Raw genomic sequence first — 224,253 nt, forward strand, 5'->3', positions numbered from 1 at the left:
CCGCTACGGGGGCCGGCGGCTCGGGCGCGTCGATCACGGCGGTGAGCAGCGCCCGCGCACGGTCGTCGTCGAGCCGGTGGGCGGGGTCCTTGACGAGGAGGCCGTAGATGACCTCGGTCAGCGGGCCGGCGTTCTTGGGCGGTTCGACGGGCTCGGTCATCACCGCGGTGAGCGTCGCGAGGGCGGACCCCTTGTCGTACGGGGGAACCCCCTCGACGGCGGCGTACAGCAGGCCGCCGAGCGACCACATGTCCGCCGGCGGGCCGGGGCGCTGGCCGCGGGCCCGCTCGGGCGAGATGTACGAGGGCGCGCCGACGAGCATGCCGGTGGAGGTGACGGAGGGGTCGCCCTCGACCTGGGCGATGCCGAAGTCGGTGAGGACCACGCGGCCGTTGCCCCGGTCGGCGAGGAGCACGTTGGAGGGCTTCACGTCCCGGTGCAGGATGCCCTGGCGGTGGGCGGCACGGAGCACGTCGAGCACGGCGAGGCCGACTTCCGCGGCCCGGCGGGGGGTCAGCGGGCCGCTCTCGCGGATGAACTCCGCGAGCGAGGGGCCCTCGATGAGCTCCATGACGATCCACGGCCGGCCGTCTTCGTCGACGACGTCGTAGACGGTCACCGCGCCACCGCTGCGGATCCGAGCGATGGCCTTCGCCTCCCGCAGGGTGCGGGTGATCAGGCGGCGCTTCTCGTCCTCGTCGACGCCGCTGCCGAAGCGGAGTTCCTTGACGGCGACGGTGCGGCCGAGGGTCTCGTCCTCGGCGCGCCAGACGGTTCCCATGCCGCCCTTGCCGAGGACGTCCCCGAGCCGGTACCGGCCCGCGAGCAGCCGGCCCTCGTCGTGGGCGCCCTCTCCCGCCTTGGCCGCGGCGGCCTTGACGGCGGCGGCCACCTCGTCGGCCTTGCTCACCGCGACGGGCTTGGCGTCCGCTGCCTCAGCGGCCTCGGCCTTCCCCCGAACAGGCTTCGCGTCCACGCCCTCGGCCGGCTTCGCACCCGCGGGCTCGACACCCGACACCGCCGGCTTCGCGCCCACGGCTACGGCAGGCTTCGCATCCTCAGGCTCGACACCCGACACCGCCGGCTTCGCGCCCACGGCTACGGCAGGCTTCGCATCCTCAGGCTCGACACCCGACACCGCGGACTTCGCGCCCACGGCTGCGGCAGGCTTCGCGTCCGCGGGCTCGATGCCCGCACCCGCGGGCTTCGCGTCCACGGCCTGGGCCGGCTTCGCGTCCTCGGGCTCGGCCTTCGCGTCAACAGGCTTCGCGTCCGCGGGCTCAGCCCCACGGGCAGCCTTCGCCGCGGCCGGCTTCCGCAGCTCCGGCTTGCGCGGGCCCGGCTCCGGCTCCGCCGCGGAAGCGCCGGGCTTCGCGTCCTCCGGTTCGGCCGCCCCGGTGGCTTCGGGGGCGGCCGGGGGCACAGCGGCCGCAGCGGCCTTCGCGGCCCCCGTGGTGGCGCGCTTCGCGGCCGGCTTCGCCCCGGCAGCGCGCTTCGCGGCTCCCGCCGCAGGCGGCTCCGCGGGAGACTTCGGCTCCGTCGGGGGTGCAGCCGGAGGCACCGGCGATCCCGTCCCGACAGACGGCTCCGGCGACTCGGTGTGCTCCGGCTTCGACATGCGTCCCCTCTGCGTTCGTGCCGCCTGCTCCGGTTGCCCTGGCAGCGGCCGGGGTGCCCGGTAACCCGCCCCGGCAGAACCCTCATTGTCCCTTACTCCGCAACGGACGGGAGCCCCGGGTCCGCGGTTCCGCCCGCGAAGTGACGGAGTTACAACGGGACGATGTCCGGCGCCCCCAACCTCGCCGCATCCGCCGTCTGATCGTCCGGCTGACGCTGCGACTCCCGCTCCGCCTGCACCCTCTTCTCGTAGTGTTCCACTTCCTTCTCGATCTGCTGCTCGTCCCAGCCCAGGACCGGAGCCATCAACTCCGCACACTCGCGCGCCGATCGCGTCCCCCGGTCGAAGGTCTCGATCGAGATCCGCGTCCGCCGGGTCAGCACGTCGTCCAGGTGCCGAGCCCCCTCGTGCGAGGCCGCGTAGACCACCTCGGCGCGGAGGTAGTCGTCGGCGCCCGTCAGCGGCTCCCCGAGCGAGGGGTCTTCCTCGATCAGCGCCAGCAGTTCCTCCGTCAGCGAGCCGAACCGGTTCAAGAGGTGCTCCACCCGCACCACATGGAGCCCCGTCCGCGCGGCGATCCGCGCCCGGCCGTTCCACAGGGCCCGGTACCCCTCGGCCCCGACCAGCGGCACGTCCTCCGTCACGCACGGCGCGACCCGCTGGTCGAGGCCGTGCACCGCCTCGTCGACCGCGTCCTTGGCCATCACCCGGTACGTCGTGTACTTGCCGCCGGCGACCACCACCAGCCCCGGCACCGGGTGCGCCACCGTGTGCTCGCGCGAGAGCTTGCTCGTCGCGTCCGACTCCCCGGCCAGCAGCGGCCGCAGGCCGGCGTAGACCCCCTGGACGTCGTCCCGGGTGAGCGGGACCGCCAGCACCGAGTTCACGTGCTCCAGCAGGTAGTCGATGTCCGCGCTCGACGCCGCCGGGTGCGCCTTGTCCAGGTCCCAGTCGGTGTCCGTGGTGCCCACGATCCAGTGCCGGCCCCACGGGATGACGAAGAGCACCGACTTCTCGGTCCGCAGGATCAGCCCGGTCGAGGAGTGGATCCGGTCCTTGGGAACGACGAGGTGGATGCCCTTCGAGGCCCGTACGTGGAACTGGCCGCGCTCTCCGATCAGCGCCTGGGTGTCGTCCGTCCACACCCCCGTGGCGTTCACGATCTGCTTCGCCCGGATCTCGTACTCCCCGCCGCCCTCCACGTCCTGCACCCGGGCGCCGACCACCCGCTCGCCCTCCCGCAGGAAGCCGATGACCCTCGCCCGGTTGGCGCACTGCGCTCCGTACGCGGCGGCCGTTCGGACCAGGGTCGCCACGTACCGCGCATCGTCCATCTGGGCGTCGTAGTACTGCAGGGCGCCCACCAGCGCGTCCTTGCGCAGCGCCGGTGCGATCCGCAGGGCGCGCGCCCGCGAGAGGTGGCGGTGCGTCGGCAGCCCGCGTCCGTGGCCGCTGGAGAGCGACATGGCGTCGTACAGCGCGACGCCCGAACCGGCATAGAACCGCTCCCACCCCTTGTGCTGCAACGGGTAGAGGAACGGCACCGGCTTCACCAGGTGCGGGGCGAGCCGCCCCAGGAGCAGGCCGCGCTCCTTGAGCGCCTCCCGCACGAGGGCGAAATCGAGCATCTCCAGGTATCTGAGCCCTCCGTGGATGAGCTTGCTGGAACGGCTGGACGTGCCCGAAGCCCAGTCCCTCGCCTCCACCAGCCCGGTCGCCAGGCCCCTGGTCACGGCGTCGAGGGCGGTACCGGCACCCACCACACCGGCCCCGACCACCAGCACGTCCAGCTCCCGCTCGGCCATCCCGGCGAGCGCCTCGGCCCGCTGCACGGGCCCCAGCGAGGCCCGTCCACCGCCTCCCCCCATCCCCGCACCCATGCCCATGCCGGTGCCCGGCCCCGCCCCCGACCTCGCCCCCGTACCTGCCGCTGCGCCCGTCCCTGCCCCTGTCCCAGTCCTCACGGCTGCCTGCCTCCCGTTGACGCGGGTCGCCCCGTCCGCCCTGTGCGGTCATCCCACCCGTTGTGGGTGATCCCGCTCACATCGCCCGTTCATGATTCTCACCGGCCGCACCCACATCAGCCACCGGCTGTGGATAACACGGCGGCGACCAAGACCTCTGAATACGACATATCTGTCATATATACGCCTAGTCTGACATTGCGCCAGCTTTCCTCCTCCACAGGACTTGCGCGCTCCGCCCCCTCATGCATGTCAGGGAAGGGAAGGGACGGCACCCCCATGCCCGCAGATCTCGCCGTCATCGGACTCGGCCATCTCGGCCTCCCGCTCGCCCAGGCAGCCGTGGCCGCCGGGATCGAGACGGTCGGCTACGACAGCGGTCCGGCTACGGACTCCACCCTCACCGCCGCAGAGATCCGCCGCATGTCGGCGGCCGGCTTCCGGGTCACCACCAACCCCGTCGAACTCGGCCGGGTCCGCACGGCCGTCATCTGCGCCCCCACCCAGCTCGGCGCCGACCGCGCGCTCGACCTGTCCGCGGTCGGCGAGGCGGGCCGCACCCTCGCCGCCCGGCTGCGCCCGCACACCACGGTCATCCTCGAATCGGCGGCCCACCCCGGCGTCACCGAGGACTACCTGCGCCCGATCCTCGAATCGGGCTCCCGCCTGCGCGCCGGCCGGGACTTCCACCTGGCCTACTCCCCCAGCCGCCTCGACCCGGGCAACCGCACGCACGGCATCTCCAACACCCCCAAGGTCATCGGCGGCCTCACCCCCGCCTGCACCGAGTCCGCACACGCCTTCTACGCCCGCCTCACCGAGAAGGTGGTCCGCGCCCGCGGCCTGCGCGAGGCCGAAACGGTCCAGCTGCTGGAAACCAACTACCGGCACGTCAACATCGCCCTCATGAACGAGATGGCCGTGCTCTGCCACGACCTCGGCGTGGACCTGTGGGACGTCATCCGGTGCGCCGAGACCAAGCCGTACGGGTTCCAGGCCTTCCGCCCCGGCCCCGGAGTCGGCGGCCACGGAGTCCCCCTCGACCCCAACTACCTCCCCCACACCACCCGCACCCCGGGTCACCCTCTCCGCATGGTCGGCCTGGCGCAGGAGATCAACGACCGGATGCCGCAGTACGTCATCCAGCGCAGCGCCACCCTGCTCAACGAGCACGGCAAGTCCGCGCGCGGCGCCCGCGTCCTCCTCCTCGGCGTCACCTACAAGCCTGACCTCGCCGACCAGGAGGGCTCCCCGGCGCGCGAGATCGCCAGCCGGCTCCTCGACCTCGGCGCCCTGATCAGCTACCACGACCCGTACATCGCCGGATGGCGCGTCAGGGACCAGCCCGTCCCCCGAGCCGAATCGTTGTACGAGGCCGCCGCCAACGCCGATCTGACGATCCTGCTCCAGCACCACCGCACCTACGACCTACAAGGCCTGGCGGTGAAGGCCCAGTTGCTCCTGGACACCCGCGGCGCCAGCCCGGCGGGCGCCGCGCACCGCCTCTAGGGCCTGTCGTCCAACCCCCTCCTGCCGGTGCTCAGCGCCCTGCTCTCGCTGGCCGCCGTCTTCGCGGGCCAGATCCTCGGCATCGCCATGATCGGCGCGGACGAGCTCGGCGTGAGCACCCTCGACGTGCTCGACCTCGGGACCTCCCTGCTCGTCGACGCCTGGACGGAAGCGTCGGGCCCGATGACGTACCTGTTCCTCGCCCTCGGCGGCTACACCGCCTTCCAGTCGGCCCGCAAGGCCGCCTGACCCCTCGTTCCACACGGCCCGGCCCCGGACTCCGCACAGGACTCCGGGGCCGGACCCGTTCCCGGACCCGTCCCCGTCCCCGGCCGCCGCGGCTCCGACCAGGCCGGGCCATGATCACGCGCGGCCGGAAACCTGTCTTCCGCAAGGCCCCCGGCCCTATGATCCGCGCGTGTCCCCGAACCTCCCGAACACGCCGAACACCCCGAACCTCCCGAGCACCCCGAACCCCCCGGGCGCCCCGAACCCCCCGGACCGCGAACGCGCCGCCTGGTTCACCGTCCTGCTGTGGGTGCTCGGCCTCCCCGGGATGGTCACCCTCGTGGGGGTGGTCCTGGTCGGCACGGCCCTGGGCGACCGGCACGGCCAGCTCTCCCGGGACGACGCGTACTCCCTGCTGCCCTGGCTGCTCGTCGCGGCGGCTTTCCTCGTCCCGTGGTCCGTCTGCGTGAACCGCCGAACCAAGGGCAAGAACTGACCGGCGCCCCGGCCGCACCCCCCCCCCGTACGCCCGAGGCCCGGCTCCCCCGAAGGGGAGCCGGGCCTCGGAAGGTGCGGTGACGGGCCTCAGCGGCTGTGCTGGGAGTCCGCGATGGTGACCTCGACCCGCTGGAACTCCTTGAGCTCGCTGTAGCCGGTGGTGGCCATCGAGCGGCGCAGCGCGCCGAAGATGTTCATCGAGCCGTCCGGGGAGTGCGACGGGCCGGTGAGGATCTCCTCGGTGGTGCCGACCGTGCCGAGGTCGACCTTCTTGCCGCGCGGCACGTCCTCGTGGACGGCCTCCATGCCCCAGTGGTTGCCCTTGCCGGGCGCGTCGGTGGCACGGGCCAGCGGGGAGCCCATCATCACGGCGTCGGCGCCGCAGGCGACGGCCTTGGGGATGTCGCCGGACCAGCCCACGCCGCCGTCGGCGATGACGTGCACGTAGCGGCCGCCGGACTCGTCCATGTAGTCGCGGCGGGCCGCGGCCACGTCGGCGACGGCGGTGGCCATCGGGACCTGGATGCCCAGCACGTTGCGCGTGGTGTGCGCGGCGCCGCCGCCGAAGCCGACCAGGACACCGGCGGCGCCGGTGCGCATCAGGTGCAGGGCCGCGGTGTAGGTGGCGCAGCCGCCCACGATGACCGGGACGTCGAGCTCGTAGATGAACTGCTTGAGGTTCAGCGGCTCGGCGGCGCCGGAGACGTGCTCCGCCGACACGGTGGTGCCGCGGATCACGAAGATGTCCACGCCCGCGTCGACGACGGCCTTGGAGAACTCGGCCGTGCGCTGCGGGGAGAGCGCGGCGGCGGTGACGACGCCCGAGTCGCGCACCTCCTTGATCCGCTGGCGGATCAGGTCCGCCTGGATCGGAGCGGAGTAGATCTCCTGGAGACGGCGGGTGGCGGACTCCTCGTCCAGCTCCGCGATCTCGTCGAGCAGCGGCTGCGGGTCCTCGTACCGGGTCCACAGGCCTTCGAGGTTCAGCACGCCGAGGCCGCCGAGCTCTCCGATGCGGATGGCGGTCTGCGGGGAGACGACCGAGTCCATGGGGGCGGCCAGGAACGGGAGCTCGAAGCGGTAGGCGTCGATCTGCCAGGCGATCGAGACCTCCTTCGGGTCCCGGGTACGGCGGCTGGGGACGATGGCGATGTCATCGAACGCGTACGCCCGGCGGCCGCGCTTGCCGCGCCCGATCTCGATCTCAGTCACGTGTGGTGGCCTTTCCTGTGGGTCTGCCCGTCCAGTATCCCCGAACCCCGGCGCACCGCGTTCCGGTGACCGCTGTACGGACGCACCCCCGGGCACGCCGAAGGGGCGGGCCCGTGCGGGCCCGCCCCTCTGAGCTGCTCGGAAGCGGCGCGGATCAGCCCTTGCGGCTGTAGTTCGGCGCCTCGACCGTCATCTGGATGTCGTGCGGGTGGCTCTCCTTGAGGCCGGCCGAGGTGATCCGGACGAACCGGCCCCGGTCCTGGAGCTCCGGCACGGTGCGGCCGCCGACGTAGAACATCGACTGGCGCAGACCGCCGACGAGCTGGTGCACGACCGCGGAGAGCGGGCCGCGGTACGGGACCTGGCCCTCGATGCCCTCGGGGATGAGCTTGTCGTCGCCGCCCACGCCCTCCTGGAAGTAGCGGTCCTTGGAGAAGGACTTGCGGTCGCCGCGGGACTGCATCGCGCCGAGCGAGCCCATGCCGCGGTACGACTTGAACTGCTTGCCGTTGATGAAGAGCAGCTCGCCCGGGGACTCCTCGCAGCCCGCGAGCAGCGAGCCGAGCATCACCGTGTCCGCGCCGGCGACGAGCGCCTTCGCGATGTCGCCGGAGTACTGCAGGCCGCCGTCGCCGATGACCGGCACACCGGCCGCCTTGGCGGCGAGCGAGGCCTCGTAGATCGCGGTGACCTGCGGGACGCCGATGCCGGCGACCACGCGGGTGGTGCAGATGGAGCCGGGGCCGACGCCGACCTTGATGCCGTCGCAGCCGGCGTCGATGAGGGCCTGGGCGCCGTCGCGGGTGGCGATGTTGCCGCCGATGACGTCGACCGTCGAGTTCGACTTGATCTTGGAGACCATGTCGCCGACGAGGCGGGAGTGGCCGTGGGCGGTGTCGACGACGATGAAGTCGGCGCCCGCCTCGATCAGCGCCTGGGCCCGCTCGTACGCGTCGCCCGCGACACCGACGGCGGCGCCGACGAGGAGCCGGCCGTCCTTGTCCTTGGCGGCGTTCGGGTACTTCTCGGCCTTGACGAAGTCCTTGACCGTGATGAGGCCCTTGAGGAGACCGGCCTCGTCGACGAGCGGCAGCTTCTCGATCTTGTGGCGGCGCAGCAGCTCCATGGCGTCCACGCCGGAGATGCCCACCTTGCCCGTGACCAGCGGCATCGGGGTCATGACCTCGCGCACCTGGCGGCTGCGGTCCGACTCGAAGGCCATGTCGCGGTTGGTCACGATGCCGAGCAGCTTGCCCGCCGGGTCGGTGACCGGGACGCCGGAGATGCGGAACTTGGCGCAGAGCTCGTCGGCCTCGCGCAGGGTCGCGTCGGGGTGCACCGTGATCGGGTCGGTGACCATGCCGGACTCGGAGCGCTTGACCAGGTCGACCTGGTTGGCCTGGTCGGCGATGGAGAGGTTGCGGTGCAGGACGCCGACGCCGCCCTGGCGGGCCATCGCGATGGCCATCCGGGCCTCGGTGACCTTGTCCATGGCGGCGGAGAGCAGCGGGACGTTCACGCGGACGTTGCGGGAGATGAGCGAGGACGTGTCGATCGCGTCCGGGGACATGTCCGACGACCCGGGGAGCAGCAGCACATCGTCATAGGTGAGGCCGAGCGTGGCGAATTTGTCGGGCATCCCAGTCGAGTCGCTGCCGTTCACAGTCATGACACCTTCCAAGATGGTCTTGCTCAGCGCGGATGTCCATGCTAACGGGATCCCGACGCCTCTCATTCCACGACGAAGATCGATGCCAAGGTTCGTATCTTCCTACGGGAAAAAACCCGTACGGCCTACTGCTCGGCGAGCGCACGGAGCCGGCTCAGCGCCCGGTGCTGGGCGACGCGCACCGCCCCGGGGGACATTCCGAGCATCTGCCCGGTCTCTTCGGCGGTCAGCCCGACGGCCACGCGCAGGACGAGGAGCTCGCGCTGGTTCTCCGGAAGGTTGGCGAGCAGCTTCTTGGCCCAGGCGGCGTCACTGCTCAGCAGTGCGCGCTCCTCCGGACCCAGGGAGTCGTCGGGCCGTTCCGGCATCTCGTCCGAGGGCACGGCCGTACTGCCCGGATGGCGCATGGCGGCCCGCTGGAGATCGGCGACCTTGTGCGCGGCGATGGCGAAGACGAAGGCCTCGAAGGGGCGCCCGGTGTCGCGGTAGCGCGGCAGGGCCATCAGGACGGCGACGCAGACCTCCTGCGCCAGGTCCTCCACGAAGTGACGGGCGTCACCCGGAAGTCGCGACAGGCGGGAGCGGCAGTAGCGGATGGCGAGGGGGTGCACGAAGGCGAGCAGATCGTGGGTGGCCTGCTCGTCGCCTTCCACCGCACGGCGTACGAGCGCGCTGACGGTGCTGTCGCCGCTGTTTCGGGAGGCGCCGCTGCCGCCTGCGGTCGCGGGTGACCCCGGGGCTGGGTCTTCGCAGTCCTGGCGCATCGATCCATGGTGCCTTGGCGCCGGAGCATTCGCGGCACTGCGGCCCGTGTTGTACGTCGAAGCGTTATGCGTCGACGGGTTGTGCGGGGTGGGTGCACCGGAACTCATGCCCTGGCCCCTCCCCTCCCGCTCGGCCGAATCGTCCCCGCGGCGACATCTCCAGGATGCGCCACACCCTCAAGCATGCGGCATCGCGCCCGAAGCGACACGTCCCCCGGATTGTGCACCGTCAATCCCCGGTGCGCACCAGGGTGCGGCGGATCGGACCGCGGGAGATTCCGGAGGGCGGCCGGGACCGCGGGAACCGGGCGGGCCGGCCCGCCCGCGGCACCGCCGGCCGGTGAGGGCCGGCGGTCGCGCGGTCAGCGGACCAGGCCCCAGCGGAACCCGAGCGCCACGGCGTGCGCCCGGTCGGACGCACCCAGCTTCTTGAACAGCCGGCGGGCGTGCGTCTTGACCGTGTCCTCGGAGAGGAAGAGCTCGCGCCCGATCTCCGCATTGGACCGGCCGTGGCTCATGCCCTCCAGCACCTGGATCTCGCGCGCGGTGAGCGTGGGCGCGGCGCCCATCTCGGCCGAGCGGAGCCGGCGCGGGGCCAGCCTCCAGGTCGGGTCGGCAAGGGCCTGGGTGACCGTGGCCCGCAGTTCGGCGCGCGAGGCGTCCTTGTGCAGGTAGCCCCGGGCGCCGGCGGCGACCGCGAGGGCCACGCCGTCCAGGTCCTCGGCGACCGTCAGCATGATGATGCGGGCGCCGGGGTCGGCCGAGAGCAGCCGGCGAACCGTCTCCACACCGCCGAGCCCGGGCATCCGGACATCCATCAGAATCAGGTCGGAGCGGTCGGCACCCCAGCGGCGGAGGACTTCCTCGCCGTTGGCAGCCGTCGTCACTCGCTCGACGCCGGGCACGGTGGCAACCGCGCGACGGAGCGCCTCTCGGGCAAGCGGGGAGTCGTCGCAGACGAGGACGGATGTCATGACCGCCCTCCGCAGCTGCTGATGCGCGTCACCTTGAGCCTCCAGGCTGGTACGTATCGTCACCTGTGCGGTCGATGCTCCCGGACACATGTCCGAGAACTTCTTGGTTCAACCGCCTTCGCACTCTCAACGATGGTCACTCGAAAGAGTTACGGGTCGGACGGACACCTTCGGCACTCTACGTGAGGAAGCGAACACAAGGCAGGAGCCACTCGCCGCGTGTCCTCCAGATGACGGTATGCCCTATTTGGCGGCTTTCCTTCCGTTTGGCGCATGTCTGAGGCTAGATTCCCAATGAGTCATATTTACATCTACTACGACAGTAGGTGTGGAGACATGGACCGTATCCGCCTCAGTACCGGCACCAAGAGGACTACCAATGGCAGATTTCTCCCGCCTCCCCGGACCGAACGCCGACCTCTGGGACTGGCAGCTGCTGGCTGCCTGCCGCGGGGTCGACAGCTCCCTCTTCTTCCACCCGGAAGGCGAGCGGGGCGCGGCCAGGAGCGCGCGCGAGACCTCGGCTAAAGAGGTCTGCATGCGATGCCCGGTGCGTTCTGAATGCGCCGCGCACGCTCTCGCCGTCCGCGAGCCCTACGGGGTGTGGGGCGGCCTCACCGAGGACGAACGCGAAGAACTGATGGGCCGCGCACGCCATCGCCTGATCCCGGCAACGACCGCGATCGGACCGAGCACGCCGATCGCTCCGCACTGAGCGGGCTTCCCAGGAAACGGCCGAAGGAACGTTTCCTCCCATCGTCGACAGGCACCGCACCGACAGGCACGGCACCTGCACGCACGGGCGTGCCGCGTCCCTGACCGCGCTGCCACCCGACCGGCCGTACCGCCGTACGGTCCTTCGGGTGGCGCCGGTCCGGCGCGGGTGCTCCGGTGCCGGACCGGGCCGTCAGCGCCGGGCGGCCCGCTCCAGCTGGGTCAGGGTCGCGGCCACCGCCGGGACCCGCGCCAGGTCGGGCAGGGTCAGCGCGACGACCTCCCGCTCGACGGCCGGCTCCACGGCGAGGGTGCTCACGCCCTTGGCCCGTACGGACTCCACCGCGAGCTCCGGCAGCACCGCGACCCCGAGCCCCGCCCCGACCAGGCCGACCACGGCCGGGTAGTCGTCGGTCGCGAAGTCGATGCGCGGGGTGAAACCGGCGGCCTCGCACACCTCCACCAGATGGCGGCGGCAGCGCGGACAGCCCGCGATCCAGGGCTCGTCGGCCAGCTCCGCCATGCCCACCCGCTCCGCTCCCGCCAGCCGGTGCCCCTCGGGAACCAGTCCGACGAGCCGGTCGGTCAGCAGCGGCCGGACCACGAGGTCCTCCCACTCGGCCGCCGACCCGGAGGCACCGCCGTAGCGGAAGGCCAGCGCGAGATCGCAGTCCCCCTCGCGCAGCATCTCCACCGAACGCGGCGGCTCCGCCTCGACCAGCGAGATCCGGGTTCCGGGATGCTCGGCGCGCATCGCCGCGAGCGCGGTCGGCACCAGGGTGGAACTGCCGCTGGGGAAGGAGACCAGCCGGACCCGGCCGGCGCGCAGCCCGGCGATGGCCGCGACCTCCTCCTCGGCGGCCGTCAGCCCGGCGAGGATCCCGGCGGCATGCCGGACCAGCGCCTCACCGGCCTGGGTGAGGCGCATTTCGCGCCCGGTGCGGATCAGCAGCGGGGTGCCGGCGGACTGCTCCAGCGCCTTCATCTGCTGGGAGACGGCCGGCTGGGTGCAGCCGAGCTCGCGGGCGGCGGCGGAGAAGGACCCGGTTCCGGCGACAGCGCGCAGAACTCGGAGATGGCGTGCCTCGATCACCCTTCGAGCATAAGGGGTGCTTTGACATGGGCGCGAATAATCCCCGGCCGCCTTTGAGGTGATTCCGCTAGCGTGGGGCCATGCACCTGATCTCCGTGAACCTCGGCCGCGCGACGGCCGTCGACTACACCGACGCCCCGGACGGGCTGACCGGTCACGGCAAGATCCCCGCGCCGGGCCCCGTACGGGTCTTCGCGCCGGGCCCCAAGGGCATCGGCGCGAGCGGTGTCGAAGGGGACGACGTCTGCCACCTGCGCCATCACGGCGGGGACCACCAGGCCGTGTACGCGTACGCCCGCGAGGACCTGGAGTGGTGGGAGCGCGAGCTCGGCCGCGAACTGCCCGGCGGGATCTTCGGCGAGAACTTCACCACCTCCGGCCTCGACGTGAACGGCGCGCTGCTCGGCGAGCGCTGGCGGGTCGGCCCCGACCTGCTCCTGGAGGTGGCCTCGGCCCGCATCCCGTGCCGGACCTTCCAGGGGATTCTCGGCGAGAAGGCGTGGGTCAAGCGGTTCACCCAGGAAGCCCGGCCGGGCGCCTACCTGCGGGTCCTGCGGGAGGGCTCGGTCTCCCCCGGCGACACCATCGAGGTCGTGCACCGCCCGGACCACGAGGTGACGGTGGAGTTCTGGTTCCGCGCCTTCACCACCGAGCGGGAGCTGCTGCCGCGCACGCTGGCGGCGGGCGACGCCCTGGAGCCGGAGGCTCGGGACAAGGCGCTGGCCCACGTGGAGAAGTACGGGAAGCAGGGCGACTAGGTTGCGCCTATGACGACTGCGTTGATTACGGGATCCACGGCGGGCATCGGCGCCGCCTTCGCCCGGCGGCTCGCCGCCGAGGGCCACAACCTCGTCCTGGTGGCCCGGGACACCAAGCGGCTCGGCGAGCAGGCCACCGAGCTGCACGACCGGCACGGGATCGAGGCCGAGGTGCTGGCCGCCGACCTCTCCACCGAGGACGGCATCGCGGCCGTCGAGGAACGCCTCGCCGACCGCAAGCACCCGGTGGACCTGCTGGTGAACAACGCGGGCTTCGGCAACAAGGGCCGCTACCTCGAAGTCTCCATGGCCGACGAGCTGACCATGCTGAAGGTCCACATCGAGGCGGTGCTGCGGCTGACCTCGGCGGCCGTGGAGCCGATGCGCTCGCGCGGGCGCGGCGGCGTGATCAACGTGGCCTCGGTGGCCGCATTCCTGCCGCGCGGCACCTACGGGGCGAGCAAGGCCTGGGTCGTGCAGTTCACCCAGGGCGCGGCCAAGGACCTGTCCGGCTCGGGCGTACGGCTGATGGCGCTGTGCCCGGGCTTCGTGCGCACCGAGTTCCACGAGCGGGCCGGCATGGGCACGGACAACATCCCCGGCTGGATGTGGCTCGACGCCGACAAGCTGGTGGCGGCGGCCCTGGCCGATCTGGCGCGGGGCAAGACGGTGTCGATCCCGGACCCGCGGTACAAGGCGCTGATGGGCCTGGTGAAGGTGGCCCCGCGGGGGCTGCTGGGCGGAGTGTCCTCGCGCACGGGGCGCAAGTACGGGCCCCAGTGACCGGGCCCGCGGCGACCCGTCGGTAAACGCGGCATATGGGTGAAATCTCCCTAGACTGGATGTGTCCCATCCAGCGCGGGAGGCGACGCGATGACATTCGTACAAGTGATCGACTACGAGACCAAGCGCTTCGACGAGATGAACAGTCTCATCGACCGTTATGCCGAGCAGACCGCCGGCAAGCGCACGGTCACCCACACCCTCATCGGCAGGGACCGCGACTCCAAGACCCACTACGTGGACCTCGTCGAATTCCCCTCGTACGAAGAGGCCATGAGGAACTCTCAGCTCCCGGAAACCGACCGGATGTTCCAGGAGATGGTGGCGCTCTGCGACGGAATGCCGAAGTTCATGAACCTCGACGTGGTTCGCGACGAGTACCTCAACAAGCTCGTCGTGAACCGCTTCCTCGAGGAGGTCGTGGGCAAAGGCAACTTCGACGCCATCGAAGACTGCATCGCGGCCAACTACGTCACCCACGACATCATGGAGAAGACCGGCGAGGGCCACGGCCGCGAGGGCATCCGCAAGACCGTCGGCATGTGGCGGGGCGCCTTCGACATGACCTTCGACATGACGCGCCAGATCGCCGAAGGGGACTGCGTCACCACCCTGTGGGACTGGAAGGGCACCCACAAGGGCGAGTTCATGGGGGTCGCGCCGACCGGCAAGGAATTCACCATGTCGGGCTGTACGACCTGCCGGATCGAAGACGGCCAGATCGCCGAGGACTGGTGGTACTACGACGCCCCGGGCCTGATGCGCCAGATGGGCATGATGCCCGGATAGCCCTCCGCCCCGGGTCGGCGGCACACGGGAAAGCCCCGGTCACCACCGCTTGGCAGCGGTGACCGGGGCTTTGCCGTGCTTACTGCTTACTGCTTACCGCCTGCTGACGAGGTCAGTGGCTGTGGCCGTGGCCACCGTGGCCGTGACCGGCGTCGCCCTCGTCGTCGGCCGGCTTCTCGACGACCAGGGTCTCGGTCGTGAGCAGCAGGGACGCGATGGAAGCGGCGTTCTCCAGCGCGGAGCGGGTGACCTTGACCGGGTCGATGACGCCGGCCTTGACCAGGTCGCCGTACTCGCCGGTGGCGGCGTTGAAGCCCTGGCCCTTCTCGAGCTCGGCGACCTTCGAGGTGATGACGTAGCCCTCGAGGCCGGCGTTCTCGGCGATCCAGCGCAGCGGCTCGACGGCGGCGCGGCGCACGACCGCGACACCGGTGGCCTCGTCGCCCGACAGGCCCAGGTTGCCTTCCAGCACCTTCACGGCGTGGACGAGAGCGGAGCCACCGCCGGAGACGATGCCCTCCTCGACCGCGGCGCGGGTCGCCGAGATGGCGTCCTCGAGACGGTGCTTCTTCTCCTTGAGCTCCACCTCGGTGGCGGCGCCGACCTTGATGACGCAGACGCCGCCGGCGAGCTTCGCCAGGCGCTCCTGCAGCTTCTCGCGGTCCCAGTCCGAGTCGGTGGACTCGATCTCGGCCTTGATCTGGTTGACGCGGCCGAGGACCTCGTCGGAAGAGCCGCCACCGTCGACGATGGTGGTGCTGTCCTTGGAGATCGTGACGCGGCGGGCGGAGCCCAGTACGTCCAGACCGGCCTGGTCGAGCTTGAGGCCGACCTCCTCGGCGATGACGGTGGCACCGGTGAGGGTGGCCATGTCCTGGAGCATCGCCTTGCGGCGGTCACCGAAGCCGGGCGCCTTGACGGCGACGGCGTTGAAGGTGCCACGGATCTTGTTGACGACGAGGGTGGAGAGCGCCTCGCCCTCGACGTCCTCGGCGATGATCAGGAGCGGCTTGGAGGCGCCGGCCTGGATGACCTTCTCGAGCAGCGGCAGGAGGTCCTGGATGGAGGAGATCTTGCCCTGGTTGATCAGGATGTACGGGTCATCGAGGATGGCCTCCATACGCTCCTGGTCGGAGACCATGTACGGGGACAGGTAGCCCTTGTCGAAGGCCATGCCCTCGGTGAACTCGAGCTCCAGGCCGAAGGCGTTGGACTCCTCGACGGTGATGACACCGTCCTTGCCGACCTTGTCCATCGCCTCGGCGATGAGGTCACCGACCTGCTGGTCCTGCGCGGAGAGCGCGGCCACGGCGGCGATGTCGGACTTGTCCTCGATCGGACGGGCGGTCGCGAGGAGCTCGTCGGAGACGGCCTTGACCGCGGCGTCGATGCCCTTCTTCAGGGCGGCCGGGGAAGCACCCGCGGCGACGTTGCGCAGACCCTCGCGGACCAGCGCCTGCGCCAGGACGGTGGCGGTGGTGGTGCCGTCGCCCGCGACGTCGTTGGTCTTGGTCGCGACCTCCTTGACGAGCTGCGCGCCAAGGTTCTCGTACGGGTCGTCGAGCTCGACCTCACGCGCGATGGTGACACCGTCGTTCGTGATGGTGGGAGCGCCGAACTTCTTGTCGATGACGACGTTGCGGCCCTTGGGACCGATCGTCACCTTCACGGTGTCGGCAAGCTTGTTGACGCCACGCTCAAGGGCGCGACGGGCGTCCTCGTCAAACTTGAGAATCTTCGGCATGGGAGCGGTTCAGCCCTCTCGTTGCTATCCCCGGCCGCTCACCGCGACCGCCTGTCAGACACGAACTACGCCCCTCGCCGCCCGGCATCAGCAGGGGTGACCAGGGGCGTAGCTCAAAGCAAAACTGGAGAAGTGATTACTTCTCGACGATCGCGAGCACGTCGCGGGCCGAGAGGACGAGGTACTCCTCGCCGTTGTACTTCACTTCGGTGCCGCCGTACTTGGAGTACAGGACGACGTCGCCGACGGTGACGTCCAGCGGGAGACGCTGGCCGTCCTCGAAGCGACCCGGGCCCACCGCGAGGACGACGCCCTCCTGGGGCTTCTCCTTCGCGGTGTCCGGGATGACCAGGCCAGAGGCCGTGGTCTGCTCGGCGTCGAGCGGCTGGACCACAATGCGGTCCTCGAGCGGCTTGATGGCAACCTTGGAGCTGGTGGTCGTCACGATCTGACCTTCCGCTTCGGAGATCCGGAGTTAACTGTCTGGGTGGCGACTTTGTCGATCCGTCGTCGCGGGTGCCGGATCTACCTGTCGCAGGGCTGGCACTCACCAGGGGCGAGTGCCAGACGCGAGACTATTCCGGGGATTAGCACTCGGTCAAGCGGAGTGCCAATACGCGCCGCTGGTTTCGCAGCCGGGGCCGGCTGGATCCGCCCTCTCGGGGTGCGGAGCCGCTGGCGGGGACCAGTCCCCGGACCGCTGCGCCGGGCGCAGCGGCGCCGAGCCGGCCCCGAGGGGTCGCACCGCGCGAGCGGCGCATCGAGGAGGTGCGGCGCCCGGTATGTGAGGCTTGGGGGATGCGGATCCTGGTCGTCGAAGACGAAGTCAGCCTCGCCGATTCACTGCGGCGCGGCCTCTCCGCCGACGGCCACTGGGTCGATCTCGCCCACGACGGCCACCGCGGCCTGGACCTGGCCCTCACCGGAGGCCCGTACGACGTGGTGCTCCTCGACCTGATGCTCCCGGGCCTCTCGGGCTACGAGATCTGCACCCGGATGCGGTCCCACGGCGTCGCCACCCCGGTGCTGATGCTGACCGCCAAGGACGGCGAGTACGACGAGGCCGAAGGGCTGGACTCAGGCGCGGACGACTACCTGACGAAACCGTTCTCCTTCGTCGTCCTCGCCGCCCGCCTCCGCGCGCTCACCCGCCGCACCGCCACCGCCGCCCGGCCCGCCGTCCTCCAGGCCGGCGACCTCGTGCTCGACGCCCAGGGACGCCGCTGCCGCCGGGGCGCGCACGAGATCGAGCTGACCGCCCGTGAGCTCGGCGTCCTGGGCTGCCTGATGGAGCAGCCCGGCCGGGCCGTCGCCAAGCAGGACATCCTCGACGAGGTCTGGGACGGCCCGCACGGCATCGACCCGAACATCGTCGAGGTCTACGTCTCCTCGCTCCGCCGGAAGATCGACGCCCCCTTCGGCCGCCGCTCGATCCTCACCGTGCACGGCACCGGCTACCGGATGGCCCCGGACGGTGGCTGAGCCCGGGCCGGGGCCGGGGCCGGGGCCCGCACCGCGCCGACCCCGCCGCCTCGGCAGCCTCCGCGCACGCGCCGCCGCGGCCGCCGCCCTCGCGATGGCCGCCGTCCTGGCCGCAGGCGGGCTGTGGCTCTACACCCTGTTGCGCGCCAACCTCATCGAGAACACCACCGGCCGCACCGAGCTCGCCGCCCGCAAGGTGGCCGGCCAGTACGACACCGGGATCCTCCCGGCCGCCGGCCGGCTGCCCGCGCCCGAGGACGGGGTCGACCTGGTCCTCGTACGGAACGCCGCCGGGACGGTCGTGGCCACCAGCGGGGACCTGAAGGACACCCCGGAGCTCACGGAGCTGAGCCCCGCGCCTGGCCGGGACGTGCGATCGGCCGTCCTGCCGCCCGCGCGCCCCGGCGCACAGCGGCGCGTGGTGGTCGCCGTGGACGCGCCCGGCCCGCCGGGGGCGCACGATCCGCACACCGTCTACGCCGCGACCGTGCTCGGCGACGTCGACGACTCCAACCGGGCCGTCGCGGTCGGGTTGCTGGCCGGCGCGCCTCCGCTGATCGTCTTCGCGGCGACCCTGGCCTGGTGGGTGACGGGCCATGCGCTGCGCCCGGTCACCGCGATCCGCACCGGGCTGGCGGCGGTCACCGGGAGCGAGCTGGACCGGCGGGTCCCGGACCCGGGCGGCGCCGACGAGATCGCGCAGCTGGCCAGGACGGTCAACGAGACGCTCGACCGGCTGGAGCGCAGCGACGCCCGCCAGCGGCAGTTCACCGCCGACGCCTCGCACGAGCTGCGCAACCCCCTCGCCGCCGTCCGGTCCCGGCTGGAGGTGGCGCTGCGGGACCCCGACCGGGAGTCGGTGGCCGCCGCGCTGGCCGATACCGAGCGGCTGCAGGGCATCGCGGCCGATCTGCTCCTGCTGGCCCGGCTGGACGGCGGGCCGGCGCCGCGCACCGAGCCGGTGGACCTCGCGCTGCTGGCCGCCGAGGATGCGGCGCGGCGCCCGGAGCCCCGGGCCCGGCTACGGCTGGACGCGCGGGCTCCCGTACCGGCCGCCGGGGATCCGGCGCGGCTGGAGCGGGCGCTGGCCAACCTGGTGGACAACGCCCTGCGGTACGCCCGTACCGGGGTCGCGGTCCGGGCCTCGACCGAGGACGGCTGGGCGCTGCTGGAGGTCACGGACGACGGGCCGGGCATCCCGGAGGCCGACCGGGACCGGGTCTTCGAGCGGTTCGTGCGGCTGGACGCGGACCGGAGCCGGGCCGGCGGCGGCACCGGCCTGGGGCTGGCCATCGCCCGGGAGATCGCCCGGGCGCACGGCGGCGAGGTCAGCGCGCTCCCCGCGCCCGCCGGCGGCGCCCGCCTGGTGCTGCGCCTGCCCGCCTCGGCCACGCACCCCGCCCGCCTCTGAAGGCGCCTTCAGGACCCTCAGGTTTCCTTCAGCACCGCTCCCCCAGCATCGGGATGCATGAGCGCCCACCGCAGGAAGACCCGGGAACACAAGCCGCCGATGCCCGCGTCCCGCCGCCGCAGGCTCACCCGCACCCTGCTGGCGTCCGGCTGCGCCCTGGTGGTGCTCGCGGGGGCGACCGCCTGGTACTTGTACGACGACCTCGCCTCCAGCATCGGCAGCTCCAAGGCCCTGGAGGGCGCGGAGAAATCGAAGTTCGGCGATACGAACATCCTGCTGATGGGTCTGGACAGCCGCCGGGACCAGAACGGCGAGGACCTGCCGCCGGCCATCCTCGACAAGCTGCACGCGGGCGCGAGCTCCGAGGTCGGCGGCTACAACACCAACACGCTGATCCTGCTGCACGTCCCCGGCGACGGGGGCAAGGCGAAGGCCTTCTCGGTGCCGCGCGACGACTTCGTCGACCTGCACGGGGTGCCCGGGTTCACCGGCAAGGCCAAGATCAAGGAGGCGTACGGGCGGGCGAAGGCCAAGGTCGAGGAGCAGCTCGCCGCCAAGGGGGTCACGGACCGGCGGCAGCTGGAGCACGAGGGGCGCGAGGCGGGGCGCAAGGCGGAGATCGAGACGGTGCGCACCTTCCTGGGGGTGCCGATCGACCACTTCGCCGAGCTGAACCTGGCCGGTTTCTACCACCTGGCGGACGCGCTGGGCGGCGTACCGGTGTGCCTGAACCACGCGGTGAAGGACAAGAACTCCGGGGCCGACTTCTCGGCGGGGCGGCACACGCTCAACGGTCAGGAGTCGCTGGCCTTCGTCCGTCAGCGGATGGGTCTGACCATGGGCGACCTGGACCGGACGAAGCGGCAGCAGGCGTTCCTGGCGGGTGCGACCTACAAGCTGAACCAGGCCGGGACCTTCACCGATCCGGTGAAGCTGATGAAGCTGATCGACTCGGCGAAGCAGGACGTCGTCACCGATCGGGGATGGGACCTGCTGTCGTTCGTGAAGCAGGCGAAGAACCTGTCCGGGGGCAACGTGGAGTTTGTGACCCTTCCCATCGAGCGCTTCGACAGGAACCATGGCGCAGAGATAAACGTCGTAGACGATATGAAGATAAAGCGGTTCATAGCCGAGCGGATCGGGCCCGGGGCCTCTGCGAGCCCGAGCGCGCCTGGCGCCGCTCCCTCCTCACCGGGCACGCCGGCCCCGCAGGGCTCTACCCCGGGCTCGTCCCGGAGCTCCGCACCGGCCCCCGCGCCCGCACCGTCCCAGAGCAGCAGCGGAACCCCCGCCATCGACGGCGGCGGCGTCCCGTGCGTGGACTGAAACCCCTGACCTCGGCGGGCGCGCGCCGCCGCACGGAAGCACTGCTCCTCGTCCTCGTCCTCGCCGTGACCATTTCCGGCCACGTCGCCGCCGGCCTCGCGATGAACGACGAGCTGCCGCCCGGCCTCACCGGCTTCGTGGTCAGCATGACGCTGCTCGCCCTGGTGGGGCACCTCGCCATCCGCCGGTTCGCGGCGTACGCGGATCCGCTGGTGTTCCCGCTGGCCCTGCTGCTGACCGGGCTGGGGCTGGTGCTGCTGCACCGCCTCGACCAGGGGTACCTGGAGCGATACAACTCCCCGCCGACGGCTCCCGGCCAGCTGATGTGGACGGTGATCGGCGTAGCGGCCTGCATCGCGGTGCTGGCGCTCCTGCGCGACCACCGGCTGCTCCAGCGGTTCATCTACATCACGATGGTCGTCGCGCTGGTGGCCCTGATCGCGCCCGCCTTCTTCGGCGCGGACACCTACGGGGCGAAGCGCTGGATCAAGCTCGGCGGGCTGTCGGTGCAGCCCGGCGAGTTCGTGAAGATCATGATCGCGGTCTTCTTCGCGGGCTACCTGGTGATCCACCGCGACGCGCTGGCCCTGTCGGGACGCAAGTTCCTGGGCATGCGGCTGCCGCCGATGCGCCAGCTCGGCCCCCTCATCACGGTGTGGATCATCTCGCTGCTCGTACTGGTCTTCGAGCGCGACCTCGGCACCTCGCTGCTCTTCTTCGGCGTCTTCGTGGTCATGCTCTACGTGGCCACCGAGCGCACGAGCTGGATCGTCTGCGGCCTGGTCCTGGCCTCGGCGGGCGCCTTCGTCGTGGGCACGACGGAGCCGCACGTCAAGGCGCGCGTGGCCGCCTGGCTGAACCCGCTGTCGTACTACTGGAAGGACCGGCCGCCGGGCGTCGTCTCGGACCAGTCGGCGCAGGCGCTGTTCAGTTTCGGCACGGGCGGCATCTCCGGAACGGGCCTCGGCATGGGCCATCCCGAGCTGATCAAGTTCGCGGGCCGCAGCGACTTCATCCTGACGACGGTGGGCGAGGAGCTCGGCCTGGCCGGGGTCATGGCCGTCCTGATCCTCTACGCGCTCCTCGTGCAGCGCGGGCTGCGGATGGCACTGGGCGCGCGCGACCCGTTCGGCAAGCTGCTGGCGGTGGGCCTGTCCTCCGCGCTGGCCATCCAGGTCTTCATCGTGGCGGGCGGCGTCACGGGGCTGATCCCCCTGACGGGCAAGGCCCTGCCCTTCCTGGCCGCGGGCGGCTCGTCCCTCCTTGCCAACTGGATCATGATCGCCCTGCTGCTGCGCATCTCCGACAGCACCGAACGACAACGCGAGGCGGACGCCCGGGGCCCGGCGGAGACGACGATCACCCCGCTCGCCGGGTCCGAGCCCCACGCCACCGCGTCTTACAGGTAGTCCTCCACGCGGCCGATCCGGTATCCCTGCTCCTGTATCCGCTGGAGCATCCGGGTCGTCATCTCGGTCTCCGTCGTGCCCTTCAGCTCGGCGGGGCCGCGGAAGTGGGCCAGGATGATGTCACCCGGTTTCAGGGCGGAGCCCTCGGCGTACTGGAAGTTGTTGATCTGCATCGACACGCGCCACAGGAGGATCTGCGATATCCCGCACTCGTGCGCGGCCCTGAGGGTGTCGTCGTTGTGATTGCCGTACGGCGGGCGGAAGAGCGTCGGCCGCTTGCCGAAGCGCTTCTCCAGGCGTTCCTGCTGCCCGCATATCTCCTTCTTCTGTGCCTCGAAGGGCAGGGTCCGGAGATTCGGGTGCGTCAGGGTGTGGTTGCTTATCGTGCTGTCGGAGCCGTTGTCGCGGAGCTTTTCGAAGTGGCCGTAGTCCGACGAGGCGATGTTGTCCGTGAGGAACATGCTGATCGGCAACTTCAGATCGGCGGCCATCTTCAGGAACTCGGGGCTCTTCTCCGCGCCGTCGTCGAACGTCAGGAAGACGACCTTGTCGTCCGCCGGGACGGGTATTCGGTCGACGACCTGGACCCGCCCCGCCTTGGCCGGCGGGATCTGGGGTTTGACGGCCGGTTTGGGCGCGTACTGGAGGGGGCCGCTGAGGCCCCACTTCTTGTAGGCCTCGTCCGCCGCGGCCACCGAGCCGGTGCCCGCGGCGGACGGGGAGGCCGCCCCCGAGGGCGCCGGAGTCGTCCTCGTCTCCGTGGCCTTGCGCCCCATCCGTTCGATGGGATCCACGCTGTCCCCGCACCCCGTCAGGGACAGCGCGAGCGCGCCGGCCGTCAGCGTTCCGGCTACCAACCGGCGCGCGTGCTTCACAAGTAGTCCTCCAAGCGAGCCACGGCGTACCCCTTGTCCGTGACGGTCTTCATGACGTGACGGATCATGTCAGTCATGCTGCCCTTCCAGTCTTCCTTGCCCCGGAAGTGGGTGAGGATGATGTCGCCGGGATGCAGGTCCTTGTCCCACTCCCGCCAGTCCATCCGGTTCGGGAAGGCCTCTTCGTTCCACAGCGGAACGGCCTTGATCCCGCAGGACTTGGCCGCGCGCAGCGTGTCCTCGTTGTAGTTCCCGTACGGCGGCCGGAAGAGCGTCGGACGCTTGCCGAACGTCTTCTCGATCGTGTCCTGCTGTCCGCAGATCTCCTGGCGCTGCTTCTCGTACGAGAGCGCCGGCATGTAGCGGTGGTTGAGCGTGTGGTTGTTCAGCGTGACGCCCGCCGCCTGCATCTCCTTGAAGTACGGGTAGTTGTCCCGGACCAGGTAGTCGCTCAGGAAGGCGGTGTACGGGAGCTTCAGCTCCTGCATCATCTTCAGGAACTCGGGGTCCTTCTCGGCCCCGTCGTCGATCGTCAGGAAGACGACCTTCTCCTCCGTGGGGACGGTCGTGAAGACCGGGGGCAGCTCGTCCTGGCCCTCGACCTCGAAGCCGTCGCGGGTGGTGATCTCCGGCTTCTCCTTGGGCGCTTGCGGAGCGACGAGCGGCGGCTTGAGCAGCCCCCACTTCTTCGCGGCGACGATCCTCGCCTGCTGGAGGGCCTTCAGCTTCTCGGCGTAGGTGCCGAGCGCGCCGGCCGCTCCGGCCTGCTCGCCCGCGGCGCCCGCGGCCTTCGCCTTGGCCGCCTTGTCCGGCGTCTCGGATCCGCCGGCCCCGCAACCCGTGCCGAGTGCGGCGACGAGCAGTGCGGCCATCGCGGCCGTACCCAACCGGCCGCGCGCGACTGCCGCGATCCGGTGACCGTGTTGCGTCTTATGTTCCGTTTGTCGGACTAGCTGCATAGTCGGGGATCTTTACACCCTTCACGCACGCGTCGCGGGCGACACCGCGAGGGGAATCCGACCTTCCTCCGAGTGGCCCACCGTGGCCGACAATGGACCCGTGACCCCCGAAGACTTCGCCGCGCTCCTCGCCCCCGAGGGCCACGCCCTCCTCGACTCGCTCCGGGACTACGACCCCGCCCAGGAGATCGCCGTCGCCACCCGGCTGCGCCGCGAACACCCCGCCGCACTGGTCTCCGCGGCCCTCGGACAGGCCCGGCTGCGCCAGCGTGCGGTCCCGAAGTTCGGGGCCGAGGACGCCCACCGGATGTACTTCACCCCCGGCGGCGGGGAGATGGCCACCCGCGCCTCGGTGGCCTCGTACCGTGCCGAGCGGCTCGCCGCCCTGGGCGTACGGAGCCTCGCGGACCTCTGCTGCGGGATCGGCGGCGACGCCCTCGCCCTGGCCCGGCTCGGCATCCGCGTCCTGGCGGTGGACCACGATCCGCTGACCGTCGCCGTGGCCCGCGCCAATGCCGCGGCACTCGGCCTGGCGGACCTGATCGAGGTCCGGGAGGCCGATGTGACGGAGGTCGACACCGCGGGCTACGACGCCGTCTTCATCGACCCGGCCCGGCGGGGCGGGCGCGGCCGGATCTTCGACCCGGAGTCCTACTCGCCGCCGCTGTCCTGGGCGATCGCCACTGCCCGCTCCGCGAAGGTCGCCGCCATCAAGATCGCCCCCGGGATCCCGCACGAGGCGGTGCCCGCCGAGGCGCAGGCCGAGTGGATCTCCGACCAGGGGGACGTGAAGGAGGCCGTGCTGTGGTTCGGGACGGCGCCGGGCGAGATCCGCGCCACCCTGCTGCCCGGTCCGCGCGCGCTGGCGACCGCCGATCCGCTGCCCGATCCCGAGGCCGGCCCCGTCGGCCGCTACCTCTACGAGCCCGACGGCGCCGTGATCCGGGCCCACCTCGTCGCCGAGGTCGCCGAGCAGCTGGGCGGCCGGCTGATCGACCCGACCATCGCGTACATCACCGCCGACGAGCTGCACGAGACCCCGTACGCGACCTCGTACGAGATCACCGACGTGCTGCCGTTCGGGCTGAAGAAGCTCAAGGCGCTGCTGCGCGAGCGCGGGGTCGGCATCCTCACGGTGAAGAAGCGCGGCTCCGCGATCGAGCCGGAGGAGCTGCGCAAGAAGGTCAAGCCGCAGGGGCCGAACTCCGCCACGGTGTTCCTGACCCGGGTCGCCGGGGCCCCCTCGATGCTGATCGGCTCACCGACCGGCCGGCCCTGACGGTCCGCCGGCCCCCGGGACCCCGCCCCGGCCCGCACCCGCTCCCGCCCTTCCGCCCCCGAAGACCCGCAGCGCCCACCGGTAGTGCGCGCCCGCCTTGCCGAGGCCCAGCAGGGCGGTGATCCACAGGATCATGCCGAGGCCCATCGTGTAGGCGACCTCCCCGTAGGTGTCGGCTCCGGGCCGGGCCGAAGCCGCCGATCCGAAGGTCACCCAGAGTCCGAACCCGCCCAGGGCGAAGGAGGCCAGCAGCCAGATCAGGCTGCGCCCGGGCGCGCGTACGGCGGCGTCCACGGGCGGGTCCCGGTCCAGCTCGGCCCAGGCGCACAGCAGCCGGCGCACCTGCCGGTCCCGCTTGGCGCCCCAGGCGAACCAGAACCCGGCCGGTATCAGCACGCCCACGCCGAGCACGGCGAAGATCAGGCCGAAGAGGTACGCGAACGGGTCGTGCGTCTCGATGGCCATCAGGGCCATGCCGACGAAGGACCAGCCCAGGGCGAAGACCGCCGAGACCGCCCAGAGGAGCAGGAGCCGGCCGAACCCCAGACTGCGCCGCCCGAGCTCCCCCAGGAAACGGGCGCGGTCGGCCCGTACGGCATTCACGTCGAGCCAGGCGCGCAGGTGCGCGGGAGGGGGCGGCGGCGGCAGGTCACGGCGGGGCATGCACATGACCATATCCGCACGCCCCGGCACCCGGAGGACCGCCGGGCGGAGGCTCAGCTTCCGCCCGGCTCCACGACCTCCACCGATTCGAAGCGCCAGCGGTGGACCGCCCGCGTGATCAAATCCGCCGCGGGTTCCGGCAGTTCGGGAAGTTCGGCGCCGATCCCCTCGGAGGCCTCCCACCAGGTGATGACGAGCACGCGGTCCTGCGGGGCGCTGAACACCTCGCGCCGCACCGGGTCTTGGGCCAGGATCTGCGAACGGGCCCACTCCAGCAGCTCGTTGGCCCGCCCGGGCACGGCCCGGGCCTCCCACATCAGCGCGACGGTGCTCACGAGTACAGGTTGTCCTTGCTCAGCTCGTGCACGTGGTCGTGGTCGTGCGCATGACCGTGTCCGTGGCCGTGCCCGCCGCCGTCGCCGTCCCCGTGGGAATGGCCGTGGGAATGGCCGGGAACGTGCGGGTCGGTCACCGGCAGCGAGGAGTCCGCCGACAGGTCCCAGTCCGAAGGGGCCCTGTTCCGCTTGACCATCTCCGCGCCCAGCGCCGCCACCATCGCGCCGTTGTCCGTGCACAGCTTCGGCCGCGGCACCCGCAGGATGATCCCCGCGTCGTCGCAGCGCTCCTGGGCGAGCGAGCGCAGCCGGGAGTTGGCCGCGACCCCGCCGCCGATCATCAGGTGGTCGACGCCCTCGTCCTTGCACGCGCGGATCGCCTTGCGCGTCAGCACGTCCACCACGGCCTCCTGGAAGGAGGCCGCCACGTCGCGCACCGGCACGTCCTCGCCCGCCTTGCGCTTCGCCTCGATCCAGCGGGCGACCGAGGTCTTGAGCCCGGAGAAGGAGAAGTCGTACGGGGCGTCGCGCGGACCCGTCAGGCCGCGCGGGAAGGCGATCGCCTTCGGGTCCCCCTCGCGTGCGAGCCGGTCGATGACCGGACCGCCGGGGAAGCCCAGCTGCAGGACGCGCGCGATCTTGTCGAAGGCCTCGCCCGCCGCGTCGTCGATGGTCGCGCCGAGCGGCCGTACGTCCGAGGTGATGTCGGGGGCCAGCAGCAGCGAGGAGTGCCCGCCGGAGACCAGCAGCGCCATCGTCGGCTCGGGCAGCGGCCCGTGCTCCAGCTGGTCGACGCAGATGTGCGAGGCCAGGTGGTTCACCCCGTACAGCGGCTTGCCCAGCGCGTACGCGTAGGCCTTCGCGGCGGAGACGCCCACCAGCAGGGCCCCCGCGAGGCCGGGGCCGGCGGTGACGGCGATGCCGTCGAGGTCGCGGGCGCTGACCCCGGCCTCCTTCAGGGCGCGCTCGATGGTGGGGACCATCGCCTCCAGGTGCGCGCGGGAGGCCACCTCGGGCACGACCCCGCCGAAGCGGGCGTGCTCGTCGACGCTCGACGCGATGGCGTCCGCGAGCAGCGTGGTGCCGCGGACGACGCCGACGCCGGTCTCGTCGCAGGAGGTCTCGATGCCGAGGACGAGCGGTTCGTCAGCCATGGGTCGTCTCACCTTGCAGGGGTACGGAGTGTGCGGAGTCGGAGAGTGCGGGATCGGGGTCCACCGGGTCTGCGGGGGCCGCCGGATCGGAGACGCGGCGCATCACGAGGGCGTCCACGTTGCCGGGCTGGTAGTAGCCGCGTCTGAAGCCGATGGGCTCGAAGCCGAAGCGCGCGTAGAGCTTCTGGGCCCGGACGTTGTCGACCCGCACCTCCAGCAGCACCTCGGCGCACTCGAACGCGGTGGCGGCGCGCAGCAGCTCGGTCAGCAGCCGGGCGCCGAGCCCGGTGCCCCACTGGTCGCGGGCCGCGGCGATGGTCTGTACGTCGGCCAGGTCCCCGGCGGCGGCCAGCCCGGCGTAGCCGACCAGCCGGCCCGCCTCCTCCGCCACGAGGTACCGGCGCGTGGCGCCGGGGCCGCGGGCGTGGGCGAGCTCGGACCAGAACATCCCGGCGGACCAGGCGTCCTCGGGGAACAGCTCGTGCTCCAGCTCCAGCACCGGCTCGATGTCCCACCAGCGCATCTCGCGCAGCACGACTGCTGAGGGGGCCGTCACTTCGGGGTGACCACCTTGTAGTTCTTGGGCACCTCGGCGTCGGGCCGGCGCAGGTAGAGCGGGACCGGCGGCAGGCCGTCGGCGTTCTCGAACGGCTCCCCCGCCGCCAGCCGGTGCGCGGCCAGGGCGGCCAGCGTGCCGGCGCTCTGGTGCTCGGGGGCCCGGGCGTCGGTGAACACCTCCGGGTACAGCTGCGCCCCCTGGCCGACGGCGGGCAGGCCGGCGACGCGCTCGGCGATGTCGGCGGGCCGGTCCACCGCGGGCTCGCCGACCCGGGTGCGGGGGTCCTCGTAGCGCGCCCAGTAGACCTCCTTGCGACGGGCGTCGGTGGCCACGACGAAGGGGCCCTCGATCCCGGCCGCGCCGGCCGCGTAGGCCAGGCCGTCGAGGGTGCACAGCCCGTGGACGGGCACGCCGAGGACGGAGGCGAAGGTGGACGCGGTCACGAGCCCGACGCGCAGCCCGGTGTACGGGCCGGGGCCGACCCCGACGACGATGCCGGTGACGGCTTCGAGCGTGACCCCCGCCTCGGCGAGGACCTTGTCCACGGCGGGCAGCAGGAGCTCCCCGTGGCGGCGGGCGTCGACCTGGTTCGACTCGGCGAGGACGGACTCGCCGTCGTGCAGGGCGACGGTGACGGCGGGCGTGGCGGTATCTACAGCGAGCAAGAGCACGCGAACAGCCTACGACTCCGGGGCCCCCGGCCCTTGCGGCCGGTCTGCGGGCACCCCTGCTGCTACCTTCGGACCAGGTGTCAGGTGGTGATCGTCCGCCCGGCGTCCGAAGGCATCGACTGACCATGCGGAGAGGTGGAGCAAGGTGGCACGCAGCAGCTCGGGAATCGTGGCCGGGCTCACCGTCGCGGCGCTCGCCGTCGTCGGTTTCCTCGGCTACCAGGCCTCCGCCTCCGCTCCCGCGCTCCCGCCGAAGGCCGCCGCGCAGACCCCGGCGCCCGCTCCGAGCGATTCCGGGCCCGCCAAGACGGACCCGGCCAAGCCGGTGGCCCTCCCGGCCGGATCCGGTACCGGGGTGCGCGTCGTGTACTCGCTGAGCGCCAAGCGCGTGTGGCTGGTGGGAGCCTCCGGGGAGCCGAAGTCCTTCGCGGTCGTGCCGAGCACGGTGCACCCGGCGCCCGGCAGTTACACGGTGGGCGGCCGCACGGGCGCGGTGACCGGCTCGGACGGGGTGCCGATCGAGCACGTGGTCCGGTTCGCGAGTCCGCAGGGCGTCACCGTCGGCTTCAGCGCCCGCGTGGACAACACCCTGCCGGCGCCCGACCCGGCCAAGAAGACCGGCGGCGTCCGCATGCTGCGCGCCGACGGCGACGCGATGTGGGCCTTCGCGACGATCGGCTCGAAGGTCGTCGTCGTTCCCTGACCCGGCCGACCGGCCGGCGGGCCCTGGCGGGCCCGGCCGCGACACGCCGAATTCACTCGTACGGGGACTCCGTCGTCAGGACGGTCACCCGATTCAGGCCCCTCCAGGGCCCTTTGGGCCGCTCCAGACCGCTCCGGGCCGCCGTCAGGCCGCTTCGGACTCCGGGGCGGCCTGTTCGTCGTCCTCCGCGCCCTGCGCCCCGTCCCGTACGGGATCGGGCTCCGCGGCCCGCTCGCGCGCGGGCGGGGTGGACACGGCGCTGGCGGCGACGCCCGCGGCGAGCAGCGCCCCCATGGACACGGCGGACGGACGGGGTACGCCCGCTGCTCCTGTTGCCGACATGGCTGCCTCCTGGCCGGGGCCAGCCCGCACTTAGGTACGCCTAACCAGCCCTCCGTACCATGTGACCACGCGCCCCGCCGCCCGCGCAATATCTTCCCGACGACTTGTCGGAACGTTTCTCGCCGCGCCGCGCTACGCCTGCTCCGCCGCCAGCACGCCCGCGAGGCCCTCCAGACCCGCCCCGGCCGACCAGCGGGTACCGATCCCGCGGACCACGACCTCGCGCACGTCGTCCAGGACCTCCTCGTGGCCCACCGCCCGGCGGATCACCACGTGCAGCCGGTCGTCGGACAGCTCCTCGACCTTGCCGTCGCCCCACTCCACGACGACGACGGACTCGGGCAGCGAGACGTCGAGGTCCAGGTCCTCCATCTCGTCCAGCCCGCCGCCGAGGCGGTACGCGTCCACGTGCACCAGCGCCGGACCGCCGGTCAGCGAGGGGTGGACCCGGGCGATCACGAAGGTCGGCGAGGTCACGGCCCCGCGCACGCCCAGGCCCTCGCCGAGGCCGCGGGTCAGGGTGGTCTTCCCGGCGCCGAGCTCCCCGGTCAGCAGGACGAGGTCGCCGGGGCGCAGCAGCCCGGCGATCCGGCGCCCGAGGTCCTGCATGGCGTCGGGCGAGCCGACGGTGACGTGCGTTTCCGTGTCAGGTACTTCTTCCATGCCCGCCAACGTTAGCCGCTGCGGACACCGTCCCGGTGCGTGCGAGCAGCTCGGTGAGCAGCCCGGTCACGGTGTCCGGACGCTCCATCATCATCAGGTGCCCGGCGGACTCCAGGACCACCAGCTCGGCGGAGGGCAGCGCGTCCTTGATGACCTGGCTGTGATCGGGCGGGGTGACCATGTCGCCGTCCCCCGCGATGATCGTGACCGGGATGTCCGCGAACCGCTGGAGCGCGGCCGTCTTGTCGTGCGCCTGGAAGGCCGGGTAGAACTCCGCGACCACGTCGATGGGCGTGGCCTCGATGAGCCGCTCGGCGAAGCGGGCGACGGCCGAATCGACGTCGCGCGAGGCGAAGGAGTACATCCTCACCATGCCGGCGAACAGGTCTGCGGTGGCCCGTCGGCCCTTCTCCACCAGCTCCACCTGGGAGCCGAGCGCCTTGAGCACCCCGGGCAGCAGCCTCCGTACGGTCGAGAAGCCCAGGGAGGGCAGCCCGTACGTGACCTCGTTCAGCCGGCCACTGGAGGTGCCGACCAGCGCCACCCCGGCCACCCGGTCCCGGATCAGGTCGGGGAACTCCTGGGCCAGCCCCATGATGGTCATCCCGCCCATGGAGTGGCCGACCAGGATCAGCGGGCCCTCAGGGGCGGCGGCGTCGATGACGGCCTTCAGGTCGCGGCCGAGCTGTTCGAAGGTGACCGGCTCGCCGTCGGCCTGCGACAGGCCGCGCGCGCTGCGGCCGTGGCTGCGCTGGTCCCAGTAGACGGCCCGGACCAGGCCGCGCAGGGCGGCGCGCTGGAAGTGCCAGGAGTCCTGCGAAAGACAGTAGCCGTGGCAGAACACCACGGTCGGGCGGATCGGAGCCCGGCGGCGCAGCCGGCGCCGCTTGCCCTCCTCGGGCAGTTCGTCGACCTCGTAGTACAGCGCGGTGCCGTCCTCGGCGCGCGCGGTGCCGGGGGCGCCGCGCAGGGATCCGTACTCCGCGGTCGAGTCGAGCGCGAGGCGCGCCTTCATGCGCATGCCCCGGCCGACGGTGATCCGTTCGACCGCGACCCCGGCCGCCGCTCCGGCGGCTATCACGCCGATGGCGGCGCCGGCCCAGCCCGCCTTGCGCCAGTTCTCACTCACGCCGCCACCCCTCACTCACCGTTTCAGCCGTTGAGGTACACGCGGGGGACCCGGCCCCCGATACGGGTGACGATCTCATAGGCGATCGTATGCGCCGCTTGAGCCCAGTCCTCGGCGGTGGGTTCGCCGCGCTCCGCGTCCCCGAAGAGGACGGCCTCGTCGCCGACGCGGGCCTCGTCCCCGTCCAGGTCGACGACGAACTGGTCCATGGCGACGCGCCCGGCGACCGTGTGGATGCGGCCGCCGACGAGCACCGGACCGCGCCCGGACGCGTGGCGCGGGACGCCGTCGGCGTAGCCCGCCGGGATCAGCGCGAGGCTGGTCTCCCGCTCGGTGACGTAGTGGTGCCCGTAGCTGACCCCGTGCCCGGGCGGCACGCTCTTGACCAGCGCGACGGAGGCCTTGAGCGCCATCGCGGGCCGCAGTCCGAGCTGGGCGGGGGTGCCGAGCTCGGGCGCGGGCGAGACCCCGTAGACGGCGATGCCGCAGCGGACCAGGTCGAAGTGGGACTCGGGGAGGGTGAGCGTGGCCGGCGAGTTGGCGATGTGCCGGACCTCGGGCTCGACGCCCTCCTTCTCCGCGTACGCGAGCATGTCGCGGAAGGCGGTCAGCTGGAGCGGGACGGACGGGTGTCCCGGTTCGTCGGCGCAGGCGAAGTGCGACCAGACTCCGGTGACGCGGACGGTCCCCTCGGACTGGGCGGCGACGGCCGCGGTCACCAGCGCCTCCCAGTCGGCGGGCTGGCAGCCGTTGCGGCCGAGGCCGGTGTCGGCCTTGAGCTGGATCCTGGCGGTCATTCCGGCGGCGCGGGCGGCCTCCCGTACCTCTTCGAGGGCCCACAGCGCGCTGACGGACACGTCGATACCGGCCTCGACGGCCTCCCGCCAGGGGCCGCCGGGGGTCCACAGCCAGCACAGGACGGGGCCTTCCAGCCCGGCGGCACGCAGCGCGAGGGCCTCCTCGGGCGTGGCGGTCCCGAGCCAGCTCGCACCGGCCTCCTGGGCGGCCTTGGCGCAGGCCACGGCCCCGTGCCCGTAGGCGTCCGCCTTGACGACGGCCATGAGTGCGGAACGGGGCGCCCGCTCGCGCAGGGCCCGTACGTTCGCCCGGACGGCGTCAAGATCGATCTCGGCGTACACGCGCGCGGCTGTCTCGTTCATCCCCCCCAGTCTCTCAGAGCCCCGCCGACCGGGCCGAACAGGCAGGGCCAGGCCAAAATCAGCCCCGCCTGCGTTTGAGGCGCAGGGGTCCGGGGACTGGCCCCCGGCAACGGCGCCGCACGCTCACCCACGCCCTAGTGGCGGCGAGCGACCTCGCGCCAGGCCCGGGGCAGGGCTTCGGCCACCTGGTGGGCCAGGAGGGGGCCGCCGGTGAGGCGGGCCGCCAGGCCGTGGAGGTAAGCCGCCACCGACCCGGCGTCCACGGCCGGCAGCCCGGCCGCCAGCAGGGACCCGGCCAGCCCGGACAGCACGTCCCCGCTCCCCGCGGTGGCCAGCCACGGGGTCCCGGTCGGGTTCACCCGGACGGGGCCGGGCCCGGCCGGGGCGATCAGGGTCGTCGACCCCTTCAGCAGCGTCACCGCCCCGTACCGCTCCGCGAGCCCCCGCACGGCCTCCAGCCGCCCCGCCTCGACCGTCTCCCGGGCGACCCCCAGCAGCGCCGCCGCCTCCCCCGCGTGCGGGGTCAGCAGGGTCGGGGCCGCCCGGGCCCGCAGCTCCCCGGGGTCCAGCCCGCGCAGCCCGTCCGCGTCCACCAGCACCGGTACCGGCTGCGCCAGCGCCTCCCGCACCTCCGGGCCGCCCTCGTCGCCCAGCCCCGGCCCGACCACCCAGGCCTGGACCCGGCCGGTCCCGATCAGCGTCTCCGGGTAGCGGGCCAGTACGGCGTCGGCCACCGCCGGCGGGCCCACGTAGCGCACCGCGCCCGCGCCGCCCCGCAGCGCCCCCGCCACCGCGAGCACCGCCGCGCCCGGGTAGCGCGCGGACCCGGCGACGACCCCGAGCACGCCGCGCCGGTACTTGTCGCTCGACGGCGTCGGCTCCGGCAGCAGCCCCGCCACGCCGGCGTGCTGCAGGGCCTCCGCCTCGGGAGCCGGCAGCACCTCGCCCAGCCCGATGTCCACCAGGTGCAGCGCACCCGCCCGGGAGGCCCCCGGGTCGATCAGCAGCCCCGGCTTGTACGCCCCGAAGGTCACCGTCACGTCCGCCGCCACGGCCGCTCCGGCCACCTCCCCGGTGTCCGCGTCCACCCCGCTCGGCAGGTCCACCGCGACCACCACCGCACCCGCCGGGATCCGCTCCACCAGCGCGGCCGCGGCCGGCCGCAGTGCGCCCCGACCGCCGATGCCGACCAGCCCGTCGAGCACCAGGTCGGCCCGCCCGGGCACGGCCGCCTCGAGGCGGCCGCCGGCGGCCCGCAGCGCGGCCAGTCCGCCCGCGTGCACCCGCTCCGGATCCATCGCGACGGCCGTCACCCCGGCCCCGCGCCGGGCCAGCTTCGCGCCCGCGTAGAGGGTGTCGCCGCCGTTGTCCCCCGGGCCGACCAGCAGCACCACGCGGGATCCGTACACGCGGGGCAGCAACCGCACGCAGACGGCGGCCAGTCCGGCCGCCGCCCGCTGCATCAGGGTGCCTTCGGGCAGCCGGGCCATCAGCTCGCGCTCGGCGGCCCGTACGGTCTCCACGCTGTAAGCAGTACGCATGACACCAGCCTGCCCGAAGGAAGTGCCTGGACGGGCTAGCCCTCGGCGATCACCACGGCGGAGGCGATGCCCGCGTCGTGGCTGAGCGAGATGTGCCAGGACTTCACGCCCAGCGCCAGCGCCCGCGCCTCGACCGTCCCCGACACCCGCAGCCGCGGCTGCCCGGTCTCCTCCACGTACACCTCGGCGTCGGTCCACAGCAGCCCGGCGGGCGCGCCGAGCGCCTTGGCGAGCGCCTCCTTGGCGGCGAACCGGGCGGCGAGCGAGGCGGTACCGCGCCGCTCGCCGCCCGGCAGGGTCAGCTCCGCGTCGAGGAACAACCGCCCGGCCAGGCCCGGCGTGCGCTCCAGCGCGGCACCGAACCGCTCGATCTCGGCAACGTCGATCCCCACACCGATAATCACAACCACAAACTCGCTTCGCTCACTCCACGGTCACGGACTTCGCGAGGTTACGCGGCTGGTCCACCTCGTTGCCGCGCGCCGTCGCCAGCTCGCACGCGAACACCTGCAGCGGCACGGTGGCCACGAGCGGCTGGAGCAGCGTCGGGGTGGCCGGGATGCGGATGAGGTGGTCGGCGTACGGGACCACCGCCTCGTCCCCCTCCTCGGCGATCACGATGGTCCGTGCCCCGCGCGCCCGGATCTCCTGGATGTTGGACACGATCTTGTCGTGCAGCACCGAGCGCCCGCGCGGCGAGGGTACGACCACCACCACCGGCAGGTCCTTCTCGATGAGCGCGATCGGCCCGTGCTTGAGCTCGCCCGCCGCGAAGCCCTCGGCGTGCATGTACGCGAGCTCCTTGAGCTTGAGCGCGCCCTCCAGCGCCACCGGGTAGCCGACGTGCCGCCCCAGGAACAGCACGGTGTTCTTGTCGGCGAGCGACCGCGCCAGCTCCCGTACCGGCTCCATGGTCTCCAGTACGGTGTCCACCGCCGCGGCGATGTCCGACAGCTCCCGGATCACGGACCGGATCTCGTCGCCCCACTTCGTGCCCCGGACCTGCCCGAGGTAGAGGGCGACCAGGTAGCAGGCCACGAGCTGCGTCAGGAACGCCTTCGTCGAGGCGACGGCCACCTCGGGTCCGGCGTGCGTGTACAGCACGGCGTCCGACTCGCGCGGGATCGTCGAGCCGTTCGTATTGCAGACGGCCAGCACCTTGGCACCCTGCTCGCGGGCGTGCCGCAGCGCCATCAGGGTGTCCATCGTCTCGCCGGACTGCGAGATCGCGATCACCAGCGTGCGCTGGTCCAGGATCGGGTCGCGGTAGCGGAACTCGCTGGCCAGTTCCGTCTCGCAGGGGATGCGCGTCCAGTGCTCGATGGCCAGCTTCGCGATCATGGCCGCGTGGTACGCCGTACCGCACGCCACGATCACGACCTTGTCGACCTCGCGCAGCACCGAGTCGGGGATGCGCACCTCGTCGAGGGTCAGCAGGCCGTTCGCGTCGATCCTGCCGAGGAGGGTGTCGGCGACGGCCTTGGGCTGCTCGGCGATCTCCTTGAGCATGAAGTAGTCGTAGCCCCCCTTCTCGGCCGCCGAGGCATCCCAGTCCACGTGGTACGCCCGCACGTTCGCGGCCGAACCGTCGAAGTTGGTCACCGTGACGCCGTCGCGGCGGAGCTCTACGACCTGGTCCTGCCCCAGCTCGATCGCGGAGCGGGTGTGGGCGATGAAGGCGGCCACGTCGGAGGCGAGGAAGTTCTCGCCCTCTCCGACGCCCACCACGAGCGGCGAGTTGCGGCGTGCGCCGACCACCACGTCCGGCTGGTCGGCGTGCACGGCGACCAGCGTGAAGGCCCCGTCGAGCTGACGGCACACCTGCCGCATCGCCTCCGTGAGGTCCCCGCCGGCGCCCTCGAACCGCTCGGCCAGCAGGTGCGCCACGACCTCGGTGTCCGTCTCGGACTCCAGCCGGTGCCCGCGCTCGGCGAGCTCGGCCCGCAGCGCGGCGAAGTTCTCGATGATCCCGTTGTGCACGACGGCCACGCGCCCCGAATTGTCGAGGTGCGGGTGGGCGTTGACGTCGGTGGGCCCCCCATGGGTGGCCCACCGGGTGTGTCCGAGCCCCGTGGAACCGGCCGGCAGCGGGTGCCCGACCAGCTCCTTCTCCAGATTGACCAGCTTGCCGGCCTTCTTGACGGCGGCGAGCTCCCCGTCGGCGAGCACGGCGACACCCGCCGAGTCGTAGCCGCGGTACTCGAGCCGCTTGAGTCCGGCAATGACCACATCGAGCGCCGACTGCGCTCCCACGTAACCCACGATTCCGCACATAAGCCGCAGGGTACGCCGTAGTTGGCCGTCTGCCCGGTACCTGAACCGGACGAAAAACCCCGCCCCGGCGAATGCGCCGGGGCGGGGCCGTCACGCGTTCTGCCGAACGGTCAGCCGAGCTTCTTCAGCTGCGCGGCGACGACCGCGGTCGGCTGCTCGGCCGTGCCGCCCAGGCTGATCGCGGAGAAGGTGGCGAGGGTGTTGCCCTTGCGCACGACCACCAGCTGGGTCGTGAACGGCTCGCCGTCGGCGTCGCCCACGACGGTGTAGGCGAGGGCCTCGTCGCCGCCGGTCACGGGCGCCGCCTGGGTCACCTTGGTGACCTTGCCGGACTCGCCCCCCTGGTCGGCCGTGTAGCCGCCGGCGCACGGCACGGCCGCGCTCTTGAGCTGCCCGAAGGCCTCGGCCGCACCCTTCCCCTCGTACGACTGCAGGGTGACGGAGGTGGCGGTCGCCTTGAGGGCGTCCATCGCGGCCTTCACCTTCTCCTCGGGGCTGGCGTTCGCGGCCGGCTCCTTGCCCTTGGCCACGACGATGACCCGCGCGATGCCGGAGGCGGTACCGATGGCCGCCGTGGACTGGGCCTTGACCAGCGGCAGACACTCGGGCTTGTCGCTTGTGGAGTCCTCGCCCCCCTTGGCGTCCTCCGCCGAGACGGGCTCGAGGACGTGGTCGGTCAGGTCGGCCTGGGCGACCAGCAGGGGCGTCAGCTCCGCGTCGGTCTTGCCCTTGGCGGCCGGTGCAGCCGGAGCGGAGGCGGACGAGGAAGCCGGTCCGGACGGCTTCGCATCGGCCTTGCCCGAGCCGCCGCACGCGGTGGCGAGCAGCACCAGGGACGCGGCGGAGGCAGACAGGACGGTACGGCGGAGCAGCGCGTTGCGCACGACGGTTCCCCCCACGGGACAAATCGGAAAAGGGCAGCCCGCCGGGGCGCCCCGGTACCGGGATCGGCGTCTTGAGCTGCGGTGATCCACACCGTACGGGTCCCGGTGACAGCGCCCCACCGATCGACTGATCACCTCACGCATCGTGATGCCGAAGAGACCGCACGGCCTTCCAATCGATACCGCCCCCCGTACAACCCACCCGGCTCGGGACATAGGCCCCCACTCCACGTGACCGACCACACCACCCACGACGGCCCGCCACCCCCGACAATGGCCGTGTGATCTCTTCGCCGCCACGAAGCACGCCGGACCGCGCAACGGAGCGCCCCGATGGATCGGACCAGCCGACGCAGCCCGAGCAGCCCCAGCCCCCCGAGCACGCCGCGCACCCCACGCGCCGCCGGGGCCACGAGGCCTCCCCCTACGTGGACCTCACCCGTGCCGAGTGGAGCGCCCTGCGCGAGCGCACCCCGCTCCCGCTGACTGCCGACGAGGTCGAGCGGCTGCGCGGGCTCGGCGACGTCATCGACCTCGACGAGGTACGCGACGTCTACCTGCCGCTCTCCCGCCTGCTGAACCTGTACGTCGGCGCCACCAGCAACCTGCGCGGCACCCTCAACACCTTCCTCGGCGACGCCGGCAACGGCCACGGCGCCCAGCAGGGCACGCCCTTCGTCATAGGGGTCGCCGGCTCGGTCGCCGTGGGCAAGTCCACCGTGGCCCGTCTGCTCCAGGCCCTCCTGGCCCGCTGGCCGGAGCACCCGCGCGTGGAGCTGGTCACCACCGACGGCTTCCTCTACCCGATGAAGGAGCTGGAGCGCCGCGGTCTGACCGCCCGCAAGGGCTTCCCCGAGTCCTACGACCGCCGCGCGCTGACCCGCTTCGTCGCCGACATCAAGGCGGGCAAGGACGAGGTCACGGCCCCGGTCTACTCGCACCTGATCTACGACATCGTCCCCGACGAGCGGCTCGTCGTCCGGCGTCCCGACATCCTGATCGTCGAGGGGCTCAACGTCCTGCAGCCCGCCATGCCGGGCAAGGACGGCCGCACCCGGGTCGGCCTCGCCGACTACTTCGACTTCAGCGTGTACGTGGACGCCCGCCCCGAGGACATCGAGCGCTGGTACCTCAACCGGTTCCGCAAGCTGCGCGAGACGGCGTTCCAGAACCCCTTCTCCTACTTCCGGAAGTACACCCAGGTCTCCGAGGAGGAGGCGCTGGAGTACGCGCAGACGATGTGGCGGACCATCAACAAGCCCAACCTGCTGGAGAACGTGGCCCCGACCCGCGGCCGCGCCACCCTCGTCGTCCGCAAGGGCCCGGACCACAAGGTGCAGAAGCTGAGTCTGCGCAAGCTCTGAGCGCCGCCCGGGCGGCCCGGGCCCCCGGAAGCTAGGGTGCGGCCATGCTGCATCTACGGATGATCATTCCGTCGGACCGGACGGACGCCGTGGTCCGGATCGTCGAAAGGACGGTCGGCACCACCCATCTGGCCGTGCTGCCCGGCGCCGCCCGCATCCCGGAGGGCGACATCGTGCTGTGCGACGTCGCGCGCGAGGCGGGCGACGAGCTCCTGCACGAGCTCCGGCAGCTCGGCATCGACAAGGACGGGTCGATCGCGGTCGAGAACATCGACCTCTCCCTCTCGGACCGCGCCGACCTGGCCGAGGAGGAGGCTCCGGGCGAGGCGGCCGACGCCGTCCTGTGGGAGCAGCTGAGCGAGGCGACCCACGAGGAGTCCACCCTCACCATCACCTACTGCGCCTTCATGATCGTCGCCACGATGATCGCGGCCTGCGGCGTGGTCCTCGACAACGCCATCCTCATCGTGGGCGCGATGGCGGTCGGCCCGGAGTTCGGCCCGCTCGCCGGCGTCTGCACCGCCGTGGTGCGGCGCGCCCCCAAGCTGGCCGCCCGTTCGCTGGTCGCCCTGCTGGTGGGATTCGCCGCCGCGATGGTCGCGACCACCGTCTTCACGCTGGTCATGGACGCGCTCGGCCTGTTCCACCACGGCATGCTCGACAAGCCCCGCCCCAACACCAGCTTCATCTGGCAGCCGGACCTGTTCTCCTTCGTCGTGGCGCTGCTCGCCGGCGTGGCCGGGGTGCTCTCCCTGACCTCGGCGAAGTCCGGCGCACTGGTCGGCGTCGCGATCTCGGTGACCACGGTCCCGGCGGCCGCCAACGCGGCCGTGGCGCTCGGCTACGGCGAGTTCGGCCAGATGTGGGGCTCCATGGAGCAGCTGCTGCTGAACCTCTTCGGGATCATGCTGGCCGGCGTCGTGACCCTGCTCGGCCAGAAGCTCCTGTGGCGCACCCAGCGGGGCCACTGGCGGCGCGCGGCGCCCAAGGTCTGAGCCCCGCACCCCGTCATGACGGCGGCCCCGCGCTACGAAGCTTCGTAGCGCGGGGCCGCCGTCATGACGGTCGGGCGGGCTCTAGCCGAGCGCCGACTTCACCACGTCCGCGAGGCGTCCCGCGACCGAGCGGGCCTGCTCGATGTCGGCGGCCTCCACCATCACGCGCACGAGGGGCTCGGTGCCCGAGGAACGCAGCAGGACGCGCCCGGTCGTGCCGAGCTCCCGCTCCGCCTCGGCGACGGCCGCGGCCAGCTCGCCCGAGGTGGTGACCCGCGACTTGTCCACGTCGGGGACGTTGACCAGCACCTGCGGCAGCCGCGTCATGACCCCGGTCAGCTCGGCCATGGACTTGCCGGTGGCCGCGATCCGGGCCGCCAGCATCAGGCCGGTCAGGGTGCCGTCGCCGGTGGTGGCGTGGTCGAGGATGATCACGTGGCCCGACTGCTCGCCGCCCAGCGCGTACCCGTGCTCCTTCATCGACTCCAGCACGTAGCGGTCGCCGACGCCGGTCTGCACGACGTTGATGCCCTCGGACTCCATGGCCAGCTTGAAGCCCAGGTTCGACATCACGGTGGCGACGACGGTGTCCTCGCGCAGGTGCCCGGCCTCGCGCATCGCCAGCGCGAGGACCGCGAGGATCTGGTCCCCGTCGACCTCCTCGCCGTTCGCGTCCACGGCGAGGCAGCGGTCGGCGTCCCCGTCGTGCGCGATGCCGAGGTCGGCCCCGTGCTCGACGACGGCCTGCTTCAGCAGACCGAGGTGGGTGGAGCCGCAGCCGTCGTTGATGTTCAGGCCGTCGGGCTCGGCACCGATGGTGACGATCTCCGCGCCGGCCCGGGTGAAGGCCTCGGGCGAGACGTAGGCGGCTGCGCCGTGCGCCTCGTCCAGGACCACCTTGAGGCCGTCGAGGCGGTTGGGCAGCACGCCCATGAGGTGGGCGACGTACTTGTCGAAGCCCTCGGTGTAGTCGGAGACGCGGCCGACGCCGCCGCCCGTCGGGCGGTCCCACGGAGCGCCCGTGCGGTGGTCCTCATAGACCGTCTCGATCCGGTCCTCCAGCTCGTCGGCGAGCTTGTGGCCGCCGCGCGCGAAGAACTTGATGCCGTTGTCGGGCATGGCGTTGTGGCTGGCCGAGAGCATGACACCGAGGTCGGCGCCCAGCGCACCGGTGAGATACGCCACCGCCGGGGTGGGCAGCACACCGACGCGCAGGACGTCCACGCCCGCGCTCGCGAGGCCCGCGACGACTGCGGCCTCCAGGAACTCGCCAGAGGCGCGGGGATCCCGGCCGACCACCGCGGTGGCCCTGTGACCAGCGAAGGTGCCCGCCTCGGCCAGTACGTGCGCGGCCGCCACGGAGAGGCCGAGCGCGAGCTCGGCCGTCAGATCCGCGTTGGCGACGCCTCGTACACCGTCCGTCCCGAAGAGTCGTCCCACTGTTGTCCTCCCGAGTTCACACTTCGCTATGAGCAAGTGGTGCCAATTATTTGCCGCTTTTGGCGGTAAACGAACCGCCCCGGCAGCACACAGAGTGCTGCCGGGGCGGAATCGTGCTGAACAGCAGGCGAGATTAACGCTTGCTGTACTGCGGAGCCTTACGGGCCTTCTTGAGACCGGCCTTCTTGCGCTCGACCGCACGGTCGTCGCGGGAGAGGAAGCCGGCCTTCTTCAGCGCCGGGCGGTTGTTGTCCACGTCCGCCTCGTTCAGCGCACGGGCCACACCGAGGCGCAGGGCGCCGGCCTGGCCGGACACGCCGCCACCCGAGATGCGGGCGATGACGTCGTAGCGGTTGTCGAGCTCGAGCAGCTTGAACGGCTCGTTGACTTCCTGCTGGTGCACCTTGTTGGGGAAGTAGTCCTCAAGGGTGCGACCGTTGATCTTCCACTTGCCGGTGCCCGGAACGATCCGGACGCGGGCGATGGCGTTCTTGCGGCGGCCCAGGCCGGCGGCCGGCTGGGGGTCACCGAAGCGGCCGGCAAGGGACTCGGACGTGTAGTCGCCCTCGACTACGTCCGCGGTCTCGGTGGTGTATTCCTCGACGTTGCCCTCGAACTCTTCGACGACAGTCTCGGCGGTGGTCTCGGCCACGATGCTCCTCAGAAGTTTCTTGTCTTAGGGGGTGTGGTGGCCGGAACTACTGCGCGACCTGGGTGATCTCGAACGGCACCGGCTGCTGAGCAGCGTGGGGGTGCACATCGCCCGAGTAGACCTTCAGCTTCGAGAGCATCTGACGGCCCAGGGTGTTCTTGGGGATCATGCCCTTGATGGCCTTCTCGACGGCCTTCTCCGGGTTGTTCGCCAGGAGGTCGTCGTAGCGGACCGAACGCAGACCACCCGGGAAGCCGGAGTGGCGGTACGCCATCTTCTGGGTCGCCTTGTTGCCGGACAGGTGAACCTTGTCGGCGTTGATGATGATGACGAAGTCGCCCATGTCCATGTGGGGGGCGTAAGTCGGCTTGTGCTTACCCCGCAGGAGGGTAGCGGCCTGGGTCGCCAGACGGCCGAGGACAACGTCCTGGGCGTCGATGACGTGCCACTGGCGCGAGATGTCGCCGGGCTTGGGGCTGAACGTACGCACGCGTATGCCTTCGCTTCTTCAGTGGTGGGTCATCCCCGGGGGGTGAGCCCGAGGGACGGGTCCTGACATGGGTCACCACGGACGATCACGACAGCCCTGGTTCACATCGGAGACGCAACCCGTGTGTACCGCTGGTCATCGGCCCGGTGGACCGGCGTAAGGCAAATTCACGTGAGAATGAGCAAGCCAATACGCATAACGAACCAGCAGGGTACCCCTGAAGACCTGGAAGGGTCAAAACGCGGTCCGCGATCCCGTCTCGACGGGGGTTGCGGCGCACTCCGGTTCGGTCCTGGGTGGGGACCCCGTAGTTGTTACGAGTTCCAGAGTAACCCGGATCGGACGCAGTGCTCGACGCGCCAGCAGTCCGGCGAGCGCGCACAGGGTCACCATGTCCCGGAATGCCCGCCTCTTGGCCTCGAACTCCGAGGGCCACGGAATGCCCGCGGTCTGCGGCACCAGCGCCAGCCAGAACCAGGGCGAGCGCGGCATCGAACCCGCCCGCACCCCCGACGCCAGCAGCAGCGGGAGCACCACGATCAGGTAGTGGTCGAAGGAGGGCCGCGACACCAGGAACGCGGCGAGCATCACCATGCAGGCCGTCTCCACCAGCCGCAGCTCACCCGCGTCGCCGTCCGCCTCGACCGGCCGCCGCCAGCGCCGCCAGGTCGCCCACAGCCCGCACCCGGCCCCCGCGAAGGCCAGCGCCACCGCCAGCGCGGCGGGCACCCCCAGCCGGGGCAGCGCCGCGATCGGCGAGGCGTCCCAGGGCAGTGCGTAGGAATCCTGGCCCTGCAACAGGAACGGCAGGGTCTTGGTGAAGAACAGCATCGGGTGCGGCATCATCAGCGCCCCCGCCAGCGAGAGCCCCACCGGCACCCCCACCGCCAGGGCCAGCCCCCGCCACTGCCGCGCCAGGAGGAAGAGCAGCCCGATCGGCACCAGCATCGGCTTGCACGCGATGGCCAGGCCCACCACCAGCCCGGCCGCGGCCCAGTGCTTGCGGTGCGCCAGCAGCAGCGCCACCGGCAGGGCGGCGGCGGAGATGGCCGTCCAGTTCGCGATCAGCACGAGGTTGATGTAGGGCTTGTAGGCCAGGGCGAACAGCGCGAAACCGCCGACCGCGAACCGCGAGCGCACCGGGACCGAGAACAGCCGCAGCGAGGCCCACCAGCCGATGCCGACGAGCCCGGTCATCCCCAGCGGCAGCACGCAGCGCAGCAGCGGCGCCGGCAGCAGAGCCTCGGGAATCGCCATGATCACGGCGCTGGGCAGGTAGAGGAACCGCTTGTCCTCGTACGGGGAGACCCCGGCGAGCAGGGCGTCGGCCGCCTTGACCACGAAGGCGTTGTCCGAGCCCCAGTTCTCCCGCAGGCTCGCCGAGACCGCCACCGACAGCAGGATCACCAGGCCCACGAACCGCCAGGACCGGGGGGCCGGCCGCAGCAGCCAGGCCACCCCCCGGTCCCATGAGGACGGGCTGTCCCACTTCATGACCCAGACACTCGGCCGCAGCCCCACAACGAAGTCCCCTCGACCCAAGCCGGGGGCGGTCTCCCCCTAGCGCTTCCGCTCGACCCTACGTTCGTCCCAGACGGGCTCCGTAGTCTCCCGTACAACACCGTCTGAACCGAAGACCAGGTAACGGTCAAATGTCCTGGCGAACCACCGGTCGTGCGTGACGCACAACACAGTGCCGTCGTACGCCTCCAGCCCGTCCTGCAGCGCTTCCGCCGACTCCAGGTCCAGGTTGTCCGTGGGCTCGTCCAGGAGCAGCGCCGTCGTACCGGCCAGCTCCAGCAGCAGGATCTGGAAGCGCGCCTGCTGGCCTCCCGAGAGCCGCTCGAAGGGCTGCTCGCCCTGGCGCTCCAGCTCGTAGCGGCGCAGGGCGCCCATCGCCTGGCCCAGCGGCTTCGCCGCCTCCGTCCACAGGATGTCGACGAGCGTGCGGCCGAACAGCTCGGGGTGGGCGTGGGTCTGCGCGAAGTGGCCGGGGACCACCCGGGCGCCGAGCTTCCAGGTACCCGTGTGCTTGACGTCCTCGCCCGCCATCAGGCGCAGGAAGTGGGACTTCCCGGAGCCGTTCGAGCCCAGGACCGCGACCCGCTCCCCGTAGAAGACCTCCAGGGAGAAGGGCTTCATCAGCCCGGTGAGCTCCAGGTTCTCCACCGTGAGGGCGCGCACGCCCGTACGGCCGCCCTTGAGCCGCATCTTGATCTCCTGCTCGCGCGGCGGCTCCGGCGGCGGGCCGGCCTCCTCGAACCGCTTGAAACGGGTCTGCATCGCGTGGTAGCGGGAGGCCATGTCCGGGCTGCTCGCGGCCTGGCCGCGCAGGCGCAGCACCAGGGCCTTCAGCCGGGCGTGCTCCTCGTCCCAGCGCCGCTTGAGCTCCTCGAAGCGCGCGAAGCGCTCCTTGCGGGCGGCGTGGAACGTGCCGAAGCCCTCGCCGTGCACCCATACGTCGGAGCCGTTCGGGCTCGCTTCCAGGCTGATGATCTTTTCGGCGGCCTGGGTCAGCAGCTCACGGTCGTGGCTGACGAAGAGCACCGTCTTGCGGGTGGCCGCCAGCTGCTCCTCCAGCCACCGCTTGCCCGGGACGTCGAGGTAGTTGTCCGGCTCGTCGAGCAGCAGCACCTCGTCCGGCCCGCGCAGCAGCGCCTCCAGCACGAGCCGCTTCTGCTCACCGCCCGAGAGCGTGCGCACCTCGCGGAACTGCGCCGTGTCGTACGGGATCGCCAGCGCGGCCATCGTGCAGACGTCCCACAGCGTCTCCGCCTCGTACCCCTGCACGTCGGCCCAGTCGCTGAGCGCCTGCGCGTAGCTCATCTGGGCGGCTTCGTCGTCCACGGTGAGGATCAGCTGCTCGGCCCGGTCCACCGCCTTGGCGGCCTCCCGGATCCGCGGCTGGGCCACCGAGACCAGCAGGTCCCGTACGGTCGTCTCGTCGCGGACCGAGCCCACGAACTGCGACATCACACCGAGCCCACCGCTGACGGTCACTCCTCCGCCGTGCGGCTGGAGCTCGCCGGAGATCATCTTCAGCAGCGTGGTCTTGCCGGCCCCGTTCGCCCCGACCAGGGCGACGACCGACCCCTCCCCCACCCGGAAGGAGACGTCGGGGAGCAGAACCCGCCCGTCGGGAAGGTAGTACTCCAGGTGGCTGGCTTCGAGATGTCCCATGCGGGGCATTGTCCAGGTCCGGCCCCGATCCGCCCAAACGAGTTAGCCCGGTGCCCCTCCTAGCAGCAGCCGGCTCCCGGCAGCGTCCGCAGGTTCCGCGCTTCCTTGCTCCGCGCGGCCAGCAGCTCGTCGGCCGGGTAGCCGACCTCCTCCAGGGTCAGCCCGTGCGGCTTGACCACGTGCACCGAGGAGTCCCGTACGGCCGCGGCCAGCACCTTCCCGGGCCAGTCGGTCGTCCGGTGGCCGTCGCCGACGTGCAGCAGGGCCCCGACCAGCGAGCGGACCATGTTGTGGCAGAAGGCGTCGGCGCGGACGGTCGCGGTGATGATCCCCTCCGCGTCCCGCTCCCAGCTGAGCTGCTGGAGGGTGCGGATGGTCGTGGCCCCCTCGCGCTTCTTGCAGTACGCGGCGAAGTCGTGCTCCCCCACCAGACTGGCTGCGGCCTCGTTCATGGCGTCCACGTCGAGCGGCCACTGGTACCAGAGCACGTGCCCGCGGCGCAGCGGGTCCACGCCGGCCTGGTGGTCGCCCACGCGGTAGGCGTAGCGGCGCCAGATCGCGGAGAACCGCGCGTTGAAGCCGGCGGGGGCCTCCGCGGCCTTCCACACCCGTACGTCGTGCGGCAGCCGCCCGGCGAGGCGGCGCAGCAGCTTGTCCTGGTGCTCGGCCCACACCTCGTCCCGTACGTCGAACTGCGCGACCTGCCCGCGCGCGTGCACGCCCGCGTCGGTCCGGCCGGCCACGGTCAGCTCCACCGGGTCGGGCAGCCGCATGACGGTCTGCAGGGCCGACTCCAGCTCCCCCTGGACGGTCCGCAGCACGCGCTGCTTCGCCCAGCCGGAGAAGTCCTTGCCGTCGTAACTCAGGTCCAGCCTGACCCGGACGTGCCCGGGCTCCACCTCGTCACTCACGTGACAGATCCTCTCTCAGAAACGCAGAACGGGCCCGCCCCGGTAAAGGGGCGGGCCCGTTCGGAGCCGTTCAGCGTGATCCCGAAGCGGGATCAGGCCTCCTTGGTCTCCTCGGCGGCGGGAGCCTCGGCGGCCTCCGCCTCCTTCACGGCGCGCTTGGTGGCGGCCTCGGCCTCACCAGTGGCCTGCTGGGCGACCGTAAGGGCCTCGACCAGCTCGATCACGGCCATCGGGGCGTTGTCGCCACGACGGTTGCCGATCTTGGTGATGCGCGTGTAACCACCGGGGCGGTTCTCGTAGCGCGGGGCGATCTCGGTGAACAGCGTGTGCACGATGCTCTTGTCCGTGATCGTCTGCAGCACCAGGCGACGGTTGTGGATGTCGCCCTTCTTGGCCTTGGTCACCAGACGCTCGGCGTAGGGACGCAGGCGGCGGGCCTTGGCCTCGGTGGTGGTGATGCGGCCGTGCTCGAAGAGCGACTTCGCGAGGTTCGCGAGGAGGTGCTTCTCGTGCGCGGCGCTGCCGCCCAGACGGGCACCCTTTGCGGGACGCGGCATGGTCTTACTCCTTCATATCTGCACCGGCCGTGTCAGGTACCGGTGTCAGTTCCCCCGAGGCGGATGCCGCGGGAAAGTTTCTGGTGGTGCTTAGTACTGCTCGGTCTCGACGAAACCGGCGTCCGCGTCGTCGTCGGCGCCGAAGGCGTCGGCGGCGGCGGTCGGGTCGAATCCGGGCGGGCTGTCCTTGAGGGCCAGGCCCATGCCGGCCAGCTTCGCCTTGACCTCGTCGATCGACTTCGCACCGAAGTTGCGGATGTCGAGCAGGTCGGCCTCGGAGCGGGCGACGAGCTCACCCACGGAGTGGATGCCCTCGCGCTTGAGGCAGTTGTACGACCGAACGGTGAGCTCCAGCTCCTCGATCGGCAGGGCGAGATCGGCGGCCAGGGCCGCGTCCGTCGGCGAGGGGCCCATGTCGATGCCCTCGGCGTCGATGTTGAGCTCGCGGGCCAGACCGAACAGCTCGACCAGGGTCTTACCGGCGGACGCCATGGCGTCGCGCGGGCGCATGGCCTGCTTGGTCTCGACGTCGACGATCAGCTTGTCGAAGTCGGTGCGCTGCTCGACTCGGGTCGCCTCGACCTTGTAGGTGACCTTGAGGACCGGGCTGTAGATGGAGTCGATCGGGATGCGACCGATCTCCTGGCCCAGCTGCTTGTTCTGGACGGCGGAGACGTAGCCGCGACCGCGCTCGACGGTCAGCTCCATCTCCAGCTTGCCCTTGCCGTTGAGCGTGGCGAGGACCAGGTCCGGGTTGTGCACCTCGACACCGGCCGGGGGCGCGATGTCGGCAGCGGTGACCAGGCCGGGACCCTGCTTGCGCAGGTACATCACGACCGGCTCGTCGTGCTCCGAGGAGACGACCAGCTGCTTGATGTTGAGGATGATGTCGGTGACGTCTTCCTTGACACCCGGCACGGTGGTGAACTCGTGCAGGACGCCGTCCACGCGGATGCTGGTGACAGCGGCACCCGGGATCGAGGACAGGAGCGTGCGGCGGAGCGAGTTGCCGAGGGTGTAGCCGAAGCCCGGCTCCAGCGGCTCGATCACGAACCGCGAGCGGTACTCGTCTACGACCTCTTCGGTCAGCGAGGGGCGCTGAGCGATAAGCATGTGGATTCCTTCATTCGTGGACGCCCACTATTTGACGCCCGACGGATCGCGGCCCAGGGGGCCACGGACTACAAGGGTACGGGCGGTACGTCCCCCGCGAGGGGTTCGTACCGCCCGGACACTCAAAGACGCACAGGCGCGAAGCCCGGCGTCGCCGAATCAGACGCGGCGACGCTTGGGCGGACGGCAGCCGTTGTGCGGGGTGGGGGTGACGTCCTGGATCGAGCCGACCTCGAGGCCGGTGGCCTGGAGGGAGCGGATCGCGGTCTCACGGCCGGAGCCGGGACCCTTGACGAAGACGTCGACCTTGCGCATGCCGTGCTCCTGCGCGCGACGGGCGGCCGACTCGGCGGCCATCTGCGCGGCGAAGGGGGTGGACTTGCGCGAGCCCTTGAAGCCGACGTGGCCGGCGGAGGCCCAGGAGATCACGTTGCCCGCGGGGTCCGTGATCGAAACGATGGTGTTGTTGAACGTGCTCTTGATGTGGGCGTGCCCATGAGCGACGTTCTTCTTTTCCTTGCGGCGCACCTTCTTGGCAGCGCCCTGACGACCCTTGGGGGGCATCTAAATCTCCTACGGGAGGTGGTCGGTCCTACAGCGCAAGACCGCTGAACAGGACTACTTCTTGCCCGGCTTCTTCTTACCGGCGATCGCGCGACGCGGACCCTTGCGGGTACGGGCGTTCGTGCTGGTGCGCTGACCGTGCACGGGCAGGCCACGACGGTGGCGAACACCCTGGTAGCACTGGATCTCGACCTTGCGGCGGATGTCGGCCTGGATCTCGCGGCGGAGGTCACCCTCGGTGCGGAGGTTGGCGTCCACGTACTCGCGGATCTTGACCAGGTCCTCTTCGGCCAGGTCACGAACGCGGGTGTCGGGGTTCACACCGGTGGCCGCAAGGATCTCCTTGGACCGGGTGCGACCGACACCGAAGACGTAGGTAAGTGCGATCTCCACACGCTTTTCGCGCGGGATGTCAACACCGGAAACGCGTGCCATTCAATGGCTCCTGTGTGTTCGGGGGTCTTCCGCAGAACCGAACCCCGACCGCCGACCACTCCTGTGTGGGTGGTGGTACGCCCGGGTCCCCGGCCCCCGCCGGAGGTGCCGCCGGCCCTGGTCAGGGCTGGGCGGGTTCTGCGTATGTACGTTTTCTTACGTCGCGCGAAGAACTGCGTAGTGCAGGTCGGTCGGCGTGCGTCAGCCCTGGCGCTGCTTGTGGCGCAGGTTGTCGCAGATGACCATGACCCGACCGTGACGGCGGATCACCTTGCACTTGTCGCAGATCTTCTTGACGCTCGGCTTGACCTTCATGTTGGTGAGGTTCTCCGGGTCAGTGCCACCACCCGCGTCGGGACAGGATGTCCGGACGGGAGTGAAGACAAGATCTACTTGTATCGGTAGACGATCCGGCCACGCGTCAGGTCGTAGGGAGAGAGCTCCACGACAACCCGGTCATCAGGGAGGATGCGGATGTAGTGCATGCGCATCTTGCCGCTGATGTGCGCGAGGACCTTGTGACCGTTCTGGAGTTCCACCTTGAACATCGCGTTCGGGAGGGACTCGATCACGGTGCCCTCGATTTCGATGGCACCTTGCTTCTTGGCCACGCTTCGCCTTTCGAATCGGCTACCTTGATCAGCTCCCCGCCTTCGCATGAGGACATGCGGGTGCAAAGGAGCCGACGAGTCAGTCTACGTCAGGGCCCACTGAAAGACGAATCCGGAAAGTGTGCCCTACAGGATAGATCATCAATCCTGCCCATACCGGTCGGCCCGGCTCGGCCCTACGGGCCCGGCCCGGCCGGCCGCGGCTCAGCCCAGCGGGTCGGGCGCGGTGGTCACGCCGTACTCCGCCAGCTTCGCCTTGCCGCAGTCCGGGGAGGTCAAGACGATCGGTCCCTCCTCGGTCAGGGCGATGGAGTGCTCCCAGTGCGAGGACCAGGTGCCGTCCGTGGTGATGACCGTCCAGTCGTCCGCCAGGACCTCCGTCTGGGCGGTGCCCAGCGAAACCATCGGCTCGATCGCCAGGCACAGGCCGGGGACGAGCTTGATGCCCTTGCCCCGCTTGCGCGAGACGTAGTTCAGCAGGTGCGGGTCCATGTGCATCTCGGAACCGATGCCGTGGCCGCCGTAGTCCTCGATGATCCCGAACTTGCCGAGGCTGTGCTCACCGGTGGTCGGACGCGGCTGCCGCTTGATGTAGGTCTCGATCGCCTTCGAGATGTCCACGAGGCGGTTGCCGAGCTTCATGGCGGCGATACCGGCCCACATGGACTCTTCGGTCACCCGGGACAGCTCCACGAGCTCAGGGGCGTGTCCAGAGCCCACGAAGGCGGTGTACGCGGCGTCGCCGTGCCAGCCGTCGACGATCGCGCCGGCGTCGATCGAAATGATGTCGCCGTCCTTCAGGACCGTCTTGTCGTCGGGGATGCCGTGGACGACGACCTCGTTGACCGAGGTGCAGATGGTCGCGGGGAACCCGCCGTAGCCGAGGAAGTTCGACTTGGCGCCGGCATCCGCGATGACCTTGCGGGCCACCATGTCCAGATCCCGCGTCGTGGCGCCCGGCACGGCCGCCTCACGGGTCGCCGCGTGGATCGCAGCGACGACCAGCCCCGCCTCACGCATCTTCGCGATCTGCTCGGGGGTCTTGATCTGGACCATGACGTACCTGCCACCTTCGGATTCGGGTCTTTCAACAGTACGGCCGCGGCGTCCTGGGGACACCGCGGCCGGGGCTGCACTACAGGTGAACTGCTTCTTGCTACTTCTTCAGGGCGTCCATCGCGCGCTGCGTGACGTCCTTGACCTCGCCGAGGGCGGGGATCGTCACGAGCAGGCCCTGGGCCTTGTAGAAGTCGATGATCGGCTCCGTCTGCGTGTGGTAGACGTCGAGGCGGTTGCGCACCGTGGCCTCGGAGTCGTCCTCACGCTGGTAGAGCTCGCCACCGCACGCGTCGCACACGCCTTCGGTCTTCGGCGCGGCGTAGTCCACGTGGAAGATGTGCTTGTTGTCCTTGCGGCAGGTGCGCCGCCCGGCGATCCGCTTCACGACCTCGTCCTCCTCGACCTCCAGGTCGAGAACGGCGTCGAGCTTGATGCCCTGCGCCTTGAGGATCTCGTCGAGCGCTTCAGCCTGGGAGACGTTGCGCGGGAAGCCGTCGAGCAGGAAGCCGTTCGCGGCGTCCGGCTGCTCCATGCGGTCCTTGGCCATGTCGATCGTGACCTGGTCGGGGACGAGGTCACCCTTCGACATGTAGGCCTGGGCGCGCTGGCCCAGCTCCGTCTTCTGGCTGATGTTGGCCCGGAACAAGTCGCCCGTGGAGATGTGCGGGATCGACAAGGTTTCGGCAAGCACAGTCGCCTGCGTTCCCTTGCCCGCGCCCGGCGGGCCGACGAGGACGATTCGCATCAGCGGAGGAACCCTTCGTAATTACGCTGCTGGAGCTGGCTCTCGATCTGCTTCACGGTTTCCAGACCCACACCCACGATGATCAGGATGCTCGTCCCGCCGAACGGGAAGTTCTGGTTCGCTCCGAAGCCGGCCAACGCCATCGTCGGCACAAGAGCGATCAGACCCAGGTACAGCGACCCCGGCCAGGTGATCCGGTTGAGTACGTAGCTGAGGTACTCGGCGGTAGGCCGACCGGCGCGGATGCCCGGAATGAACCCACCATACTTCTTCATGTTGTCTGCAACTTCCTCGGGGTTGAACGAGATCGCCACGTAGAAGAACGCGAAGAAAACGATCAGGAGGAAGTAGACCGCGATGTAGTACGGGTGGTCGCCCTTGACGAAGTGCTTCTGGATCCAGGTGGCCCAGCCCGCGGTGGAACCGCTGAACTGAACGACCAACGCCGGGATGTAGAGCAGCGACGAGGCGAAGATGACGGGGATGATGCCCGCCTGGTTCACCTTGAGCGGGATGTAGGTCGAGGTACCGCCGTAGGCACGCCGGCCGATCATGCGCTTCGCGTACTGGACCGGGATCCGCCGCTGCGCCTGTTCGACGAAGACCACCAGGCCCACCATGGCGAGGCCGACCAGCATGACGACGCCGAACTCGACCCAGCCGTCCGCGATCTTGCCCTGCTCCTTGATGGCCCAGAGGGAACCGACGAAGCCCGCGGCGATCGAGATGAACATCAGGATCGACATACCGTTGCCGATGCCCCGGTCGGTGATGAGCTCACCGAGCCACATGACGAGGCAGGTACCGGCGGTCATGGTGAGCACCATGACGACGGTGGTGAAGATCGACCGGTCAGGAACGATCTGGTCTTTGACGGAGCACGTCCCGAAGAGGGCTCCGCTGCGGGCGGTGGCGACGAGGCCGGTGCCCTGCAGGATCGCGAGCGCGACCGTCAAATAGCGCGTGTACTGAGTGATCTTCGACGTGCCGGCCTGACCCTCTTTTTTGAGGGTCTCCAGCTTCGGGATGACCACGGTCAGCAGCTGCAGGATGATGCTCGCCGTGATGTACGGCATGATGCCGAGCGCGAAGATCGTGATCTGGAGCAGCGCGCCACCGCTGAACATGTTGACGAGACCGAAGAGGCTGTTGTTGCCCGCCCCCATCTGGTCCACACAGATCTGAACGTTCTTGTAGCTCACGCCGGGTACCGGGATGTGGGATCCGAGTCGGTACAGCACGATCATGGCGAGCGTGAAAAGCAGCTTCTTGCGCAGGTCGGGCGTCTTGAACGCCCGGGCGAACGCGGTGAGCACGGTGCCTCCTGCGACCCCCGCGCTACTGCGTCAGAGGTGACGGTCTGAGGGATCGACGAATGTGTACAAGCAAAGGTGCAGGCCACCTTACCGGCGTCTGCACCTCCCACGGAACGACCAACCGGGGATGCCCCATATGTGAGGCACCCCCGGTCGGGTTTCTAGCTATTTGTCACTGAGTTCGTCTTAGACGAGCTCGGTCACAGAGCCACCAGCGGCGGCAATCTTCTCCTTGGCGGAGCCGGAAACGGCGTCAACCGAAACCTGCAGCGCCACGGAGATCTCGCCCTGGCCCAGGACCTTGACGAGGCTGTTCTTGCGAACCGCGCCCTTGGCGACCAGGTCGGCCACCGTGACTTCTCCACCCTCGGGGTAGAGAGCGCCGAGCTTGTCCAGGTTCACGACCTGGAACTCGGTGCGGAACGGGTTCTTGAAGCCCTTGAGCTTCGGCAGACGCATGTGGAGGGGCATCTGCCCACCCTCGAAGCGCTGCGGGATCTGGTAGCGGGCCTTCTGGCCCTTCGTACCACGACCGGCCGTCTTACCCTTCGACGCCTCACCACGACCGACACGGGTCTTCGCGGTCTTGGCGCCGGGGGCGGGACGGAGGTTGTGGGCCTTCAGCGGGCTGCTCTCAGCCATGTTAGTCAACCTCCTCAACCGTCACGAGGTGGCGGACGGTGTGAACCATTCCGCGGAACTCGGGGCGGTCCTCCTTGACGACGACGTCGTTCAGGCGCTTGAGCCCGAGCGAACGCAGCGTGTCGCGGTGGTTCTGCTTGCTGCCGATGTACGACTTGACCTGCGTGACCTTGAGACGAGCCATTACGCACCCGCCCCAGCACGCGCACGGAGCAGAGCCGCGGGGGCGACGTCCTCGAGGGGCAGACCACGGCGAGCCGCGATCTCCTCGGGACGCTGCAGGCCCTTGAGGGCCGCCACGGTCGCGTGCACGATGTTGATCGCGTTGGAAGAGCCGAGCGACTTCGACAGGATGTCGTGAACGCCGGCGCACTCCAGAACGGCGCGCACCGGGCCACCGGCGATAACACCGGTACCGGGGGCGGCCGGCTTCAGCAGCACGACGCCCGCAGCGCGCTCGCCCGTGATCGGGTGAGGAATGGTGCCCTGGATGCGCGGAACCTTGAAGAAGGACTTCTTGGCTTCCTCGACACCCTTGGCGATGGCCGCGGGAACTTCCTTGGCCTTGCCGTAACCGACACCTACAGTGCCGTCACCGTCGCCCACCACGACCAGCGCGGTGAAGCTGAAGCGGCGACCACCCTTGACAACCTTGGCGACGCGGTTGATCGCGACAACGCGCTCAACGTAAGCGGTCTTCTCGGCGGCAGGGCCACCGTCGCGACCCTTCCGGTCCCGCCGCTCGCCGCCACCGGCACCGCTTCCGCGGCGCTGGGGTCCAGCCATTGGATTACCTCTCTCTGTTACGTCCGTGAGTCCCGGAACCGGGGCTTAGAACTTCAGCCCGGCTTCGCGGGCGGCGTCAGCCAGAGCGGCAATGCGCCCGGCGTATCGGTTGCCACCGCGGTCGAACACGACGGTCTCGACACCCGCAGCCTTGGCACGCTCGGCGACGAGTGCGCCGACGGCCTGGGCCTGCGAGCTCTTGTCGCCTTCGCCACCACGGATCGAAGCGTCCAGGGTCGACGCGGACGCCAGGGTGTGACCCTGGAGGTCGTCGATGACCTGAGCAACGATGTTGCGGTTGGAACGCGTCACGACGAGGCGCGGACGCTCCGCCGTACCCGAGACGTTCTTGCGGATGCGGATGTGGCGGCGGGCCTTGGCGGCACGCTTGTACGCGTCGCCCTTGGCGATCTTTACACCGTATGCCATGGCTACTTACCAGCCTTTCCGACCTTGCGGCGGATGACTTCGCCGGCGTACTTGACACCCTTGGCCTTGTACGGGTCGGGCTTCCGCAGCTTGCGGATGTTGGCGGCGACCTCGCCGACCTTCTGCTTGTCGATGCCCTCGACCGAGAACTTGGTGGGCGACTCGACCTTGAAGGAGATGCCCTCGGGCGCCTCGATCAGGATCGGGTGGCTGTAGCCAAGCTGGAACTCCAGGTTGGAGCCCTTCGCGGCGACGCGGTAACCGACACCGCTGATCTCAAGAGCCTTGACGTAACCCGTGGTCACGCCGGTGATCATGTTCGCCACCAGCGTGCGGGACAGGCCGTGCAGGGCCTTGTTCTGACGCTCGTCGTTGGGGCGGGTGACGTTCAGAACGCCGTCCTCACCCTTGACGATCTCGATCGGCGCCTTGACGGTGAGCGAAAGGGAACCCTTGGGGCCCTTCACAGCCACTGCCTGGCCGTCGATGGTGACGTCCACACCGGCGGGAACCTGGATGGGGAGCTTGCCGATTCGCGACATTGCTTTTCCTCCGTTCCCGACTACCAGACGTAGGCGAGGACTTCCCCACCTACGCCCTTCTTGCCTGCCTGCTGGCCGGTGAGCAGACCGTGGGACGTGGAGATGATCGCCACGCCCAGGCCGCCGAGCACCTTCGGCAGGTTGGTGGACTTTGCGTACACACGCAGACCGGGCTTCGAGATCCGCTTGATGCCCGCAATGGAGCGCTCGCGGTTCGGGCCGAACTTCAGCTCGAGGACGAGGTTCTTGCCGACCTCGGCGTCCTCGACCTTCCAGCCGGTGATGAAACCCTCCTGCTTGAGGATTTCTGCGATGTGCGACTTGATCTTGCTGTGCGGCATCACGACAGAGTCGTGGTACGCCGAGTTAGCGTTACGCAGACGCGTGAGCATGTCTGCGATCGGGTCAGTCATGGTCATGAAGTGGCCTTCGGCCTCTCTCGCCGGGGTTTCCTGTATGCGCCATCCCTCTCCCCACTCAGTGGCGGGACGGGTGCGGTGCGGGGACCTACGGCGTAGTAAGTCGTTATGGGCGGCGGACGCCCAACCACACAAGCCTAAGGCATGCGCGGCCGGGCATCCGCCGACCAGATGCTTACCGAGAGTCTCTGGTTCTCCCCAAGTCCTTGCGGACGAGAGGGAATTACCAGGAGCTCTTGGTCACGCCCGGCAGCTCGCCACGGTGAGCCATCTCACGAAGGCAGACGCGGCACAGGCCGAACTTGCGGTACACGGAGTGGGGGCGACCGCAGCGCTGGCAGCGGGTGTACGCACGCACACCGAACTTGGGCTTGCGGGCAGCCTTCGCGATGAGAGCCTTCTTCGCCATCTCGCTTACGCCTCCTTGAAGGGGAAGCCGAGGTGACGAAGGAGCGCGCGGCCCTCAGCGTCGTTGGTCGCCGTGGTGACCACGGTGATGTCCATACCCCGGGTACGGTCGATCTTGTCCTGGTCGATCTCGTGGAACATGACCTGCTCCGTGAGACCGAAGGTGTAGTTGCCACGGCCGTCGAACTGCTTCGGCGACAGACCACGGAAGTCACGGATACGCGGCAGCGCGAGCGACAGCGTACGGTCCAGGAACTCCCACATGCGGTCACCACGGAGGGTGACGTGGCAGCCGATCGGCTGACCCTCGCGCAGCTTGAACTGCGCGATGGACTTGCGGGCCTTCGTGACGGCCGGCTTCTGACCGGTGATCGTCGTCAGGTCCTTGATGGCGCCGTCGATCAGCTTGGAGTCGCGGGCGGCGTCGCCCACACCCATGTTGACCACGATCTTCACGAGGCCGGGGATCTGCATGACGTTCTCGTAGGAGAACTCTTCACGCAGCTTGCCCGCGATGTCCTCGCGGTACTTCGTCTTGAGACGCGGAGTGGTAGCCATCAGATGTCCTCACCCGTCCGCTTGGCAACGCGGATCTTGTTGCCCTCGTCGTCGAAGCGGAAACCGACGCGGGTAACGACCTTCTGGCCGTCCTTCTCCACAACCAGCTGAACGTTGCTGACGTGGATCGGCGCCTCGGTGATCACGATGCCACCGGTCTGCGAGCCACCAGCGGTCTGGCCGGCCTTGGTGTGCTTCTTGACCCGGTTGACACCCTCGACCAGGACGCGGTTCTCAGTAGGGATGGCCAGAATGACCTTGCCCTGCTTGCCCTTGTCCTTACCGGTGATGACCTGAACCAGGTCGCCCTTCTTGATCTTCATGCTTACAGCACCTCCGGCGCGAGCGAGATGATCTTCATGAACTTCTTCTCGCGCAGCTCACGGCCCACCGGGCCGAAGATACGGGTGCCGCGAGGGTCGCCGTCGTTCTTCAGAATGACGGCGGCGTTCTCGTCAAAGCGGATGTACGAGCCGTCCTGGCGGCGGCGTTCCTTCACGGTGCGAACGATGACCGCCTTGACGACGTCACCCTTCTTCACGTTGCCACCGGGGATCGCGTCCTTGACGGTGGCAACGATGACGTCACCGATGCCCGCGTAGCGGCGACCGGAACCACCGAGAACACGGATGCAAAGGATCTCCTTGGCACCAGTGTTGTCGGCGACACGCAGTCGCGACTCCTGCTGGATCACGTCTATCTCCTGTTTGTCTGCCGGTTCCCGGCGGGGGCATCACTCCGAAGAGCTACCGCCCCCACCGAGCCTGGCGGAACGAACCTGAGGGGCCCCTGGGCTTGTTGCCCAGGGCCTCAGATAATTACTTGGCCTTCTCGAGGATCTCGACGATGCGCCAGCGCTTGCTCGCCGACAGCGGACGCGTCTCCATGATGAGGACGCGGTCGCCGACGCCGGCAGCGTTCTGCTCGTCGTGCGCCTTGAGCTTGTTCGTACGGCGGATGACCTTGCCGTACAGAGCGTGCTTCACGCGGTCCTCGACAGCGACGACGACGGTCTTGTCCATCTTGTCGCTGACGACAAGACCCTCACGGGTCTTGCGGAAGCCGCGGTCAGTCGTCTCAGTCACGTTCTTCTCGCTCATCAGGCGCTCTCCACCGTCTCGATACCGAGCTCACGCTCGTGCATCAGGGTGTAGATGCGAGCGATGTCCTTACGGACGGACTTGAGCCGGCCGTTGTTCTCCAGCTGACCCGTGGCCGCCTGGAAGCGCAGCTTGAACAGCTCTTCCTTGGCCTCGCGCAGCTTGCCAACGAGCTCCTCGTTACCGAGCTCACGCAGCTCGGACGCCTTGGTTCCCGTCGCCATCACGACTCACCTGCCTCGCGCCGAACAATCCGGCACTTCATCGGAAGCTTGTGAGCAGCGCGGGTGAGCGCCTCACGAGCAATCTTCTCGTTCGGGTAGGACAGCTCGAACATGACCCGGCCCGGGTGCACGTTCGCGATCCACCACTCGGGAGAACCCTTACCGGAACCCATGCGGGTCTCGGCAGGCTTCTTCGTCAGGGGACGGTCCGGGTAGATGTTGATCCAGACCTTGCCGCCACGCTTGATGTGGCGGGTCATCGCGATACGAGCCGCCTCGATCTGGCGGTTCGTCACGTAGGCGGGGGTAAGCGCCTGGATGCCGTACTCGCCGAACGAGACCTCAGTACCGCCCTTGGCCATACCGCGGCGCTTCGGGTGGTGCTGCTTGCGGTGCTTGACCCTACGAGGGATCAGCATGTCGGTCAGGCCTCCGTTCCGGTGCTCTCAGCCGGAGCGGCGGCGGGAGCGTCGGCCTTGGGGGCCTCGGCACCAACAGCCTGCTGCGGCTTGCGGCCACCACGGCCGCCGCGCTCGCCACCACGGCCACCACGGCCGGCGGGACGGTCGCCAGCGCCGGCGGCGCCACGGGCCGGGCGGTTACCCGCACGGGCCGCAGCGTTCTCGGCGCGAACCTCGGCGATGTTCTTGACGTCGCCCTTGTAGATCCAGACCTTCACACCGATACGGCCGAAGGTGGTCTTGGCCTCGAAGAAGCCGTAGTCCACGTTCGCGCGGAGGGTGTGCAGCGGCACACGGCCTTCGCGGTAGAACTCGGAGCGGGACATCTCGGCGCCGCCGAGACGGCCGCCACACTGGATCTTGATGCCCTTGGCGCCGGCCTTCATCGTGCCCTGCATGCTCTTACGCATGGCGCGACGGAAGGAGACGCGGGAGGAGAGCTGCTCGGCAACGGCCTGCGCGACCAGCTGAGCGTCAACCTCGGGGTTCTTGACCTCGAGGATGTTCAGCTGGACCTGCTTGCCCGTGAGCTTCTCGAGGTCACCGCGGATGCGGTCGGCCTCGGCGCCACGGCGACCGATGACGATGCCCGGACGAGCGGTGTGGATGTCCACACGCACGCGGTCACGGGTGCGCTCGATCTCAACCTTCGAGATGCCGGCGCGCTCCATGCCGGACGTCATCATCCTGCGGATGGCGACGTCTTCCTTGACGTAGTCCTTGTACAGCTTGTCGGCGTACCAACGCGACTTGAAGTCGGTGGTGATGCCGAGCCGGAACCCGTGCGGGTTTACCTTCTGGCCCATTACCGGGAACCTTCCTTGCTGCTGACGACCACGGTGATGTGGCTGGTCCGCTTGCGGATCCGGTAGGCACGGCCCTGGGCACGCGGACGGAACCGCTTCAGGGTCGGGCCCTCGTCCACGTACGCCTCGCTGATGACCAGCGTGGAGGCGTCCGGGTGGTTGTAGTTGTGTGCGGCGTTGGCGATGGCGCTGTCGAGCACCTTGCCAACCGGCACGCTCGCGGCCTGCGGGGCGAAACGCAGGACCGCCTGAGCCTCCGTGGCATCCATGCCACGGATAAGGTCCACCACTCGGCGGGCCTTCATGGGCGTGACGCGGATGTACCGCGCCTGGGCCCTGGCTTCCATGGTTGTCCCTTCGGTGTAAGTCATAGTCGTAACCACCCCGCCTTTAGCGGCGCTTCGACTTCCGGTCGTCCTTGACGTGGCCGCGGAAGGTGCGAGTCGGCGAGAACTCGCCGAGCTTGTGGCCGACCATCGACTCGGTGACGAACACCGGGACGTGGATCTTGCCGTTGTGCACCGCGATGGTGTGACCCAGCATGGCCGGGATGATCATCGAGCGACGGGACCAGGTCTTGATGACGTTCTTGGTACCGGCTTCGTTCTGTACGTCCACCTTCTTGATGAGGTGTCCGTCGACGAAGGGTCCCTTCTTGAGACTGCGCGGCATCTAAACCCGCTCCTAGCGCTTCTTGTTCGTCTTGCGGCGGCGGACGATGTACTTGCTCGAAGCCTTCTTCGGCGAGCGAGTACGACCCTCCTTCTGACCCCACGGGGAGACCGGGTGACGACCACCGGAGGTCTTACCCTCACCACCACCGTGCGGGTGGTCGACCGGGTTCATCGCGACACCGCGGACGGAGGGGCGAACGCCCTTCCAGCGCATGCGGCCGGCCTTGCCCCAGTTGATGTTCGACTGCTCGGCGTTGCCGACCTCACCGACGGTCGCGCGGCAGCGCGCGTCGACGAGACGGATTTCACCGGACGGCATACGAAGGTGGGCCATGGTGCCCTCCTTCGCCAGCAGCTGCACGGAGGCACCAGCGGAGCGGGCGAACTTGGCGCCGCCACCGGGACGGAGCTCGATCGCGTGGATCGTGGTACCGACCGGGATGTTGCGGAGCGCCAGGTTGTTACCGGGCTTGATGTCGGCCGTGGGGCCGTTCTCAATCCGGTCGCCCTGCTTCAGGTTCTTCGGCGCAATGATGTAGCGCTTCTCACCGTCGGCGTAGTGCAGGAGCGCGATGCGCGCAGTGCGGTTGGGGTCGTACTCGATGTGCGCGACCTTGGCCGGCACGCCGTCCTTGTCGTGACGACGGAAGTCGATCACACGGTAGGCGCGCTTGTGGCCGCCACCCTGGTGTCGAACCGTGATCCGACCGGTGTTGTTACGGCCGCCCTTGCTGTGCAGGGGGCGGACCAGCGACTTCTCCGGCGTGGACCGCGTGATCTCGACAAAGTCGGCGACGCTGGAGCCACGACGGCCCGGGGTCGTCGGCTTGTACTTGCGGATACCCATTTCTCAGTCCTCGTCCGATTCCGGACGACTAGACCTCCGTTAGGAGGCCTGGCCGCCGAAGATGTCGATTCGGTCGCCCTCAGCGAGGGTCACGATGGCGCGCTTGGTGTCAGCGCGCTTGCCGAAACCGGTCTTGGTGCGCTTGCGCTTACCCTGACGGTTGATCGTGTTGACCCCGGTGACCTTGACCCCGAAGACCGCCTCGACGGCCTGCTTGATCTGGGTCTTGTTGGAGCCGGGCGCGACGATGAACGTGTACTTGTTCTCGTCCAGCAGCGCGTAGCTCTTCTCCGAGACAACCGGCTTGATCAGCAGGTCGCGCGGGTCAGTGAAGGTCTTGCTGGTAACGGTCGCCTCAGACATCAGGCGTCGCTCCCTTCGGTCTCATCGGCCTTGGGGCCAGACACGAAGGACTCGAAAGCGGCCTGAGTGAAGACCACGTCGTCAGAGACGATCACGTCGTACGTGTTCAGCTGGCCCGGCTCCAGGATGTGCACCTGGGGCAGGTTGCGGGCGGACAGCCACGCAGCCTCGTCGGCGCGCTCGACGACCAGGAGCACGTTCTTGCGCTCCGAGATCTTGCCGAACAGCGTCTTGGCGGCCTTCGTGGAGGCGGCACCCTCGACCACGCCGGTGACGACGTGGATGCGGGAGTGACGCGCGCGGTCCGAGAGGGCACCGCGGAGGGCGGCGACCTTCATCTTCTTCGGGGTCCGCTGCGAGTAGTCACGCGGCTGCGGGCCGTGGACGACGCCACCGCCGACGAACTGCGGAGCGCGGGTGGAACCCTGGCGAGCGCGGCCGGTGCCCTTCTGGCGGTACGGCTTGCGGCCACCACCACGGACTTCGCCACGACGCTTGGTCTTGTGCGTGCCCTGACGGGCAGCGGCCAGCTGAGCGACGACGACCTGGTGGATCAGCGGAACGCTGGTCTTCGCGTCGAAGATCTCCGCGGGGAGCTCGACGGTACCGGCCTTGTCGCCTGCCGGCGAAAGGATGTCAATGGTGCTCATTAACTCAAGCCCCCTTAACCGCGGTACGGACCAGGACGAGGCCGCCGTTCGGACCGGGGACTGCACCCTTGATGAGGAGCAGACCCTTCTCCGCGTCAACCGCGTGGATGGTCAGGTTCTGGGTGGTGACGCGCTCGTTGCCCATGCGACCGGCCATGCGCATGCCCTTGAAGACACGCCCAGGGGTGGCGCAGCCACCGATCGAACCGGGGGAGCGGTGCTTGCGCTGGACGCCGTGGCCGGCGCCGAGGCCCTTGAAGTTGTGACGCTTCATGACACCGGCGAAGCCCTTGCCCTTGCTGTTGCCCGTGACGTCAACCTTGACGCCGGACTCGAACACGGCAGCCGTGATCTCCTGGCCGAGCGTGTACTCGCTGGCGTCGGAGGTACGGAGCTCCACCAGGTGGCGGCGGGGGGTGACGTCAGCCTTGGCGAAGTGACCCTTGAGGGGCTTGTTCACCTTGCGCGGGTCGATCTCGCCGAAGGCGATCTGGACCGACTCGTAGCCGTCGACGTCGTTCGTACGGACCTGGGTAACAACGCAGGGCCCGGCCTTGACCACGGTGACCGGGACGACACGGTTGTTCTCGTCCCAGACCTGGGTCATGCCGAGCTTCTCGCCCAGGACGCCCTTGATCTGCTTTGCCATCTTTTCCGCGCCTCTCAGAGCTTGATCTCGATGTCAACGCCGGCCGGAAGGTCCAGGCGCATCAGCGAGTCAACGGTCTTGGGCGTCGGGTCGAGGATGTCGATCAGGCGCTTGTGAGTGCGCATCTCGAAGTGCTCGCGCGAGTCCTTGTACTTGTGCGGCGACTTGATGACGCAGTACACGTTCTTCTCAGTGGGCAGCGGCACCGGGCCCGCGACCGACGCACCAGTGCGCGTCACCGTCTCGACGATCTTCTTCGCCGACGAATCGATGACCTCGTGGTCGTAGGCCTTGAGCCGGATGCGGATCTTCTGTCCCGCCATGGCTACTCCGTAGTCCTGTCTGTTGTGGAAACGCTCTGGTTCTCGGCCGGCTGCGGATCGCTCCGCCGCTCTCCTCCGACCCACGCGGTCGGGCGTGTCGCGCTCCCTCTACAGAAAATTCCCATACGGAAATTCCCTCGTCCAAGGGGGCGCGGTCCCAAGACCGCAGATCGGGGGCAAACACCCACCGAGTACCTGGCAGGCACCGTGCTGACGCTTCCCGAAAGATTCCCGTACGTCCGCCCCATTGCTGCCCCGAGAGGCAGGTAGAGCGACGAGTACTGTGGGACTTGCTTCCGGTCCTCCCGGCGGGAGGCGCGCAGCATCGGCACACGGCCGAGCAACTTGAGTAGTCTGCCATACGAGACACGTATGGCGCCAATCGGGCGGAAGAGAATACCCCGCCACGCTGAGTGGTCAAACCGCACCACGCGGCGGGGGTCCCGGTCCCGTGTCCGGCGCCCTCTCAGGAGCGCGAGATCGCGCCGCAGCCCGTCTGGGGTCCGGCGTCCGGGCCGATGCTGCGGTCGTACGGGTCCACCGGGGTTCCGGAGGGCGTGGGCCCGGTGGGAGGGTCCTGGTCGAAGACGGGGTGCAGGAATCCGTCGTGGACGTCACACGCGCTGTTGGACAGGTCCACGTCGACCTTGTCGAGCCAGAGCTTGCCTTCGGTGGCCTGCCACTTGCGCGGGTCGGCCACGGAGAAGGTGATCGCGCGCCGGACGATGGTGCGCTTGACCTCGTCCGCGCCGGGCGTCGCCTTCACGAACGGGTACACGAACGTGTAATCGACCAGCACGCTGGCCCTGCCCGGCCCCTGGCCGGGCTCCACCCACATGCGGCCGCGAACCTTGACCACGTCGCCCGCGGGCTTCAGCTCGGCGGGGTCGGCCCGGGTGACGAGTTGCAGCGGGTCGTTCTCCGCAGTCGGGGCGGCCAGGGCCTGCTCCAGGTGGCCCGGGCTCTTCTTCAGCTTGGGGTCGAGCAGGTCCAGCACCGTCGCGGGGCGCTCGCCGCGCAGGGTCGCCGGGTCCAGGTTGGCCGCGACGAGGAACTGCTTGACCTTCGCCAGCGCGTCGGCGACCTGCTCCTTGCTCATGCCGCCGACGGCCTGGGCCTCCGGTACCTCGATGCCGGCCGCCCCGTCGGCCCACTGGAGGGCCGGGGAGCCCCGGAAGGGGTCGGAGAGGGTGGGCCGGTCCGGGTCCACCGAGGAGGGCGCGGCGGTCGGGCGGGCCGTCTCGGCCGGCAGCGGCTGACCCGCCTTCGAGTCCTGCTCGGCCTTCCCGGTGAGCTTGTCGATGACCAGCTCCGGCCGTACGGCGATCAGCGCGAGCGCTGCGACGAAGGCGACGGCCAGCGCCGCCTTGAGCCGGCGCCCGCCCCTCCCCCGCTCCCGCCGGGCGACACCGGCCCGCCAGGCGGGCGGCTCGGCGGAGCCGCGCCGGGCCTCCTCCTCGCGCAGCCGGGCGGCGACCATGCGCGCCCGCGCGGACGGCTCCTTGGGGGCCTCCCCCGCGCCCGCCTCGGCCTGTGCCAGGAACTGCGCCCACTCCTCGTCGGAGACGGCCGGTATGCCCTCGTCGTTCTTCCCCATGTCCCCCACCCCGCCTGCGGAAGCCCCCGTCACTCGGCGAAGTAGCCGGTGACGTCCGCGATCAGATCGACCGTACCGTCGTTGTTGTAGAAGCTGATCTTCCCGTCGACCACGGGGACGACCACCAGGTTCGGGATCGTCCGGCCGGGGGTGAAGTTCAGGTTCGAGGCGCTGGAGCGCACCGTCCCGCTCGGGTACACGGAGACGTAGCTCGCGGCCGTCGGGTTCGTCGCCGTCACGTTGAGGACCACGGCGGTGACGCCCGTCGCCGGGATCCCCGCCGTACCCGCCACCGGGAGCGTCACGACCCCCTGCGCGCCCGCCTTCGCCTTCGGCACGCCGAGACCCACACGCGTGTCCATCAGCCGCTTCGGACCGATGCTGACGTGCGCCGATCCCCCGTCAGCCTTGGCGAAGTAGCCGGTGACGTCCGCGATCAGGTCGACGCTGCCGTCGTTGTTGTAGAAGCTGACCTTGCCGTCGACCACGGGGACGATCACCAGGTTGGGGATCGTCAGCCCCGGCGTGACGTTCAGGTTCGAGGCGCTGGAGCGGGTCGTGCCGCTCGGGTACACCGAGACGTAGCTCGCCGCCGTCGGGTTCGTCGCCGTCACGTTGAGGACGACGGCGGTGACGCCCGTCGCCGGGATCCCCGCCGTACCCGCCACCGGCAGGGTCGCCACGCCCTGCGCGCCGACCTTCGCCTTCGGCACGCCGAGACCCGCACGCGTGTCCATCAGCCGCTTCGGACCGATGCTGACGTGCGCCGATCCCCCGTCCGCCTTGGCGAAGTAGCCGGTGACGTCCGCGATGAGATCGACCGTGCCGTCGTTGTTGTAGAAGCTGACCTTGCCGTCCACCACCGGGACGACCACCAGGTTCGGGATCGTCTGCCCCGGCGTCACGTTCAGGTTCGAGGCGCTGGAGCGCACCGTCCCGCTCGGGTACACGGAGACGTAGCTCGCGGCCGTCGGGTTCGTCGCCGTCACGTTGAGGACCACGGCGGTGACGCCCGTCGCCGGGATCCCCGCCGTACCCGCCACCGGGAGCGTCACGACCCCCTGCGCGCCCGCCTTCGCCTTCGGCACGCCGAGACCCGCACGCGTGTCCATCAGCCGCTTCGGGGGGACCGGAACGAACGTGGCGGCCTTCGGCACGGGGACCTCCGCGACGACGGTGACCGGCAGGCTCGTGGAGACCTTGCCGTTCAGCGCGGTGGCCTTGACCTGAACCGTGTGGGTGCCGGTGGTCAGCACCGCGTTCGCCGTACGGGCCGTGCCCGCGGCCGTCCCGGCCGAGGCGCCGTCCACCAGGACCTCGAACGAGCCCAGCAGGCCGTCGGCCGTGCTGGTGGTCCAGTCGACCTTCAGGGGGCCGGTGGACTTGAGGGTCGTGCCCGGCCCGGGGACCGTGCCGTTCACCCTGGCGATCTTCAGCTGCTGCGCCGGACCGCTGGTGCGGATCGCGGCGAGCTGGTCGTAGAGCCCACCGCCCGGGCAGATGGTGTTGAAGCCGTCCCGGTGGCCCGAGAGGGTCTTGAACGCGTACGGCTGGCCCACGGTGAACGAGGTGCCCAGGTAGTTCTTCTGGCTGCTGCCGGCCACCAGCGTGGTCGTGCCGTTCAGGTCGCCGTCGTACTGGCCGAGCTTGTAGGCCGCGATCCGGGAGATGGAATCCAGGGCGGCGGCCGAGGCTCCTGCGGTCTGGTGGTCGCCGAGGACGGCGATGCCCATCGACTCGGCGTTCCAGCCGAGGGTGTGCGCGCCCTGGACGGGCTGGTCGATGCCGCCCTTGCGGCCCTCGAAGATCGTGCCGCACTTGTCGATCAGGAAGTTGTAGCCGAGGTCGCGCCACTGCTCGACCTTCACGTGATACTCGTGGATGCCCCGCACGATGGCCGCGGACTGCGAGCAGTCGTACGGTTGCGCGCTCGCGGTGTGGTGGACGAAGGCGGCCTTGACGCTGCCGCCGGGGAGGTATCCGGGGGCCTCGTCGTTCAGGCTCTCGTCGGCCTGCCACTCGACCCGCGTGACCACCGTGGGCTGCGGGGCGGTGGAGGCCGGTCCGGGCGGCAGTGCCTCCGTGGCGAAGGCGGCCGGTTCGGCGGGCAGCTCGCCCTTCTTCGTGGCGGCGCCGCCGGCGGCGGGGTCCACCAGGTTCAGGGTCAGGCCCGCCGGAAGGGCCGCGCCGCCCTTCACCCGCACCTCGGCGCCGTTCGACGGGCCGACCCACACCGGCTCGGTGGCGCCGGGCGCGCCGGGGCGCTTGCCGTCGAGGCCGGGCTGCACCGGGTCCAGGGTGATCCACCGGGACCACTTCCCGGTCTCCGAGCTGCGGGAACGGGCCTCGATGGCGCCGTTCACCCTGGCCTCGGGGTCCGTCCAGGACACGCCGAGGAGGCCGAAGAGGTCCGTGTCCTGCTGGGCGAGCACGGCCTCGCCGGAGCCCTTGGACTTCAGGGCGAGCCGGTCGACCCCGGTCTTCGCCCGGCCCGGCTGACCGGCCGCGGCGCTGTAGGCCTTCGCCCCGCCCCGCGCCTCATCCGGCGCCTTCCCCTCGGGGAGGGCCGGTCCGGATCCGCCCGCCACTCCCTGGAACCCGAGCACCGCCGCCACACCGAACGCGGCGGCCAGCGCCGTACCGCGCACACGACCCAGTCTCAACTCGTACCCGACCCCTGTTGCGAACACCTCGGACGACCCATCCGACCGCCCGGATGCTACTGGCAGGCGTACGGGACGAGGCGGGCGGGGGCCTCAGTGGTGGCGCCAGAGCACCCATTCGTGCAGCGTGTTCACCTTGGCCACGTACCAGCCCTTGGGGGCGTCCGGCCAGGAGTCCTCCGGCTTGGCGTCCTTCGAGGTCAGGCGCAGTACGGCCGCGTCCGCCGCGGCGGGCGGCTGGTCACCGTGCTCCAGGTTCCTCGTCCAGACCCGGCCCTCGTACACCTCGTACGCCTGGGCCATCCGCAGGCCCCAGTCGACGTCCTCGTCCATCACCAGGTTCTCCCCCGGCTTGAGGTCCGCGGACTGGGTGAAGCCGGTGGCCAGGTACTTGCGGATCTTCCGGTGCGGCTCGGCCACGTTCGAGGTGACCGTGGTCGTCGCGTACGTGGCGAACAGGGCCAGCGACACCGCGACGGCCCACACCACCCGGCGTCCGCCGGCCAGCCGGAACATCACGCAGGCGGCGAGCACCAGCAGGGCTCCGGCGAGCGTCCGCCACATGTGCAGCTTCGTCCACTCCGAGGCCAGGAACAGCGCGTCCGGCATGGCCCACGGGATGATCCAGCGCGCGTAGAGGCCCTTGCCGACCACCATGATCACGAACTCGGCGGTGACCACGGTGAACACCACCGCGCTCAGCACCAGCCGCAGCAGGGCTCCGGTCCGTGCGCGCCACAGCGCGGCGACGCCGACCACGAAGAACGCCGGCACGAGCACGGCCAGGTACCGGGCGTAGATCCAGTTGTCGATCCGCTTGTCCCCGGGCAGTCCGGCGGCCGCCGCGAGCGCGATCCCGCACAGCAGGGCGACCATGGCGAAGGAGACCACCCGCGAGGCCCGGGTGAAGCGGGGGCTGAACACCGCGAACACGCACAGGGCGAGGGCGATCGCGCCGAAGCCCCAGGAGGAGACCGAGAAGTACCAGAGCTGGCCGATCGTACGGGTCACCGTGCGGCGCAGCAGCTCGGGCTCGACGAGGTTGTCCATCACCTGCGTGCCGACCGAGCTCGGCGGGGTGTCCTTGAACTGCGCCTCCAGCCAGGTGGCGAGGAGTTTGGCGCCCAGCACGGAGACGGCGAGGCCGCCCCAGGCGGCGAGCGTGGAGCGCAGCGGCGCCCACTTGAAGACCAGTGCGCCCAGGAACACCAGGGCGGTGATGGCCACGACCACGCCGCCGCGGTCGTGCACCGCCATGGAGTAGCCGGCCAGCAGGCCGGCCCCCGCTCCGTACCAGGTGCGGCGGCGCGGCTCGCCGTCGCTGAGCCAGCCGTGCAGGGTGATCAGCCAGCCGAGGAGGACCACCGGGAGCACGGTGTCGGACATCGCGAACTCGGAGTAGAAGACCACGGGCGGCATCAGCGCGGCCGCCGTGGCGATCAGGAAGGAGAGCCCCCTGGGCAGGTCGAGCCTGCGCAGGGCCACGTAGGCCAGGGGGAAGACCAGCGCGTTGAGCAGCGTGTTGATGCCCATGACCAGCTGGTACGCGGTGACCGGGTCGTCCGCGATGCGCAGGGCCGGGGAGAGCAGCAACGGGTAGCCGCCGGGGATGACCGAGCCGACGGGCATCTCGGTCGTCGGCCGCCCCGCGAGGACCCGGGCCAGGACGAGGTACGAGGGCTCGTCCGCGTGGACCGAGGGGTAGCTGTTGCCCCACACCAGGGAGAGCCGGAACAGCACCTGCGTCAGGTACCCGGTGACCAGGGCCGCGGGCCAGAACCACCGCCGGCGCAGAGCGGAGTCCCGCAGGGCGAGCAGCCGCTCGGTCCCGGCGGGCTTGCCGCTCCGGTCAGGGGCGGACGCGTCCTTCGTTCCGGCCGCGTCCATCGTTTCGGTTCCCGACTGCACCCCTGGCACTTCCTGTTCTGGTTGGACTGCCGGGCAGGCTCAGCTCTGCCCGGTGGTGAACGCGTGCCGGGCCAGGTTCTTGGCGCCCTCACGGTTCCCGCGGCGCAGCGCCCCGGGGAGCATCGTGATCGCGTGGAAGCGGGAGGCACTGTGGATGCGGGCGGCGCGGGCGGCCTTGGGCCAGCCGCGGGCGGCCATCCGGTCGGCGACCGCCTCGAAGTAGCGCGCCTGCTCGGTGAAGCGGGTGCCGGTGAAGGCCTGGACCGAGGACTCGCTGACGGCGTGCCGGCGGTACTGGAAGACGGTGGCCGAGGCGTCGATCACCATCGCCTCGCCGAGTTCGAGCAGGTCGACCACGAGCGCGAGGTCCTGGACCACGGAGTACTCGGACTGGAAGTTCACCTTGCGCAGGGCGTCACCGCGCCAGGCGATGGACGGGAAGTACAGCCAGTTCCCGCGCAGCACGCTGACGGCGAGCTCCTCGCCCGCCATCGTGCGGTTGCCCTTGACCTGCGGGGCGTAGAGCCTGCGCTTGACGTTGTCGGCGAGTCCGGCGGTGACCCGGCCCTCGCCGTCGATGACCTCGACGCCGGGCTGGATCATGCCGATGCCCGGCTGGGCCTCGGCCAGGCCCCGTACGGTCTTCAGGTAGTCCGGGTGGAGCACGTCGTCGCAGCCCATGATGACGACGTAGTCGGCCTCGGAGAGGCGCACGCACTTCTTGAAGTTCTCGTTGATGCCGAGGTTCTGCTCGTTGCGGGTGTACTGGACCCGCTCGTCGCCCAGCTCCGCGAACCAGCCGGGTACGTCCGGCTCCTTGCCGTCGTCGATCACGACGAGTCGGAAGTCCGGGTCCGTCTGCGCCAGGATGCTGCGGACCGCGTCCTGCATCAGCCGGACGTCCCCGTAGTAGGGGAGCATGAAGTCGAAGGTCACCACGGTGATTCCTCAGGCCTTGACGGAGTCTGCGGGTTCGGTGGCCGGCGCCTCGGGCTCGACCGGGGCGGCGGGTTCGACCGGGGCGGGCTGACGGACGGCGTCCGGGCCGAGGCGCTCGTCGTTGTGGCGCGCGCCCTCGCTGAGGGCCACCGTCCGGGCCAGGTCGGTGATCTTCTTCTCGAGCGAGCGGAAGCGCAGGAAGGTGTTGAGCGTGAGGAAGCCCATGGCCAGGACCATCACGTACAGCACCAGGTCGGTGCCGCGGCCGACGCCGAGCTGGTGGGCCAGCCAGGTCACGTCGGTGGGCCGCAGGACGGCGTACACGTTGACGAGGACGAACACCGAGAAGGCGATGCGCTTCCAGGCACGGGTCTTCGCCTGGTCCCAGTTGCGTATGAACATGAGGGCCAGCGACACGGAGCCCAGGATGAGCACCAGCTGGATCCAGAAGTACTTCATCGGCGGCCACGCTCCCGCAGGGTGATGTCGAAGAGGATGTTGACGCCGTTGATCAGGGACTGACCCTTGGCGCGCGAGTACTCGGTGTAGAGGATGTCCACGGGGACCTCGACGACGCGCAGTCCGGAGCCGGCCAGGTAGCCGACGATCTCGGAGGCGTGGGCCATGCCGTTGTGCGTGATCTGCAGCTTCTCCGCCGCGGCGCGGCCCAGGACGCGCAGACCGTTGTGCGCGTCGGTGAGGTTGAGCTTGCGGGCGGTCGGGCTGACGGCGGCGGCCGTGCGCAGCACGACCCGCTTGATCCACGGCACCTGGCCGTTCTGCTCGATGAAGCGGGAGCCGAGCACCACGTCGGCCTCGTCGGAGCGCAGGACGGCGACCATCTTCTCGACGTCGTGGGTCTGGTGCTGGCCGTCCGCGTCGAACGTGGCGAAGTAGCGGGCTCCCGGCTGGGAGAGGGCGTACTTCAGGCCGGTCTGCAGGGCCGCGCCCTGGCCGAGGTTGACCGGGTGCTGCACCAGGTGCGCACCGGTGGAGGCGATGTGCTGCGCGGAGTCGTCCGAGCTGCCGTCGTCGACGACGACTATGTTCGGAAAGGTCTTGCGCGCTCCCTCGACGACACCGGCGATCACCTGGCCCTCGTTATAGGCCGGTATGACCAGCCAGACATCGTCGTATTGGGACACGGTAGCTCCAGCGGAATGTGGCACATACGAGTGCTCGGGGGTCTGTGGGACTTCGGAGGCGGGCACGGTCACGTCCCTGCGGCGCCGGCGCCCAGCGGGCTCGCGACGTCCGTCCGCCCGGGAGCGTCGCCGGCTCCCGGAACGGCTTCCGGGAACTTCAGTCTCAGCGCTGTCAGCATAGCGACGACGGTGGCGACGGAGCCGAGAGCATAGGCCAGGATCACCCGCAGAGCCACGTCACCGGGGGCGAAGGTGACGCCGACCAGCACGGCGGTACCGATGGCCCAGCAGAGCAGCTGCAGGTTGTGTCGCTTGAATACCATCAGCGCCTGACCGAGCACCATCGCGAACATGTACGCCACGGTCCCGGCGGACAACAGGAAGAAGTCGAAGCAGCCCAGCGCCGGCTTGGCGCCGAAGAGCACGCCGATCAGCCAGGGGCCGAGCACGGTGGCGGGGATGCCGCCGAGCAGGCCGAGCGCTCCGACGACCATGCCGATCCGGCGCAGCATCGCCGAGAAGGCGGCCCGGTCGCCGGCCTGGAAGGCGGCGCTGAGCCCGTTGAGCAGGGAGGCCTGGAGCGAGCCGAAGACGAAGAGCGGTACCCGGGCCAGGACCAGGGCGTTCAGCAGGGCCGCGATCAGCACGCTGTCCGTGGGGGCGAGCAGCTTGGTGCTCATCACGGCGGCGTTGACCACGACCTGGGACAGCAGGGTCGAGCAGATCAGCAGGCCCAGACCGGAGGTCAGCTCGCGCCAGGCGATCTCCTCGCCCGGTTCGACGACGCGCAGCAGCGCGGGCAGCGTGACCAGGGCGGCGATGACCGGAGCCAGCGCCAGTACGAGGCTGAAGGCCAGCGCGGAGTCCGGTATGACCACGGCGCAGCCGAAGGCGAGCACGATCCGCAGCCCGCCGTCGATGGCGAGCTGGGTGCCGTACGCGCCGAACCGGCCGAGGCCGGCCAGTACCCCGCGGGTGAGGTAGCAGACGGCCATGCCGGTGAAGGCACCGCCGAGGGCCGCCACCAGGGCCCGGTCCCCGTGGAAGAGCAGGTCCGCGAGGGGGCCGGCGGCGGCGGTGAGGACGAGCAGGGTCGCGCCGAGGATCGCCGCGGTGAGCAGGGTGGCCCGGCGCAGGACGGGGGCCGCCCCGTGCCCGTCGACCGCGCGGGCGGCGACGATCCGGGTGAGTTCCTGCTCGATGGGGAAGAAGATGCCGAGCCCGATCGCCATCACGATCGTCCACAGCACCGAGACGTTCGCCATGGCTTCCGTGGACAGGCTGTGGCCGGCCACGCCGAGGTGGACGTACGAGGCCGCCCCGAGCACGACGGTGCCGCCGGCCACCGCAACGGTGCCCGGCGGCAGGGCCGCGCTGATCTTGCTCAGCAGGCTCTTCATCCCGAGCTGCCGTTCCTGTCCGCGCCCTCGGGCGCTGCGAAGGCGGGCAGTGCCAGGGCCGCTGCCAGCTGCTCGCGCCAGTCGGCGAGCGGGGGCAGGCCGGCTCCGGCCCAGCGGTCGTGCGCGAGCACGCTGAACGCCGGCCGGACGGCGGGGCGTACGAACGCGGAGGAGTCGGTGGGGCGGATCCGCTCGGGGTCCAGACCGCTCAGCCGGTAGGTCTCGCGGGCCAGTCCGAACCAGGTGGTCCGGCCGCTCGCGGTGCCGTGGTAGACCCCGCCGGGGGCGCGGCCCGCCAGGGCGGCCTGCCCGAGCTCGACGAGGCGGCCGGCCAGCGCGTAGGACCACGTGGGCTGGCCGTGCTGGTCGTCGACCACGTCGAGGGTGTCCCGCTGGGCGGCGAGCTTGAGCATGGTGGCGACGAAGTTCGGGCCGTGCTCGCCGTACAGCCAGGCGGTGCGGACCACGTAGCCGTGCTGCGGCAGCAGCTCGGCCACGGCCTGCTCGCCGACCAGCTTGGAGCGGCCGTACGCGTTGACCGGGCCGGTCGCGGAGTCCTCGGCGTACGGCTGCTCGGCGTCGCCGGGCAGCACGTAGTCGGTGGAGACGTGCAGGAGGCGGGCTCCGGCCGCGGCGCAGGCCTCGGCCAGGACGCGTACGCCGGTGCCGTTGACGGCGGTGGCGGCCTCTTCGGCGCTCTCCGCACCGTCGACGTCGGTCCAGGCGGCGCAGTTCACGACCACGGCAGCGCCCTCGACGGCGGCCCGGACGGCGGCCGGGTCGGTGATGTCGAGGTCGGTGCGGCCCAGGCCCGTCGCGGCGATGCCGGCGTCCTTGAGGACGGCCAGGACGTCCTGGCCGAGCATGCCGGCGGCGCCGGTGACGACCCAGCGGGCGCCCTCGGTGCCGTTCGGGACGTCGGTGCCCTCAATACCGTTGTTGCTCTTGCTCACGTCCGCGGCGGTCACTTCTGCAGCGCTGCCTTGGCCTTCAGGGGCTCCCACCAGGCGCGGTTCTCGCGGTACCAGGCGATGGTCGACGCGATGCCTTCCTCGAAGGTGACCTGCGGGGCGTAGCCGAGCTCCGAACCGATCTTGCTGATGTCGATGGAGTAGCGCAGGTCGTGGCCCTTGCGGTCCTCGACGCGCTCGACCATCTCCCAGCCCAGGCCCGCGGCCTCCAGCAGGACGCCGGTGAGCTCCTTGTTGGTGAGCTCGACGCCGCCGCCGATGTTGTAGACCTCGCCGCCGCGGCCCTTGCGCATGGCCAGGTCGATGCCGCGGCAGTGGTCGGAGACGTGCAGCCAGTCGCGCACGTTGCCGCCGTTGCCGTACAGCGGGACCTTCTTGCCGTCCATCAGGTTGGAGACGAACAGCGGGATGACCTTCTCCGGGAACTGGTAGTGCCCGTAGTTGTTGGAGCAGCGCGTGACCACGACGTCCATGCCGTGCGTGCGGGCGTAGGCCAGCGCGAGCAGGTCGGAGGAGGCCTTCGAGGCGGAGTACGGGGAGTTGGGCACCAGCGGCCACTCCTCGGTCCAGGAGCCCTCGCTGATGGAGCCGTAGACCTCGTCGGTGGAGATGTGGACGAAGCGGCCGACGCCGTGCTTGCGGGCGGCGTCCAGGAGGACCTGGGTGCCCACCACGTTGGTCATCACGAAGGGGCCCGCGCCGGCGATCGAGCGGTCCACGTGGGACTCGGCCGCGAAGTGCACGACGACGTCGTGGCCGGGCATCACCTGGTCGACGGCCTCGGCGTCGCAGATGTCACCCTTGACGAACGAGTAGCCGGCGTGGCCGGCAACCGGGGCGAGGTTGGCTTCGACGCCGGAATACGTCAGCTTGTCGAAGACGGTGATCTGGGCCGTGGGGTCCGAACCGAGCTGCTGGCGGACGAATTCTGAACCGATGAAGCCGGCGCCGCCGGTCACAAGGATGCGCATAATACAAACAGTCTAGCCGCTCGCCTACTCCGCCACGGCCGTCCGCCCGCTCCCTCCGGGCCCGGACGGCGCGCCTCCGCCGGTCTCGCATAGGGTTGTGCTCATGCGTGGAATTCTCTTGGCCGGCGGCACCGGATCCCGACTCTGGCCGCTGACGCGGGCAGTGTCGAAGCAGCTGCTGCCCGTCTTCGACAAGCCGATGATCTACTACCCGCTCTCGACGCTGGTCATGGCCGGGATCAGCGAGATCCTCGTCATCACCACCCCGGAGGACCGCGACCAGTTCGAGCGCCTGCTCGGCGACGGTTCGCAGTTCGGCATCCGGCTGGAGTACGCCGTCCAGGAGCGCCCCGAGGGCATCGCCCAGGCCTTCGTGCTCGGCGCCGACTTCATCGGCGACGACTCCGTCGCCCTGATCCTCGGCGACAACATCTTCCACGGCAGCGGCCTCGGCACCCGCCTGGCGGAGCACACCGACTCCAAGGGCGGCCGGGTCTTCGCGTACCCGGTGGCGGACCCGACGGCGTACGGCGTGGTCGAGTTCGACGAGAACGGCCAGGCCATCTCCATCGAGGAGAAGCCGGCCCAGCCCAAGTCCCGTTACGCCGTGCCCGGCCTGTACTTCTACGACAACCGCGTCGTGGAGATCGCCCGCGGCCTGAAGCCCAGCGCCCGCGGCGAGCTGGAGATCACCGCCGTCAACGACGCGTACCTCCAGGCCGGTGAGCTGAATGTCACCATCCTCGACCGCGGTACCGCCTGGCTGGACACCGGCACCTTCGTCTCGATGGTGCAGGCCTCGGAGTTCGTGCGCGTGATCGAGGAGCGCCAGGGCTTCAAGATCGGCTGCATCGAGGAAGCCGCCTGGCGTGCGGGTCTCATCGACTCCGCGCAGCTGCGCGCACTGGCCGAACCGCTGGTCAAGAGCGGCTACGGCGACTACCTGATCGGTCTGCTGGAAGAGGAGGCCGCACGATGAAGTTCCGCGAACTCTCCATCGAGGGCGTTTTCGAGATAACGCCCCAGCAGCACGGTGACCCGCGCGGCATGTTCATGGAGTGGTACCGCTTCGACCACCTCGCCGAGGTCGTCGGGCACCCGCTGAACCTGGCGCAGGCCAACCTCTCGGTCTCCCAGCGCGGCGTGGTCCGCGGCATCCACTTCGCCGACGTCCCGCGCGGCCAGGCCAAGTACGTCACCTGCGTGCGCGGCGCCGTGCTGGACATCATCGTGGACATCCGGGTCGGCTCCCCGACCTTCGGCCGCTGGGAGGGCGTCCGGCTGGACGACGTGGACCGCCGCGCCGTCTACCTCCCCGAGGGCATGGGCCACGGCTTCTGCGCGCTCACCGACGACGCCACCCTGTCCTACCTCTGCTCGGAGACGTACAACCCGACGGGCGAGCACTCGGTCCACCCGCTCGACCCCGACCTGGGCATCGACTGGCCGGCCGACGTCCCGCTGCTGTCCGCCCGTGACGACGCGGCCCCCTCGCTGGCCGACGCCGCCGCGTCCGGCCTGCTGCCGGACTACGCCGCCTGCATGGAGTTCACGGAGTCCCTGCGGGTGAAGTGACCGCCGCGCACGGAGCGCCGTACGCGAAGAGGGCCGTACCCCCGGGGGTGCGGCCCTCTTCGCATGCCCGGCCGCGGCGCGCAGGCTCGTAGCGCGGGCCCCGTACGACGAAGGGCCCCTTCCCCGTCGCGTGAACGACGGGGAAGGGGCCCTCCTGTCAAACATGGTGCCCGCGTCAGCGAGCTACCAGGTCAGAACACGAATTACTTCGTGATCTTGGTGACCTGGCCGGCGCCCACGGTACGACCACCCTCACGGATGGCGAACTTGAGGCCCTCCTCCATGGCGACCGGCTGGATCAGCGCGACCGTCATCTCGGTGTTGTCGCCCGGCATGACCATCTCCGTGCCGGCCGGCAGGGTGACAACACCCGTGACGTCGGTGGTACGGAAGTAGAACTGCGGACGGTAGTTGTTGAAGAAGGGGGTGTGACGGCCACCCTCGTCCTTCGACAGGATGTAGGCCTGGGCCTCGAACTCGGTGTGCGGGGTGACCGAACCGGGCTTGATGATGACCTGGCCGCGCTCGACGTCCTCGCGCTTGATGCCACGGAGGAGCAGACCGACGTTCTCGCCCGCCTGGCCCTCGTCGAGCAGCTTGCGGAACATCTCGATACCGGTGACCGTGGTGGTGGTCTTGGTCTCCTTGATACCGATGATGTCGACGGTCTCGTTGACCTTCAGGACACCACGCTCGATACGGCCGGTGACGACGGTACCGCGACCGGTGATCGTGAAGACGTCCTCGACGGGCATGAGGAACGGCAGCTCGGTGTCACGCGGCGGGGTCGGGATGGCCTCGTCGACGGCGGTCATGAGGCCGAGAAGCTTCTCGCCCCACTCCTTGTCGCCCTCGAGCGCCTTGAGCGCCGAGACGCGGACGACCGGAAGGTCGTCGCCCGGGAACTCGTAGTCGGAGAGGAGCTCACGAACCTCGAGCTCGACGAGCTCCAGGATCTCCTCGTCGTCCACCATGTCGGCCTTGTTCAGGGCGACGACGATGTACGGAACGCCGACCTGGCGGGCCAGGAGCACGTGCTCCTTGGTCTGCGGCATCGGGCCGTCGGTGGCGGCGACCACGAGGATCGCGCCGTCCATCTGCGCGGCACCGGTGATCATGTTCTTGATGTAGTCCGCGTGACCCGGGCAGTCGACGTGGGCGTAGTGACGCGCCTCGGTCTGGTACTCGACGTGCGCGATGGAGATGGTGATACCGCGCTGGCGCTCTTCGGGAGCCTTGTCGATCTGGTCGAAGGCCGAGGCCTCGTTCAGGTCCGGGTACGCGTCGTGCAGCACCTTGGTAATGGCGGCCGTGAGGGTCGTCTTACCGTGGTCAATGTGACCGATGGTGCCGATGTTGACGTGCGGCTTAGTCCGCTCGAACTTCGCCTTCGCCACGGGGTCCTCCTGGAGAGTGGTTCTGTACGCCTTACTCATCGGCGCCAGGTGATCTTTGCTGGAAAGCCGGTTCCCCGGGGCAACGGGAGGGTTACTCCTGTTGCCCCAGAGGCTCCGGTGACAAGCCTAAAGCGTGTACTCGGAAGAGTTACTCGCCCTTGGCCTTCGCGATGATCTCCTCAGCGACGTTCCGGGGAACCTCGGCGTAGGAGTCGAACTGCATCGAGTAGCTGGCGCGACCCGAGGTCTTGCTGCGGAGGTCTCCGACGTAGCCGAACATCTCCGAGAGGGGCACGAGGCCCTTCACGAGGCGAGCGCCGTGACGCTCCTCCATGGCCTGGATCTGGCCACGGCGGGAGTTGATGTCACCGATGACGTCACCCATGGACTCCTCCGGCGTGGTGACCTCGACGGCCATCATCGGCTCGAGGAGCACGGGAGAAGCCTTGCGCGCGGCCTCCTTGAAGGCCTGCGAACCGGCGATCTTGAAGGCGAGCTCGGAGGAGTCGACCTCGTGGTAGCCACCGTCGAGAAGGATGACGCGAACGCCGGTCATCTCGTAGCCGGCGAGGATGCCGAACTTCATGGCTTCCTGCGCACCCGCGTCGACCGAGGGGATGTACTCCCTCGGGATGCGGCCACCGGTGACCTTGTTCACGAACTCGTACGCCGGACCGTCGGCCTCGAGGATCGGCTCGATCGCGATCTGCACCTTGGCGAACTGACCGGTACCACCGGTCTGCTTCTTGTGGGTGTAGTCGTGACGCTCCACCGTCTGGCGGATCGTCTCGCGGTAAGCGACCTGCGGCTTGCCGACGTTGGCCTCGACCTTGAACTCGCGCTTCATACGGTCGACCAGCACCTCGAGGTGCAGCTCGCCCATACCACCGAGGATGGTCTGGCCGGTCTCTTCGTCCGAGTGAACGTGGAAGGAGGGGTCCTCCTCCGCGAGAGACTGGATGGCGACACCCAGCTTCTCCTGGTCACCCTTGGACTTGGGCTCGATGGCGACCTGAATGACCGGGGCCGGGAAGTCCATGGACTCCAGGATGACCGGGTTCTTGTCGTCACACAGCGTCTCACCGGTGGTGGTCTGCTTCAGGCCCATGACGGCGACGATGTCACCGGCGCCCACCGCTTCGATCTCCTCACGCTTGTTCGCGTGCATGCGGTAGATCTTGCCGATGCGCTCCTTCTTGCCCTTGACGGAGTTCAGCACCGAGGTGCCGGCCTCCAGGCGGCCCGAGTAAACCCGGACGAAGGTGAGCTTACCGAGGTGCGGGTCGCGCATGATCTTGAACGCGAGCGCCGCGAGGGGCTCGTCGTCCGAGGGCTTGCGCTTCACGACGACCTCGGCGTCCCGGACGTCGTGGCCTTCGATGGCCTCGATGTCCAGGGGCGACGGGAGGTAGCGGACGACGGCGTCGAGCAGGGGCTGAACGCCCTTGTTCTTGAACGCCGTGCCACAGAACACCGCGGTGACGGTGGCACCCTTGTCGCCCTTGGAGCCGATGATGATGCGACGCACAGCGGCGTGCAGCTGCTCGACGGTGGGCTCGACGCCCTCCAGGAACAGCTCCATGATCTGGTCGTCGTTCTCGGCGACGGTCTCGACGAGCTTCGCACGCCACTCTTCAGCGGCTTCGGTGTGCGTGGCCGGGATGTCGACGATGTCGTACATCTCGCCCTTGGTCGCCTCGGCGGACCAGACGAACGCCTTCATGGTGACCAGGTCGACAACGCCCTGGAAGTCCATCTCGGCACCGATGGGGAGCTGCATGACGATCGGAACCGCACCGAGGCGGTCCTTGATCATGTCGACGCAGCGGTGGAACTCGGCGCCGGTGCGGTCGAGCTTGTTGACGAAGCAGATGCGCGGCACGCCGTAGCGGTCCGCCTGACGCCAAACGGTCTCGGACTGCGGCTCGACGCCGGCCACACCGTCGAACACGGTGACGGCGCCGTCGAGGACGCGGAGCGAACGCTCCACCTCGACGGTGAAGTCGACGTGACCCGGGGTGTCGATGATGTTGATGGTGTGGTCAACATCTTCGAGCGGCCAGTGGCAGGTGGTAGCGGCAGACGTGATGGTGATACCACGCTCCTGCTCCTGCTCCATCCAGTCCATCGTGGCAGCGCCGTCGTGGACCTCACCGATCTTGTAAGACACACCGGTGTAGAACAGGATGCGCTCGGTGGTGGTCGTCTTGCCCGCGTCGATGTGAGCCATGATGCCGATGTTGCGCACCTTGGCCAGGTCAAGCGAAGTGGTAGCCATATCGGCTCAGTCTTCTCTCGGTCTCGATGTGGGTTCGGACTACCAGCGGTAGTGCGCGAAGGCCTTGTTGGACTCGGCCATCTTGTGCGTGTCTTCGCGCTTCTTGACAGCAGCGCCAAGACCGTTGGAGGCGTCGAGCAGCTCGTTCATGAGGCGCTCGGTCATCGTCTTCTCGCGGCGGGCGCGGGAGTAACCCACGAGCCAGCGCAGCGCGAGGGTCGACTGACGACCCGGCTTGACCTCGATCGGCACCTGGTAGGTGGCGCCACCGACACGGCGGGACTTGACCTCGAGCGACGGCTTGACGTTCTCCAGCGCGCGCTTCAGCGTGATGACCGGGTCGTTGCCGGTCTTCTCGCGGAGGCCTTCCATGGCGCCGTAAACGATGCGCTCGGCGGTGGAGCGCTTGCCGTTCAGGAGGATCTTGTTGATGAGCGACGTCACCAGAGGAGATGCGTAGACCGGGTCGATGATGACCGGGCGCTTCGGGGCGGGGCCCTTACGAGGCATTTTTTACTTCTCCTTCTTGGCGCCGTAGCGGCTGCGGGCCTGCTTGCGGTTCTTGACAGCCTGGGTGTCAAGCGCACCGCGGATGATCTTGTAACGAACACCCGGCAGGTCCTTCACACGGCCACCACGCACGAGCACGATCGAGTGCTCCTGCAGGTTGTGTCCCTCACCCGGAATGTAAGCGGTGACCTCGATGCCAGAGGTCAGACGCACACGCGCGACCTTACGCAGCGCCGAGTTCGGCTTCTTCGGGGTGGTCGTGAACACTCGCGTGCAGACGCCGCGACGCTGGGGCGAAGCCTCAAGCGCGGGGGTCTTTGTCTTCTCGACCTTGTCCTGCCGGCCCTTACGGACCAGCTGCTGGATCGTAGGCACTACTTCTCCGGTTTCTGTGTGCCGTGTAGTGAAGCTAACCTGGAACATTTGCCGACCCACGCGGTCGGGTGTGTCGGATCCGGCGGACCTCCACGCAAGCGTGGAAACGCATGAATCGCGGTGGCTGATACGGCTCAAGTGCGGTTGATGGACACGCACAGGAGCCCAGGCACACCCCAGGCACAAGGTCTGAGCGTACCCACCGCATCCACTCCGGTCAAAACAAAAGCCCCAGCACCGGCAGCCCGAAGGGCCCTCCGGCCAGTCGCCACAAGGCCGAGGCCGGGATGCAGTCCCTCCGACGTGCGGCCGTGGTGCAGGTGTGCTAAGCGGAGGCCGCCACACCTCCCCGCCGACGGCGGCTCCCGGTCGGGCGCGGGGTCAGGCCTTGGGCCACTCGGGGTACGGGGCGGCGTGCAGGGCGTTGAAGAGGGACCTGTACACCGCCTCGTCCTCGGGCGACCCCTGAGGAGCAGCCGGACGGTCTCCGCCCCGCCCCTCGCGCACCGCGAGCTCCAGAGGGGTGCGCCGGGCCGCGTTCCGGGCGTCCGCCTCGGCTCCCCCTGCGAGCAGTCGTGCCACGGCCGCCGCGTCGCCGCCCTGCGCCGCCTTCGCCGGCTGGTCCGGTATGTCCATGCCCAGATGAACCGGCCCGGCCTGATGCCCGGGCCGGTTCCGGGCCGATCTCGCCGGATCTCACGCGGATCCCGCACGGATGGCCGTCCTGCTGCCCGGCGTACAGGCCGTACGGCCCGCTTGGACGCCCGGCGAGCCCCCGTGGCCGACCTAGACTGGCGAGTCGGACAAAACCTCCGACAGCAGCACTCGACCAGCAGGGAGCAGAGCATTGGGGACCGTGGCCGAGGAGCCCGCCAAGCACAGCAGTCCACTCCCCGGAGAGGACCGGCCGGCGCCGCGCCGCGCCGGCCGGTTCTACGCCCCCCTGCTCGCCTTCCTCATCGCCTCGGGCGCCTTCTGCGCCTCCTGGGCCGCCCGGGGCACCTTCCCCTTCGGCACCACGGGCCGGGCCGTCAACGACCAGGCCAACCAGTACGTCCCGTTCCACCGTGCCCTGTGGGACCTGGTCCACGGCCAGGCCGCCGGGGACCTCCTCTTCACCTGGCGCGGCGGCTTCGGACAGCAGTTCCTGTCCGACTACTACACCTACCTCGGCAACCCCTTCTCCTGGCTGGCCGTCCTCGTCCCCCGCGCCCACGTGGACCTCGCCGTCTTCATGATCACCCCGATCACGATGGGCACCGCCGCCGCCCTGATGGCCGTCTACCTGGGCAAGCTGCAGCCCGGCCCGTGGTGGCAGCGGGGCGTCCTGGGAGCCGTCTACGGCCTGTGCGGCTGGGCGCTCAGCGACGCCTCGTACATCCCCATGTGGATGTGGGGCCTGGTCGCGCTCCCGCTCCTGGGCATCGCCGTCGAATGGTGCCTGGAGGAACGCCGCTGGCCGGGCGTGGCGCTGCTGGTCGCGCTCGCCTGGTTCGGGAACTTCTACACCGCGATGATGGCGACGATGGCCGCCTGCGTGCTGCTCGCCGTCCGCCTGATCGTCCTCGACATGACCGGAGCCCAGCGGCTGCGCGCCGTGTGGCGGGCCGCGACGGCCGCCGCGACCGGCATCCTGCTCACGCTCCCCCTCCTCCTGCCCTCGTTCCTCTCCAGCGGAGCCGCCCAGCCCACCAAGGCGGCCGCCTTCGATCCCGTCCGGATCGAGATCTTCCTGACCGGCATGCTCCCCGGCACCTACCTGTGGGGCGGCCGGCCCCGGCTGTACGTGGCCTCGCTCGGCCTGATCCTGGCGGGGTCCTTCCTCCTCAACACGGCCGTCGCCCGCCGGACCCGCCTGGTGTGGGCGGCGGCGACCCTGCTCGTCGTCCTCTCCTTCCAGTTCCCGCCCACCCAGTACGTGTGGCACGGACTGGCGGTGCCGAACGGCAATCCCTACCGCGAGGCCTTCGTCTTCAGCGGCATGGTGGTGGTCGTCGCCTGGCTCTCGCTGGCCAACCGGCCGCGCCCGCTGCACCTGGCGCTGAGCGCCGCCCTGCTGGTCGCCGCGACCTTCGTGCTGCGCCACACCAACGACTTCGGCGGCACCACCTGGCCGGCCGTCCTGGGCGGCGGCGCGGTGTCGCTCCTCGCCCTGGTCCTGCTGGCGCTGGGCGAGAAGCGCCGGGTACTGATCCCCGTGGCCGCCGTCCTCATGGTCGGCGTCGTCTTCGCCGAATCCACCGCCGCCGCGGTCAACGCGGACGCCCGCCGCGCCCGCGAACGCTGGGCGAAGCCGATCGCCACGTCCAGCCAGTCGATCACGAACCACCTCGAGGCCGTCCGCTCGGTCGACGGCTGGCCCGCGTACCGGACCGACTCGGGCGCCCCGCAGACCTCGTACAACGACGCGCTCTCGCTCCAGGCCGAGGGCCCGCAGTACTACAGCAGCTACCTCCCCGAGAGCACGTACAAGGCCCTCGAACCCCTCGGCTACGGCTACAAGAACGACGGCCGGACCATCTTCGGCGCCAGCAATCCCGTCCTGGACGCGATCTTCTCGATCGGCGCCCGCGCCGAACCGGGTCCGCAGAAGAACAGCTGGACGGCCCGCACCTTCCCCACCCCGCCCCTGGTCACCGTCCGCAGCGCCCCGTACTCCTCCCCCAATCCGCCGGCCAGCGTCTACGCCCGCCAGGAGCAGGTCCTCGGCGCCACCGTCTACCGGGTCCCGCCCGTCACCCGGGGCGGCAGCGCCACGCAGCAGACGTACGCCGCCCGGTGCGAGCCCGGCTCCGAGGCCTTCTGGTACTCCCCCCAGCTGTACGGAACCCTCACCTCCGGCGGCAGCACAAGGCCCCTGGAGGACCGGATGACCGGGGTCGTGAGCCTCGGCGAGGTCCCCGCGTCCGGCACCGTCGACGTCACCGTGGACACCCGCACCCGCGACGCCACCGCCGGCGAGCACCCCGTCGGCTGCCTGGACCGGGCCGCGCTCGCCCAGGCGGTCGGCCGCCTCACCGTCACGGGCGCCACCGAGGTCCGCGCGGGCGGCCACACCATCGAGGCCACCCTCCCGAAGGCGGCCTCCGGCACCGCCGTCTTCGCCATGACCGACGTCCCCGGCTGGCAGTGCTCCGCCCCGGTGAAGAGCTTCCACGGCCTGGTCTCCCTGGACATCACGCCGGGCACGGACAAGGTCTCCTGCACCTTCACCCCCAAGGGCCTCACCCCCGGCCTGGCCGGCGCCACCCTCGCCCTCCTGGCCCTCACCTCGGTCACGGTGGCGGGCCTACGCCGCCGCCGACGGGCCTGATCCGGACCGGGTCTGATCCACGACGTGAAGAAGCCCCCTGCCTCTCCTCTCGGAGCGGCGGGGGGCTTCTTCGTACTGCCTACTGCTTAGCGACCTCAGCCGTTGTACGGGCCGTAGTCGTAGTCCTCCAGCGGGACGGCCTGGCCGGAGCCGGTGCCGAAGGGCGAGTAGTCGATGTCGTCGTAGCCGACGGCCGAGTACATCGCGGCCTTGGCTTCCTCGGTCGGCTCGACCCGGATGTTGCGGTAGCGGGCGAGGCCCGTACCGGCCGGGATGAGCTTACCGATGATGACGTTCTCCTTGAGGCCGATCAGGGAGTCGGACTTGGCGTTGATCGCCGCGTCCGTCAGAACCCTGGTCGTCTCCTGGAAGGACGCCGCCGACAGCCAGGACTCGGTCGCGAGCGAGGCCTTGGTGATACCCATCAGCTGCGGACGGCCGGAGGCGGGGTGACCGCCCTCGGTGACCACACGACGGTTCTCGGTCTCGAACTTCGACCGCTCGACCAGCTCGCCCGGCAGGAGCTCCGCGTCGCCGGACTCGATGATCGTCACGCGGCGCAGCATCTGCCGGATGATGATCTCGATGTGCTTGTCGTGGATCGACACGCCCTGCGAGTTGTAGACCTTCTGGACTTCGCCGACCAGGTGGACCTGGACCGCACGCTGGCCGAGGATGCGCAGCACGTCGTGCGGGTTGGTGGCACCCATGGTCAGCTTCTGGCCGACCTCGACGTGGTCGCCCTCGCCGACGATGACCTTGGCGCGCTTGGAGATCGGGAAGGCCGTCTCCTCGCTGCCGTCGTCGGGCGTGATGACGATCTTCTTCGTCTTCTCGGTCTCCTCGATCCGCACGCGGCCGGCGGCCTCGGAGATCGGGGCGACACCCTTCGGGGTACGGGCCTCGAAGAGCTCGACGACACGCGGCAGACCCTGCGTGATGTCGTCACCGGCCACACCACCGGTGTGGAAGGTACGCATCGTCAGCTGGGTACCGGGCTCACCGATGGACTGGGCGGCGATGATGCCGACCGCCTCACCGATGTCGACCAGCTTGCCGGTGGCGAGCGAGCGTCCGTAGCAGAAGGCACAGGTGCCGACCGCGGACTCACAGGTCAGGACCGAGCGGGTCTTGACCTCCTCGACGCCGTTGGCGACCAGGGCGTCGATGAGCACGTCACCGAGGTCGACGTTGGCCGGCGCGATGACCTTGCCGTCGATGACGACGTCCTCGGCCAGCATGCGGGCGTAGATCGAGGTCTCGACGTCGTCGGCCTTGCGCAGCACGCCGTCCTCGCCGCGAACGGCGATCTTCAGCTTCAGGCCGCGCTCGGTGCCGCAGTCCTCCTCGCGGATGATGACGTCCTGCGAGACGTCCACCAGACGACGGGTGAGGTAACCCGAGTCGGCGGTACGCAGGGCGGTGTCCGCCAGACCCTTACGGGCACCGTGCGTGGAGATGAAGTACTCCAGAACGGTGAGGCCCTCACGGAAGGACGCCTTGATCGGACGCGGGATGGTCTCGTTCTTCGCGTTCGACACCAGACCACGCATACCGGCGATCTGTCGCATCTGCATCATGTTTCCTCGGGCACCCGAGTCAACCATCATGAAGATGGGGTTCGTCTTGGGGAAGTTCGCGTTCATCGCCTCGGCAACCTCGTTGGTCGCCTTGGTCCAGATCGCGATGAGCTCCTGCGTGCGCTCGTCCTTGGTGATCAGACCGCGCTCGTACTGCTTCTGGACCTTCTCGTCCAGCTCCTCGTAGCCCTTGACGATGGCCTTCTTGGCCTCGGGCACGACGACGTCGGAGATGGCCACGGTGACGCCCGAACGGGTCGCCCAGTGGAAGCCGGCCGCCTTCAGGTTGTCGAGCGTCGCCGCCACGATCACCTTGGGGTAGCGCTCCGCCAGGTCGTTGACGATCTCGGAGAGCTGCTTCTTGCCCACCGAGTAGTCGACGAACGGGTAGTCCTCGGGCAGCAGCTCGTTGAAGAGCGCGCGACCCAGGGTCGTCTTCAGACGGAAGCTGTCGCCCGGCTGGAACTCCTGCTCGCCCTCTTCGGCGATCGGGGCCACCCAGCCGCGCGGCGGGATGGTGCCCACCGGGAAGCGGATGTCGACGGCCGACTGGAGAGCCAGCTCACCGTTGTCGAACGCCATGGTCGCCTCGGCGGTCGAGCCGAACGCACGGCCCTCGCCCTTGACGTCGCGGAGCTCGCCGTCGGTGGTGAGGAAGAACAGACCCAGCACCATGTCCTGGGTCGGCATGGTGACGGGACGACCGTCTGCCGGCTTCAGGATGTTGTTCGAGGACAGCATCAGGATGCGGGCCTCGGCCTGCGCCTCTGCCGAAAGCGGCAGGTGCACGGCCATCTGGTCACCGTCGAAGTCCGCGTTGAACGCGGTGCAGACGAGCGGGTGGATCTGGATGGCCTTGCCTTCGACCAGCTGGGGCTCGAAGGCCTGGATGCCGAGGCGGTGCAGCGTGGGCGCACGGTTCAGGAGAACCGGGTGCTCGGCGATGACCTCTTCGAGCACGTCGTAGACGACCGTGCGGCCGCGCTCGACCATGCGCTTCGCCGACTTGATGTTCTGCGCGTGGTTCAGGTCGACCAGGCGCTTCATCACGAACGGCTTGAAGAGCTCCAGCGCCATGGCCTTGGGCAGACCACACTGGTGCAGCTTCAGCTGCGGACCGACGACGATCACGGAACGCGCGGAGTAGTCCACGCGCTTGCCGAGGAGGTTCTGACGGAATCGACCCTGCTTGCCCTTCAGCATGTCGCTGAGGGACTTCAGGGGACGGTTGCCGGGACCGGTGACCGGGCGACCACGACGACCGTTGTCGAAGAGGGCGTCGACGGCCTCCTGAAGCATGCGCTTCTCGTTGTTCACGATGATCTCGGGGGCACCGAGGTCGAGAAGGCGCTTCAGACGGTTGTTGCGGTTGATCACGCGGCGGTACAGGTCGTTCAGGTCGGAGGTCGCGAAGCGGCCACCGTCCAGCTGCACCATCGGACGCAGGTCCGGCGGGATCACCGGCACGCAGTCCAGAACCATGCCCTTGGGCTTGTTGCTGGTCTGCAGGAACGCGGAGACGACCTTGAGGCGCTTGAGCGCACGGGTCTTCTTCTGGCCCTTGCCGGTACGGATGATCTCGCGGAGGCGCTCGGCCTCTTCGTCGAGGTCGAAGGACTCCAGACGCTTCTGGAGCGCCGCGGCGCCCATGCAGCCGTCGAAGTACGTACCGAAGCGGTCGCGCAGCTCGCGGTAGAGCAGCTCGTCGCCCTCGAGGTCCTGGACCTTGAGGTTCTTGAAGCGGGCCCACACCTCGTCGAGGCGGTCGATCTCGCGCTGGGCGCGGTCACGGAGCTGCTTCATCTCGCGCTCGGCACCTTCGCGCACCTTGCGGCGTACGTCGGCCTTCGCGCCCTCGGCCTCGAGCTCGGCCAGGTCGGTCTCGAGCTTCTTGGCACGGCCTTCGAGGTCCGAGTCGCGTCGGTTCTCGATCTGCTGGCGCTCGACGGAGACGTGCGCCTCCAGGGACGGGAGGTCGCGGGTGCGGCGCTCGTCGTCCACGAACGTGATCATGTACGCGGCGAAGTAGATGACCTTCTCGAGGTCCTTCGGCGCGAGGTCCAGCAGGTATCCGAGGCGCGACGGGACGCCCTTGAAGTACCAGATGTGGGTGACGGGAGCGGCAAGCTCGATGTGGCCCATCCGCTCGCGACGCACCTTGGCGCGCGTGACTTCGACGCCACAACGCTCACAGATGATGCCCTTGAAGCGGACACGCTTGTACTTACCGCAGTAGCACTCCCAGTCCCGGGTCGGACCGAAGATCTTCTCGCAGAAGAGTCCGTCCTTCTCGGGCTTGAGGGTGCGGTAGTTGATGGTCTCCGGCTTCTTGACCTCGCCGTGGGACCAGGTTCGGATGTCGTCCGCGGTGGCAAGGCCGATCCGCAGCTCGTCGAAGAAGTTGACGTCGAGCACTGTGCGTCAATCCCTCTTTCGGGGTCGAGTCTCAATCATGGTCTGAACGGTCCCGGGGATGACGGGGGGCTCTTGAGCGAGCCCCCCGTCAGGCCCGTCAGACCTCTTCGACGCTGCTCGGCTCACGCCGGGACAGGTCGATACCGAGCTCCTCCGCCGCGCGGAAGACGTCCTCGTCGGTGTCGCGCATCTCGATGGACATGCCGTCCGAGGACAGCACCTCCACGTTGAGGCAGAGCGACTGCATTTCCTTGATGAGCACCTTGAAGGACTCGGGAATGCCCGGCTCGGGGATGTTCTCGCCCTTGACGATGGCCTCGTAGACCTTCACGCGGCCGGTCACGTCATCGGACTTGATGGTCAGGAGCTCCTGGAGGGCGTAAGCGGCGCCATAAGCCTCGAGCGCCCACACCTCCATCTCACCGAAGCGCTGGCCACCGAACTGCGCCTTACCACCCAGCGGCTGCTGCGTGATCATCGAGTACGGACCGGTCGACCGAGCGTGGAGCTTGTCGTCGACCAGGTGGTGGAGCTTCAGGATGTACATGTAGCCGACCGAGACCGGCTCCGGGAACGGCTCGCCGGAGCGGCCGTCGAACAGACGCGCCTTGCCGGACGGGAGGACCAGGCGGTCGCCGTCGCGGTTCGGGATCGTGTGCTCGAACAGGCCGGAGATCTCGTCCTCACGGGCACCGTCGAACACCGGGGTGGCGACGTTGGTGCCGGGCTCGACGCGGTCGGCGCCGATGACCTTCAGTCGCTCGGCCCACTCCTCCGCGAGGCCGGAGACGTCCCAGCCGCGGCTGGCGAGCCAGCCGAGGTGGATCTCCAGGACCTGTCCCGGGTTCATTCGGGACGGGACACCCAGCGGGTTCAGGATGATGTCGACCGGCGTGCCGTCCTCAAGGAAGGGCATGTCCTCGATCGGAAGGATCTTGGAGATGACACCCTTGTTGCCGTGGCGGCCGGCGAGCTTGTCACCGTCGGTGATCTTGCGCTTCTGGGCGACGTAGACGCGGACCAGCTGGTTCACGCCCGGGGGAAGCTCGTCGCCCTCCTCGCGGTCGAAGACGCGGACACCGATGACCTTGCCGATCTCACCGTGAGGAACCTTGAGCGAGGTGTCACGCACCTCGCGGGCCTTCTCACCGAAGATCGCGCGGAGCAGGCGCTCTTCCGGGGTCAGCTCGGTCTCGCCCTTGGGCGTGACCTTTCCGACCAGGATGTCGCCGGCGACGACGTCCGCACCGATGCGGATGATGCCGCGCTCGTCGAGGTCCGCCAGGACCTCCTCGGAGACGTTCGGGATGTCCCGGGTGATCTCCTCGGGGCCCAGCTTGGTGTCACGGGCGTCGACCTCGTGCTCCTCGATGTGAATCGAGGAGAGGACGTCGTCCTGTACGAGGCGCTGCGACAGGATGATCGCGTCCTCGTAGTTGTGACCTTCCCAGGGCATGAACGCGACGAGCAGGTTCTTGCCGAGGGCCATTTCGCCCTCTTCGGTCGCAGGACCGTCGGCGAGGACCTGGGACTCGATGATCCGGTCACCCTCGTTGACGATGACCTTCTGGTTGACCGAGGTGCCCTGGTTCGAGCGGGAGAACTTGGCGACGCGGTACGTGGTGTACGTGCCGTCGTCGTTGGCGACGGTGATGTAGTCGGCCGAGACCTCCTGGACGACACCGTCCTTCTCCGCACGGATCGAGTCACCGGCGTCGACCGCACAGCGGTACTCCATGCCGGTGCCGACGAGCGGCGCCTCCGCCTTGATGAGCGGAACGGCCTGGCGCATCATGTTCGCGCCCATGAGGGCACGGTTGGCGTCGTCGTGCTCCAGGAAGGGGATCATCGCGGTGGCGACGGACACCATCTGGCGCGGGGAGACGTCCATGTAGTCGACGTCGTCGCCGGCGATGTAGTCGATCTCGCCGCCACGACGGCGAACCAGCACACGGTTCTCCGTGAAGCGCATCTCGTCGGACAGGCCGGCGTTGGCCTGGGCGATGACGAAGCGGTCTTCCTCGTCGGCCGTCAGGTAGTCGACCTCGTCGGTGACGACACCGTCGATGACCTTGCGGTACGGGGTCTCGACGAAACCGAACGCGTTGACGCGACCGTAGGACGCGAGCGAGCCGATCAGACCGATGTTCGGGCCTTCAGGGGTCTCGATCGGGCACATGCGGCCGTAGTGCGACGGGTGAACGTCTCGGACCTCGAAGCCGGCCCGCTCACGGGACAGACCACCGGGACCAAGCGCCGACAGACGGCGCTTGTGGGTGAGACCCGACAGCGGGTTGTTCTGGTCCATGAACTGCGACAGCTGGCTGGTGCCGAAGAACTCCTTGATGGAGGCGACGACCGGCCGGATGTTGATCAGGGTCTGCGGCGTGATCGCCTCGACGTCCTGGGTCGTCATCCGCTCGCGGACGACGCGCTCCATACGAGCCAGACCCGTACGGACCTGGTTCTGGATGAGCTCGCCGACGTTGCGCAGACGACGGTTGCCGAAGTGGTCGATGTCGTCGGTCTCGACGACGATCGAACGACCCGACTCACCGACGGTCTCGGTCTCACCGGCGTGCAGCTTGACCAGGTACTTGATGGTCGCGATGACGTCGTCGGTGGTGAGCACGCCGGCGTCCAGCGGCTCGTCGGCGCCGAGCTTCTTGTTCACCTTGTAGCGGCCGACCTTCGCGAGGTCGTAGCGCTTCGGGTTGAAGTAGAGGTTCTCGAGCAGCGTCTGAGCGGCTTCGCGGGTCGGCGGTTCGCCGGGACGCAGCTTGCGGTAGATGTCGAGCAGCGCGTCGTCCTGGCCCTGGGTGTGGTCCTTCTCCAGGGTGGCGCGCATGGACTCGTACTCGCCGAACTCCTCGAGGATCTGCTCGGTGGTCCAGCCGAGAGCCTTCAGGAGGACGGTGACGGACTGCTTGCGCTTGCGGTCGATGCGAACACCGACCATGTCGCGCTTGTCGATCTCCATCTCGAGCCAGGCACCCCGGGAAGGGATGATCTTGGCGGCGAAGATGTCCTTGTCGGACGTCTTGTCGATGGAGGAGTCGAAGTAGACACCGGGGGAACGGACGAGCTGCGACACGACGACACGCTCGGTGCCGTTGATGACGAAGGTGCCCTTGTTGGTCATGAGCGGGAAATCGCCCATGAAGACCGTCTGAGACTTGATCTCTCCGGTCTCGTTGTTCGTGAACTCGGCAGTGACGAAAAGCGGCGCCGCGTACGTGAAGTCGCGGTCCTTGCACTCGTCGACCGAGTTCTTCGCCGGCTCGAAACGGTGGTCGCGGAACGTCAGCGACATCGACCCGGAGAAGTCCTCGATCGGCGAGATCTCCTCGAAGATCTCTTCCAGACCGGACTTGGTGGGAACGTCCTGTCCGCTCTCAAGCGCCGACTCGACGCGAGACTTCCAGGCGGCGTTGCCGAGCAGCCAGTCAAAGCTCTCGGTCTGCAGCGCCAGGAGGTTCGGAACCTCGAGGGGCTCCTTGATCTTTGCAAAGGAGATGCGCAGCGGGGCGGTGCTGGCACCGTTGTTCGTATTGGTCGAGGCGTTGCGCGAGGCGGCCAAGAGGGGGTCCTTCCGAGGGCTCGGACTCACTACGCGCGTACCGGTCCCAGCTGACACAGAAGACAAGCGCCCCCCATCTGGTCAAAGGACCAGCTCAGGGCCGTTCAATCAAGTGTGCTCATGCGTGGGCATGCCCCTGGCGACGGGCAGGGGGCAGCTAACAGGCAGCGCAAAGGGTCAGTGTAGCCACTAGGCTCACTGATGTCCAGACCAGGTTTCCGGAAACCGGCAACAGGCCTTCCCCATGTCGTTTCAACTGCGTCCAACGGTTCGGCTCTCGCATACAGAGCGCGTAACAGTACTGCCCTCTTCGTAGTCGATCCATGCCCGATGCGGGCCCGATCCATGCCTCGGATCTCGGATCGAGTCTGCCGATCTCGCGACGGATCTGAGAATTGCGCGCCGCGTCCCGTTCGTCAAGGCCCCCTGCTCCGAGCGGATCATCGAGCGACCCTGCCGCAGAGCAACGAAGATCACCCTACTCCCCAACGAGACGGGGGCAAATCAGGCACTCCGGGTACGCCAAAGGGCGACCACCCTTACGGGTGATCGCCCTTGGTTGGAGCCTCAGAGAGGCCCCAGAGGTGTTACTTGACGGTCACAGACGCGCCGGCAGCCTTGAGGGACTCGGCAGCCTTGTCAGCGGCCTCCTTGGCGACCTTCTCGAGGATCGGCTTCGGAGCGCCGTCGACGAGGTCCTTGGCCTCCTTGAGGCCCAGGGAGGTGAGCTCGCGCACGACCTTGATGACCTGGATCTTCTTGTCACCGGCGCCGTCGAGGATGACGTCGAACTCGTCCTGCTCCTCGGCGGCCTCAGCGGCAGCGCCACCGGCGGCGGGGGCGGCAACGGCGACGGCCGCAGCGGCGGTGACGTCGAACTTCTCCTCGAACGCCTTCACGAACTCGGAGAGCTCGATGAGGGTGAGCTCCTCGAACTGGGCGAGGAGTTCGTCCTGGGTGAGCTTCGCCATGATGGGCGATCCTTCCACTAAATCGGCAGGTGCCGGATGTATAGAGAGGCGGGCGTAACGGCCCGCTGCGACCCGCGCACTAGGCGGCGCGGATCAATGCGCGAGCCGAATTACTCGGCACCGCCCTGCTCGGCGAGCTTGACGCGAAGCGCTTCCGCAGTGCGGACGAACTTCGACGGCAGCGCCTGGAAGAGCGAGGCAGCCTGAGACTGCTTGCCCTTGAACGCGCCGGCCAGCTTGCTGAGCAGAACCTCGCGGGACTCGAGGTCCGCAAGCTTCTTGATGTCATCGGCGGAGAGCGCCTTACCATCAAGGACACCCGCCTTGATGATCAGGTTGGGGTTTTCCTTGGCGAAGTCACGCAGGCTCTTCGCCGACTCCACCGGGTCACCGGTGATGAAGGCGACCGCGGTCGGACCAGCGAAGTGCTCGTCCAGCGCGGTGATCCCGGCCTGGTTGGCCGCAATCTTGGTCAGCGTGTTCTTCACCACGGCGTACTGGGCGTTCTCACCGAGAGAACGACGCAGCGTCTTGAGCTGCGCAACGGTGAGACCCCGGTACTCGGTCAGCACGGCGGCGTTCGAGCTCTGGAACGCGTCCGTGAGCTCGGCTACCGCGGCAGCCTTGTTGGGCGTCGGCATAGTGCTTCGGCCTCCTTCCGGGTGATGAGGACCGCTCAGAAGGGGCATAAACGCGAAACGCCCCGGCGCAGGCGCCAGGGCGTAGCTCAACCGGAAACGAGTTCCGGGAACTTTCCTTGAACACCTGCGCAGGACGTCCGCAGTTAGCGGATCCTTCGGCCACCGCCCCCTTGCGAGCACGGCAACGACCAGCGGTCTTTGGCTTCTCCGGAAGAGTACGGGACCGGTGCCGCGCAGAGCAAATCGGTCACCCGACGGCCCCGCGCGGCCCGGAAATCCCAGGTCAGCCCTGTTCCTGCCCAGCGCCCTTCATCATCTCGGCGAGGTCCATGACCTGGTCGGCGGGCGGCGCGGCCACCTCGACCGGCTGGTTGTAGTCCAGGAACTTGATGGTCGTGTCCACCGGGCCCTTGGCCGCTTCGCCGCGGGTGCGGACCTGCTTGGGGCGGTCCGACTCGTCGATCCACATGTCCAGGGTCAGGTTCTTGACGCCCTGCGCCTCCAGGGCCGTGACGGACTGCTCCCGGCGCTTCTTGGCCTCGGGAGCCTCGGAGGCCGCCGCGGCCCGCAGCTCGTCGAGGGAGACCGTGCCGCTGAGGTGCTTGGTCTTCACCCCGTCGACGGTCTCCTCGCCGACGAACTTGAGGTCCTTGGCCTTGAGCAGCTCGCCCGCCCGGTCACCGGGGTTCTCGCCGCTCTTGTTCGCCGTGCCGCCGGCGCTGTTCAGCTTCTCCGCCATGGACGGGTCCAGGCTCTTCATGTCGAACTTGATCCACTTGCCCTCGGCGCCGATGAACATCGCCTCGTCGACGAGGCGGATCTCGGCAGCCTGCCCGCCCTCGCCCGAGGTGGTCATCTTCATCGACATCGCCACGGACGGCTTGATCCGCATGGAGACGTCACCGGAGAACTGTTCGCCCTCCGCGGTGCCCGCCATCGAGTAGCGCAGGGAGGTGAGCTCCTCCGACTTCACCTTGACCTTCTCCAGGTAGGCGGCCGGGACCACCTCCACCGCGCCCTTGCCGGCGCCCTGGCCGGCCCCTGCCTTCCCCGTGTCGCCCTTCTGCCCGCTCTCGCACGCCGTGGCCCCACCCACGAGCAGTACGGCGGCCAGCGCGGCCCCAGCGGTCTTCGTACGGCTGTTGTTTCGGTTCGCGAACAAGAGTCCCCACCCCTGATGTGATCGTTTGATGTGTTCCGACCCTACGGGGCGGGCTGCCCGTCCCCGCGCCATTTTCCGCGCGACCCGCTTCGGGAAACGCAGAACGGGCCCTTCTCCCCCCGTGAAGGGGGAGAAGGGCCCGTTCGGGCAACTCAGCGAGCCGTCAGGCCCTGCTCAGTCAGACCGCGGCCGGGTCTTCCTCGACGAGGAGGTTCCGGGTGCGGTTCTGGTCCAGCAGGATGCCGGGGCCCATGGTGGTGCTGAGGGCGGCCTTCTTGATGTAGCGGCCCTTCGCGGCGGACGGCTTCAGACGAAGGATCTCGTCCAGGGCCGCGCCGTAGTTCTCGACCAGCTGCTCATCGGAGAAGGAGACCTTGCCGATGATGAAGTGCAGGTTCGAGTGCTTGTCGACGCGGAACTCGATCTTGCCACCCTTGATCTCGGTGACAGCCTTCGCGACGTCCATCGTGACGGTGCCGGTCTTCGGGTTCGGCATCAGGCCACGGGGACCGAGCACGCGGCCGAGGCGGCCGACCTTGCCCATGAGGTCCGGCGTGGCGACAACGGCGTCGAACTCGTTGAGGCGGTTGCCCTTGGCGATCTCGTTGATGAGCTCGTCGTCGCCGACAATGTCGGCGCCGGCGGCTTCCGCGGCCGCAGCACGGTCACCGGTCGCGAAGACCAGGACCCGGGCGGTCTTGCCGGTGCCGTGCGGGAGGTTCACGGTGCCGCGGACCATCTGGTCGGCCTTGCGCGGGTCGACACCCAGGCGGAAGGCGACCTCGACGGTGCCGTCGAACTTCGTGGTGGAGGTCTCCTTGGCGAGACGGACGGCCTCGAGCGGGGCGTACTGCTTCTCCCGGTCGACCTTGGCGTCCGCAGCGCGGAGAGTCTTGCTGCGCTTCACTTCTGCTCCTGTGTTGTGGCTTCAGGTGTGGAGTCGTGGTGCGGACCAGCGCTTGGCCCTACCACTGTGGTGCTGGGGTGGCTGAATCAGCCTTCGACCGTGATGCCCATCGAACGCGCGGTGCCGGCGATGATCTTCTCGGCCGCGTCGATGTCGTTGGCGTTCAGGTCAGGCATCTTGAGCGTGGCGATCTCGCGAACCTGGTCACGCGTAAGCTTCGCGACCTTCGTCTTGTGCGGCTCGCCAGAGCCCTTCTCCACGCCGGCGCTCTTCAGGATGAGGCGCGCGGCCGGCGGCGTCTTGGTGATGAAGGTGAAGGAGCGGTCGTCGTAGACCGTGATCTCCACCGGCACGACCATGCCACGCTGCGACTCGGTCGCGGCGTTGTAGGCCTTGCAGAACTCCATGATGTTGACGCCGTGCTGACCGAGCGCGGGGCCGACCGGCGGAGCCGGGTTGGCCGCACCGGCCTTGATCTGGAGCTTGATAAGCCCCGTGATCTTCTTCTTCTTGGGAGGCATTGCTCTCTCCGGGTCCTAGTGAGAGTTTTCGCCGCCAATCCGGTCATCCGGATGGAGGCATACCGCACCACGATAACGGGTATCGGTGCGAGGCTGAAAACCGAGCAGGTCAGACCGCCCGCAAGGGGGCAATCTGACCTGTCCGGAAGCGTGTGCCAGAAGGCTGTGGATCAGTTCTTCTGGATCTGGTCGAAGCTGAGCTCGACCGGGGTCTCGCGGCCGAAGATCTCGACGAGACCCTTGACCTTCTTCGAGTCCGGGTTGATCTCGTTGATGGTCGCCTGCAGCGTCGCGAACGGGCCGTCGGTGACGGTGACCGAGTCGCCGACCTCGAAGTCCAGCACCTCGATGGCGCGCTTGACGGAGGGCGCCGGCAGACCGGCCTCTTCCGCCGCCAGCTTGGCGGCCTTCTCCTGCAGCTCCGGGGCGAGCATCTTGACGATCTCGTCCAGGGTCAGCGGGTACGGGTCGTACGCGTTGCCCACGAAGCCGGTGACGCCGGGGGTGTTGCGGACGACGCCCCAGGACTCGTTCGTCAGATCCATGCGGACGAGAACGTAACCGGGCAGCTTGTTCTGCCGGACGTTCTTGCGCTCGCCGTTCTTGATCTGGACGATCTCTTCCTCGGGCACCTCGGCCTGGTAGATGAAGTCCTCGACGTTGAGCGAGACGGCGCGCTGCTCCAGGTTGGCCTTCACGCGCTTCTCGTAGCCGGCGTAGGTGTGGATGACGTACCACTCGCCGGGCAGGAGGCGCAGTTCTTCGCGCAGGGCCTGGATGGGGTCGACGGGCTCGGCGGGCTCGACGTCGGCGGCCTCGACGGCCTCCGTGTCGTCCTCGTCCTCGGCCTCGTCGGCAGCCTCGTCGGAGACCTCTTCGTCGTCCTCGACGGACTCGTCTTCGTCGGACTCGTCGTCGGCCTCTTCGACCTCCGCGTCGTCCTCGGCTTCGGCGTCGACCTCACCCTCGACGTGCAGCGCGGCCTCTTCGGCGGCGACACCCGCCTCGGCGTCGGCGAGCTCGGCCTCGTCGGGGTCCACGGCGTCTGCAGCCTCGACGATGTCGAGCGCGTCCTCGACGGACTCGACGGAGTCGGGGCTCGCGTTCAGGTTCGGGTCAGACACGGTGGCTGCTTCTTCCTGGATACAAAAGGTGGTCGAACATGCGAAAACGGGCGGCACCCATCAAGGCGCCGCCCTCCGCGGGGATCAGCCGAAGACGAACTTGATGGCTTCCTGGAACCCATAGTCAATCACGGTCACCAGACCGATCATGATGACGACGAAGACAATCACCACACTGGTGTACGTCGTCAGCTGGTTGCGAGTGGGCCAAACAACCTTGCGGAGTTCCGCGACGATCTGGCGGTAGAACAGCGCGAGACGACCCAGAGGGCCCTTCTTACCGCGCTTGCCGCCCTTGCGGGCCTTCTTCTCGCGAGTGTCATCCTCGGCGTCAGGCATGTCGATGGAGCCCAGGGCGTCCGTCACGTCTCTCACCTGAATCCGGGTCGTGGCCGTGGCCGCGCCCGGTTGCGCCGCACGGCACTGCATCTAAGTACGTACCTGCGCACACACGTCCGAGATGGAGTGTGGAGCAGGGCCGGAGGGACTCGAACCCCCAACCGCTGGTTTTGGAGACCAGTGCTCTACCAATTGAGCTACGACCCTTTGCGTGCCCCAACCTACCGCATCCAGACGAGTGCACGGTGTGCTCACGCTCTGCAGCGGTTGACTTGGGCCAACGACGGTTGAGTGTACGTGGTCCGGGCCCTGACGTCGAACAGCATCCTCCGGAGAGCGGCCGTCCGGTAACTGAAACGGAGTGCGGCGCTCGTTTCGCGTCTGGGACGATTGGCCGCATGACCTCTGAAACGCCTTCCGCCGAGCGCCGCGTATCCGCCCGTATCGGTGCCATCTCCGAGTCCGCCACCCTCGCCGTCGACGCCAAGGCCAAGGCCCTCAAGGCCGCCGGGCGTCCGGTGATCGGTTTCGGAGCGGGTGAGCCCGACTTCCCCACCCCGGACTACATCGTCGACGCCGCGGTCGAGGCCTGCCGCAACCCCAAGTACCACCGCTACACCCCGGCCGGCGGTCTGCCCGAGCTGAAGGCCGCCATCGCCGCGAAGACGCTGCGCGACTCCGGCTACGAGGTGGACGCGTCCCAGGTCCTGGTGACCAACGGCGGCAAGCAGGCGATCTACGAGGCGTTCGCGGCCATCCTGGACCCGGGTGACGAGGTCATCGTCCCGGCGCCGTACTGGACCACGTACCCGGAGTCGATCCGTCTCGCCGGCGGTGTCCCGGTCGAGGTCGTCGCCGACGAGACCACCGGTTACCGGGTCTCCGTCGAGCAGCTCGAGGCGGCCCGCACCGAGCGCACGAAGGTCGTCCTCTTCGTCTCCCCGTCGAACCCGACCGGCGCCGTCTACTCCGAGGCCGACGCCGAGGCGATCGGCCGCTGGGCCGTCGAGAAGGGCCTGTGGGTCCTGACCGACGAGATCTACGAGCACCTGGTCTACGGCGACGCGAAGTTCGTCTCCCTCCCGGCGATCGTTCCCGAGCTCGCCGACAAGTGCATCATCGTCAACGGCGTCGCCAAGACGTACGCCATGACGGGCTGGCGCGTGGGCTGGGTCATCGGCCCGAAGGACGTGGTCAAGGCCGCGACCAACCTCCAGTCGCACGCCACCTCCAACGTCTCCAACGTGGCCCAGGTCGCGGCGCTGGCCGCCGTCTCCGGCAACCTGGACGCCGTCCACGAGATGCGCACCGCCTTCGACCGCCGCCGCCAGACGATGGTGCGGATGCTGAACGAGATCGACGGCGTCTTCTGCCCGACCCCCGAGGGTGCCTTCTACGTCTACCCGGCGGTCAAGGACGTCCTCGGCAAGGAGATCCGCGGCAAGCGCCCGCAGACCTCCGTCGAGCTCGCGGCCCTGATCCTGGACGAGGCCGAGGTCGCCGTCGTCCCGGGCGAGGCCTTCGGCACCCCCGGCTACCTCCGCCTCTCCTACGCCCTGGGCGACGAGGACCTGGTCGAGGGCGTCTCCCGCATCCAGAAGCTCCTCGCGGAGGCGAAGGCCTAGGCCTCCGGCCCGCAGCCACGCCTGAGCGGCGGTTCCCCTCCGGGGGAGCCGCCGCTCGGGCGTTTCCGGCCCGGGAGATTCAGCCCCTCCGGCGTTTGAGGAGCGGGGTCCGGGGCGGAGCCCCGGGGAACGGGCGAAGGGCGGGTAGGGGACGAGCCCCGCGCAGCGGCTCCCGGCGCGCCCCGACCCCACGGATTTGCGTTCGGGCAAGAACCCGTTCAGGGAATCGGGCTGCCGATCGGGTGACAAGTGCGGCAGGATCACCAGATGGAGCACGCACGCGATCTCACGCTTCTGCCGAAAGCCCACCTCCACCTGCACTTCACCGGCTCGATGCGCCCGTCGACCCTGCTGGAGCTCGCCGACAAGTACGGGGTCCGCCTCCCGGACGCCCTCACCTCCGGCGAGCCGCCGAAGCTCCGCGCCACGGACGAACGCGGCTGGTTCCGCTTCCAGCGGCTCTACGACGCCGCCCGCTCCTGCCTGCGCGAGCCCGACGACATCCGCCGCCTGGTCCGCGAGGCCGCGGAGGAGGACGTGCGCGACGGCAGCGGCTGGCTGGAGATCCAGGTGGATCCCACCTCCTACGCCCCCCTCCTCGGCGGGATGATCCCCGCCGTCGAGATCATCCTCGACGCCGTGGACGCCGCCTCCCGCGAGATCGGCCTCGGCATGCGGGTCGTCATCGCGGCCAACCGCATGAAGCACCCCCTCGACGCCCGCACCCTGGCCCGGCTCGCCGTCCGCTACGCCGACCGCGGCATCGTCGGCTTCGGCCTCTCCAACGACGAGCGCCGCGGCATGGCCCGCGACTTCGACCGGGCCTTCGCCATCGCCCGCGAGGGCGGACTCCTCGCGGCCCCGCACGGCGGCGAGCTCACCGGCCCGTCCTCCGTCCGCGACTGCCTCGACGATCTGCACGCCGCCCGCATCGGGCACGGCGTACGGGCCGCCGAGGATCCCCGGCTGCTCAAACGGCTCGCCGACCGCCAGATCACCTGCGAGGTCTGCCCGGCGTCCAACGTCGCCCTCGGGGTCTACGAACGCCACGAGGACGTCCCGCTGCGCACCCTCTTCGAGGCCGGGGTCCCGATGGCCCTCGGTGCGGACGATCCGCTGCTCTTCGGGTCCCGGCTCGCAGCCCAGTACGAGATCGCCCGCCGGCACCACGGCTTCACGGACGCGGAGCTCGCCGAGCTGGCCCGCCAGTCGGTGCGCGGCAGTGCCGCGCCCGCCGGCGTACAGGAGAAGCTGCTGGCCGGGATCGACCACTGGATCGCCTCGTAGGGGAGGCGGTGCGGGTCAGCGCGTGAGCCGCAGGTCGCCCTCGTGGCAGTCGGCGCGCACCCGCGCGCCGTCCTGGAAGCCGATCTCCAGGTGGGTGCGCCCCTGCGCGGGCAGGGCGAACTCGGCGACCGATTCCACGGTGTCGCCGAGGTGGCGCAGGAAGGGGTGGTATCCGAGGTCCTCGCCGACCTCGATGCGGCCCCACTCCCCCATGTCGTAGGGCTCGTGCGGCGCCTCGGATTCCACGATGAGGCAGGCGTCGGACCCCGTGGTGATCCGGGTGGACTCGCCGTCGCTGTCGAGGAGCCAGACGTCGAGGGGCGCCTCGGAGCGTTCGCCGTCACTGATGTGCCAGGACGCGACGACCCTTCTGATCGTGCGTCCCACCAGCCGGGTGGGGTCCGTACCGGCCCCGTGCAGGGGACAGAGCATGGGGGCCGGGACTCCTCAGATGCTGACGCCGACCGTCACCGGCTCGTTGACCAGGGTGACGCCGAAGGCCGCGTGGACGCCCGCGACCACCTCGCGGGCCAGGGCGAGGAGGTCTTCGGTGGTGGCCTCGCCCCGGTTGGTGAGGGCGAGGGTGTGCTTGGTGGAGATGCGGGCGGGGCCGTCGCCGTAGCCCTTGGTGAAGCCTGCCTTGTCGATGAGCCAGGCCGCGCTGGTCTTCGTACGGCCCTCGCCGGCCGGGTACGCGGGCGGGGCGGTCTCGGGGCCGAGCCGCTCCTGGGCGCGGGCGAGGAAGGCGGCGTACGCCTCGTCGCCGAGGATCGGGTTGTGGAAGAAGGAGCCGGCCGACCAGGTGTCGTGGTCGGCGGGGTCGAGGACCATGCCCTTGCCGGCGCGCAGCCGCAGGACGGTCTCCCGGGCCTGCGCCGCGGGCACCCGGTCGCCGGCCTCCACGCCGAGGGCGCGGGCCGTCTCGGGGTACTTGACCGGCGCGGACAGGCCGCCCGCGTCTTCCAGGGCGAAGCGGACGCGCAGGACCACGTAGCGGTCGGGCTGGTGCTTGAAGAGGCTGTCGCGGTACGCGAACGCGCAGTCGGCGGCCGAGAGCGTGACCGTTTCCCCGCGGGTGCGGTCGTAGGCGACGACCTCGGTGATCGTGTCGCAGACCTCCTGGCCGTACGCCCCGACGTTCTGGATCGGGGTGGCGCCGGCCGAGCCGGGGATCCCGGCGAGGCATTCGATGCCCGCGAGCCCGGCGTCGACGACGCGGGCGACGGCCTCGCTCCAGTTCTCGCCGGCCGCGAGCTCCAGCCGGGTCCCGTCGAGCACGAACCCGGTGGTCGCGATCCGCAGGGCGGTGCCGTCGAAGCCCTGGTCGCCGATGACCAGGTTGCTGCCGCCGCCGATGACCAGGAGCGGGGTGCCGCTCTCGTCCGCGGCGCGCACGGTGGCGACGACCTCGGCGTCGGTGGTCGCGGTGACCAGCCGGGCGGCGGGGCCGCCGAGCCGGAAGGTGGTCAGCGGGGCGAGGGGGGCGTCGTGGAGTTCCTGCACGTGGACAAGAGTACGGTCCGCGTCCCAGCGAGCAGGCGGGGCCACGGACCGTACGCGTACCGCAGGGCCGTACGGGGCCGGAACGGCCCGCCTCACCCGCGGTCCGACTGCTGCTCCTTGTCCTGCTTCTCGGCCTGCTTCTCCGCCTGCTTCTCGGCCTGCTTCTCCGCCTGCTCCTTCTGCTGCTCGGCGAGGCGGCGCTCCGCCTCGGCCCAGCCGATGGGGAGCTCGCTCGCCGGGACGGTCCAGAAGACGAACCCGGCCTCCTTCGTATAGGCGGCGGCAGCCCGGGAGCCGGAGCGGTGCGGTTCGCTGCCCGCGAAGCGGTAGAGCGCGTCCCGGTCCTCCCAGGCGGACAGGGTCAGGAAGGTGCGGCGCAGGACCCGGGCCCGCAGGGCGACCCCGTGGGCGCCGGGGGCCTTGCGCATCTGGAGGACGATGCCGGGCGACCTCAGGAAGAACTTCAGCGCTCCGGTCAGGCTCACGGTCTCGAAGCGGGAGGCCATGACGTAGACCTCGGCGCCGGGGGCGGGTCGGGTGGGCGTGGACCAGGGGATGTCGGGCATGACGGGCCTTTCCTCGCTGGTGACGTGTCGTACGGAACTGCGTGCGCAGCGGCGGCTGCGGTTCCCCCGCCGGCCGCCGCGCAGGCACCGGCCGGCGAGCGGGACCCGCTCAGACGGCCACCTTCTCGGTGGCGCGCCCGCCGGCCGGGGCCGCACCCTGGCCGTCCGCCGGGAGCCCGCCCGTCGGGAGCCCGCCCGTCGGCAGGTCACCGACCGGGCTGCCAGCCGTCGGCAGGGAGGCCGCGGCCCGGGCCTTCTCCGCGGCCCGGCCGGGGAGCAGCAGGGCCAGGGCGGCCGCCACGGCGACGGCGGCGCCGCCGATCCAGAGGGCGGGGACGGTGCCGTCGGTGAAGGACTGCCCGGACTGGTAGCCGCCCTGGGCGGAGAAGACGGAGGCGAGGACGGCGACGCCGAGGGCTCCGCCGACTTCACGCAGGGCGCTGTTGGCGCCGGCGGCCCTGCCCTGGTCGGCGGGGGCCACGGTGGACATGAGGGCGTTGGAGGCGGGAGCGAAGAACAGGCCCATCCCGATGCCACTGATGATCATCGCGGGGAGCTGGGCGGCGTAGGAGACTTCGGTGCCCAGGATCACGGCGAACCAGCCGAGGCCGATGGCCTGGAGCGCCAGCCCGGCGACCACGACGGGGCGGCTGCCGATCCGGTCGGAGAGGATGCCGGAGATCGGGGCGGCGATCATGGGCATCGCGGTCCAGGGGAGCATGCGCAGCCCGGCTTCGGTGGGCGAGTAGCCGAGGACGCCCTGGAGGAACTGGCTCAGCAGGAAGATCGAGCCGAACATCCCGACGAACATCAGCAGGCTCGCCATGTTGATGCCGAAGAAGCCCCGGTCCCGGAAGAGTCGCATGGGCAGCACCGGGTTGGCGTTGCGGAAGCCGTGGTGGATGAACCCGCCCACGAGCGCGGCCCCCACCAGCAGTGCGGTGAGCACGGACGGGCTGGTCCAGCCGTGCGCGTTGGCGTTGACCAGGCCGTAGACGATGCCGAAGAGCCCGCCGCTGATGAGCAGGGTGCCGGGGACGTCGAGCTTCGCCTGCGGGGCGGTGGACTCGCCGAGCCGCATCCGGGAGAGCGGCATGAGGGCCAGCCCGATCGGGACGTTCAGCCAGAAGATCCACTGCCAGGAGATGTGCTCGGTGAGGCTGCCGCCGATGAGCGGCCCGCTCGCGACGGCGAGGCCGGTGAGGGCTCCGTAGATGCCGAGGGCCATTCCGCGCCGGGCGGCGGGGACGGCGACGGTCAGCAGCGTGAGCGAGAGGGGCATCATGATCGCCGCGCCGACACCCTGCACGGCTCGGGCGGCGATGAGCTCGTTGATGCCGGGCGACAGGGCCGCGGCGGCGGAGGCGACGGTGAACACGGCCGTACCGGCGATGAAGAGCCGGCGGCGGCCGAACCGGTCACCGAGGGCCGCGCCGAACATGAGCAGGACGGCGAAGGTGAGCGTGTACGCGTTCACCGTCCACTCCAGGTCCTCCAGCTTGCCGCCGAGGTCCTCGCGGATGGAGGGGAGCGCGGTGGTGACGACGAGGTTGTCGAGCGCGGCCATGAAGCTGGCGGCCCCGGTGATGACGAGGGCCCAGACCGCAGGCCCGCGAAGCTTGGTGTCTTGCACGATTCCCCCAAAACTAGTTATTGATCACTAACTTCAACGGACAGAGCTGAGCCCCGCGCCGGACGCTGCGCAGGACGCGCGGCCGGCGAACGGACGGAGGGGTGGCTGAACGGAGACGGAGACGGGGGTGGGGCGGACGGAGGGGGCGTACCCGCTACTCGGGCCGAGCGCCCGGATAGCAGCCTTCCCAGACCCGGTGCCCCGGCGGGAACCCCATGGCGGACAGGACGTTGATCAGCATTCCGTACGCGAGGAAGCTGCTCGTCTCCTGCGGGTCCGCCCCGAGCGGCACGTGCAGGGTGTCCCACAACTCCATCCAGGCGGCCCGCACCATCTCGCCGAACGCGGGCTCCCCGGCAGCCTCGGCGGCGGCGACGGTGACGTAGGTCTGGAGCTGCATCTGCAGCTTCTCGGGCTGCTCGGCGATCAGCTTCATGTACGCCACGCTCATCTCCTGGACCGCATCCTCGCCCTGGAGGCCCTTGGCGGCTTCCTCGAGGACGCGCCGGATGTCCTCCATGCAGCGGGCGGCGGCGGCCAGGAAGATGGCCTGCTTGTTCGGGAAGAGCCGGAAGAGGTACGGCTGGGACACCCCGACCCGCTTGGCGATCGCTTCGGTGGAGGTCCCGTAGTACCCGCCCCGCGCGAACTCGCCCATCGCCGCCAGGATGACGCTCTCGCGCCGCTCTTCCGCACTCATCCTTGCCATGCTTCAAAGTTAGTGCTCAATCACTAACTTGACAAGCCCCGCCCCGAACCGACTACCAAAAAGGTCCTGACCTGCGAGTTTCCTCACCGGCCAGGACCTTGTCGGTAACGCAAGAGGTGCAAGAAGCGTAAGAAACGCATGAGCCGCGGGGGGCTCGTCGGGCGGGGACCCTACGGCGCGAGAGCAACCACCGCGCGCGACATCCCCAGGATCTTCTGCCCGGCGCTGGTGGCCGTCAGGTCGACCCGTACCCGGTTGTCGTCCAGCTTCGCCCCGACCTTGGCCGTGACCTCGATCAGCGCGCCCTGCCCGTCGTTCGGGACGACGACCGGCTTCGTGAACCGCACGCCGTACTCGACGACCGCACCCGGGTCGCCGACCCAGTCGGTCACCACGCGGATCGCCTCGGCCATGGTGAACATGCCGTGGGCGATCACGTCGGGCAGTCCGACCTCGGTGGCGAACTTCTCGTTCCAGTGGATCGGGTTGAAGTCACCCGACGCACCCGCGTACCGCACCAGCGTCGCCCGCGTGACGGGGAAGGACGCCGCCGGCAGCTCGGTGCCGACCTCGACGTCGTCGTACTGGATCTGGGCAGCCATCTCAGGCCTCCTCGGGGGCGGAACCGGCGGCGGCGGGAGCGGCGGCGGGCTCGGGCGCCCGGGAGACGAGCTTCGTCCAGGCGGTCACCACGTGCTCGCCGGACTCGTCGTGGACCTCACCGCGGATGTCGATGACGTCGTTGCCCGCGAGCGACTTGATGGCCTCGATGGTCGAGGTCACCGTCAGCCGGTCTCCGGCCCGCACGGGACGGGTGTACGCGAACTTCTGGTCGCCGTGCACGACGCGGCTGTAGTCCAGCCCCAGCTGCGGGTCGTCGACGACCTGGCTGGCCGCCGCGAACGTGATGGCAAACACAAAGGTCGGCGGAGCGATCACGTCTTGGTGACCGAACGCCTTGGCTGCTTCGGGATCCGTGTACACCGGATTGGTGTCACCCACCGCGACCGCGAATTCGCGGATCTTCTCCCGGCCGACCTCGTACGGATCGGTGGGCGGGTAGCTCCGCCCCACGAAGGACTGGTCGAGCGCCATGACTCTCTACCTCCCTGTTGAAACGATCTGTCGAAACGACACAAGGCCGCCCCCAATGAAGGGGACGACCTCATGACGGTATGACTGTGCCTGTTGTACGAGACTTCGCCAGTTGTTAGCGGGTCTCGCGGTGCGCGGTGTGCGAGTTGCAACGCGGGCAGTGCTTCTTCATCTCAAGACGGTCCGGGTTGTTACGCCGGTTCTTCTTGGTGATGTAGTTCCGCTCCTTGCACTCCACGCAGGCCAGCGTGATCTTCGGGCGGACGTCGGTGGCAGCCACGTGAGTGCTCCTTGACGGACAATTGGACGGATGAACGCATAAAAGAGTAGCCGATCGGGAGACCGACCCCGCAATCGGCTACTGTGTGTAGCGGCGACCGGACTTGAACCGGTGACACAGCGATTATGAGCCGCTTGCTCTACCGACTGAGCTACGCCGCTTTGATGAGATCCGTTCCCCACCCGAGGGTGGGGAACCTCTCTCACCAGAGCCCCAATGCGGAATCGAACCGCAGACCTTCTCCTTACCATGGAGACGCTCTACCGACTGAGCTATTGGGGCGAGCGAGGAAGACATTACACGGTCGCCAGCCGATCGCCCAAATCCTTTGCGGGGCCTGGCCTCGGAGCACCACCGCCGCCTTTCTTGATCCCCGCGAAACCCGCCTCCGGCTCCCCTCGAACCGCCTTTCACCCCGAAAGGTGTCAGGCATCACACCGCCGATCCCCCACCCCCACCCTGAGTCACCCCGAAGCCCCGCCTCGGCCCCACCCCGCCGGGACGTTGGACGAGACGGGGGGCCGGGGCGGGGCGGGGCCAAGGCCGAGGCCGAGGCCGAGCACGGGACCCACTCCGGACCGGCACGAGAGCCGACCGCGGAGTCCACGCCAGAGGCGGGGACGTGCCGGAGGCCGGCGGAGCCGGGGCCAGAGCCGGGCGCGCGGAGGCGGGGCCAGGTGCCGAGACGGGCGGGAGCCGGGGCCAGGGACGGGGACGGGGCCGGGCGCGCGGAGGCGGGGCAAGGTCCGAGACCGGCGGGAGCCGGGGCCAGGGACGGGGACGGGGCCGGTGCCGGGCGCGCAGAGCCGGGGACGGGCCCGAGGCCGGCAGGAGCCGGGGGCCGGGCACAGGCACGCGGAGGCGCGGGGACGGGCCTGAGGCCAACAGGAGCCGAGGCCAGGCACAGGCACGCGGAGGTGGGGCCAGGCGCGAGCCTGCAGAGCCCCAGCCGGGGACCGGGCCCGCAGCAGCATCGGCGGGCGCCACAGGCAGGCCCACGGCGGTTACGGAGCCGACTGCGGAGTCCACGCGCCGCAGGCCGGGACGGGCGCGGCTCCGCACAGGCGGGGGCAGTCGCAGGGCGGCAACCACAGGGCCAAGGCGACGGCAAGCCCGGCCGGGAGCGCTCCGGCCAGGCACCACAGCCGACCGCAGCGACCGCGCCGAATCCAGGGCCCGGGGCCGAGACCAACGGTCGGGCCCGGGGCCGGGAGCCGAGGCCGGGCCCGCGGCGGGACCCGAGGCCGGAACAGGGGCGGGAGCCGCAGTCGGGCCCGGGGCGGGAGCCGCAGTCGGGCCCGGGGCCGGGACTGGGGCGGGAGCCGAGGCCGGGACCCGCAGTCGGGACCGGGACGGGACTGGGACTGGGGCCCGGGGCGGGACTGGGGCTGGGGCCCGCGGTCGGGCCCGGGACGGGACTGGGGCTGGGGCCCGCGGTCGGGCCCGGGGTCGGGGTCGGGCCCGGGCCGGGGCCGGGGCCGGGGCCAGAGCCGGGGCCGGGGCCGGGGCCGGGGCCAGAGCCGGGGCCGGGGCCGGGGCCGGGGCCGGGTCCCGGCACGGGACCCGGCGGCGGGGCCCAGGAGACGGGCCCCGGGGTGGTCCGCGCGGGTGGTCTCGGGTGGGGGCCGCCCAGACGCACCGGTACGACTATTGCCCTCTTCCGCGAAGCGGGCACCCCTGCCCCCTAGGCTCTGAGCACGCTGCGTGATCTTGGGCCGCGGGCCGCGGCCACGGCCCCAGGAACCGCCCGAGCCACCGCAGGAGCGCGATGTCCGACAGCCCGCCGCAGCAGCCGTCCCACTCCCCGCGCAACCGCCCCGGCAGCGGCCAGGGCCCGGGGCAGGGGCACGGCCCCGAGGGCACCCAGGGAAGTCCGGGAGCCCCTGGCCCGGCGGCCCCCGAGTCCACCACCCTGCTCCTCGCCGGCGCCCGCCTCACCGACGGCCGCACCGTCGACGTCCGCCTCGGCGGCGGCCGGATCCAGGCCGTCGGCACGGCCGGCAGCCTGCCCGCCGCCGCGGGCGCCCGCGTCGACCTCACCGGCTACCTGCTCCTCCCCGCGCCCGCCGAGCCCCACTCCCACGGGGACACCGCCCTGACCGCGGACAGCGAAGGGCCCGTCTCCTACTCCCCCGACGAGGTGCAGCGCCGCGCCACCGAGGCGGCCCTGCTCCAGCTCGGGCACGGCGCCACGGCCGTCCGCTCCCACGTGCGCATCGGCGACGTACACGGTCTCGGCCCCCTGGAGGCCGTGCTCCAGGCCCGCCGCTCCCTGCGCGGGCTCACCGATCTCACCACCGTCGCCGTTCCCCGCCTGCTGACCGGGGTGGCCGGGGCCGACGGGCTCGCCATGCTGCGGGACGCCGTGAAGATGGGTGCCTCCGTCATCGGCGGCTGCCCCGACCTCGACCCCGACCCCACCGGCTTCCTCGAAGCCGTACTGGAACTCGCCTCCGAACACGGCTGCCCCGTCGACCTGCACACCGACGGCGACGACCCCGCCCGCCTGTCCCGGCTCGCGGCGATGGCCGGCGGACTGCGGCCCGGGGTCTCCATCGGGCCCTGCGGCGGCCTGTCCCGCCTCCCGCTGGACGCGGCGACCCGGGCCTCCGACCAGCTGGCGGCCGCCGGCGTACGGGTGACCTGCCTCCCCCAGGGCGACTGCGCGGCCCTGGAACGGCGGGGCCTGCGCACCGCCCCCGTACGGCTGCTGCGCGCCGCCGGGGTGCGCGTCGCGGCCGGCAGCGGGGCCCTGCGCGACGCGGGCAACCCGGTCGGGCGCGGAGACCCGCTCGAAGCCGCGTACCTCCTGGCCTCCCAGGGCGGGCTCCGCGCCACCGAGGCCTACCACTCGGTCGCCGGCGCCGCCCGCGAGGCGATGGGCCTGCCGGAGGTCCGGGTGGAGGCCGGGTTCCCGGCGGAACTGCTCGCCGTGCGCGGGGACCGGATCGCGAGCGTGCTGTCCCTCGCGTACAGCCGGATCGTGATCCACCGCGGGCGGGTGGTAGCCCGGACGAGTGCCGTACGGGAATACTGCGACTCCGCCGTCGCGGTGGCCCTGGACCTGCCCCGGCAGGGCCGTACGGAGCCAGGTCCCTGAGCGTTCACCGCATGTTCCCGGGCGCGGTCGCCCGGCTCGTCGTACGGTCGTGGCATGCGCATCGTCATCGCGGGTGGACACGGTCAGATCGCGCTGCGGCTGGAGCGCCTGCTCGCCGCGCGCGGGTACGAGGTCGCGGGCATCATCCGCGATCCGGCACAGGGCGACGACCTCAGGGAGGCGGGCGCCGAACCGGTGCTGTGCGACCTGGAATCGGCGTCGGTCGAGCACGTGGCGGGCATCCTGCAGGGCGCGGACGCCGCGGTGTTCGCGGCGGGCGCGGGTCCCGGCAGCGGGGCCGGGCGCAAGGACACGGTGGACCGGGGCGCGGCGGTGCTGTTCGCGGACGCCGCCGAACGGGCCCGGGTGCGCCGCTTCCTGATGGTCTCCTCGATGGGCGCGGACACCCGCCGCGAGGGCGACGAGGTCTTCGACGCCTATCTCCGTGCCAAGGGCGAGGCCGACGAGCACGTCCGCACCCGTCTGGGTCTGGAGTGGACGATCCTGCGCCCCGGCTCGCTGGTCGACGACGCGGGTACGGGTCTGGTCCGCCTGGAGGCGCAGACGGGCCGCGGGCCGGTCACCCGCGACGACGTGGCGGCGGTCCTCGCCGAGCTGATCGATACGCCCGCGACCGCGGGCCTCACCCTGGAACTCATCGCGGGCTCGACCCCGGTCCCGGTGGCGGTCAAGGACGTGGCGGGCAATTAGAAATCGGCGGTCAGACGGTCGTCGGAGCGGCCGACCGAATCCTGCTGGAACCGCTGCTCGTACGCGTCCCGGATCCGCTCGATGCGCGCACCGCGCTCGTCGGCCTCCTTCTCCGGATACAGCAGCACCACCTCGTACGAGATCTCACGGATGATCTTCCCGTCGCGCTGCCACTGGCCGCGCCCGTCCTGGAGGGTCAGCCCCTCGGGGAAGGCGGGGGTGATCTCGCGTTCGAGGAACCCCATGAACTCCCGCTCCCCGACCGGTGGACGGCCGTCCGGCCGCTCGGTGCCGAAGTAGAGCCGGGTCTCCTGGTAGGGATCCCCCACATCGCCGTTCAGCGCCGCTCCGACCAGAGCCGGGATCCCCGCTCCGAGCAGGGCGAGGAGCACCCCGCCGCCGACCTTTCCGCGCGCGTCAGAAGTCCATTTCACGCCGGATGAACGACCGGAGCGCCACATCGGTACGCCCGATCCGCCCGATGGGCTCATCCCGCGCCCGCGCCCGCTCCGTCAGGCCCCGGCCCCTCATGCCCGCTCCAGCCGACGCCGCCACCACGGATCCCCCGGCGGGGCGTACGGATCGGGGAGCGTCCGGGCGAGGAACCGCGCGTCGAGCGGCGCGAGTACGGCCCGCAGCTCCCGCACGGCGCGACGGGGCAGGGAAAGGCAGAAGGCCTCCAGGGTCCCCCGGTGATCGCCGCCCCAGACCGGCTGGCAGCAGGGGTAGTCCTCGTCCCAGCTCGGGTAGATGATCCACGACGGTCCCCGGCCGTACACCACCCCGCGCCAGGCGGACAGTGCGCGGTAGGCCGCGCCGGGCTCGTACCGGTGGCGTTCGACGCGCGCGATCTCCACGAGGGTGCGGGCGGAGACGCCCGGAACGACGGCTCGGTCGCCCTCTCGGGGCGTCCGGTGTGGCGGGTCCGACCGGACCTGCGAGGGCGCCTTACGCGCCATGGCCCTTTCGGCCGCAGATGCTGATGCTGATGCTGATCATGCGAACAGCATGCGGCCCGTTCCGCTTCGCCGCCCACTGGTTTTCCGTGGGGCGTTCCGGTTCCGGGCATACGAGAAAACCCCCGCCCACTGCATTTCTGCAATGAGCGAGGGTCTCACTCGCGTGGCGGCGCCAGGGTTCGAACCTGGGTAGGCTGAGCCGGCAGATTTACAGTCTGCTCCCTTTGGCCACTCGGGCACACCGCCATGATCGCTGCCATCTTTCCGCCTTGCGGCGGCGCTCCGTGGCAACGACGTAAACGATACCCGATGACCGGGGGTGCTTCGCCACCGGATTGATCAGCACCGCACGTGGGCGCGGTGGCTAGGCTTTGCGGAGCGGTCCGGGGATGTCCGGCCGCGCCCTTCGGGGCCGTCACTACCGACTTCAAGGAGCCACAGCACATGGCCGACTCCAGTTTCGACATCGTCTCGAAGGTCGAGCGGCAGGAGGTCGACAACGCCCTCAACCAGTCCGCCAAGGAGCTCTCGCAGCGCTACGACTTCAAGGGCACCGGCGCCACGATCGCCTGGTCCGGCGAGAAGATCCTGATGGAGGCGAACTCCGAGGAGCGCGTCAAGGCCGTCCTGGACGTCTTCGAGACCAAGCTGGTCAAGCGCGGGATCTCCCTCAAGGCGCTCGACGCCGGTGAGCCGCAGCTGTCCGGCAAGGAGTACAAGATCTTCGCCACGATCGAGGAAGGCATCTCCCAGGAGAACGCCAAGAAGGTCGCGAAGATCATCCGTGACGAGGGCCCCAAGGGCGTCAAGGCCCAGGTCCAGGGCGAGGAGCTGCGCGTCAGCTCCAAGAGCCGCGACGACCTCCAGGAAGTCCAGGCCCTCCTCAAGGGCAAGGACCTGGACTTCGCGATCCAGTTCGTGAACTACCGCTGATCACCGGCTTCGGCCCCTGTTCAGCCCGCACGCCGGCCCGGCGGTCCTTCGAGGACCGCCGGGCCGCGGTCGTTGCGGCACGGTCGTTGCGGCGCGGGCGTTACGGCGCGGTCGTTGCGGAGCGGTCATTGCGGCGGGGCGTCGCGGGCGGTGTCGCGGGACCGGCGCTCGGCGGGTGTGTGCCCGGCGTGAGCGGCGTACGCGCCCGTGCCGTCCTCCGTGTGCACTTGGGCGGGCGGTGGTGCGCCCACCAGGGTGAGGGGTGTCCGTCAGCGCCTCGTCAGGGGGTTCCCGCATGCCTGTGCCTGGGGCCGGCACGTTACGTGAAGACTTCGGGGCATCCGTGGTGGTCGCCCTGGTCGCGCTACCGCTCTGCGTCGGAGTGGCCGTCGCCTCCGGGGTACCGGCCGAACTCGGGATCCTCACCGGGGTGGTGGGCGGGCTGGTCACCGGCTGGTTCCGGGGCAGCTCCCTCCAGGTGAGCGGCCCGGCCGCCGGGCTCACCGTGCTCGTCTACGAGGCCGTGCGGACGTACGGGCTGCCCGCGCTCGGCGTGCTCGTCCTGGCCGCCGGCCTGGTGCAGCTGGGCATGGGCGTGCTGCGGCTCGGGCGGTGGTTCCGGGCGATCTCCGTGGCCGTCGTGCACGGGATGCTGGCCGGTATCGGGCTCGTGCTGATCGCCGGTCAGCTGTACGCCCTGGCCGACGTGGAGGCCCCGGCGCGGACCCTGGAGAAGCTGGCCGGGGCGCTGGAGCTCGGCGGGCGCGCCGACTGGACCGCCGTGGCGCTCGGGGCCGGGACGGTCGCCGTCCTGGTGGCCTGGCGGCGGATGCCCGACCGGCTACGGCTCGTCCCGGGGGCGCTCGTCGGGGTCGCGGCCGCGACCGCCGCGGCCGTGCTGCTGCGGCTGCCCGTGGAGCGGGTCCGGGTCACGGGCGTCCTGTCGGCCGTGACCCTGCCCGGCTGGGAGGACTTCGGGGTGCTCGCCTCCGTCGGGGCCGTCGGGACCGTGGTGGCGCTCGCGCTCATCGCCTCCGCCGAGACGCTGTTCAGTGCGGCGGCCGTGGACCGCATGCACGACGGGGACCGGACCGACTACGACCGCGAACTGGTCGCCCAGGGCGTAGGGAACACCCTCTGCGGGATGCTCGGGGCCCTGCCGATGACCGCCGTCATCGTCCGCAGCGCCGCCAACGTCGAGGCCGGCGCCCGCACTCGGGCCTCCCGGATCCTGCACGGCGGCTGGCTACTGCTGTTCGCCGTGGCCGTCCCCGGACTGCTGGAGTCCGTCCCGCTCGCCGCGCTGGCCGGGGTACTGCTGCACGCCGGCTGGAAGCTGCTTCCGGTACGGGCGGTGGCCGCCCTGTGGCGGTCGCACCGGGGCGAGGCGGTCGTCCTGGTGGCGACGGCCGCGGCGATCGTGGCCACGAACCTCTTCGAGGGGGTGCTCGCGGGGCTGGGGCTCGCCGTCGCCAAGGCGGCCTGGGAGACCTCCCACGTGCACATCGAGCCGGTGTGGGAGGGCGACGAACTGCGCGTGCGGATCCTGGGGAACGCCAGCTTCCTGCGGCTGCCCAAACTGCTCGACGAGCTGGACGCGCTGCCCCGCGGCGGTGTCGTCCGCCTGGACCTGAGCGGGCTGCGCCACCTCGACCACGCCTGCCTGACCGCGCTGGACGGCTGGGAGCGCAGCCGCACGCCGGTCCCCGGCCGGGAGGGCGTCACCTAGAGGCCGTCTCTTTCGAATCTTGCCGGGCCCGCAAGATCCGAAAGAGACGCCCTAGCCCGGCTACCCTGCGCACGTGAACGCCACGCATCCCACGCATCCCCCGCACAACGAGATGAAGCGCACCCTGGGCGTCTTCGACGCGGTCGTCGTCGGGCTCGGCGCGATGGTCGGCGCCGGGATCTTCGCCGCCCTGGCCCCGGCGGCGCGCGCGGCCGGCGGAGCGCTCCTCGCAGCGCTCGCGCTCGCGGCCCTGGTGGCTTATTGCAACGCGCACTCCTCGGCTCGGCTGGCCGCCCGCTACCCCTCCTCGGGCGGCACCTATGTGTACGGGCGCGAACGGCTCGGGCCCTTCTGGGGATACCTGGCCGGCTGGGGCTTCGTCGTCGGCAAAACGGCCTCCTGCGCGGCGATGGCCCTCACGGTCGGGGCCTACGCGTGGCCCGGGCAGCAGCACGTGGTGGCCGTGGCGGCGGTGGTGGCACTGACCGCCGCGAGCTACGGAGGCGTGCAGAAGTCCGCCCGGATCGCCCGGGTGATCGTCGCGGTGGTGCTGGCCGTCCTGGCCGGGGTCGTCGTGGCGTGCCTGTCCTCCGGCGCGGCCGACGCCGGCCGTCTCAGCGGCTCGGACTGGGCGGCGGCCGGGCTGCTCCAAGGCGCCGGGCTGCTGTTCTTCGCCTTCGCGGGCTACGCCCGGATCACCACCCTGGGCGAGGAGGTGCGCGACCCGGAGCGCACGATCCCGCGGGCGGTGCCCCTCGCCCTGGGGATCGCCCTGCTCGTCTACGCCGCGGTCTCGGTGGCGGCGCTGTCGGTGCTCGGCGCCGACGGTCTGGGGCGGTCGGCGGCCCCGCTGGCCGACGCCGTGCGCGCGGCCGGGTGGCCCGGGCTGACTCCCGTCGTCCGGGTGGGCGCGGCCCTGGCGGCGCTGGGCTCGCTGCTGGCGCTCGTACTCGGGGTGTCGCGGACGACCCTGGCGATGGCGCGGGACGGCCATCTGCCGCGCGCGCTGGCCGCCGTACATCCCCGGCATCAGGTGCCGCACCACGCCGAGCTGGCGGTGGGCGCCGTGGTGGCGGTGCTCGCGGCCACCACCGATCTGCGGGGAGCGATCGGTTTCTCCTCCTTCGGCGTGCTCGCCTACTACGCGATCGCGAACGCCTCCGCGTGGACTCTCGATTCAGGTGTCAAGGACCGGGCCGTGGCAGCGGTGGGACTGTCCGGCTGCGTGGTGCTGGCCTGCGCGCTGCCCGCCGCGTCGACGGTCACGGGGGCCGCGGTGCTGGCACTTGGCGCGCTGGCCTACGGGGTGCGCCGGCGGCTCACACCCGGGCCCTGAAGCCCGCCCAGGGGGTCAGCTCCAGGTCCCATTCCTCCCCCGCGCCCGATTCCTCGCTGAACCAGGCGCTGCCGTCGAGCCAGCCGCGCAGCCAGTCGGCGAGCGTGGGCGATTCGAGGAACCAGGCGAGGTCGGGCTCGCCCGAGTTCGGTTCGAACAGCAGGACTTGGGCGGTTTCCGAGCGGCAGTCCACGCAGGCGCGCAGGGCGCAGCCGAAGTCGGCTATGGGCAGCACGCCCTCGGGCCAGCGCCAGGCCGAGGCCCGCATCGCGGTGTATTCGGCGACGGCGCGCTCCAGGGGCAGCAGGCCGTGCTCGGGGCCGAAGCCGCCGCCCGCCACGCGGGTGTGGAGGGCCGCGAGGAGGGGCGGCAGGGCGAAGCCCAGGGCGGCCTCGGCCCGGTGCAGTTCCGCGGCGGGCAGGGGCGCCGGAAGGGGCGCGATGGGGGTGCCGGTGGCCGCGTACCGCCCCTGGCGGGAGCTGTGCGCGCGGCCGGCGACTTGCTTCAGCAACTGCTCGATGTCATCCATGCACACAGAGTGACACCCCCCACTGACAATCGCCCTGACCTGCGATTTCAGTCGTGATGAGGGCGCGACCTCAGTCCGCTTGGCGCTCCGTGTTCCGCGCCGGGGCGTGCGAGTCGTACCCGACGAAGAAGGTGGGGCGGCGCTGCACGGCCGTGTAGATGCGGCCGATGTACTCGCCGAGCAGGCCGACGCAGATCAGCTGCACGCCGCCGAGGAACAGCATCACGATGAACAGCGAGGTCCAGCCGGGGACGGTCTGGCCCTTCAGGTAGATCGCCAGGGTGGCGCCCACCATCAGCAGGCAGCCGAAGAAGCTGGCCACGCCCAGCCAGGTCGCCAGGCGCAGCGGGGCGGCGGAGAAGTTGATGATGCTGTCGACGCCGAGCCGGAGCATCTTGCTCAGCGGGTACTTGGTCTCCCCCGCCACCCGCTCCTCGCGCTGGTAGCTGACCTGGCCGCTGGGGAAGCCGAGCCACGGCACGAGCAGGCGGTACACCTGGTGCTGGTCGGGCATGGCCTTGACCGCCTCGACCGCCGCGCGGCTCAGCAGCCGGAAGTCGCCCGCCTGCGCCGGCACCTGTTTGCCGACCAGGCGGCGCACCAGCCAGTAGTACGCGCCGGCCGTGTGCCGTTTGAACCCGGTGTCGGTGCTCCGGTCGGCCCGGACCCCGTAGACGATGTCGAGGCCGTCCGCGCGGGCCAGGTCGAGCATCTCCGGGATCTTCTCCGGCGGGTCCTGGAGGTCCGCGTCGATGCTGGCCACGTACGCGCCCAGGGCGCTGTGCAGGCCCGCGGTGAGGGCGGCCTGGTGGCCGGAGTTCCCGCGCAGCCGCACGATCCGCAGCTCGGGCCATTTGGCCTGGAACTCGGTGAGGAGCTCCGCGGTCCGGTCCTTGCTGCCGTCGTCGACGGCGACGACCTCGTAGCGGACGGCCATGGCGTCGAGTGCCGGGCGCAGTCTGCCGACCAGGGCCGGCAGCGCGTCCTCCTCGTTGTACATCGGCACGACCACCGAGAGGGTCGTGGAGGGCTCGGAGGGCTCGGAGAACTCGGAAGGCTCAGAGGGCTCAGAGGGCTCAGTCGACATCGGTTCTTCCCTGCCCGTCGTGCGTGCCGCTCGTCCGCGTCACTCGTCCGCAACCCGGAACTTTAATACGAGTGGATAAACCGGATCCGGGCTCGGCGCGGCTCAGCGCGAGGCGAACGGAGCGTCCGTGGGGACGATCTCGCGGCCCAGCGGGAGCAGGGAGAGCGGGACCATCTTGAAGTTGGCGATGCCGAACGGGATGCCGATGATCGTGATGCACAGCGCGATGCCGGTGAAGATGTGGCCCAGGGCCAGCCACCAGCCCGCCAGGATCAGCCACAGGACGTTGCCGATGGCGGAGCCCGCACCCGCGTCACGCCGCTCGACGGTCGTGTACCCGAAGGGCCACAGGGCGTACACGGCGATGCGGAACGAGGCTATGCCGAAGGGGATTCCGATGATGGTGATGCAGAGGATCACACCCGCCAGGCAGTAGCCCAGGAAGAGCCAGACTCCGCTGAGGACGAGCCAAATGAGGTTCAGGATGGTCTTCACTGACTGCGGCCTGCCATCTGTTCGAGCCGGGCGATGCGCTCGGCCATCGGAGGGTGTGTGGAAAACATTTTGGACAATCCTTCGCCGGGACGGAAGGGATTGGCGATCATCATGTGGCTCGCGGTCTCCAGTCGCGGCTCGGCGGGCAGCGGGAGCTGCTTGGTGCCGGCGTCCAGCTTGCGCAGGGCGCTGGCGAGGGCGAGCGGGTCCCCGGTGAGCTGGGCCCCGGAGGCGTCCGCCTCGTACTCGCGCGAGCGGCTGATGGCGAGCTGGATCACGGAGGCCGCCAACGGGCCCAGGATCATGATCAGCAGCATGCCGAAGAGGCCCGGTCCCTCGTCGTCGTTGGAGCGGCCGATGGGGATCAGCCAGGCGAAGTTGACCAGGAACATGATCACGGAGGCCAGGGCGCCCGCGACGGACGAGATGAGGATGTCGCGGTTGTAGACGTGGCTGAGCTCGTGGCCGATGACCCCGCGCAGTTCGCGCTCGTCGAGTATGCGCAGGATGCCTTCGGTGCAGCAGACCGCGGCGTTGCGCGGGTTGCGGCCGGTGGCGAAGGCGTTGGGGGCCTCGGTCGGGGAGATGTAGAGCCGGGGCATGGGCTGGCGCGCGGACGTGGAGAGCTCGCGCACCATGCGGTAGAGCTCGGGTGCCTCGAACTCGCTGACGGGGCGGGCCCGCATCGCGCGCAGGGCCAGCTTGTCGCTGTTCCAGTACGCGTACGCGTTGGTGCCGAGGGCCACGAGGACGGCGACGATCAGGCCGCCCCGGCCGAAGAAGCTTCCGATCAGGATGATGAGGGCCGACAGACCACCGAGGAGTACGGCGGTCTTCAGCCCGTTGTGCCGGCGGTGCACGGTGCGCCCTCCAAGTGGTGCGGCAGGGGGACCCGTCCAGGATCTGGGGATCGGAGGGCCTACGGTCCAGTGGACCCTTCCTTCCTGGTCAACGCGAGGTGAGGGCGGCAGGTTCCCCGGGCACGCCCGTCCCCGCCGCCCCGGTGGGCCGGGGGGCGGGGCTGTGGCGGGACGGTGGGCGGGCCGCGGCGGGCGCCGTGGAGGTTAGGCCGTACGGGTTACGGGTGCGGGCCGGCCGCGGCGCTGACCGGGCTCCGGCGGACCTCCGGAGCGTGCTCTACAGCGGGAAGAGGCTGCCGGTGGCGAAGCGCAGGACGAGCTGCGGTGCACCCGAGAGGACCAGCGCGGTGGCGGCGGTGAGCACGATGGCCGCCGTGACCGGCCAGGGGGTCCCCGTACGGGGCTGCGCGCCCTGCTGTGCGCCCTCCTGCGCCGCGTCCCCCTCGGGGGTGCGGAAGAGCAGGGCGGTCCAGCGCAGGTAGTAGTACAGCGCGACGACGACGTTGACGGCCATGACCACGGCGAGCCAGCCCAGGCCCGCGTCGACCGCCGAGCGGAAGACGGTGACCTTCGCGAAGAGCCCGATGATGCCCGGCGGCAGACCGGCCAGGCAGAGCAGGAAGAACGCCATGGCCAGGGCGGCGAGCGGGCTCTCGGCGTACAGGCCCCGGTAGTCGGCGAGCCGGTGCAGCGGCTTCGTACGGGCCACCAGGGCGGCCACGGCGAAGGCGCCGAGGTTCACGGCGGCGTACATGAGGGCGTAGGCGACGGTGGAGCCGATCTGGTCGCGGCCGGCGTAGGCGGCGGCCGCGATCGGGACCAGCAGGTAGCCGGCCTGGCCCACGGAGGACCAGGCGAGCAGCCGTACGGCCCCGCCCGGCCGGTCGGCGGACTGGCGCAGGGCCGCCGCGTTGCCGAGGGTCATGGTGAGCGCGGCCAGGACGGCGAGGGCCGGACCCCAGACGTCGGAGTACGCGGGGAAGGCGATCACGGTGACGAGAATGAGGCCGGTGAAGCCGACGGCCTTGCCGATGACCGACAGGTATCCGGCGACGGGCAGCGGGGCGCCGACGTAGGTGTCCGGGACCCAGAAGTGGAAGGGGACGGCGGCCGTCTTGAAGGCGAAGCCGACCAGGGTGAGCGCGACGCCCGCCATGGCGAGGGTGTCGAGCTGTCCGGGGACGTTCCCGAGCCGGTCGGCGACCTGGGTGAGGTGCAGGGAGCCGGTGGCGGCGTAGACGAAGCTGACGCCCATCAGGGACACGGCGGTGGCCGTGACGGAGGACAGGAAGAACTTGAGGGCGGCCTCGGAGGAGAGCCGGTCGCCGCGGCGCATGCCGACGAGGGCGAAGGCGGGCAGCGAGGCGACTTCGAGGGCGACGATCAGGGTGGCGAGGTCGCGGGAGGCGGGCAGCAGGGCCGCGCCGGCGGCGGAGGAGAGCAGCAGGAACCAGTACTCGCCGGCCGGCATGCGCGCCTCGCGGACGGCGGTGACCGACAGCAGGGCGGTGACCAGGGCGCCGCCCAGCACGAGGAACTGCACGACGAGCGCGAAGTGGTCGGCGGCGTAGCTGCACGCGGCCGGGTCGGCCGTACCGGGTCCGGTGAGGCAGAAGGTGCTGCGGTCACCGGCGCGCAGCGGCAGCAGGGTGGCGGTCGCGGCGGCCAGTCCGGCCACGGAGATCCAGCCGAGCAGCGGCTTGCGGCGCTCCGGCACGAAGAGGTCGAGGACCAGCACGAGGAGGCCGACGGAGGCGGTGATGACGACCGGTGCGATGGCGAGCCAGTCGACGGACTGGACCAGGCTGCCGGCGCCCGCGCCGGTGTCGGCCGCGGCGATGGCGGTGCTGGTGAGGGGCTGAAGGACCGTCATGAGTTCCCTCCCGCGAGGAGCTTCTGGACGGCCGGGTCGGTGAGGCCGAGGAGGACCGCGGGCCACAGGCCGGCGAGGAGGGTGAGGGCGACGAGCGGGCTCCAGGCGGCGTACTCGTAGCGCTGGATGTCCGCGAGGACCACCGGGGCGGCGGCCCCTTCGCGCGCGGCCTTCGGGTCGCCCATGCACACCCGCCGTACGACGATCAGAAGATAGGCGGCGGTGAGCAGGGTGCCGAACGCGCCTACGGACATGTACGTGAGGAACGCCGGCCGCGACAGGCCCTCGGCGGGGTCGAACGCGCCGAAGAGGGCCAGCATCTCGCCCCAGAAGCCGGCCAGGCCGGGCAGGCCGAGCGAGGCGATGGCGGCGAAGGCGAGGAGGGCTCCGAAGCGGGGGGCGCGGCCGTAGAGGGCCGCTCCGGTCGCTCCGGCGAGGGTGTCGAGATCGGCCGTGTTGTAACGGTCTTTGAGCGCGCCGACAAGAAAGAAGAGAAGGCCGGTGATCAGACCGTGCGCGACGTTGGCGAACAGCGCACCGTTCACGCCGGTGGGGGTCATGGAAGCGATGCCGAGGAGGACGAAGCCCATGTGGCCGACGGAGGAGTACGCGATGAGGCGCTTGAGGTCGCCCTTGTTGCCCTTGCGGGCGAGGGCAAGACAGGCCAGGGACCCGTAGACGATGCCGACCGCGGCGAAGGCTCCCAGGTACGGGGCGAAGGTGGCCATGCCGTCGGGGGTGGCGGGCAGCAGGATCCGGACGAACCCGTAGGTGCCCATCTTCAGCAGGACGCCCGCGAGGAGGACGGAACCGACGGTGGGGGCGGCCGTGTGGGCGTCCGGCAGCCAGCTGTGCAGCGGCCACATCGGGGTCTTCACTGCGAGGCCGATCCCGATGGCGAGAACGGCCAGGACCTGGGTGGTGTGGGACAGTTCGCGGCCGTTGTCGGAGGCCAGTGCCACCATGTCGAAGGTGCCGCTGTTCAGCCCGATCAGCAGCAGGCCGAGCAGCATCACCACGGAGCCGAGGAGGGTGTAGAGGATGAACTTCCAGGCGGCTGCCTGCCGCTGAGCACCGCCCCAGCGGGCGATGAGGAAGTACATCGGGATGAGGACCATCTCGAACGCGAGGAAGAACAGCAGCAGGTCGAGGACGGCGAAGGTGGCGAGGGTGCCGGACTCCAGGACCAGGAGCAGGGCGACGAAGGCCTTCGCGGAGGGGCCCGCGGGGAGCTTGAAGTAGCTGTAGAGCGCGCAGAGGAAGAACAGCAGCGCGGTCATCAGGAGGAGGGGGAGCGAGATGCCGTCGATGCCGAGGTGGATCCGGACGTTCAGGGCCTGGATCCAGCTGATGTCCGTCGTCGCCTGGAAGCGGGACGGGGCGTCGTGGTCGAAGCCCACGGCGAGGACGATCGCCGCGGCGAGGATGGCACCGGTCACGGTCACGCCGTGGCGCAGTACGGCCTGTTCGGGGCTCTTGCCCTTCAGTCCGGGCGGGGCCGGCAGGAGGGCGGCGACGGCGCCGACGAGCGGGCCGGCCACGACGAACGCCAGAAGGAACTGCATCACGGACGGGCTGATATCAATCACGGCTGACTCACGGCTCACGATCCGGCGTTGACGTTGGCGAGGACGGCGGTGGCGATCGCCAGGACCACGGCGCCGGCGAGCAGGGCGCTCAGGTAGCTCTGCACGTTGCCGGTCTGGGCGCGGCGCACGAGGGCGCCGAGCAGCCGGGGGCCGAGGCCCGCGCCACGGACGTACGAGTCCACGACCTCGCGGTCGAGGAAGCGTACGAGGGCTGCGGCGGCTCGGACGGGGCGGACGAACAGGCGGTCGTAGACGGCGTCGAGGTGGAAGCCGACGGCGGCGTGCCGGTGCAGCGGGCCGAGGAGCGCGCGGCCGGGGTCGGCGGCGGGGGCCGTGGAAACGACCGGGTGGTCGTGGGTGACCTCGGCGACTTCGGGGCTCTCGGCGGCGGACTCGGCGGCGACGACGGACGCGGGCACTGCGCCGGCGGGCGCTCCCGCGGTGGCGGGGCCCGCTCCGGCCGGGGCTGCCGGGATCAGGGCGGCCTGGGCCTGGGCGCGCTGCCACAGGGCGTAGGTGAGCACCGCGCCGACGGCGGCGGCGCCCGTGCCGAGGACCGAGGTCGTCAGCGACGGGGTGAGCTCGCGCCCGTCGAAGAAGTCGGACAGGGGCCCGGCCAGCAGGCCGAAGCCCACGGACGGGACGGCCAGCAGCCACAGCACGCCGGTCATGGCGACGGGCTCCTTGCCGTGGTCGGGGGCGGCTGCGCCCCGGCCGCGGAAGGCCATCAGCCACAGCCGGGTGGCATAGGCGGCGGTGAGCAGGGCGGTCAGCACGCCGGCGACGAGGACCACCCAGCCGGCCGCGCTCGGGGCGAGCTCCGAGTGGCCGCCGGCGGTGTGCTCGGCGGCGACGAGGACGGCTTCCTTGGAGAAGAAGCCGGCGAAGGGCGGGAAGGCGGCGAGCGCGAGCAGCGCGATCGTCATCGTCCAGAAGGCGTCGGGGATGCGCTTGGCCAGGCCGTCCATGCGGGACATGGCGGCGAGGGAGTTCGTCCCCGCGGCGTGGATGATCACGCCGGCGCCGAGGAACAGGAGCGCCTTGAAGGCGCCGTGGGACAGGAGGTGAAAGACGGCGGCCGCACGGTCGCCGACGGCCAGGGCGCCGGTCATGTAGCCGAGCTGGCCGATCGTGGAGTAGGCGAGCACCCGCTTGATGTCGTCCTGGGCCAGGGCGGCGAGGGCGGAGCCGACCATCGTGACGGCCGCCATGACGGCCAGGACCACCAGTGCGGCCCGGGACGCCGCGAAGACGGGGAGGAGGCGGGCGACGAAGTAGACGCCGGCGGCGACCATCGTCGCCGCGTGGATCAGTGCGGAGACCGGGGTGGGGCCCGCCATGGCGTCCGGAAGCCAGGTGTGCAGCGGGAACTGCGCGGACTTGCCCGCGACTCCGGCCAGCAGGAGGAGCGCGATGAGCGTCGGGTGGTCGAGCCCGCCCGCGGCGACCGTGCCCAGGATCTTGGTGATCCGGAAGGACCCGGCGTCGGTGGCGAGCGCGAACAGACCGATGAGGAAGGGGACGTCGCCGAGCTTGGTGACGAGGAAGGCCTTCAGGGAGGCGGAGCGGGCCGCCTCGGTCTCCCAGTAGTGGCCGACCAGGAAGTACGAGCAGATGCCCATGATCTCCCAGCCGACCAGCAGCACCATCAGGTCGCCGGAGTAGACGACGAGCAGCATGGCGGAGGTGAACAGTGAGACCAGAGAGGCGTAGGACGGGTAGCGCGGGTCCTCGCGCAGGTACGCCGTCGAGTAGATCTGCACGCAGGTGGCGACGAGGCCGACGAGCACAGCCACCATGACGGCGAAGCCGTCCAGGTGGAGCGAGAGCTCGATGGGCACCGAGCCGGTCGGGGTCAGCTCGGTCGCCGTGTCGATCGCCTTGCCGCCGCCCTGGCGGAGGGCGACCAGGACCGCGAGGACGGCGGCCGCCAGCGTCGGCAGGGCGGCGAGCGGCTTCACGAAGCCGGGGGCGGTGCGGCCGAGCAGCAGTCCCGCCAGTGCGCCCAGGAAGGGCAGGAGGGGGACCAGTACGGCGAGGGTCGGGGTGCTCACGCGGCGGCTCCGGTCGCAGGGTTCGCGCTGTCCGCGCCAGCGGGGGTCGTGCCGTCCTGCTCGTGGCCCTCGGCGGTGTCGCGCAGTCGGTCCACGTCCGCGGTGCCCCGGTTGCGGTAGACCATCAGCACGATCGCGAGGCCGATGCCGATCTCGGCGGCGGCGATGGCGATGGTGAAGAGGGTGAGGGCCTGGCCGGCGTGCAGGCTGTCGCGCAGCCAGACGTCGAAGGCCACCAGGTTGAGGTTGACGGCGTTGAGCATCAGCTCGACGGACATCAGGACCAGGATGGCGTTGCGGCGGGCGAGCACTCCGTACAGGCCCGTGCAGAAGAGGAGCGCCGCCAGGACGGCGGGGTAGGCGAGGTGCATCAGCGCTGCCCGCCCTTCGGGTCGGTGGCGGGCGCGTCCTTGCGGGACAGCACGATGGCGCCGATCAGGGCCGCGAGGAGGAGGACGGAGAGCGCCTCGAACGGCAGCACCCAGTGCCGGAAGAGGATCTCTCCCGAGACCTTGGTGGAGCCCTGGGCGGGGCCGTCGAGGTCGATCCAGGTGGTGCGGAAGGCGTCGACGACCACCCAGACGAGCGCGGCGGCCGCGACGAGGGCGACGCCGAGCGCGACCGGGCGGTTGCCCGAGTCGGCGTCCGGCGAGCGGCCGATCGGGGCCTTGGTGAGCATCAGCCCGAAGAGGAGGAGGACGACCACGGAACCGAGGTAGATCAGCACCTGGACCCAGGCGATGAACTCGGCGGTCAGCAGCAGGTATTCGACGGCGATCCCGCCGAGGGCGACGACCAGCCACAGGGCGGCGTGCACGAGCTGCTTGGTGGTGACCGTGACGGCGGCCGCGCCGAGGGTGGCGAGGCCGACGAGGACGAAGGCGATCTCGACGCCGGTCGGGGAGAGGAAGCCGTTGCCTTGGGCGGCTGCGGTGATCACGCGTCTCCTTCCGGGGCCGGGTCCGCGTCCGGGGCGGTGGTGTCGGGGTTCGCCTCGGCGGCGGCTGCTGCGGCGGCCGCGGCTGCGGTCTCCGCCTTCTCCACGGCCTTGCGGGCGGCCGCGATCTCCTTGGGCTCCTCGGCGGCCGGGTCCAGGGCGGGCGGGGCCGGGACGGTCCACATCCACTCGCGCAGCTTGTCGCGCTCGTGGGTGAGCTCGTGGATGTCGGTCTCGGCGTACTCGAACTCCGGCGACCAGAACAGCGCGTCGAAGGGGCACACCTCGATGCAGATGCCGCAGTACATGCAGAGGGAGAAGTCGATGGCGAAGCGGTCGAGGACGTTGCGGCTGCGCTCACGGCCACCGGGGGCGGCGGCCGGCACCGTCTCCTTGTGGGAGTCGATGTAGATGCACCAGTCGGGGCACTCGCGCGCGCACAGCATGCAGACCGTGCAGTTCTCCTCGAACAGGCCGATGACCCCGCGCGAGCGCGGCGGGAGTTCGGGCTGTACCTCGGGGTACTGGGCGGTGTGCGAGCGCTTCGTCATCGTGCGCAGCGTGACGGCCAGGCCCTTGGCGAGGCCGGAGCCGGGGATGGGAGGCATTTACTGGATCGCCACCTTCACGATGCCGGTGAGCGCGATCTGGGCGAGCGCGAGGGGGATGAGTACGGTCCAGGCGAGCTTCTGCAGCTGGTCCTCGCGGAGCCGGGGGTAGCTCACGCGGAGCCAGATCACCACGAAGGAGAGCGCGGCGATCTTGAGCAGGGTCCAGGCCCAGGCGAAGCCGTCGCCGCCGAAGGGGCCGTGCCAGCCGCCCAGGAAGAGGACGGTGGTCAGGGCGCACAGCACGACGATGCCGGCGTACTCGGCGAGCAGGAACAGCGCGAAGCGCAGGCCGGTGTACTCGGTGTACGCGCCGAAGATGATCTCGGAGTCGGCGACGGGCATGTCGAAGGGGGGCCGCTGGAGTTCGGCGAGGCCGGCGGTGAAGAAGACGAGCCCGCCGACGATCTGCCAGGGCAGCCACCACCACTCGAAGGCGCCGACGATGCCGGGGAGCGAGACGGTTCCGGCGGCCATGGCGACCGAGGCCGCCGCGAGCAGCATGGGGAGCTCGTAGGCGAGCAGCTGGGCGGCGGTGCGGAGGCCTCCGAGGAGGGAGAACTTGTTCGCGGAGGCCCAGCCGGCCATGAGCGAGCCGAGCACGCCGACGCCCATGACGGCGAGCGCGAAGAAGAGCCCCGCGTCGATGACCTGGCCGACGGCGCCCTCGCCGGGGCCGATCGGGATGGCGAGGAGGACCAGGAGGTACGGGAGGAGCGCGACGGCGGGGGCGAGCTGGAAGACACGGCGGTCGGCGTTGGCCGGGACGATGTCTTCCTTCTGCGCGAACTTGACTCCGTCGGCGACGAGCTGGGCCCAGCCGTGGAAGCCGCCGGCGTACATGGGGCCGAGGCGGCCCTGCATGTGGGCCATCACCTTGTGCTCGGTCTGCCCGACGACGAGCGGGAGCACGAGGAAGACGGCGAAGACGACGATCAGCCGCAGGGCGACGTCGAGGACGTCGTTCACGCGGCGCCTCCGGTGGGGTCGTTGGGGGTGGGGTCCGTCTCGGAGGGGTCCGGCTTGGGGGCGGACCCGGGCTCCTGCTCGGACTCGGGCTCGGCTGAGCCCGCCGGGCCGTCGGCCGGAGCCGCCGGGGTCGCCGGAGCGGCCGAAGCCGCATGGTCAACCGGTTCGGCCGGTTCGGCCGGTTCCGACGTCGGGGTGTCGAAGGCGGGCTTCGGGTTGTGCCAGGGGGCGTCCGCGCTGCCGCGTACCGTGCGGGCGGGGGCCTGGGGTTCCACCGCGGGCGTGCCCTCGGCTTCGGACGAAGCTGCGGTCTGGCTCGCGGAGCCGTCCGCGACCGAGCGGGAGCGGCGCACCGGACGCGCCGGGGCGGCTTCCGCGTCGGTCGCCGAGGCTTCGGGCGGGGCCGGGGCTGCTCCTGCCGCCGAGGCCTCCGCCTGGCTCGCGGAGCCGTCCGTCACCGAGCGGGAGCGGCGCGCCGGACGGCCCGGGGCCGCCTCGGTCGGGGTCGGGCTCGTTTCGGCCTGGGTCGCCACGGCTTCGGCTTCCGCCGGGTCCGGGGTGGTTGCCGCTGCCGGGGCCTGTGCCTGGCTTGCCGAGCCGTCCGCTACCGAGCGGGTACGGCGTACCGGGCGGGCCGGGGTCTCGTCGGGCGAGGTCGGGGTGGCTTCGCGGGGGGTGCGGGCGAGGCGGTCGCCGGCCGCGCGCGGGGTGCGGGCCGGGCGGTCGCCGGCGGCGCCTGCCGCCGCGCCCGCCGCCGCGCGGGGGGTGCGGGCGGGGCGGGTGGGGGCCGGGGGGAGCTGGCCCTTCATCGGGCCCCAGTCGTTGGGGTCCGGCACGCCCGGCGGGAGCATCTGGCGGCGCTTCGGGGCGTCCGGGTCGTGTGCCTCGCCCGGCTCCTTCGCACCCGGCCATGCCTTGGCGACCCGCGCCGCGAGGACGAAGTCCTTGCGCAGCGGGTGGCCCTCGAAGTTCTCGGGGAGGAGCAGCGGCACCAGGTTCGGGTGGTCCGTGAAGGAGACCCCGAACATCTCCCAGGTCTCGCGCTCGTGCCATTCCGCGCCGGCGTAGATCGAGACCGCCGAGGGCAGGGAGGGCGCCGAGTGGGGGACGGTGGTGCGCAGCAGGAGGCGGCGTACGCGGTGGTTCTCCAGGGAGACCACGTGCGCGCAGATGCGGAAGCCCGTGCCCGGCTCGTCCACCGCGCTCAGCCAGTCGAAATAGGTGCAGCCCAGCTTGTCGCGGGCGATCTCCAGCGCGGGGATCCAGCTCGCGGTGGGGACGTCGACCGTGAGGACGGAGTAGGCGAGGGAGCCGACCGCTTCGGCGCCGAAGATCGTTCCCGCCGCGTCGGGGAGGGAGTCGTAGAGGTTCACGCGTCCGTCCCGGGAGCAGGGCTGGAGGGGGGAACGGGAGTGGAGGCGGGAGCGGGAGGAGGGGTGATCAGGCCGCTCGTCAGTTGCGCCGGGGACGGCGTCGGCGTGGTCGTGTAGCGCTCCGCCAGCGATTCGCGGGCGATCTTCTCCTGGAGCTTGAGGATGCCCTGGAGGAGGGCCTCGGGGCGGGGCGGGCAGCCGGGGACGTAGACGTCGACCGGGATGATCTGGTCGACGCCCTTGGTCACCGAGTACGAGTCCCAGTACGGGCCGCCGCAGTTGGAGCAGGCGCCGAAGGAGATGACGTACTTGGGCTCGGGCATCTGCTCGTACAGCCGCTTGACGGCCGGGGCCATCTTGTCCGTCACCGTGCCGGAGACGATCATGAGGTCCGCCTGGCGCGGGCCGGGCGCGAAGGGGATGACGCCGAGCCGGATGAAGTCATGGCGGGCCATCGAGGCCGCGATGAACTCGATCGCGCAGCAGGCGAGGCCGAAGTTGAAGACCCACAGGCTGTAGCGGCGGCCCCAGTTGAGGACCACCTTCATGGGCTCGGGCGCGAGGCGGGACAGGACGCCCAGCCGCTTCGGCTCCGGGAGCAGCTGCGGCTCCGACGGCACGGCCGGGGTACCGGCCGGGGTCACAGCCATTCGAGGACGCCCTTCTTGTACGCATAGAGCAGGCCGACGGCCAGGAAGCCTAGGAAGATGAACATCTCCACCAGCGTCGTGGCGCCGTAACCGGCGGCGGCGAACACCGTCGCCCACGGGAAGAGGAAGATCGAGTCGACGGCGAAGATGACGTAGAGGAAGGCGTAGACGTAGTAGCGGACCTGGGTGTGCGCCCAGCCCTCGCCCACCGGGTCCACGCCGCACTCGTAGGTCAGCAGCTTCTCGCGGGTCGGGACGGACGGGCTCAGCAGGCGGTTGGCGCCGAACGCCACCGCCACGAAGAGCACACCGAGCGCGGCCAGGAGACCGACGACCGAATACGTTCGGAAGTAGTCCGCTGCGAGCACGGATACGGTCGATACCGTTGGTTCGGGCACGTCCGTTCCTCGTTCCTCGGCCACTGTCGACGATCAGGTTGATCTGGTACGGACGGGAGTCTAGGGCCTGGGCTCCACGGGGTGGGGTTATCCCCCGTTTACCTCGGCCCGGCTACCCCATGGCATCGGGCCCGCGGGCTTGGCAGGGTGGGCGCATGACCGCGAGCAAGCACACCCCCGACGACGGCACTCCTCCTCCCGTACGCGCACCTTTCGATGCCGTGACGTGGAAGGAAATCGCTTACCTGCTGAGCAATTTGCCCGCCGCCCTCATCGGGTTCGTCTACACGGTGGTGATGGTGGCGACCGCGGGCGGTCTGTCCGTGACCGCGATCGGTCTGCCGCTGTTCGCATGTGGTCTGTTCCTGTCTCGCCAATTGGGACGGCTGGAACGGGCGCGGGCGCGCGACCTCTTGGGCGTACGGGTCGACGAGCCGACGCCGATGCCCGGACCGGGCCGCTCCGGGGGGTTCTTCCCCTGGCTGTGGGCCAGTCTCAAGGACCCGGTGGCGTGGCGGACCGTGCTGTTCGAGCTGATCCGGCTGCCGTGGGCGATCCTCACCTTCACCGTAGCTCTGACCGGGCTGTTCGTGCTGTGGCCGGTGCTGCCGTGGGTGGTCCGCGGGCTCGCGAACGTGGACCGGGCGATGGTACGGGGCCTGCTGTCGCCCTCCGACGAGCTGGAGCGGCGCATCGCCGAGCTGGAGTCCGACCGGGGTGTCGTGGTCGACACCGCCGCGGCGGACCTGCGGCGCATCGAGCGGGACCTGCACGACGGGGCGCAGGCCCGGCTGGTGGCGCTGGCGATGGGGCTGGGCCTGGCGAAGGAGAAGCTGCTGGAGGACCCCGAGGGGGCGGCGGCGATGGTCGACGAGGCGCACGGGGAAGTGAAGATCGCCCTGCAGGAGCTGCGGGACCTCGCCCGCGGGATCCACCCGGCGGTGCTGACCGACCGGGGGCTGGACGCGGCGCTGTCCTCGGTGGCCTCCCGGTGCCTGGTTCCCGTGAAGGTGGCGGTGGACCTGCCGGCGCGGCCGGCGGAGGCGATCGAGGGGATCGCGTACTTCGTGGTCTCGGAGCTGCTGCAGAACGTGAGCAAGCACGCGGGGCCGGGGGCGCGGTTGGCGGAGGTCGAGGTGTGGCGCACGGGGGGCTCCGCCGACGGGCGGCTGTTGATCCGGGTGTCGGACGACGGGCGGGGTGGCGCGGATGCGTCGGCCGGGTCCGGGCTGGCGGGGCTGGGCGAGCGGCTCGACGCGGTCGATGGCGTGCTGGTGGTGGAGTCCCCCGTCGGGGAGGGCACCGTCGTCACGGCGGAGCTCCCGTGGCGGGAGCGGGCCGCGCGATAACCCTCCGCGGAGCGGGGCCGAGCCCCGGCCGGCCGGGAGCCCCGTACGCCTCGGGCGCCGGCGGGGCTGGGTCTGTACCGGCCGTGGGTCGCGCGCGGCGCCGTATCCCGGGGGCCAGCCCCCGGACCCCCGCTCCTCAAACGCCGTAGGGGCTGGATTTTGGCTGCGGCAGCCTCCATCTGCGACCCCTCGGGGCTGGGATTTGGGCTGCCGCGATCCGTAACCGCGAGCCCTTGGGGCTGGATCACCTTGCAAGGTGATCCAGCCCCATCTGCGTGTGAGGTGTGGGGGTCCGGGCGGAGTCCCGGGGTGGGGTTAACCCCCCGGGGGAGAGACCGACCTGCCGGATGTTGTGCGAAGGGGCCGCGCGGGAGGGTGGGGGGACACAGTGGAGGAAGGGCGGGTCGGCGACATGGGTAGCGGCGCACACGACGGCAGCGGCATCGGCAGGATGCTGCGGGCTCCCTTCGAGGGGCGGACCTGGCGGGAGTTCGGGTACCTGATGCTCGGGCTGCCGCTCAGCACCCTGTACTTCTCGCTCGCCATCACCGGCGTCAGCCTCGGCGCGGGGCTGCTCGTCACCTTCCTCGGAGTCCCGGTGCTGGCGGGGGTGCTGGCCATGTGCCGCGGGTTCGGGCGCGTGGAGCGGGCCCGGGTGCGCGGAATGCTCGGCGTCGACATCGCGGAGCCGGCTCCGATCCGGGCGAAGAAGGGCGGGGCGATCGCCGGAATGGCGGCGCTGCTCAAGAGCGGGAGCGCCTGGCGGCACGTGCTGTACTCGGTGATCCACTTCCCGTGGGCGGTGTTCGCCTTCTGCGTGGCCCTGACCTTCTGGGCCTACGGGTGGGCCATGCTGCTGTACCCGCTCTGGTTCTGGGTCTTCCCGGCGTTCACCGATCAGCCGGGGCTGCAGGTCTTCCAGAACGACGACTACTCCCTCTACCTGGACTCCCCGCTCGCGATCGCGGCGACCAGCGCGATCGGGCTCGCCTTCACGCTGGCCACCCCCTGGCTGGTCCGGGCCCTGACCACCGTGGACCGGCTGCTCGTCAGCGGGCTGCTCGGGCCGTCCCGGCTCGCGCACCGGGTGAGCGAGCTGGAGTCCGACCGGGGTGTCGTGGTCGACACCGCCGCGGCGGACCTGCGGCGCATCGAGCGCGATCTGCACGACGGGGCGCAGGCCCGGCTGGTGGCGCTGGCCATGGACCTGGGGCTGGCGAAGGAGAAGCTGACGGAGGACCCGCGGGCCGCCGCCCGGATGGTGGACGAGGCGCACGGGGAAGTGAAGATCGCCCTGCAGGAGCTGCGGGACCTCGCCCGTGGCATCCACCCCGCGGTGCTGACCGACCGGGGGCTGGACGCCGCCCTGTCCTCGGTGGCCTCCCGGTGTGCGGTACCGGTACGGGTGGCAGTGGATCTGCCCTCGCGGCCGGCGGCGGCGATCGAGGGGATCGCGTACTTCACGGTGTCGGAGCTGCTGCAGAACGTGAGCAAGCACGCGAGGGCCCGTACGGCCGGGGTCGACGTGTGGAAGTCCGGCGAGCGGCTGCTGATCCAGGTCGCCGACGACGGGGTGGGCGGGGCCGGTGCCGTGGCCGGTTCGGGACTGGCGGGGCTGGCCGAGCGGCTCGACTCCGTGGACGGGTTGCTGGTCGTCGACTCCCCCGACGGTGGCGGCACGACCGTCACCGCGGAACTCCCCTGGCGGGCCGTCTGAGGCACCCCCTCCCGCCCGTGGGCACGACGCCTGACACCACCGATCGACACCGTTCACCACCTATCGACACCGATCACCGCACGGATGCCCCGCACGGATGCCCCGCAGGGGTGTCCGTGCGGTCGCATGTCGCCCCCCTCCGCCCCCGCGGGGTGTCGTTCGGCCTGCCGGGAGCGGGGGCCAAAGCCCTGACTTCGGGGGGTGGCCGGTGCCGAGGGGCACTCGGGGCCGAAAACAGCCGTTCCAGAGGTGCGCGTTGATCGCGATCCGGCTATATCCGGGCTCAAGACTGGGATGCTTGGCTGAGTCAGGGACAACGGGGAACGAGCAAAAGCGGGAGCAGCGGAGTCGTGGAAGACAGGGTGCGGGTGGTCATCGCCGAGGATTCAGTGCTGCTGCGTGAGGGCCTGACCCGGTTGCTGACCGACCGGGGGCATGACGTCGTCGCAGGCGTCGGGGACGCGGAAGCCCTGATCAAGACGGTGGCGGAGCTGGCGGCGGAGAACGCGCTGCCGGACGTGGTGGTCGCCGATGTGCGGATGCCGCCGACGCACACCGACGAGGGCGTACGGGCCGCCGTGCGGCTGCGGCGCGATCACCCCGGCATAGGTGTGCTCGTGCTGTCCCAGTACGTGGAGGAGCAGTACGCCACCGAGCTGCTGGCCGGCTCCAGTACCGGGGTGGGGTACCTGCTGAAGGACCGGGTGGCCGATGTGCGCGAGTTCCTCGACGCCGTCGTCCGCGTGGCCCGGGGCGGTACCGCCCTGGACCCGGAGGTCGTGGCGCAGCTGCTCGGCCGCAGCCGCAAGCAGGACGTGCTGGCGGGGCTGACCCCGCGCGAGCGCGAGGTGCTCGGGCTGATGGCCGAGGGGCGGACCAATTCCGCGGTGGCCAAGCAGCTGGTGGTGAGCGACGGCGCGGTGGAGAAGCACGTCAGCAACATCTTCATGAAGCTGGGCCTGTCGCCCAGTGACGGGGATCACCGGCGCGTGCTGGCCGTTCTCACCTACCTAAGATCTTGATCAACTGACACTCTGTCAGGTAAGGCCGGATTCGGACAGACCGCCGAAGGGGCGGTCCAGAAAATGAGCACCCCGGGAAGGAATCCCTGCGGACGTAGGGTTGACCTTGGGCAGTGCTCACGCCTCGAAGGAGGTCCAGTTCAGTGACCAGCCAGGTCAGTAGCCCAGCCGAACAGTCCGACGGGGCCGAAGGCGCAGTCGTCGGCGAGCAGCGGACGTCCCCGGACACGGGGACGAAGGAAGTACGCCGACTCGATCGGGTGATCATCCGCTTCGCGGGTGACTCCGGTGACGGCATGCAGCTCACCGGTGACCGCTTCACCTCGGAAACCGCCTCCTTCGGCAACGACCTCTCGACGCTGCCGAACTTCCCGGCCGAGATCAGGGCGCCCGCCGGCACCCTCCCGGGCGTGTCCTCCTTCCAGCTGCACTTCGCCGACCACGACATCCTGACGCCGGGCGACGCCCCGAACGTCCTGGTGGCGATGAACCCGGCGGCACTGAAGGCGAACATCGCGGACGTGCCGCGCGGCGCGGAGATCATCGTCAACACCGACGAGTTCACCAAGCGCCCCATGGCCAAGGTCGGCTACGAGACCTCACCGCTGGAGGACGGCTCGCTGGACGCCTACAACGTCCACCCGGTGCCGCTGACCACCCTCACCGTCGAGGCGCTCAAGGACTTCGGGCTGTCCCGCAAGGAGGCCGAGCGCAGCAAGAACATGTTCGCGCTCGGGCTGCTGTCCTGGATGTACCACCGGCCCACCGAGGGCACCGAGACCTTCCTGCGGCAGAAGTTCGCGAAGAAGCCCCAGATCGCGGAGGCCAACGTCACCGCCTTCCGGGCCGGCTGGAACTTCGGCGAGACCACCGAGGACTTCGCCGTCTCCTACGAGGTGGCCCCGGCCACCCGCGCCTTCCCGACCGGCACGTACCGCAACATCTCCGGGAACCTCGCCCTGTCCTACGGGCTCATCGCCGCAGGCCAGCAGGCCGATCTGCCGATCTACCTGGGCTCGTACCCGATCACCCCGGCCTCGGACATCCTGCACGAGCTGAGCAAGCACAAGAACTTCGGCGTACGCACCTTCCAGGCCGAGGACGAGATCGCCGGCATCGGCGCGGCGCTGGGCGCGGCCTTCGGCGGCGCGCTCGGCGTGACCACCACCTCCGGCCCCGGCGTGGCCCTGAAGTCCGAGACGATCGGCCTCGCGGTCTCCCTGGAGCTGCCGCTGCTGATCGTGGACATCCAGCGCGGCGGCCCGTCGACCGGGCTGCCGACCAAGACGGAGCAGGCCGACCTGCTCCAGGCCATGTACGGGCGCAACGGCGAGGCCCCGGTGCCGATCGTGGCCCCGCGCACGCCGGCGGACTGCTTCGACGCCGCGCTGGACGCGGCCCGCATCGCGCTGACCTACCGGACCCCGGTGTTCCTGCTCTCCGACGGGTACCTCGCCAACGGCTCCGAGCCCTGGCGGATCCCGGACGTGGCGGACCTGCCGGACCTCAAGGTCCAGTTCGCCTCCGGCCCCAACCACGAGCTCGCGGACGGCACCGAGGTCTTCTGGCCGTACAAGCGCGATCCGCAGACCCTGGCCCGCCCGTGGGCGGTCCCCGGCACGCCGGGGCTGGAGCACCGGATCGGCGGCATCGAGAAGCAGGACGGCACGGGCAACATCTCGTACGACCCGGCCAACCACGAGTTCATGGTCCGCACCCGCCAGGCCAAGATCGACGGCATCCGGGTCCCCGACCTGGAGGTCGACGACCCGGACGGCGCACGCACCCTGGTGATCGGCTGGGGCTCGACGTACGGGCCGATCACGGCCGCCGTACGCCGGCTGCGGATCGCCGGGATGCCCATCGCGCAGGCCCACCTGCGCCACCTCAACCCCTTCCCGAGGAATCTGGGTGAGGTCCTGAAGCGTTACGACAAGGTAGTGGTGCCGGAGATGAACCTCGGGCAGCTCGCGACCCTCCTGAGGGCGAAGTACCTGGTCGACGCGGCGTCGTACAACCAGGTGAACGGCATGCCGTTCAAGGCCGAGCAGCTCGCCAACCATCTCAAGGAGGCCATCAATGACTGAGGTGACCGACAACCCCGCGCTGCTCTCGCTGGTGCCCAAGGCGGCCGCCAAGCAGTCGATGAAGGACTTCAAGTCGGACCAGGAGGTCCGCTGGTGCCCCGGCTGCGGCGACTACGCCGTGCTCGCCGCCGTCCAGGGCTTCATGCCGGAGCTGGGGCTGGCGAAGGAGAACATCGTCTTCGTCTCGGGCATCGGCTGCTCCTCGCGCTTCCCGTACTACATGGACACGTACGGGATGCACTCGATCCACGGCCGCGCCCCGGCCATCGCCACGGGGCTCGCCACCTCGCGCCGCGACCTGTCGGTCTGGGTCGTCACCGGTGACGGGGACGCGCTCTCGATTGGTGGAAACCACCTGATCCACGCCCTGCGGCGGAACGTCAACCTCAAGATCCTGCTGTTCAACAACCGGATCTACGGGCTGACCAAGGGGCAGTACTCCCCCACCTCCGAGGTCGGCAAGATCACCAAGTCGACCCCGATGGGCTCGCTCGACGCGCCCTTCAACCCGGTCTCGCTGGCGATCGGCGCGGAGGCCTCCTTCGTGGCCCGTACGGTCGACTCCGACCGCAAGCACCTCACCGAGGTGCTGCGCGCGGCGGCCGCCCACGAGGGCACGGCGCTGGTGGAGATCTACCAGAACTGCAACATCTTCAACGACGGCGCCTTCGAGGTCCTCAAGGACCACGAGCAGGCCCAGGAGGCCGTGATCCGCCTCGAGCAGGGGCAGCCGATCCGCTTCGGCGTGGCGGGCGCCAAGGGCGTCGTGCGCAACGCGGCCACCGGGGACCTGGAGGTCGTGACCGTGACCCCGGAGAACGAGTCCCGGATCCTGGTCCACGACGCCTCCTCGGCCTCCCCGACCAACGCGTTCGCGCTGTCCCGGCTGGCCGACCCGGACACGCTGCACCAGACGCCCATCGGGGTGTTCCGCAACGTGCGGCGGCCCGTCTACGACACGCTCATGGCCGAGCAGCTGGACACGGCCGTGGACCGCAGCGGCAAGGGCGACCTGGGCGCACTGCTGAGCGGGAACGACACCTGGACGGTCGTCGGCTGAGGCGTCGGCTCAGGCGTCGGCGAGGCAGCCGCCGCAGCTCTTCGAAGCCCGGACCCGCAGGGAGGGTCCGGGCTTCGTCGTGTCCCGGCCGCCGGGCCGCCACCCAAGTGTCATGAGCATCTCGCCCGACGCTAATGACTTTCGGCGCGGGCGGCGCTACCGTCGTCAGGTTGGCTTGAAGTAGCTCTGGAGGTCCCGTGAAGGCACAGAACGACCAGCGCACGGGGTTGCTCTACGGATTCGCCTCGTACGGGATGTGGGGGATCGTGCCCCTCTTCTGGCCGCTCCTCCAGCCCGCCGGAGCCATCGAGATCCTCGCCCACCGCATGGTGTGGTCCCTGGCCGTGGTCGGCGTGGCGCTGCTGGCCCTGCGGCGCTGGGGATGGGTGTCGGAGCTGCTGCGCCAACCGCGCAAGCTCGCCCTCACGGGGGTGGCCGCCGCCCTGGTCACCGTGAACTGGGGCGTGTACATCTGGGCGGTCAACAACGGCGCGGTCGTCGAGGCGAGCCTCGGCTACTTCATCAACCCCCTGGTCACCATCGCGCTCGGCGTCCTGGTCCTGGGCGAGCGCCTGCGCCGCACGCAGTGGGCGGCCGTCGCTATCGCCGTCGCCGCCGTGCTGGTCCTCGCCGTCGGGTACGGGCGTCCGCCGTGGATCTCGCTGATCCTGGCCTTCTCCTTCGCCCTGTACGGGCTGATCAAGAAGCAGCTCGGCATGGGTGGCCTGGAGTCGCTGACCGCCGAGACCGTGATCATGTTCCTGCCCGCCCTCGGCTACCTGCTGTGGCTCGGCTCGCGCGGCGAGTCCACCTTCACCGCACAGGGCCCGGGGCACGCCCTCCTGCTGGCCTCGGCCGGGCTGGTCACCGCGATCCCGCTGATCTGCTTCGGCGCGGCCGCGATCCGGGTCCCGCTGTCCACCCTCGGGCTGCTCCAGTACATGGCCCCGGTCTTCCAGTTCGGCCTCGGCGTCCTCTACTTCCACGAGGCCATGCCGCCCGCGCGCTGGGCCGGCTTCTCCCTGGTCTGGGTCGCCCTCTCGATCCTCACCTGGGACGCCCTGCGCACCGCCCACCGCTCCCGCACCCTGCGCCTGGACGGCCTGCCGGCCCCGCTGCCGGCGCCCCTGCAGACGCCGGCGCCGGCGCGCGAGACCGCGTAACACCGGCTACCCGTCCATCGGCAGCCCCGTCGCGGCGAGCCGGAGGCGGGGCGGCACGTGCCCCACCACCAGGGCCACGGCCTCCCCGGCCGTGTCGACCTCGCCGACCTGCCCGGCGGGATCCTTCCGCATGACGCGGAACCGCCCGTCGGGCAGCGGGATCACGAAGGGGACGGCCACCTCGTAGGGGAAGCGGGTCGTGCTGCTGAAGTGCACGTGGCAATGGCTCGTGTACGGGTACAGCTGCCGCAGGATCGGGTCCTCGTGGGCCTCCTCCAGCACCGCGAGGGTGCCGAGGCGCCAGACCTCGGGACCGAGGCGCTCCAGGCGGTCCGCCCAGGTCCGCCGTGTGTCGAGCCACTGGGCCTCGACGACCGCGGCACGGGTCTCTTCGTTGACGTTCATCCCCTCAGTGTGCTCCCGCCCCGGCGCCACGAGCGGCTCCGTCCGCTTTCCGAACGGGTATGACCCGATCGAGGTCTTGACGGACCATCACGCCCTCACCGGCCACCGGGCTCGCGCCGACGCACGTCGCCCGCCCGCCCCTCCGGGCGGAATTCAGGTTTCCTCTTATTTTCTTCGGCCGGCCCCGCTCCTCGGCCGCATCCTGCAGGCCTAGTTCCGCGATCGGTGATCGCCGCAGGCCATTACGGCCGGGCCGATATTCCGCTTCCCGCCCAGGCCGGGCCGGGCTCCCGCTGCGGCCGGACCGAATTGCACACCAGCGACATAGGCATTTTTAGCTCGTTGACAAGCCCGAGTTGCCGACGGTTATATGAAGTCATCGAAGGGGGGGATGGCGAATGAGGACCAACCAAAAGGCCCCATTCCGCAGCCGAATTGAATTAGTCCACCGCCATCTCCAATGCGAGGAGATGATATGAGCATAATCAAGCACACACTTCCGCTCTCCGCCGCCGCCATTGTGCTGACGGTCGCGAGCATCGCAGGGCCCAGCTACCTCCAGACCCAGTCGGCGGCCGCGAGCACGTCGGCCGTCGCCGAGACCCCGGCAGCCGAGACCCCGACAGCCGCCGAAACGCCGGCGGCCCCCGAGGCCCAGACACCCACCGAAGCTCCGACGGACGCCGCGAGCCAGACGGACATCTTCAACCCGCGGCCCGTCGCGAGAACCCCCGAACAGCTGCTCCAGCTCCTGGGCGAGCGGATCAAGGCCAAGGACATCGAGGGCATCATCGCCCTGCACGAGCCCGAAGCGGCGATCGTCGACTGGGACCTCTCGGTCATCAGGGGTCACGAAGCCATCAGGAACTTCTACGTCGGTTGGTTCAACCTGAACCCGGAGCTCACCGTCAACGCCCGCCAGACCGTGGCGACCGGAGGCTGGCGCGGGTGGGACGGCGTGGTCCGCCAGCGCACGGCGTCGATCATGGGCGACTACAGCCTGGCGCAGGACGGGACGGCCGGCGGCCCCCGCGTGAGCTTCACCGGCAACTTCTGCGACACCGTCGAGGAGCAGCTGGACGGCACGTGGCTGTACGTCCTGGACAACCCGTACCCGCCCCACGGCGGGGGCACGCCGGCGGCGGCTTCCCACCACTGATCCGGGTTTCTCACGCCTCGGCCGTCTCGGCCTCTTCTGCTCAGCAATTCGGCCGGCGAATTCTTCACGCACATTGCGCGCTTCATCCACCGCGCCGAAAAACAAGCAGGGTGAGGAAATTCCACCCACCCATGGGGATCCGATGATCCCCATGGGTGGCCGGCCCACACTCAATCAACCCGAGGGGGAACCGTGCCGGGCATAGCCCCGATCTCGTCATACCCACTGCCGACGGCGGCCGAACTGCCCGCCAGTCTGGCCCCGTGGAAACCCGACCCCGACCGAGCGGCCCTGCTCGTGCACGATATGCAGCGCTACTTCCTCGCACCGTTCCCCGCGGAGATCCGCGATCCGCTGGTACGCCACTGCACGCTCCTGCGGGAGCGCTGCGCCGCCCTCGGGGTCCCGGTGTTCTACACCGCGCAACCCGGTGGCATGACCGACGGGGAACGCGGCCTGCTCAAGGACTTCTGGGGTCCGGGCATGAGGGTGGACCCCGTCGATCGTCAGATCGTCACGGAACTCGCGCCGCGGCCCGCGGACCAGGTGCTCACCAAGTGGCGCTACAGCGCGTTCTTCCGCTCGGACCTGCTGGCCCAGATGCGCGCCCAGGGGCGCGATCAGCTGATCGTCTGCGGGGTCTACGCGCACGTCGGTGTGCTGGCGACGGCCCTCGAGGCGTTCACCAACGACATCCAGCCGTTCCTGGTCGCCGACGCCGTCGGTGACTTCTCCGCCGAGTACCACCAGCTGGCCCTCGACTACGCGGCCGCCCGCTGCTCGGTGGTCACCACCACCGAGGAGGTCTTCCGATGAACTCGACGCAGCTGCTCGAGCACGTGCTGGGCCCCAATCCGGGTCCCTTCGCCCTGCTGCACCGCCCCGAGGCGCTGGGCGCGGACCGCGTGGAGATCCTGCTGGGCGAGGTCGGCACGCCGGCCCGGCTGGCCGACATCCCGCTGGCCGACGCCGACCGGAGCGGCCGCCCCGGCGGCCCCCGGCACGAGGCGCTGGTCCTGGTCCCCCATCAGCAGATCGCCGAGCGCGGCTTCATCGCCGCCGCGGACGGATCGCCGCTGATCGCCATGTCGGTGACCGAGCAGGGCCAGATCGCCACGCCGGACGCGCTCAGATGGCTGCCGGACGAGCCGATCACTCTGGACGGCGGACACTTCGACACCGAGGACGAGGCCTACGCCGACACGGTCCGCGCGGTCCTGGGCAACGAGATAGGCACCGGCGAGGGCTCGAACTTCGTCATCAAGCGCTCGTTCGTCACCACCATCACCGGGTACTCGACGCGCAGCGCGCTCAGCCTGTTCCGCCGGCTGCTCACCCGGGAGAGCGGTGCCTACTGGACCTTCATCGTGCACACCGGCACGCGGACCTTCGTGGGCGCCACTCCGGAGCGCCACGTCAGCCTGCGGGACGGCGTCGCGGCGATGACCCCGATCAGCGGCACCTACCGCTACCCGCCCACCGGGCCGGTCCGGTCGGAGGTGATGGAGTTCCTCACCGACGGCAAGGAGACCGACGAGCTGTACATGGTCCTGGACGAGGAACTCAAGATGATGGCCCGGGTCTGCCGGGGCGGCGGCCGGGTGAGAGGACCGTTCCTGCGGGAGATGGCCCACCTCGCGCACACCGAGTACGTCATCGAGGGGCGCAGCGACCTCGACCCCCGGGACATCCTGAGGGAAACGATGTTCGCCCCCACGGTGACCGGCAGCCCGCTCGAGAACGCCTGCCGGGTGATAGCCCGCTACGAGCCGCGCGGTCGCGGGTACTACGGCGGCATCGCGGCCCTCATCGGCCGCGACGCCGACGGCGCGCGCACCCTGGACTCGGCCATCCTCATCCGCACCGCCGACATCCGTGCCTCGGAGGTCGACGACAGCGGGCACGTGGAGGTCGGGGTGGGCGCGACCCTGGTCCGGCACTCCGATGCCGACGCCGAGGTCGCGGAGACCCGTACCAAGGCCGCGGGCGTGCTCGCGGCGCTGGGCGCCGCGAACCGGCTCGTCGAGGACCCGCTGATCCAGAAGGCCCTGGGGAGCCGCAACGAGACGCTCGCACGCTTCTGGCTCAGCGACACCGCATCGCGGGCACGGCCCCATCCGATGCTCGACGGCCGCCGGGTACTGATCGTCGATGCCGAGGACACCTTCAGCTCGATGCTGGCCCACCAGCTGAGCGCCATCGGGCTGACCGTCGAGCTCGCCGGCTTCGACGCGGCCCACCGCTTCGACGAGCACGATCTCGTCGTCATGGGCCCGGGACCCGGCGACCCGCGGGAGGCCGGCGACCACCGGATGAGCCGCCTCACCTCGGCGATCGAGGAGCTGCTCGCCCGGCGCATCCCCTTCCTGGCCGTCTGCCTGAGCCACCAGTTGCTGTCCCGCCACCTCGGGCTCGAACTGAGGCGCCGGGACGTCCCGAACCAGGGCACCCAGCGGGAGATCGACCTGTTCGGCGCACGGGAGCGGGTCGGCTTCTACAACTCCTACGAGGCCCGCTCGCGGACCGAGCAGCTGGAGTGCCCCGGCGTCGGCGAGGTGAAGGTGAGCCTCGACCCCCGCACCGGAGAGGTGCACGCCCTGCGCGGGGCGCACTTCGGATCCGTGCAGTTCCACCTCGAATCCGTGCTCACCCAGGACAGCGAGCGCGTCCTGACCGAGCTCCTCGTCCCCCTGCTGGAAGCCGCGGAGGTGGTGAAGGTATGAAGGCCGCCGTCTCCTGGTGGGACCTCTCCGGGTCCGACCAGACCATCGACTCCTTGCGCGTCTACCTGCGCGACGAGGGAGTGGACCCGTGGACCGAGGTCCGCGGCATGCGACTGAAGTTCTGGATCTCCGACCGGCAGCAGAACCGGTGGGGCGCGGTGATGCTGTGGGACTCCGACGCGGACCTGACGCAGCCGATGCCCCCGAACCGGGCCACCGAGCTCATCGGGTACCCGCCGACCGACCGGATGATGACCGACGTCGAGGCGATCGTCGAGGGCATCCACTCGGGTGTGACGTCCGAGCGCGGCCTGGCCTTCGAGACCGCCGGGAACGCCTCGTGAGCGCCCCGGCCCGGCCCCTGACGGCCGATGAGTTCACCGCCCCGCCCGCCGAGCCGATGGACCTGCTGCGGACCTGGTTCGACAGCGCCGTCGCGAACGCCGTACGCGAACCGGGCGCACTGGCACTGGCCACCGCCGATGCCCGCGGCCGCGCCTCCAACCGGATCGTGCAGGTGCTCGCGGTACGCGGTACGGGGCTGGTCTTCGCCAGTCACTCCGACAGCCGCAAGGCACGGGACTTCGACGAGACGGGCTGGGCGTCGGGCGTCTTCTACTGGCGGGAGGCCGGCCGCCAGGTGAGCGTGAGCGGCCCGGCCCGCCCGCTGCCCGACGCGGAGTCCGACGCCCTGTGGGCCGCCCGGCCCGCCGCCGCGCACCCGATGTCGGTGGCCTCGTACCAGAGCGCACCGCTGCAGGACGAGGACGCGCTGCGCGACCGGGCCCGGGAACTGGCCCGGGGCGGCACCGCACTGACCCGCCCGGACCGCTGGCTGGGCTACCTGCTGGAGCCGGCTTCGGTCGAGTTCTGGCAGGCCGACCAGGAGGACCGGCTGCACCGGAGGCTGCGCTACGAGCGCGACGGCTCCGGCTGGCGTACGGACCGGCTCCAACCCTGACCGTGCTCCGAACCCCTTAGACCAAGTGAGAGAAAGGCAAGCCGATGTGTGGAATTACGGGCTGGATCTCGTTCGACCGTGATCTGGAGCAGCAGCGCACCCAGCTGGACGCGATGACGCAGACCATGGCCTGCCGGGGGCCGGACGCCGGTGGCGCCTGGATCGAGCGGCACGCGGCCTTCGGCCACCGGCGGCTGTCGGTCATCGACCTCGAGGGTGGCGCCCAGCCCATGGTGGTGCCGACCGACAACGGACCGGTGTCGATCACCTACAGCGGCGAGGTCTACAACTTCAAGGAGCTGCGCGCCGAGTTGGTGCGCCGCGGCCACCGCTTCCGGACCGCCAGCGACACCGAGGTGGTGCTCAACGGCTACGTCGAGTGGGGCGAGGCGCTCGCCGACCGGCTCAACGGCATCTACGCCTTCGCCATCTGGGACTCCCGCGTCGAGAAGCTCGTACTGATCCGCGACCGGATGGGCGTCAAGCCCCTCTACTTCTACGAGACCGAGGACGGGGTGATGTTCGGCTCCGAGCCGAAGGCGATCCTCGCCAACCCGCTGGCGGAGCGCGCGGTCGACCTCGCCGGGCTGCGGGAGCTGGTCAGCTTCACCCAGACGCCGGGAAGCTCGCTGTGGTGCGGAATGCGCGAGGTGGTGCCGGGGGGCATCGTCATCGTGGACCGCGCCGGCTTGCGCGAGCGCCGCTACTGGACGCTGCCCACCCGGCAGCACACCGATGACCTGAAGACCACCATCGGCAACGTGCGGGACCTGCTCGAGGACATCGTGAACCGCCAGGTCGTCTCCGACGTACCCCGGTGCACCCTGCTCTCCGGCGGTCTGGACTCCAGCGTGATCACCGCGCTGGCCGCCGCCAAGCTCGGCGAGTCCGGCGAGAAGGTGCGCAGCTTCGACGTGGACTTCGTCGGACGGGCGGACGACTTCGTCGCCGACGAGCTGCGCGGCACGACGGACGCCCCCTATGCCCGGGAGGTGGCCGCCCGCGCCGGAACGCAGCACCAGTCGATCGTGCTCGACCACGCCTCGATCGCCGACCCGGACATCCGGCGGAAGGTCATCACCGCGCGGGACAGTCCGCTCAGCCTCGGCGACATGGACACCTCGCTCTACCTGCTGTTCCAGGCCATCCGCCAGCACTCCACGGTCGCCCTGTCCGGGGAGTCCGCGGACGAGGTCTTCGGCGGGTACCGGTGGTTCCACCAGCCGGAGGTCCAGGCCGCGAAGACCTTCCCCTGGATGGCGGTCTTCGTCAGCGGCGCCAAGGCCCAGGTGTCCGACCGGTTCAACCCGGGCATCACCGCGGCCCTCGACCTGCCGACGTACATCGCCGACCAGTACTCCACCGCGGTCGGAGAGGTCGAGCGGGCGGAGGGCGAGAGCGACCACGAGATGACCATGCGGACGATGAGCCACCTGCACCTGACCCGCTTCGTCCGGATGCTCCTGGAGCGCAAGGACCGGATCAGCATGGCGGTGGGGCTGGAGGTCCGGGTCCCGTTCTGCGACCACCGGCTCGTGGAGTACGTCTACAACGCCCCGTGGTCGATGAAGACCTTCGACGGCCGGGAGAAGAGCCTGCTGCGCGCCGCGACCGCCGACCTGCTGCCCCAGTCGGTGCTGGAGCGGACGAAGGCCCCCTACCCGGCGACGCTGGACCCGCAGTACACGAGCGCGCTGCTGCAGCAGTCCAAGGAACTGCTCACGACCGACGACCCGGTCTTCGGCCTGGTCGACCGCAGCTGGCTGCAGGACATCACCCAGCAGGACCCGTCCAACATGCCGCTCGACGTCCGCAACGGCATGGAGCGCGTGCTCGACCTGAGCACCTGGCTGGACATCTACCGCCCCGAACTGCGCCTCTGACACGGGAATTGAGGAAATCGACATGGAAACGACCCACGCTCAGCCCGAGGGGCTCGAAGCCGACCGCGACCTCCGTGCCCGGCACCGCGCCGTCGTGGCCGACTACATGAGCCGCAAGGGCGAGACCCGCAAGACGCGCTACCTGCTCTTCGCCGAGGACGGCAGCGCCGGCCTGTGGACCAGCGACACCGGACAGCCGATCACCTCCCAGGGGCACGAGAAGCTCAAGGCGCACGGCGAGTGGTCGCTGCGCATGTTCCCCGACTGGGAATGGTCGAACGTCCAGATCTTCGAGACGCAGGACCCCAACCAGTTCTGGGTCGAGTGCGACGGGGAGGGCCAGATCCTCTACCCGGAATATCCGCCCGGCCACTACCGGAACCACTTCATCCACTCGTTCCTGCTCGAAGACGGAAAGATCAAGCAGAACCGCGAGTTCATGAACCCGCTCCAGCAGCTGCGAGCGCTGGGCATCGAGGTCCCGAAGGTCAACCGCGGCGGGATCCCCACATAGGAACCGGCGCTCCGTTTCGCACTCCCACCCAAGAGAAGCAAGGAGAAGTCCCGTGGGATCTCAGCTCAACCCCTACATCGCCTTCGACGGGGATGCCCGCCAGGCGCTGGAGTTCTACCACGGCATCCTCGGCGGAAAGCTGGAGCTGGGGACGTTCGGCGACTTCGGCAACCCCGAGTCGCCCGACGCCGACAAGATCATGCACGCCACGCTCAGCACCGGGGACGGCTTCACGGTGATGGCCTGGGACGTCCCGGAGCGGGTCCCCTTCAACCCGGGCACCAACGTCGCGCTCTACCTCGGCGGCGACGACCCCCACCTGCGCGACTACTTCGGGAAGCTCGCCGCCGGCGGCACCGTGGTGATGCCCCTCAAGCAGCAGATCTGGGGCGACGAGGCGGGCACGCTCGTCGACAGGTTCGGGATCACCTGGATGTTCAACCTCACCCAGGGCCGGTCCTGATCGCACCCCCGGTGTGCGGGGCGGAAGCCTGCGACGGCTCCGCCCCGCACACGGGGACCCGTTCGCCCTCCGAGCGAGGGGGTGAAGTCATGTCACACAGATGGTGAGGGATCCATGACAGTCGACGTGCAGGCCACCCCGAACGTGGCCGACGTGCAGGCCACCCGGAACGTGGTCGACCTGATCACCGGTGGATGGAGGGCGCAGGCGCTCTACACCGCGGTCAAACTCGAACTGCCCGACCACATAGCGGCCGGCCGCGACTCCGGCGCCGAGCTCGCGAAGGCGACCGGGGCCAACGAGCAGGGCATCCACCGCCTGATGCGCCTCCTGGTGGCCATGGGCGTGTTCGAGGGCAGCGAGTCCACCGGCTACCGCGGTACCCCGGTGAGCGCGGCCCTGCTCGAAGGCCCGCAGTCCCTGCGCGACATGTGCCTGCTGTACGGCGAGGAGTTCTACTCCGCGTGGGGCCACGCCCACCACGCCATCAGCACGGAGAGCTCGGGATTCGAGGTCGCCTACGGCCGGCCGCTGTACGACTACCTCGGCAAGGACGCGGCCACCGCCCGGCGGTTCCAGCACACCATGAACGCCGCGAGCATGTTCTTCCACCAGGTGCCCGAGGTCTTCGACTTCGGGGGCAAGACGGTCGTGGACGTGGGCGGCGGCGGCGGGCACCTGCTCGCCACGATCCTCGGCGCCGTCCCGGACGCCCGGGGCGTGCTCTTCGACCTCGAGCACATGATGCCGAAGGCGCGCGAGCACCTGTCCGCCGCCGTCGGCCTGGACCGCGTCGAGCTGGTCGGCGGCAACATGTTCGAGGACGTCCCGGCGGGCGGGGACGTCTACCTCCTGTGCCGCGTGCTGGCCGGCCACGACGACGAAGCCGTCGTCGGCCTCTTCGAGAGCCTGCGCCGGGCGATGGCCGACTCCTCGTCGCGGCTGCTGATCCTCGACCGCTTCGTCGAGGACGAGGACCCCACCGTGCTGCCCGCCCTGTGGGACCTGCACCTCCTGGTGACGACGGGCGGCGAACACCGCACCCTCGACCGGATCACGCGGCTGCTGAACCGGGCCGGCCTGGAGATCGCCCGGACCGCGGAACTGCCCAGTGAGACGACCGCCCTGATCATCGCGCCGCGCACCCCCTCGCACTCCTAGGGAAAGGAGACCTCCGGTGCTCAAGATCGCAACGATCGGCGTCTACGGCTTCGACGCCGATTCCTACCTGCAACGACTCCAACAGGCCGGTGTGCGCCTGGTGCTCGACGTGCGCCAGCGCCGCGGCGTCCGCGGCCCGGACTACGCCTGGGCGAACTCACTGCGGCTGCAGGCGGCCCTCGCCGAGGCCGGGATCGCCTACGAGCACCACCGCGAGCTCGCTCCGACCACCGAGCTGCGCCACCTCCAGTACGCCGAGGACGACCGCCGGGGCGTCGGCAAGCGCTCCCGCCAGGAGCTCGCCGCCGAGTACACCCGTCGCTACACCTCCGAGATCCTCGACCCGGCCGACCTCGACCCGATCGTGGCGCGGCTGCCGGGCGACGGGACCGCCGCGCTGTTCTGCGTCGAGCGCGACGCGGCGGCCTGTCACCGCTCGCTGGTTGCGCGGCGCCTGGCCGAGCAGCACCACGTATCGATCGAGCACCTGGGGCCGCTGTGATGGACGCCGAGACGGACGAAATGCTTCCGCGCCCCGCGCGGCGACCGCGGATCGCGGTGTTCGCCGGACCGACGGCGACGATCCTGAACACACCCGACCTGGTCACGTCGAACAAGGCACGGGTACGCCACGGTCTTCCGCTGCTCCCCTCCCGGTTCGACGTCCTGCGTTCGCAGCGGCTCGCGGCGCCCGCGACCTTGTACGTCGAGGCATTCAGCGCGCACCCGCTCGAACGGGAGTCGGCCGGCCTGTACGCCCCGCCGGACGGCTGGCTCGACAAGGAAGGAACGTTCCACCAGGAGCAGCCCTTCGAGGACGCCACCCCGGTGTACGTCGTCGAACTCGATCCGGCCGACGGCCTCTACCCCCTGCCGTACATGGCCAGGCAGGCGGACGGTTCCGCCTGGGAGGAGACCGCGGCGGCGCCCTTCGCACCGGCGGCGGCCGCCCGGCAGACGTTCTACCCCGATGCCCGGCGCCTGTACGAGGAGATCGACCGGTTCGGGCTCGCCGACCTCGGCGCCCCCGTCGAGCTCGGGTCGCTCGCCGAGTTCGACTTCTTCCGCGCGGCCCCGTCGGGCGGGTACACCTCGGGCCCCGATGCCGAACGCCCCGGCAAGGACTTCTTCGTCTACTACCCGTACCACCTCCAGAGCGAGCCCGGCCTGGCGAACCTGGCGGAGGCGACCAACCAGGTGCAGGCCGTCCTCTCCACGGGAGGGTTCACCGGCGTGCAGTGGCTCGAGGGCAGCCCGACCGTCGACGAGACCCTGTACTGGCTCGGCCTGCTCGTCGACACCACGGTGCCGCTCGTCGGGCACGCGGCCCAGCGCCGCCACCAGTCCGCGAGCGCCGACGGCGACCGCAACGTGGTGGACGGCGTGAAGTTCATCGCCTCGGGCGTCGCCCTGGACGAGAACGGCGTCGACCGCATCGGCGCCTGCGTGATCGTCGACGAACTCGTCTACTCGGCCCGCGACGTGACCAAGGTCGACGCCCGGCCCGGGGGGTACGAGGTCACCGGCGGCCACGGAGGAGTGGTCGCCGACATGGGCGGCTACGGTCCCCCGCAGGTCACCTACCTCCCGGCGCGCAGGCACACCCACCGCTCCGACCTGCGCCTGACCGTGCTCCCCGACCGGGTCTCCGGTGTGACCGGGGCCCTGGACACCGGGGTGTCCCTGGTCGACGTGGAGACGAAGGACGCCGGCGGGCTCGTGCCCGCCGCCATGCCACACGTCTCGATCACCAAGTACAGCCGGTACGCGGCCACGGGCGCGGGCTCCGACCATCCGTCCCTCTCCGACGACGAGGTCGAGATCCTCGCCCGGATCGACGCCGGCCTCGCGGGCGCGCCGCTGACCGGATTCGTCTGTGAGGGCATGTCACCGTTCGGGATGGCCGACCCGGCGAAGAACGCGGCGCTGGGCGTCGCCGTCTTCGCCGGCATGCCGGTGGTCCGTACGGGTCGCGGCAACACCGGGGGCATGGCGTACCGGATGGATCCGGCGTTCATCTCGGGCAACAACCTCACGGCCACCAAGGCGCGCCTGCTCCTCATGGCCGCGCTGCTCAAGTTCGGCGCCCTGCCCCCGGCCGCGGATCCGTTCCACCCGACGCCCGCCGAGTACGCGGCCACGGTGCGGGCGGTCGCCCGGTACCAGGTCCTGTTCGACACACACTGAGACCACCTCTGGACGGAACGCATGGATACGTACGAGTACGTGGTGGCCGACGTCTTCACCAAGGTCCCACTGGAAGGAAATCCGACCGCGGTCTTCCTGGACTCCTCCGGCCTGTCAGCCGAGCGCATGCAGCAGATCGCGCAGGAGATGCACTTGTCGGAGACGGTCTTCGTCCTCCCCGCGCAGGACGACGGCGATGTCCGGGTCCGCATCTTCACCCCCGTCAACGAGCTGCCGTTCGCCGGGCATCCGACCCTGGGCACGGCCATCGTGCTCGGCGAGTCGCACGCCTCGAAGGAGCTCCTGATGGAGACCGCCATGGGCACCGTCGCGTTCGAACTCGAGCGTGACGACGACGGCCGGGCCGACGCGGCCGGCATGTGGCAGCCCGTCCCGACGTGGGAGGCCTACGACCGCGCGGACGAACTGCTCGCCGCCCTCGACCTGTCGGCGACCGGCAGCACCCTGCCGGTCGAGGTCTACCACAACGGGCCGCGGCACGTGTTCGTCGGGCTGGACGACGTGGCCGCGCTCTCCGCCCTGGAACCGGACCACAGGAGTCTCGCGAGGCTGCCCGACATGGCCGCCAACTGCTTCGCCGGCTCGGGCACCCAGTGGAGACTGCGGATGTTCTCGCCCGCCTACGGCGTGGTGGAGGACGCGGCCACGGGCTCGGCCGCCGGGTCCCTCGCCGTACACTTGGCCCGGCACGGCCTGATCCCCTTCGGGGAGTGGATCAGCATCCGACAGGGGGTCGAGATGGGCCGCCCTTCGACGATGCACGCCCGGGCCATGGGGACGCCCGAGCGGATCGATTCCGTCCAGGTCGCGGGATCCGCCGTGGTCATCGCCCGGGGAACGCTGTTCGCGTGACCGGTCCGCAGAGGAAGGCCGCCGCACGTGTCCGATGGTGACGGGTTGTTCGAGTTACCGCTGTCCGAAGCCGCCCCTCCGCCCCCGGAGACGGAGGCCGTACGGGCCACCGCGCCGCTGGCGGCACGGATGCGGCCCCGGACGCTCGCCGAGGTCGTCGGTCAGGCACACCTGCTGGGTCCCGGCGCGCCGCTGCGGCGGCTGGCGGAGGGGGGCGAGGCCTCGTCCGTCCTGCTCTACGGGCCCCCCGGCACCGGGAAGACCACGATCGCGCGGCTGCTCGCCGCCGTCGACACCCGCCACTTCGTCGCCCTGTCGGCGCTGTCCAGCGGGGTCAAGGAACTGCGCGAGGTGATGAACGAGGCGCGCCTGCGCCGGGACCGCCAGAACCGGCGGACCGTGCTGTTCATCGACGAGGTGCACCGGTTCTCCAAGACCCAGCAGGACGCCCTGCTCGGAGCCGTCGAGGACCGGCTCGTCCTGCTGGTCGCCGCCACCACGGAGAACCCGTCGTTCTCGGTGGTGACGCCGCTGCTCTCGCGGATGCTGGTGCTCCAGCTCCAGTCCCTGGACGAGGAGGACCTCCGCGCGCTGCTGCGGCGGGCGCTGAAGGACGAGCGCGGCCTCGGCGGTTCGGTCTCGCTGTCCCCCGAGGCCGAGGACGTCCTGGTGCGCCTCGCGGCCGGCGACGCCCGCAGCGCGCTGACCGCGCTGGAGGCGAGCGCCGACGGGGTGACCGACACCGGCGGCACGGTGATCGACGTACCGGCCGTGGAACGGGCCGTCGCCGAGACCACCGTGCGCTACGACCGGCAGGGCGACCAGCACTACGACGTCATCAGCGCGTTCATCAAGTCGATCCGCGGCTCGGACCCCGACGCCGCGCTGCACTACCTGGCCCGCATGCTCGTGGCCGGGGAGGATCCGCGGTTCATCGCGCGACGGCTGCTGGTGCACGCCAGCGAGGACGTCGGGCTGGCCGACCCCACGGCGCTGCAGGCGGCCGTCGCGGCGGCGCAGACGGTCCAGCTGATCGGCATGCCCGAGGCCCGCCTCGCCCTCGCGCAGGCCACCGTGCACCTGGCCACGGCGCCGAAGTCGAACGCGGTGATCACCGCGATCGACGAGGCCATGGCCGACGTCCGGGCGGGTGCCGTCGGCGAGATCCCCGCCCACCTGCGGTACGGCCGCTACAAGGGCGCCCGGGAGCTGGGCAACGCGATCGGCTACCGGTACCCCCACAAGGCCCCGGACGGGGTCCAGGAGCAGCAGTACCCGCCGGACGGACTCGTGGGGAAGGACTACTACCGCCCCACACGGCACGGCGGGGAGCACATCCTGCACGAGCGCCTCGCCAAGCTCCGCCGTGTGATCCGGGGGGACCGGGGATAGACCGGGGACAGCCCACTGCCCGTGCCGGTTCGACGGGCGCGGGCAGCGGGACGGACACGGTCGCGTTACGCGACGGCGGTGCCCTCGAGCTCGACCAGCTGGCCGGGGATCGCCAGACGCGAGACCCCGAGCATCGTGGTGGTCGGCGCGACCTGGGCGGCGCCCAGACGTCCCGCCAGCACGCCGTAGTGCTGGAAGAGCAGGTCGACGTCGGTCGTGTAGACGTTGAGGCGGACGAGGTTCGCGAGGGTCATGCCGGCCTCGGCGAGCACCGCCTCGATGTTGTCGATGCTCAGCGCCAGCTGCGCCGCCAGGTCACCGTCGTGCTCGGGCTTGCCTTCGCTGCTCATCGCGGTCTGGCCCGAGATGTACAGGGTGCGCGAGTGCCCGGAGACGACCTCGCCCTGGTTGAACCCCATCTCGACCGACCACGACACCGGGTTGACCGCAGTTCGTTCCATGTCGCACAAGCTCCATTCGGATCACGTGAATGTACGGACGCCCATCGGCTCGGCAGCCGCCCAGCTCTGACGTCGTGTAATCGAGCCTTGCAACTAAACACGACACCCTCGGTCATGTATTTTGGTTAAAATTTCTATATGCGCGCCGACCGATTAGTCTCGTTAGTGCTCCTTCTGCGCCAGCGCGGCCGGATGACCGCGGACGCCCTGGCGCGCGAACTGCGCGTGTCCACCCGTACGGTGCTGCGCGATGTGGAGGCACTGTCCGCGGCCGGCCTGCCGGTCTACGCCGAACGCGGCCGGCACGGCGGTTTCGTGTTGTTGCCCGACTTCCAGACGGCGCTCACCGGACTGAACCACGACGAGGCGCTCGCCCTCGTGGTCGCCGGATCACGGCGCGGATCACAGCTGTTCGGCCTCGGCTCGGCGCTCGCCTCGGCCATGCTCAAACTCGTCGACGCACTGCCCGAAGGCCTTCGGGAATCCGCGGCCGGCGCGGCGCAGCGGTTGCTCATCGACCCCGAGACCGACCTCCTCTCGCGCCGGGTGGCCACGGACGAGGTGTCCGACGCCGTCGTGGCGGAGATCCGCCACGCGGTGTTCGCCGGACGCAAGCTGAACCTCAGTTACGCGGGGGCGGACCAGGTCCCGAAGTGGCGCACGGTGGACCCGATCGGCCTGGTCACCGTGCGCGGGCAGGGCTATCTGCTGGCCACGCGGTACGGCGCGGACCGCACGTACCGGCTGTCCCTGGTGCTGGCCGCCAAGGCGCTCGACGAACCCGCGCAGCGGCCCGACACCGTCGACCTGGACCGGACCTGGCAGGAGCACAACGCGCAGTTGCGGACCGGGGGCGACCAGGTCACCGTGCTGATCCGGGTGGACCCGGCGCGGCGGGACCAGGTGGTGGACACCGCGCTGGCCGTCCGCGACGAAGAGGCCCACGCGGACGGCTGGCTGAGGATGAGCGTGGTCTTCCAGGACGCGCGGCACGCCGAATGGGCCCTGTGGCAGCACTCCACGTGCGCGGAGGTCCTGGCCCCGCAGGGACTGCGCACCTCCCTGCACAACCGCGCCGCCACGCTCGCCATCCGGTACGGGGGCGGGCCCGCCCCCGAATAGAGCTCGTCCCCCCGTAGGGCTCGTCCGGTTTTCGAACAGGGTTGACCGGATTACGTTCTTGACGGACAGTCACCCTCTCGCCCACCATCAGGCTCGCACTGACGCACGACGCACTGCCGTACCCACGCAGGAGCGACGGCGCCCAGGCACGCTCACCCGCGCCACCCGCACGTTCCGCACACATCCCCAGTACGGAATCTCGGAGCCCCCACATGAGCCTGTCCGTCTCCCGGCGCCTGGCCGCCGTGACCGCCCTCGCGGTCGCCGGTCTGTTCGCCGCCACCGCCCCCGCCGCGCTCGCCTCGCCGACCTCGGTCGCCGCGGCGCCCACGCCGCCCGACATCCCGCTGGCCAACGTCAAGGCACACCTGACGCAGCTGCAGTCCATAGCCACCGCCAACGGCGGCAACCGCGCCCACGGCCGGGCCGGCTACAAGGCCTCGATCGACTACGTGAAGGCCAAGCTGGACGCGGCCGGTTTCACGACCACCCTGCAGACCTTCACCTCCAGCGGTGCCACCGGCTACAACCTGATCGCCGACTGGCCGGGCGGCGACCCCAACTCGGTCCTGATGTCCGGCGCGCACCTCGACTCGGTGACCTCGGGCGCGGGCATCAACGACAACGGCTCCGGCAGTGCGGCCGTCCTGGAGACCGCGCTCGCCGTCTCCCGGGCCGGCCTCACGCCCACCAAGCACCTGCGCTTCGGCTGGTGGGGCGCGGAGGAGCTGGGCCTGGTCGGCTCGAAGTACTACGTCAACAACCTGCCGACCGCCGAGCGGGCGAAGTTCGCCGGGTACCTGAACTTCGACATGATCGGCTCGCCGAACCCGGGCTACTTCGTCTACGACGACGACCCGACGATCGAGCAGACCTTCAAGAACTACTACGCGGGCCTCGGCGTCCCCACGGAGATCGAGACCGAGGGCGACGGCCGCTCGGACCACGCGTCCTTCAAGAACGTCGGCATTCCCGTCGGCGGCCTGTTCACCGGCGCCAGCAACACCAAGACGGCGGCCCAGGCCACGAAGTGGGGCGGCACCTCCGGTCAGGCCTTCGACCGCTGCTACCACTCCTCCTGCGACACCACGGCGAACATCAACGACACCGCCCTGGACCGCAACTCCGACGCCATCGCCTACGCGATCTGGAACCTCGGGTTCGCCACCCCGGTCCCCCCGGGCCCGTCCTTCGAGAACACCGCGGACGTCACGATCCCGGACTCCCCCGCCGCCGCGGTGAACTCGCCGATCACGGTGTCGGGCGTCACGGGCAACGCGCCGGCCACCACCAAGGTCGACGTGAACATCGTCCACACCTACATCGGTGACCTCGTGGTCGACCTGGTCGCCCCCGACGGCACCCTGTACAACCTGCACAACCGCACCGGCGGCAGCGCGGACAACATCGTCAAGTCCGTCACGGTCAACGCCTCCTCCGAGGTCGCCAACGGCGTGTGGAAGCTCCAGGTCAAGGACGTGGCCGCGCAGGACGTCGGCTACATCAACAGCTGGAAGATCACCTTCTAGGACCACCCCCGCCGATTGGTCTAGTCCTGTTGGCCGGGGTGTGATCTGATCGGACGGTGTCCGGACTCCTTTGCACCCTGCTCGTCCTGCTCGCCCTGGCCGCCGCCGCGACCAACCCCGTACTCGTCGTACGCGGCCGGCGGCGGCTGCGGCGTCTCGCGGACCACGCCCGGGGCCTCGCCGTCACCGTCCCCTGCGACCTGCGGGACCGGGAACTCACCGACGGGCAATGGCGCGAGGGACACCTGAAGCTGCCGCCCGGCGGGCCCGGGGGGCCGGTCCACTGGCGCGCGAAGGGACGTACGGCCTGGGAGGGCGCCGGCGGCTTCCCGCCCCTGGAGGCCGCCTCCGCCGACGAACTCAGCGTCGCGTTCCGCTCCGCCGACGGGGCCACCGAGCTGCGGCTGCACCCGGACGAGGCCCCGATGGTCCTACGCGTCCTGCGCGCCGCCCCGTAGCGAGGCCGACAGCGGCTCCTGGATCCGGGCCCGCAGTTCCTCCGCGACCGCGGCGACGTCGGCGCGGCCCAGCTTCGCGGCCTCCACCAGATCGCCGAGTTCCTCCGGCGACGGCAGCTGCTTGGCCCCGGCGACCCGCAGGTACGAGCGGGTGGCGGCGGCGGCGTAGAACTCGTTCATCGGGGATTCCAGCGCCGGGCACACCGCGAGCGTGTGCAGAAACGCCGCGGCCCGCCACGCGGTGTCCGGGGCGGGCTGTTCGGGAACCAGGACGAGGTCGTTCTGGTGCCGGGCCACGGCGGCGGCCACTCCGGAGGGATCCCACACGGCGGGATCGGACGGGAGATGGTGGGCCAGAGCGGTCCAGGCCCACTCCATGGTGATCTTCAATGCCCGAACCGCTCCTGGAAGTAGCCCCAGTGGTCTGCGAACTCCTCGATCCCGGACAGGAAGTTCTTCCGGTCCTCGTCGAGCTCGCGTTCCGTGACTTCGGTGATCAGCGCGGTGACCGTCGTGCCCAGGGCCGCCGCTCGCGCCTTCAGGCGTTCGTGGAACTCTTCTTCCAGGCGGATGGTGACGTGTCTCGACATGCTTTTCACGGTACAGCGGGGCCGCTGTACACAGGACCGGAACGGCCCAAGGGTGGGCAGGGACACAGTCCCCGCCCACCCTCGGGCTCCCGCTCCGGCCACGTGGCCGACTACTTGTTGGCGTCGGCCGCCTTCACCAGCTCGGCCTTGGTGACCGCGCCGACGTAGACCTTGCCGTCGTCCGTGATCAGGGCGTTGACCACGCGGGTCTTCAGGACGCGGCCCTCGCCGAACTTCCCGGAGACCTTCTCCCCGAGCGAGTCGAGGAACTGCGCGGCCCCCTTGGGCGCGTTCTTGTCCTTGGCCGCGTCGTCCATGCCCTTGAGGGTGTTGGTCGCGCCGGTCTCGATCCGGGCGATCGAGGTCCAGCCCTCGCCGAGGACCTTCGGCTCGCCCTGGGCGCCCTCGGCGCCGCCGATCAGGCCGCCCAGGCCCGGGATGGACTCGAGCGCGCCCAGACCCTCGTCCTTGGCGTCCTTGGCGTCCTTGCCGTCCTTGCCGCGCTCTCCCGCCGCGCCCTCGGTCACCTTGGCGTCCTTGGGCGGGGTGAAGGCGAAGGTGTCGGCGGCGGGCTTGGCGAAGTCGACCTTGGTGAAGCCGGCGTCCAGGATCGGCTTGCCGCCGTCGGTGGAGAGCACCTGCACGCGCAGGGGCACGCCGTTCTTCGCGTCCACCGCGATCTTCACCGAGGCGACCGTGGAACCGGCCCCCTTCGGCTTCAGGACCAGCTGGTAGGCGTCGCGCCCGGCCACCTGGGCCGTGTCGCCGACGCTGACGTCGGTGGTCGTTCCGGCCGCCTTCAGGGCCTCCTGGGCGATCTCCTGCGGGGAGGCCGGGAGGCCGTCGGCCTTGTGGCCGGAGCCCTTGTCGCCCTTGTCCCCCGCGTCGCTGGGCGCCTTCTCGTGGAAGACCTCCTTCGACTTGGAGTCGTATCCCCAGACGTCGTCGCCGTTGTGGACGAGGCTGTACTCGTCCTTGCCGTCCACGAAGGTGAGCTTCTGGCGGTCCGGGCCGTCGGCGGCCACCCGGAAGGTCTGGGTGCCGCCGCTCACCAGCTGGCTGAGCTTCTCCTGCGGGTCCGCGGAGCCGCCGGTCACGCCGCCACCGCCGCCCAGCAGGCCGGCCGGAAGGCTCGGCAGTCCCAGGTCCGTGCTGATCTTGGCGCTGCCGGACAGCTGCTGCACGTCCGAGGCCGCGATCTTCTCGATGAGCTGCTGGGCCGTCACCTGCGGCAGGTCCGGTCCGCCGGCGTTCGCGAAGGCCGGAACCATCGCGATCGTGCCGGCGACCACACCGAACACCGCGACCGGTACGGCGTACCGAGCAGCCTTGCGGGTCTTTGCGTTCGTTGCCATGTCTGTCTGCCCTACCTCTGTGTGTACGGCGGCGACCTACCCGTCCACGTCCACCCCGCGCCGCCACTCTCACCCGATCTGGTGGGGATGTGTCTCCATCTGACCAAAGAAGAGGGGGTCGGGGCGTCAGCCCCCGGAGCCAACTGTGCGTACGCCCCAGGGATGACATGACGAGGGCCCGGCCTCCCCCACCCGTAGGGGTTGCCGGGCCCCCGGCCCATTCTTCGGTGGATTCGGCGTATCAGCCCGCGCGGTGGACCACGGCGTCGCAGAGCTCCACCAGCGCCGACTTCGCGAAGCAGTCGGGCAGCGGGGCCAGTGTGGCCCGCGCCTCCTCCGCGTACCGCACGGTGTCCTTGCGGGCCTGCTCCAGGGCCGGGTGGACCCGCAGCCGGGCGAGCACCTCGGCGTGCAGCGCGTCGTCCGTCAGATCGCCGTCCAGGAGCCGTACGAGCTCCACGTCCGCGGGGTCGCCGCCCTGGGCCGCCATCTCCCGCAGCCGCAGGACCGGGAGCGTCGGGATGCCCTCGCGCAGGTCGGTGCCGGGGGTCTTGCCGGACTCGTGCGAGTCGGAGGCGATGTCGAGGACGTCGTCGGCGAGCTGGAAGGCGGTGCCGAGCCGCTCGCCGTACTGGGTCAGGATGTCGACGACCGACTCGTCGGCGCCGGACATCATCGCGCCGAAGCGGCCGGAGACCGCGATCAGCGAGCCGGTCTTGCCGGCGATGACGTCGAGGTAGTGCTCGACCGGGTCGCGGCCGTCGCGCGGGCCCGCCGTTTCCAGGATCTGGCCCGTCACCAGCCGCTCGAACGCCTCGGCCTGGACCCGTACGGCCTCGGGGCCGAGGTCCGCCAGGATGTGCGAGGCGCGGGCGAACAGGAAGTCACCCGTCAGGACGGCCACGGAGTTGCCCCAGCGGGCGTTGGAGCTCTCCACGCCGCGGCGCACGTCCGCCTCGTCCATGACGTCGTCGTGGTAGAGCGTCGCCAGGTGGGTGAGCTCCACGACCACGGCGGAGGGGACGATCCCGGGCGCGTAGGGATCGCCGAACCGGGAGGCGAGCATCACCAGCAGCGGCCGGAAGCGCTTGCCGCCGGCGCGGACCAGGTGCTGTGCGGCCTCGGTGATGAAGGGGACTTCGCTCTTGGTGGCTTCCAGCAGACCCGCCTCGACGGCGGCCAGTCCGGCCTGGACATCGGTCTCAAGAGCCTGGTCCCGCACGCTCAGTCCGAACGGCCCGACGACGGTCACGAGGGGTACTCCTGTCTGCTGACGATCACCTTGACGATCACACGGATTGTCGATGTGTCGCTGCCATCACTCAAGCCAGCGTATCCGGTCTGTTTTCGATCACCCAGGGCGCCTGTCCGGCCACGGGCACCGTACAGGCCGGGCGACGCCCCATGCGCCCCGGTATGTTCTAGAGCAGCCGAAACAACCGGAGAATGCGTTTTGTCCAGAACTGCTACCGAAATAGACGAGCCTTCGGACCCGGAGGCCGACCAGCCGCCGCCCGGCGACGACCACGCCTTCCTCGGGCACCCGAGGGGCCTGGCCACGCTCTCCGGACTGGAAGTCTGGGAGCGCTTCTCGTTCCTGGGCATGCAGGCCATCCTCGTCCTCTACTTCGCGGACACGGTGGCCAACGGCGGCCTGGGGATGAACCCGGGCACCGCGGCCTCCGTCTCGGCGGCCTACGGGACCATGGTCTACCTCGTCTCCGTCGCCGGCGGGTGGCTCGCCGACCGGATCCTCGGTTCGTACCGCGCCGTGCTCTGGGGCGGCATCCTGATCGCCTGCGGCCACTACGCCATGGCCGTGCCGACCGCCGCCATGACCTGGGTGGGCCTCGGCCTGATCAGCGCCGGCACCGGCCTGCTGAAGCCGAACGTGGCCAGCATGGTCGGCAAGCTGTACAAGACGGACGACGACCGGCGCGACGCCGGCTTCGCCCTCTACTACATGGGCATCAACATCGGCGCCTTCGCCGGCCCCCTGATCACCGCCTGGCTCGGCGACCACAAGGGCTGGCACTGGGGGTTCTCGGCCGCCGCCGTCGGCATGACCGCGGGCCTGATCCAGTACGTGGCCGGCCGCCGCCACCTGGCGGGGCGCAAGCACTCCGCCGAGTTCCCGCTGGCGCCGGACGCGATGCGCTCGGCCGTGACGAAGATCATTGCCGGGATCGTGGCCTTCGCCGCGCTCGCCACCCTTCTGGCGGTACTGGGCTGGCTGACGATGGGCCGGTTCGTCGACCTGCTCACCCTGGTCTCCGTGATCGCGCCGGTCGTGTACTTCGCGATCATGTTCCGCAGCCCCCGGGTCACGACCGAGGAGCGGGGGCGCCTGCGCCCGTACGTGGTGCTCTTCCTGGCCTCGGTGGCCTTCAACTTCATCCTCTTCCAGGCGTACTCGACGATGATGCTGCTCGCCTCGACGAACGCCCGCACCGAGATCCTCGGCTTCACCTTCCCGGCCGGCTGGTACGCCTCCGCGCTCGGCGCGTTCGAGGTGCTCCTGGCCCCGGTCGTGGCCGCGCTGTGGGTCCGGATGGGGCACCGGCAGCCGCACGCCTCCAACAAGATCGCCATCGGCGTGATCCTGGGCGGCCTGTCCTTCCTCCTGATGGTCATCCCGACCTCGGGGCACTCGGGCGACACGTACAAGATGGCCGCCTGGTGGATCATCGGCTCCTACCTGCTGCTCGGACTCGGCGACGTCCTGCTGGAGACCTCCGGCATGTCGGCCACCACGAAGCTCGCCCCGAAGGCGTTCGCCAGCCAGACGATGGCCCTGTGGTTCCTCTCCCTCGCCCTGGCCAACGGCATCCAGGCGCAGGTGGTCAAGCTCTACGGACAGGTCTCCAACCCCGCCTACTTCGGCGTCAACGGCGCCATCGCCGTCGCGGTGGGACTGGCCGTGATCGCGCTGGCGCCGTGGCTCAAGCGCACGATGCACCCCGTTCACTGACCGTCGGAGCTTCGATGATCATCCGCACCGAATTCCCCTACGGGACCACCCACGAGGACGTCCGGATCCCGATGCGGGACGGCACCGAGCTGTACGCCCGCATCTGGCGGCCGGTCACCGACGAGCCCGTCCCGGCGCTGCTGGAGTACCTCCCGTACCGCCTCACCGACTGGACCGCCCCGCGGGACTGGCAGCGCCACCCCTGGTACGCGGGCCACGGCTACGCCTCCGTACGGGTCGACGTGCGCGGCCACGGCAACAGCGGCGGCGACCCGGGCGACGAGTACGACGCGCAGGAGCTCGCCGACGGGGTCGCCGTGGTGGAGTGGCTGGCGGCCCAGCCCTGGTGCACGGGATCCGTGGGCATGTTCGGGATCTCCTGGGGCGGCTTCAACAGCCTGCAGATCGCGGCGCTCGCCCCGGAGCCGCTCAAGGCGGTCGTCACCGTCTGCTCCACGGACGACCGCTTCGACAACGACGTGCACTACATGGGCGGCTCGCTGCTCGCCGTCGACATGCACGCGTGGGCGGCGACCATGCTCGCCTTCGCCTCCCGCCCGCCGGACCCGCTCTACGCGGGCGAGGGCTGGCGCGACCAGTGGCTCTCGCGGCTCGGCGCGGTGGAACCCCTCGTGCACACCTGGCTCTCCCACCAGACCCGCGACGCGTACTGGCGCCACGGGTCGGTGTGCGAGGACTACGGGGCGATCGGCGCGGCCGTCCTCGCCGTCGGTGGCTGGCACGACCCGTACCGCGACACGGTGCTGCGGCTGGTCGCCGCGCTCCCCGCCGACCGGGTCAGGGGCCTGATCGGCCCGTGGTCGCACCAGTACCCCGACCGGGGGCTGCCGCCGGGGCCCGCCATCGGCTTCCTCCAGGAGACCCTGCGCTGGTGGGACCACTGGCTCAAAGGCAAGGACACCGGCGTCATGTCCGAACCCCTGCTCCGCTCCTGGATCTCCGAGTCGCACCCGCCGGCGACCAGCTACGCGACCCTGCCCGGCCGGTGGGTCGGCGACCCGTCCTGGCCGTCACCGAACGTGGACCCGGTCACGTACGCCTTCCAGGGCGCGCCGGTCGTCGTGGCCTCCCCGCAGCACACGGGCCTGGACGCGGGCCGCTTCTTCCCCTTCGGCAACGACGCCGACCTGCCTCCGGACCAGCGCGAGGAGGACGCGAAGTCGGCCTGCTTCGAGTTCCCGGTGGGAGACGGCTCCGGCCCGGTGGAGATCCTGGGCCGCCCGGTGGTCCGGCTGCGCCTGCGCATGGACGTCCCGTACGGGCAGGTCGTGGCCCGGCTGTGCGACGTGGCCCCCGACGGCTCCTCGACGCTGGTCACCCGGGGCGCGCTGAACCTGTCCGCGCGGCAGGGCCGGGACAAGGCCGTGCCGTGGCCGGTGGGCTCGTACGAGGACGTGGTCTTCGAGCTGAACGGCATCGGCCACTCCTTCCCGCCGGGCCACCGCATCCGCGTCGCCCTGTCCTCCGCCTACTGGCCGTGGATCTGGCCGCGCGCCGGCTCGGAGCACGGCTGGACCCTGGACCCGGCGGGCAGCGCGGTGGAACTCCCGATCCGCGACCCCTCCTCCGGCAGCGACCCGATCCTCTTCGAGGCCCCGGAGCAGTCGGAGCCGCTCGGGGTCTCCTACCCCGCGACCCTGGACGCCCCCCGCCCGGAACGGCTGGTCGTACGGGACGTCGCGCGCGGGGTGTGGCGCCTGGAGGTCGACCCGCGCTACGGCGGGACCCGGGTCTACCCGGACGGGCTGGAGTTCAGCGAGGACGCGCTGGAGATCTACGAGATCCAGGAGGCGGACCCCCTGTCCGCCCGGACCCACTCCACGTGGACCGTACGCCTCCACCGCCCGGAGCTGGCCTGGGACGTGTCGGTGGTGACCCGCTCGGAGATCACCTGCGACGAGGGCGGCTTCCTCACCTCGAACGAGGTGGTCTGCCGCGAGGGCAACGAGGTCCTCTTCCACCGCACGTGGGAGCGCCGCCTGCCGCGCGCGGCGGTGTAGCCGGGCTCCCGGGGCCCGCGCAGTCCACGACGTAGACGGTCAGCTTCGCCACGTCGTCGAAGGTGCCGCCGACCCCGGCCAGAGCGGTGGCGATGTTGAGATGGCACTGCTCGACCTGAGCGGCGAAGTCCCCCGCGCCCACGGATCGGCCCTCGGCATCGCGGGCCACCTGCCCCGCGAGGAACACACGCCGGCTTCGGCCTCGAAGACACCGCCGCGGCGGACGACACCCTGCACCGCCTCGTCCACGCCATCGAGCGGGCCAAGACCAAAGGCCGCTTCCGCGACGAGGTCGACCCGCACCGCACTGTTCACCAGCGCGGGGGACGAGCCCGACCGATGCCGCCGGTCGGTCGAGCGCGGCTGGGGACGGACCCCCTCGGCCTGACCCGGTTCCCCGCCACCGGAATCCAACTCTCCTCATCGACACGCCAGTTGGTCGGAAAAAAACTCCATCGCCTCGAACAGACGCACGAGTTAAGCTCGCGCCGCCCCGGACTTACGGCCGGGCATCAAGCGTTCTCTGCGTCGGATTCGGACAAGGAGTCTCAAGCGTGCGAAAGAACATGTTCGGCAGGAGGCGGCGACTCTCCGTACTCGCCCCTCTCGTGGCCTCCGGGCTGGTGATGGCTGTGGGTACACCAGCCAACGCCTACAACACCTACAACGGCCACCGCCTCAAGTACGGCGTCAACGGCGAGTACTACTGGCTGGATTCGTCCGCGGCCAACTCCCACCCCACTGCCATCAAGAACGGCGTGGACCACTGGAACAACACCTCGGACACCAAGGTCTGGTACGTCAGCACCGGGGACAAGAGCAAGAGCCGGATGGACTTCTACCGGCAGTCGTCCTCCAGCAACTCCTATTGCGCGGTCACCTACTGGTACGTCGACACCTCGAGGGTCAGCGCGTCCAACACCAACTGGGTCTGGGGCAAGGTCACCCTCGACCCCCTGCTGGCGAACGCCTCCAGCTGCGGGCCCGACACCCACCGCGACGGGATCGTCGCGCACGAGGTCGGGCACGTGATGGGCCTGGACCACAACAACAGCTCGAGTTCCCTGATGTACACGTACATATCCGGCACGAGCGTCGACACCCCGAACGGAGATGACCGGAATGGCGTCAACTACCTCTACCCCTAAGGCCAACCGAAGCCGTATCGCCGCGGGCGCTCTCGCCGCGGCCGGGATCATCCTGTCCCTGTCCGCCTGCTCCGCCGAGAGCACCGCGGGGAAGGACTCCTCCTCCACGAGCGCGGACCACAAGGCGTCCGCGGACCGTGCGGGGAAGGCGGACCACACGGTGCACGCCGAAGCCGCCCTCACCCGCGACTACAACGTCCCCACCCTCGCCGAGTTCGCCCGTCAGCCGCTCAACTCCAACGTGATCCGCGGCACGGTCACCGCCACGAGGAGTGTCGTCACCCCGCCCGCGAACATCGTCGAAACGATCCTCACGGTCTCGGTGGAACGGCAGCGGGACGGCTCGGCCCCCACCACCGCCGAAGTACGGGAGCCCGGAGGAGTCGTCACGGTCGCGCAGATCCGTTCCGACTTCGAATCCAAGCTCGGCCGCAAGCTCACCGACAAGGAGCTGGCGCAGACGGCCGACTACCGGTTCAACGAGATCGAGCACGCCAAGGTCGGCGACCTCGTCCTCATCGTGGTGGCGGACGACCCCTCGACGGAGAAGGCGGGCGCCTACACCAGCAGGGCCCGACTCGTGCTCGACGGAGCTTCGAGCTCCGCGAAGAGCTCCGGGCAGACCCCTGGGCAGACCTCCGGGAAGTTCACCTGGCCCGGAAAGCCCATGAACCCGAAGTGGGAGAGCGGCGTCGACACGGACTCGCTGATGTAACCCGCATCAACGTGGTGGGCCCGGCCGTCGGGGGGCGAGGCGACCGGGTCCACCCCTAGGGCCTGGCGTCAAACTCCCGTCTGCCGCGCGACGCCTGGCACGTGCTCTCGCCGCACCGGACGGAAGCCAAGTACGTCCAGTACGCGGGCTTCCGCCCGGCACGCCGAAAGCACGCACCAGACGCCGCGCGGCCGCCCTTCGGGCGACGACGGGAGTTTGACGACAGGCCCTAGGGGGCGTCCGCGAAGAGCCGCTCCAGGACCACCGCGATGCCGTCCGCCTCGTTCGAGAGGGTGACCTCGTCGGCGACGGCGAGGAGTTCCCGGTGGGCGCCGGCCATGGCGACCCCGTGGGCCGCCCACGCGAACATCGGGATGTCGTTCGGCATGTCGCCGAAGGCGATGGTCGAGGAGCCGCTGACGTCCAGGAGCGCCGCCGCCACCGCGAGGCCGCTCGCCTTGTCGATGCCCGGGGGCTGGAGCTCCACCGTGTGCTCGCCCGCCATGGTGACGTTGACCAGGTCCCCGACCACGCCCCGGGCGATCTCCGTCAGCTCGTCGTCCGAGAGGCGGGGGTGCTGGAGGAGCACCTTGTTGATCGGGGAGGCCCAGAGGTCGGACCGCCGGGCCACCGCCACCGTCGGCAGGTGCGGGTGCCACATCCGGTAGCCCGGCCCTATCAGCATCTCCGCGTCGACGCCCTCCTGATTGACCGCGGCCCAGACCTCGCCGACCTCGGCCTCGATCTTCCCGAGGGCGACTTCCGCCAGCTCCCGGTCCAGGGACACGGAGTGCAGCATCCGGCCCGCCGCCGCGTCGTAGACCTGCGCTCCCTGCCCGCAGACCGCGAGTCCCGTGTAGCCGAGGCCGTCCAGGACGTGGCGGACCTGTGGGACGGGGCGGCCTGTCACGATGATGTGCCGGGCGCCGGCCGCGCGGGCGGCTGCGAGAGCGGCGTAGGAGCGGGCCGAGACGGTGTCTCCGGCGCGCAGCAGAGTCCCGTCCAGGTCGGTGGCCACGAGTGCATAGGGGAGGGCGGAAGTCACGCGGTCAAGGATACGGACCCCCTCGGACAAGTCCTACAAATACTGCCCGAATCCGGCCTCCCGCACGCCCCACCAGCCCCTTAACCTGTCAACCAGCCCCCGGGACACCCCCGGGCAGCGTCGAAAGCGAGGCAGCACCCCATGCCCCAGCAGAGCCCCCTCGACATCCCCGAGGGCGACCCGTTCGGGCCGCACAACCTCCCCTACGGCGTCTTCTCCACCGCCGGGGAGGAGCGGCGCCGCATCGGTGTCCGCATCGGCGGGTACGTGCTCGACGCCGGAGCGGCCGCGGCCGCGCTCGGCTCCCCGTACGCCGGACTGCTCGGGCAGCCCTCCCTCAACCCGCTGCTCGCCGCGGGCCGCACCGCCTGGAAGGACGTGCGCCGCGCACTGACCGCGTGGGTCACCGACCCCGGCCACCGGCCCTCCGTGGAACCGCACCTGCTGCCGCTCGAAGACGTCGTGCTGCACCTCCCGTACGAGGTCGCCGACTACGTCGACTTCTACGCGAGCGAGCACCACGCCACGAACGTCGGGAAGATGTTCCGGCCGGACGGGGACGCGCTGACCCCCAACTGGAAGCACCTGCCCATCGGTTACCACGGCCGGGCCGGCACGATCGTGGTGTCCGGCACCGACGTCGTGCGCCCCGCGGGCCAGCGCAAGGCGCCCGCCGACCCGGCGCCCGTCTTCGGGCCCTCCGTGAAGCTCGACATCGAGGCCGAGGTCGGCTTCGTCGTCGGCACCCCCTCGGAGCAGGGCCGCCCCGTGGCCCTCGCCGACTTCGAGGAGCACGTCTTCGGGCTGTTCCTGCTCAACGACTGGTCCGCGCGCGACATCCAGGCCTGGGAGTACGTGCCGCTCGGCCCCTTCCTCGGCAAGTCCTTCGCCACGTCCGTCTCCGCCTGGGTCACCCCGCTGGAGGCCCTGGACGCCGCCCGGGTCGCCCCGCCCACCCGGGACTTCCCGCTCCTGCCCTACCTCGACGACTCCGGCGCCGACCGGCCCGGCGGCTTCGACCTGCACATCACCGTCTCCATCAACGGGCAGGAGGTGGCGCAGCCGCCGTTCGCGTCGATGTACTGGACCGCCGCCCAGCAGCTCGCCCACATGACCGTCAACGGCGCCTCCCTGCGCACCGGCGACGTGTACGGCTCGGGCACCGTCAGCGGCCCGGAGACCGACCAGCGCGGCTCGCTGCTGGAGCTCACCTGGAACGGCCGCGACGCCATCGAGCTCACCGACGGCAAGCGCACCTTCCTGGAGGACGGGGACACCGTCACGCTCACCGCGTGGGCACCGGGCGCCGACGGCACCCGCGTGGGCCTCGGCGAGGTCGCCGGCCGCATCGTGGGCACCCGCTAGTCCACATCGCGGGACGCACGTCGACGGCGGGGTGGCGGATCTTTCCGCCGACCCGCCGTTCTCATGGCCGTACGCGAACGTCCGCGCCTACGCCACCCGCCTGTAGCCCCCGTACCCCCGGCTGCACCCGTTCCGCTGCGCGGGGCAAATCCCCTACCCGCCCTTCTACCGTTCCCAGGCCGGCCCTGCCCCGGTCCTCAAACGTCGGCCGGGCTGAAACCAGGGGTCCCGGGCTGCACCCGGACCCCCTGGGGCTCCGCCCCAGACCCCGGTCCTCAATCGCCGGACGGCTGAAATACCCCCGGTGGGGCTGGGGGCGGCGGCCCGGGTCGGGGACGGGGACGGGGTGGGGTGTCGGCCGGGACGTAGAGCGTGATTTGTGGCGCGAGAGGAAGCTTCGCCCTGTCGTAGCCGAGGACAGGGCGCCTAAATCATGCAGTCCAGGCCGACACCCCACCCCGGCCCCGGCACCGACCCACCCCCGCAGCACAGCAGACCACCACCACAACCCAGCCCCGCCGGCGATCGAGGCGCAGGGGTCCGGGGACTGGTCCCCGGCAACGGCGCCGCACGAGCGAACCACCCGTCCGGCCCCGACCCCATTCCCCCGACCCCCCGTTCGGAGGCACGCCGCGTGCAGCGGCGCCGCCCCGCCGGGATGGTGGACGAAAGCCCCGACCCCGTCCCCACCCGAACGGCAGGAGCCCCGATGTCCCTCCGCCCCCGCAAGGCCTTCCTGATCTGCGCCGCCGCCGCGATATCCGTGGGCCTGAGCGCCGTCGCCCCCGCCCACGGCGTCGACGGGCCCGCACCCGACCCGAGGAACAAGCAGGCCATGCGGGACATGGCGACGGCGATCCGGGTGACCGCCAAGTACGCGGACGAGCAGGAGGCCCTGAAGGACGGGTACGTCCCGCACGGCGAGGCCTGCATGACCAACCCGTTCGGGGCGGGCGCCATGGGCTACCACTACGTCAAGGAGGCCAACTGGGGTTCCACGGACCCCGGCAAGCCGGCCGCGCTGCTCTACAGCACCGAGAAGGACGAGCACGGCCGCCGCAAGCTGGAGGCCGTCGAGTGGATGTCCAAGGACCGGGACCAGGACTTCAAGACCACCGACGACCGCCCGACCATGTTCGGCCTCCCCTTCGACGGCCCCATGCCGGGCCACTGGGCGGGCATGCCGAAGCACTACGACCTCCACCTGTGGGCGTACAGGGAGAACCCGGCGGGCCGCTTCCACAACTGGAACACCGCCCTGACCTGCCCGAAGACACCCGGCAGCTCCCCCGCCCCGGCGCACCCGCACTGACCGCGCGGGTCAACACGGCTCCCCCGTTCACACGTACGGACGCTTCGGCCCCGATCCCCGGCGCTACGCTGAACGGACTCGCGAGACTCTGCCCCATGGGAGCACTGATGAGCGTCGAATCCGCAGCGCCACAGCCTGAACCGGATCCGGGGCCCCACTGGCCGATCCCGCCGGCAGGCGGCTGGACCGCGGACGACCTGGACACGCTTCCGAATCTGCCTCCGCACACGGAGCTGATCGACGGGAGCCTGGTTTTCGTGAGTCCGCAGACCCGATTCCACCTGCGTGCCGTGAATTTCTTCGAGCGGCAGCTGGAGTCTCTGGTTCCCGACGGGCTTGAGGTGTTGCGGGAATTCACCATCGACATCGACCGCCAGAACCGTCCGGAACCGGACGTGATCGTCGTGCCGGAGGAGGACTACGAAGATCCGCACCAGACCCGGCTTCCCGCGGACTCCGTGCGACTCGCGATCGAAGTCGTGTCCCCGGAATCCGTAGCCCGCGACCGCGGGACCAAACCCCTCAAGTACTCGGGTGTCGGGATCCCGCACTTCTGGCGCGTGGAGCACAAGGACGGCCGGGCCGTGGTCTACGTATTCGAGCTGGAACCCGCCACCAGGAAGTACGTCGCGACCGGCATCTTCCACGACCGTCTCAAGGTCTCCGTCCCCTTCCCCATCGACCTGGACCTCACCGACATCATGCCGAAGCGACGACGCACCGAATAGCCCCGCACACGCCAAAGGGCCCGGCCCCCTCGAAGGGAAGCCGGGCCCTCGGCCCTACTCCGTACGGTCAGCGGACGAACGTGCTCGCGCTGCCCGCCAGGTCCAGGAAGTACTGCGGGGCCACGCCCAGCACCACCGTGACCGCGACGCCCACCGCGATGGTCGTCATCGTCAGCGGGGACGGGACGGCGACCGTGGGACCGTCCGCCTTCGGCTCGCTGAAGAACATCAGGACGATCACCCGGATGTAGAAGAACGCGGCGATCGCGGACGAGATGACACCGACCACGACCAGCGCTCCCGCGCCGCCCTCCGCCGCCGCCTTGAACACGGCGAACTTGCCGGAGAAGCCGGAGGTCAGCGGGATGCCCGCGAAGGCGAGCAGGAAGACCGCGAAGACCGCCGCCGTCAGAGGCGAACGCCGGCCGAGCCCGGCCCACTTGGACAGGTGCGTGGCCTCGCCGCCCGCGTCGCGCACCAGCGTGACCACCGCGAAGGCGCCGATCGTCACGAAGGAGTACGCGCCCAGGTAGAAGAGGACGGACTGGACGCCCTCCGCCGAGGTGGCGATCACACCGGCCAGGATGAAGCCGGCGTGCGCGATGGAGGAGTAGGCGAGGAGCCGCTTGACGTCGGTCTGGGTGACCGCGATGACCGCGCCCGCCAGCATCGTGACGATCGCGACGCCCCACATGACCGGCCGCCAGTCCCACCGCAGGCCGGGGAGGACGACGTAGAGGAGACGCAGGAGGGCGCCGAACGCCGCCACCTTCGTCGCCGCCGCCATGAAGCCGGTGACCGGGGTGGGGGCGCCCTGGTAGACGTCCGGGGTCCACATGTGGAACGGAACCGCGCCGACCTTGAAGAGCAGGCCCATCAGGATCAGCGCGCCGCCGATCAGCAGCAGCGCGTCGTTGCCCATGGTGTCGGCGAGCGCCGGGTCGATGTTCGCCACGGTGCCGTCGACGACCTCCGCGATCGCCGCGTAGGAGACCGAGCCGGCGTACCCGTAGACGAGCGCGATGCCGAAGAGGAGGAAGGCGGAGGAGAAGGCGCCGAGCAGGAAGTACTTGACGGCCGCCTCCTGCGACATCAGCCGCTGGCGGCGGGCGACGGCGCAGAGCAGGTACAGCGGGAGGGAGAAGACCTCCAGGGCCACGAACAGCGTCAGCAGGTCGTTGGCCGCGGGGAAGATCAGCATCCCGGCGACCGCGAACAGCGCGAGCGGGAAGACCTCGGTGGTGGTGAAGCCCGCCTTGACGGCTTCCTTCTCGCTCTCGCTGCCCGGTACGGACGCCGCCTGCGCGGCGAAGGAGTCCACCCGGTTGCCGTGGGCGGCCGGGTCCAGGCGCCGTTCGGCGAAGGTGAAGATCGCCACGACCGAAGCCAGGATGATGGTGCCCTGCAGGAAGAGCGCCGGTCCGTCGACGGCGATGGCGCCCATGGCGGCGATGTGCGCCTTGGAGCTGCCGTACCCGCCGGCGGCGAGTCCGACGACCGCCGCGAAGGCCGAGGCCAGCGCGGCCACGGCGAGGAACACCTGCGTGTAGTAACGCCCCTTGCGCGGCACGAAGGCCTCGACGAGGACTCCGATGATCGCCGCGCCCAGCACGATGAGCGTGGGCGAGAGCTGGGCGTACTCGATGTGCGGGGCCGGGATCTTGTCGATCGGCGCCGCGGCCGCCAGCGTCGGCAGCAGGTTCTGGGCAGCAGTCACGGTGCTCACTTCGCCGCCTCCCCATCCTTGTGCTCGGCCACGACAGCCACATCGGGCTTCGGGTCCGTCTGCTTGACGTCCGACATGGTGTGCTTCACCGCCGGGTTGACGATGTCGGTCAGGACCTTCGGGTAGACGCCCAGACCGATCAGCAGCGCGATCAGCGGGGCGACCACCAGGACCTCCCGCAGGCGCAGGTCCGGCATGGTGCGGACCTCCTCCTTGACCGGGCCGGTCATGGTGCGCTGGTAGAGGACCAGCGTGTAGAGCGCCGCCAGGACGATGCCGACGGTGGCGATGATGCCGACGACCGGGTACCGGGCGAAGGTGCCGACCAGGACCAGGAACTCGCTGACGAACGGGGCGAGACCGGGCAGCGACAGGGTGGCGAGGCCGCCGATCAGGAAGGTGCCGGCCAGGACCGGGGCCACCTTCTGCACGCCGCCGTAGTCGGCGATGAGCCGGGAGCCGCGCCGCGAGATCAGGAAGCCGGCGACCAGCATGAGCGCCGCCGTCGAGAGCCCGTGGTTGACCATGTACAGCGTCGCGCCCGACTGGCCCTGGGAGGTCATCGCGAAGATGCCCAGGATGATGAAGCCGAAGTGCGAGATGGAGGCGTACGCCACCAGCCGCTTGATGTCCCGCTGCCCGACCGCGACCAGCGCGCCGTAGACGATGCTGATCAGGGCCAGGACCAGGATCACCGGCGTGGCCCACTTGCTGGCCTCGGGGAAGAGCCCGAGGCAGAAGCGCAGCATCGCGAAGGTGCCGACCTTGTCGACGACCGCGGTGATCAGGACGGCGACCGGGGCCGTGGCCTCGCCCATCGCGTTCGGCAGCCAGGTGTGCAGCGGCCACAGCGGGGCCTTCACCGCGAAGGCGAAGAAGAAGCCGAGGAACAGCAGCCGCTCGGTGTTGGTCGCCATGTCGAGCGTGCCCGCGGCGCGGGCGGCGGCGATCTCCTGGAGCGAGAAGTTCCCGGCGACCACGTAGAGCCCGATGACGGCGGCCAGCATGATGAGGCCGCCGACCAGGTTGTAGAGGAGGAACTTGACCGCCGCGTACGAGCGCTGCGCGGCCGCGTTCTCGTCGGACCCGGAGTGCGCCCGGTCCCCGAAGCCGCCGATGAGGAAGTACATCGGGATGAGCATGGCTTCGAAGAAGATGTAGAAGAGGAAGACGTCGGTGGCCTCGAAGGAGATGATCACCATCGCCTCGACCAGCAGGATCAGGGCGAAGAAGCCCTGGGTCGGCCGCCAGCGGGACGAGTTCGTCTCCAGCGGGTCGGCGTCGTGCCAGCCGGCCGCGATCACGAAGGGGATCAGCAGCGCGGTGAGTGCGATCAGCACGACCCCGATGCCGTCGACGCCCAGTTCGTAGCGGACGCCGAAGTCGGCGATCCAGGAGCGCGATTCGGTGAGCTGGTAGCGGTCGCCACCGGGCTCGAAGCGGACCGCGACGAGCACGGCCAGGGCCAGCGTCGCCAGCGAGAAGAGCAGGGCGAGCCATTTGGCGGCGGTCCGGCGGGCGGCCGGGACGGCCGCCGTCAGGATCGCACCGACCGCGGGGACCGCGGCCGTCACCGTCAGAAGCGGGAAACTCATCTCACACCGCCCTCATCAGCAGGGTCGCGGCGATCAGGATCGCCGTGCCCCCGAACATCGAGACCGCGTAGCTGCGGGCGTAGCCGTTCTGCAGCTTGCGCAGCCGGCCCGACAGCCCGCCGACTCCGGCGGCCGTCCCGTTGACCACGCCGTCGACCAGGCTGTGGTCGACGTAGACGAGGGAGCGGGTCAGGTGCTCCCCGCCGCGGACCAGGACCACGTGGTTGAAGTCGTCCTGGTAGAGGTCCCGTCGGGCCGCCCGGGTGAGGAGCGAGCCGCGCGGGGCGACGACCGGGACGGGCTTCCTGCCGTACATCACCCAGGCGATGGCGACGCCGATGACGAGGACCACCATGGTGGCCAGGGTCACCGTCAGCGCGCTGATCGGCGGGTGTCCGTGCTGGTGTCCGGTGACGGGCTCCAGCCAGTGCAGGAAGCGGTCGCCGATCCCGAAGAACCCGCCCGCGAAGACCGAGCCGAAGGCCAGGATGATCATCGGGATGGTCATGGACTTCGGAGACTCGTGCGGGTGCGGCGCGTGGCCTTCAGCGTCGGGCTGCCAGCGCTTCTCGCCGAAGAAGGTGAGGAGCATGACGCGGGTCATGTAGAAGGCGGTGATCGCCGCGCCGAGCAGGGTCACTCCGCCGAGGATCCAGCCCTGGGTGCCGCCCTTGGCGAAGGCGGCCTCGATGATCATGTCCTTGGAGAAGAAGCCCGACAGGCCCGGGAAGCCGATGATGGCGAGGTATCCCAGCCCGAAGGTGACGAAGGTGACCGGCATGTACTTCCGCAGGCCGCCGTACTTGCGCATGTCGACCTCGTCGTTCATCCCGTGCATCACGGAACCGGCGCCGAGGAAGAGGCCCGCCTTGAAGAACCCGTGCGTGACCAGGTGCATGATCGCGAACACGTACCCGATGGGGCCGAGGCCGGCCGCCAGGATCATGTAGCCGATCTGCGACATCGTCGAACCCGCGAGGGCCTTCTTGATGTCGTCCTTCGCGCAACCGACGATCGCACCGAAGAGGAGCGTGACGGCGCCGACCACGACGACCGCGGTCTGCGCGTCCGGTGCCCCGTTGAAGATGGCGCCCGAGCGGACGATCAGGTACACGCCCGCCGTCACCATCGTCGCCGCGTGGATGAGGGCCGAGACCGGGGTCGGGCCCTCCATCGCGTCGCCGAGCCAGGACTGCAGCGGCACCTGGGCCGACTTGCCGCACGCGGCGAGCAGCAGCATCAGGGCGATCGCCGTCAGCTTGCCCTCGCCGGCCTCGGACACCGAACCGAGGACCGGGCCGAAGGCGAAGGTTCCGAACGTGGTGAACATCAGCATGATGGCGATCGACAGGCCCATGTCGCCGACCCGGTTGACCAGGAAGGCCTTCTTCGCGGCGGTGGCCGCGCTGGGCTTGTGCTGCCAGAAGCCGATGAGGAGGTACGAGGCGAGGCCCACGCCCTCCCAGCCGACGTACAGCAGGAGGTAGTTGTCGGCGATGACCAGGAGCAGCATCGCGGCGACGAAGAGGTTGAGGTAGCCGAAGAAGCGGCGGCGGCGCTCGTCGTGCTCCATGTATCCGATGGAGTACACGTGGATGAGCGTGCCCACCCCGGAGATCAGCAGGACGAAGGTCATCGACAGCTGGTCGAGCTGGAAGCCGATGTCGGCCTGGAAGCCCTCCACCGGGATCCAGCTGAACAGCCGCTGGTGGAAGGTCCGGTCCTCGGCGCCCTTGCCGAGCATGTCGGCGAAGAGGGTGAGGCCGATGCCGAAGGAGACGGCGGCGAGCAGGGTGCCGATCCAGTGGCCGGTCTTGTCGAGACGGCGGCCGCCGCAGAGCAGCACCACCGCTCCGAGCAGGGGCGCTGCTACCAGCAGCGCGATCATGTTCTCCACAGCGACCCCTTACAGCTTCATCAGGCTGGCGTCGTCGACCGAGGCCGAGTGGCGGGTACGGAACAGCGACACGATGATCGCGAGGCCCACCACGACCTCGGCGGCGGCGACGACCATCGTGAAGAACGCGATGATCTGGCCGTCGAGGTTGCCGTGCATCCGGGAGAAGGTGACGAAGGCGAGGTTGCAGGCGTTGAGCATGAGCTCGACGCACATGAACAGCACGATCGCGTTCTTCCGGATCAGGACTCCCGCCGCCCCGATGGTGAACAGCAGCGCGGACAGGTACAGGTAGTTGACCGGGTTCACTTCGAGGCCTCCTCACGGCCGAGCCGCTCGGACGACCGCTGCTCCAGCGCCTTCAGGTCGTCCAGCGCCTGGCTGGAGACGTCCCTGATCTGGCCGCGGGCGCGCAGCGTCTGGTTGACGGTGAGCTCGGAGGGGGTGCCGTCCGGCAGCAGGCCCGCGACGTCCACGGCGTTGTGCCGGGCGTAGACGCCGGGTGCGGGCAGCGGCGGGAGCTGTACGCCCTCGCGTACGCGGCGCTCGGCGAGTTCGCGCTGGGTGGCGGCCCGCTCGGTGCGCTCGCGGTGGGTGAGCACCATCGCGCCGACGGCCGCGGTGATCAGCAGGGCGCCGGTGATCTCGAAGGCGAACACGTACTTGGTGAAGATCAGCGTGGCCAGGCCTTCGACGTGCCCGCCGGAGTTGATCCGGCCGAGTCCGTTGAAGTGGGTGAGCCTGGCGTTGCCGATGCCCGCGATGAGCAGGATGCCGAAGCCCAGTCCGCACAGGACGGCGAGCCAGCGCTGCCCCTTGATGGTCTCGGTCAGCGAGTCCGCGGCGGTGACGCCGACGAGCATGACGACGAAGAGGAAGAGCATCATGATCGCGCCGGTGTAGACGACGACCTGGACGACGCCGAGGAAGTACGCCCCGTTGGCGAGGTAGAAGACCGCCAGGATGATCATCGTCCCGGCGAGGCTCAGCGCGCTGTGCACGGCCTTCTTCATGAGGATCGTGGCCAGTGCGCCGATGACGGCGACCGTGCCGAGGATCCAGAACTGGGCCGCCTCACCGGTGGAGGTGAGGGTGGCGGCCGCGGCGATGGCGCTCATGCCCCCACCCCCTCGGAAGCGTCCTCGGGAGCGGTCTCGCCCTTGGACACGGCCACCTGGCGGACCGTGCCGGGAGCCGCCCCGGTCACCAGCCCGCGGTAGTAGTCCGTGTCGTCGGTGCCCGGGAAGATCGAGTGCGGTGCCTCGACCATGCCCTCGGTGAGCCCGGAGAGCAGCTGCTCCTTGGTGTAGATGAGCGCTTCGCGGCTGGAGTCGGCCAGTTCGAACTCGTTCGTCATGGTCAGCGCCCTGGTCGGGCACGCCTCGACGCACAGCCCGCACAGGATGCAGCGGGCGTAGTTGATCTGGTAGACCCGGCCGTACCGCTCACCCGGGGAGTAGCGCTCCTCCTCGGTGTTGTCCGCGCCCTCGACGTAGATCGCGTCGGCGGGACAGGCCCAGGCGCACAGCTCGCACCCGATGCACTTCTCCAGACCGTCCGGGTGGCGGTTGAGCTGGTGCCGCCCGTGGAAGCGGGGTGCGGTGGTCTTTTCCTGCTCCGGGTACTGCTCGGTGAGGCGCTTCTTGAACATGGCCTTGAAGGTCACGCCGAAGCCGGCCACCGGGTTCTGCCACTTCTCGCCCTGCTCGGCGTCAGACTTGTCAGACATTCTCAGCACCCTCCTCTCGGTCACTGTCAGTATTCGCCGCGCCACTGACAATGAGCTCCCGCTCACTGCGGGGCCGCCTGCGCGGTACGGGTGCCAGGTGCTGGCCGGGCTTGGGCGGTACGGGGAATCCGCCCGCCAGGGGGTCGAAGGGTTCGGCCGCGGCGGCCAGTTCGGCGTCCGCGAGGGCCGTCTTCTCCTTCTTGTCGCGGAACAGGTCCGCGACGAAGGACAGCAGCAGGAGCGCGATGACCCCGCCGCCGACGTAGAGCACGATCTCCTGGAAGTCGTAGTTCTCGTTGCGCAGCGCCCGGACGGTGGCGACCAGCATCAGCCACACCACGGAGACCGGGATCAGCACCTTCCAGCCGAGCTTCATCAGCTGGTCGTAGCGCACGCGCGGGAGCGTGCCGCGCAGCCAGATGAAGAAGAACAGCAGCAGCTGGACCTTGAGGACGAACCAGAGCATCGGCCACCAGCCGTGGTTCGCGCCCTCCCAGTACGTGGAGATCGGCGCCGGGGCCCGCCAGCCGCCCAGGAACAGGGTGACGGAGACCGCGGAGACGGTGACCATGTTGACGTACTCGGCGAGCATGAACAGCGCGAACTTGATCGAGGAGTACTCGGTGTTGAAGCCGCCGACCAGGTCGCCCTCGGACTCCGGCATGTCGAAGGGGGCGCGGTTCGTCTCGCCGACCATCGTGATGACGTAGATGATGAAGGAGACCGGCAGCAGGATGATGTACCAGCGGTCCGCCTGGGCTTCGACGATCGCCGAGGTCGACATCGACCCGGAGTAGAGGAAGACCGAGGCGAAGGCCGCGCCCATCGCGATCTCGTACGAGATCATCTGCGCGCAGGACCGCAGGCCGCCGAGGAGCGGGTACGTGGAGCCGGAGGACCAGCCCGCGAGGACGATGCCGTAGATGCCGACCGAGGCCACCGCGAGGATGTAGAGCATCGCGATGGGCAGGTCGGTCAGCTGCATCGTGGTGCGCTGGCCGAAGATGGAGACCTCGTTGCCCGAGGGGCCGAAGGGGATCACCGCGATGGCCATGAAGGCCGGGATCGCCGCGATGATCGGGGCCAGGACGTAGACGACCTTGTCGGCCCGCTTGACGATCAGGTCTTCCTTCAGCATCAGCTTCACGCCGTCGGCGAGCGACTGGAGCATGCCCCAGGGGCCGTGCCGGTTGGGGCCGATGCGCAGCTGCATCCAGGCGACGACCTTGCGCTCCCACACGATGGAGAAGAGCACGGTCACCATCAGGAAGGCGAAGCAGAACACCGCCTTGAGGACGACGAGCCACCAGACGTCCCTGCCGAACAGGGAGAGGTCTTCGGCGGCGATCTGAACGGTGTTCACGCGCCCACCTCCGCAGGGGAGTCGCTGGTGTCGGCGGGGGTGGCCGCACCGATGCGGACCAGGTCCCCCGGGCGGGCTCCGGTGTCGGCGAGGACCCCGGAGCCGGTGGAGTTCATCGGGAGCCAGACCACCCGGTCGGGCATCTCGGTGATGCGCAGCGGAAGTTCCACGGAGCCGGCGGGACCGGTCACCGCGAGGACGTCGCCGTTCTTGACGCCGGTCTCGGCGGCCGTGGCGGCCGACAGGCGGGCGCTGGCCTCGTGCCGGGTGCCGGCCAGGGCCTCGTCGCCGTCCTGCAGGAGTCCCTGGTCGAGGAGGAGCCGGTGGCCCGCGAGGACCGCCTCTCCCGCACCCGGTCGGGGCAGCAGCGCCCGGTCTCCGGACTGCCCGGCGGCGCGCTCCCCGGCCCACGGGCCGAGCCCGTCGAGCTCCCGGCGTACGGCGTGTACGTCGGGCAGCGCGATCGGCCGGTCGGCCGCGTCGGCCAGCATGTGCAGCACGCGGGAGTCGGCGGGGGCGAGCCGGCGGGTCATCTGCTCGGGCTTGAGCGCGGCCTCGAACGGCCGGACCCTGCCCTCCCAGTTGATGAACGCGCCCGGCTTCTCGGCGACGGCCGCGACCGGGAAGACCACGTCCGCGAGGTCGGTGACCTCTCCGGGCCGCAGTTCCAGGGAGACCACGAAGGCCTCCTGGAGCGCGGCCTTGGCGCGGGCCGGGTCCGGCAGGTCGGCGAGCTCCACGCCCGCGACGAGCAGGGCGGACAGCTCCCGGGTGGCGGCGGCCTCGACGATCTGGCCGGTGTCGCGGCCGTAGCGGTGCGGCAGCTCGTCCAGGCCCCAGGCGGCGGCGACCTCGTCGCGGGCCCGCGGGTCGGTGGCCGGGCGGGCGCCCGGCAGCAGGGACGGCAGCGCGCCCGCCTCGACGGCGGCCCGCTCTCCGGCCCGGCGCGGGATCCACACCAGGGTGGCGCCGCTGGCGGCGGCGGCCCGGACGGCCGCGGTCAGCCCGCCGGGCACGCCCGCGAGGCGCTCCCCGACCACGATGACGGCGCCGGGCAGGCGCAGCGCGTCGGCGGCGGCCTCGCCGCCGTCCTCCAGCCCGGCCTGAGAGGCCAGTGCGTTCAGCCACTCGGGTTCGGTGCCGGGGGCGGCGGCCAACAGGGTGCCGCCCGCCTTCTCCAGGCCGCGCGTGGCGAACGGGGCGAGGGCGAAGGTCCGCTGCTTGTGCTTGCGGTGGGCCTTGCGCAGCCGCAGGAAGACCCCGGGGGCCTCCTCCTCGGCCTCGATGCCGACGAGGAGCACGGCCGGGGCCGCCTCCAGCGAGGCGTTGGTGACACCGCTGCCGTCGAGGTCCTTGCCGGTGCCGGCGACGGTGGCGGCCAGGAACTCGGCCTCCTCCGCGCTGTGCACCCGGGCCCGGAAGTCGATGTCGTTGGTGTCCAGCACGACCCGGGCGAACTTGGCGTACGCGTAGGCGTCCTCGACGGTGAGGCGTCCGCCGGTCAGCACTCCGGCCCGGCCGCGCGCGGCGGCCAGCCCGGCGGCCGCGGCCTCCAGGGCCTCGGGCCAGCTGGCCGGGGCCAGGACCCCGTCGCTGCCGCGCACCAGCGGGGTGGTGAGCCGGTCGGGGCGCTGCGCGTAGCGGAACCCGAAGCGGCCCTTGTCGCAGATCCACTCCTCGTTGACCTCGGGGTCCTCCGCGGCCATCCGGCGCAGCACCTTGCCGCGGCGGTGGTCGGTGCGCGTCGCGCAGCCGCCCGCGCAGTGCTCGCACACGCTCGGGGAGGAGACCAGGTCGAAGGGGCGGGAGCGGAACCGGTAGGCGGCCGAGGTGAGGGCGCCGACCGGGCAGATCTGGATGGTGTTGCCGGAGAAGTACGACTCGAAGGGGTCGCCCTCGCCGGTGCCGACCTGCTGGAGCGCGCCGCGCTCCAGGAGTTCGATCATCGGGTCGCCGGCGATCTCGTTGGAGAAGCGGGTGCAGCGGGCGCAGAGCACGCACCGCTCGCGGTCCAGCAGCACCTGCGTGGAGATCGGTACCGGCTTCTCGTAGGTGCGCTTCTTGCCTTCGAAACGCGATTCGGCGTTGCCGTGGGACATCGCCTGGTTCTGCAGGGGGCACTCGCCGCCCTTGTCGCAGACCGGGCAGTCCAGCGGGTGGTTGATGAGCAGCAGCTCCATCACCCCGCGCTGGGCCTTGTCGGCGACCGGGGAGGTCAGCTGCGTCTTGACGACCATGCCGTCGGTGCAGGTGATGGTGCAGGAGGCCATCGGCTTGCGCTGGCCCTCGACCTCGACGATGCACTGGCGGCAGGCGCCGGCCGGGGAGAGGAGGGGGTGGTCGCAGAACCGGGGGATCTCGATGCCGAGCTGTTCGGCGGCCCGGATGACCAGGGTCCCCTTGGGCACCGACAGTTCGATGCCGTCGATGGTCAGGGAGATCTGGTCCTGCGGCGGGACCGCGGCCTCTCCGCCGCCGGAGGCTGCCGTAGTGGTCACGGTCATGCGGTCACCTCCGTGTCGGCCCAGAGGGTCGACTTCTTGGGGTCGAAGGGGCAGCCCTTGCCCGTGATGTGCTGCTCGTACTCCGCGCGGAAGTACTTGAGCGAGGAGAAGATGGGGCTGGCGGCGCCGTCGCCGAGCGCGCAGAACGACTTGCCGTTGATGTTGTCGGCGATGTCGTTCAGCTTCTCGAGGTCGGACATGACCCCCTTGCCCGCTTCGATGTCGCGGAGCAACTGGACCAGCCAGTACGTGCCTTCGCGGCAGGGCGTGCACTTGCCGCAGGACTCGTGGGCGTAGAACTCGGTCCAGCGGGTCACCGCCCGCACCACGCAGGTCGTCTCGTCGAAGCACTGCAGGGCCTTGGTGCCGAGCATGGAGCCGGCCGCGCCGACGCCCTCGTAGTCCAGCGGGACGTCGAGGTGCTCGTCCGTGAACATGGGGGTGGAGGAGCCGCCCGGGGTCCAGAACTTCAGCCGGTGCCCGGGGCGCATGCCGCCGCTCATGTCGAGGAGCTGGCGCAGCGTGATCCCGAGCGGGGCCTCGTACTGGCCGGGGCCGACGACGTGACCGGAGAGCGAGTACAGGGTGAAGCCGGGGGACTTCTCGGTCCCCATCGACTTGAACCAGTCCTTGCCCTTGTTCAGGATCGCGGGAACCGAGGCGATGGACTCCACGTTGTTCACCACGGTGGGGCAGGCGTAGAGCCCCTCGACCGCGGGGAAGGGGGGACGCAGCCGGGGCTGGCCGCGACGGCCTTCGAGGGAGTCCAGAAGGGCCGTTTCCTCGCCGCAGATGTAGGCGCCCGCTCCCGCGTGCACGGTGATGTCGAGCTTCAGCCCGCTCCCGAGGATGTTCTCGCCCAGGTAGCCGGCCTCGTACGCCTCGCGCACCGCCTCGTGCAGGCGCCGCAGGACCGGCACGGTCTCGCCGCGCAGGTAGATGAAGGCGTGCTCCGAGCGGATCGCGTAGCAGGCGATGATCATTCCCTCGATGAGGGAGTGCGGGTTCGCGAAGAGGAGGGGGATGTCCTTGCAGGTTCCCGGCTCCGACTCGTCCGCGTTCACCACGAGGTAGTGCGGCTTGCCGTCGCCCTGCGGAATGAACTGCCACTTCATTCCGGTGGGGAAGCCGGCGCCGCCGCGTCCGCGCAGGCCCGAGTCCTTCACGTAGGCGATGAGGTCGTCGGGGGTCATGGCGAGCGCCTTGCGCAGGCCCTCGTAGCCCTCGTGGCGCCGGTAGGTCTCCAGCGTCCACGACTGCGGCTCGTCCCAGAAAGCCGACAGGACGGGCGCGAGGAGCTTCTCCGGACTCGTTCCGTTCTTACTCAGTTCGGTGGACACGGTCATCACTCCCCTCCCTCGATGGTGGCCTCGCCGCGCGGGTGCACGATCGGGGTGTGCGGGGCTTCGCCGCGCGCGATGCGCAGGCCGATCAGCGAGGCGGGACCGGCGCCGCCGCTCGCCTCGACCGCGCCTTCGCGCTCGTCGGGGAAGCCCGCCAGGATCCGCGCGGTCTCCTTGTACGTGCACAGGGGCGCGCCCCGGGTCGGCTCGACGGGGCGGCCCGCCAGCAGGTCGTCGACCATGGCCTTGGCGGACTCGGGGGTCTGGTTGTCGAAGAACTCCCAGTTGACCATCACCACGGGGGCGTAGTCGCAGGCCGCGTTGCACTCGATGTGCTCGAGGGTGACCTTGCCGTCGGGGGTGGTCTCGTTGTTGCCGACCCCGAGGTGGTCCTTGAGCTCCTCGAAGATGGCGTCGCCGCCCATGACCGCGCACAGGGTGTTCGTGCACACGCCGACCTGGTAGTCCCCGGAGGGCTTGCGCCGGTACATCGTGTAGAAGGTGGCCACGGCCGTGACCTCGGCGGTCGTCAGGCCCAGCACCTCGGCGCAGAACCGGATGCCGGTGCGCGAGACGTAGCCCTCCTGCGACTGGACGAGGTGGAGCAGCGGCAGCAGCGCGGAGCGGCTGTCGGGGTAGCGGGCGATGACTTCCTTCGCATCCGCTTCCAGCCGGGCGCGCGCGTCGGCCGGGAAGTCGGGTGCCGGAAGCTGGGGCATGCCCAGGCTCACCCCTGATACGGGCTGATTGGCTGTCATCGGTCGACGCCTCCCATCACGGGGTCGATGGAGGCGACGGCCACGATGACGTCGGCGACCTGGCCGCCCTCGCACATCGCCGCCATGGCCTGCAGGTTGGTGAAGGACGGGTCGCGGAAGTGGACCCGGTAGGGGCGGGTTCCGCCGTCGGAGACGACGTGCACGCCGAGCTCGCCCTTGGGCGACTCCACGGCCGCGTAGGCCTGGCCGGCCGGTACCCGGAAGCCCTCGGTCACCAGCTTGAAGTGGTGGATGAGGGACTCCATGGAGGTGCCCATGATCTGCTTGATGTGGTCGAGCGAGTTGCCGAGGCCGTCGGGGCCCATCGCGAGCTGCGCCGGCCAGGCGATCTTCTTGTCGGCGACCATGACGGGGCCCGGCTCCAGCCGGTCCAGGCACTGCTCGACGATCCGCAGGGACTGGCGCATCTCCTCCAGGCGGATCAGGAACCGCCCGTAGGAGTCGCAGGACTCGGTGGTCGGTACGTCGAACTCGTAGTTCTCGTAGCCGCAGTACGGGTCCGTCTTGCGCAGGTCGTGCGGGAGGCCGGCGGAGCGCAGGACCGGGCCGGTGGCGCCGAGCGCCATGCAGCCGGTGAGGTCGAGGTAGCCGACGTCCTGCATGCGGGCCTTGAAGATGGGGTTGCCGGTGGCGAGCTTGTCGTACTCCGGCAGGTTCTTCTTCATGGTCTTCACGAACTCGCGGAGCTGGTCCACGGCGCCCGGGGGCAGGTCCTGCGCGAGGCCGCCGGGGCGGACGAACGCGTGGTTCATGCGCAGTCCGGTGATCAGCTCGAACACGTCGAGGATCAGCTCGCGGTCGCGGAACCCGTAGATCATGATCGTGGTCGCGCCCAGCTCCATGCCGCCGGTGGCGATGCACACCAGGTGGGAGGAGAGCCGGTTGAGCTCCATCAGCAGGACGCGGATGGCGGAGGCGCGGTCCGGGATCTGGTCGGTGATGCCGAGCAGCTTCTCGACGCCCAGGCAGTACGCCGTCTCGTTGAAGAACGGCGTCAGGTAGTCCATGCGCGTGACGAAGGTGGTGCCCTGCGTCCAGTTCCGGTATTCGAGGTTCTTCTCGATGCCGGTGTGGAGGTAGCCGATGCCGCAGCGGGCCTCGGTGACCGTCTCGCCGTCGATCTCCAGGATCAGGCGGAGAACTCCGTGGGTGGAGGGGTGCTGGGGGCCCATGTTGACGACGATCCGCTCGTCGTCCGCGCGGGCCGCCGACTGGACGATCTCGTCCCAGTCGCCGCCGGTGACGGTGTAGACGGTGCCTTCGGTCGTCTCGCGGGCGGAGGCGTGGTTGGAAGTGGACATCAGCTGTACGACCTCCGCTGGTCGGGAGCCGGGATCTGGGCGCCCTTGTACTCGATGGCGATGCCGCCGAGCGGGTAGTCCTTGCGCTGCGGGAAGCCCTGCCAGTCGTCCGGCATCATGATCCGGGTGAGGGCCGGGTGCCCGTCGAAGATCAGGCCGAAGAAGTCGTACGTCTCGCGCTCGTGCCAGTCGTTCGTCGGGTAGACGGAGACGATCGAGGGGACGTGCGGGTCGGCGTCCGGGGCGGTGACCTCCAGCCGCACGATCCGGCCGTGGGTGAGCGAGCGCAGGTGGTAGACGGCGTGCAGCTCGCGGCCCTTGTCGTCCGGGAAGTGCACCCCGCTGACGCCGGTGCAGAGCTCGAAGCGCAGGGCCGGGTCGTCGCGCAGGGTCTTGGCGACGAGGAGCAGGTGCTCGCGCGCGATGTGGAGGGTCAGCTCCGCCCGGTCGACGACGACCTTCTCGATCGCGTTGTCCGGGACGAGGTCCTGCTCCTCCAGCGCCCCTTCGAGCTCGTCGACGACCTCGTCGAAGTACGAGCCGTACGGGCGGGCGCTCGCACCGGGCAGGGCCACGGTGCGCACGAGGCCGCCGTAGCCGCTGGTGTCGCCGCCGCCGCTGGCGCCGAACATGCCCTTGCGGACGCCGATCACCTCGGGGCCGGCCGCTCCGCGGGGCGCGGGCACGTTGTCGCCGTCGCCGGCTTGGGGGCCGCTGTGCACGGCCGGGTCCTCGCTCACCGCAGGAGCCCCTTCATCTCAATGGTGGGGAGCGCCTTGAGGGCCGCCTCCTCCGCCTCGCGGGCCGCCTCTTCCCGGTTCACGCCGAGCTTGCCGCCCTGGATCTTCTGGTGGAGCTTGAGGATCGCGTCGAGCAGCATCTCGGGCCGGGGCGGGCAGCCGGGCAGGTAGATGTCCACGGGGACGATGTGGTCGACGCCCTGGACGATCGCGTAGTTGTTGAACATTCCGCCCGAAGACGCACAAACACCCATAGAGATGACCCACTTGGGAGCGGGCATCTGGTCGTACACCTGCCGCAGCACCGGCGCCATCTTCTGGCTGACCCGGCCCGCCACGATCATCAGGTCGGCCTGGCGCGGGGATCCGCGGAAGACCTCCATGCCGAAGCGGGCCAGGTCGTACCGGCCCGCTCCGGTGGTCATCATCTCGATCGCACAGCAGGCCAGGCCGAAGGTGGCCGGGAAGACGGACGCCTTGCGCACCCATCCCGCGGCCTGTTCGACGGTGGTCAGCAGAAAGCCGCTCGGCAGCTTCTCTTCCAGTCCCATGGAAAATTCAGCCCCTCAGTCCCATTCCAGGCCGCCGCGGCGCCATACGTAGGCGTAGGCGACGAAGACGGTGAGCACGAAGAGGAGCATCTCGACGAGCCCGAAGATCCCCAGCGAGTCGAAGGTGACCGCCCAGGGGTAGAGGAAGACAACCTCGATGTCGAAGACGATGAAGAGCATCGCCGTCAGGTAGTACTTGATGGGGAAGCGGCCGCCACCGGCCGGCATGGGAGTGGGCTCGATGCCGCACTCGTACGCTTCAAGTTTTGCCCGGTTGTACCGTTTTGGACCGATCAGCGTGGCCATGACCACGGAGAAGATCGCAAACCCTGCGCCGAGGGCGCCGAGCACGAGGATGGGCGCGTACGCATTCACGCTCCTCGCTCCTTCCAGTCGTCCTTGACCGTTGGACCGCTGCCGGCGCCGCGCGCCCCGCCTCGCATGTGAGGCAGTTCACAAGCCGGACTGGTGCGCATCTTATGCCCGCCCATCTGTGATCTGCGACACGGGTTACAACAACGAGTTTGTGATCTCCACCACCTGACGAACGATCATGAAGCCCAATGAGTGGTGATCTTCATACGTGAAGCATCCACATGATCACCAAAGGTGACATCCGCACCTGTCGTTGCAGGTGGAAGGCGTATTGCACTATCAAACCGTGGCCACTGCACGCAAATTGGCGAGGCGGTGCGCGTGATGATAAAGGGATCGACATCCCCCGGCCGGGGGACCTCGCGCGTACGGAAGTGGACGCGTGCATGCGTTCACGAAGTCGGGGCAGTAGGGCTCCACGAGCACCCCGCGGGTGTGCCCGCCGGCGAGCCCGAGGCGACCCCGACCCGGCGGCGAGTTCACGGTTCGGTCACAGGAGGGCCACAGCGTCCGCATCGCGTGACGCTTCTGTGACCTGCGCCACTCGGAATTCGCGGTACCGAAAGGGGGCTTGGCCATCTGTGCAGGTGGATGGTAGGCCCGGGATCAATTCGGACTTATTGCGGAAACCCCATGATCACAGCCTTGCGGGCGGCTGTCCGATTCGCCCGTTACGGCGTCAATAAGAGGTCCGACGCGCCCGGTTAGCCCGCTTCGCGCACAACTGTGGCGCAGACCACGTTTCTTGAACGGAACCGCGAGGCCCTGATAGCGGTTGACCCATGTCCCTCACCGCTCACATACCCAGCCACCGGAAGCCCCGCCGCAGCGCCTCGAAGCTCGCGGTCCGCGCCGGAGTTGCCGGTGGCGTCCTCAGCACCCTGGCCATGGCCGGCACGGCGAGTGCCACCCCCTCCGCCGAGCCCGTACACGAGACCACCCTCGAAATGCCGGTCCTCAACCTGGACCTGAGCGCCGAGGTGTCCTCGTCCGTGGCCAAGGCCGCGGAGAACACCCGTGCCGCCGCCGTCGACGGCGAGCTCAACGCCCTGGAGGAGACCGCCCGCACGGGCGCCGCCGCCGAGGCCAAGCAGCTCAAGGCCGACGCGCAGCAGAAGGCCGACGCCGAGGCGAAGGCGAAGGCGGAGGCTGACCGCAAGGCCGAGGCCGAGCGCGCCGGCCGCAGCGCGGCCCGCACTCCGATCCAGAGCAACTCCGGTTCCTCCTCGAACGGGTCCTCCGCGGGCTCCTCGCAGGGCAAGGGCACCGTGACGGCCCCCGTGACCGGATCCGCCGCCGCCATCGTGAGCTTCGCCCGCGCGCAGGTCGGCAAGGCGTACGTCATGGGCGGCACCGGCCCGTCCTCGTTCGACTGCTCGGGTCTGGTCCAGGCCGCGTACCGTCAGGCCAACATCAGCCTGCCGCGCATGTCGCAGGCGCAGTCCTCGGCCGGCACCTCGGTCTCCCTGAACGCCCTCCAGCCGGGCGACATCCTGTACTGGGGCTCCAAGGGCAGCGCGTACCACGTCGCCATCTACGTCGGCGGCGGCAAGTTCGTCGGCGCGCAGAACCCCAGCACCGGCATCGTCGAGCGCTCCCTGAGCTACGACAAGCCGACGGGCGCCGTCCGCGTCCTCTGACATCTCCCCGCAGTCCCGGGCCGCTCCCGGTGACGCACGAAAGGCCGGCACTCCCCCGCTCGGGGGTGGAGTACCGGCCTTTCGGCCGTCCCGGGGCTCCCGGAGGCTCCCGGAGCCCCTGAGGGGCGTGGGGGGCGTGCGGGGCGCCTGAGCCGTGCGTCGTGTGCCGTTCCGTCAGTCGAGGAAGGTCGCCGAGGTGATCTTGTTCTTGAAGTTGAGGCTGGCGTTGCCCGCGTAGCCCGGGGGGAGCGAACCGACCAGACCGGCGAGGTTCGGGTCGGTGGCCACCTTCCACGTGTACGTGTCCCGGTTCCAGTAGGACGCGGTGTCGTCGTTCGTCACCCGGTTCCGGCCGGCGCAGTCCTCCGGCCCGACGAAGAGGTTGTTGTAGAAGTTCCAGTCCGAGGACATCAGATCGAAGACGCAGCCTCCTTGGTAGGAGTTGTAGTAAAGGCCGAACTCGCTGGTTTCCAGATAGCCGTTCCTCTCCGTGTTGGCGGCGGCCGGACCGGCCGTCACCAGGAGAGCGGCGCCTACGGATACCGCGGCGACACAGCCGGCGGCGATTTTGTTAAGCGTCTTGCTCATGGGGCATTTTCTCCATCTTCAGGGAATTGATTCCGGCCGGGATTAAACCTTCCGGGGAACTGCAGGGCAAGCGTCTTCTCGGCTGTTCAGGCCACAACCACCATGGCGGGTAACGGACTTGTCGGCATTCCGGGCACCCGATTACGCTCCCCCGCGTCCTTCGCCCCCTCCCCCCGCACCGACGCGACCTTCCACTCCGCCGACCGCAAGGGAAACACCTCGTGCGTGTACGCGAAATATCCTCGTCACTCCTTTTGTGCCTCGCACTGACCGGATGCGGAAGCGGGGAAGTCCCGGGGAAGAACTCCGGAGCGGGAAAGCCCGGACCCACCGCCGCCCCCTCGCTCGCGGCGGCGGACGTCCCGTTCTACACGTGCATGCAGCAGCACGGAATGACCCTCTCCTACGGGGAGAACGGGGCTCCGCACATAGTGGAGAAGGAGAGTCCGCAGTACCCCGAGGCCCAGAAGGCCTGCCTGTCGCTGCTCCCCTCGCCCTCCCCCGTGCAGGCGAGCCCCCAGGAACTCGCCGCCGCGCGCAAGTCCTCGGCGTGCATGAGGGAACGGGGCATCTCCTGGTATCCGGACCCGAATCCGGTCACCGGGGAGGTGCAGCAGCAGGACGGCGGCACCACCGAGCAGTGGCAGTCCCTCAAGAAGGACCACCTCGACGCCTACCGCACCTGCCTGCCCCGGCCCTCCTGAGCGGCCCCGCAGGGCTCAGAGGAGCCCGGCCGCCAGCTTGTAGCGGGCCTCGCGCTGCTTCTTGTACAGCGCGAGGGTCTCGGCCTGCTCCTCCACCAGCCGCTTCTGGTAGGCGGCTTCCACCGCCGCCCAGATGCCCACGAGGTTCACCTCGCGCTTGCAGGCGACATCGGCCTTGGCCGCGGTGACGGCCTTGGGGCCGCCGGGATCGGCCTCCAGCCCGAGCTTCTGGACCACCTCGTAGGGATCCTTCAAGCCGGTGTACCCCGACTTCTCCATGCACGCGGACCAGTTCTTCAGCACCTCGGTCACCCGCGAATCGCCCTTGGAGCGTTCGTGCGCCTCCGATGCCAGCCCGAACGGGAACAGCAGGTCCACGCTGTCCTTCGTCGGCGCGTACAGCTTGCGGTAGGCCTCCCGCATGCATCCGCCGACCGGCACCTTCTGCCCGCCGACGTCGATGCCGCTGTCCACCTGCGCGGCCTCCTCCTCGCTCGGGGCGTCCGGGGGCTGCGCGGCGCCCTGCTGCCCGCCCGGCCGTTCACCGTGCATGACCAGGGCGGCGCTCTCGCTCAGCGGGGCGGCCGGGGGCCTGACCGGCGGGCCCTTGCCCGCGTTCACGTCGTAGCCGTGGGCGGCCGCGAACTCCGGATCGGCCGCTCCGAAGAGCACCCGGTGCCGCCCCTCGGGCCCCTGGGCGCCGGCCGAACCGGACGGCCTGACCTCCTCGTACGGGAATCCGTACCGGGCCATGCACCGGGAGAGCAGCCGCTGCTGCACCTGCCCCATGCGGACCGTCTCGGCGTCGGTGTCCGTGTACGCGTCCAGCGGCAGCGAGAGCGAAGCGGTGGCCGGGGCGACGGGGACCTCGCCGAGTTCCGGCTCCCCGTGCGCGCTGCCGGCACCCTCCGGATCCGAACAGCCGGCCAGGACGAGCGCCAGCAGGACGGCGGCCGGGAGGGCGGGGCCCCGCACCGGGCGGCGGAGCGGACGGGGGCGTATGCCGGAAGACCTGTTCACTCTCGGAAATTGAACAGCCCGGCCGCTACCGGGGACAAGCCCTTCTCACCTGCTGGTCAGCCAAACTTCTTGCCTGGAAACCGACTTGCCGCTCCGTCCCGCCTGGCGGGCAGCTCGTGCCCGACCGGCGGAGCCCTGCGAAGATGGTTCAGGGCGAGCGCGCCCGAGTCGCCCCAGGAAGTGGTGATCCGTGACGACCAACCCGTCCGACGAAGCCCCGGATGCGGGTGCCGGCGCCGTCCCGGCCGCCGCCGGGCTCGGCCTCCTGTCCCTCGGCGGCTGGTTGCTGACCACCACCCGCCCCTGGCAGAAGCCCGGCTCCCCGCTCACGCTCACCCTGGACTGGACGGCCTCGGGCACCCTGATGGTCTGCGGCCTGGTCCTGCTGACCCGCTGCATCCGCCTGGTCCACACCGCGCCCGAGCCCGCGCAGGGGGGCCCGCACGAGATCCCGTACGAGCCCCCGAGCGAGGCGCACCCGGTGACGGCCGGGACCAGGCTCAGGCCTTGGGGGCGACCTTCGAAAGGCCGTTGATGACGCGGTCCATCGCGTCGCCGCCCGTCGGGTCGGTCAGGTTGGCCAGCATCTTCAGGGTGAACTTCATCAGCACCGGGTGGCTCAGACCGCGCTGGGCGGCGACCTTCATGATCTTCGGGTTGCCGATGAGCTTCACGAAGGCGCGGCCCAGGGTGTAGTAGCCGCCGTAGGTCTCCTTGAGGACCTTCGGGTAGCTGTGCAGGGTCAGTTCGCGCAGGGCCGGAGTGGCGCGGGAGTGGGCCTGGACGATGACGTCGGCGGCGATCTGCCCCGACTCCATCGCGTAGGCGATGCCCTCGCCGTTGAACGGGTTGACGAGCCCGCCCGCGTCACCGACGAGCAGCAGCCCCTTGGTGTAGTGCGGCTGCCGGTTGAAGGCCATCGGCAGGGCCGCGCCGCGGATGGGCTGCGTCATGTTCTCGGGGGTGTAGCCCCAGTCCTCCGGCATCGAGGCGCACCAGGCCTTGAGGACCTCGCGCCAGTCCAGCTCCTTGAAGGCGGAGGAGGAGTTGAGGATGCCGAGGCCGACGTTGGAGGTGCCGTCGCCCATGCCGAAGATCCAGCCGTAGCCGGGCAGCAGCCGGTCCTCGGCCCCGCGCCGGTCCCAGAGCTCCAGCCAGGACTCCAGGTAGTCGTCGTCGTGGCGGGGAGAGGTGAAGTACGTGCGTACGGCCACGCCCATCGGGCGGTCCTCGCGGCGGTGCAGGCCCATCGCCAGGGAGAGCCGCGAGGAGTTGCCGTCGGCGGCGACGACGAGGGGGGCGTGGAACGTGACCGGGGTCTTCTCCTCGCCGAGCTTCGCCGTCACTCCGGTGATGTGGCCGGTACGGGGATCGCGTACGGGCTCGCCCACGTTGCAGCGCTCGTACAGCCGGGCGCCGGCCTTCTGCGCCTGGCGGGCCAGGGTCTCGTCGAAGTCGTCGCGCTTGCGGACGAGTCCGTAGTCGGGGAAGGAGGCCAGCTCGGGCCAGTCCAGCTGGAGCCGCTGGCCGCCGCCGATGATCCGCAGGCCCTTGTTGCGCAGCCAGCCCGCCTCTTCGGAGATGTCGATGCCCATCGACACGAGCTGCTTGGTGGCGCGCGGGGTCAGGCCGTCGCCGCAGACCTTCTCGCGCGGGAACGCGGTCTTCTCCAGGAGCAGCACGTCGAGTCCGGCCTTGGCCAGGTAATACGCAGTGGTCGATCCGGCGGGACCGGCCCCGACGACGATCACGTCCGCGGAGTGCTCGGAGAGGGGCTCGGTCACGGCGGGTCTCCCGAAGGCTCGATAAAGGGTGCCCAACGGCACAAGACATGTGCAGTCTATGCAGCGAGAGAGATCGCGATCCGAAGGGCTGCCCTGTGACCACCTCGCCGACCCGGCCGCTCCCCGTCGTCCAGCTCCGTGTGCCCACGGACGAGGACGCGCACGCCTGGCACCGGGTCTTCCGCGACCCCGATGTCATGGAGTTCCTCGGGGGGCCCGCCGAGCTCTCCTTCTACGAGGAAATCACCGCCCGGCAGCGGATGCACGACGCCCGGCTCGGCTTCTGCCTGTGGACGCTGCTCGACGCGGACGGTGAGGTCCTCGGCTTCACCGGGGCGCAGCCGTGGCCGGAGTCGAAGGGGTGGGGGCCGGTCGGGGAGATCGAGATCGGCTGGCGGCTCGGTCGCTCCGCGTGGGGGCGGGGGTACGCGTACGCGGCTGCGCTGGCGACGCTGGAGCGGGTGCGGGAGGCTGGGGTTCCGGATGTGGTGGCGATGATCGACGATGCGAATGTTCGCTCGATCGCGGTGGCGGAGCGGCTGGGCATGACCCTGACGACCCGCCTCCCCGTCCCCGGCGGCCCCCGGGTATCCCGCCGCTACGCCCTGACCCTCACGTAAACCCCCGCTGCGCGGGGCGGAGTTCCCCTACCCGCCCTTCGCCCGTTCCCCGGAGCTCCGCCCCGGACCCCGCTCCTCAAACGCCGGAGGGGCTGGATTTTGGGGCGGAGCCCCAGGGGGTCCGGGCGCAGCCCGGGGAACGGGCGAAGGGTGGGTAGGGGACCTCGCCCCGCAGGGCCCGACCCACCCGCAGGAGTGCGAGGGCCGCGTCAGAACACGCTCAGGCCCGTCAGGGTCGTGAAGCGGTCCAGGGCGGCCACCGCGGCTACCGAGTTGCCCTGGGCGTCCAGGCCGGGGCTCCACGCGGCCAGCGTGCACGCGCCGGGCACGACCGCGACGATGCCGCCGCCCACCCCGCTCTTGCCCGGCAGCCCCACGCGGTAGGCGAACTCCCCCGCCGCGTCGTACGTCCCACAGGTCAGCATCACCGCGTTGACCTGCTTCGCCTCGCTGCGGGTGAGGAGCCGCGAGCCGTCGGCGCGCAGGCCGTGCCGGGCCAGGAAGCGGCCCGCCCGGGCGAGGTCGGCGCAGCTCATCTCGATGGAGCACTGCCAGAAGTAGTGCTCCAGCAGCGTCGGCACCGGGTTGTCGATGTTCCCGTAGGCGGCCATGAAGTGGGCCAGGGCCGCGTTGCGGTCGCCGTGTTCCTGTTCGGAGGCGGCGACCTCCGGGTCGAAGGCGACGTCCGGGTTCTGGCTCTCCTCCCGGAGGAACCGCAGCAGTTCGCTGCTCGCGTCGCCCGTCAGCGTCTGGAGCCGGTCGGTGACGACGAGCGCGCCCGCGTTGATGAAGGGGTTGCGCGGGATGCCGTTCTCGTACTCCAGCTGCACGAGGGAGTTGAATGGGTTGCCGGAGGGTTCCCGGCCGACCCGCTCCCACAGGCTGTCGCCGCCCTCGGCGAGCGCGAGGGCCAGCGCGAAGACCTTGGTGATGGACTGCGTGGAGAACGGCGTCCGCCAGTCCCCCACCCCGAACACGTTGCCGTCGAGGTCGGCGACGGCCATCCCGAACTGCCGGGGGTCCACGGACGCCAGCGCCGGGATGTACTCGGCGGGCGCCCCGCTGCCCACCAGCGGGGCGATGTCCTTCGCGACCTGTTCCAGCAGCGCCTGGTAGTCCACGGGGAACTACCCCTTCGTGCCGCGGTGCAGGGCCACGATGCCGCCGCTCAGGTTGCGCCAGGCCACCTTGGACCAGCCGGCCTTCTGCAGCAGCGCGGCCAGCGCCGGCTGGTCGGGCCAGGCGCGGATGGAGTCGGCGAGGTAGACGTACGCGTCGGGGTTGGAGGAGACCGCACGGGCCACCGGCGGCATCGCGCGCATCAGGTACTCGGTGTACACGGTCCGGAAGGGGGCCCAGGTGGGCTGCGAGAACTCGCAGATCACGATCCGGCCGCCGGGCTTCGTGACCCGGTACAGCTCGCGCAGCGCGGAGTCGGTGTCCTGGACGTTGCGCAGGCCGAAGGAGATGGTGACGGTGTCGAAGGCGTCGTCCTTGAAGGGGAGCTTCGTCGCGTCGCCGGCCGTCAACGGGAGCCAGGGGTTGCGCTTCTTGCCCTCGCGGAGCATGCCGAGGGAGAAGTCGCAGGGCACGACGTACGCGCCGGCCGCGGCGAAGGGCAGCGAGGACGTGGCGGTGCCGGCGGCCAGGTCGAGGACGAGCTGCCCGGGGCGCGCGCCGACCGCCTTGGCGACCTCCTTGCGCCAGACGCGGTCCTGCCCGAGGGAGAGCACGTCGTTGGTGAGGTCGTAGTTCGCCGCCACGCCGTCGAACATGGAGGCGACTTCGTGCGGCTGCTTGTCCAGGGAAGCGGATGTCACTGGCGTGGGCCCCTCGGGTGCGGTGCGAATGGTTCGGCGAACGGTTCGGCAGCGGTTCGGCAGGGTCCTGCGGACCGCCCCGCCATTCTCGCAGGCCCCCACCCCTCACACCCGGCCGCCCGTATTAGCCCATTAGGGAGGGTTACATGGCTTATTGTTCGATAACCCTAAAACAGTAGAGACAGACGGGTACGACATGGTGCAGCCGGTGGACGACGGTCCGGCCAGGTCCCTGAGAGGTTTCTTCGATCGGCCGACCCTGGGGAAGGCCGTCCTGGTGATCGTCGGGTACCTGGCGTACTACCTGCTGGTCGGGCTCGCCCTCGGCGCCGTCTTCGGCGACGAGGTGGACAAGGACGACGTGCTCGCGACGGGTGCGAGCATCTTCTTCGCCCTCGTGCTGCCGGTCGCGATCGGCGCCGTGACCCTCCTCGGCTTCACGGCCGCCATCGGCCGGCTCCGCTCGGTCTTCGACAGGCGGACGGCCGTGGGCCGGCCCTGGATGTGGATCGGCCCCGCGCTCGTGCTCGTCGCCGCCGTCAGCCACGCCGCGACCACCGACTGGAGCCGGTGGCGGCCGGAGCAGCTCCTGCTCATCGCCCTTCTCGGGGTCTGCGTGGGACTCGCCGAGGAGCTCGCGACGCGCGGCCTCGCGGTCCGGCTGCTCCACGACGCCGGGCACTCCGAGCGGTTCGTGATGGTGGTCTCGTCGCTGCTGTTCGCCCTCATGCACGTGACCAACGTGCTGTCCGGGATGAAGGTGAGCACGGTGCTCGTCACCGTCGTCTACACCTTCGGCTTCGGCGTGTGCATGTACCTGGTCATGCGTCTCACGGGCACCATCTGGTCCGCGATCGCCCTGCACGCCGTCACGGACCCGACGACCATCTTCGCCAGCGGCGGCGTCGACGAAGCCGTCACGCAGCACACCGGCGGCTGGTCCGTCCTCGCCTCGACGGCCACGGTCCTCATGGTCGTCTTCGCGTGCGTGGCCGTCTTCCTGGTCCGCGGAGACCGCCGCGGGCGGACGGACTCCCCCGGGGTCAGCGGCGGCGGTGGAGCAGCCTTCCGCCGATGACCGTGGCCACACAGGTGGTCGGGCCCTCCACCAGCAGCTCCGCCGGACCGGCCACCGCGAAGACCGCGAACCGCGCCGGAGCGCCGGGCTCCAGGACTCCGTGGAAGGCCTCCTCGGCCGCGGTCCGGCCGGCGAGCGGGTCCAGGGAGGCCGGGCCCTCGTAGGGGGCGGGCGGGACGACGGTGAGGCCGGAGCGGACCACGGCCGTCCGGACGGCCGGGCTGGTGAAGCGGCCGGCCACCGCGACCACCCCGCGGGCGAGCAGCTTCTGCGTGCCGCGCCGCGCGCTGTTGCCCCAGCGCGGCTCGGTCATCTTCAGGTCCGCCAACGCCTCGGCGCCGCTGATCGGTTCGGCCCCGAGCTCGGTGATCTCGTACGGGTCGTCCGGGTAGTAGGTGCGCTCCAGCAGCTCGTCACCGCCGCGCACGAGCAGCCCCGGGGTCAGCACCCCGGGCCAGCTGCGGGCGCGCGCGTGCGGGTAGGCCGCGGCGAGCTCCTCGTACGGGCCCACCCGGGCGATGCGGTCCCCCTCGACCAGGACCGCGCCGCCGGGCAGCGGCGCGGTCGCGGTACCCGTCGGTCCGGTGACGAGGAGTTCGGCGGTGTGGATCGTCAGCACGGGCGCGTCAGTTCGAGGAGATGAGCTTCAGCTCGGGGTGGGCGGTGCCGCCCTCGATGGCGGTGGACGAGATGTGCGAGACCACGCGGTCGTCGACCGGGTCGTTCGCCGGGTCGTCGTGCACGAGGAGGTGCTCGTACGTCGTCGCGCGCTGGGCCGGGGTGCGGCCCGCCTTGCGGATCAGGTCGATGATCTCCATGCGGTTCGAGCGGTGCTTGGCACCGGCCGAGGAGACCACGTTCTCCTCCAGCATGATCGAACCGAGGTCGTCGGCGCCGTAGTGCAGGGAGAGCTGGCCCGCCTCCTTGCCGACGGTGAGCCAGGAGCCCTGGATGTGGGCGATGTTGTCGAGGAAGAGCCGCGCGATGGCGATCATGCGCAGGTACTCGAAGACGGTCGCCTGGGTCCGGCCCTTGAGGTGGTTGTTCTCGGGCTGGTAGGTGTACGGGATGAAGGCGCGGAAGCCGCCCGTGCGGTCCTGGGTGTCCCGGATCATCGCGATGTGCTCGATGCGCTCGGCGTTGGTCTCGCCGGTGCCCATCAGCATGGTGGAGGTGGACTCCACGCCCAGCTTGTGGGCGATCTCCATGATCTCCAGCCAGCGCTCGCCGGACTCCTTGAGCGGGGCGATCGCCTTGCGCGGCCGCTCCGGGAGCAGCTCGGCGCCGGCGCCCGCGAAGGAGTCGAGCCCGGCGGCGTGGATGCGCTGGATGGCCTCCTCCGCCGACACCTTGGAGATCCGGGCCATGTGCTCGACCTCGGACGCGCCGAGGGAGTGGATGACCAGCTGCGGGAAGGCCTGCTTGATGGCGGAGAAGTGGTGCTCGTAGTACTCGACGCCGTAGTCCGGGTGGTGGCCGCCCTGGAACATGATCTGCGTGCCGCCCAGCTCGACGGTCTCCGCGCAGCGGCGCAGGATGTCGTCGAGATCCCGGGACCAGCCCTTCTTCGCGTCCTTGGGGGCCGCGTAGAAGGCGCAGAACTTGCACGCCGTCACACACACGTTGGTGTAGTTGATGTTCCGCTCGATGATGTACGTCGCGATGTGCTCGGTACCGGCGTAGCGCAGCCGGCGGGCCGCGTCGGCGGCCTGGCCGAGGGCGTGCAGGGGCGCGTGGCGATAGAGGTCGAGCGCCTCTTCCCGGGTGATCCGGCCCCCCGCGGCGGCTCGGTCGAGGACTGACTGGAGAGCGGCCTGGTCGGTCACCGGTGCGTCACCTTTCGGCTGTGTCGTTCGGCTGGCGCCCGGCTGCGGTCGAGATTCCCGGACCGATCCAGCCTACGCCAGCCCCTCCGGCTCCCGGGCTGGCCCCCTGCGGGATGTCCCGAACCGCCTCACGGAACCAGTCCGGCTCCCAGGACGGGGTCCGACGCCAGGTCGAGCCCCATGCCCAGGCCCAGGCCCGCGTAGATCACGCCCGCGAGGGCGCCGCCGGCCATGAACGGCCCGAAGGCGATCGAGGTCCCGGGCTCCGCCCGGCGCAGGGCGGCCCGGACGTACCCGTGCACGGCGGCCGCGGTGAAGCCGGCGAAGGTGCCGGCGAACAGCACGAACCACCCGTACCAGCCCAGGATCTGCCCCACGGTCAGGGCCAGGGTGACGTCGCCGAATCCCATGCCGGGCGGGTAGATCAGATGGAAGACGAGGTACACGGACCCGAGGGTGAGCCCGCCGAGCAGCGCGCGCGTCCAGGATCCGCCGGTACCCGTGAACAGCGCGGCCACGCCGAGCGCGGCCGCGGTGGTGGCCGCCAGCGGGAGGGTCAGTACGTCGGGCAGCCGGTGCACGGCCTGGTCGACGAAGCAGAGCAGGACGGTGAAGGGCACGAGCAGCAGCCAGGCCCCCAGTTCGGGCCGCGCCCCGACCCCGGCGCCCAGCGTGAGGCACACCAGGGTGGTGGCGAGCACGGCCCCCGCGACGGGCGCGTAGCCGCCGTGCCACCGGGCCCCGGGCGCGCACCGGGGGCAGACCGCGAAGCCCAGCCAGCCTCCGGCCGGGCCGGTCAGCGGATGCCCGGCCGGGCAGTCCGACCGCCAGGGCATGCCCGACTCGACGGAGAGGCGGTAGACGGCCCGGGGCAGCAGCAGGCCCGCCAGTACGCCCCAGAGCGTGACCCCGGCCACGAATCCCGCGATGCCCATGCCCGCTCTCGCCCCCGCCCTGCCCACCCCGGCCCGCCGTGTCCTGGCATGTCTCGGCGATGGACGCTAGCAGGGGCGGTCGTCCCCCACTACCCGGCCCGGGGGCGCTACGGCTCAGGCCGTCGCACGCGCCGAGCCGGCCGGTTCGAACCCGGCCAGCATCCGTTCCAGGGCCTCCTGGTCCGGGCCCACGAAGGGTTCGAGGCCCGGGGCGAGGGACACCGTGTCGAGCATCCGGGCGATGAGCCCGATCCCGGCGGCCGGCGGCAGGTGGGTGGAGAGCACGAGCTCGGGGTCCATCTCCCGGACCGGCCGGACGGTGGCGAGGAACTTCTCCCGGTCGGCGACGGTCACCCAGGGGCTGTCCAGCGAAGCCCAGAACAGCTGGGCGGCCCGCAGGTCCTCGGGCCCGACCGCCCCGGCGTCGCCGCCGGCCGCGAGGTCGCCGTCCGGGAGGGGGGCGCCGAAGCAGTCGGAGCTGAAGCAGGCCCGCGACCGGTCGTCGTAGAAGCCCACGGTCGCGGGGTTGTCGAAGAGGGGCGGCCGGAAGGCGGTGAGGGTGCGGTCGCCCACGTCGAGGCGCTGGCCGGGGTTGAGGAAGTAGACCCGGTCCATGGGTAGCGGACGCTCCGTGGTCATCTCGCCCGCGCCGAGGAAGGTGGTCACCACGCGGGCCTCGGGGGCGGCCTCCAGCAGGGCGAAGATCCCGCCGGTGTGGTCCCGGTCCGGGTGCGTCAGCCAGATCCACCGCACCTCGGCGGGGTCGACGGCCTCGGAGAGGGTCCTCAGGAAGTCCCGGTCGGGCAGGCCGAGGCCGGTGTCGACGACCACGGGCTCCCTGGCGTGCAGGACGAAGGCGTTGACCGGGATGAATCCGACTCCGGGCGCTTCGAGCGCGTCCCCGAGCACCGTGATGTCCCGGCCGAGTGAGCGTGTGGTCATGGCAGGCTCCGGTGGCCCCCTGGGTGAGCACGCTCGCGACCGCCCCGGGCTCCCCCCGCCCCTCCCTCCTCATCGTGTCCCCGGGCGGCCCCGCCCGCACGCCCGCGGGGGGGGGTGAGGACAGGGGATGAGGACAGGGGATGAAAGGGGACGGCATTCCCGGTAAACGGCGGGCATTCGCCTTTCCGCCCCATTCCGCTCTGCGGAAAGGCGAATACCCTCATAAGCCGCGCTAATGACCCGGCACACCCACCGGCAGGAGCTCCACGTTCACATCGGGCGCATAGCCCGTCGTGAGTCCCGTCCGGCGCGCGAATTCACGTACGCCGGCCAGCTGGTCGGGGCCGAAGCGGAAGTCGAGCGTCGTGAAGTAGCGCTCCAGGAGTTCCGCGTCGAAGGCCTCCCAGCGGGCCGCCTGCTCGGCGACCTTGCCGACCTCCTCCAGGGACACGTCCCGGGAGGCGAGGAAGGCCTCGTGGACCTTCCGCACGACCTCCGGCTCACGCTCCAGGTACTCCTTGCGGGCGGCCCAGACGGCGAAGACGAACGGCAGTCCCGTCCACTCCTTCCACATCGCCCCCAGGTCGTGGACGGTGAGTCCGAGCCGGGGCGCGTCGTGCAGCGAGGCCCGCAGTGCGGCGTCGCCGATCAGCACCGCCGCGTCCGCCTCCTGCATCATCAGCCCCAGGTCGGGCGGGCAGGTGTAGTAGTCGGGCCGCACCTCGTACTTCTCCGCGAGCAGCAGCTGGGCCAAGCGCACGGACGTTCGCGAGGTGGATCCCAGAGCGACCCGGGCGCCGTCCAGCTGGTCCAGGGGGACCTGCGAAACGATCACGCAGGACATGACGGGACCGTCGCAGCCGACCGCCAGGTCGGGGAAGGCGACGAGCTCGTCCGCGTTGCGGAGGAACTCCACGAGGGTGATGGGGCCGATGTCCAGGCCGCCCTGGACGAGGCTCGCGCTGAGCTTCTCCGGGGTGTCCTTGGTCAGCTCCAGGTCCAGCAGCGTGCCGGTTCTGGCCAGCCCCCAGTAGAGGGGCAGGCAGTTCAGGAACTGAATGTGGCCGACACGGGGCCGGCTGCGATAGGCGTCCACATCGCGAGACTAGCCCCCGTGTCTCCGTCAGCCGTCTGGCGGGTCTCAAACGTCCGAGTGACGTGATCTTTCCCTCTGGTCTCGGCCGGGAGGTGCGTGCTAGGCTCGACGCAAGTTGCAGTTTGGTTTCCCTTGCAGTACGAGGCCTGCGGAGAATGTGACCCGCAGGCTTTTGTAGTTTTCAGACTTCTTAGCAGGTTCTGGAGCAGGGCGACCCTTTGGCCCATAGGAGGGCTCATGGCTACCGGAACCGTCAAGTGGTTCAACGCTGAAAAGGGCTTCGGCTTCATCGCCCAGGACGGCGGCGGCCCGGATGTCTTCGTCCACTACTCCGCGATCAACGCCGCCGGCTTCCGCTCCCTTGAGGAGAACCAGCTGGTGAACTTCGACGTCACCCAGGGTCCGAAGGGCCCGCAGGCGGAGAACGTCACCCCGGCCTAGTCGCCTGGGCCAACCAATCGCGGTTGGATTATGCAGTACCCAAGGAGCCCTGTCTTCTCTGTGCGAGCAGAGTCGACGGGGCTCCTGCCTTTGCCCTGGCCGGGTCGTTGAACCGGGCCTCCGGCGCAGCGCCCCCCGGCACCGGGGGGCGCTTTCGCGTATCCGGGTGCACTCCGGGCCCTGGGGCTGCTGCGGCCCCCCGGGGCCCCAAGAGTTCCTAGGACCCCTAGGGTTGCACCTAGTTGATCTAGGAGTAACCTAGCGCCCCTAGGGAAACGGGAGGGGCACATGGTGCGGATGGGGTTGACGGCGGAGAAGGTGACCGTCGTGGGGGCCGAGGTGGCGGATGACGTCGGGCTGCACCGGGTGACCATGGCGCAGGTCGCGCGGCGGCTCGGGGTGCAGGACGCGAGCCTCTACGCGCACGTCCGCAGCCTCGAGGATCTCCGCGGGCGGATCGCGCTGCTGGCGGCGGACGAGAAGACGCTGCTCATCGCGGAGGCGACGGCGGGGCTCGCCGGAAAGGACGCGCTCGTCGCGTTCGCCAACGCCTGGCGGGAGTACGCCCACAAGTTCCCCGGCCGCTACGCGGCGACGCAGGCCCCGGGCAAGATCGACCCCGAGCTGGCCGCGAAGGCCGCCGGACCGCGCCGCGCGGTCGCGCTGACGTACGGCATGCTGCGCGGCTACGGACTGGCGGAGCCCGATCTGACCGACGCGGCCCGACTGCTGCGCAGCACGTTCCACGGGTTCGTGGCCCTGGAGGCCTCGGGCGGCTTCGCCCACGCACGGACCCCGCAGGCCTCCTGGATCCGCTCCCTCGACGCCCTGCACATCCTGCTGCGCCACTGGCCCACGCCCCGGGACGGGGGCGCCGCGTAGCACCCGTCCCCGGGCGCCCGGGGACGAAGTGGTGTCCCCTACCCGCCCTTCCACCGTTCCCCGGGCTCCGCCCGGACCCGGTCCTCAAACGCCGGACGGGCTGAGAATGCCGCTGCGCGGCATCGTCCAGCCTCGCCGGCGTTTGAGGCGCGGGGTCTGGGGCGGAGCCCCAGGGAACGGGCGAAGGGCGGGTAGGGGACAGCCCCCGCAGGGCAGCTACGGCACGCCCGGCCGGGCGGGCGCACCTGCTGACCGCCCGGCCCGAACGCCTCGTCCGCCTCGTGGCGCACGAGCCCCCGGTGGTGGAGGTGCTGCCGGACGCCCCCGCGCACCGCGCGTTCCTCGCGCGCGTACGGGACACCCTGGACGCGGAGGGGCTCGTGCCGGCGATGGGCGTGTTCGCGGCGGGTCTGAAGAAGGAGGGCGGTGAGGGCCACGGTGACCGGGCCCCCGAGCCACCGGCCCGTGCCGGGCTTCCGCCCGCCGCGGCCGCCCGGGTCGAGCGGACGATGGGCGACCTGCCCTACTTCCTCGGGCGCATCGTGCCGAGCTTCATGGCCTACTCCCCCGGCCTCCGGCGGCTGGAGGCGGAGGCCGTCGCGGACCGGCTCGTGCTCGCCGGCGGCCGGGACTCGGTGGGCGAGCTGCCCCACCGCCCGGCTGCGTTCCTCGCCGAGCGGTTCGGCAGGGAACTGCTGCAGTTCCCCGGCGGGCACACCGGCCTGAGCACACACCCCGCCGAGTTCGGCGGGGTGCTCCGGCAGGCGTTCCTCTTCTAGGCCTCGCGGGCCGGCTGCTGGGTCGACGGGGGCTCCGTCGCGGGCGGCTCGGTGGTCGGGGGCTCGGTGACCGGCGGCTCGGTGACGGTGATCTCCAGGAAGAGGACCGCCTGGTCCGAGATCCGCACGCGGAGCGTGTACGTGCCCGCGGCGACGCCCGTGGTGGACAGTTCCGGCAGGGCGATCTTGCCGTCCGCCGCGGTCGCCGGGAGCTCCAGCTCCGTCAGCTTCTTGCCGTCCTTGTCCAGGAAGTACGGGGTCTTCCCCGCCGTGGCCGGGTCCGCCGGGACCCACTTCCCGTCCTTGTCCTTGGCTCCGAGCCCGGCCGTGGCCTTGGCTCCGGCGACGGCCTTGCCCTTCGCCGTCGCCAGGAACTGCACGCCCTTGATCCCGGTCCCGGCCTCCGCCGTGAGCGGCTTGCCGGCGTTCGCGTCGCTGCGGACCAGCAGGTCCGCCTCCGGAACGGGTACCGGCTTGGCCGGGGTGACCTTGCCGCCGATCCGCAGGGAGACCTCGACCGACACCGCGTAGCCCGTGGCGCGCAGGCTGAAGGTGCCCGCCTTGGCGCCCGCCTTCAGCTTCGGAACCCTGACCAGGCCGTTGGCGTTGGTGCGCACGACCGCGAAGTCCTTGCCGTCGGCCGCGAAGACGGTGCGGCCGGTGGTGTCGTCGTCGACCGCGATCACGATCGCCTGGTCGACGGCCGGCATGCCGTCGCTCAGCACCGCCTTGATGAGCGGGGTGCGCCCGAACTCGGTCCCGGCCTCGGCCGTGAGCTCCGCGGTACCGACCCGGATCAGCTTGTCCAGGGTCGGCGTCGGCTTCGGCGGCGGGGTGGGGGTCGGCGTGGGGGTCGGCGGCGTGGGCGTCGGAGTCGGCGTCGGGACCGGCGCGGGGGCCGGCGGCGTCGGCAGCTGCGGCGGGATCGGCGTCGGGTAGTTGCCGGAGGGCGGGTTCGGAACCGGGGTGGCGCCCTGGCCGGCCTGGTACTGGCGCATGTAGCCGAGCACCGTGTTCACGTACTCGCGCGACCTGTTGTAGCTGAGGATCGCCTTGTCGAGGTCGCCCGAGTCGGTGAGGTTGCGCTGACCCGCGCAGAGGTAGAGGCCGGCACCCAGCGCGGCGTCGTAGATGTTGTTCGGGTCGCGCTTGCCGTCGGCGTTGCCGTCGGCGCCCCAGGTGGACCAGGTGGAGGGGATGAACTGCATCGGGCCGACCGCGCGGTCGTACTCCGCGTCCGCGTCCCACTCGCCCTTGTCGGTGTCCTTGATCTCGGCGAAGCCGTTGCCGTCCAGGCGCGGCCCGCGGATCGGCTTCTCGGTGTACCCGTCCGCCTTGAGCCCGTAGCCGGAGGCGTGGACCGACTCCACCCGGCCTATGCCCGCGAGCAGTTGCCAGGGCAGGTGGCAGCCGGGGAGCGCGGCGGCCACCGAGATCTCGGCACGCTTGTAGGCGTCGAGGGCGGTCGCGGGTATGCCGGCGGTGGCCCCGCCGGGGCTGGCGGCGCCGGGGGGCGCCGGCGGCGGGTCGGCGACCAGGTCCGGAAGGTCCAGCCGGGCGTCACCGCGTTCGGTGGCCTGGGGGCTGTCGGGGGTCGGCTCGGCTTCCCCGGCACCCGCGATCGGCGTGTTGGTCACGACCGCGGCGGTGGTCAGGCTGGCCGCGAGGGCGGCCGTGCACATGACTTTGCGCGAGGTGTTGACGAGGTGACGGTGAAGTGGCTTCACAGTGCGGCGATCCCCCCAGAGCGGAGGCCGGTCCGGGCCCCCGTAAAACGTACAAAGTCACATGATGCTCCGCACGCCCCGACATCTTCGCGCGGACGGCCGATCGAACGGGCCGTGGAGGTTAACTGTCTATCAGTTCTTCGCACGCGACTCACCGCCGCCCCCGGAGATGTGCCCCACCATTCGTCTCATCTTCACGAACCTCTCGCCGGTGCGCGGACCAGGGACTTAGGTCCCGCCCGATTCAAACCAATGGCACATATTTGACCTCTCTGCGCTCTTTATCCTTGAGGAATGGCAACCAGCAAGAAGGACCAGCGGCGCGAGGCCCGCGAGCGCATGCGCGAGGAGCGCGAGGCCCAGGCCCGGCGGGAGAAGCTGCGCGGGCGCGTACTGATCGGCGGCGCGCTGGTCGCCGTACTGGCCCTCGCGGTCGGCATCGGCCTCTACGTGTCGAAGCCCGGCGTCGACCAGGAGGCCGCCGGCAAGCCCTTCGTCCAGCCGGCCAACACCACCGGCAAGGACGGGATCGTGATCCCGTACGGCAAGGCGGACGCGAAGAACGTCCTCTCCGTCTGGCTCGACCCGCGCTGCCCCTACTGCGCGGGCGTCGAGATCGGCCTCGGGAAGACCATCAAGGAGCAGGCGGACGCGGGCACGTACCGCGTCGAGTACCACTTCGCCACGTTCCTGGACAAGGCACTCGGTGGCGGCAAGGGCTCCAAGCGCGCGGTCAACGCCCTGGGCGCGGCCGTGAACGAGAGCCCGGAGAAGTTCATGGAGTACCTCCAGGTGCTCTACAAGAACCACCCGGAGCAGGAATCGGACGACAAGTTCGGCTCCACGGCCACCCTGCTGGACCTCGCGAACCAGGTCCCGGGGCTGCGCACGCCCGCCTTCAACCAGGCGGTCAAGGAACTCACCTACATGCCGTGGGTCGAGAAGGTCGGCCAGGCCTTCTACGACCAGAACATGCAGGGCACTCCGGACGTCTCCATCAACGGCACGAAGCTCACGGTGAACTCCGGCAAGGGCATCGACTCGATCACCCCGGACGAGTTCAAGAAGCTGATCACCGACAACCTGAAGTAGCGGGACGGGCGGACTCGGCCTCCTTGACCGAAATGGGCCGTGCGCGCTGGTGCGCGGCAGTAGGTTCGTACGTGGCCCGTCGAGGGCCGCGTACGAGGGATCCGGGAACACGGGGGTGGGTGCGAGGTGCTGGCCGAATCGTTGGAGGCACTGGCCGCGGCGGGGGGAGCCGCGGTGGTGCAGGCCGCGACGACGGACGCGTGGACGGAAGTCCGCGCCCGGGTCGCGCGGTGGTTCGGCCGGGGCGACGGCGAGCGCGAGCGGGTCCAGTTGGAGCGGCTGGACCGCACCGCCGCGGAACTCGTGGCCGCCGGTGGGACGGAGCAGGAGCAGAACCTCCAGGCACAGGTCTGGCGCAGCCGTTTCGAGGACCTGCTGGAGGGTCTCGACGACACCGAGCGGAACGACGCGGCCGCCGGGCTACGGGCCCTGCTGGACGACACCGCAGCAGCCCGCGCAGTCTCCGCCGGAACCGGCGGCGTGGCCGCCGGGCGGGACGTCAGCGTGAAGGCCGAAGGCGGATCGATCGCGGCGGCCGTCCTGCACGGAGGCGCCCACATCGGCCCCCCTCCGGTGCCGGATCCGTCCCAGGGCTGACCGGACCGGCGCTCCCCCCAAGCCTCCCCGCCACCGTGCCGCCGGCTGATGGCGTACTCGTCCACGCCGTGCAGGGCAGCCTGGCGGCGCATCACATCGGCCAGGTCACCTACCAGGCCGCTCCCCGGCACACCGTCTCCTGGCCGCACCAGGTCGGGGTGATCCCCCGGCGGGCCGGTTCCTTCCAGGAGCGGGCCGAGGCGGAGCGGCTGCGCTTCGCCGTGGAGGGCGGGGGCACTGCGGTCCTGTGTCAGGTTCTCGCCGGGATGGGAGGCGTGGGCAAGACCCAACTCGCGGCCGACCACGCCCGCCATGCCTGGGCCAAGGGACAGGTCGACCTGCTGGTGTGGGTCACCGCCGCCACCCGCCAGGCCGTCATCGACGCCTACGCCCAGGCGGCCGCCGACACCCTGCACACGGACCCCGCCGACCCCGAGCGGGCCGCCCAGGCGTTCCTGGCCTGGCTCGAACCCGCGCCGGGCCGTCCCCGCTGGCTGATCGTCCTGGACGACGTCGCCGACCCGGCCGACCTGCGCGACCTGTGGCCGCCCGCCCACGACCGGGGACGCACCTTGGTCACCACCCGCCGCCGCGACGCCGCCCTGGCCACCCACGGCCACCTGGTCCCGGTGGGCCTGTTCACCCCGGCCGAGGCCACGGCCCACCTCCGGCACGCCCTGGCCGCGCAGGGCCGCAGCGAACCCGAAGCGGACCTCACAGCCCTGGCCCGGGACCTGGGTCACCTGCCGCTCGCGCTGTCCCAGGCCGCGGCCTATTTGGTCGACACGGAGCTGTCCCCCGCCGACTACCGCACGCGCCTCGCCGACCGCGCCCGCCAACTGGGCGACCTTCTCCCCGAACCCGGCTCCCTCCCCGACGACCAGTCGACCCCGGCGGCCGCCGCCTGGTCCCTGTCCGTGGAGCGAGCGAACGAGCTGCGACCGGCGGGTCTGGCCCGGCCCTTGCTGGAGCTCGCCGCGATGCTCGACCCGAACGGGATCCCCGGCCAGGCCCTGGTCGGTCATCCCATTCTCAAGTACCTCACGGCCCACCGATCGTTCGACCACCGTGACAGCTCCACCCCGGAACCCCCCTCGGTCACGGAGGAGGAGGCGACCGGCGCTCTGCGGGCGCTCCACCGTCTGAGCCTGGTCGACCACTCCCCCGCTGAAATCCATCAGGCCGTACGCGTCCACCAGATCGTCCAACGGGCCATCCGTGACCCTCTCCTCCCCGACTACCGGGACCTACTCGCGCGCATTGCCGCCGACGCCCTGATCGCCGCCTGGCCCGACACCGAACGCGACGCCGGCCTGGCCAGCGCCCTGCGCGCCAACACCACCGCCTTGATGGCGTGCGCCGGAAGCGCCCTGTACCGGCCCGTGGTCCACCCGGTGCTGTATCACCTTGGTGAAAGCCTCGGACATTCCGGGCAAGTGGCGGCCGCCATCCAGCACCTCCAGCAGCTCACGGACACCGCCACCCACCACTTGGGCCCGGAGTCCCCCGGCACTCTCACCAGCCGCTCCAACCTGGCCCTCTGGCGTGCCCGGGCAGGGGACACCGCCTGGGCCCTAGAAGCAGCCACCCTCCTCCTGGAGATCCAACTGAGGGTTCAAGGACCCGACCACCCCAACACCCTGGCCACCCGTTCCAACCTCGCCACCTATCAGGGGAGGGCAGGGGATGCGAGCGGGGCGGCTGCCGCGTTCGGTGCCCTGATGGAGGACCAGTTACGGGTCCTGGGACCGGACCATTCCGCGACTCTTGCCGCCCGGAACAACCTCGCCCTCTGGCTCGGACAGGCCGGGGACGCGACCGCTGCCGCTGCCGCCTTCGACACCCTCGTGGACGATTGCCTGCGGGTCCTGGGACCGGACCATCCCAACACCCTCGCCACCCGCAACAACTTGGCGGGCTGGCGCGGGAACGCGGGCGACCCGGCCGGGGCCGCTGCCGCGCTCGCCGCCCTCGTGAAGGACCAACTGCGGGTCCTGGGACCGGACCACCCCGACACCCTCACCACCCGTCACAACCTCGCCTACTTGCGGGGTAGGGCCGGAGATCCGGCCGGAGCTGCGGACGACGTCGCCGCCCTGCTGGAGGACCGCCTGCGCGTACTGGGCCCGGACCACCCCGACACTCTCATCACTCGCAGCAGCCTCGCCCACTTGCGGGCGGTGACAGGAGATCGGACGGGCGCGACCACCGCATTCACCGTGCTGCTGGAGGACCGTCTGCGGGTCCTGGGCCCGGACCACCCCGACACGCTCGCCACCCGGTTCGACCTCGCCGCCTGGCACGGGATGGCGGGGAATCCGGGCAGGGCGGCGAAGGAGACCGCAGCAACCCTGGAGGAGCACATCCGTGTGCTGGGGCCGGATCACCCCAACACCCTCACCGTGCGGGTCAGTCTCACCCACTGGCGCCGGGTGGCCGGGGAGCCGTGACGATCGCCCTCGCGGGACCGAGACCAACCCGCCGGCGCGCAGCTCACAGGCACGCCCACACCGTCTTCCCCGGACCGCCCTGCGCCCTCGGCGCGACGCCCCACTCCCGCGCCAGGGCCCGTACGAGCATCAGCCCGCGCCCGCCCTCCGCCGACCAGGGGTCCACCGCCGCCTCCGCCTCGGGCGGCAGCCGGTCGCCCCGGGCGTCGCTCACCTCCACGCGGACCCGCAGGCCGTCGTAGCCGAGCCGTACCTCGAAGTCCCGGCCGGGCACCCGCCCGTGCAGCACGGCGTTCGCGGCCAGCTCCCCCACCACCAGTTCCACGTCCTCCGCGAGGCCGCAGCCGTACGGGATCCCCCAGGCGGCGAGCTGCACCCCGGCCAGCCGACGGGCGAGCCGGGCCCCGCGCGGGGTGGCGGAGAGGCGCAGCCGGAACTCCGCCGGTGCCATGTCACTCAATTCGGTCGTCACGTCACCGAGCGTGGCCGGTGCGCCGTACGCTTTCCAGGAACGGCGGCGCTACGGGGAAACTCCGTAGGACCGGCGGTTGTTGCGTGTACGGGTAGTACGGGCGAGGGCGGTTCAGCGTATGAACGACCTGTCGGAGCGCGAGGAAGAGCCGGAACGACCCGTGGAGGTCGACGGCACCGCGTACCTCTTCAAGGCGCTCGGCAAAATCATCAAGGTGCTACGGGAACGGGCGGGCCTCCAGCAGAAGGAGCTCGCGGCGCTCGTGCACGTGGGAGAGGACCTGGTCTCCTCCATCGAGCGGGGCGTACGGACACCCCAGCCGGACTTCCTGGAGAACGTCGACCGAGCGCTCGGCGCGGGGGGCGTCCTGATCGCAGCCATCCCGGATGTGAAGGAAGCCCTTAAGCGGGCCCGGACCCGGCACCCCGATTGGTTCCGGGACTACGCGAAGGCGGAGGCCGCCTCCAACGCCGTTCACGACTACAGCTACCAGGGCGTGATGGGCCTCCTCCAGACAGAGGGGCATGCACGGGCCGTCTTCGAGAAGCGGCGCCCGCTACTGAACGAGGCGACCATCGAGAAACGGCTCGCCGACCGCCTAGCGCGTCAACAGATCTTCGAACGGTGGCCGTCGCCCACCTTCAGCTTCGTCCTCGACGAGAGCCTCTTGCTGCGCCCGGTGGGTGGCCGGGTCGTCCACGGAGGCCAGCTCCGCCGGTTCCTGGAGATCGGCCGGCTGCGCACCGTGGAGCTCCAGGTGATGCCGTTCAGCAGGGGCGAACACGCCGCCATGGGCGGGTCGTTCAGCCTCCTCCACCCCAAGGGTCGTCAGCAGATCGCCTACACCGAGGTCTACGGTCGCCCGAACCTGATCACCGATCCCGAACAGGTCCGGATCTACAGCGAGCGCTATGGGATCATCCGGGCACAGGCACTCACGCCACACGAGTCACTGGCCCTGATCGAGAAGTTGCTGGGAGAACTATGAACACCACACACCTGGCCTGGTTCAAGAGCAGCTACAGCGATGGCGAGGGCGGCCAGTGCCTCGAAGTCGCCTTCGACTGGCGGAAGTCCAGCTACAGCAGCGGCGAAGGCGGCCAGTGCGTCGAGGTCGCCGGCTGCGCCGACTCCGTCCACGTCCGGGACTCCAAGGTGACGGCCGGCCCCCAGCTGACCGTCGCACCCGGCGCCTGGTCCGCGTTCCTCGGCGGGGTCACGGAAGCGTAGGACAGGGGGGCCACCACGTGTGGCCCCCTCGCCTTCCGTTTGCCGTTCAGCCCAGCAGCGCCTTGACCGCCGCGATCACCGGAACTCCGGCTTCTCCGATGAGTGTGGCAATTCCGGAGAACGTCCCGAGGATTCTCCGGAATCTCGCCTCGGGGGGATTCTCCCCGAGCTCTTCCACCGCCGCGTCGATTTCCGCCCGGTCGCTCTCGTCCAGGTGCTGCCTCATCGCCTGGACTTCTTCGAGGAGTTTTTCGATGGCCGAAGCCTCCGGCGGAGTTCCGCCGACGTATTTGCCTCCGGCCACGATGTCGCCGGAGCCCGTGTGCGAGGCCTGGCCGATGCTTCCGGGCCCGCTCACCGTGAACTGATCGCCCGCCATCATCGACTCCCTCCCCGGATGTCTCCCGAGCCGCTGTGCCGGGCCTGGCCGATCGCCCCTTCTCCGTACACCTTGAACTGGTCGCCCATCACCGCTTCCTTGATGTTGATGGTCACCGGGGCGGCGTCCGGCCGGCCGATGGCCTTGGTGATCTCGTAGACGAGGTTCTCGATCTCGGCGCGGTCCAGGGACCACACGGCATCGCGCTGGGTGCCGGAGGTGTTGAGGACCAGGCCGTACACCGGGGGTGTGCTGATCACCTTCACGAGCTGCCAGATCAGCAGCCCGAGGACGGCGACCGCGACGACCCCGGCGACGTTCCCGAAGATGGCCACCGCGATGGCGCCGAGGACGATGCAGAGCGCCGCCCGGCCGATGAACCTGCGCCAGGCCGCTCCTTTGTCCACCTCCAATACGCGCTGCCCCACGTGGGAGATGTTGTGCAACGGATAGGCCTCACCGTCGACCCACAGCACACCCTCTTGCACACGGACTTGGACCGTCGAATTGCTAACCGCCATTTCGCGCCCCCCTGGCTCTTTTTGGCGTTGAGGGCTCGAAGTGTAGGGCGGGTCCGACCGGCCAAGTAGGGATTGGACCATTTCGACGTAGTCATGATCTATTCCGGATTCCGCTTGACACTCCGCACCGCGGAATGCAGCCTTCCCCCTCTGCCGGACTCTGGCCTTGCGGCCCTTTCCGGCTCATCCTGGCCCCACGCGGACGAAGGAGGCGGCGTTGCTCAGAGCACAGTGGTCCCGGTGGTGGGTCCTGGTCGCGGGAATCGTCCTGATCGCGCTCGCGACGACCGCGTACGAGGCGACGCCGTATCCCGAGCTTCGGCAGATCGGCCTGACCGTCGTCAGCGAGGAGCCGGACGGGCGCTGCGAGGTGCGCTGGCGCGACCCGTACGGCGCGAGCGAGGCGAGGGACCGGGAAGGCACCTATCGGTGCGCCCCCGACCGGGACGCCCGCCTCAAGGCCCCGGACTACGACCCGGGCACCGGCTTCGGCTACGACGCCGGCTGGGTGCTCGCCGAGGGCAAGCACAAGGGGGAGCTGTACTCGCCGGACGAGTACGAGGACACCGGGGGCGTCATCGGCGACTACCTGTTCCCGGTGGGGCTGCTCGTGGCGTACTTCGGCCTGCTTCACGCAGGCGTGCGGCTGAGGTGGCGGCGGAAGCGGCCGGGCGGCGGGGCGCCGGCCCAGGGGTGAAGCGGTCCCCCGGGCCGGCGGTTCCCGGGCTTACCCGGAGGTCGGCAGCCAGTGGCCGCGTACGTGCTTCTCCAGGGCCTCCGTCCAAGCCTCCTGGTCCAGCTCCGCATGGACGAAGGTGACCGGCGGGAAGCCGCCCGGATGGGCGTCGAGGGAGTCCTCACGGGTGATGAAGACCGTCTCCAGCTCCTCCCGCCCCCACTTCCAGGACTCCGGGAAGAAGAAGTCGATCTCCTGCCAGCACTTCTCCGTCTGCCGGGACTGCATGTGCGGCGCCTGCTCCGGGAGGAACCCGATCTTGACCTCGGCCTCGCGCAGCCGGAATCCCAGGTCCGTGTAGGCCTGGAGGATCGCGTCCTGGGCGGGCAGGGCGTGCACCTCGATCTCGTCGAAGTCCCCCTGGTCCACCGAGTTTTCGATGGCCAGCTCGGTACGGACCGCGACCCGGCCGCCGGGGACGGGTGCACCCATCCCGTGCGTGAGCGGTATCTCCCACGGCAGCTCGATCTCGCCGCGGACCGTCACCGTCTCACCGGCGGGCAGCCGGAAGCCGTCGAGGTCGGCCGTCACCACCGTGTAGGGGTGCTCCCAGGCGGTCTTGACGCCGTTCGCCTCGAGGTCCTCGGCCCGTACGACCACCTTCAGCCGCACCCGCTCGATGTCCACGTCGGCGCCGCCGCCCACGGCGGTGACCACGCAACGCAGGAGCCCGCCCGGGTGGACCTTCGGGTTCTCGACGACCGTTTCCACGCTCGGCGCGTTGACGCCGAGCGCGCTCAGGAACTTGCGGAATGCCATGACTCTCCCCCGTTCGCGGACCGGCTTCCCGCCGGTCGATGGGGTCACTGTAGGAAGCGGATCGTGCGGTGGTCCTACCCGGGCGCCCCGGGGGCCCGCGGGGACAAGCAACCGCAGGTGGGCGCATGTCCGGCATCCCCAACCGCCGTGACAGTCCGGTGACATGGAACAGACACTTCGCCTACACACCCTCCGTAATTTTCTTCTTGCAGCCCACCAAGCCCCGACAGGCGACAGTCCGTCAGGCAGAGGAGGTGCCGTGCGAACCCTCCTCCTTCCAGCACCTGCCACGGAGTTCCCCATGTCGATCCGCACCCGCTCCCGCCGTCAGACCCTCCTCCGCTCCGCCGTCGCCACCGCCGCCCTCGCGGGAGCCCTCCTGGCTCCGGGAACCGCCTTCGCGGCCGACGCCCCCAAGACCGGTGCCCCGAAGGCCGATGCGTCGGTCCAGGGCCTGGGCGGGGAGCTCGTCAAGCACCTCGTGCTGGCCAACGGCACCAAGGCGGACCTGTGGAAGAAGGGCAAGGCCTCCTACTGGCTGGACGTCTACTCCGAGGGCAGCAGCCAGCTCGGTCACCTCACCGTCGGCGGTCCCGGCGAGCAGGCCGAGGACGGCGAGCAGATCGCCGGCATGTGGGTGACCCTGAACAACAAGGGCCAGGTCCAGTCGTGGAAGAACCCGGAGTCCCGGGGCTTCGCGCAGGGCGGCAGCGAGACGCGGCAGGGCTGCACGGTGACGACCCACATGGCCACCCCCCTCGACGGCGTCAGCCTGCAGCTCTCCAACGGCCCCGCGGGCCCCGTCGCCAAGCTCATCGACGCGAAGGGGTCGCGCACCCTGGCCACGCTCACCAAGGCGAACCCCGTCGGGCTCGCCGGAGGCGCCCGCATCAAGGCCGCCGACGACCCGCTGACGCCGCAGCTCCAGGTGCGCGTCGCCGACGGCGTGATCCCGTGGCTGGGCGTCAGCTTCCCCAAGCCCCTCAAGGACTGCGGCGTCAAGCCCTCCACCCCGCCGGCCAAGCCCTCCGCGACCCCGAAGCCCGCGGTCTCCGCCCACGGCGGCTCGCAGACCGTCGTGGTCCCCAAGGGCGGCGTGGCGGCCGGCGTCGAGGTGGCCGACTCCACCAACAGCACGTCCGCGTGGATCGCGGCCGGCGCGGGCTCCGCGGTCCTCGGCGCCGGCGGCCTCGTCCTGCTGCGCCGCCGCTCGGCCCGCCAGCACTGAGCCTCACAGACCGCCCCCGTAAGGCCCCCCGGCCTTGCGGGGGCTTCCGGGGTGCTCCGGGGGCTCCTGGCGGCATCCGAGGGCTCCGGCCCGTCCGGAGACCGGCTGGGAGGGATGCCACGGGGGTGCGACCCACGCAGCCGCAGGCCGGCCAGCAGTCCCCGGAGCACCCTGGCCCTGGTCGTCCCTACGCGTACAGCTCCTCGATCTCGCGCGCGTACCGCTCCGCCACCGCCCGGCGGCGGAGCTTCAGGGTCGGGGTGAGGGTGCCCGCCTCCACGGTGAACTCCCCGGGCAGGACCCGGAAGGCGCGGACGCGGGCCGGGCGGGAGACCGTGGCGTTGGCCGCCTCGACCGCTTCCGCGACGAGGGCCCGTACGGCGGGGTGCTCGCCGGGGGCGGCCGGGTCCAGCGTCACCGACTCGCGGGCCGCCCAGGCGGCGATCTCCTCCGCGTCCAGGGTGATCAGGGCCACCGGGTGGGGACGGCGGTCGCCGATCATGACCGCACGGGAGACGTAGCGGGAGCGCTGGACGGCGAACTCCAGCTCGGTGGGGGTGATGTTCTTGCCCGCCGAGGTGATGATCAGCTCCTTCTTGCGGCCCGTGATGGAGAGGTAGCCGTCCGGGTCGACCTCGCCCAGGTCGCCGGTGTGCAGCCAGCCGTCCGGGTCGAGCGTCTCGGCCGTGGCCGTGTCGTTGGCGTGGTAGCCCGGGAAGATCATCGGGCCGCGGGCCAGCACCTCCCCGTCCTCCGCGATGCGGACCTCGCACCCGGCGATCGGGCGTCCCACCGATCCGTAGCGGATCCCGCCCGGGTGGTTGAGGCTGATGACCCCGCCCGACTCCGTCATGCCGTAGCCCTCGAAGACCGCGATCCCACAGGCCCGCAGGAAGTCGAGGGTGGCCGGGGCGATCGGGGCGCCGCCCGTCAGCGCCCATTTCAGACGCCCTCCGAAGGCGCCCCTGACCAGGGAGTACAGGGTTTTCTCGGCAGCCTCGTACGCCGCGCGGTCCGCATCCGGGAGGCGCCCCTCGCAGGCCAGCACCCCGAGGCGGACCGCCTCCGCGAAGCGGCCCGCACCGCCCTCCTGGGACTCCGCGAGGGAGAGGACCACGGAGTGCAGCTTCTCGAACAGGCGGGGCACGGACGGCAGATGGGTCGGGCGGGCCTCGGCGAGCTCGCCGATGACGTCCTCGATCCGGCCGCCGAAGTAGCAGAGCTCCCCGCCCTCCAGGAGGGTGGTGAACTGGATCAGCTGGGCCAGCAGGTGGGCGAGGGGGAGGTAGAGGTACGTGGAGTCCCCCGGGCCGCCCTTGATCAGCGGGAGGGTGGCGTCCTGGATCGCGCCGAGGTTGGCGTGCGTGAGGCGGCACCCCTTGGGCAGGCCGGTGGTGCCCGAGGTGTAGACGATGGAGGCGTCGGCCGCGGGGTCCACCGCGGCGGCCCGGGCGAGGAGTTCGGCTTCCGGCGCCGGGCCGGGGAGGGCGCGCAGCCCGTCCATTTCCACCACCGCGCGCAGCCCCGGGAGCTTCGGGCGCAGCGCCTCCACCCGCGCCGCCTGGGCGGCGTCGTCGCAGACGACCACCACGGCCGCGGAGTCCGACAACACCCAGGCGAGCTCCTCCTCCCCTGCCGTCGGGTACACCGGCACGAGGACGGCCCCTGCGGCCAGGACCCCGAAGTGGGTGTACGTCCACTCCGGGCGGGTCTCCGCGAGCACCGCGACGCGCTCGCCGGGGGCCACCCCGAGGCCGAGCAAGGCGCGGCCTGACTCCCTTGCGCGGGTGCGCAGTTCGGCGTAGGAGACGGTGTCCCAGCCGCCCTCCCCGCCCTTGTGGCGGAGCGCGGTCTCGGCCGCGTACCGCTCTCCGGTCCACTCGGTGAACACCGCCAGCGTGCGCGGGCGCACGGCTCGGTCCGTCCCACCAACCGATTCGATCGGGTCCATCGGGCTCATCGGGCTCGCCTCCCCCTGGGGTCGTACCGATGACGCTAGGCACCGGGGAGGCGTCCGCGGCATGACCGGAAGCGTCACCCCCGCTGACCTCAGCGCTCATTGCGGCTACCGTCGGACCCATGGGGAGGCGGACGGTCACCGTGCACCACGTGCGTGCCGTGCTCGCGGGGGCGCGCGGCAGCGGGCTCGACACCGTGCCGCTGCTCCAGGAGGCGCAGATTCCGCCGCTGCTGCTGGGCGACGACCGGGCGCGGGTCACGCCCGCGCAGTTCGCGCGGCTGTTCCGGGCGCTGTACCGGGCGACGCAGGACGAGTTCCTGGGCCTGTCGACCGTACCCAGCCGGCCCGGGACCTTCGCGATGATGTGCAGGTCCTCCCTGGGCTGCCGAGATCTCGGTGCGGCGATGGAGCGCTCCGCCACCTTCTACGGGCTGTTCCCGGGCGGACCCGAGCTGGCGCTCGAAGTCGAGGGCGGGCAGGCGTGGTTCATGGTGCGGAACGAGTTCGCGCGGGACGAGGAGCGCTTCCTCACCGAGTGCGTGCTCGCCATCTGGCACCGGCTGAGCAGCTGGCTGATCGGGCGGCGCATCCCGCTGGCCCACGCCTCCTTCGCGTATCCGGCGCCGCCGCACGCGGAGGAGTACGAACTCCTCTTCGACTGTCCGGTCCGCTTCGGCGAGGCCCGCACGGGCGCGGCCGTGGCCTTCGACGCGCACTGGCTGACGGCTCCGCTCGTACGGGACGAGGCCGCGCTCGACGCGATGCTCCGGCGGGCCCCCTTCGACCTGCTGTCCCGGCCGACGTACGGGACCACGGTCGCGGAGCAGGTCCGCCGGACCCTGACCCAGGCCCTGCGCGGCTCGCCGCGCCTGCCGGAACTGGGCGAGGTGGCGGCGCGCCTGGCGGTCTCCCCGGCCACGCTGCGGCGGCGGCTCCAGCAGGAGGGCACGTCCTTCCAGCAGCTGAAGGACCACGTGCGGCGCGATGCGGCGATCGCCGGCCTGGCGGAGAGCCGCGAGCCCATCGCGGAGCTGGCGGCCCGCCTGGGCTTCTCGGAGGACACGGCCTTCCACCGCGCCTTCCGCCGCTGGACGGGCACCACCCCGGGCGCGTACCGCATCGCGTCGGGCGGCTGAGGCGCCCGACGGCCTCGGCTAGGGCCTGTCGTCAAAATCCCGTCGTCGCCCGAAGCGCGGCAGACGGGAGTTTGACGACAGGCCCTAGGCCAAGCCCAACAGTTCCAGCACCCGGCCCACCGCCTCGATGATCGGCCGCCCGACCTCGCCCGCGAGGGTCGCGAGGCCCAGTACGGCCATCAGGGCCCCGTGCCGCGCCTCCGGACCGCTCTCCGGGGAGACGATCACCGGCAGGTTGGCGTCGATGGTGCCCGCACCGGCCGGCGTGACCTGGGCGCGGAGCTCCAGGAGCAGCCGCTCCAGCTGCTGGATCGCCTCCTGCGGGGTGACCGGGGGCGCCTGCGGGCCGCCGATGGTCGGGGACTGGTTCTTGACGATGCCGATGTTGCCCGAGCCGTTCACGGTGACGCTGTCCCCGTAGTGATAGGAACTGCCACTGCCGCTGACACTGTCGCCGTCCGTCGTCATTTCTTCATCACTCCGATGTTCCCCGAGCCGCCGTTGATGTTCGCGAAGTCGCCGACGTGGACGTAGTGCCCGATGTTCACCGTCGGCTGGGCCACGTAGAGGGAGAATTCCGCCTCCGGGTGCTCGATGGCGTCCACGATCCGCGCGACGAGTCTGCGCAGCTCGGCCCGGTCCGCCAGGGTCACCACCGCGCCGGGTGCGCCGGAGGTCTCCACGCCCATGACGTACAGGTCCGGCCGGGTGAGCCGGCGCACGAGGTACGCGACGAGGAGGGCCATCGGGACGACCGTGACGACGACGCCCACGGGGTTGCCGTCCACCAGGGACGCCACGAAGAACACCAGCACGAGGATGATCCACGGAGCGAAGTCGGCCCACGCCTTCTTGCGGTCGGGCGTGAGCACGTAGGTCTGCACCCGGACGATGTTGTGCAACGGATAGACCGCCTCGCCCACCCACAGCAGGCGGTTGCTGACCCGGAGCACGAGATCGGGCGCCTCGAAGTCCTCCGGCCCGTTCCGCTTCGCCTGCGGGGTCGGCGCGGGCACCCACAACGGCGTCAGCGGTGGTGACTGGGAAGGTGGTTGCGCGGGTTGCGGGGGCTGCTGACCCCGGGGCGGCTGCGGTGGTGGCGGTGGTGCTGTGGCGCCGTTGGATTCCATGGCTCCCCCAGTCGAACGCGCAGTTGGCTGATACTGCGCGGGGAACCATTAAGCACCCGGACCCTTCACTGTGTAAGCGTCAATTACTCGCCAACTCACAATCAGTGCAAGGGTTTTGGGCCGCCAGAGCCGCCACGGCCGTCAGGGCCGCCGCCGCCCCGGCACCGCCGCCGCCAGTGCGGCGAAGAGCACCACGACCAGACCGAGCGCCGCCAAGCCCAGCGCCGCCAGGTGGACGATGGTGATCCACAGCGCCGGCTTGCCGTACGCCCGGTCACCCAGGGCTCGGGCCTCGCCCTTGTACGTCGGCCCGTCCGGGCCGCCGCGGTCGATCTCGTCCGCGTACGCGTACAGCGTGCCGGCCCGGACCTTCCCGTCGGCGGTCCACTCCACACCCTCGCACGTGGCGCTGGCGCGCCCCGAACCGCCGCCGCGGCCCACGACGGTCATCGACCCGCAGTTGCTCCGGAGTTGGACGGTGACCGGGTCGGCGAAGGCGTAGGCCGCGCCCCAGCCCGCGGGCTGCTGGGAGGCCATCCCGACGAAGAAGAACGCGGCGGTGCCGATCCCGGTGAGGACCAGGCCCAAGGTCGCCCGGTTCTTGAACCTCTGCGCGCGCGTTGCGACCGCCACAACTCCCCCAAATGGTGTGTTCATGCCAAGTCCGATGGTCCGCATGGCTGAATTCCACCCTGCGTGTCGCGCGTTTGTACCGCACCCGCGGCCACCCCGACAAGGTGGCCCGGGGCCAGTAAAGCTGAGCTGTGCGGTCAGCGACGTTCCTACCGGTCGGTCACTACCTTCTCCTCACCTACCACCCCCACCCGGACCCTTGGGAGAGCCGCCCCATGCGCATCCGAAGCTCAGCACTCGCCGCAGTGGCCGCCCTGGCCCTCTCCGCCGCGATCCCCGGCACCGCCGACGCCGCCCAGGAGACCATCGCCACCTCCGAGGCCGCGGAGACCGCCGCCCGCCCCGGCGACATCGTCAGCAGCGCGCCGTCCGCGTTCCACCCGCTGCCCGGCCAGCCCACGAACACCAAGGCGTGGAAGATCCACTACAACTCCACGACCGCCGACGGAGCCCCGAACGTCGTTTCCGGCACCGTCATCGTCCCGCAGGACGGCCGCACCGGCCCGCGCCCCCTGATCACCTACGCCGTCGGCACGGTCGGCCTGGGCGACTCCTGCGCGCCGAGCAACAACCTCCCGTACGGCACCGCCATGGAGGCCAACCTCATCCAGCAGCTCACCCTGCGCGGCTGGGCCGTCGTCGTCACCGACTACGAGGGCCTCGGCACCCCCGGCGTGCACACCTACACCGTCGGCCCCTCCGCCGGCCACGCCGTCCTCGACGCCGCCCGCGCGGCCACCCGCCTCCCCGAGGCCGGGCTGTCGGCCACGACGCCCGTCGGCATCATGGGGTACTCCCAGGGCGGCCAGGCCAGCAGCTGGGCCGCCGAGCTGCAGGGCTCGTACGCACCGGAGTTGCAGGTGAAGGGCACCGCGACGGGCGGCGTCCCGGCCGACCTGCTGAAGGTGGCCGACTTCAACAACGGCTCCTACGGCTCCGGCCTCATCTTCATGGCCGCCGCCGGCCAGGACGCGGCCTTCCCGGAACTGAAGCTCGACTCCTACCTCAACCCGGCCGGAAAGGTCCTGGTCGGCGCCATGAAGGACAACTGCGTGGCGATCGACGCCATCGCCGGTTCTTTCAAGCGGATCTCCGACCTGACCACCCGCAACCCGCTCGCGCAGCCGGACTGGCAGGCCCGCCTGAACCAGAGCAAGCTCGGGCGCACCGCCCCGGCCGCGCCCGTGTACCAGTACCACGCGCTCGGCGACGAGCTCATCCCGTACGCCGTCGGGAGCCGGCTGCGGTCCGACTGGTGTGCGCGGGGCGCGAACCTCGAGTTCGACACCATCTGGATCGGCGAGCACGTCAGCGGCGTCATCACGCAGTCCCCGGCAGCGGGCAACTGGCTCGCCGACCGGTTCGCCGGCCGCTCGGCACGCCCCAACTGCTGACCCGGCACACGCTGTTGCCGCTGCCCCGTCCGGGAGGGAGCCGCGTTCCGCGGTCTCACTCCCCGGCGGGGCAGGAGCGCGTCCCGGAGGGCAGCCGGCCGTCGATCAGGAAGTGGTCCACGTACCCCTGCACGCAGCGCGAGGCGGTGTACGCGGTGTGCCCGTCGCCCTTGTAGTCCACGATCACGGTGTTGCCGAGCCGCTTCGCCGTCTCCTCCGTCCACTCGTACGGGGTGGCCGGGTCCCCGCGCGTACCGACGAGCAGGATCCGCGGGATCCCGGCAGGGCGGTCGATCCTGCGGATGAAATCGGTGCCGGCGGGGCGCCCGTAGCAGGCCAGCACCGTCATCAGCTGGCGCGGCCCGAAGATCGGCGAGGCGGCCAGGAAGACCGGCTGGAGCTCCGCCAGCTCCTGCGCGACGGCCGCCGGGGAGGCCTTGGCGTCGCCGCGGTCCGGGTCGTCGGCGCAGTTCACGGCGACGAGCGCGGCGGCCGCGTTGTCGGCGGGCACGGCGACGGCGCCGGCCACCTCCTCCCGGGGCGGCGGCGGGTCGTCCGGACCGCCGAGCTGCATCAGCCCCACGGGGTCGCCGCCCCGCTCGACCAGGGCCAGCGCGTCCGCGAGGTCGGGCCACCACTTCTGCGAGTACAGGGCGATCCCGATGGCGTCGGCCACGTCCTGCCCGGTGAAGCGCAGTCCGCCCTCGCCGGTCAGCGGCTCTGCGTCCAAGCGGGTGACGAGGGCCTGGACCTTCTCCTTGGCGGTACGGGTGTTCGTGCCGTAGACGCAGCCCTGCCGGTGGGCGCACCAGACGAGGAAGTTGTCCAGCGCCCGCTGCTGGCCGACCGCCGACAGCAGGGCCTGCTCGCCGAGCGGCTCGGTGAGGGTGTCGACCCCGTCGAGGGCCATGCGGCCGGTGTGGCGCGGGAACAGCGCGGCGTAGACGGCGCCGAGGCGCGTGCCGTAGGAGAACCCGAGGAAATCGAGCTCGTCCTCCCCGAGGGCCTGGCGCAGCAGGTCCATGTCGCGGGCCACGCTGACGGTACCGACGTACGGGAGCACCGGGCCGGAGTCGAGCGCGCAGCGCCGGGCGACGGCGCTGAGCGCGGCGAGCTCGGCGGCGGGCCCGGTGGGGGCCGCGCCTCCCCCCGGGGCGCCTCCTCCGCACGTGATGGGGGCGCTGCGGCCGACGCCGCGGGGGTCGAAGGCGACGAGGTCGTAGCGCTTGTTGAGCTCCGCGAAGGCGTTGGGGTCGGCGGCGAGGGTGGAGATGCCGGGGGCGCCGGGGCCGCCGAAGTTCAGCACGAGGGAGCCGGGCCGCTTGCCGCCGGGCGCGGTGGCGGGAAGTTTGGCGACGGCGATCCGGAGCGTGCCCTCGACGCTGCCCCTGCCGTTGCCTTCGTAGTCGAGCGGCACGGTGAGGGTGCCGCAGCGCATGCCGGCGGGCACGGGCTTCTCGGGGCACGCGCCCCACTCGATCCCCGTACGCGCGGGCGCGGGCGCAGGTGCCGGACCGGGCGCGACGGCGAGCAGGGCGCCGGCCAGGACGGTGCCGACGGCTCCGGCGCCTATTCGGGTACGAGCCCGCGATGCCGAGCCGGCACGGGAACGGGAGCGGGAAGGGGAACGGTGCACTGCACCCTCCTGGAGCGGCCCCCCGGACCAGTCAGCTCACCATAAACGCGCCCCGCACAACCCGCCCCGCGAACATAATCGGATCCGGGCGAGTGAGGGGGCGCGCGCATGCGCGAGCAGGACGTGCTGGTCGAGCGGTACGAGCTGACCGGGTTACTGGGGCGGGGCGGCTTCGGCGAGGTGTGGCGGGCCTTCGACACCCGGGTGCGCCGGACGGTCGCGGTCAAGATCGGACATCCGCGGTCGGCGGAGGACCGGGAGCGGTTCGCCTCCGAGGCGCACCTCGCGGGCACCCTCGTCCACCCGTGCATCGCGGCCCTGTACGACTACGGCGAGGCGCAGTACGAAGGACGGCCGCTGGTCTACCTGGTCATGGAACTCGTGGAGGGGGAGACCCTCGCCGCCGTCCTGCTCCGCGGGGTGCCGCCCACGGCGTCCGCCCTCGTCTGGGCCCGGGACGTCTGCGAGGCGCTCGGGGCCGCGCACGAGCGGAACGTGGTGCACCGGGACATCAAGGCCCTGAACGTGATGATCACCGGGTACGGCGGTCCGGGCACGGGTGCGGGCACGGGCCGCGCGAAGGTGCTCGACTTCGGCATCGCCAAGTACCTGCACCAGCCGGGCCTCACGGCCACGGGCTACGTCATCGGCTCGTTCGAGTACATGGCGCCGGAACGCCTGCTCGGCGCCCCCTCCGTCGACGGACGGGCCGACCTCTACGCCCTGGGCTGCCTCCTGATGCAGTTGCTGACGGGGCGGCTCCCCTTCCCCGCGCAGGAAATCGAGGCCCTGTCCTACGCGCACGCCCACACGGCGCCGCCGCCGCCCAGCTCGCTGCGGCCCGGGCTTCCTCCCGGGGCCGACCGGCTGGTGCTGGACCTGCTCGCCAAGGACCCGGCAGGGCGACCGGCCGGAGCCGCCGAGGTGATCGACCGGCTGAACGCCCTGATCCGCGGGGACGAGGAACCGCCCGCCGCGCACGACGCCGCCGGCGGGGCCCCCACGGACCCGCGCAGACCCCACGACGGCACCCGCACGGCTTCACCGCAGGACACCGCGCGTCCGGTCCTCGTAGCGCGGCTCGACCGGATCCTGGCCTCGGGCCGCACGGGCGCCGGCCCGGCCTTCGTACGGCAGCTCGACCTGCTGATCGGCGACCTCGGTGAAACCCTCGGCGCCGACGACCCGCTGACCGCCGAGGCGGGCTACCACCGTTCCATGTACCTGTGGCAATCGGCGGGCGACCCGACGGAGCTGGAACGCGTGCTCCCGCGGCTGCTGGGCATCCTGGGACCCGAGGACCGGCGGACCATCGACGTGCAGGCGGTGCTGGCCGGCTCCGCCGCCGCACGCGGGCAGGTCGACGGCCGGCCGTGGCTCCCCGTGCTCAGGGAGGTCATCGAACGCTCCACCCGTGTACTGGGCGCCGACAGCGAGATCACCCTGATCGCCCGGCTGGATCTCGCGGAGGCCCTGGACCGCGAATACGACGGCCGTGCCCGGCCGTTGGCCGCCCCGCGGGACCGCACGCCGGAGCAGGCGGCCCGCCGCCGGGACCTGCTCGCGCCGCTGCTGCCCCACCTGGTGCGGGGCCTGGGCCCGGACGACCCGCGGGTCCGCGAGGTCACGCTGCGCCTGGCCCTGGACAGCTACGGCCTCGGCGCGTACCGCGAAGCCCTGCCGTACTACGAGCAGTTGCTGCCGAGCAGCCCCGCCGGCCTGGTGAGGACCCCCGTGGGCCTGCGGATCCAGCACGCCCACTGCGTCGCCGAGTCGGGGGACCCGCGGCGTGCGGTGGCCCTGCTCGACGCCGTGCGCGAGCTCCTGTACACCCGGGGGGACGCCCAGTCCGTCCAGTGGGACAAGCGGGCGCGCGCCCTGCGGTCGGAGGCGAAGAAGATGCGGCGGCAGCAGGGAGGGGGCGGCCTGCGGGGCCGCCTCCGCGGCTGACCCCGGCCCCGGGGCCGCGTCGGGCCCGCGCCGCCCCGGGCCCAGCGGCCCAGCGGCCCAGCGGCCCAGCGGCCCGGCGGCCCAGGGGCCCGGGGCCGCCTCCGGCCCGCCCGTCAGGGCCGCCGGTACAGCGCATCGATCTCCCGCGCGAAGTCCCGCGCGACCGCGCCCCGCTTCAGCTTCAGCGAAGGCGTCAGATGCCCCCGCTCCTCCGTGAAGTCCCCCTCCAGCACCGCGAACCGCCGGATCGACTCCGCCCGCGACACCAGCCGGTTCGCCTCGTCGACCGCCCGCTGGAGGTCCGCCCGCAGTTCCTCGTCGGCCACCAGCTCCCTGATCGGCACGCCCACCTTCTTGCGCATCTGCCGCCAGTGCTGGAGCCCTTCCGGTTCCAGGGTGATCAGCGCGGTGACGTAGGGCCGGTTGTCTCCGACCACCATGCACTGGCCCACCAGCGGGTGGGCCCGTAGCCAGTCCTCCAGGGGTGCGGGCGCCACGTTCTTGCCGCCGGAGGTGATGATCAGGTCCTTCTTCCGCCCGGTGATCGTCAGGTAGCCGTCGTCGTCGAGCTCCCCGATGTCCCCCGTGGACAGCCACTGCTCCCCGCCCACCGCCACGCCGCTGTTCCAGTACCCCGCGAACACGTGCGGGCCCCGCAACAGCACCTCCCCGTCGTCGGCGATCCGTACCGCCGTACCCGGCAGCGGCCACCCCACCGTGCCCAGCCGGGGCCGCAGCGGCGGGGTGACGGTCGCGGCCGCGGTCGTCTCGGTGAGCCCGTAGCCCTCGAAGACCTCGATGCCCGCGCCCGTGTAGAAGGCGGCGAGGCGCCGGCCGAGCGGGGAGCCGCCGCTCAGGATGTACCGCACGCGCCCGCCCAGTGCCGCCCGGATCCGCCGGTACACGAGCGGTTCGTACAGCGCCCGGCCCAGCCGCAGGCCCAGCCCCGGCCGCTTGCCCTCCACCAGCTCCCCGAAGCGGCGCGCGATCCGCGCCGCGCGGTCGAAGGAGGAGGCCCGGCCCATCTTCTCGGCCGTCGCCCGGCCCGTGTTGTAGACCTTCTCCAGGACGTACGGGATCGCCAGCAGGAACGTCGGCCGGAAGCCTGCCAGGTCGGCGAGGAGGTCCTCGCTGCGGATGCTCGGCGCGTGCCCCAGCTTCACCCGCGCCCGCATGCAGCCGACGGCCACCATCCGCCCGAAGACGTGCGACAGCGGCAGGAAGAGCAGGGTCGAGGCCGGGTCCTTGCTGACCGACTTGAAGACGGGGTGCAGCAGCTCCACCGCGTTGTCCACCTCGGCGAAGAAGTTGGCGTGCGTCAGCACGCACCCCTTGGGCTGCCCCGTCGTCCCGGAGGTGTAGATCAGCGTCGCGACGGACTCCGGCGCGCACCCGGCCCGCCGGGCCGCCACGACCTCGTCGGGCACGTGCTCCCCGGCCTTGACCAGCCGGGCCACGGCCCCCGTGTCGAACTCCCAGAGGTGGCGCAGCCAGGGCAGGTTGGCCCGCTCCGAGCTGATGATGCGCGCCTGCGCGGTGTCCTCGACCGCACAGGCGACGGCGCCCGAGTCCTGGATGATCCAGCGCGCCTGGATCGCGGAGGAGGTCGGGTAGACCGGTACGGTGATCAGCCCGGCCGCCCAGCCCGCGAAGTCGAGCAGGGTCCACTCGTAGGTGGTCCGCGCCATGATGGCCAGCCGGTCGCCCGGCCGCAGCCCCTCGGCGATCAGTCCCTTCGCGACGGCGAGCACCTCGCCGGCGAACTCGGCGGCCGTGACGTCCCGCCAGGTCCCGTCCCGGTCCTTGCACGCGAGTACGGCTTCCCCCGGCGCCTGCCGGGCGTTGTCGAAGGGGATGTCCCCGAGGGACCCCTGAACCGGCGCGGGTGCCAGCGGCGGCACCCACACCTGGCGCACCCGCCCCTCGATCACGGTCTTGACGGGCTCGACGGGCTTCGGCGGACTGACGACCCTCACCAGGCTCGATTCGGCGATCACGGCATGCCTCCCTGGCCGTACGGAGTGTTACCGCCGGTAATTTACTTAGCGGTAACCACCCTGAACACCCCTGTGCCCGCCTTTTCACCGTTGCTCCACGGCACGCCGCCCACACCCCCACCTCACCCGCACTCCCACCACTCCCGCCACACCTTCGGGTGCGACGAGAGCCACGGGTGCCGGGGGTGCCACGGGTGCCGCGGGTGCCACGGGTGCCGGGAAAACCGACGCCTGAAGATCATCCGCCCGGAAGACTGTTCCCATGACCTTCCCCGACCCGAACCCCAAGGCCGACCTCCGCTTCTACCTCCAGTCGGCCCGCGAGGCGCTGCTCTGGAAGCTCGAAGGCCTCTCGGAATACGACGCCCGCCGCCCGCTGACCCCGACCGGCACCAACCTCCTCGGCCTGGTCAAGCACGCGGCCACCACGGAGCTGGGCTACCTCGGCGACACCTTCGGCCGCCCCTCCGGCGAACCCCTCCCCTGGGTCGCGGAGGACGCCGAACCCAACGCGGACATGTGGGCCACCGCCGACCAGTCCCGCGCGGACGTCATCGGCCTCTACCACCGCGCATGGGCCCACGCGGACGCGACGCTCGAGGCCCTCCCCCTGGACACGATCGGCACGGTCCCGTGGTGGCCGAGCCACGACGACAAGGTCTCCCTGCACCACGCCGTGGTCCGCGTCATCTCCGACACCCACCGCCACGCCGGCCACGCCGACATCCTCCGCGAACTCCTCGACGGAGCCGTCGGGATGGAGAAGGGCAACACCAGCATGCCGCCGGGCCGGCCGTCCTGGTGGGAGGAGTACCGCGACCGCCTGGAGCGGACGGCCCGCGAGGCCTAGAAACAGCGCAAGGCCTCAGCCGGCGTCCCAGACGGTCACCTTGACTTCGAACTCGGCAGGTCCGGACACATCGGTGACGGTGAAGTAGCCGAGGCGGCCGTTCCACGTCCTCAGGCAGGCCATGTCCCCCGCCTGGACCGCGAGCGCACGCCGTGCCAGCCGTCCCTTCGCTTCGGAGCAGTCCCGGTAGCTCGGCGGCGTCGCGCCGTCCCACGCCGCGAGCGCGTTGCCGGAGACCACACCGGGGTGGCAGTCGCACTCCAGGCCGAGATCGCCGACCACCGCGCCGGAGGGCGGTACGCCGTCCAGCCACCAGCCCACCGGTTCCCCGTTGCTGTAGAGCAGCAGCGTTCCCTGCCAGCGCACCTTCGGGGTCCGGGCCGGCTTCGGCGACGCCGGCGGCACGGAGGAGCTCGACGGGGCCGACGGGACCGAGGGGACGGAGGACGAGGGCGGCGGATTCGGAGGCGATGACTGCGCCGGCGTCGAAGGGGCGGGCGAGGTGGGCGGGAGCGCGGCACCGTCACCGCCGGGGCCCTTGCCTTGATCAGCCCCGTTGACGTCGTGACCGGCACAGTCGGCGCCGGTGCTGCAGTTGTTCTGCGTGCCGATCTCCGTCCCACCGCACGACGACAGAGCCAGAACGGCGCTCGCTGCCAGCGCGGCGCCTCTGACGGCCCCCGATCTCCGTGCCCTCATCACCCCTTCTCGTTGATGTCGTGGCCCGCACACTGGGATGAGTTGCTGCAGTCGTTCCTGACGTCACCCTTGTCGGAGTTCGTAAGGAACATCGCCGCCGCGGTGATCAGCGCGGCGACGACCGTGCCCATCACGGACAACATCGCGATCCACTGATTCCTGGTCAAACTGGCCATTATCCATCCTCCCCCTCAGCGACTCCCAACGAGAAGAGCACTGTTCGAAACGCCTCCGCCGCACGGATGGTTCCGCAAATCCCTTACATACAGGCCCAGTTCGAGGAGGAACCACACCGAAGGGGAGATGCCTGCCCTCGAGCCCGGCGGCCGAGGGGGCAGACTCATGTGCTGTGAACATGGGGATCTCTGGTTTCGAGCCGTCCTTCCTGATCGGGGTCGACCCGGTTCGGCAGGCGCACGGATCACGTCTGGCGACGCTGGCCGGCAGGCGTCTGACGGGGTTCTCGCTGGTGCGGTTCGCCGAAGACGGGAGCTGGTTCGCCGACTGCCCGGTGGTGCTGGACTTCGACGGCATCCAGGTGGAGGTCTGCCACTGGAAGTTCGACGAACTCTCGATCGGCTGGGACGCCATCGACACCACGGCGGCCATCACCGGGTGGGAGTCGTACGAGCTCACGCCCCTGTGGTCGCACAGCGACGGCCGCCTCGAACCGTTCGTCGGCCGCGAACTGCGCGAGGTCACGCTTCTCGAATGGCAGCCGGCCGGCCGTGACCTGGCGGCAGGAACCGTGGCAGTGGAGTTCGCCTTCGCCGGCAACCGCCTGCGCATCGTCAACGGCCTCGACGAGAACCGCATCGAGACCGGCGCGGCCCACCCGGACTACGTCCGGCACGGGCTGAGCCGCTGAGCACCACTGCGCGGCCTGGGCGAGCGGCCTGCTGATGGCGGTGCGCACGGCCAGACGGGGCCGGCACTGCGCGCAGTGCGGGCGCAGCGCGGGCGCCGCGCCACCCCCTACCCGAGGGGCTCCTCGCTCACCTCGCCCGTCACGTACACGGCGTCCCTCAGGAGCTCCTCGGTCACCCGGACCCCCGTGAGCC

The 224,253-nt window shown here is 70.6% G+C and carries 226 protein-coding genes, 4 tRNA genes and 1 pseudogene (2 of these 231 running past the window's edge); 74 read left to right on the forward strand and 157 right to left on the reverse strand.

Features of this window, described 5'->3' with window-relative positions; all coding sequences use genetic code 11:
* Both ACE1OC_RS16420 and ACE1OC_RS16425 read right to left on the reverse strand, forming a co-directional pair.
* On the reverse strand, positions 1–1,561 hold the 5' portion of the coding sequence (locus ACE1OC_RS16420; protein ID WP_407837657.1) for a protein kinase domain-containing protein. 1,082 nt of this gene lie to the left of the window's left edge; 1,561 of the gene's 2,643 nt are visible here — the first part of the coding sequence; it begins with the start codon at positions 1,559–1,561; its stop codon lies beyond the left edge, outside the window.
* Between the two features lie 206 nt (positions 1,562–1,767).
* Positions 1,768–3,486 (reverse strand): glycerol-3-phosphate dehydrogenase/oxidase, encoded by a 1,719-nt coding sequence (locus tag ACE1OC_RS16425; protein ID WP_407837658.1) that lies wholly within the window; start codon positions 3,484–3,486, stop codon positions 1,768–1,770.
* A gap of 375 nt (positions 3,487–3,861) precedes the next feature.
* Here ACE1OC_RS16425 and ACE1OC_RS16430 point away from each other — a divergent pair, with 375 nt between their 5' ends.
* The 3 genes from ACE1OC_RS16430 (at position 3,862) to ACE1OC_RS16440 (ending at position 5,815) form a co-directional block, all read left to right on the forward strand.
* The gene (locus ACE1OC_RS16430) at positions 3,862–5,091 is read left to right on the forward strand and encodes a nucleotide sugar dehydrogenase (protein ID WP_250744114.1); all 1,230 of its coding nucleotides are present in this window, start codon (positions 3,862–3,864) and stop codon (positions 5,089–5,091) included.
* Between the two features lie 27 nt (positions 5,092–5,118).
* Positions 5,119–5,340 carry a hypothetical protein gene (locus ACE1OC_RS16435; protein ID WP_407837659.1) on the forward strand — a complete coding sequence of 74 codons (222 nt, stop codon included), beginning with the start codon at positions 5,119–5,121 and terminating at the stop codon, positions 5,338–5,340.
* A 169-nt stretch (positions 5,341–5,509) separates the two neighbouring features.
* Positions 5,510–5,815, forward strand: a complete 306-nt coding sequence (locus tag ACE1OC_RS16440) for a hypothetical protein (RefSeq protein ID WP_407837660.1) — start codon at positions 5,510–5,512, stop codon at positions 5,813–5,815.
* Positions 5,816–5,904: 89 nt separating this feature from the next.
* On the opposite strand, the gene ACE1OC_RS16445 is transcribed toward ACE1OC_RS16440, so the two are convergent.
* From ACE1OC_RS16445 to ACE1OC_RS16460, 4 genes are all read right to left on the reverse strand, one after another.
* Positions 5,905–7,029 carry a GuaB3 family IMP dehydrogenase-related protein gene (locus tag ACE1OC_RS16445; RefSeq protein WP_243333436.1) on the reverse strand — a complete coding sequence of 375 codons (1,125 nt, stop codon included), beginning with the start codon at positions 7,027–7,029 and terminating at the stop codon, positions 5,905–5,907.
* Between the two features lie 154 nt (positions 7,030–7,183).
* Positions 7,184–8,698, reverse strand: coding sequence for an IMP dehydrogenase (gene guaB, locus ACE1OC_RS16450; protein ID WP_407837661.1), 1,515 nt, complete (start codon positions 8,696–8,698; stop codon positions 7,184–7,186).
* A gap of 125 nt (positions 8,699–8,823) precedes the next feature.
* The gene (locus tag ACE1OC_RS16455) at positions 8,824–9,462 is read right to left on the reverse strand and encodes a sigma-70 family RNA polymerase sigma factor (RefSeq protein WP_356507212.1); all 639 of its coding nucleotides are present in this window, start codon (positions 9,460–9,462) and stop codon (positions 8,824–8,826) included.
* A gap of 362 nt (positions 9,463–9,824) precedes the next feature.
* Entirely contained in the window at positions 9,825–10,436 is a 612-nt protein-coding gene (locus ACE1OC_RS16460; protein WP_003948568.1) for a response regulator transcription factor, read from the reverse strand.
* Between the two features lie 379 nt (positions 10,437–10,815).
* Between ACE1OC_RS16460 and ACE1OC_RS16465 the strand changes: the two genes are divergently transcribed.
* Positions 10,816–11,151 (forward strand): WhiB family transcriptional regulator, encoded by a 336-nt coding sequence (locus ACE1OC_RS16465; RefSeq protein ID WP_250744119.1) that lies wholly within the window; start codon positions 10,816–10,818, stop codon positions 11,149–11,151.
* Between the two features lie 192 nt (positions 11,152–11,343).
* Here ACE1OC_RS16465 and ACE1OC_RS16470 read toward each other — a convergent pair whose 3' ends face one another.
* Positions 11,344–12,243 carry a LysR family transcriptional regulator gene (locus ACE1OC_RS16470; protein WP_250744120.1) on the reverse strand — a complete coding sequence of 300 codons (900 nt, stop codon included), beginning with the start codon at positions 12,241–12,243 and terminating at the stop codon, positions 11,344–11,346.
* An 80-nt stretch (positions 12,244–12,323) separates the two neighbouring features.
* Between ACE1OC_RS16470 and ACE1OC_RS16475 the strand changes: the two genes are divergently transcribed.
* From ACE1OC_RS16475 to ACE1OC_RS16485, 3 genes are all read left to right on the forward strand, one after another.
* On the forward strand, positions 12,324–13,001 hold the full coding sequence (locus ACE1OC_RS16475) for an MOSC domain-containing protein (protein WP_407837662.1): 678 nt from the start codon (positions 12,324–12,326) through the stop codon (positions 12,999–13,001).
* Positions 13,002–13,010: 9 nt separating this feature from the next.
* The gene (locus ACE1OC_RS16480; RefSeq protein WP_407837663.1) at positions 13,011–13,784 is read left to right on the forward strand and encodes an SDR family NAD(P)-dependent oxidoreductase; all 774 of its coding nucleotides are present in this window, start codon (positions 13,011–13,013) and stop codon (positions 13,782–13,784) included.
* Between the two features lie 90 nt (positions 13,785–13,874).
* Entirely contained in the window at positions 13,875–14,573 is a 699-nt protein-coding gene (locus ACE1OC_RS16485; RefSeq protein ID WP_407837664.1) for an ester cyclase, read from the forward strand.
* Between the two features lie 112 nt (positions 14,574–14,685).
* Here ACE1OC_RS16485 and groL read toward each other — a convergent pair whose 3' ends face one another.
* Positions 14,686–16,317 carry a chaperonin GroEL gene (gene groL / locus ACE1OC_RS16490; RefSeq protein WP_250744124.1) on the reverse strand — a complete coding sequence of 544 codons (1,632 nt, stop codon included), beginning with the start codon at positions 16,315–16,317 and terminating at the stop codon, positions 14,686–14,688.
* Between the two features lie 136 nt (positions 16,318–16,453).
* Entirely contained in the window at positions 16,454–16,762 is a 309-nt protein-coding gene (groES, locus tag ACE1OC_RS16495) for a co-chaperone GroES (protein WP_008739621.1), read from the reverse strand.
* A 353-nt stretch (positions 16,763–17,115) separates the two neighbouring features.
* Between groES and ACE1OC_RS16500 the strand changes: the two genes are divergently transcribed.
* From ACE1OC_RS16500 to ACE1OC_RS16515, 4 genes are read left to right on the forward strand one after another with little or no spacing between them, the layout of a single operon-like run.
* Positions 17,116–17,799 carry a response regulator transcription factor gene (locus ACE1OC_RS16500; protein ID WP_407837665.1) on the forward strand — a complete coding sequence of 228 codons (684 nt, stop codon included), beginning with the start codon at positions 17,116–17,118 and terminating at the stop codon, positions 17,797–17,799.
* The gene (locus tag ACE1OC_RS16505) at positions 17,792–19,210 is read left to right on the forward strand and encodes a sensor histidine kinase (protein ID WP_407837666.1); all 1,419 of its coding nucleotides are present in this window, start codon (positions 17,792–17,794) and stop codon (positions 19,208–19,210) included. The genes ACE1OC_RS16500 and ACE1OC_RS16505 overlap by 8 nt, the downstream gene beginning before the upstream one ends.
* A gap of 57 nt (positions 19,211–19,267) precedes the next feature.
* Complete coding sequence (locus tag ACE1OC_RS16510; RefSeq protein ID WP_407837667.1) at positions 19,268–20,536, forward strand: LCP family protein; 1,269 nt, start codon at positions 19,268–19,270, stop codon at positions 20,534–20,536.
* A complete protein-coding gene (locus tag ACE1OC_RS16515) occupies positions 20,524–21,945 on the forward strand; it encodes an FtsW/RodA/SpoVE family cell cycle protein (protein ID WP_407837668.1) in 1,422 nt (473 codons plus the stop codon). The genes ACE1OC_RS16510 and ACE1OC_RS16515 overlap by 13 nt, the downstream gene beginning before the upstream one ends.
* Here ACE1OC_RS16515 and ACE1OC_RS16520 read toward each other — a convergent pair.
* Positions 21,936–22,802 carry a polysaccharide deacetylase family protein gene (locus ACE1OC_RS16520; RefSeq protein WP_407841582.1) on the reverse strand — a complete coding sequence of 289 codons (867 nt, stop codon included), beginning with the start codon at positions 22,800–22,802 and terminating at the stop codon, positions 21,936–21,938. The genes ACE1OC_RS16515 and ACE1OC_RS16520 overlap by 10 nt on opposite strands.
* 14 nt (positions 22,803–22,816) lie before the next feature.
* Complete coding sequence (locus ACE1OC_RS16525; RefSeq protein WP_407837669.1) at positions 22,817–23,692, reverse strand: polysaccharide deacetylase family protein; 876 nt, start codon at positions 23,690–23,692, stop codon at positions 22,817–22,819.
* Positions 23,693–23,879: 187 nt separating this feature from the next.
* Between ACE1OC_RS16525 and ACE1OC_RS16530 the strand changes: the two genes are divergently transcribed.
* Positions 23,880–25,058, forward strand: coding sequence for a THUMP-like domain-containing protein (locus ACE1OC_RS16530; RefSeq protein WP_407837670.1), 1,179 nt, complete (start codon positions 23,880–23,882; stop codon positions 25,056–25,058).
* On the opposite strand, the gene ACE1OC_RS16535 is transcribed toward ACE1OC_RS16530, so the two are convergent.
* From ACE1OC_RS16535 to tsaB, 5 genes are read right to left on the reverse strand one after another with little or no spacing between them, the layout of a single operon-like run.
* A complete protein-coding gene (locus ACE1OC_RS16535; protein WP_407837671.1) occupies positions 25,038–25,721 on the reverse strand; it encodes a hypothetical protein in 684 nt (227 codons plus the stop codon). The two genes, ACE1OC_RS16530 and ACE1OC_RS16535, sit on opposite strands and share 21 nt — an antisense overlap.
* A gap of 53 nt (positions 25,722–25,774) precedes the next feature.
* On the reverse strand, positions 25,775–26,038 hold the full coding sequence (locus tag ACE1OC_RS16540; protein WP_407841583.1) for a hypothetical protein: 264 nt from the start codon (positions 26,036–26,038) through the stop codon (positions 25,775–25,777).
* Between the two features lie 14 nt (positions 26,039–26,052).
* The gene (gene tsaD, locus ACE1OC_RS16545; protein ID WP_407837672.1) at positions 26,053–27,210 is read right to left on the reverse strand and encodes a tRNA (adenosine(37)-N6)-threonylcarbamoyltransferase complex transferase subunit TsaD; all 1,158 of its coding nucleotides are present in this window, start codon (positions 27,208–27,210) and stop codon (positions 26,053–26,055) included.
* A complete protein-coding gene (gene rimI, locus ACE1OC_RS16550) occupies positions 27,203–27,733 on the reverse strand; it encodes a ribosomal protein S18-alanine N-acetyltransferase (protein ID WP_407841584.1) in 531 nt (176 codons plus the stop codon). Before rimI ends, tsaD begins: the two co-directional genes overlap by 8 nt.
* A 29-nt stretch (positions 27,734–27,762) precedes the next feature.
* Entirely contained in the window at positions 27,763–28,440 is a 678-nt protein-coding gene (gene tsaB / locus ACE1OC_RS16555) for a tRNA (adenosine(37)-N6)-threonylcarbamoyltransferase complex dimerization subunit type 1 TsaB (protein WP_407837673.1), read from the reverse strand.
* Between the two features lie 145 nt (positions 28,441–28,585).
* On the opposite strand from tsaB, the gene ACE1OC_RS16560 reads away from it, so the two are divergent.
* Positions 28,586–29,143 (forward strand): hypothetical protein, encoded by a 558-nt coding sequence (locus ACE1OC_RS16560; protein WP_407837674.1) that lies wholly within the window; start codon positions 28,586–28,588, stop codon positions 29,141–29,143.
* Positions 29,144–29,287: 144 nt separating this feature from the next.
* Here the strand turns inward: ACE1OC_RS16560 and ACE1OC_RS16565 are convergent, their stop codons facing one another.
* The 8 genes from ACE1OC_RS16565 to ACE1OC_RS16600 form a co-directional block, all read right to left on the reverse strand.
* Positions 29,288–29,485, reverse strand: a complete 198-nt coding sequence (locus tag ACE1OC_RS16565) for a hypothetical protein (RefSeq protein ID WP_407837675.1) — start codon at positions 29,483–29,485, stop codon at positions 29,288–29,290.
* Positions 29,486–29,617: 132 nt separating this feature from the next.
* Entirely contained in the window at positions 29,618–30,148 is a 531-nt protein-coding gene (gene tsaE, locus ACE1OC_RS16570) for a tRNA (adenosine(37)-N6)-threonylcarbamoyltransferase complex ATPase subunit type 1 TsaE (protein ID WP_407837676.1), read from the reverse strand.
* Positions 30,132–31,277: an alpha/beta fold hydrolase gene (locus ACE1OC_RS16575; protein ID WP_407837677.1), complete on the reverse strand. Its 1,146-nt coding sequence runs from the start codon at positions 31,275–31,277 to the stop codon at positions 30,132–30,134. Before ACE1OC_RS16575 ends, tsaE begins: the two co-directional genes overlap by 17 nt.
* A 23-nt stretch (positions 31,278–31,300) precedes the next feature.
* The gene (gene alr / locus ACE1OC_RS16580) at positions 31,301–32,437 is read right to left on the reverse strand and encodes an alanine racemase (protein WP_407837678.1); all 1,137 of its coding nucleotides are present in this window, start codon (positions 32,435–32,437) and stop codon (positions 31,301–31,303) included.
* 134 nt (positions 32,438–32,571) lie between these two features.
* Entirely contained in the window at positions 32,572–33,978 is a 1,407-nt protein-coding gene (locus ACE1OC_RS16585; protein ID WP_407837679.1) for an NAD(P)H-hydrate dehydratase, read from the reverse strand.
* Between the two features lie 35 nt (positions 33,979–34,013).
* The gene (locus ACE1OC_RS16590; protein WP_407837680.1) at positions 34,014–34,382 is read right to left on the reverse strand and encodes a holo-ACP synthase; all 369 of its coding nucleotides are present in this window, start codon (positions 34,380–34,382) and stop codon (positions 34,014–34,016) included.
* A gap of 19 nt (positions 34,383–34,401) precedes the next feature.
* On the reverse strand, positions 34,402–36,252 hold the full coding sequence (gene glmS, locus ACE1OC_RS16595; protein ID WP_382972150.1) for a glutamine--fructose-6-phosphate transaminase (isomerizing): 1,851 nt from the start codon (positions 36,250–36,252) through the stop codon (positions 34,402–34,404).
* Between the two features lie 110 nt (positions 36,253–36,362).
* Positions 36,363–37,151, reverse strand: a complete 789-nt coding sequence (locus tag ACE1OC_RS16600; RefSeq protein WP_407837681.1) for a hypothetical protein — start codon at positions 37,149–37,151, stop codon at positions 36,363–36,365.
* Positions 37,152–37,564: 413 nt separating this feature from the next.
* Here ACE1OC_RS16600 and coaA point away from each other — a divergent pair, with 413 nt between their 5' ends.
* Both coaA and ACE1OC_RS16610 read left to right on the forward strand, forming a co-directional pair.
* Positions 37,565–38,500: a type I pantothenate kinase gene (gene coaA / locus ACE1OC_RS16605; protein ID WP_274551790.1), complete on the forward strand. Its 936-nt coding sequence runs from the start codon at positions 37,565–37,567 to the stop codon at positions 38,498–38,500.
* 44 nt (positions 38,501–38,544) lie between these two features.
* Entirely contained in the window at positions 38,545–39,495 is a 951-nt protein-coding gene (locus ACE1OC_RS16610; RefSeq protein ID WP_407837682.1) for a DUF389 domain-containing protein, read from the forward strand.
* Between the two features lie 81 nt (positions 39,496–39,576).
* Here the strand turns inward: ACE1OC_RS16610 and glmM are convergent, their stop codons facing one another.
* From glmM to rfbB, 45 genes are all read right to left on the reverse strand, one after another.
* On the reverse strand, positions 39,577–40,935 hold the full coding sequence (gene glmM / locus ACE1OC_RS16615) for a phosphoglucosamine mutase (RefSeq protein ID WP_351381514.1): 1,359 nt from the start codon (positions 40,933–40,935) through the stop codon (positions 39,577–39,579).
* Between the two features lie 133 nt (positions 40,936–41,068).
* Positions 41,069–41,587, reverse strand: a complete 519-nt coding sequence (gene rpsI / locus ACE1OC_RS16620; RefSeq protein ID WP_250751473.1) for a 30S ribosomal protein S9 — start codon at positions 41,585–41,587, stop codon at positions 41,069–41,071.
* Positions 41,588–41,633: 46 nt separating this feature from the next.
* Positions 41,634–42,077: a 50S ribosomal protein L13 gene (gene rplM / locus ACE1OC_RS16625; RefSeq protein ID WP_112447734.1), complete on the reverse strand. Its 444-nt coding sequence runs from the start codon at positions 42,075–42,077 to the stop codon at positions 41,634–41,636.
* A 234-nt stretch (positions 42,078–42,311) separates the two neighbouring features.
* Positions 42,312–43,571 (reverse strand): glycosyltransferase family 87 protein, encoded by a 1,260-nt coding sequence (locus ACE1OC_RS16630; RefSeq protein WP_407837683.1) that lies wholly within the window; start codon positions 43,569–43,571, stop codon positions 42,312–42,314.
* A gap of 66 nt (positions 43,572–43,637) precedes the next feature.
* A complete protein-coding gene (locus tag ACE1OC_RS16635; RefSeq protein ID WP_407837684.1) occupies positions 43,638–45,257 on the reverse strand; it encodes an ABC-F family ATP-binding cassette domain-containing protein in 1,620 nt (539 codons plus the stop codon).
* A gap of 59 nt (positions 45,258–45,316) precedes the next feature.
* Entirely contained in the window at positions 45,317–46,168 is an 852-nt protein-coding gene (gene truA / locus ACE1OC_RS16640; protein ID WP_274549093.1) for a tRNA pseudouridine(38-40) synthase TruA, read from the reverse strand.
* A 92-nt stretch (positions 46,169–46,260) separates the two neighbouring features.
* Positions 46,261–46,725 (reverse strand): 50S ribosomal protein L17, encoded by a 465-nt coding sequence (gene rplQ, locus ACE1OC_RS16645; RefSeq protein WP_250751467.1) that lies wholly within the window; start codon positions 46,723–46,725, stop codon positions 46,261–46,263.
* 90 nt (positions 46,726–46,815) lie between these two features.
* Entirely contained in the window at positions 46,816–47,838 is a 1,023-nt protein-coding gene (locus ACE1OC_RS16650) for a DNA-directed RNA polymerase subunit alpha (RefSeq protein ID WP_008739666.1), read from the reverse strand.
* 159 nt (positions 47,839–47,997) lie between these two features.
* Positions 47,998–48,402, reverse strand: coding sequence for a 30S ribosomal protein S11 (gene rpsK / locus ACE1OC_RS16655; protein WP_006376016.1), 405 nt, complete (start codon positions 48,400–48,402; stop codon positions 47,998–48,000).
* Positions 48,403–48,456: 54 nt separating this feature from the next.
* On the reverse strand, positions 48,457–48,837 hold the full coding sequence (gene rpsM / locus ACE1OC_RS16660; RefSeq protein WP_053682609.1) for a 30S ribosomal protein S13: 381 nt from the start codon (positions 48,835–48,837) through the stop codon (positions 48,457–48,459).
* Positions 48,838–49,038: 201 nt separating this feature from the next.
* On the reverse strand, positions 49,039–49,152 hold the full coding sequence (gene rpmJ / locus ACE1OC_RS16665; protein ID WP_003956441.1) for a 50S ribosomal protein L36: 114 nt from the start codon (positions 49,150–49,152) through the stop codon (positions 49,039–49,041).
* Positions 49,153–49,226: 74 nt separating this feature from the next.
* Entirely contained in the window at positions 49,227–49,448 is a 222-nt protein-coding gene (gene infA / locus ACE1OC_RS16670; RefSeq protein ID WP_003956442.1) for a translation initiation factor IF-1, read from the reverse strand.
* Between the two features lie 204 nt (positions 49,449–49,652).
* Positions 49,653–50,504, reverse strand: a complete 852-nt coding sequence (map, locus tag ACE1OC_RS16675) for a type I methionyl aminopeptidase (RefSeq protein ID WP_250751465.1) — start codon at positions 50,502–50,504, stop codon at positions 49,653–49,655.
* A 100-nt stretch (positions 50,505–50,604) separates the two neighbouring features.
* Positions 50,605–51,252, reverse strand: a complete 648-nt coding sequence (locus ACE1OC_RS16680) for an adenylate kinase (protein WP_407837685.1) — start codon at positions 51,250–51,252, stop codon at positions 50,605–50,607.
* Positions 51,252–52,568, reverse strand: a complete 1,317-nt coding sequence (secY, locus tag ACE1OC_RS16685; protein ID WP_407837686.1) for a preprotein translocase subunit SecY — start codon at positions 52,566–52,568, stop codon at positions 51,252–51,254. Before secY ends, ACE1OC_RS16680 begins: the two co-directional genes overlap by 1 nt.
* A 186-nt stretch (positions 52,569–52,754) precedes the next feature.
* Complete coding sequence (gene rplO / locus ACE1OC_RS16690; protein ID WP_243333371.1) at positions 52,755–53,210, reverse strand: 50S ribosomal protein L15; 456 nt, start codon at positions 53,208–53,210, stop codon at positions 52,755–52,757.
* Between the two features lies 1 nt (position 53,211).
* Positions 53,212–53,394 carry a 50S ribosomal protein L30 gene (gene rpmD, locus ACE1OC_RS16695; protein ID WP_215079434.1) on the reverse strand — a complete coding sequence of 61 codons (183 nt, stop codon included), beginning with the start codon at positions 53,392–53,394 and terminating at the stop codon, positions 53,212–53,214.
* On the reverse strand, positions 53,394–53,996 hold the full coding sequence (rpsE, locus tag ACE1OC_RS16700; RefSeq protein WP_008739695.1) for a 30S ribosomal protein S5: 603 nt from the start codon (positions 53,994–53,996) through the stop codon (positions 53,394–53,396). Before rpsE ends, rpmD begins: the two co-directional genes overlap by 1 nt.
* A 45-nt stretch (positions 53,997–54,041) precedes the next feature.
* Entirely contained in the window at positions 54,042–54,425 is a 384-nt protein-coding gene (gene rplR / locus ACE1OC_RS16705; RefSeq protein WP_030008471.1) for a 50S ribosomal protein L18, read from the reverse strand.
* A gap of 2 nt (positions 54,426–54,427) precedes the next feature.
* Complete coding sequence (gene rplF / locus ACE1OC_RS16710; protein ID WP_407837687.1) at positions 54,428–54,967, reverse strand: 50S ribosomal protein L6; 540 nt, start codon at positions 54,965–54,967, stop codon at positions 54,428–54,430.
* A gap of 20 nt (positions 54,968–54,987) precedes the next feature.
* Positions 54,988–55,386: a 30S ribosomal protein S8 gene (gene rpsH / locus ACE1OC_RS16715; protein ID WP_008739698.1), complete on the reverse strand. Its 399-nt coding sequence runs from the start codon at positions 55,384–55,386 to the stop codon at positions 54,988–54,990.
* Between the two features lie 223 nt (positions 55,387–55,609).
* Complete coding sequence (locus ACE1OC_RS16720) at positions 55,610–55,795, reverse strand: type Z 30S ribosomal protein S14 (protein ID WP_003956452.1); 186 nt, start codon at positions 55,793–55,795, stop codon at positions 55,610–55,612.
* Between the two features lie 5 nt (positions 55,796–55,800).
* On the reverse strand, positions 55,801–56,352 hold the full coding sequence (gene rplE, locus ACE1OC_RS16725) for a 50S ribosomal protein L5 (protein WP_030008469.1): 552 nt from the start codon (positions 56,350–56,352) through the stop codon (positions 55,801–55,803).
* Positions 56,352–56,675 carry a 50S ribosomal protein L24 gene (rplX, locus tag ACE1OC_RS16730; RefSeq protein ID WP_215023444.1) on the reverse strand — a complete coding sequence of 108 codons (324 nt, stop codon included), beginning with the start codon at positions 56,673–56,675 and terminating at the stop codon, positions 56,352–56,354. Before rplX ends, rplE begins: the two co-directional genes overlap by 1 nt.
* Before the next feature lie 2 nt (positions 56,676–56,677).
* Positions 56,678–57,046, reverse strand: coding sequence for a 50S ribosomal protein L14 (gene rplN, locus ACE1OC_RS16735; protein ID WP_003956455.1), 369 nt, complete (start codon positions 57,044–57,046; stop codon positions 56,678–56,680).
* Positions 57,047–57,170: 124 nt separating this feature from the next.
* A complete protein-coding gene (rpsQ, locus tag ACE1OC_RS16740; protein WP_243333368.1) occupies positions 57,171–57,452 on the reverse strand; it encodes a 30S ribosomal protein S17 in 282 nt (93 codons plus the stop codon).
* Positions 57,452–57,676 (reverse strand): 50S ribosomal protein L29, encoded by a 225-nt coding sequence (rpmC, locus tag ACE1OC_RS16745; RefSeq protein ID WP_008739703.1) that lies wholly within the window; start codon positions 57,674–57,676, stop codon positions 57,452–57,454. The genes rpsQ and rpmC overlap by 1 nt, the downstream gene beginning before the upstream one ends.
* Positions 57,676–58,095, reverse strand: coding sequence for a 50S ribosomal protein L16 (gene rplP / locus ACE1OC_RS16750; protein WP_030026326.1), 420 nt, complete (start codon positions 58,093–58,095; stop codon positions 57,676–57,678). The genes rpmC and rplP overlap by 1 nt, the downstream gene beginning before the upstream one ends.
* Before the next feature lie 5 nt (positions 58,096–58,100).
* On the reverse strand, positions 58,101–58,943 hold the full coding sequence (gene rpsC, locus ACE1OC_RS16755; protein ID WP_266955875.1) for a 30S ribosomal protein S3: 843 nt from the start codon (positions 58,941–58,943) through the stop codon (positions 58,101–58,103).
* Positions 58,943–59,290 (reverse strand): 50S ribosomal protein L22, encoded by a 348-nt coding sequence (rplV, locus tag ACE1OC_RS16760; RefSeq protein ID WP_007265904.1) that lies wholly within the window; start codon positions 59,288–59,290, stop codon positions 58,943–58,945. Before rplV ends, rpsC begins: the two co-directional genes overlap by 1 nt.
* 43 nt (positions 59,291–59,333) lie before the next feature.
* Positions 59,334–59,615 (reverse strand): 30S ribosomal protein S19, encoded by a 282-nt coding sequence (gene rpsS, locus ACE1OC_RS16765; protein WP_023539342.1) that lies wholly within the window; start codon positions 59,613–59,615, stop codon positions 59,334–59,336.
* 12 nt (positions 59,616–59,627) lie between these two features.
* On the reverse strand, positions 59,628–60,464 hold the full coding sequence (gene rplB, locus ACE1OC_RS16770) for a 50S ribosomal protein L2 (RefSeq protein ID WP_112447748.1): 837 nt from the start codon (positions 60,462–60,464) through the stop codon (positions 59,628–59,630).
* A gap of 39 nt (positions 60,465–60,503) precedes the next feature.
* On the reverse strand, positions 60,504–60,827 hold the full coding sequence (gene rplW / locus ACE1OC_RS16775) for a 50S ribosomal protein L23 (protein WP_030154694.1): 324 nt from the start codon (positions 60,825–60,827) through the stop codon (positions 60,504–60,506).
* Entirely contained in the window at positions 60,827–61,477 is a 651-nt protein-coding gene (gene rplD, locus ACE1OC_RS16780) for a 50S ribosomal protein L4 (protein WP_266880617.1), read from the reverse strand. The genes rplW and rplD overlap by 1 nt, the downstream gene beginning before the upstream one ends.
* Positions 61,478–61,481: 4 nt before the next feature.
* On the reverse strand, positions 61,482–62,126 hold the full coding sequence (gene rplC, locus ACE1OC_RS16785) for a 50S ribosomal protein L3 (RefSeq protein WP_266880616.1): 645 nt from the start codon (positions 62,124–62,126) through the stop codon (positions 61,482–61,484).
* 14 nt (positions 62,127–62,140) lie between these two features.
* Entirely contained in the window at positions 62,141–62,449 is a 309-nt protein-coding gene (rpsJ, locus tag ACE1OC_RS16790) for a 30S ribosomal protein S10 (protein ID WP_003948644.1), read from the reverse strand.
* Between the two features lie 466 nt (positions 62,450–62,915).
* Complete coding sequence (locus ACE1OC_RS16795; RefSeq protein WP_407837688.1) at positions 62,916–64,046, reverse strand: hypothetical protein; 1,131 nt, start codon at positions 64,044–64,046, stop codon at positions 62,916–62,918.
* A gap of 29 nt (positions 64,047–64,075) precedes the next feature.
* Entirely contained in the window at positions 64,076–66,694 is a 2,619-nt protein-coding gene (locus ACE1OC_RS16800) for a peptidoglycan recognition protein (protein ID WP_407837689.1), read from the reverse strand.
* Positions 66,695–66,802: 108 nt separating this feature from the next.
* Positions 66,803–68,617 carry a hypothetical protein gene (locus ACE1OC_RS16805; protein WP_407837690.1) on the reverse strand — a complete coding sequence of 605 codons (1,815 nt, stop codon included), beginning with the start codon at positions 68,615–68,617 and terminating at the stop codon, positions 66,803–66,805.
* A gap of 39 nt (positions 68,618–68,656) precedes the next feature.
* Complete coding sequence (locus tag ACE1OC_RS16810) at positions 68,657–69,556, reverse strand: glycosyltransferase family 2 protein (protein WP_407837691.1); 900 nt, start codon at positions 69,554–69,556, stop codon at positions 68,657–68,659.
* 9 nt (positions 69,557–69,565) lie between these two features.
* Positions 69,566–70,015, reverse strand: coding sequence for a DUF2304 domain-containing protein (locus ACE1OC_RS16815; RefSeq protein ID WP_407837692.1), 450 nt, complete (start codon positions 70,013–70,015; stop codon positions 69,566–69,568).
* The gene (locus tag ACE1OC_RS16820; RefSeq protein WP_382972180.1) at positions 70,012–70,701 is read right to left on the reverse strand and encodes a glycosyltransferase family 2 protein; all 690 of its coding nucleotides are present in this window, start codon (positions 70,699–70,701) and stop codon (positions 70,012–70,014) included. The genes ACE1OC_RS16815 and ACE1OC_RS16820 overlap by 4 nt, the downstream gene beginning before the upstream one ends.
* A gap of 68 nt (positions 70,702–70,769) precedes the next feature.
* A complete protein-coding gene (locus tag ACE1OC_RS16825) occupies positions 70,770–72,101 on the reverse strand; it encodes a lipopolysaccharide biosynthesis protein (protein WP_407837693.1) in 1,332 nt (443 codons plus the stop codon).
* Complete coding sequence (gene rfbD / locus ACE1OC_RS16830; RefSeq protein WP_407841585.1) at positions 72,098–72,967, reverse strand: dTDP-4-dehydrorhamnose reductase; 870 nt, start codon at positions 72,965–72,967, stop codon at positions 72,098–72,100. The genes ACE1OC_RS16825 and rfbD overlap by 4 nt, the downstream gene beginning before the upstream one ends.
* Positions 72,968–73,065: 98 nt before the next feature.
* Positions 73,066–74,043 (reverse strand): dTDP-glucose 4,6-dehydratase, encoded by a 978-nt coding sequence (rfbB, locus tag ACE1OC_RS16835; RefSeq protein ID WP_266955891.1) that lies wholly within the window; start codon positions 74,041–74,043, stop codon positions 73,066–73,068.
* A 103-nt stretch (positions 74,044–74,146) separates the two neighbouring features.
* Here rfbB and rfbA point away from each other — a divergent pair, with 103 nt between their 5' ends.
* Both rfbA and rfbC read left to right on the forward strand, forming a co-directional pair.
* Positions 74,147–75,022: a glucose-1-phosphate thymidylyltransferase RfbA gene (gene rfbA, locus ACE1OC_RS16840; RefSeq protein ID WP_266955893.1), complete on the forward strand. Its 876-nt coding sequence runs from the start codon at positions 74,147–74,149 to the stop codon at positions 75,020–75,022.
* Positions 75,019–75,618, forward strand: a complete 600-nt coding sequence (gene rfbC, locus ACE1OC_RS16845) for a dTDP-4-dehydrorhamnose 3,5-epimerase (protein ID WP_266955895.1) — start codon at positions 75,019–75,021, stop codon at positions 75,616–75,618. The genes rfbA and rfbC overlap by 4 nt, the downstream gene beginning before the upstream one ends.
* 203 nt (positions 75,619–75,821) lie before the next feature.
* On the opposite strand, the gene tuf is transcribed toward rfbC, so the two are convergent.
* From tuf to ACE1OC_RS16870, 5 genes are all read right to left on the reverse strand, one after another.
* The gene (gene tuf, locus ACE1OC_RS16850; RefSeq protein WP_407837694.1) at positions 75,822–77,015 is read right to left on the reverse strand and encodes an elongation factor Tu; all 1,194 of its coding nucleotides are present in this window, start codon (positions 77,013–77,015) and stop codon (positions 75,822–75,824) included.
* 148 nt (positions 77,016–77,163) lie between these two features.
* Entirely contained in the window at positions 77,164–79,293 is a 2,130-nt protein-coding gene (fusA, locus tag ACE1OC_RS16855; protein WP_407837695.1) for an elongation factor G, read from the reverse strand.
* 39 nt (positions 79,294–79,332) lie between these two features.
* The gene (gene rpsG, locus ACE1OC_RS16860; protein ID WP_215023410.1) at positions 79,333–79,803 is read right to left on the reverse strand and encodes a 30S ribosomal protein S7; all 471 of its coding nucleotides are present in this window, start codon (positions 79,801–79,803) and stop codon (positions 79,333–79,335) included.
* A 3-nt stretch (positions 79,804–79,806) separates the two neighbouring features.
* A complete protein-coding gene (rpsL, locus tag ACE1OC_RS16865) occupies positions 79,807–80,178 on the reverse strand; it encodes a 30S ribosomal protein S12 (RefSeq protein ID WP_007265893.1) in 372 nt (123 codons plus the stop codon).
* 381 nt (positions 80,179–80,559) lie between these two features.
* Positions 80,560–80,814: a hypothetical protein gene (locus ACE1OC_RS16870; protein ID WP_407837696.1), complete on the reverse strand. Its 255-nt coding sequence runs from the start codon at positions 80,812–80,814 to the stop codon at positions 80,560–80,562.
* A gap of 220 nt (positions 80,815–81,034) precedes the next feature.
* Between ACE1OC_RS16870 and ACE1OC_RS16875 the strand changes: the two genes are divergently transcribed.
* Positions 81,035–83,491, forward strand: coding sequence for a YfhO family protein (locus ACE1OC_RS16875; protein WP_407837697.1), 2,457 nt, complete (start codon positions 81,035–81,037; stop codon positions 83,489–83,491).
* Positions 83,492–83,586: 95 nt separating this feature from the next.
* Here the strand turns inward: ACE1OC_RS16875 and ACE1OC_RS16880 are convergent, their stop codons facing one another.
* The 10 genes from ACE1OC_RS16880 to ACE1OC_RS16925 all read right to left on the reverse strand — a co-directional run bounded on the left by ACE1OC_RS16880 (position 83,587) and on the right by ACE1OC_RS16925 (position 96,938).
* Positions 83,587–87,486, reverse strand: coding sequence for a DNA-directed RNA polymerase subunit beta' (locus ACE1OC_RS16880; RefSeq protein ID WP_243333344.1), 3,900 nt, complete (start codon positions 87,484–87,486; stop codon positions 83,587–83,589).
* A gap of 97 nt (positions 87,487–87,583) precedes the next feature.
* Positions 87,584–91,066, reverse strand: a complete 3,483-nt coding sequence (rpoB, locus tag ACE1OC_RS16885; protein ID WP_266880605.1) for a DNA-directed RNA polymerase subunit beta — start codon at positions 91,064–91,066, stop codon at positions 87,584–87,586.
* A gap of 587 nt (positions 91,067–91,653) precedes the next feature.
* A complete protein-coding gene (rplL, locus tag ACE1OC_RS16890) occupies positions 91,654–92,037 on the reverse strand; it encodes a 50S ribosomal protein L7/L12 (protein WP_254387397.1) in 384 nt (127 codons plus the stop codon).
* A gap of 110 nt (positions 92,038–92,147) precedes the next feature.
* Positions 92,148–92,678, reverse strand: coding sequence for a 50S ribosomal protein L10 (rplJ, locus tag ACE1OC_RS16895; RefSeq protein ID WP_254387398.1), 531 nt, complete (start codon positions 92,676–92,678; stop codon positions 92,148–92,150).
* 283 nt (positions 92,679–92,961) lie between these two features.
* Positions 92,962–93,840: an LppX_LprAFG lipoprotein gene (locus tag ACE1OC_RS16900; protein ID WP_407837698.1), complete on the reverse strand. Its 879-nt coding sequence runs from the start codon at positions 93,838–93,840 to the stop codon at positions 92,962–92,964.
* A 178-nt stretch (positions 93,841–94,018) separates the two neighbouring features.
* On the reverse strand, positions 94,019–94,747 hold the full coding sequence (rplA, locus tag ACE1OC_RS16905) for a 50S ribosomal protein L1 (protein ID WP_266955928.1): 729 nt from the start codon (positions 94,745–94,747) through the stop codon (positions 94,019–94,021).
* 86 nt (positions 94,748–94,833) lie between these two features.
* The gene (gene rplK / locus ACE1OC_RS16910) at positions 94,834–95,268 is read right to left on the reverse strand and encodes a 50S ribosomal protein L11 (RefSeq protein ID WP_053682632.1); all 435 of its coding nucleotides are present in this window, start codon (positions 95,266–95,268) and stop codon (positions 94,834–94,836) included.
* 170 nt (positions 95,269–95,438) lie between these two features.
* Entirely contained in the window at positions 95,439–96,392 is a 954-nt protein-coding gene (nusG, locus tag ACE1OC_RS16915) for a transcription termination/antitermination protein NusG (RefSeq protein WP_407837699.1), read from the reverse strand.
* Between the two features lie 84 nt (positions 96,393–96,476).
* Entirely contained in the window at positions 96,477–96,758 is a 282-nt protein-coding gene (secE, locus tag ACE1OC_RS16920) for a preprotein translocase subunit SecE (protein ID WP_243333337.1), read from the reverse strand.
* Between the two features lie 107 nt (positions 96,759–96,865).
* Positions 96,866–96,938 (reverse strand) — tRNA-Trp (locus tag ACE1OC_RS16925).
* Between the two features lie 191 nt (positions 96,939–97,129).
* Between ACE1OC_RS16925 and ACE1OC_RS16930 the strand changes: the two genes are divergently transcribed.
* Positions 97,130–98,356, forward strand: a complete 1,227-nt coding sequence (locus tag ACE1OC_RS16930; protein WP_266955932.1) for a pyridoxal phosphate-dependent aminotransferase — start codon at positions 97,130–97,132, stop codon at positions 98,354–98,356.
* A gap of 267 nt (positions 98,357–98,623) precedes the next feature.
* Positions 98,624–99,643, forward strand: coding sequence for an adenosine deaminase (locus ACE1OC_RS16935; protein WP_407837700.1), 1,020 nt, complete (start codon positions 98,624–98,626; stop codon positions 99,641–99,643).
* A gap of 15 nt (positions 99,644–99,658) precedes the next feature.
* Here ACE1OC_RS16935 and ACE1OC_RS16940 read toward each other — a convergent pair whose 3' ends face one another.
* From ACE1OC_RS16940 to ACE1OC_RS16985, 10 genes are all read right to left on the reverse strand, one after another.
* A complete protein-coding gene (locus ACE1OC_RS16940) occupies positions 99,659–100,075 on the reverse strand; it encodes a hypothetical protein (protein WP_407837701.1) in 417 nt (138 codons plus the stop codon).
* Between the two features lie 15 nt (positions 100,076–100,090).
* On the reverse strand, positions 100,091–101,146 hold the full coding sequence (locus ACE1OC_RS16945; protein WP_274549077.1) for a UDP-N-acetylmuramate dehydrogenase: 1,056 nt from the start codon (positions 101,144–101,146) through the stop codon (positions 100,091–100,093).
* Positions 101,147–101,238: 92 nt separating this feature from the next.
* On the reverse strand, positions 101,239–101,712 hold the full coding sequence (locus tag ACE1OC_RS16950) for a DUF3291 domain-containing protein (RefSeq protein WP_407837702.1): 474 nt from the start codon (positions 101,710–101,712) through the stop codon (positions 101,239–101,241).
* A 109-nt stretch (positions 101,713–101,821) separates the two neighbouring features.
* The gene (locus ACE1OC_RS16955) at positions 101,822–103,348 is read right to left on the reverse strand and encodes a DHA2 family efflux MFS transporter permease subunit (protein ID WP_407841586.1); all 1,527 of its coding nucleotides are present in this window, start codon (positions 103,346–103,348) and stop codon (positions 101,822–101,824) included.
* Positions 103,349–103,499: 151 nt separating this feature from the next.
* A complete protein-coding gene (locus ACE1OC_RS16960) occupies positions 103,500–104,054 on the reverse strand; it encodes a TetR/AcrR family transcriptional regulator (protein WP_407837703.1) in 555 nt (184 codons plus the stop codon).
* A gap of 170 nt (positions 104,055–104,224) precedes the next feature.
* Entirely contained in the window at positions 104,225–104,656 is a 432-nt protein-coding gene (locus ACE1OC_RS16965) for a MaoC family dehydratase (RefSeq protein ID WP_407837704.1), read from the reverse strand.
* 1 nt (position 104,657) lies between these two features.
* Entirely contained in the window at positions 104,658–105,149 is a 492-nt protein-coding gene (locus tag ACE1OC_RS16970) for an FAS1-like dehydratase domain-containing protein (RefSeq protein WP_407837705.1), read from the reverse strand.
* A 115-nt stretch (positions 105,150–105,264) separates the two neighbouring features.
* A complete protein-coding gene (gene rpmG, locus ACE1OC_RS16975; RefSeq protein WP_003956487.1) occupies positions 105,265–105,429 on the reverse strand; it encodes a 50S ribosomal protein L33 in 165 nt (54 codons plus the stop codon).
* An 88-nt stretch (positions 105,430–105,517) separates the two neighbouring features.
* Positions 105,518–105,590: transfer RNA gene (locus ACE1OC_RS16980), tRNA-Met, on the reverse strand.
* 48 nt (positions 105,591–105,638) lie between these two features.
* Positions 105,639–105,711: transfer RNA gene (locus ACE1OC_RS16985), tRNA-Thr, on the reverse strand.
* 1,486 nt (positions 105,712–107,197) lie between these two features.
* Between ACE1OC_RS16985 and ACE1OC_RS16990 the strand changes: the two genes are divergently transcribed.
* Both ACE1OC_RS16990 and ACE1OC_RS16995 read left to right on the forward strand, forming a co-directional pair.
* Positions 107,198–108,529, forward strand: coding sequence for an amidohydrolase family protein (locus tag ACE1OC_RS16990; protein WP_407837706.1), 1,332 nt, complete (start codon positions 107,198–107,200; stop codon positions 108,527–108,529).
* A 54-nt stretch (positions 108,530–108,583) separates the two neighbouring features.
* A complete protein-coding gene (locus tag ACE1OC_RS16995; RefSeq protein WP_407837707.1) occupies positions 108,584–109,240 on the forward strand; it encodes an SDR family oxidoreductase in 657 nt (218 codons plus the stop codon).
* Here ACE1OC_RS16995 and ACE1OC_RS17000 read toward each other — a convergent pair.
* The 3 genes from ACE1OC_RS17000 to ACE1OC_RS17010 all read right to left on the reverse strand — a co-directional run bounded on the left by ACE1OC_RS17000 (position 109,237) and on the right by ACE1OC_RS17010 (position 110,445).
* Complete coding sequence (locus ACE1OC_RS17000; protein WP_407837708.1) at positions 109,237–109,674, reverse strand: DUF3574 domain-containing protein; 438 nt, start codon at positions 109,672–109,674, stop codon at positions 109,237–109,239. The genes ACE1OC_RS16995 and ACE1OC_RS17000 overlap by 4 nt on opposite strands.
* Before the next feature lie 93 nt (positions 109,675–109,767).
* A complete protein-coding gene (locus ACE1OC_RS17005; protein WP_407837709.1) occupies positions 109,768–110,199 on the reverse strand; it encodes a hypothetical protein in 432 nt (143 codons plus the stop codon).
* Between the two features lie 164 nt (positions 110,200–110,363).
* Positions 110,364–110,445 (reverse strand) — tRNA-Tyr (locus tag ACE1OC_RS17010).
* Positions 110,446–110,643: 198 nt separating this feature from the next.
* Between ACE1OC_RS17010 and ACE1OC_RS17015 the strand changes: the two genes are divergently transcribed.
* From ACE1OC_RS17015 to ACE1OC_RS17025, 3 genes are all read left to right on the forward strand, one after another.
* The gene (locus ACE1OC_RS17015) at positions 110,644–111,132 is read left to right on the forward strand and encodes a YajQ family cyclic di-GMP-binding protein (RefSeq protein WP_243333311.1); all 489 of its coding nucleotides are present in this window, start codon (positions 110,644–110,646) and stop codon (positions 111,130–111,132) included.
* 295 nt (positions 111,133–111,427) lie between these two features.
* The gene (locus ACE1OC_RS17020; RefSeq protein WP_407837710.1) at positions 111,428–112,861 is read left to right on the forward strand and encodes a SulP family inorganic anion transporter; all 1,434 of its coding nucleotides are present in this window, start codon (positions 111,428–111,430) and stop codon (positions 112,859–112,861) included.
* A gap of 112 nt (positions 112,862–112,973) precedes the next feature.
* Entirely contained in the window at positions 112,974–114,197 is a 1,224-nt protein-coding gene (locus ACE1OC_RS17025) for an APC family permease (protein WP_407841587.1), read from the forward strand.
* Here the strand turns inward: ACE1OC_RS17025 and ACE1OC_RS17030 are convergent.
* The 14 genes from ACE1OC_RS17030 to ACE1OC_RS17095 all read right to left on the reverse strand — a co-directional run bounded on the left by ACE1OC_RS17030 (position 114,181) and on the right by ACE1OC_RS17095 (position 127,619).
* The gene (locus ACE1OC_RS17030) at positions 114,181–114,726 is read right to left on the reverse strand and encodes an SMI1/KNR4 family protein (RefSeq protein ID WP_407837711.1); all 546 of its coding nucleotides are present in this window, start codon (positions 114,724–114,726) and stop codon (positions 114,181–114,183) included. The genes ACE1OC_RS17025 and ACE1OC_RS17030 overlap by 17 nt on opposite strands.
* Positions 114,727–114,796: 70 nt before the next feature.
* Entirely contained in the window at positions 114,797–115,813 is a 1,017-nt protein-coding gene (locus ACE1OC_RS17035; RefSeq protein WP_407837712.1) for a glycosyltransferase family 2 protein, read from the reverse strand.
* A 102-nt stretch (positions 115,814–115,915) separates the two neighbouring features.
* Complete coding sequence (locus ACE1OC_RS17040; RefSeq protein ID WP_407837713.1) at positions 115,916–116,308, reverse strand: YccF domain-containing protein; 393 nt, start codon at positions 116,306–116,308, stop codon at positions 115,916–115,918.
* Entirely contained in the window at positions 116,305–117,168 is an 864-nt protein-coding gene (gene htpX, locus ACE1OC_RS17045) for a zinc metalloprotease HtpX (RefSeq protein ID WP_250740894.1), read from the reverse strand. Before htpX ends, ACE1OC_RS17040 begins: the two co-directional genes overlap by 4 nt.
* A 277-nt stretch (positions 117,169–117,445) precedes the next feature.
* Positions 117,446–119,041 carry an NADH-quinone oxidoreductase subunit N gene (locus tag ACE1OC_RS17050; RefSeq protein WP_407837714.1) on the reverse strand — a complete coding sequence of 532 codons (1,596 nt, stop codon included), beginning with the start codon at positions 119,039–119,041 and terminating at the stop codon, positions 117,446–117,448.
* A complete protein-coding gene (locus ACE1OC_RS17055; RefSeq protein WP_266960135.1) occupies positions 119,038–120,606 on the reverse strand; it encodes a complex I subunit 4 family protein in 1,569 nt (522 codons plus the stop codon). Before ACE1OC_RS17055 ends, ACE1OC_RS17050 begins: the two co-directional genes overlap by 4 nt.
* Before the next feature lie 38 nt (positions 120,607–120,644).
* Positions 120,645–122,684 carry an NADH-quinone oxidoreductase subunit L gene (locus tag ACE1OC_RS17060; RefSeq protein WP_407837715.1) on the reverse strand — a complete coding sequence of 680 codons (2,040 nt, stop codon included), beginning with the start codon at positions 122,682–122,684 and terminating at the stop codon, positions 120,645–120,647.
* Complete coding sequence (gene nuoK / locus ACE1OC_RS17065; protein WP_250740897.1) at positions 122,681–123,055, reverse strand: NADH-quinone oxidoreductase subunit NuoK; 375 nt, start codon at positions 123,053–123,055, stop codon at positions 122,681–122,683. The genes ACE1OC_RS17060 and nuoK (ACE1OC_RS17065) overlap by 4 nt, the downstream gene beginning before the upstream one ends.
* Positions 123,055–123,624 carry an NADH-quinone oxidoreductase subunit J gene (locus ACE1OC_RS17070; RefSeq protein ID WP_250740898.1) on the reverse strand — a complete coding sequence of 190 codons (570 nt, stop codon included), beginning with the start codon at positions 123,622–123,624 and terminating at the stop codon, positions 123,055–123,057. Before ACE1OC_RS17070 ends, nuoK (ACE1OC_RS17065) begins: the two co-directional genes overlap by 1 nt.
* The gene (locus ACE1OC_RS17075; protein ID WP_407837716.1) at positions 123,621–124,229 is read right to left on the reverse strand and encodes a NuoI/complex I 23 kDa subunit family protein; all 609 of its coding nucleotides are present in this window, start codon (positions 124,227–124,229) and stop codon (positions 123,621–123,623) included. The genes ACE1OC_RS17070 and ACE1OC_RS17075 overlap by 4 nt, the downstream gene beginning before the upstream one ends.
* The gene (locus tag ACE1OC_RS17080) at positions 124,230–125,198 is read right to left on the reverse strand and encodes a complex I subunit 1/NuoH family protein (protein ID WP_250740900.1); all 969 of its coding nucleotides are present in this window, start codon (positions 125,196–125,198) and stop codon (positions 124,230–124,232) included.
* Positions 125,195–126,571: an NADH-quinone oxidoreductase subunit C gene (locus ACE1OC_RS17085; protein WP_407837717.1), complete on the reverse strand. Its 1,377-nt coding sequence runs from the start codon at positions 126,569–126,571 to the stop codon at positions 125,195–125,197. The genes ACE1OC_RS17080 and ACE1OC_RS17085 overlap by 4 nt, the downstream gene beginning before the upstream one ends.
* Entirely contained in the window at positions 126,568–127,221 is a 654-nt protein-coding gene (locus ACE1OC_RS17090; protein WP_407837718.1) for an NADH-quinone oxidoreductase subunit B, read from the reverse strand. Before ACE1OC_RS17090 ends, ACE1OC_RS17085 begins: the two co-directional genes overlap by 4 nt.
* Positions 127,212–127,619: an NADH-quinone oxidoreductase subunit A gene (locus ACE1OC_RS17095; protein ID WP_250740903.1), complete on the reverse strand. Its 408-nt coding sequence runs from the start codon at positions 127,617–127,619 to the stop codon at positions 127,212–127,214. Before ACE1OC_RS17095 ends, ACE1OC_RS17090 begins: the two co-directional genes overlap by 10 nt.
* A gap of 155 nt (positions 127,620–127,774) precedes the next feature.
* Between ACE1OC_RS17095 and ACE1OC_RS17100 the strand changes: the two genes are divergently transcribed.
* The 6 genes from ACE1OC_RS17100 to rarD all read left to right on the forward strand — a co-directional run bounded on the left by ACE1OC_RS17100 (position 127,775) and on the right by rarD (position 136,017).
* Positions 127,775–128,968 (forward strand): sensor histidine kinase, encoded by a 1,194-nt coding sequence (locus tag ACE1OC_RS17100; protein WP_407837719.1) that lies wholly within the window; start codon positions 127,775–127,777, stop codon positions 128,966–128,968.
* Between the two features lie 412 nt (positions 128,969–129,380).
* A complete protein-coding gene (locus ACE1OC_RS17105) occupies positions 129,381–130,685 on the forward strand; it encodes a sensor histidine kinase (RefSeq protein ID WP_407837720.1) in 1,305 nt (434 codons plus the stop codon).
* Positions 130,686–131,047: 362 nt separating this feature from the next.
* Positions 131,048–131,707, forward strand: coding sequence for a response regulator transcription factor (locus tag ACE1OC_RS17110; RefSeq protein WP_308313410.1), 660 nt, complete (start codon positions 131,048–131,050; stop codon positions 131,705–131,707).
* A gap of 143 nt (positions 131,708–131,850) precedes the next feature.
* The gene (locus ACE1OC_RS17115) at positions 131,851–133,794 is read left to right on the forward strand and encodes a 2-oxoacid:acceptor oxidoreductase subunit alpha (RefSeq protein ID WP_407837721.1); all 1,944 of its coding nucleotides are present in this window, start codon (positions 131,851–131,853) and stop codon (positions 133,792–133,794) included.
* Positions 133,787–134,854 carry a 2-oxoacid:ferredoxin oxidoreductase subunit beta gene (locus ACE1OC_RS17120; protein WP_407837722.1) on the forward strand — a complete coding sequence of 356 codons (1,068 nt, stop codon included), beginning with the start codon at positions 133,787–133,789 and terminating at the stop codon, positions 134,852–134,854. Before ACE1OC_RS17115 ends, ACE1OC_RS17120 begins: the two co-directional genes overlap by 8 nt.
* 197 nt (positions 134,855–135,051) lie before the next feature.
* On the forward strand, positions 135,052–136,017 hold the full coding sequence (rarD, locus tag ACE1OC_RS17125; protein WP_407837723.1) for an EamA family transporter RarD: 966 nt from the start codon (positions 135,052–135,054) through the stop codon (positions 136,015–136,017).
* Positions 136,018–136,023: 6 nt separating this feature from the next.
* Here the strand turns inward: rarD and ACE1OC_RS17130 are convergent, their stop codons facing one another.
* Positions 136,024–136,422: a DUF6193 family natural product biosynthesis protein gene (locus ACE1OC_RS17130; protein WP_407837724.1), complete on the reverse strand. Its 399-nt coding sequence runs from the start codon at positions 136,420–136,422 to the stop codon at positions 136,024–136,026.
* Between the two features lie 475 nt (positions 136,423–136,897).
* Between ACE1OC_RS17130 and ACE1OC_RS17135 the strand changes: the two genes are divergently transcribed.
* From ACE1OC_RS17135 to ACE1OC_RS17195, 13 genes are all read left to right on the forward strand, one after another.
* Positions 136,898–137,581 (forward strand): YybH family protein, encoded by a 684-nt coding sequence (locus ACE1OC_RS17135; protein WP_407837725.1) that lies wholly within the window; start codon positions 136,898–136,900, stop codon positions 137,579–137,581.
* A gap of 192 nt (positions 137,582–137,773) precedes the next feature.
* Positions 137,774–138,397, forward strand: coding sequence for an isochorismatase family protein (locus ACE1OC_RS17140; protein WP_407837726.1), 624 nt, complete (start codon positions 137,774–137,776; stop codon positions 138,395–138,397).
* The gene (locus tag ACE1OC_RS17145; RefSeq protein ID WP_407837727.1) at positions 138,394–140,304 is read left to right on the forward strand and encodes an anthranilate synthase family protein; all 1,911 of its coding nucleotides are present in this window, start codon (positions 138,394–138,396) and stop codon (positions 140,302–140,304) included. The genes ACE1OC_RS17140 and ACE1OC_RS17145 overlap by 4 nt, the downstream gene beginning before the upstream one ends.
* Positions 140,301–140,648: a hypothetical protein gene (locus ACE1OC_RS17150; RefSeq protein WP_407837728.1), complete on the forward strand. Its 348-nt coding sequence runs from the start codon at positions 140,301–140,303 to the stop codon at positions 140,646–140,648. The genes ACE1OC_RS17145 and ACE1OC_RS17150 overlap by 4 nt, the downstream gene beginning before the upstream one ends.
* The gene (phzG, locus tag ACE1OC_RS17155) at positions 140,645–141,265 is read left to right on the forward strand and encodes a phenazine biosynthesis FMN-dependent oxidase PhzG (RefSeq protein WP_407837729.1); all 621 of its coding nucleotides are present in this window, start codon (positions 140,645–140,647) and stop codon (positions 141,263–141,265) included. Before ACE1OC_RS17150 ends, phzG begins: the two co-directional genes overlap by 4 nt.
* 44 nt (positions 141,266–141,309) lie before the next feature.
* The gene (asnB, locus tag ACE1OC_RS17160; RefSeq protein WP_407837730.1) at positions 141,310–143,148 is read left to right on the forward strand and encodes an asparagine synthase (glutamine-hydrolyzing); all 1,839 of its coding nucleotides are present in this window, start codon (positions 141,310–141,312) and stop codon (positions 143,146–143,148) included.
* Positions 143,149–143,170: 22 nt separating this feature from the next.
* Positions 143,171–143,662 (forward strand): PhzA/PhzB family protein, encoded by a 492-nt coding sequence (locus ACE1OC_RS17165; RefSeq protein ID WP_407837731.1) that lies wholly within the window; start codon positions 143,171–143,173, stop codon positions 143,660–143,662.
* Between the two features lie 52 nt (positions 143,663–143,714).
* Positions 143,715–144,125 (forward strand): VOC family protein, encoded by a 411-nt coding sequence (locus ACE1OC_RS17170; RefSeq protein WP_407837732.1) that lies wholly within the window; start codon positions 143,715–143,717, stop codon positions 144,123–144,125.
* Between the two features lie 114 nt (positions 144,126–144,239).
* A complete protein-coding gene (locus tag ACE1OC_RS17175; protein WP_407837733.1) occupies positions 144,240–145,286 on the forward strand; it encodes a methyltransferase in 1,047 nt (348 codons plus the stop codon).
* Positions 145,287–145,302: 16 nt separating this feature from the next.
* Entirely contained in the window at positions 145,303–145,788 is a 486-nt protein-coding gene (locus ACE1OC_RS17180) for a DUF488 family protein (protein WP_407837734.1), read from the forward strand.
* Entirely contained in the window at positions 145,788–147,473 is a 1,686-nt protein-coding gene (locus ACE1OC_RS17185) for an asparaginase domain-containing protein (RefSeq protein WP_407837735.1), read from the forward strand. Before ACE1OC_RS17180 ends, ACE1OC_RS17185 begins: the two co-directional genes overlap by 1 nt.
* 21 nt (positions 147,474–147,494) lie before the next feature.
* Positions 147,495–148,346 (forward strand): PhzF family phenazine biosynthesis protein, encoded by an 852-nt coding sequence (locus ACE1OC_RS17190; RefSeq protein WP_407837736.1) that lies wholly within the window; start codon positions 147,495–147,497, stop codon positions 148,344–148,346.
* A 60-nt stretch (positions 148,347–148,406) separates the two neighbouring features.
* Complete coding sequence (locus ACE1OC_RS17195) at positions 148,407–149,738, forward strand: replication-associated recombination protein A (RefSeq protein ID WP_407841588.1); 1,332 nt, start codon at positions 148,407–148,409, stop codon at positions 149,736–149,738.
* A 65-nt stretch (positions 149,739–149,803) separates the two neighbouring features.
* Here the strand turns inward: ACE1OC_RS17195 and ACE1OC_RS17200 are convergent, their stop codons facing one another.
* Positions 149,804–150,199: a RidA family protein gene (locus ACE1OC_RS17200; RefSeq protein WP_407837737.1), complete on the reverse strand. Its 396-nt coding sequence runs from the start codon at positions 150,197–150,199 to the stop codon at positions 149,804–149,806.
* 138 nt (positions 150,200–150,337) lie between these two features.
* On the opposite strand from ACE1OC_RS17200, the gene ACE1OC_RS17205 reads away from it, so the two are divergent.
* The 3 genes from ACE1OC_RS17205 (at position 150,338) to ACE1OC_RS17215 (ending at position 153,308) form a co-directional block, all read left to right on the forward strand.
* Complete coding sequence (locus ACE1OC_RS17205) at positions 150,338–151,321, forward strand: helix-turn-helix transcriptional regulator (RefSeq protein WP_407837738.1); 984 nt, start codon at positions 150,338–150,340, stop codon at positions 151,319–151,321.
* Between the two features lie 212 nt (positions 151,322–151,533).
* On the forward strand, positions 151,534–152,850 hold the full coding sequence (locus tag ACE1OC_RS17210) for a M28 family metallopeptidase (protein WP_407837739.1): 1,317 nt from the start codon (positions 151,534–151,536) through the stop codon (positions 152,848–152,850).
* Positions 152,851–152,906: 56 nt separating this feature from the next.
* Positions 152,907–153,308, forward strand: a complete 402-nt coding sequence (locus tag ACE1OC_RS17215) for a hypothetical protein (protein WP_351441213.1) — start codon at positions 152,907–152,909, stop codon at positions 153,306–153,308.
* Here the strand turns inward: ACE1OC_RS17215 and ACE1OC_RS17220 are convergent.
* The 4 genes from ACE1OC_RS17220 to ACE1OC_RS17235 all read right to left on the reverse strand — a co-directional run bounded on the left by ACE1OC_RS17220 (position 153,282) and on the right by ACE1OC_RS17235 (position 156,505).
* A complete protein-coding gene (locus tag ACE1OC_RS17220) occupies positions 153,282–153,698 on the reverse strand; it encodes a hypothetical protein (RefSeq protein ID WP_250740925.1) in 417 nt (138 codons plus the stop codon). The two genes, ACE1OC_RS17215 and ACE1OC_RS17220, sit on opposite strands and share 27 nt — an antisense overlap.
* A complete protein-coding gene (locus ACE1OC_RS17225) occupies positions 153,695–153,898 on the reverse strand; it encodes a ribbon-helix-helix domain-containing protein (RefSeq protein WP_239516343.1) in 204 nt (67 codons plus the stop codon). Before ACE1OC_RS17225 ends, ACE1OC_RS17220 begins: the two co-directional genes overlap by 4 nt.
* A 110-nt stretch (positions 153,899–154,008) precedes the next feature.
* Positions 154,009–155,253: a LolA family protein gene (locus ACE1OC_RS17230; RefSeq protein ID WP_407837740.1), complete on the reverse strand. Its 1,245-nt coding sequence runs from the start codon at positions 155,251–155,253 to the stop codon at positions 154,009–154,011.
* A 241-nt stretch (positions 155,254–155,494) separates the two neighbouring features.
* Complete coding sequence (locus tag ACE1OC_RS17235) at positions 155,495–156,505, reverse strand: polyprenyl synthetase family protein (protein ID WP_407837741.1); 1,011 nt, start codon at positions 156,503–156,505, stop codon at positions 155,495–155,497.
* A 201-nt stretch (positions 156,506–156,706) separates the two neighbouring features.
* On the opposite strand from ACE1OC_RS17235, the gene ACE1OC_RS17240 reads away from it, so the two are divergent.
* Positions 156,707–158,224: a peptide MFS transporter gene (locus ACE1OC_RS17240; protein WP_407837742.1), complete on the forward strand. Its 1,518-nt coding sequence runs from the start codon at positions 156,707–156,709 to the stop codon at positions 158,222–158,224.
* Positions 158,225–158,238: 14 nt separating this feature from the next.
* The gene (locus tag ACE1OC_RS17245) at positions 158,239–160,245 is read left to right on the forward strand and encodes a CocE/NonD family hydrolase (RefSeq protein ID WP_407837743.1); all 2,007 of its coding nucleotides are present in this window, start codon (positions 158,239–158,241) and stop codon (positions 160,243–160,245) included.
* 22 nt (positions 160,246–160,267) lie between these two features.
* Here the strand turns inward: ACE1OC_RS17245 and ACE1OC_RS17250 are convergent.
* Positions 160,268–160,441: pseudogene (locus tag ACE1OC_RS17250) on the reverse strand (RidA family protein); the annotation flags it as partial.
* 358 nt (positions 160,442–160,799) lie between these two features.
* Here ACE1OC_RS17250 and ACE1OC_RS17255 point away from each other — a divergent pair.
* Both ACE1OC_RS17255 and ACE1OC_RS17260 read left to right on the forward strand, forming a co-directional pair.
* Positions 160,800–161,393 (forward strand): matrixin family metalloprotease, encoded by a 594-nt coding sequence (locus tag ACE1OC_RS17255; protein ID WP_407837744.1) that lies wholly within the window; start codon positions 160,800–160,802, stop codon positions 161,391–161,393.
* Entirely contained in the window at positions 161,368–162,108 is a 741-nt protein-coding gene (locus ACE1OC_RS17260) for a hypothetical protein (protein ID WP_407837745.1), read from the forward strand. The genes ACE1OC_RS17255 and ACE1OC_RS17260 overlap by 26 nt, the downstream gene beginning before the upstream one ends.
* Positions 162,109–162,337: 229 nt before the next feature.
* Here ACE1OC_RS17260 and ACE1OC_RS17265 read toward each other — a convergent pair whose 3' ends face one another.
* A complete protein-coding gene (locus ACE1OC_RS17265) occupies positions 162,338–163,153 on the reverse strand; it encodes an HAD family hydrolase (RefSeq protein WP_407837746.1) in 816 nt (271 codons plus the stop codon).
* 141 nt (positions 163,154–163,294) lie between these two features.
* On the opposite strand from ACE1OC_RS17265, the gene fahA reads away from it, so the two are divergent.
* The 3 genes from fahA to ACE1OC_RS17280 all read left to right on the forward strand — a co-directional run bounded on the left by fahA (position 163,295) and on the right by ACE1OC_RS17280 (position 166,558).
* On the forward strand, positions 163,295–164,518 hold the full coding sequence (gene fahA, locus ACE1OC_RS17270) for a fumarylacetoacetase (protein WP_407837747.1): 1,224 nt from the start codon (positions 163,295–163,297) through the stop codon (positions 164,516–164,518).
* A 709-nt stretch (positions 164,519–165,227) separates the two neighbouring features.
* Complete coding sequence (locus ACE1OC_RS17275) at positions 165,228–165,830, forward strand: hypothetical protein (RefSeq protein WP_407837748.1); 603 nt, start codon at positions 165,228–165,230, stop codon at positions 165,828–165,830.
* Positions 165,831–165,937: 107 nt separating this feature from the next.
* Positions 165,938–166,558: a Uma2 family endonuclease gene (locus ACE1OC_RS17280; RefSeq protein WP_407837749.1), complete on the forward strand. Its 621-nt coding sequence runs from the start codon at positions 165,938–165,940 to the stop codon at positions 166,556–166,558.
* 67 nt (positions 166,559–166,625) lie between these two features.
* Here ACE1OC_RS17280 and nuoN read toward each other — a convergent pair whose 3' ends face one another.
* From nuoN to ACE1OC_RS17350, 14 genes are read right to left on the reverse strand one after another with little or no spacing between them, the layout of a single operon-like run.
* Positions 166,626–168,245 (reverse strand): NADH-quinone oxidoreductase subunit NuoN, encoded by a 1,620-nt coding sequence (gene nuoN, locus ACE1OC_RS17285; protein WP_407841589.1) that lies wholly within the window; start codon positions 168,243–168,245, stop codon positions 166,626–166,628.
* Positions 168,246–168,280: 35 nt separating this feature from the next.
* Positions 168,281–169,879 (reverse strand): NADH-quinone oxidoreductase subunit M, encoded by a 1,599-nt coding sequence (locus tag ACE1OC_RS17290; protein WP_407837750.1) that lies wholly within the window; start codon positions 169,877–169,879, stop codon positions 168,281–168,283.
* Position 169,880: 1 nt separating this feature from the next.
* Positions 169,881–171,776: an NADH-quinone oxidoreductase subunit L gene (gene nuoL, locus ACE1OC_RS17295; RefSeq protein WP_250740936.1), complete on the reverse strand. Its 1,896-nt coding sequence runs from the start codon at positions 171,774–171,776 to the stop codon at positions 169,881–169,883.
* Between the two features lie 9 nt (positions 171,777–171,785).
* A complete protein-coding gene (gene nuoK, locus ACE1OC_RS17300) occupies positions 171,786–172,085 on the reverse strand; it encodes an NADH-quinone oxidoreductase subunit NuoK (RefSeq protein WP_112449176.1) in 300 nt (99 codons plus the stop codon).
* Positions 172,082–172,894 (reverse strand): NADH-quinone oxidoreductase subunit J, encoded by an 813-nt coding sequence (locus ACE1OC_RS17305; RefSeq protein WP_407837751.1) that lies wholly within the window; start codon positions 172,892–172,894, stop codon positions 172,082–172,084. Before ACE1OC_RS17305 ends, nuoK (ACE1OC_RS17300) begins: the two co-directional genes overlap by 4 nt.
* The gene (gene nuoI / locus ACE1OC_RS17310) at positions 172,891–173,505 is read right to left on the reverse strand and encodes an NADH-quinone oxidoreductase subunit NuoI (protein WP_266905638.1); all 615 of its coding nucleotides are present in this window, start codon (positions 173,503–173,505) and stop codon (positions 172,891–172,893) included. The genes ACE1OC_RS17305 and nuoI overlap by 4 nt, the downstream gene beginning before the upstream one ends.
* Positions 173,498–174,868, reverse strand: a complete 1,371-nt coding sequence (gene nuoH, locus ACE1OC_RS17315) for an NADH-quinone oxidoreductase subunit NuoH (RefSeq protein WP_356510336.1) — start codon at positions 174,866–174,868, stop codon at positions 173,498–173,500. Before nuoH ends, nuoI begins: the two co-directional genes overlap by 8 nt.
* Positions 174,865–177,372, reverse strand: coding sequence for an NADH-quinone oxidoreductase subunit G (locus ACE1OC_RS17320; protein WP_407837752.1), 2,508 nt, complete (start codon positions 177,370–177,372; stop codon positions 174,865–174,867). The genes nuoH and ACE1OC_RS17320 overlap by 4 nt, the downstream gene beginning before the upstream one ends.
* Positions 177,369–178,718: an NADH-quinone oxidoreductase subunit NuoF gene (gene nuoF, locus ACE1OC_RS17325; protein WP_407837753.1), complete on the reverse strand. Its 1,350-nt coding sequence runs from the start codon at positions 178,716–178,718 to the stop codon at positions 177,369–177,371. Before nuoF ends, ACE1OC_RS17320 begins: the two co-directional genes overlap by 4 nt.
* Entirely contained in the window at positions 178,718–179,473 is a 756-nt protein-coding gene (gene nuoE / locus ACE1OC_RS17330) for an NADH-quinone oxidoreductase subunit NuoE (RefSeq protein WP_250740942.1), read from the reverse strand. The genes nuoF and nuoE overlap by 1 nt, the downstream gene beginning before the upstream one ends.
* Positions 179,470–180,795: an NADH-quinone oxidoreductase subunit D gene (locus ACE1OC_RS17335; RefSeq protein WP_351377298.1), complete on the reverse strand. Its 1,326-nt coding sequence runs from the start codon at positions 180,793–180,795 to the stop codon at positions 179,470–179,472. Before ACE1OC_RS17335 ends, nuoE begins: the two co-directional genes overlap by 4 nt.
* Positions 180,795–181,535 carry an NADH-quinone oxidoreductase subunit C gene (locus ACE1OC_RS17340; protein WP_407837754.1) on the reverse strand — a complete coding sequence of 247 codons (741 nt, stop codon included), beginning with the start codon at positions 181,533–181,535 and terminating at the stop codon, positions 180,795–180,797. The genes ACE1OC_RS17335 and ACE1OC_RS17340 overlap by 1 nt, the downstream gene beginning before the upstream one ends.
* A complete protein-coding gene (locus ACE1OC_RS17345; RefSeq protein WP_243339941.1) occupies positions 181,532–182,086 on the reverse strand; it encodes a NuoB/complex I 20 kDa subunit family protein in 555 nt (184 codons plus the stop codon). Before ACE1OC_RS17345 ends, ACE1OC_RS17340 begins: the two co-directional genes overlap by 4 nt.
* A 15-nt stretch (positions 182,087–182,101) precedes the next feature.
* Positions 182,102–182,461: an NADH-quinone oxidoreductase subunit A gene (locus ACE1OC_RS17350; RefSeq protein ID WP_030010013.1), complete on the reverse strand. Its 360-nt coding sequence runs from the start codon at positions 182,459–182,461 to the stop codon at positions 182,102–182,104.
* 782 nt (positions 182,462–183,243) lie between these two features.
* Here ACE1OC_RS17350 and ACE1OC_RS17355 point away from each other — a divergent pair.
* Complete coding sequence (locus ACE1OC_RS17355) at positions 183,244–184,101, forward strand: C40 family peptidase (RefSeq protein WP_407837755.1); 858 nt, start codon at positions 183,244–183,246, stop codon at positions 184,099–184,101.
* A 174-nt stretch (positions 184,102–184,275) separates the two neighbouring features.
* On the opposite strand, the gene ACE1OC_RS17360 is transcribed toward ACE1OC_RS17355, so the two are convergent.
* Positions 184,276–184,689, reverse strand: coding sequence for a hypothetical protein (locus ACE1OC_RS17360; protein ID WP_407837756.1), 414 nt, complete (start codon positions 184,687–184,689; stop codon positions 184,276–184,278).
* Between the two features lie 377 nt (positions 184,690–185,066).
* Here ACE1OC_RS17360 and ACE1OC_RS17365 point away from each other — a divergent pair, with 377 nt between their 5' ends.
* The gene (locus tag ACE1OC_RS17365) at positions 185,067–185,393 is read left to right on the forward strand and encodes a hypothetical protein (protein WP_407837757.1); all 327 of its coding nucleotides are present in this window, start codon (positions 185,067–185,069) and stop codon (positions 185,391–185,393) included.
* A gap of 15 nt (positions 185,394–185,408) precedes the next feature.
* On the opposite strand, the gene ACE1OC_RS17370 is transcribed toward ACE1OC_RS17365, so the two are convergent.
* Complete coding sequence (locus tag ACE1OC_RS17370; RefSeq protein ID WP_407837758.1) at positions 185,409–186,413, reverse strand: hypothetical protein; 1,005 nt, start codon at positions 186,411–186,413, stop codon at positions 185,409–185,411.
* Positions 186,414–186,603: 190 nt separating this feature from the next.
* Between ACE1OC_RS17370 and ACE1OC_RS17375 the strand changes: the two genes are divergently transcribed.
* Positions 186,604–186,948, forward strand: coding sequence for a hypothetical protein (locus tag ACE1OC_RS17375; RefSeq protein WP_407837759.1), 345 nt, complete (start codon positions 186,604–186,606; stop codon positions 186,946–186,948).
* On the opposite strand, the gene ACE1OC_RS17380 is transcribed toward ACE1OC_RS17375, so the two are convergent.
* Positions 186,914–188,197 (reverse strand): geranylgeranyl reductase family protein, encoded by a 1,284-nt coding sequence (locus ACE1OC_RS17380; RefSeq protein WP_407837760.1) that lies wholly within the window; start codon positions 188,195–188,197, stop codon positions 186,914–186,916. The genes ACE1OC_RS17375 and ACE1OC_RS17380 overlap by 35 nt on opposite strands.
* 95 nt (positions 188,198–188,292) lie before the next feature.
* On the opposite strand from ACE1OC_RS17380, the gene ACE1OC_RS17385 reads away from it, so the two are divergent.
* Positions 188,293–188,817 carry a GNAT family N-acetyltransferase gene (locus tag ACE1OC_RS17385; protein ID WP_407837761.1) on the forward strand — a complete coding sequence of 175 codons (525 nt, stop codon included), beginning with the start codon at positions 188,293–188,295 and terminating at the stop codon, positions 188,815–188,817.
* Positions 188,818–189,026: 209 nt separating this feature from the next.
* Here the strand turns inward: ACE1OC_RS17385 and ACE1OC_RS17390 are convergent, their stop codons facing one another.
* Complete coding sequence (locus ACE1OC_RS17390; protein ID WP_407837762.1) at positions 189,027–189,938, reverse strand: glutaminase; 912 nt, start codon at positions 189,936–189,938, stop codon at positions 189,027–189,029.
* Positions 189,939–189,944: 6 nt separating this feature from the next.
* Entirely contained in the window at positions 189,945–190,637 is a 693-nt protein-coding gene (locus ACE1OC_RS17395; RefSeq protein WP_274549008.1) for a demethylmenaquinone methyltransferase, read from the reverse strand.
* A gap of 196 nt (positions 190,638–190,833) precedes the next feature.
* Here ACE1OC_RS17395 and ACE1OC_RS17400 point away from each other — a divergent pair, with 196 nt between their 5' ends.
* Positions 190,834–191,715, forward strand: coding sequence for a CPBP family intramembrane glutamic endopeptidase (locus ACE1OC_RS17400; RefSeq protein ID WP_407837763.1), 882 nt, complete (start codon positions 190,834–190,836; stop codon positions 191,713–191,715).
* On the opposite strand, the gene ACE1OC_RS17405 is transcribed toward ACE1OC_RS17400, so the two are convergent.
* From ACE1OC_RS17405 to ACE1OC_RS17425, 5 genes are all read right to left on the reverse strand, one after another.
* Complete coding sequence (locus tag ACE1OC_RS17405; RefSeq protein WP_407837764.1) at positions 191,681–192,334, reverse strand: imidazolonepropionase-like domain-containing protein; 654 nt, start codon at positions 192,332–192,334, stop codon at positions 191,681–191,683. The genes ACE1OC_RS17400 and ACE1OC_RS17405 overlap by 35 nt on opposite strands.
* A 7-nt stretch (positions 192,335–192,341) precedes the next feature.
* Entirely contained in the window at positions 192,342–193,541 is a 1,200-nt protein-coding gene (mqnC, locus tag ACE1OC_RS17410; protein WP_250740957.1) for a cyclic dehypoxanthinyl futalosine synthase, read from the reverse strand.
* A gap of 128 nt (positions 193,542–193,669) precedes the next feature.
* Positions 193,670–194,476 (reverse strand): prepilin peptidase, encoded by an 807-nt coding sequence (locus tag ACE1OC_RS17415; protein WP_407837765.1) that lies wholly within the window; start codon positions 194,474–194,476, stop codon positions 193,670–193,672.
* Positions 194,477–194,590: 114 nt separating this feature from the next.
* Positions 194,591–195,418 carry an MBL fold metallo-hydrolase gene (locus ACE1OC_RS17420; RefSeq protein WP_407837766.1) on the reverse strand — a complete coding sequence of 276 codons (828 nt, stop codon included), beginning with the start codon at positions 195,416–195,418 and terminating at the stop codon, positions 194,591–194,593.
* A 232-nt stretch (positions 195,419–195,650) separates the two neighbouring features.
* Complete coding sequence (locus ACE1OC_RS17425) at positions 195,651–196,514, reverse strand: menaquinone biosynthetic enzyme MqnA/MqnD family protein (protein WP_250740960.1); 864 nt, start codon at positions 196,512–196,514, stop codon at positions 195,651–195,653.
* A 237-nt stretch (positions 196,515–196,751) separates the two neighbouring features.
* Between ACE1OC_RS17425 and ACE1OC_RS17430 the strand changes: the two genes are divergently transcribed.
* From ACE1OC_RS17430 to ACE1OC_RS17440, 3 genes are all read left to right on the forward strand, one after another.
* Positions 196,752–196,955 (forward strand): cold-shock protein, encoded by a 204-nt coding sequence (locus ACE1OC_RS17430; RefSeq protein ID WP_112451444.1) that lies wholly within the window; start codon positions 196,752–196,754, stop codon positions 196,953–196,955.
* A 288-nt stretch (positions 196,956–197,243) separates the two neighbouring features.
* On the forward strand, positions 197,244–197,837 hold the full coding sequence (locus tag ACE1OC_RS17435) for a TetR/AcrR family transcriptional regulator (protein WP_407837767.1): 594 nt from the start codon (positions 197,244–197,246) through the stop codon (positions 197,835–197,837).
* A gap of 281 nt (positions 197,838–198,118) precedes the next feature.
* Entirely contained in the window at positions 198,119–198,616 is a 498-nt protein-coding gene (locus ACE1OC_RS17440; RefSeq protein WP_407837768.1) for a hypothetical protein, read from the forward strand.
* Here ACE1OC_RS17440 and ACE1OC_RS17445 read toward each other — a convergent pair.
* Complete coding sequence (locus ACE1OC_RS17445; protein WP_407837769.1) at positions 198,613–200,343, reverse strand: lytic transglycosylase domain-containing protein; 1,731 nt, start codon at positions 200,341–200,343, stop codon at positions 198,613–198,615. The genes ACE1OC_RS17440 and ACE1OC_RS17445 overlap by 4 nt on opposite strands.
* A 294-nt stretch (positions 200,344–200,637) precedes the next feature.
* Between ACE1OC_RS17445 and ACE1OC_RS17450 the strand changes: the two genes are divergently transcribed.
* The 3 genes from ACE1OC_RS17450 to fxsT all read left to right on the forward strand — a co-directional run bounded on the left by ACE1OC_RS17450 (position 200,638) and on the right by fxsT (position 204,482).
* Complete coding sequence (locus ACE1OC_RS17450; RefSeq protein WP_407837770.1) at positions 200,638–201,435, forward strand: thioredoxin domain-containing protein; 798 nt, start codon at positions 200,638–200,640, stop codon at positions 201,433–201,435.
* Between the two features lie 126 nt (positions 201,436–201,561).
* Entirely contained in the window at positions 201,562–202,032 is a 471-nt protein-coding gene (locus ACE1OC_RS17455; RefSeq protein ID WP_407837771.1) for a hypothetical protein, read from the forward strand.
* A 35-nt stretch (positions 202,033–202,067) separates the two neighbouring features.
* Positions 202,068–204,482, forward strand: coding sequence for an FxSxx-COOH system tetratricopeptide repeat protein (fxsT, locus tag ACE1OC_RS17460; protein ID WP_407837772.1), 2,415 nt, complete (start codon positions 202,068–202,070; stop codon positions 204,480–204,482).
* 43 nt (positions 204,483–204,525) lie between these two features.
* Here the strand turns inward: fxsT and ACE1OC_RS17465 are convergent, their stop codons facing one another.
* Positions 204,526–204,954: an ATP-binding protein gene (locus tag ACE1OC_RS17465; protein ID WP_407837773.1), complete on the reverse strand. Its 429-nt coding sequence runs from the start codon at positions 204,952–204,954 to the stop codon at positions 204,526–204,528.
* Between the two features lie 118 nt (positions 204,955–205,072).
* On the opposite strand from ACE1OC_RS17465, the gene ACE1OC_RS17470 reads away from it, so the two are divergent.
* Both ACE1OC_RS17470 and ACE1OC_RS17475 read left to right on the forward strand, forming a co-directional pair.
* Positions 205,073–205,942, forward strand: a complete 870-nt coding sequence (locus ACE1OC_RS17470) for a helix-turn-helix domain-containing protein (RefSeq protein ID WP_407837774.1) — start codon at positions 205,073–205,075, stop codon at positions 205,940–205,942.
* A complete protein-coding gene (locus ACE1OC_RS17475; protein ID WP_407837775.1) occupies positions 205,939–206,184 on the forward strand; it encodes a DUF397 domain-containing protein in 246 nt (81 codons plus the stop codon). Before ACE1OC_RS17470 ends, ACE1OC_RS17475 begins: the two co-directional genes overlap by 4 nt.
* Before the next feature lie 46 nt (positions 206,185–206,230).
* On the opposite strand, the gene ACE1OC_RS17480 is transcribed toward ACE1OC_RS17475, so the two are convergent.
* Entirely contained in the window at positions 206,231–206,566 is a 336-nt protein-coding gene (locus tag ACE1OC_RS17480) for a hypothetical protein (protein ID WP_407837776.1), read from the reverse strand.
* Complete coding sequence (locus tag ACE1OC_RS17485) at positions 206,563–207,084, reverse strand: DUF6232 family protein (protein WP_407837777.1); 522 nt, start codon at positions 207,082–207,084, stop codon at positions 206,563–206,565. Before ACE1OC_RS17485 ends, ACE1OC_RS17480 begins: the two co-directional genes overlap by 4 nt.
* 217 nt (positions 207,085–207,301) lie before the next feature.
* Between ACE1OC_RS17485 and ACE1OC_RS17490 the strand changes: the two genes are divergently transcribed.
* The gene (locus ACE1OC_RS17490) at positions 207,302–207,781 is read left to right on the forward strand and encodes a hypothetical protein (RefSeq protein ID WP_407837778.1); all 480 of its coding nucleotides are present in this window, start codon (positions 207,302–207,304) and stop codon (positions 207,779–207,781) included.
* 30 nt (positions 207,782–207,811) lie between these two features.
* Here ACE1OC_RS17490 and ACE1OC_RS17495 read toward each other — a convergent pair whose 3' ends face one another.
* A complete protein-coding gene (locus tag ACE1OC_RS17495) occupies positions 207,812–208,579 on the reverse strand; it encodes a sporulation protein (protein WP_407837779.1) in 768 nt (255 codons plus the stop codon).
* Between the two features lie 301 nt (positions 208,580–208,880).
* On the opposite strand from ACE1OC_RS17495, the gene ACE1OC_RS17500 reads away from it, so the two are divergent.
* A complete protein-coding gene (locus ACE1OC_RS17500; protein WP_407837780.1) occupies positions 208,881–209,807 on the forward strand; it encodes a hypothetical protein in 927 nt (308 codons plus the stop codon).
* Positions 209,808–209,994: 187 nt separating this feature from the next.
* Here ACE1OC_RS17500 and ACE1OC_RS17505 read toward each other — a convergent pair whose 3' ends face one another.
* Entirely contained in the window at positions 209,995–211,767 is a 1,773-nt protein-coding gene (locus ACE1OC_RS17505; protein WP_407837781.1) for an AMP-dependent synthetase/ligase, read from the reverse strand.
* Positions 211,768–211,886: 119 nt separating this feature from the next.
* Here ACE1OC_RS17505 and ACE1OC_RS17510 point away from each other — a divergent pair, with 119 nt between their 5' ends.
* The gene (locus ACE1OC_RS17510) at positions 211,887–212,903 is read left to right on the forward strand and encodes an AraC family transcriptional regulator (protein ID WP_407837782.1); all 1,017 of its coding nucleotides are present in this window, start codon (positions 211,887–211,889) and stop codon (positions 212,901–212,903) included.
* A gap of 84 nt (positions 212,904–212,987) precedes the next feature.
* Here the strand turns inward: ACE1OC_RS17510 and ACE1OC_RS17515 are convergent, their stop codons facing one another.
* The 3 genes from ACE1OC_RS17515 to ACE1OC_RS17525 form a co-directional block, all read right to left on the reverse strand.
* Positions 212,988–213,371 carry a hypothetical protein gene (locus ACE1OC_RS17515; RefSeq protein WP_407837783.1) on the reverse strand — a complete coding sequence of 128 codons (384 nt, stop codon included), beginning with the start codon at positions 213,369–213,371 and terminating at the stop codon, positions 212,988–212,990.
* Positions 213,368–213,919, reverse strand: coding sequence for a DUF6232 family protein (locus ACE1OC_RS17520; protein ID WP_407837784.1), 552 nt, complete (start codon positions 213,917–213,919; stop codon positions 213,368–213,370). Before ACE1OC_RS17520 ends, ACE1OC_RS17515 begins: the two co-directional genes overlap by 4 nt.
* A gap of 255 nt (positions 213,920–214,174) precedes the next feature.
* The gene (locus ACE1OC_RS17525) at positions 214,175–214,666 is read right to left on the reverse strand and encodes a hypothetical protein (protein ID WP_407837785.1); all 492 of its coding nucleotides are present in this window, start codon (positions 214,664–214,666) and stop codon (positions 214,175–214,177) included.
* 215 nt (positions 214,667–214,881) lie between these two features.
* On the opposite strand from ACE1OC_RS17525, the gene ACE1OC_RS17530 reads away from it, so the two are divergent.
* A complete protein-coding gene (locus ACE1OC_RS17530) occupies positions 214,882–216,060 on the forward strand; it encodes a lipase family protein (protein ID WP_407837786.1) in 1,179 nt (392 codons plus the stop codon).
* A gap of 55 nt (positions 216,061–216,115) precedes the next feature.
* Here the strand turns inward: ACE1OC_RS17530 and ACE1OC_RS17535 are convergent, their stop codons facing one another.
* Entirely contained in the window at positions 216,116–217,696 is a 1,581-nt protein-coding gene (locus ACE1OC_RS17535) for an alpha/beta hydrolase (protein WP_407837787.1), read from the reverse strand.
* A gap of 108 nt (positions 217,697–217,804) precedes the next feature.
* Here ACE1OC_RS17535 and ACE1OC_RS17540 point away from each other — a divergent pair, with 108 nt between their 5' ends.
* The gene (locus tag ACE1OC_RS17540; RefSeq protein WP_407837788.1) at positions 217,805–219,646 is read left to right on the forward strand and encodes a protein kinase domain-containing protein; all 1,842 of its coding nucleotides are present in this window, start codon (positions 217,805–217,807) and stop codon (positions 219,644–219,646) included.
* 113 nt (positions 219,647–219,759) lie between these two features.
* On the opposite strand, the gene ACE1OC_RS17545 is transcribed toward ACE1OC_RS17540, so the two are convergent.
* Positions 219,760–221,643 (reverse strand): AMP-dependent synthetase/ligase, encoded by a 1,884-nt coding sequence (locus ACE1OC_RS17545; RefSeq protein WP_407837789.1) that lies wholly within the window; start codon positions 221,641–221,643, stop codon positions 219,760–219,762.
* A 262-nt stretch (positions 221,644–221,905) separates the two neighbouring features.
* Here ACE1OC_RS17545 and ACE1OC_RS17550 point away from each other — a divergent pair, with 262 nt between their 5' ends.
* A complete protein-coding gene (locus ACE1OC_RS17550) occupies positions 221,906–222,493 on the forward strand; it encodes a DinB family protein (protein WP_407837790.1) in 588 nt (195 codons plus the stop codon).
* Positions 222,494–222,508: 15 nt separating this feature from the next.
* Here the strand turns inward: ACE1OC_RS17550 and ACE1OC_RS17555 are convergent, their stop codons facing one another.
* Together ACE1OC_RS17555 and ACE1OC_RS17560 are read right to left on the reverse strand one after the other, a co-directional pair.
* Positions 222,509–222,859, reverse strand: a complete 351-nt coding sequence (locus ACE1OC_RS17555) for a hypothetical protein (protein WP_407837791.1) — start codon at positions 222,857–222,859, stop codon at positions 222,509–222,511.
* Positions 222,860–223,191: 332 nt separating this feature from the next.
* Positions 223,192–223,359, reverse strand: a complete 168-nt coding sequence (locus ACE1OC_RS17560) for a hypothetical protein (protein ID WP_407837792.1) — start codon at positions 223,357–223,359, stop codon at positions 223,192–223,194.
* A 188-nt stretch (positions 223,360–223,547) separates the two neighbouring features.
* On the opposite strand from ACE1OC_RS17560, the gene ACE1OC_RS17565 reads away from it, so the two are divergent.
* Entirely contained in the window at positions 223,548–224,060 is a 513-nt protein-coding gene (locus tag ACE1OC_RS17565) for a hypothetical protein (RefSeq protein ID WP_407837793.1), read from the forward strand.
* A 107-nt stretch (positions 224,061–224,167) separates the two neighbouring features.
* Here the strand turns inward: ACE1OC_RS17565 and ACE1OC_RS17570 are convergent, their stop codons facing one another.
* On the reverse strand, positions 224,168–224,253 hold the end of the coding sequence (locus tag ACE1OC_RS17570) for a DUF6461 domain-containing protein (protein WP_407837794.1). Its footprint extends 577 nt past the window's final position; only the last 86 of its 663 coding nucleotides appear in the window; the start codon falls outside the window, past its right edge — the gene reads right to left on this strand; its stop codon occupies positions 224,168–224,170.

The organism is Streptomyces stoeckheimensis (assembly GCF_045822005.1).
Lineage (GTDB): Bacteria > Actinomycetota > Actinomycetes > Streptomycetales > Streptomycetaceae > Streptomyces > Streptomyces stoeckheimensis.

Coding starts and splice junctions, on each gene's coding strand:
- ACE1OC_RS16425 (WP_407837658.1), bottom strand. CDS start 3,486: ATGGGGGGAGGCGGTGGACGGGCCTCGCTGGGGCCCGTGCAGCGGGCC.
- ACE1OC_RS16430 (WP_250744114.1), top strand. CDS start 3,862: ATGCCCGCAGATCTCGCCGTCATCGGACTCGGCCATCTCGGCCTCCCG.
- guaB (WP_407837661.1), bottom strand. CDS start 8,698: ATGACTGTGAACGGCAGCGACTCGACTGGGATGCCCGACAAATTCGCC.
- ACE1OC_RS16455 (WP_356507212.1), bottom strand. CDS start 9,462: ATGCGCCAGGACTGCGAAGACCCAGCCCCGGGGTCACCCGCGACCGCA.
- ACE1OC_RS16460 (WP_003948568.1), bottom strand. CDS start 10,436: ATGACATCCGTCCTCGTCTGCGACGACTCCCCGCTTGCCCGAGAGGCG.
- ACE1OC_RS16465 (WP_250744119.1), top strand. CDS start 10,816: ATGGCAGATTTCTCCCGCCTCCCCGGACCGAACGCCGACCTCTGGGAC.
- ACE1OC_RS16475 (WP_407837662.1), top strand. CDS start 12,324: ATGCACCTGATCTCCGTGAACCTCGGCCGCGCGACGGCCGTCGACTAC.
- ACE1OC_RS16480 (WP_407837663.1), top strand. CDS start 13,011: ATGACGACTGCGTTGATTACGGGATCCACGGCGGGCATCGGCGCCGCC.
- ACE1OC_RS16485 (WP_407837664.1), top strand. CDS start 13,875: ATGACATTCGTACAAGTGATCGACTACGAGACCAAGCGCTTCGACGAG.
- groL (WP_250744124.1), bottom strand. CDS start 16,317: ATGCCGAAGATTCTCAAGTTTGACGAGGACGCCCGTCGCGCCCTTGAG.
- ACE1OC_RS16500 (WP_407837665.1), top strand. CDS start 17,116: ATGCGGATCCTGGTCGTCGAAGACGAAGTCAGCCTCGCCGATTCACTG.
- ACE1OC_RS16510 (WP_407837667.1), top strand. CDS start 19,268: ATGAGCGCCCACCGCAGGAAGACCCGGGAACACAAGCCGCCGATGCCC.
- ACE1OC_RS16525 (WP_407837669.1), bottom strand. CDS start 23,692: ATGGCCGCACTGCTCGTCGCCGCACTCGGCACGGGTTGCGGGGCCGGC.
- ACE1OC_RS16535 (WP_407837671.1), bottom strand. CDS start 25,721: ATGCCCCGCCGTGACCTGCCGCCGCCGCCCCCTCCCGCGCACCTGCGC.
- ACE1OC_RS16540 (WP_407841583.1), bottom strand. CDS start 26,038: ATGTGGGAGGCCCGGGCCGTGCCCGGGCGGGCCAACGAGCTGCTGGAG.
- tsaD (WP_407837672.1), bottom strand. CDS start 27,210: ATGGCTGACGAACCGCTCGTCCTCGGCATCGAGACCTCCTGCGACGAG.
- rimI (WP_407841584.1), bottom strand. CDS start 27,733: ATGCGCTGGTGGGACATCGAGCCGGTGCTGGAGCTGGAGCACGAGCTG.
- ACE1OC_RS16565 (WP_407837675.1), bottom strand. CDS start 29,485: ATGTCGGCAACAGGAGCAGCGGGCGTACCCCGTCCGTCCGCCGTGTCC.
- tsaE (WP_407837676.1), bottom strand. CDS start 30,148: ATGGAAGAAGTACCTGACACGGAAACGCACGTCACCGTCGGCTCGCCC.
- alr (WP_407837678.1), bottom strand. CDS start 32,437: ATGAACGAGACAGCCGCGCGCGTGTACGCCGAGATCGATCTTGACGCC.
- ACE1OC_RS16585 (WP_407837679.1), bottom strand. CDS start 33,978: ATGCGTACTGCTTACAGCGTGGAGACCGTACGGGCCGCCGAGCGCGAG.
- glmS (WP_382972150.1), bottom strand. CDS start 36,252: ATGTGCGGAATCGTGGGTTACGTGGGAGCGCAGTCGGCGCTCGATGTG.
- ACE1OC_RS16610 (WP_407837682.1), top strand. CDS start 38,545: ATGCTGCATCTACGGATGATCATTCCGTCGGACCGGACGGACGCCGTG.
- ACE1OC_RS16630 (WP_407837683.1), bottom strand. CDS start 43,571: ATGAAGTGGGACAGCCCGTCCTCATGGGACCGGGGGGTGGCCTGGCTG.
- ACE1OC_RS16635 (WP_407837684.1), bottom strand. CDS start 45,257: ATGGGACATCTCGAAGCCAGCCACCTGGAGTACTACCTTCCCGACGGG.
- rplQ (WP_250751467.1), bottom strand. CDS start 46,725: ATGCCGCGTCCCGCAAAGGGTGCCCGTCTGGGCGGCAGCGCCGCGCAC.
- ACE1OC_RS16650 (WP_008739666.1), bottom strand. CDS start 47,838: ATGCTTATCGCTCAGCGCCCCTCGCTGACCGAAGAGGTCGTAGACGAG.
- rpsK (WP_006376016.1), bottom strand. CDS start 48,402: ATGCCCCCCAAGGGTCGTCAGGGCGCTGCCAAGAAGGTGCGCCGCAAG.
- rpsM (WP_053682609.1), bottom strand. CDS start 48,837: ATGGCACGCGTTTCCGGTGTTGACATCCCGCGCGAAAAGCGTGTGGAG.
- rpmJ (WP_003956441.1), bottom strand. CDS start 49,152: ATGAAGGTCAAGCCGAGCGTCAAGAAGATCTGCGACAAGTGCAAGGTG.
- map (WP_250751465.1), bottom strand. CDS start 50,504: ATGGTCCAGATCAAGACCCCCGAGCAGATCGCGAAGATGCGTGAGGCG.
- ACE1OC_RS16680 (WP_407837685.1), bottom strand. CDS start 51,252: ATGCGAATCGTCCTCGTCGGCCCGCCGGGCGCGGGCAAGGGAACGCAG.
- rplO (WP_243333371.1), bottom strand. CDS start 53,210: ATGGCTGAGAGCAGCCCGCTGAAGGCCCACAACCTCCGTCCCGCCCCC.
- rpmD (WP_215079434.1), bottom strand. CDS start 53,394: ATGGCTCGTCTCAAGGTCACGCAGGTCAAGTCGTACATCGGCAGCAAG.
- rpsE (WP_008739695.1), bottom strand. CDS start 53,996: ATGGCTGGACCCCAGCGCCGCGGAAGCGGTGCCGGTGGCGGCGAGCGG.
- rplR (WP_030008471.1), bottom strand. CDS start 54,425: ATGGCATACGGTGTAAAGATCGCCAAGGGCGACGCGTACAAGCGTGCC.
- rplF (WP_407837687.1), bottom strand. CDS start 54,967: ATGTCGCGAATCGGCAAGCTCCCCATCCAGGTTCCCGCCGGTGTGGAC.
- rpsH (WP_008739698.1), bottom strand. CDS start 55,386: ATGACCATGACTGACCCGATCGCAGACATGCTCACGCGTCTGCGTAAC.
- ACE1OC_RS16720 (WP_003956452.1), bottom strand. CDS start 55,795: ATGGCGAAGAAGGCTCTCATCGCGAAGGCTGCCCGCAAGCCCAAGTTC.
- rplE (WP_030008469.1), bottom strand. CDS start 56,352: ATGGCTACCACTCCGCGTCTCAAGACGAAGTACCGCGAGGACATCGCG.
- rplX (WP_215023444.1), bottom strand. CDS start 56,675: ATGAAGATCAAGAAGGGCGACCTGGTTCAGGTCATCACCGGTAAGGAC.
- rpsQ (WP_243333368.1), bottom strand. CDS start 57,452: ATGAGCGAGAAGAACGTGACTGAGACGACTGACCGCGGCTTCCGCAAG.
- rpmC (WP_008739703.1), bottom strand. CDS start 57,676: ATGGCGACGGGAACCAAGGCGTCCGAGCTGCGTGAGCTCGGTAACGAG.
- rplP (WP_030026326.1), bottom strand. CDS start 58,095: ATGCTGATCCCTCGTAGGGTCAAGCACCGCAAGCAGCACCACCCGAAG.
- rpsC (WP_266955875.1), bottom strand. CDS start 58,943: ATGGGCCAGAAGGTAAACCCGCACGGGTTCCGGCTCGGCATCACCACC.
- rplV (WP_007265904.1), bottom strand. CDS start 59,290: ATGGAAGCCAGGGCCCAGGCGCGGTACATCCGCGTCACGCCCATGAAG.
- rpsS (WP_023539342.1), bottom strand. CDS start 59,615: ATGCCGCGCAGTCTCAAGAAGGGACCCTTCGTCGACGGACACCTCATC.
- rplB (WP_112447748.1), bottom strand. CDS start 60,464: ATGGGTATCCGCAAGTACAAGCCGACGACCCCGGGCCGTCGTGGCTCC.
- rplW (WP_030154694.1), bottom strand. CDS start 60,827: ATGTCTGAGGCGACCGTTACCAGCAAGACCTTCACTGACCCGCGCGAC.
- rplD (WP_266880617.1), bottom strand. CDS start 61,477: ATGAGCACCATTGACATCCTTTCGCCGGCAGGCGACAAGGCCGGTACC.
- rplC (WP_266880616.1), bottom strand. CDS start 62,126: ATGGCAAAGCAGATCAAGGGCGTCCTGGGCGAGAAGCTCGGCATGACC.
- rpsJ (WP_003948644.1), bottom strand. CDS start 62,449: ATGGCGGGACAGAAGATCCGCATCCGGCTCAAGGCCTACGACCACGAG.
- ACE1OC_RS16795 (WP_407837688.1), bottom strand. CDS start 64,046: ATGGGGAAGAACGACGAGGGCATACCGGCCGTCTCCGACGAGGAGTGG.
- ACE1OC_RS16815 (WP_407837692.1), bottom strand. CDS start 70,015: ATGAAGTACTTCTGGATCCAGCTGGTGCTCATCCTGGGCTCCGTGTCG.
- ACE1OC_RS16825 (WP_407837693.1), bottom strand. CDS start 72,101: ATGAAGAGCCTGCTGAGCAAGATCAGCGCGGCCCTGCCGCCGGGCACC.
- rfbD (WP_407841585.1), bottom strand. CDS start 72,967: ATGCTCGGCCAGGACGTCCTGGCCGTCCTCAAGGACGCCGGCATCGCC.
- rfbB (WP_266955891.1), bottom strand. CDS start 74,043: ATGCGCATCCTTGTGACCGGCGGCGCCGGCTTCATCGGTTCAGAATTC.
- rfbA (WP_266955893.1), top strand. CDS start 74,147: ATGCGTGGAATTCTCTTGGCCGGCGGCACCGGATCCCGACTCTGGCCG.
- rfbC (WP_266955895.1), top strand. CDS start 75,019: ATGAAGTTCCGCGAACTCTCCATCGAGGGCGTTTTCGAGATAACGCCC.
- fusA (WP_407837695.1), bottom strand. CDS start 79,293: ATGGCTACCACTTCGCTTGACCTGGCCAAGGTGCGCAACATCGGCATC.
- rpsG (WP_215023410.1), bottom strand. CDS start 79,803: ATGCCTCGTAAGGGCCCCGCCCCGAAGCGCCCGGTCATCATCGACCCG.
- ACE1OC_RS16870 (WP_407837696.1), bottom strand. CDS start 80,814: ATGGACATACCGGACCAGCCGGCGAAGGCGGCGCAGGGCGGCGACGCG.
- rplL (WP_254387397.1), bottom strand. CDS start 92,037: ATGGCGAAGCTCACCCAGGACGAACTCCTCGCCCAGTTCGAGGAGCTC.
- rplJ (WP_254387398.1), bottom strand. CDS start 92,678: ATGCCGACGCCCAACAAGGCTGCCGCGGTAGCCGAGCTCACGGACGCG.
- rplK (WP_053682632.1), bottom strand. CDS start 95,268: ATGCCTCCCAAGAAGAAGAAGATCACGGGGCTTATCAAGCTCCAGATC.
- ACE1OC_RS16930 (WP_266955932.1), top strand. CDS start 97,130: ATGACCTCTGAAACGCCTTCCGCCGAGCGCCGCGTATCCGCCCGTATC.
- ACE1OC_RS16935 (WP_407837700.1), top strand. CDS start 98,624: ATGGAGCACGCACGCGATCTCACGCTTCTGCCGAAAGCCCACCTCCAC.
- ACE1OC_RS16940 (WP_407837701.1), bottom strand. CDS start 100,075: ATGCTCTGTCCCCTGCACGGGGCCGGTACGGACCCCACCCGGCTGGTG.
- ACE1OC_RS16950 (WP_407837702.1), bottom strand. CDS start 101,712: ATGCCCGACATCCCCTGGTCCACGCCCACCCGACCCGCCCCCGGCGCC.
- ACE1OC_RS16960 (WP_407837703.1), bottom strand. CDS start 104,054: ATGGCAAGGATGAGTGCGGAAGAGCGGCGCGAGAGCGTCATCCTGGCG.
- ACE1OC_RS16965 (WP_407837704.1), bottom strand. CDS start 104,656: ATGGCTGCCCAGATCCAGTACGACGACGTCGAGGTCGGCACCGAGCTG.
- ACE1OC_RS16970 (WP_407837705.1), bottom strand. CDS start 105,149: ATGGCGCTCGACCAGTCCTTCGTGGGGCGGAGCTACCCGCCCACCGAT.
- ACE1OC_RS16990 (WP_407837706.1), top strand. CDS start 107,198: ATGTCCGACAGCCCGCCGCAGCAGCCGTCCCACTCCCCGCGCAACCGC.
- ACE1OC_RS16995 (WP_407837707.1), top strand. CDS start 108,584: ATGCGCATCGTCATCGCGGGTGGACACGGTCAGATCGCGCTGCGGCTG.
- ACE1OC_RS17005 (WP_407837709.1), bottom strand. CDS start 110,199: ATGGCGCGTAAGGCGCCCTCGCAGGTCCGGTCGGACCCGCCACACCGG.
- ACE1OC_RS17015 (WP_243333311.1), top strand. CDS start 110,644: ATGGCCGACTCCAGTTTCGACATCGTCTCGAAGGTCGAGCGGCAGGAG.
- ACE1OC_RS17020 (WP_407837710.1), top strand. CDS start 111,428: ATGCCTGTGCCTGGGGCCGGCACGTTACGTGAAGACTTCGGGGCATCC.
- ACE1OC_RS17025 (WP_407841587.1), top strand. CDS start 112,974: ATGAAGCGCACCCTGGGCGTCTTCGACGCGGTCGTCGTCGGGCTCGGC.
- ACE1OC_RS17030 (WP_407837711.1), bottom strand. CDS start 114,726: ATGGATGACATCGAGCAGTTGCTGAAGCAAGTCGCCGGCCGCGCGCAC.
- ACE1OC_RS17035 (WP_407837712.1), bottom strand. CDS start 115,813: ATGTCGACTGAGCCCTCTGAGCCCTCTGAGCCTTCCGAGTTCTCCGAG.
- ACE1OC_RS17050 (WP_407837714.1), bottom strand. CDS start 119,041: ATGACGGTCCTTCAGCCCCTCACCAGCACCGCCATCGCCGCGGCCGAC.
- ACE1OC_RS17055 (WP_266960135.1), bottom strand. CDS start 120,606: ATGCAGTTCCTTCTGGCGTTCGTCGTGGCCGGCCCGCTCGTCGGCGCC.
- nuoK (WP_250740897.1), bottom strand. CDS start 123,055: ATGCACCTCGCCTACCCCGCCGTCCTGGCGGCGCTCCTCTTCTGCACG.
- ACE1OC_RS17075 (WP_407837716.1), bottom strand. CDS start 124,229: ATGCCTCCCATCCCCGGCTCCGGCCTCGCCAAGGGCCTGGCCGTCACG.
- ACE1OC_RS17090 (WP_407837718.1), bottom strand. CDS start 127,221: ATGGCTGTGACCCCGGCCGGTACCCCGGCCGTGCCGTCGGAGCCGCAG.
- ACE1OC_RS17100 (WP_407837719.1), top strand. CDS start 127,775: ATGACCGCGAGCAAGCACACCCCCGACGACGGCACTCCTCCTCCCGTA.
- ACE1OC_RS17105 (WP_407837720.1), top strand. CDS start 129,381: ATGGGTAGCGGCGCACACGACGGCAGCGGCATCGGCAGGATGCTGCGG.
- ACE1OC_RS17120 (WP_407837722.1), top strand. CDS start 133,787: ATGACTGAGGTGACCGACAACCCCGCGCTGCTCTCGCTGGTGCCCAAG.
- ACE1OC_RS17130 (WP_407837724.1), bottom strand. CDS start 136,422: ATGAACGTCAACGAAGAGACCCGTGCCGCGGTCGTCGAGGCCCAGTGG.
- ACE1OC_RS17135 (WP_407837725.1), top strand. CDS start 136,898: ATGAGCATAATCAAGCACACACTTCCGCTCTCCGCCGCCGCCATTGTG.
- ACE1OC_RS17145 (WP_407837727.1), top strand. CDS start 138,394: ATGAACTCGACGCAGCTGCTCGAGCACGTGCTGGGCCCCAATCCGGGT.
- ACE1OC_RS17150 (WP_407837728.1), top strand. CDS start 140,301: ATGAAGGCCGCCGTCTCCTGGTGGGACCTCTCCGGGTCCGACCAGACC.
- asnB (WP_407837730.1), top strand. CDS start 141,310: ATGTGTGGAATTACGGGCTGGATCTCGTTCGACCGTGATCTGGAGCAG.
- ACE1OC_RS17165 (WP_407837731.1), top strand. CDS start 143,171: ATGGAAACGACCCACGCTCAGCCCGAGGGGCTCGAAGCCGACCGCGAC.
- ACE1OC_RS17175 (WP_407837733.1), top strand. CDS start 144,240: ATGACAGTCGACGTGCAGGCCACCCCGAACGTGGCCGACGTGCAGGCC.
- ACE1OC_RS17185 (WP_407837735.1), top strand. CDS start 145,788: ATGGACGCCGAGACGGACGAAATGCTTCCGCGCCCCGCGCGGCGACCG.
- ACE1OC_RS17190 (WP_407837736.1), top strand. CDS start 147,495: ATGGATACGTACGAGTACGTGGTGGCCGACGTCTTCACCAAGGTCCCA.
- ACE1OC_RS17200 (WP_407837737.1), bottom strand. CDS start 150,199: ATGGAACGAACTGCGGTCAACCCGGTGTCGTGGTCGGTCGAGATGGGG.
- ACE1OC_RS17205 (WP_407837738.1), top strand. CDS start 150,338: ATGCGCGCCGACCGATTAGTCTCGTTAGTGCTCCTTCTGCGCCAGCGC.
- ACE1OC_RS17210 (WP_407837739.1), top strand. CDS start 151,534: ATGAGCCTGTCCGTCTCCCGGCGCCTGGCCGCCGTGACCGCCCTCGCG.
- ACE1OC_RS17225 (WP_239516343.1), bottom strand. CDS start 153,898: ATGTCGAGACACGTCACCATCCGCCTGGAAGAAGAGTTCCACGAACGC.
- ACE1OC_RS17230 (WP_407837740.1), bottom strand. CDS start 155,253: ATGGCAACGAACGCAAAGACCCGCAAGGCTGCTCGGTACGCCGTACCG.
- ACE1OC_RS17245 (WP_407837743.1), top strand. CDS start 158,239: ATGATCATCCGCACCGAATTCCCCTACGGGACCACCCACGAGGACGTC.
- ACE1OC_RS17260 (WP_407837745.1), top strand. CDS start 161,368: ATGGCGTCAACTACCTCTACCCCTAAGGCCAACCGAAGCCGTATCGCC.
- fahA (WP_407837747.1), top strand. CDS start 163,295: ATGCCCCAGCAGAGCCCCCTCGACATCCCCGAGGGCGACCCGTTCGGG.
- ACE1OC_RS17275 (WP_407837748.1), top strand. CDS start 165,228: ATGTCCCTCCGCCCCCGCAAGGCCTTCCTGATCTGCGCCGCCGCCGCG.
- ACE1OC_RS17280 (WP_407837749.1), top strand. CDS start 165,938: ATGAGCGTCGAATCCGCAGCGCCACAGCCTGAACCGGATCCGGGGCCC.
- ACE1OC_RS17290 (WP_407837750.1), bottom strand. CDS start 169,879: ATGAGTTTCCCGCTTCTGACGGTGACGGCCGCGGTCCCCGCGGTCGGT.
- ACE1OC_RS17305 (WP_407837751.1), bottom strand. CDS start 172,894: ATGAGCGCCATCGCCGCGGCCGCCACCCTCACCTCCACCGGTGAGGCG.
- nuoI (WP_266905638.1), bottom strand. CDS start 173,505: ATGTCTGACAAGTCTGACGCCGAGCAGGGCGAGAAGTGGCAGAACCCG.
- ACE1OC_RS17320 (WP_407837752.1), bottom strand. CDS start 177,372: ATGACCGTGACCACTACGGCAGCCTCCGGCGGCGGAGAGGCCGCGGTC.
- nuoF (WP_407837753.1), bottom strand. CDS start 178,718: ATGACCGTGTCCACCGAACTGAGTAAGAACGGAACGAGTCCGGAGAAG.
- nuoE (WP_250740942.1), bottom strand. CDS start 179,473: ATGACAGCCAATCAGCCCGTATCAGGGGTGAGCCTGGGCATGCCCCAG.
- ACE1OC_RS17335 (WP_351377298.1), bottom strand. CDS start 180,795: ATGTCCACTTCCAACCACGCCTCCGCCCGCGAGACGACCGAAGGCACC.
- ACE1OC_RS17345 (WP_243339941.1), bottom strand. CDS start 182,086: ATGGGACTGGAAGAGAAGCTGCCGAGCGGCTTTCTGCTGACCACCGTC.
- ACE1OC_RS17355 (WP_407837755.1), top strand. CDS start 183,244: ATGTCCCTCACCGCTCACATACCCAGCCACCGGAAGCCCCGCCGCAGC.
- ACE1OC_RS17360 (WP_407837756.1), bottom strand. CDS start 184,689: ATGAGCAAGACGCTTAACAAAATCGCCGCCGGCTGTGTCGCCGCGGTA.
- ACE1OC_RS17365 (WP_407837757.1), top strand. CDS start 185,067: ATGCAGCAGCACGGAATGACCCTCTCCTACGGGGAGAACGGGGCTCCG.
- ACE1OC_RS17400 (WP_407837763.1), top strand. CDS start 190,834: ATGGTGCAGCCGGTGGACGACGGTCCGGCCAGGTCCCTGAGAGGTTTC.
- ACE1OC_RS17415 (WP_407837765.1), bottom strand. CDS start 194,476: ATGGGCATCGCGGGATTCGTGGCCGGGGTCACGCTCTGGGGCGTACTG.
- ACE1OC_RS17420 (WP_407837766.1), bottom strand. CDS start 195,418: ATGACCACACGCTCACTCGGCCGGGACATCACGGTGCTCGGGGACGCG.
- ACE1OC_RS17430 (WP_112451444.1), top strand. CDS start 196,752: ATGGCTACCGGAACCGTCAAGTGGTTCAACGCTGAAAAGGGCTTCGGC.
- ACE1OC_RS17435 (WP_407837767.1), top strand. CDS start 197,244: ATGGTGCGGATGGGGTTGACGGCGGAGAAGGTGACCGTCGTGGGGGCC.
- ACE1OC_RS17450 (WP_407837770.1), top strand. CDS start 200,638: ATGGCAACCAGCAAGAAGGACCAGCGGCGCGAGGCCCGCGAGCGCATG.
- ACE1OC_RS17470 (WP_407837774.1), top strand. CDS start 205,073: ATGAACGACCTGTCGGAGCGCGAGGAAGAGCCGGAACGACCCGTGGAG.
- ACE1OC_RS17475 (WP_407837775.1), top strand. CDS start 205,939: ATGAACACCACACACCTGGCCTGGTTCAAGAGCAGCTACAGCGATGGC.
- ACE1OC_RS17480 (WP_407837776.1), bottom strand. CDS start 206,566: ATGATGGCGGGCGATCAGTTCACGGTGAGCGGGCCCGGAAGCATCGGC.
- ACE1OC_RS17485 (WP_407837777.1), bottom strand. CDS start 207,084: ATGGCGGTTAGCAATTCGACGGTCCAAGTCCGTGTGCAAGAGGGTGTG.
- ACE1OC_RS17495 (WP_407837779.1), bottom strand. CDS start 208,579: ATGGCATTCCGCAAGTTCCTGAGCGCGCTCGGCGTCAACGCGCCGAGC.
- ACE1OC_RS17500 (WP_407837780.1), top strand. CDS start 208,881: ATGTCGATCCGCACCCGCTCCCGCCGTCAGACCCTCCTCCGCTCCGCC.
- ACE1OC_RS17505 (WP_407837781.1), bottom strand. CDS start 211,767: ATGAGCCCGATGGACCCGATCGAATCGGTTGGTGGGACGGACCGAGCC.
- ACE1OC_RS17510 (WP_407837782.1), top strand. CDS start 211,887: ATGGGGAGGCGGACGGTCACCGTGCACCACGTGCGTGCCGTGCTCGCG.
- ACE1OC_RS17515 (WP_407837783.1), bottom strand. CDS start 213,371: ATGACGACGGACGGCGACAGTGTCAGCGGCAGTGGCAGTTCCTATCAC.
- ACE1OC_RS17530 (WP_407837786.1), top strand. CDS start 214,882: ATGCGCATCCGAAGCTCAGCACTCGCCGCAGTGGCCGCCCTGGCCCTC.
- ACE1OC_RS17540 (WP_407837788.1), top strand. CDS start 217,805: ATGCGCGAGCAGGACGTGCTGGTCGAGCGGTACGAGCTGACCGGGTTA.
- ACE1OC_RS17550 (WP_407837790.1), top strand. CDS start 221,906: ATGACCTTCCCCGACCCGAACCCCAAGGCCGACCTCCGCTTCTACCTC.
- ACE1OC_RS17565 (WP_407837793.1), top strand. CDS start 223,548: ATGGGGATCTCTGGTTTCGAGCCGTCCTTCCTGATCGGGGTCGACCCG.